179 protein-coding genes, 1 tRNA gene and 1 riboswitch are annotated in these 200,587 nt (G+C 67.2%); of the genes, 103 read left to right on the top strand and 77 right to left on the bottom strand.

Translation table 11 applies throughout. The annotated features are described in order from the left end of the window. The 3 genes from BCL79_RS19640 to BCL79_RS19635 all read left to right on the top strand — a co-directional run. The coding region (locus BCL79_RS19640) for a VENN motif pre-toxin domain-containing protein (RefSeq protein WP_183073838.1) at positions 1–523 on the top strand (523 nt) is incomplete at its 5' end. Between the two features lie 93 nt (positions 524–616). Next, entirely contained in the window at positions 617–1,447 is an 831-nt protein-coding gene (locus BCL79_RS20170; RefSeq protein ID WP_147433930.1) for a hypothetical protein, read from the top strand. An 876-nt stretch (positions 1,448–2,323) separates the two neighbouring features. Then, positions 2,324–2,785, top strand: coding sequence for a PoNe immunity protein domain-containing protein (locus BCL79_RS19635; protein ID WP_121044499.1), 462 nt, complete (start codon positions 2,324–2,326; stop codon positions 2,783–2,785). A 544-nt stretch (positions 2,786–3,329) separates the two neighbouring features. Here the strand turns inward: BCL79_RS19635 and BCL79_RS19625 are convergent. After that, positions 3,330–4,781: a hypothetical protein gene (locus tag BCL79_RS19625; RefSeq protein WP_147433929.1), complete on the bottom strand. Its 1,452-nt coding sequence runs from the start codon at positions 4,779–4,781 to the stop codon at positions 3,330–3,332. Between the two features lie 297 nt (positions 4,782–5,078). Between BCL79_RS19625 and BCL79_RS19620 the strand changes: the two genes are divergently transcribed. From BCL79_RS19620 to BCL79_RS19595, 6 genes are all read left to right on the top strand, one after another. Continuing rightward, on the top strand, positions 5,079–5,825 hold the full coding sequence (locus tag BCL79_RS19620) for an N-acetylmuramoyl-L-alanine amidase (protein WP_121044537.1): 747 nt from the start codon (positions 5,079–5,081) through the stop codon (positions 5,823–5,825). A gap of 41 nt (positions 5,826–5,866) precedes the next feature. Beyond that, on the top strand, positions 5,867–6,994 hold the full coding sequence (gene mltA, locus BCL79_RS19615; RefSeq protein ID WP_428999477.1) for a murein transglycosylase A: 1,128 nt from the start codon (positions 5,867–5,869) through the stop codon (positions 6,992–6,994). 91 nt (positions 6,995–7,085) lie between these two features. Further along, a complete protein-coding gene (locus BCL79_RS19610) occupies positions 7,086–8,144 on the top strand; it encodes a two-component system sensor histidine kinase NtrB (protein WP_121044488.1) in 1,059 nt (352 codons plus the stop codon). Next, the gene (gene ntrC / locus BCL79_RS19605; protein ID WP_121044485.1) at positions 8,137–9,588 is read left to right on the top strand and encodes a nitrogen regulation protein NR(I); all 1,452 of its coding nucleotides are present in this window, start codon (positions 8,137–8,139) and stop codon (positions 9,586–9,588) included. The genes BCL79_RS19610 and ntrC overlap by 8 nt, the downstream gene beginning before the upstream one ends. 94 nt (positions 9,589–9,682) lie before the next feature. Next, positions 9,683–10,249, top strand: a complete 567-nt coding sequence (locus BCL79_RS19600) for a superoxide dismutase family protein (RefSeq protein ID WP_121044482.1) — start codon at positions 9,683–9,685, stop codon at positions 10,247–10,249. A gap of 53 nt (positions 10,250–10,302) precedes the next feature. Next, positions 10,303–10,938 (top strand): superoxide dismutase family protein, encoded by a 636-nt coding sequence (locus BCL79_RS19595; protein WP_121044480.1) that lies wholly within the window; start codon positions 10,303–10,305, stop codon positions 10,936–10,938. A gap of 103 nt (positions 10,939–11,041) precedes the next feature. On the opposite strand, the gene BCL79_RS19590 is transcribed toward BCL79_RS19595, so the two are convergent. After that, positions 11,042–11,929, bottom strand: coding sequence for a hypothetical protein (locus BCL79_RS19590; RefSeq protein WP_121044477.1), 888 nt, complete (start codon positions 11,927–11,929; stop codon positions 11,042–11,044). A 92-nt stretch (positions 11,930–12,021) separates the two neighbouring features. Between BCL79_RS19590 and BCL79_RS19585 the strand changes: the two genes are divergently transcribed. Continuing rightward, positions 12,022–13,317: an acetyl-CoA C-acetyltransferase gene (locus BCL79_RS19585; protein WP_121044474.1), complete on the top strand. Its 1,296-nt coding sequence runs from the start codon at positions 12,022–12,024 to the stop codon at positions 13,315–13,317. A gap of 176 nt (positions 13,318–13,493) precedes the next feature. Here the strand turns inward: BCL79_RS19585 and BCL79_RS19580 are convergent, their stop codons facing one another. From BCL79_RS19580 to BCL79_RS19570, 3 genes are all read right to left on the bottom strand, one after another. Beyond that, positions 13,494–14,816, bottom strand: a complete 1,323-nt coding sequence (locus BCL79_RS19580) for a heme biosynthesis protein HemY (protein WP_121044471.1) — start codon at positions 14,814–14,816, stop codon at positions 13,494–13,496. A gap of 3 nt (positions 14,817–14,819) precedes the next feature. Then, entirely contained in the window at positions 14,820–15,797 is a 978-nt protein-coding gene (locus BCL79_RS19575) for a uroporphyrinogen-III C-methyltransferase (protein WP_121044468.1), read from the bottom strand. Between the two features lie 108 nt (positions 15,798–15,905). Beyond that, positions 15,906–16,682 carry a uroporphyrinogen-III synthase gene (locus BCL79_RS19570; RefSeq protein ID WP_121044465.1) on the bottom strand — a complete coding sequence of 259 codons (777 nt, stop codon included), beginning with the start codon at positions 16,680–16,682 and terminating at the stop codon, positions 15,906–15,908. Positions 16,683–16,725: 43 nt separating this feature from the next. On the opposite strand from BCL79_RS19570, the gene BCL79_RS19565 reads away from it, so the two are divergent. From BCL79_RS19565 to BCL79_RS19545, 5 genes are all read left to right on the top strand, one after another. Further along, positions 16,726–17,196: a YiiD C-terminal domain-containing protein gene (locus BCL79_RS19565; protein ID WP_026070058.1), complete on the top strand. Its 471-nt coding sequence runs from the start codon at positions 16,726–16,728 to the stop codon at positions 17,194–17,196. Positions 17,197–17,226: 30 nt separating this feature from the next. Continuing rightward, positions 17,227–17,661 carry a hypothetical protein gene (locus BCL79_RS19560; protein WP_121044462.1) on the top strand — a complete coding sequence of 145 codons (435 nt, stop codon included), beginning with the start codon at positions 17,227–17,229 and terminating at the stop codon, positions 17,659–17,661. Between the two features lie 78 nt (positions 17,662–17,739). Then, positions 17,740–18,177: a rhodanese-like domain-containing protein gene (locus BCL79_RS19555; RefSeq protein WP_121044459.1), complete on the top strand. Its 438-nt coding sequence runs from the start codon at positions 17,740–17,742 to the stop codon at positions 18,175–18,177. A 105-nt stretch (positions 18,178–18,282) separates the two neighbouring features. Then, positions 18,283–18,798, top strand: coding sequence for a protein-export chaperone SecB (gene secB / locus BCL79_RS19550; protein ID WP_019184891.1), 516 nt, complete (start codon positions 18,283–18,285; stop codon positions 18,796–18,798). A 17-nt stretch (positions 18,799–18,815) separates the two neighbouring features. After that, positions 18,816–19,841: an NAD(P)H-dependent glycerol-3-phosphate dehydrogenase gene (locus BCL79_RS19545; RefSeq protein ID WP_121044455.1), complete on the top strand. Its 1,026-nt coding sequence runs from the start codon at positions 18,816–18,818 to the stop codon at positions 19,839–19,841. A gap of 615 nt (positions 19,842–20,456) precedes the next feature. Here the strand turns inward: BCL79_RS19545 and BCL79_RS19540 are convergent. Together BCL79_RS19540 and BCL79_RS19535 are read right to left on the bottom strand one after the other, a co-directional pair. Then, entirely contained in the window at positions 20,457–21,029 is a 573-nt protein-coding gene (locus tag BCL79_RS19540; protein ID WP_183073837.1) for an Ax21 family protein, read from the bottom strand. Positions 21,030–21,307: 278 nt separating this feature from the next. After that, positions 21,308–21,946 carry a response regulator transcription factor gene (locus tag BCL79_RS19535; protein ID WP_121044447.1) on the bottom strand — a complete coding sequence of 213 codons (639 nt, stop codon included), beginning with the start codon at positions 21,944–21,946 and terminating at the stop codon, positions 21,308–21,310. A 74-nt stretch (positions 21,947–22,020) separates the two neighbouring features. On the opposite strand from BCL79_RS19535, the gene BCL79_RS19530 reads away from it, so the two are divergent. Beyond that, positions 22,021–25,581, top strand: a complete 3,561-nt coding sequence (locus tag BCL79_RS19530; protein WP_121044443.1) for an ATP-binding protein — start codon at positions 22,021–22,023, stop codon at positions 25,579–25,581. A gap of 15 nt (positions 25,582–25,596) precedes the next feature. Here the strand turns inward: BCL79_RS19530 and BCL79_RS19525 are convergent, their stop codons facing one another. The 3 genes from BCL79_RS19525 to BCL79_RS20165 form a co-directional block, all read right to left on the bottom strand. Then, positions 25,597–25,986 carry a c-type cytochrome gene (locus BCL79_RS19525; RefSeq protein ID WP_121044440.1) on the bottom strand — a complete coding sequence of 130 codons (390 nt, stop codon included), beginning with the start codon at positions 25,984–25,986 and terminating at the stop codon, positions 25,597–25,599. Between the two features lie 98 nt (positions 25,987–26,084). After that, positions 26,085–27,761 carry an electron transfer flavoprotein-ubiquinone oxidoreductase gene (locus BCL79_RS19520; protein WP_121044437.1) on the bottom strand — a complete coding sequence of 559 codons (1,677 nt, stop codon included), beginning with the start codon at positions 27,759–27,761 and terminating at the stop codon, positions 26,085–26,087. Positions 27,762–27,993: 232 nt separating this feature from the next. Beyond that, positions 27,994–28,347, bottom strand: a complete 354-nt coding sequence (locus BCL79_RS20165; RefSeq protein WP_147433928.1) for a hypothetical protein — start codon at positions 28,345–28,347, stop codon at positions 27,994–27,996. A 215-nt stretch (positions 28,348–28,562) separates the two neighbouring features. On the opposite strand from BCL79_RS20165, the gene BCL79_RS19515 reads away from it, so the two are divergent. Together BCL79_RS19515 and BCL79_RS19510 are read left to right on the top strand one after the other, a co-directional pair. Further along, complete coding sequence (locus BCL79_RS19515; RefSeq protein ID WP_121044434.1) at positions 28,563–28,826, top strand: hypothetical protein; 264 nt, start codon at positions 28,563–28,565, stop codon at positions 28,824–28,826. A 216-nt stretch (positions 28,827–29,042) separates the two neighbouring features. Next, complete coding sequence (locus tag BCL79_RS19510) at positions 29,043–30,206, top strand: acyl-CoA dehydrogenase family protein (protein ID WP_121044431.1); 1,164 nt, start codon at positions 29,043–29,045, stop codon at positions 30,204–30,206. A 1-nt stretch (position 30,207) separates the two neighbouring features. Here BCL79_RS19510 and trmL read toward each other — a convergent pair whose 3' ends face one another. Then, on the bottom strand, positions 30,208–30,687 hold the full coding sequence (gene trmL, locus BCL79_RS19505) for a tRNA (uridine(34)/cytosine(34)/5-carboxymethylaminomethyluridine(34)-2'-O)-methyltransferase TrmL (protein ID WP_121044428.1): 480 nt from the start codon (positions 30,685–30,687) through the stop codon (positions 30,208–30,210). Positions 30,688–30,730: 43 nt separating this feature from the next. Beyond that, a complete protein-coding gene (locus BCL79_RS19500; protein WP_121044425.1) occupies positions 30,731–31,210 on the bottom strand; it encodes a hypothetical protein in 480 nt (159 codons plus the stop codon). 342 nt (positions 31,211–31,552) lie between these two features. On the opposite strand from BCL79_RS19500, the gene BCL79_RS19495 reads away from it, so the two are divergent. From BCL79_RS19495 to BCL79_RS19480, 4 genes are all read left to right on the top strand, one after another. Beyond that, positions 31,553–34,441, top strand: a complete 2,889-nt coding sequence (locus tag BCL79_RS19495) for a M16 family metallopeptidase (RefSeq protein ID WP_121044422.1) — start codon at positions 31,553–31,555, stop codon at positions 34,439–34,441. Between the two features lie 127 nt (positions 34,442–34,568). Beyond that, positions 34,569–34,886 carry a DUF4156 domain-containing protein gene (locus BCL79_RS19490; RefSeq protein WP_046272272.1) on the top strand — a complete coding sequence of 106 codons (318 nt, stop codon included), beginning with the start codon at positions 34,569–34,571 and terminating at the stop codon, positions 34,884–34,886. A gap of 112 nt (positions 34,887–34,998) precedes the next feature. After that, a complete protein-coding gene (locus BCL79_RS19485) occupies positions 34,999–36,015 on the top strand; it encodes a 3-oxoacyl-ACP synthase III (RefSeq protein WP_121044419.1) in 1,017 nt (338 codons plus the stop codon). Positions 36,016–36,096: 81 nt separating this feature from the next. Continuing rightward, a complete protein-coding gene (locus tag BCL79_RS19480) occupies positions 36,097–36,987 on the top strand; it encodes an alpha/beta fold hydrolase (protein WP_121044417.1) in 891 nt (296 codons plus the stop codon). A gap of 42 nt (positions 36,988–37,029) precedes the next feature. Here the strand turns inward: BCL79_RS19480 and BCL79_RS19475 are convergent, their stop codons facing one another. Further along, entirely contained in the window at positions 37,030–37,458 is a 429-nt protein-coding gene (locus BCL79_RS19475; protein ID WP_121044414.1) for a YkgJ family cysteine cluster protein, read from the bottom strand. A 103-nt stretch (positions 37,459–37,561) separates the two neighbouring features. Between BCL79_RS19475 and oleC the strand changes: the two genes are divergently transcribed. The 3 genes from oleC (at position 37,562) to BCL79_RS19460 (ending at position 40,443) form a co-directional block, all read left to right on the top strand. Then, complete coding sequence (gene oleC, locus BCL79_RS19470; RefSeq protein WP_121044411.1) at positions 37,562–39,217, top strand: olefin beta-lactone synthetase; 1,656 nt, start codon at positions 37,562–37,564, stop codon at positions 39,215–39,217. Next, positions 39,214–40,224, top strand: a complete 1,011-nt coding sequence (oleD, locus tag BCL79_RS19465; RefSeq protein WP_121044408.1) for a 2-alkyl-3-oxoalkanoate reductase — start codon at positions 39,214–39,216, stop codon at positions 40,222–40,224. Before oleC ends, oleD begins: the two co-directional genes overlap by 4 nt. Before the next feature lie 63 nt (positions 40,225–40,287). After that, positions 40,288–40,443 carry a DUF1328 domain-containing protein gene (locus BCL79_RS19460; protein ID WP_019184873.1) on the top strand — a complete coding sequence of 52 codons (156 nt, stop codon included), beginning with the start codon at positions 40,288–40,290 and terminating at the stop codon, positions 40,441–40,443. Between the two features lie 81 nt (positions 40,444–40,524). Here the strand turns inward: BCL79_RS19460 and ddlA are convergent, their stop codons facing one another. Continuing rightward, positions 40,525–41,631, bottom strand: coding sequence for a D-alanine--D-alanine ligase (gene ddlA / locus BCL79_RS19455; RefSeq protein ID WP_121044405.1), 1,107 nt, complete (start codon positions 41,629–41,631; stop codon positions 40,525–40,527). Between the two features lie 102 nt (positions 41,632–41,733). Between ddlA and BCL79_RS19450 the strand changes: the two genes are divergently transcribed. The 3 genes from BCL79_RS19450 to BCL79_RS19440 are packed head-to-tail and all read left to right on the top strand — an operon-like array spanning position 41,734 to position 44,773. Then, a complete protein-coding gene (locus tag BCL79_RS19450) occupies positions 41,734–42,375 on the top strand; it encodes a ubiquinone biosynthesis accessory factor UbiJ (protein ID WP_121044402.1) in 642 nt (213 codons plus the stop codon). After that, complete coding sequence (gene ubiB / locus BCL79_RS19445; RefSeq protein WP_121044399.1) at positions 42,372–44,030, top strand: ubiquinone biosynthesis regulatory protein kinase UbiB; 1,659 nt, start codon at positions 42,372–42,374, stop codon at positions 44,028–44,030. Before BCL79_RS19450 ends, ubiB begins: the two co-directional genes overlap by 4 nt. Further along, entirely contained in the window at positions 44,027–44,773 is a 747-nt protein-coding gene (locus tag BCL79_RS19440; protein WP_121044535.1) for a pseudouridine synthase, read from the top strand. The genes ubiB and BCL79_RS19440 overlap by 4 nt, the downstream gene beginning before the upstream one ends. Positions 44,774–44,860: 87 nt before the next feature. Here BCL79_RS19440 and BCL79_RS19435 read toward each other — a convergent pair whose 3' ends face one another. Continuing rightward, positions 44,861–45,367 (bottom strand): DUF2059 domain-containing protein, encoded by a 507-nt coding sequence (locus BCL79_RS19435; protein ID WP_226956706.1) that lies wholly within the window; start codon positions 45,365–45,367, stop codon positions 44,861–44,863. Between the two features lie 178 nt (positions 45,368–45,545). Between BCL79_RS19435 and arfB the strand changes: the two genes are divergently transcribed. From arfB to dcp, 3 genes are all read left to right on the top strand, one after another. Next, positions 45,546–45,977, top strand: coding sequence for an alternative ribosome rescue aminoacyl-tRNA hydrolase ArfB (arfB, locus tag BCL79_RS19430; RefSeq protein ID WP_121044396.1), 432 nt, complete (start codon positions 45,546–45,548; stop codon positions 45,975–45,977). 46 nt (positions 45,978–46,023) lie between these two features. Next, positions 46,024–46,584 (top strand): lysophospholipid acyltransferase family protein, encoded by a 561-nt coding sequence (locus BCL79_RS19425; RefSeq protein WP_226956705.1) that lies wholly within the window; start codon positions 46,024–46,026, stop codon positions 46,582–46,584. A gap of 146 nt (positions 46,585–46,730) precedes the next feature. Next, complete coding sequence (gene dcp / locus BCL79_RS19420) at positions 46,731–48,887, top strand: peptidyl-dipeptidase Dcp (protein ID WP_121044391.1); 2,157 nt, start codon at positions 46,731–46,733, stop codon at positions 48,885–48,887. A gap of 414 nt (positions 48,888–49,301) precedes the next feature. Here dcp and BCL79_RS19415 read toward each other — a convergent pair whose 3' ends face one another. After that, a complete protein-coding gene (locus BCL79_RS19415; RefSeq protein ID WP_121044388.1) occupies positions 49,302–49,751 on the bottom strand; it encodes a 3-dehydroquinate dehydratase in 450 nt (149 codons plus the stop codon). Between the two features lie 3 nt (positions 49,752–49,754). Beyond that, complete coding sequence (locus BCL79_RS19410; RefSeq protein ID WP_121044385.1) at positions 49,755–50,171, bottom strand: hypothetical protein; 417 nt, start codon at positions 50,169–50,171, stop codon at positions 49,755–49,757. A 178-nt stretch (positions 50,172–50,349) separates the two neighbouring features. Here BCL79_RS19410 and lepB point away from each other — a divergent pair, with 178 nt between their 5' ends. Both lepB and BCL79_RS19400 read left to right on the top strand, forming a co-directional pair. Next, positions 50,350–50,982, top strand: a complete 633-nt coding sequence (gene lepB, locus BCL79_RS19405) for a signal peptidase I (protein WP_121044382.1) — start codon at positions 50,350–50,352, stop codon at positions 50,980–50,982. Positions 50,983–51,114: 132 nt separating this feature from the next. After that, complete coding sequence (locus tag BCL79_RS19400) at positions 51,115–52,389, top strand: MFS transporter (RefSeq protein ID WP_121044379.1); 1,275 nt, start codon at positions 51,115–51,117, stop codon at positions 52,387–52,389. Here the strand turns inward: BCL79_RS19400 and BCL79_RS19395 are convergent. Together BCL79_RS19395 and BCL79_RS19390 are read right to left on the bottom strand one after the other, a co-directional pair. Further along, on the bottom strand, positions 52,379–53,281 hold the full coding sequence (locus BCL79_RS19395; protein ID WP_121044376.1) for a LysR substrate-binding domain-containing protein: 903 nt from the start codon (positions 53,279–53,281) through the stop codon (positions 52,379–52,381). The genes BCL79_RS19400 and BCL79_RS19395 overlap by 11 nt on opposite strands. A 9-nt stretch (positions 53,282–53,290) precedes the next feature. Continuing rightward, on the bottom strand, positions 53,291–54,256 hold the full coding sequence (locus tag BCL79_RS19390) for a LysR family transcriptional regulator (protein ID WP_121044373.1): 966 nt from the start codon (positions 54,254–54,256) through the stop codon (positions 53,291–53,293). A gap of 108 nt (positions 54,257–54,364) precedes the next feature. Here BCL79_RS19390 and aceB point away from each other — a divergent pair, with 108 nt between their 5' ends. The 4 genes from aceB to BCL79_RS19370 all read left to right on the top strand — a co-directional run bounded on the left by aceB (position 54,365) and on the right by BCL79_RS19370 (position 61,129). Further along, positions 54,365–56,011, top strand: coding sequence for a malate synthase A (aceB, locus tag BCL79_RS19385; protein ID WP_121044370.1), 1,647 nt, complete (start codon positions 54,365–54,367; stop codon positions 56,009–56,011). A 52-nt stretch (positions 56,012–56,063) separates the two neighbouring features. After that, on the top strand, positions 56,064–57,356 hold the full coding sequence (gene aceA / locus BCL79_RS19380; protein WP_121044367.1) for an isocitrate lyase: 1,293 nt from the start codon (positions 56,064–56,066) through the stop codon (positions 57,354–57,356). A 223-nt stretch (positions 57,357–57,579) separates the two neighbouring features. Beyond that, positions 57,580–58,626 carry a GGDEF domain-containing protein gene (locus tag BCL79_RS19375; RefSeq protein ID WP_121044364.1) on the top strand — a complete coding sequence of 349 codons (1,047 nt, stop codon included), beginning with the start codon at positions 57,580–57,582 and terminating at the stop codon, positions 58,624–58,626. 13 nt (positions 58,627–58,639) lie between these two features. Then, positions 58,640–61,129, top strand: coding sequence for a putative peptide modification system cyclase (locus BCL79_RS19370; protein ID WP_121044361.1), 2,490 nt, complete (start codon positions 58,640–58,642; stop codon positions 61,127–61,129). A gap of 10 nt (positions 61,130–61,139) precedes the next feature. On the opposite strand, the gene BCL79_RS19365 is transcribed toward BCL79_RS19370, so the two are convergent. Then, positions 61,140–61,448 (bottom strand): NHLP-related RiPP peptide, encoded by a 309-nt coding sequence (locus BCL79_RS19365; protein ID WP_070474300.1) that lies wholly within the window; start codon positions 61,446–61,448, stop codon positions 61,140–61,142. 112 nt (positions 61,449–61,560) lie between these two features. Here BCL79_RS19365 and BCL79_RS19360 point away from each other — a divergent pair, with 112 nt between their 5' ends. Beyond that, on the top strand, positions 61,561–62,829 hold the full coding sequence (locus BCL79_RS19360; protein ID WP_310793649.1) for a putative peptide maturation dehydrogenase: 1,269 nt from the start codon (positions 61,561–61,563) through the stop codon (positions 62,827–62,829). 1 nt (position 62,830) lies between these two features. On the opposite strand, the gene BCL79_RS19355 is transcribed toward BCL79_RS19360, so the two are convergent. From BCL79_RS19355 to BCL79_RS19345, 3 genes are read right to left on the bottom strand one after another with little or no spacing between them, the layout of a single operon-like run. Continuing rightward, positions 62,831–64,813, bottom strand: a complete 1,983-nt coding sequence (locus BCL79_RS19355) for an acetyl/propionyl/methylcrotonyl-CoA carboxylase subunit alpha (RefSeq protein ID WP_121044529.1) — start codon at positions 64,811–64,813, stop codon at positions 62,831–62,833. A gap of 55 nt (positions 64,814–64,868) precedes the next feature. After that, positions 64,869–66,479, bottom strand: a complete 1,611-nt coding sequence (locus tag BCL79_RS19350) for a carboxyl transferase domain-containing protein (RefSeq protein ID WP_121044352.1) — start codon at positions 66,477–66,479, stop codon at positions 64,869–64,871. Between the two features lie 10 nt (positions 66,480–66,489). After that, positions 66,490–67,653: an isovaleryl-CoA dehydrogenase gene (locus BCL79_RS19345; RefSeq protein ID WP_121044350.1), complete on the bottom strand. Its 1,164-nt coding sequence runs from the start codon at positions 67,651–67,653 to the stop codon at positions 66,490–66,492. A 146-nt stretch (positions 67,654–67,799) separates the two neighbouring features. Between BCL79_RS19345 and BCL79_RS19340 the strand changes: the two genes are divergently transcribed. The 3 genes from BCL79_RS19340 (at position 67,800) to BCL79_RS19330 (ending at position 70,578) form a co-directional block, all read left to right on the top strand. Further along, positions 67,800–68,405, top strand: coding sequence for a TetR/AcrR family transcriptional regulator (locus BCL79_RS19340; protein ID WP_121044348.1), 606 nt, complete (start codon positions 67,800–67,802; stop codon positions 68,403–68,405). Between the two features lie 114 nt (positions 68,406–68,519). Next, positions 68,520–69,038, top strand: a complete 519-nt coding sequence (locus BCL79_RS19335) for a c-type cytochrome (RefSeq protein ID WP_070474313.1) — start codon at positions 68,520–68,522, stop codon at positions 69,036–69,038. 94 nt (positions 69,039–69,132) lie between these two features. Beyond that, positions 69,133–70,578, top strand: coding sequence for an ExeM/NucH family extracellular endonuclease (locus BCL79_RS19330; RefSeq protein WP_121044345.1), 1,446 nt, complete (start codon positions 69,133–69,135; stop codon positions 70,576–70,578). Positions 70,579–70,639: 61 nt separating this feature from the next. Here the strand turns inward: BCL79_RS19330 and BCL79_RS19325 are convergent, their stop codons facing one another. Continuing rightward, complete coding sequence (locus tag BCL79_RS19325) at positions 70,640–71,506, bottom strand: EamA family transporter (protein WP_121044343.1); 867 nt, start codon at positions 71,504–71,506, stop codon at positions 70,640–70,642. A 56-nt stretch (positions 71,507–71,562) separates the two neighbouring features. On the opposite strand from BCL79_RS19325, the gene BCL79_RS19320 reads away from it, so the two are divergent. Both BCL79_RS19320 and zapE read left to right on the top strand, forming a co-directional pair. Beyond that, the gene (locus BCL79_RS19320; RefSeq protein ID WP_121044340.1) at positions 71,563–72,249 is read left to right on the top strand and encodes an alpha/beta hydrolase; all 687 of its coding nucleotides are present in this window, start codon (positions 71,563–71,565) and stop codon (positions 72,247–72,249) included. Beyond that, positions 72,246–73,346, top strand: coding sequence for a cell division protein ZapE (zapE, locus tag BCL79_RS19315; RefSeq protein ID WP_121044337.1), 1,101 nt, complete (start codon positions 72,246–72,248; stop codon positions 73,344–73,346). Before BCL79_RS19320 ends, zapE begins: the two co-directional genes overlap by 4 nt. A gap of 24 nt (positions 73,347–73,370) precedes the next feature. On the opposite strand, the gene BCL79_RS19310 is transcribed toward zapE, so the two are convergent. Further along, complete coding sequence (locus BCL79_RS19310) at positions 73,371–74,192, bottom strand: YggN family protein (RefSeq protein WP_259462222.1); 822 nt, start codon at positions 74,190–74,192, stop codon at positions 73,371–73,373. 579 nt (positions 74,193–74,771) lie between these two features. On the opposite strand from BCL79_RS19310, the gene BCL79_RS19305 reads away from it, so the two are divergent. From BCL79_RS19305 to BCL79_RS19285, 5 genes are all read left to right on the top strand, one after another. After that, positions 74,772–77,156 carry a ribonucleoside-diphosphate reductase subunit alpha gene (locus BCL79_RS19305; protein WP_121044335.1) on the top strand — a complete coding sequence of 795 codons (2,385 nt, stop codon included), beginning with the start codon at positions 74,772–74,774 and terminating at the stop codon, positions 77,154–77,156. Between the two features lie 110 nt (positions 77,157–77,266). Then, positions 77,267–78,286 carry a ribonucleotide-diphosphate reductase subunit beta gene (locus tag BCL79_RS19300; RefSeq protein ID WP_121044332.1) on the top strand — a complete coding sequence of 340 codons (1,020 nt, stop codon included), beginning with the start codon at positions 77,267–77,269 and terminating at the stop codon, positions 78,284–78,286. 544 nt (positions 78,287–78,830) lie between these two features. Next, a complete protein-coding gene (locus BCL79_RS19295) occupies positions 78,831–79,244 on the top strand; it encodes an acyl-CoA thioesterase (protein ID WP_019184839.1) in 414 nt (137 codons plus the stop codon). A gap of 46 nt (positions 79,245–79,290) precedes the next feature. Further along, positions 79,291–80,109: an NAD-dependent protein deacetylase gene (locus tag BCL79_RS19290; RefSeq protein ID WP_121044329.1), complete on the top strand. Its 819-nt coding sequence runs from the start codon at positions 79,291–79,293 to the stop codon at positions 80,107–80,109. 58 nt (positions 80,110–80,167) lie between these two features. Beyond that, a complete protein-coding gene (locus BCL79_RS19285; RefSeq protein ID WP_121044326.1) occupies positions 80,168–81,316 on the top strand; it encodes an NADH:flavin oxidoreductase/NADH oxidase in 1,149 nt (382 codons plus the stop codon). Between the two features lie 48 nt (positions 81,317–81,364). Here the strand turns inward: BCL79_RS19285 and BCL79_RS19280 are convergent, their stop codons facing one another. Next, complete coding sequence (locus BCL79_RS19280; protein WP_183073836.1) at positions 81,365–82,297, bottom strand: LysR substrate-binding domain-containing protein; 933 nt, start codon at positions 82,295–82,297, stop codon at positions 81,365–81,367. A 223-nt stretch (positions 82,298–82,520) separates the two neighbouring features. Between BCL79_RS19280 and aceE the strand changes: the two genes are divergently transcribed. Together aceE and purU are read left to right on the top strand one after the other, a co-directional pair. Next, positions 82,521–85,193 carry a pyruvate dehydrogenase (acetyl-transferring), homodimeric type gene (aceE, locus tag BCL79_RS19275; protein ID WP_121044320.1) on the top strand — a complete coding sequence of 891 codons (2,673 nt, stop codon included), beginning with the start codon at positions 82,521–82,523 and terminating at the stop codon, positions 85,191–85,193. Between the two features lie 75 nt (positions 85,194–85,268). After that, the gene (gene purU / locus BCL79_RS19270; protein ID WP_121044317.1) at positions 85,269–86,120 is read left to right on the top strand and encodes a formyltetrahydrofolate deformylase; all 852 of its coding nucleotides are present in this window, start codon (positions 85,269–85,271) and stop codon (positions 86,118–86,120) included. 203 nt (positions 86,121–86,323) lie between these two features. Here purU and pncA read toward each other — a convergent pair whose 3' ends face one another. The 3 genes from pncA to metE form a co-directional block, all read right to left on the bottom strand. Continuing rightward, positions 86,324–86,950, bottom strand: a complete 627-nt coding sequence (gene pncA, locus BCL79_RS19265) for a bifunctional nicotinamidase/pyrazinamidase (RefSeq protein WP_121044314.1) — start codon at positions 86,948–86,950, stop codon at positions 86,324–86,326. Between the two features lie 52 nt (positions 86,951–87,002). Continuing rightward, the gene (locus BCL79_RS19260) at positions 87,003–87,692 is read right to left on the bottom strand and encodes an epoxyqueuosine reductase QueH (protein ID WP_121044311.1); all 690 of its coding nucleotides are present in this window, start codon (positions 87,690–87,692) and stop codon (positions 87,003–87,005) included. A 70-nt stretch (positions 87,693–87,762) separates the two neighbouring features. Further along, positions 87,763–90,060, bottom strand: coding sequence for a 5-methyltetrahydropteroyltriglutamate--homocysteine S-methyltransferase (metE, locus tag BCL79_RS19255; protein WP_121044307.1), 2,298 nt, complete (start codon positions 90,058–90,060; stop codon positions 87,763–87,765). 214 nt (positions 90,061–90,274) lie between these two features. Then, positions 90,275–90,508: riboswitch (cobalamin riboswitch) on the bottom strand. Between the two features lie 103 nt (positions 90,509–90,611). Here metE and BCL79_RS19250 point away from each other — a divergent pair. The 12 genes from BCL79_RS19250 to BCL79_RS19195 all read left to right on the top strand — a co-directional run bounded on the left by BCL79_RS19250 (position 90,612) and on the right by BCL79_RS19195 (position 102,187). Beyond that, on the top strand, positions 90,612–91,394 hold the full coding sequence (locus tag BCL79_RS19250) for a hypothetical protein (RefSeq protein WP_121044304.1): 783 nt from the start codon (positions 90,612–90,614) through the stop codon (positions 91,392–91,394). A 70-nt stretch (positions 91,395–91,464) separates the two neighbouring features. Further along, positions 91,465–92,034: a sigma-70 family RNA polymerase sigma factor gene (locus BCL79_RS19245; RefSeq protein ID WP_121044301.1), complete on the top strand. Its 570-nt coding sequence runs from the start codon at positions 91,465–91,467 to the stop codon at positions 92,032–92,034. Beyond that, a complete protein-coding gene (locus BCL79_RS19240) occupies positions 92,031–92,816 on the top strand; it encodes an anti-sigma factor (protein ID WP_121044298.1) in 786 nt (261 codons plus the stop codon). The genes BCL79_RS19245 and BCL79_RS19240 overlap by 4 nt, the downstream gene beginning before the upstream one ends. 90 nt (positions 92,817–92,906) lie before the next feature. Then, entirely contained in the window at positions 92,907–93,866 is a 960-nt protein-coding gene (locus tag BCL79_RS19235) for an acyl-CoA desaturase (RefSeq protein WP_121044295.1), read from the top strand. A gap of 1 nt (position 93,867) precedes the next feature. Then, positions 93,868–95,148 carry an NAD(P)/FAD-dependent oxidoreductase gene (locus tag BCL79_RS19230; protein ID WP_121044292.1) on the top strand — a complete coding sequence of 427 codons (1,281 nt, stop codon included), beginning with the start codon at positions 93,868–93,870 and terminating at the stop codon, positions 95,146–95,148. Next, entirely contained in the window at positions 95,145–95,912 is a 768-nt protein-coding gene (locus BCL79_RS19225; RefSeq protein ID WP_121044289.1) for a DUF1365 domain-containing protein, read from the top strand. Before BCL79_RS19230 ends, BCL79_RS19225 begins: the two co-directional genes overlap by 4 nt. Then, entirely contained in the window at positions 95,909–97,165 is a 1,257-nt protein-coding gene (locus BCL79_RS19220; protein WP_121044285.1) for an SAM-dependent methyltransferase, read from the top strand. Before BCL79_RS19225 ends, BCL79_RS19220 begins: the two co-directional genes overlap by 4 nt. A gap of 1 nt (position 97,166) precedes the next feature. Further along, a complete protein-coding gene (locus BCL79_RS19215) occupies positions 97,167–97,724 on the top strand; it encodes a DUF2878 domain-containing protein (protein ID WP_121044282.1) in 558 nt (185 codons plus the stop codon). Continuing rightward, complete coding sequence (locus BCL79_RS19210; RefSeq protein ID WP_121044279.1) at positions 97,721–98,518, top strand: DUF1295 domain-containing protein; 798 nt, start codon at positions 97,721–97,723, stop codon at positions 98,516–98,518. The genes BCL79_RS19215 and BCL79_RS19210 overlap by 4 nt, the downstream gene beginning before the upstream one ends. Next, positions 98,515–99,588 (top strand): class I SAM-dependent methyltransferase, encoded by a 1,074-nt coding sequence (locus BCL79_RS19205; protein ID WP_121044276.1) that lies wholly within the window; start codon positions 98,515–98,517, stop codon positions 99,586–99,588. Before BCL79_RS19210 ends, BCL79_RS19205 begins: the two co-directional genes overlap by 4 nt. Positions 99,589–99,616: 28 nt before the next feature. Continuing rightward, positions 99,617–100,153 (top strand): lipocalin family protein, encoded by a 537-nt coding sequence (locus BCL79_RS19200; RefSeq protein ID WP_121044273.1) that lies wholly within the window; start codon positions 99,617–99,619, stop codon positions 100,151–100,153. A gap of 144 nt (positions 100,154–100,297) precedes the next feature. Beyond that, the gene (locus tag BCL79_RS19195; RefSeq protein ID WP_121044270.1) at positions 100,298–102,187 is read left to right on the top strand and encodes a patatin-like phospholipase family protein; all 1,890 of its coding nucleotides are present in this window, start codon (positions 100,298–100,300) and stop codon (positions 102,185–102,187) included. A 22-nt stretch (positions 102,188–102,209) separates the two neighbouring features. On the opposite strand, the gene BCL79_RS19190 is transcribed toward BCL79_RS19195, so the two are convergent. Next, complete coding sequence (locus BCL79_RS19190; protein WP_183073835.1) at positions 102,210–103,625, bottom strand: helix-turn-helix domain-containing protein; 1,416 nt, start codon at positions 103,623–103,625, stop codon at positions 102,210–102,212. Positions 103,626–103,691: 66 nt separating this feature from the next. On the opposite strand from BCL79_RS19190, the gene BCL79_RS19185 reads away from it, so the two are divergent. From BCL79_RS19185 to mmsB, 5 genes are read left to right on the top strand one after another with little or no spacing between them, the layout of a single operon-like run. After that, positions 103,692–105,197 (top strand): CoA-acylating methylmalonate-semialdehyde dehydrogenase, encoded by a 1,506-nt coding sequence (locus BCL79_RS19185; protein WP_121044264.1) that lies wholly within the window; start codon positions 103,692–103,694, stop codon positions 105,195–105,197. A 19-nt stretch (positions 105,198–105,216) separates the two neighbouring features. Further along, the gene (locus BCL79_RS19180) at positions 105,217–106,383 is read left to right on the top strand and encodes an acyl-CoA dehydrogenase family protein (RefSeq protein WP_121044261.1); all 1,167 of its coding nucleotides are present in this window, start codon (positions 105,217–105,219) and stop codon (positions 106,381–106,383) included. Next, a complete protein-coding gene (locus BCL79_RS19175) occupies positions 106,380–107,177 on the top strand; it encodes an enoyl-CoA hydratase (RefSeq protein ID WP_121044258.1) in 798 nt (265 codons plus the stop codon). Before BCL79_RS19180 ends, BCL79_RS19175 begins: the two co-directional genes overlap by 4 nt. Continuing rightward, the gene (locus tag BCL79_RS19170; RefSeq protein WP_121044255.1) at positions 107,174–108,349 is read left to right on the top strand and encodes an enoyl-CoA hydratase/isomerase family protein; all 1,176 of its coding nucleotides are present in this window, start codon (positions 107,174–107,176) and stop codon (positions 108,347–108,349) included. Before BCL79_RS19175 ends, BCL79_RS19170 begins: the two co-directional genes overlap by 4 nt. Then, the gene (gene mmsB, locus BCL79_RS19165) at positions 108,346–109,236 is read left to right on the top strand and encodes a 3-hydroxyisobutyrate dehydrogenase (protein WP_121044252.1); all 891 of its coding nucleotides are present in this window, start codon (positions 108,346–108,348) and stop codon (positions 109,234–109,236) included. The genes BCL79_RS19170 and mmsB overlap by 4 nt, the downstream gene beginning before the upstream one ends. Before the next feature lie 177 nt (positions 109,237–109,413). Here mmsB and BCL79_RS19160 read toward each other — a convergent pair whose 3' ends face one another. Both BCL79_RS19160 and BCL79_RS19155 read right to left on the bottom strand, forming a co-directional pair. After that, positions 109,414–110,196, bottom strand: coding sequence for a hypothetical protein (locus BCL79_RS19160; RefSeq protein WP_147433927.1), 783 nt, complete (start codon positions 110,194–110,196; stop codon positions 109,414–109,416). Positions 110,197–110,284: 88 nt separating this feature from the next. Further along, on the bottom strand, positions 110,285–110,710 hold the full coding sequence (locus tag BCL79_RS19155) for an organic hydroperoxide resistance protein (RefSeq protein ID WP_019185509.1): 426 nt from the start codon (positions 110,708–110,710) through the stop codon (positions 110,285–110,287). A gap of 111 nt (positions 110,711–110,821) precedes the next feature. Between BCL79_RS19155 and BCL79_RS19150 the strand changes: the two genes are divergently transcribed. After that, positions 110,822–111,658, top strand: a complete 837-nt coding sequence (locus BCL79_RS19150; RefSeq protein WP_121044246.1) for an AraC family transcriptional regulator — start codon at positions 110,822–110,824, stop codon at positions 111,656–111,658. 21 nt (positions 111,659–111,679) lie between these two features. On the opposite strand, the gene BCL79_RS19145 is transcribed toward BCL79_RS19150, so the two are convergent. Further along, a complete protein-coding gene (locus BCL79_RS19145; protein WP_102788854.1) occupies positions 111,680–112,636 on the bottom strand; it encodes a cation diffusion facilitator family transporter in 957 nt (318 codons plus the stop codon). Between the two features lie 154 nt (positions 112,637–112,790). Between BCL79_RS19145 and dusA the strand changes: the two genes are divergently transcribed. The 4 genes from dusA (at position 112,791) to BCL79_RS19125 (ending at position 116,615) form a co-directional block, all read left to right on the top strand. Further along, entirely contained in the window at positions 112,791–113,825 is a 1,035-nt protein-coding gene (gene dusA, locus BCL79_RS19140) for a tRNA dihydrouridine(20/20a) synthase DusA (RefSeq protein WP_259462220.1), read from the top strand. Positions 113,826–114,037: 212 nt separating this feature from the next. Beyond that, positions 114,038–114,409 (top strand): hypothetical protein, encoded by a 372-nt coding sequence (locus BCL79_RS19135; protein ID WP_121044243.1) that lies wholly within the window; start codon positions 114,038–114,040, stop codon positions 114,407–114,409. A gap of 77 nt (positions 114,410–114,486) precedes the next feature. Further along, positions 114,487–115,170 (top strand): response regulator transcription factor, encoded by a 684-nt coding sequence (locus tag BCL79_RS19130; protein ID WP_019185514.1) that lies wholly within the window; start codon positions 114,487–114,489, stop codon positions 115,168–115,170. A 20-nt stretch (positions 115,171–115,190) separates the two neighbouring features. Continuing rightward, positions 115,191–116,615 (top strand): ATP-binding protein, encoded by a 1,425-nt coding sequence (locus BCL79_RS19125; RefSeq protein ID WP_121044240.1) that lies wholly within the window; start codon positions 115,191–115,193, stop codon positions 116,613–116,615. A 4-nt stretch (positions 116,616–116,619) separates the two neighbouring features. On the opposite strand, the gene BCL79_RS19120 is transcribed toward BCL79_RS19125, so the two are convergent. Then, positions 116,620–117,405, bottom strand: coding sequence for a zinc-dependent peptidase (locus BCL79_RS19120; protein WP_121044237.1), 786 nt, complete (start codon positions 117,403–117,405; stop codon positions 116,620–116,622). Then, complete coding sequence (locus tag BCL79_RS19115; protein ID WP_121044234.1) at positions 117,372–117,647, bottom strand: hypothetical protein; 276 nt, start codon at positions 117,645–117,647, stop codon at positions 117,372–117,374. The genes BCL79_RS19120 and BCL79_RS19115 overlap by 34 nt, the downstream gene beginning before the upstream one ends. A gap of 129 nt (positions 117,648–117,776) precedes the next feature. On the opposite strand from BCL79_RS19115, the gene birA reads away from it, so the two are divergent. The 7 genes from birA (at position 117,777) to BCL79_RS19080 (ending at position 122,207) form a co-directional block, all read left to right on the top strand. Beyond that, entirely contained in the window at positions 117,777–118,742 is a 966-nt protein-coding gene (birA, locus tag BCL79_RS19110) for a bifunctional biotin--[acetyl-CoA-carboxylase] ligase/biotin operon repressor BirA (protein WP_121044520.1), read from the top strand. Further along, entirely contained in the window at positions 118,739–119,476 is a 738-nt protein-coding gene (locus tag BCL79_RS19105) for a type III pantothenate kinase (protein ID WP_121044231.1), read from the top strand. The genes birA and BCL79_RS19105 overlap by 4 nt, the downstream gene beginning before the upstream one ends. Before the next feature lie 9 nt (positions 119,477–119,485). Then, positions 119,486–120,325 (top strand): SPOR domain-containing protein, encoded by an 840-nt coding sequence (locus BCL79_RS19100; RefSeq protein WP_121044228.1) that lies wholly within the window; start codon positions 119,486–119,488, stop codon positions 120,323–120,325. A 41-nt stretch (positions 120,326–120,366) separates the two neighbouring features. After that, a tRNA-Thr gene (locus tag BCL79_RS19095) sits at positions 120,367–120,442 on the top strand. A 93-nt stretch (positions 120,443–120,535) separates the two neighbouring features. Continuing rightward, complete coding sequence (gene rocF, locus BCL79_RS19090) at positions 120,536–121,456, top strand: arginase (protein ID WP_121044225.1); 921 nt, start codon at positions 120,536–120,538, stop codon at positions 121,454–121,456. A gap of 191 nt (positions 121,457–121,647) precedes the next feature. Then, positions 121,648–121,785, top strand: a complete 138-nt coding sequence (locus tag BCL79_RS19085) for an entericidin A/B family lipoprotein (RefSeq protein WP_019185522.1) — start codon at positions 121,648–121,650, stop codon at positions 121,783–121,785. 200 nt (positions 121,786–121,985) lie between these two features. Continuing rightward, positions 121,986–122,207: a CsbD family protein gene (locus tag BCL79_RS19080; protein WP_019185523.1), complete on the top strand. Its 222-nt coding sequence runs from the start codon at positions 121,986–121,988 to the stop codon at positions 122,205–122,207. Between the two features lie 88 nt (positions 122,208–122,295). On the opposite strand, the gene BCL79_RS19075 is transcribed toward BCL79_RS19080, so the two are convergent. Further along, positions 122,296–123,099: a hypothetical protein gene (locus tag BCL79_RS19075; protein ID WP_121044223.1), complete on the bottom strand. Its 804-nt coding sequence runs from the start codon at positions 123,097–123,099 to the stop codon at positions 122,296–122,298. A 108-nt stretch (positions 123,100–123,207) separates the two neighbouring features. On the opposite strand from BCL79_RS19075, the gene BCL79_RS19070 reads away from it, so the two are divergent. The 4 genes from BCL79_RS19070 to BCL79_RS19055 all read left to right on the top strand — a co-directional run bounded on the left by BCL79_RS19070 (position 123,208) and on the right by BCL79_RS19055 (position 127,605). Next, entirely contained in the window at positions 123,208–124,497 is a 1,290-nt protein-coding gene (locus BCL79_RS19070; protein WP_121044220.1) for a tryptophan--tRNA ligase, read from the top strand. 81 nt (positions 124,498–124,578) lie between these two features. Continuing rightward, on the top strand, positions 124,579–124,908 hold the full coding sequence (locus tag BCL79_RS19065) for a hypothetical protein (protein WP_121044217.1): 330 nt from the start codon (positions 124,579–124,581) through the stop codon (positions 124,906–124,908). Positions 124,909–124,948: 40 nt separating this feature from the next. Then, complete coding sequence (locus tag BCL79_RS19060) at positions 124,949–125,881, top strand: MBL fold metallo-hydrolase (RefSeq protein ID WP_121044214.1); 933 nt, start codon at positions 124,949–124,951, stop codon at positions 125,879–125,881. A gap of 71 nt (positions 125,882–125,952) precedes the next feature. Then, entirely contained in the window at positions 125,953–127,605 is a 1,653-nt protein-coding gene (locus BCL79_RS19055) for a M28 family metallopeptidase (RefSeq protein ID WP_121044211.1), read from the top strand. 19 nt (positions 127,606–127,624) lie between these two features. On the opposite strand, the gene BCL79_RS19050 is transcribed toward BCL79_RS19055, so the two are convergent. Further along, on the bottom strand, positions 127,625–128,008 hold the full coding sequence (locus BCL79_RS19050; protein ID WP_259462219.1) for a hypothetical protein: 384 nt from the start codon (positions 128,006–128,008) through the stop codon (positions 127,625–127,627). A gap of 40 nt (positions 128,009–128,048) precedes the next feature. Further along, positions 128,049–129,383, bottom strand: a complete 1,335-nt coding sequence (locus BCL79_RS19045) for an MFS transporter (protein WP_121044208.1) — start codon at positions 129,381–129,383, stop codon at positions 128,049–128,051. 178 nt (positions 129,384–129,561) lie between these two features. Here BCL79_RS19045 and yedA point away from each other — a divergent pair, with 178 nt between their 5' ends. Further along, complete coding sequence (yedA, locus tag BCL79_RS19040; protein ID WP_121044205.1) at positions 129,562–130,464, top strand: drug/metabolite exporter YedA; 903 nt, start codon at positions 129,562–129,564, stop codon at positions 130,462–130,464. Further along, positions 130,461–131,381 carry an EamA family transporter RarD gene (rarD, locus tag BCL79_RS19035; protein ID WP_121044202.1) on the top strand — a complete coding sequence of 307 codons (921 nt, stop codon included), beginning with the start codon at positions 130,461–130,463 and terminating at the stop codon, positions 131,379–131,381. The genes yedA and rarD overlap by 4 nt, the downstream gene beginning before the upstream one ends. A gap of 813 nt (positions 131,382–132,194) precedes the next feature. On the opposite strand, the gene BCL79_RS19030 is transcribed toward rarD, so the two are convergent. From BCL79_RS19030 to BCL79_RS19010, 5 genes are all read right to left on the bottom strand, one after another. Further along, positions 132,195–135,017, bottom strand: coding sequence for a TonB-dependent receptor plug domain-containing protein (locus BCL79_RS19030; RefSeq protein ID WP_121044198.1), 2,823 nt, complete (start codon positions 135,015–135,017; stop codon positions 132,195–132,197). Positions 135,018–135,448: 431 nt separating this feature from the next. Further along, complete coding sequence (locus tag BCL79_RS19025) at positions 135,449–136,759, bottom strand: ABC transporter permease (RefSeq protein ID WP_121044514.1); 1,311 nt, start codon at positions 136,757–136,759, stop codon at positions 135,449–135,451. A 10-nt stretch (positions 136,760–136,769) separates the two neighbouring features. Beyond that, a complete protein-coding gene (locus tag BCL79_RS19020; RefSeq protein WP_121044195.1) occupies positions 136,770–137,930 on the bottom strand; it encodes an ABC transporter permease in 1,161 nt (386 codons plus the stop codon). Positions 137,931–137,944: 14 nt separating this feature from the next. Next, positions 137,945–138,634, bottom strand: a complete 690-nt coding sequence (locus tag BCL79_RS19015; RefSeq protein ID WP_121044192.1) for an ABC transporter ATP-binding protein — start codon at positions 138,632–138,634, stop codon at positions 137,945–137,947. Positions 138,635–138,800: 166 nt separating this feature from the next. After that, a complete protein-coding gene (locus tag BCL79_RS19010; RefSeq protein WP_121044189.1) occupies positions 138,801–140,036 on the bottom strand; it encodes an efflux RND transporter periplasmic adaptor subunit in 1,236 nt (411 codons plus the stop codon). A 408-nt stretch (positions 140,037–140,444) separates the two neighbouring features. On the opposite strand from BCL79_RS19010, the gene BCL79_RS19000 reads away from it, so the two are divergent. Both BCL79_RS19000 and BCL79_RS18995 read left to right on the top strand, forming a co-directional pair. Further along, positions 140,445–141,680 (top strand): sensor histidine kinase, encoded by a 1,236-nt coding sequence (locus BCL79_RS19000; RefSeq protein ID WP_121044186.1) that lies wholly within the window; start codon positions 140,445–140,447, stop codon positions 141,678–141,680. Next, positions 141,677–142,279 carry a response regulator transcription factor gene (locus BCL79_RS18995; RefSeq protein WP_046274363.1) on the top strand — a complete coding sequence of 201 codons (603 nt, stop codon included), beginning with the start codon at positions 141,677–141,679 and terminating at the stop codon, positions 142,277–142,279. The genes BCL79_RS19000 and BCL79_RS18995 overlap by 4 nt, the downstream gene beginning before the upstream one ends. Positions 142,280–142,316: 37 nt before the next feature. Here BCL79_RS18995 and BCL79_RS18990 read toward each other — a convergent pair whose 3' ends face one another. The 10 genes from BCL79_RS18990 to BCL79_RS18945 all read right to left on the bottom strand — a co-directional run bounded on the left by BCL79_RS18990 (position 142,317) and on the right by BCL79_RS18945 (position 150,997). Then, positions 142,317–142,877 (bottom strand): cytochrome b, encoded by a 561-nt coding sequence (locus tag BCL79_RS18990; RefSeq protein WP_121044183.1) that lies wholly within the window; start codon positions 142,875–142,877, stop codon positions 142,317–142,319. Continuing rightward, on the bottom strand, positions 142,874–143,986 hold the full coding sequence (locus BCL79_RS18985) for a catalase family peroxidase (RefSeq protein WP_121044180.1): 1,113 nt from the start codon (positions 143,984–143,986) through the stop codon (positions 142,874–142,876). The genes BCL79_RS18990 and BCL79_RS18985 overlap by 4 nt, the downstream gene beginning before the upstream one ends. Positions 143,987–144,152: 166 nt before the next feature. Beyond that, the gene (locus BCL79_RS18980; RefSeq protein WP_121044176.1) at positions 144,153–145,520 is read right to left on the bottom strand and encodes a leucyl aminopeptidase family protein; all 1,368 of its coding nucleotides are present in this window, start codon (positions 145,518–145,520) and stop codon (positions 144,153–144,155) included. Between the two features lie 28 nt (positions 145,521–145,548). Then, positions 145,549–146,259: an HAD family hydrolase gene (locus BCL79_RS18975; protein WP_121044173.1), complete on the bottom strand. Its 711-nt coding sequence runs from the start codon at positions 146,257–146,259 to the stop codon at positions 145,549–145,551. 64 nt (positions 146,260–146,323) lie between these two features. Continuing rightward, positions 146,324–146,800, bottom strand: coding sequence for a hypothetical protein (locus BCL79_RS18970; RefSeq protein ID WP_121044170.1), 477 nt, complete (start codon positions 146,798–146,800; stop codon positions 146,324–146,326). Positions 146,801–146,885: 85 nt separating this feature from the next. Then, positions 146,886–147,977, bottom strand: a complete 1,092-nt coding sequence (locus BCL79_RS18965) for an AI-2E family transporter (protein ID WP_121044167.1) — start codon at positions 147,975–147,977, stop codon at positions 146,886–146,888. Positions 147,978–148,113: 136 nt separating this feature from the next. Next, the gene (locus BCL79_RS18960) at positions 148,114–148,587 is read right to left on the bottom strand and encodes a protein sip-5 (RefSeq protein WP_121044164.1); all 474 of its coding nucleotides are present in this window, start codon (positions 148,585–148,587) and stop codon (positions 148,114–148,116) included. Further along, positions 148,584–149,084: a phage holin family protein gene (locus BCL79_RS18955; RefSeq protein ID WP_183073834.1), complete on the bottom strand. Its 501-nt coding sequence runs from the start codon at positions 149,082–149,084 to the stop codon at positions 148,584–148,586. The genes BCL79_RS18960 and BCL79_RS18955 overlap by 4 nt, the downstream gene beginning before the upstream one ends. A gap of 8 nt (positions 149,085–149,092) precedes the next feature. After that, complete coding sequence (locus BCL79_RS18950; RefSeq protein WP_121044161.1) at positions 149,093–149,458, bottom strand: hypothetical protein; 366 nt, start codon at positions 149,456–149,458, stop codon at positions 149,093–149,095. Positions 149,459–149,569: 111 nt separating this feature from the next. Next, positions 149,570–150,997 carry a Do family serine endopeptidase gene (locus BCL79_RS18945; protein WP_121044158.1) on the bottom strand — a complete coding sequence of 476 codons (1,428 nt, stop codon included), beginning with the start codon at positions 150,995–150,997 and terminating at the stop codon, positions 149,570–149,572. 556 nt (positions 150,998–151,553) lie between these two features. Between BCL79_RS18945 and BCL79_RS18940 the strand changes: the two genes are divergently transcribed. Beyond that, on the top strand, positions 151,554–152,573 hold the full coding sequence (locus BCL79_RS18940; RefSeq protein ID WP_121044155.1) for a histone: 1,020 nt from the start codon (positions 151,554–151,556) through the stop codon (positions 152,571–152,573). Positions 152,574–152,833: 260 nt separating this feature from the next. Continuing rightward, positions 152,834–153,538: a hypothetical protein gene (locus BCL79_RS20350; protein ID WP_183073833.1), complete on the top strand. Its 705-nt coding sequence runs from the start codon at positions 152,834–152,836 to the stop codon at positions 153,536–153,538. A 15-nt stretch (positions 153,539–153,553) separates the two neighbouring features. Here BCL79_RS20350 and BCL79_RS18925 read toward each other — a convergent pair whose 3' ends face one another. Both BCL79_RS18925 and BCL79_RS18920 read right to left on the bottom strand, forming a co-directional pair. Beyond that, positions 153,554–155,992, bottom strand: a complete 2,439-nt coding sequence (locus BCL79_RS18925; protein WP_259462218.1) for a S9 family peptidase — start codon at positions 155,990–155,992, stop codon at positions 153,554–153,556. Between the two features lie 147 nt (positions 155,993–156,139). Continuing rightward, complete coding sequence (locus BCL79_RS18920) at positions 156,140–156,499, bottom strand: DUF1428 domain-containing protein (protein ID WP_121044145.1); 360 nt, start codon at positions 156,497–156,499, stop codon at positions 156,140–156,142. A gap of 675 nt (positions 156,500–157,174) precedes the next feature. On the opposite strand from BCL79_RS18920, the gene BCL79_RS18915 reads away from it, so the two are divergent. Together BCL79_RS18915 and BCL79_RS18910 are read left to right on the top strand one after the other, a co-directional pair. Further along, a complete protein-coding gene (locus tag BCL79_RS18915; protein ID WP_121044142.1) occupies positions 157,175–157,747 on the top strand; it encodes an Ax21 family protein in 573 nt (190 codons plus the stop codon). 132 nt (positions 157,748–157,879) lie between these two features. After that, positions 157,880–158,305, top strand: coding sequence for an NUDIX domain-containing protein (locus tag BCL79_RS18910; RefSeq protein WP_121044139.1), 426 nt, complete (start codon positions 157,880–157,882; stop codon positions 158,303–158,305). Between the two features lie 19 nt (positions 158,306–158,324). Here BCL79_RS18910 and BCL79_RS18905 read toward each other — a convergent pair whose 3' ends face one another. Genes BCL79_RS18905 through BCL79_RS18880 form a run of 6 tightly spaced genes read right to left on the bottom strand, consistent with a single transcriptional unit; the run spans position 158,325 to position 167,145 of the window. Next, a complete protein-coding gene (locus tag BCL79_RS18905; RefSeq protein ID WP_121044511.1) occupies positions 158,325–159,428 on the bottom strand; it encodes a sugar kinase in 1,104 nt (367 codons plus the stop codon). Next, positions 159,425–160,606: a GDSL-type esterase/lipase family protein gene (locus BCL79_RS18900; protein WP_121044136.1), complete on the bottom strand. Its 1,182-nt coding sequence runs from the start codon at positions 160,604–160,606 to the stop codon at positions 159,425–159,427. Before BCL79_RS18900 ends, BCL79_RS18905 begins: the two co-directional genes overlap by 4 nt. Before the next feature lie 30 nt (positions 160,607–160,636). Then, complete coding sequence (locus BCL79_RS18895) at positions 160,637–161,392, bottom strand: SDR family NAD(P)-dependent oxidoreductase (RefSeq protein ID WP_121044133.1); 756 nt, start codon at positions 161,390–161,392, stop codon at positions 160,637–160,639. Positions 161,393–161,435: 43 nt separating this feature from the next. Then, entirely contained in the window at positions 161,436–162,728 is a 1,293-nt protein-coding gene (locus tag BCL79_RS18890) for an MFS transporter (protein ID WP_121044130.1), read from the bottom strand. Then, the gene (locus BCL79_RS18885) at positions 162,725–164,965 is read right to left on the bottom strand and encodes an oligoalginate lyase (protein ID WP_259462217.1); all 2,241 of its coding nucleotides are present in this window, start codon (positions 164,963–164,965) and stop codon (positions 162,725–162,727) included. Before BCL79_RS18885 ends, BCL79_RS18890 begins: the two co-directional genes overlap by 4 nt. Continuing rightward, a complete protein-coding gene (locus BCL79_RS18880; protein WP_259462216.1) occupies positions 164,962–167,145 on the bottom strand; it encodes a polysaccharide lyase 6 family protein in 2,184 nt (727 codons plus the stop codon). Before BCL79_RS18880 ends, BCL79_RS18885 begins: the two co-directional genes overlap by 4 nt. A 323-nt stretch (positions 167,146–167,468) precedes the next feature. Between BCL79_RS18880 and BCL79_RS18875 the strand changes: the two genes are divergently transcribed. Both BCL79_RS18875 and BCL79_RS18870 read left to right on the top strand, forming a co-directional pair. Continuing rightward, complete coding sequence (locus tag BCL79_RS18875; RefSeq protein WP_121044120.1) at positions 167,469–170,360, top strand: TonB-dependent receptor; 2,892 nt, start codon at positions 167,469–167,471, stop codon at positions 170,358–170,360. 89 nt (positions 170,361–170,449) lie between these two features. Then, positions 170,450–171,193, top strand: a complete 744-nt coding sequence (locus BCL79_RS18870; RefSeq protein ID WP_088432357.1) for a FadR/GntR family transcriptional regulator — start codon at positions 170,450–170,452, stop codon at positions 171,191–171,193. 21 nt (positions 171,194–171,214) lie between these two features. On the opposite strand, the gene BCL79_RS18865 is transcribed toward BCL79_RS18870, so the two are convergent. Beyond that, entirely contained in the window at positions 171,215–171,604 is a 390-nt protein-coding gene (locus BCL79_RS18865) for a DUF6165 family protein (protein ID WP_121044117.1), read from the bottom strand. A 235-nt stretch (positions 171,605–171,839) separates the two neighbouring features. Here BCL79_RS18865 and BCL79_RS18860 point away from each other — a divergent pair, with 235 nt between their 5' ends. Further along, positions 171,840–172,478, top strand: coding sequence for a TorF family putative porin (locus BCL79_RS18860; RefSeq protein WP_121044508.1), 639 nt, complete (start codon positions 171,840–171,842; stop codon positions 172,476–172,478). Positions 172,479–172,550: 72 nt separating this feature from the next. Here the strand turns inward: BCL79_RS18860 and BCL79_RS18855 are convergent, their stop codons facing one another. Both BCL79_RS18855 and BCL79_RS18850 read right to left on the bottom strand, forming a co-directional pair. Continuing rightward, positions 172,551–173,732 carry an MFS transporter gene (locus tag BCL79_RS18855; protein ID WP_121044113.1) on the bottom strand — a complete coding sequence of 394 codons (1,182 nt, stop codon included), beginning with the start codon at positions 173,730–173,732 and terminating at the stop codon, positions 172,551–172,553. A gap of 196 nt (positions 173,733–173,928) precedes the next feature. Next, positions 173,929–174,399 carry a DUF1456 family protein gene (locus BCL79_RS18850; protein WP_121044110.1) on the bottom strand — a complete coding sequence of 157 codons (471 nt, stop codon included), beginning with the start codon at positions 174,397–174,399 and terminating at the stop codon, positions 173,929–173,931. Positions 174,400–174,589: 190 nt separating this feature from the next. Here BCL79_RS18850 and BCL79_RS18845 point away from each other — a divergent pair, with 190 nt between their 5' ends. Together BCL79_RS18845 and BCL79_RS18840 are read left to right on the top strand one after the other, a co-directional pair. Beyond that, positions 174,590–175,042: a hypothetical protein gene (locus tag BCL79_RS18845; protein WP_121044107.1), complete on the top strand. Its 453-nt coding sequence runs from the start codon at positions 174,590–174,592 to the stop codon at positions 175,040–175,042. Between the two features lie 97 nt (positions 175,043–175,139). Further along, positions 175,140–175,889 (top strand): SDR family NAD(P)-dependent oxidoreductase, encoded by a 750-nt coding sequence (locus tag BCL79_RS18840; protein ID WP_121044105.1) that lies wholly within the window; start codon positions 175,140–175,142, stop codon positions 175,887–175,889. 106 nt (positions 175,890–175,995) lie between these two features. Here BCL79_RS18840 and BCL79_RS18835 read toward each other — a convergent pair whose 3' ends face one another. From BCL79_RS18835 to radC, 3 genes are all read right to left on the bottom strand, one after another. Further along, the gene (locus BCL79_RS18835) at positions 175,996–176,865 is read right to left on the bottom strand and encodes an SPOR domain-containing protein (protein WP_121044102.1); all 870 of its coding nucleotides are present in this window, start codon (positions 176,863–176,865) and stop codon (positions 175,996–175,998) included. Positions 176,866–176,883: 18 nt separating this feature from the next. Then, a complete protein-coding gene (argS, locus tag BCL79_RS18830) occupies positions 176,884–178,572 on the bottom strand; it encodes an arginine--tRNA ligase (RefSeq protein ID WP_121044099.1) in 1,689 nt (562 codons plus the stop codon). A 102-nt stretch (positions 178,573–178,674) separates the two neighbouring features. Further along, entirely contained in the window at positions 178,675–179,364 is a 690-nt protein-coding gene (gene radC / locus BCL79_RS18825) for a RadC family protein (protein ID WP_121044096.1), read from the bottom strand. Between the two features lie 194 nt (positions 179,365–179,558). Here radC and coaBC point away from each other — a divergent pair, with 194 nt between their 5' ends. The 3 genes from coaBC to BCL79_RS20535 are packed head-to-tail and all read left to right on the top strand — an operon-like array spanning position 179,559 to position 183,649. Then, positions 179,559–180,818 carry a bifunctional phosphopantothenoylcysteine decarboxylase/phosphopantothenate--cysteine ligase CoaBC gene (gene coaBC, locus BCL79_RS18820; RefSeq protein ID WP_121044094.1) on the top strand — a complete coding sequence of 420 codons (1,260 nt, stop codon included), beginning with the start codon at positions 179,559–179,561 and terminating at the stop codon, positions 180,816–180,818. After that, on the top strand, positions 180,815–181,288 hold the full coding sequence (gene dut, locus BCL79_RS18815; RefSeq protein ID WP_046272982.1) for a dUTP diphosphatase: 474 nt from the start codon (positions 180,815–180,817) through the stop codon (positions 181,286–181,288). Before coaBC ends, dut begins: the two co-directional genes overlap by 4 nt. Positions 181,289–181,300: 12 nt before the next feature. Further along, positions 181,301–183,649, top strand: coding sequence for a phosphomannomutase/phosphoglucomutase (locus tag BCL79_RS20535; RefSeq protein WP_121044090.1), 2,349 nt, complete (start codon positions 181,301–181,303; stop codon positions 183,647–183,649). Positions 183,650–183,690: 41 nt separating this feature from the next. Here BCL79_RS20535 and BCL79_RS18805 read toward each other — a convergent pair whose 3' ends face one another. From BCL79_RS18805 to pyrE, 8 genes are all read right to left on the bottom strand, one after another. After that, positions 183,691–184,410, bottom strand: a complete 720-nt coding sequence (locus BCL79_RS18805; RefSeq protein WP_121044087.1) for a response regulator transcription factor — start codon at positions 184,408–184,410, stop codon at positions 183,691–183,693. After that, a complete protein-coding gene (locus BCL79_RS18800; RefSeq protein ID WP_121044084.1) occupies positions 184,391–187,051 on the bottom strand; it encodes a sensor histidine kinase in 2,661 nt (886 codons plus the stop codon). The genes BCL79_RS18805 and BCL79_RS18800 overlap by 20 nt, the downstream gene beginning before the upstream one ends. A 37-nt stretch (positions 187,052–187,088) precedes the next feature. Then, complete coding sequence (gene kdpC, locus BCL79_RS18795; RefSeq protein ID WP_121044081.1) at positions 187,089–187,760, bottom strand: potassium-transporting ATPase subunit KdpC; 672 nt, start codon at positions 187,758–187,760, stop codon at positions 187,089–187,091. Beyond that, the gene (gene kdpB, locus BCL79_RS18790; protein ID WP_121044078.1) at positions 187,757–189,808 is read right to left on the bottom strand and encodes a potassium-transporting ATPase subunit KdpB; all 2,052 of its coding nucleotides are present in this window, start codon (positions 189,806–189,808) and stop codon (positions 187,757–187,759) included. Before kdpB ends, kdpC begins: the two co-directional genes overlap by 4 nt. Positions 189,809–189,819: 11 nt before the next feature. Continuing rightward, the gene (gene kdpA / locus BCL79_RS18785; RefSeq protein ID WP_121044075.1) at positions 189,820–191,538 is read right to left on the bottom strand and encodes a potassium-transporting ATPase subunit KdpA; all 1,719 of its coding nucleotides are present in this window, start codon (positions 191,536–191,538) and stop codon (positions 189,820–189,822) included. Between the two features lie 12 nt (positions 191,539–191,550). After that, the gene (locus BCL79_RS18780) at positions 191,551–191,643 is read right to left on the bottom strand and encodes a potassium-transporting ATPase subunit F (protein WP_019183961.1); all 93 of its coding nucleotides are present in this window, start codon (positions 191,641–191,643) and stop codon (positions 191,551–191,553) included. A gap of 390 nt (positions 191,644–192,033) precedes the next feature. After that, positions 192,034–192,696 (bottom strand): hypothetical protein, encoded by a 663-nt coding sequence (locus BCL79_RS18775; protein WP_121044072.1) that lies wholly within the window; start codon positions 192,694–192,696, stop codon positions 192,034–192,036. 18 nt (positions 192,697–192,714) lie between these two features. Then, on the bottom strand, positions 192,715–193,374 hold the full coding sequence (gene pyrE, locus BCL79_RS18770; protein WP_046272987.1) for an orotate phosphoribosyltransferase: 660 nt from the start codon (positions 193,372–193,374) through the stop codon (positions 192,715–192,717). A 207-nt stretch (positions 193,375–193,581) separates the two neighbouring features. Between pyrE and BCL79_RS18765 the strand changes: the two genes are divergently transcribed. The 3 genes from BCL79_RS18765 (at position 193,582) to BCL79_RS18755 (ending at position 195,983) form a co-directional block, all read left to right on the top strand. Beyond that, complete coding sequence (locus tag BCL79_RS18765; protein ID WP_121044505.1) at positions 193,582–194,382, top strand: exodeoxyribonuclease III; 801 nt, start codon at positions 193,582–193,584, stop codon at positions 194,380–194,382. Further along, the gene (locus BCL79_RS18760) at positions 194,379–195,674 is read left to right on the top strand and encodes an AmpG family muropeptide MFS transporter (protein ID WP_121044068.1); all 1,296 of its coding nucleotides are present in this window, start codon (positions 194,379–194,381) and stop codon (positions 195,672–195,674) included. Before BCL79_RS18765 ends, BCL79_RS18760 begins: the two co-directional genes overlap by 4 nt. A gap of 81 nt (positions 195,675–195,755) precedes the next feature. Continuing rightward, positions 195,756–195,983 (top strand): hypothetical protein, encoded by a 228-nt coding sequence (locus BCL79_RS18755; RefSeq protein ID WP_121044065.1) that lies wholly within the window; start codon positions 195,756–195,758, stop codon positions 195,981–195,983. A gap of 69 nt (positions 195,984–196,052) precedes the next feature. On the opposite strand, the gene BCL79_RS18750 is transcribed toward BCL79_RS18755, so the two are convergent. Beyond that, positions 196,053–197,180, bottom strand: coding sequence for an anhydro-N-acetylmuramic acid kinase (locus BCL79_RS18750; RefSeq protein WP_121044502.1), 1,128 nt, complete (start codon positions 197,178–197,180; stop codon positions 196,053–196,055). Positions 197,181–197,246: 66 nt separating this feature from the next. After that, positions 197,247–198,710: a M23 family metallopeptidase gene (locus tag BCL79_RS18745; RefSeq protein ID WP_121044062.1), complete on the bottom strand. Its 1,464-nt coding sequence runs from the start codon at positions 198,708–198,710 to the stop codon at positions 197,247–197,249. Between the two features lie 168 nt (positions 198,711–198,878). Here BCL79_RS18745 and tyrS point away from each other — a divergent pair, with 168 nt between their 5' ends. Further along, on the top strand, positions 198,879–200,090 hold the full coding sequence (gene tyrS, locus BCL79_RS18740) for a tyrosine--tRNA ligase (RefSeq protein ID WP_121044059.1): 1,212 nt from the start codon (positions 198,879–198,881) through the stop codon (positions 200,088–200,090). Positions 200,091–200,587 lie beyond the last annotated feature (497 nt).

The following is a 200,587-nucleotide window of genomic DNA, read 5'->3' as shown; positions in this document are numbered from 1 at the left end:
CAGCGACGCCGTGGCACAGCAGCAGAACTGGGGCATCGGTGGCGACAACAGCCGCGCGCTTGAGGCTGTTACCACGCTGCTGGTGGGTGCTGCCTCCGGGCAGGGCGGCGGCCAAATGGTGGCCAACGCCCTGGCGCCGTATGCGGCGAACCTGATCGGCGACAAGTTCGATACGAACCATGGCAGTGATCCGAACGCTGCACTGCAGCTGCTCTCTCATGCGCTGTTGGGTGCGCTGCTGGCTGAGGCCAATGGTGGTAACGCAGCAAACGGTGCGGGCGCAGCGACCGGCGGTGAACTGGCGGCGAAGCTGCTGACCGAGGCGCTGTATCCTGGCTACACCGGCGAGCTGAATGATCAGCAGAAGCAGACGATTCTGGCGCTGTCGCAAGCGGTGGGCGCGGTGGCTGGTGGGCTTGGTGGGGATGGGCTGGCCGGTGCTGGTTTGGGTAACTTCATCGCCTTGAATGCTACCGAAAATAACTTTCTATCAAAGAGCGATGTAAAGCAGCTCAGTGAGTAGCTCAAGCTGTGCTCAGCGAATGATAATTCGTGCAGGGATGCAGTGGTTGCGGATGCGCAGAGAAGGAGTGATGCGAATAATGAAAGAATAAAAATGTGTTCAACTCTTGAATGTGTAAATGGTTTTATGCCTGAGATTTTTGAGGGTGTGCGCAACTTTGGCGCGCTCTATTCCGGCGACGCTGCTAAGGGTAACAAGGATAAGCTTGCGTTCGGCGCAATATCCGACATCGAAACAAAAGCCCTGCTAGTCGCAGCAAACATGGCAGCGGGAATTCCTATTTATTCGGACTCCGGGCTTAGCAAAGATGAATTTTTAAGAAAAGTGGATGCCTCTGGCTATACTGTCGGCGTCCCCGGAACAAGGTTCCAAGACTTGTTTGCTACCTACGAGGAAGCATTTGGATCAACAAGGCAGCCTCATGAATACGCGACGACATCAGTGGGGTGCGTAACCAGTGCTGTCTCAACCTGCGGAAACGCTGCTTCTCAGTTCGATGCCCTCCGGAGGTATGCGGGGCCAGGGACGGACGGCAAGGGGCTCGCCAACAACGGGGTGGTTAGCTATCTTTCAATTCTTGGCCTGTCCTTGGGGTACGTGACACACTTGATCGACCCTAGCACCAGTAGCCTTATCAATATTACGGTCCCCAATGCTCATGCCCTCGATCCCGGATTCGTCCTTCGACAAGTTGTTCCAGATGGAAAAGGTGGATTCTCGATATCGACTACAGGCTGGGGCACTGGCAGCAGCCCGATGGCGAATTCCAATAGCTGGGCTGACGGACCGGTTTGGTGGCCAAATACAAACGAAATTGGTGGGGACGTTCAAGGGTTCAAATGGCCTTGGCAGGAGACGCAAAAACCGCGTCGCTGCGTTGTAAGTATGAGCATTCAGGGGAAACCGGTTGAGGTGTGTCAATGAGTCAGGAATCTGTGGTGCACAAGGTTGTTGCCGCCCCGCTATGTAGCGGTGTGGCGACTTCAATTGTTTTTGCCCTATCGTCCATCTTGGCCGGAGGGAGTTGTCTAGCGTTCTCTCTATTGCCCCTCTATTCTTTGTGATCGGCGCCGTTATGGGTGGAATATGTGGAGTTCCATTGGTTCTGCTCCTTGAGTGGAAAGCTTCATCATGGCGATTGAGGTATTTCTTCATGGGCCCTGTTTGTGCCCTATGCGGCTGGCTACTGTTTGAGGGTGCGTTCGCAGGAGGCGCTTGGCAAAAAGTTTGGTCAAGTTCGAGCTTCTGGCTTGAATGGGCACCCAGGCGAGTGCTGGTTTTCTCACTAATTGGGCTTCTTGCAGCATTGCTATTTACTGTGAGCATTTCGCTAGTGACGCATTTCAGGACACGCGGTTCACGGTAGCTGTCCGCAGTCCTCCTCGGAGAAGTGGGCAGAGCAGTACGACCTCGCCGCATTCAGGACCTACGTCCGGACTCAAGGTTTCGTCACATCATTCTTGCTCCGTTCTGTAGCGTACTTGCTTGGCTCGTAATCGAAGGCGCATTTTCGCGGGACGGCTGGCATCGAATCTGGACTAGCGGCAGCTTCTGGATCGATTGGGCACCCAGACGGGTGGCGGTAGCGATTTCAATTGGCCTGCTGACTGGAATCATCTACACCATCATCTGGCCACGGGCGCGCAGAGCCTTTAGGGTGAACCAATAGAAATAGAGCGCCTGAGCACCCTCGGCGTGCGATAGTCGGTTGGCCGCCTAATCATTAGATGATCAAGTGGGGAACTGACAAGCATAGTGAAAATCGTTGGGCGGTCTTAAGAGGCAAGTTCACCGCGTGATTTGAACTCGGCGATCTCTGCGTCCAGCTATGGGAACACCACCCTCACCGGCCAGAACATCTCGCTCAAGGCCGAAGATGTATTATTGGCTGAACCATGTGATAGGCCCGCACTGCTGCTCAGCTATCTGGAAGGCTGGTTCGAAGGACTGGAGGGCGCTGGATGTGGAGATCTGGATCGAGCGTTCAGAACCCCGTACTGGTGGAAGTTGTGTGCAGATGAAGCGCATGTAATGAAGGGTGGTTACTTCGGCTGTTGGTCTGTCGAGGCTGCCGTGGTGGCGAAGGCGCTGGCGATTGATGACGATGCTTGCCTGACGCATGTGAACTATCCGGTTGACCTGCTTGCTGACGGGCGCAGCCCTCGATACGTAGACATTGCGTCGCCATTTGAACCGGCGGTCGAAGCTGATGATCTCGCGCAGAGAAAGAGCTGGCTTTCCAGGATTCTAAAAAGAAAGTGACGCAATCGAAGAACGCCAAGCAAGGCGCAAGGAAGGCACATGGATGAGGATCGATGACAAATTGCGCCTTTGAGTGCTGCAATGAGTCGGAACTGCCTGCGGAACTAGAGCATCGCGTTGCCGGATTTGGCTTGCGGCCCGTGGTCGGCTCGATGAGGATGTCCTAAATGATGCAACGTTCTTACATTTTTTCCTGGATAGTGTGCTTGACCAGCTTGGCGGCAGTGCTGACCAACTACGTAATGAGCTACAGCTTCCTTGGCTGCGACGGCAGAGGTTCGTTCTCGCTCGCGCTATGTCATTTTCTGCGCCCTTGCATGGATGCTTTTCTACTCATCGCTTTTGTATCGCTCCCTGTACTGACTCTCGCCCTGATTGTGCGTGTCGCTATGTCCGGTCGGTTCCGTCGGTGGGAGACGCTTCTTGCAACGGGATCGCTGCTCCTGTTCGCGGCAAGTGCAACGTTCTTCCCATCTTCATAGGTGAGCAGCCACGTAATCCTGTGGGCGGGATACACCGCGGGGGGCGGTCAGGATAAATAGTCTCAGCGGCCCGGGCTGTCGACGTCGCTGGCGCTGATCGGCTCAAGTATCCACCTGCCTTCCGTATCGACGCTCACGTCAACCGTGAACTCACCCTCCAGACTGTCACTGGCCAGCAGCAGCCGCGTGCCATCGAGCAGGAATTCCTCTGGCTGCAGCGCGATGGTGAACACACCGTCGGTCGCACCGCCCACCATCGCGCGGTTGCGAACCAGTAGATAGCCGTCGCCGACGATATAGCCGCCCACGATGGATCCCGTCATGGGGGGGGCGCCTTCCCCGCGAAACTCACCGGTGAGGTGCGGATTCGTTTCTTTGCGGGCCTCCTCGACGGCATCCACCAAGCGCGGGTCAGCCACCAGGCGATAGGGCGAGGGAATCAAAAGGCGTGCGGCGCTGGAGCCCATGTAGAGGTCGAGCAGCGGCTGCAGATGTGCGCCGCGCTCACTGTTCAATTCCTCGACCAATGCCTGGTTGCTGGCGTCAATCTCAGGGACCGGATGGATATCGCCAGTGACTGGATACAGGGCAAGCAACATATCAAGCGGACTGCGCCCGGCAGCCACATCCATCTGCCAGTGCTGTCGGGTTGTTTCGAGCAGCGCACCTGCAAGGCTGCCCAGCAGATACGTCTGGTACCCATGGCCGCGGGTGAAATTGGGCTGCAATCCAGCATGCCACGGAAAGACGTAGCGCAGCGACTGGCGAATCCGTGCATCACGATCGGTTGGGTCAGCGATGTCAGCGGCGGCCAGCAGCTGCAGCTCGGCATACTGCGCCATGCCTTCGATGATCTCCTGGCTCGTCATCTCAGTCACGCTTCCATGGACGTCTGCAAAGGCCTGATACCACGTGGAGGCGTGGCGCAGGTGCTGGCTCTGCTCGGCCGGCTGCGCCAGGGCCCGGTGCATTGCATCGTACAGATGCGCTCGCTGCCTTGACCACGACGCGGTGACGGGGTACTCGGCGAAACCATTGGCGCGCGGTGCGACCCATCGGCTTCTCATCTGGAAGTCATGGAACTTCTCGTGAGTGGCCAGCCGAAAGATCCGACGTGCCGGCTCGGTGTCGCCGGGAAAGATGGGCGATGGTGGGCCGCTCACGGCCGCATCCAGCTGGATGACCACTGCGCGACGTCCCGCGACATCGGCAAAGAAGAACACCCAATCGGGGAACCCAGGTGCCAAGGGGTCAATCACGCTGCGATCCAGTTCGCGTTGGCCGTCAGTCGTCACTTCGACCGCCCGATTCTCGAACAGCAGCACTGCGGATTGCGCATCGAAGTCCGCACCCGGCCAGATATCGGGGGCAAGAGGCCACGATCTGGCTACCATTGCCTGCACCTCGTCCACAATGTTGCTCGGATCGTATGCGTTCGCCGCGGTGGGGTTCGAGGTGACAAGCACGCCTATCCCGACGAGGCACACCATCATGTCTGTCATCCATCCTTTCATGCATTGACTCCTCATTTGGTCCATCGCGTGTTACGACCTCGAACCCGACAGCGGTCGTGCGGAACGGGTGATCCAGCGGACTCTGAGGGCTGATGCCTGTGGTCGACAGTCGGGAAAGTCTGAAAGGCCCTGGATAGCGATACACATCCCACATTGAGGTGGGAGAATCTCGATGATCGCAATCAGAAATCCGCTGCCTAGTGGTGTCGTCAATCCACAGCTTGGATGCGGTGTTGGCCGGTTGTCCTCACGGCGGGCGCACTTGCAAGGATGCGCAAGGTGACGTGCAATGCGACCATGACCCTCAATCGATTCCTAGTGTCGGCGATGGTGCTGGTGTTGTCCGCCTGCGCCAGTACCACCGTCCGCAGCCCGCTCGCCAGCTGGGTGCCGTCGCCGAACCACAACGTGCGCGCGCCGGTCGTTATCGTCCTGCACCACACCGATCAGCATTCCGTGCAGGAGAGCCTGGATACGCTGCGTAGTGCCAACAGCGGCGGCAAGGTCAGCTCGCACTATCTGGTCGGGGCCGATGGCCACATCTACCAACTGGTGGGCGATGACCGGCGCGCCTGGCATGCCGGTCCCGGGCGCTGGGGCACCATCACCGATCTCAACTCGGCCTCGATCGGCATCGAGATCGACAACGACGGCGACACGCCGTTCGCATCGGCACAGATCGCGGCCTTGATCCGCCTGCTGGATGACCTGTGCACGCGCCTGCGCATCCCGCGCAGCCAGATCATCGCGCATGCCGATCTGGCCCCGTCGCGCAAGCAGGATCCCAGCCGTTTCTTCCCGTGGCAGCAGCTGGCCGAAGCCGGTTTCGGCGTATGGCCGCGCGCGACCGATGGCCCGGCGCCGATGGGCTTCGATCCCTGGATGGCCCTTCAGACCTTCGGTTACCCGATGGACGACCGGGCGGCGGCCGTCGGCGCCTTCCATCGCCGCTTCCGCGGCCGCGACGATCTGCCCGCAGATCTCGATGCCGAAGACGCCCGCATCCTGCACTCGCTGCTGTTGCAACAGGAACGCCGCCCATGAAGTTCACGGCCGTCCTCTCCGTACTCAAGCACGCCGCGCTGATGGGCGTGGGATTGGCGCTGTTGAGTGCCTGCGCGGTCGCGCCGCAGCGCCCGGCATCACCGCCGGTGCAAACCAGCACCTACGCGAAGGCAAACTGGAACGCATTGCCCGCCGTCGCGGATGCCGATCTGCAGGCTGGCTTCGCGGCCTGGCGCAGTGCCTGCCCGCGCCTGAAGACGGAGGCCAACTGGGCACCCACCTGCGCAGCGGCGGCCAACGTTGCCACCACACCGGCCGGCATCCGCCAGTTCTTGCAGGCCAATCTCGACGTCTATGCGCTGCGTGCCGCCGGCAACCGGGCCGACGGCCTGATCACCGGCTACTACGAGCCGATCTATGCCGGCAGCCTCACCCGCACCGCGAAGGCATCGGTGCCGGTGTACGGCGTGCCCGACGACATGGTCAGCGTCCAGCTCGACAGCCTTTACCCCGAACTCAAGGGCAAGCGCCTGCGCGGCCGCGTGGAGGGGCGCGTGCTCAAGCCGTATGACGATGCAGCGCGGATCGCCACGAACGGCGTCAAAGCCCCCGTATTGGCCTGGCTGACCAGCCCGATGGACCTGCAGTTCCTGCAGATCCAGGGCTCCGGTCGCGTGCAGCTGGCCGATGGTCGTCAACTGCGGATCGCCTACGCCGACCAGAATGGCCATCCCTACCGCCCGATCGGCCGCTGGCTCGTGGAGCAGGGTGAGTTGAAGCAGGCCGACGTGAGCATGGCCGCCATCCGCGCCTGGGCCGATGCCCATCCCGCACGCGTGCCCGAGCTGCTGGCCAGCAACCCCAGCTATGTGTTCTTCACCCGTGGCCCGGACAGCGATGACGGCCCGCGCGGCTCGTTGAACGTGCCGCTGACCGCCGGCTACAGCGTCGCCGTGGACCGCAACGTCGTGCCGCTGGGCAGCCTGTTGTGGCTGTCCACCACGCGGCCGGACGGTACCGCGCTGGTGCGCCCGGTCGCCGCGCAGGACACCGGCGGTGCCATCACCGGCGAAGTACGCGCGGACCTGTTCTGGGGTACCGGCGATGCGGCCGGCGAGCTGGCCGGGCACATGAAGCAGAAGGGCACGATCTGGATGCTGTGGCCGAAGGGTGTGGCGTTGCCGAAGGCGCCCGACCCCGCCAACTGACGGCGGGTGCACGCTGCCCGGGCGTTTGCCAGCGCGCCGCTGCGCGCAGCACAAGATCAACACGCCTGCCGTTTTGCACTACATTGGTGCAATGACCACCGCGCTCCTGCCCCCCGCCCTCGACGCCCTCGGCACTCCGGTTGCCTGGGCCGACGCCAGCGGCCGTGTGGTGGGCTGCAATCCGGCCTTCGCCCGCTGGCTGGGTGTGAGCGTGCGCCGCCTGCTGGGCCAGCCGCTGGCCTCGCTGGAGGCCCAGGGCGACGCCTTGGCCCACTTCCTGGCCCGCGATGAGCGCGACACCCTGCGCCTGCACCGGCTGGCCTTGGCGCTGCCTGGCGATGCACCCCGTTTTGCCGAGGGGTGGCTCAGCCGCTGGGACGAGGGCGGCTGGCTGCTGGAGGCGCATCCGGTCGATGAATTCCCGGGGTTGGACCCCACCCAGGCGCTGCCCAGCGCGCTCAGTGCCGCGCTCAAGGGCCTGGCGCATGAGCTGCGCAATCCGTTGGCGGGATTGAAGGGCGCGGCCCAGCTGCTGGCACGCCGCAACGCGCAACGCGATCCGGACGAGCGTGAACTTATCGAGCTGATCGGCTCGGAGATCGAACGCCTGAACGGCCTGCTCGAGCAACTGCTGTCGCCCGCGCCGGCCGCGCCGCATGCGCCGCTCAATATCCACGCCTCGCTGGAGCGCGTCCTGCGCCTGGCCGAGAGCGAGGGTGGCTGGGCGGTCCGTATACAGCGCGATTACGACCCCAGCATTCCCGAGTTCGATGGCGATGCGGACCGCCTTACCCAGGCCGTGTGGAACCTGGTCCGCAATGCGATTCAGGCAGGTGCGGGCACCGTCACCCTGCGCACGCGTGTGGAGCACGGCGTACGCATCACCGATCAGCTGCATACGCTGGCGCTGCGGCTGGAAATCGCCGATGACGGCCGTGGCGTGCCCGAAGACCTGGCCGAGCATCTGTTCCTGCCGCTGGTCAGTGGCCGCGCCGAGGGCACCGGGCTGGGCCTGGCGCTGGCCCAGCAGGTCGCGCGCGAGCACCGCGGCACCCTGACTTACCGCTCCCGCCCGGGCCATACCGTATTCACTGTGCTGCTGCCGATCGGGCAGGGCACCCCCGCCGAGGACACTGCCGCCCATGGCTGACCAGGTCGACACCACCGCCCAGCGCGTCTGGGTGGTCGACGATGACCGCGCGGTGCGCTTCGTGCTGTGCACCGCGCTGCGCGAGGCCGGCTACCGCGTCGAAGGGTTCGACGGAGCGGCTGCCGCGCTGGCGATGCTGGCCGAACAGGCGCCGCCGGATCTGCTGTTCACCGATGTCCGCATGCCCGGCGATGATGGTCTGGTCCTGCTGGACAAGCTCAAGGCGGCGCATCCGCAGTTGCCGGTGATCGTGATGTCGGCCTATACCGATGTGGCGAGCACGGCCGGTGCCTTCCGCGGCGGTGCACAGGAGTTCCTGTCCAAGCCATTCGATCTGGATGACGCGGTCGCGCTGGCGCAGCGCGTCCTGCCGGCCCCGGATGTCACCCTGGCCGAGCCGAGCGAGACCGCCAGCGCGACGCCGCCGGATCAGCGCCCGCAGTTGGTCGGCGATACGCCGGCGATGCGCGCGCTGTTCCGCGCCATCGGGCGCTTGGCGCAGGCACCGCTGTCGGTGCTGATCAACGGCGAAACCGGCACCGGCAAGGAACTGGTCGCGCATGCGCTGCACCACGAGTCGCCGCGCGTGCAGGGCCCGTTCGTCGCGCTCAATACCGCGGCGATTCCCTCCGAACTGCTGGAAAGCGAACTGTTCGGCCATGAGGCGGGCGCGTTCACCGGTGCACAGCGTCGCCATATCGGCCGCTTCGAGCAGGCCAATGGCGGCACCTTGTTCCTGGATGAAATCGGCGACATGCCGTTACCGCTGCAGACGCGCCTGCTGCGCGTGCTGGCCGAGGGCGAGTTCTTCCGCGTGGGCGGGCGCGAGCTGATCCGCGTTGATGTGCGCGTGATCGCTGCGACCCATCAGGATCTGGAAACGCTGGTGGCGCAGGGGCGCTTCCGCGCCGATCTGCTGCACCGGCTGGATGTGGTGCGGCTGCGGTTGCCGCCGCTGCGCGAGCGTCGCGACGATGTCGCGCAGCTGGCCGAGACCTTCCTGGCCGCGGCCGCACACAAACTCGATACGCCGCCCAAACGACTGACTGCCGCTGCGTTGCAGGCGCTGCGCGAACACGATTGGCCCGGCAACGTGCGCGAGCTGGAAAACGTCTGCTGGCGCATGGCCGCGCTGGCGGCGGCCGACAGCATCGGCGTGGCCGATGTGGACAGCGCACTGCACCGCGGTGCGGGTGCGCCGCGCTCACGCAGTGCCGGTGATCCGGGGCAGTGGGAAACGCTGCTCTCGGCGTGGGCGCGCCAGCGTCTGGCCGAAGGTGCCGAAGGCCTGCACGCGCAGGTGCGCGATCGGGTCGACCAGGCGCTGCTCGAAGCGGCCCTGCAGATCACCCATGGCCGCCGTGCCGAGGCCGCCGCGCGGCTGGGCATGGGCCGCAACACCCTCACCCGCAAGCTCGGCGCCGGCCGCCGTCGCGGCGGATGAACCGCATGTCCACGCCGCGTGTGCGCCATGTCCGGGCCGCTTTCATGGCCTGTGGACGAGCACACGGTTAGTTTGCAACCAAGGAGTCTTTCCCATGCGCAGTTTCCCTGTCGTCCTCGCCGCGGCGATCGCGGTCGGTCTGGCCGCCTGCGGCAGCACACCGCCGCCGCGCCCGGTCGCCCCCGTCGTACCGGTGGTCAGCACCGCGCAGATGGCCGAATCCAATCTGTCGCCGGCCTCGGCCAGTCTGGTCAGTGGACGCCTGGCGCTGGTGCCGGACGCCCGTGGCGTGCACATCACCGGTGTCATCGGTGGTCTGCAGCCGCTGCAGGTGGCCGGGTTCCACGTGCATGAGCGCGGCGACTGCAGTGCAGTGGATGCCAGCAGCGCCGGTGCGCATTTCAATCCTGCCGGGCAACCGCATGGCCGCAACAGTGCCGGTGCGCATCACGCCGGTGACATGGACAACCTGCGCGCCGATGCGCAGGGCCGCGTCAACGTGGACATCCGCCTGCCAGCGGTTACCCTTGGCGGCGGCGCAGCCACCGATATCGCCGGACGTGCCCTGATCGTGCACGCCAACGCCGACGATTACCGCAGCCAGCCGGCCGGCAACGCCGGTGCCCGAATTGCCTGCGGCGTCATCCGGGTCGTGCGCTGATCGCGCAGTCCCACGACGTCGTTTCTTCCAACGCTACCCGCAAGGAGATCCACATGCGCCTGATCCACACCACGCTGTTCGCTGCCATCGCCGCGCTCGGCCTGACCGCCTGCAACAAGCCGGCCGACACCACCCCGGAAGCCACCCCGGCTGCCGAAGCCACGGCGTCCCAGCCAACCGCTGAAGCGACCCCCGAGGCACCGCCGGCAATGACCAGCGAAGCCCATGCCAACCACACCGCCAGTGCCGACCTTGCTGCCACCCAGGGCAATGACGTCAAAGGCACCGTGACCTTCAGCGTCGTCGACGGCAAGGTCCACGTGAAGGGCCAGGTCAGCGGCCTGAAGCCGAACAGCGAGCACGGCTTCCACATCCATGAGAAGGGCGACTGCAGTGCGCCGGACGGCGCCAGCGCCGGTGGCCACTTCAATCCGGGCCAGGAAGACCATGGCAGCGTCGCCAGCGAGCCGCATCACGGTGGCGACATGCCCAACATCAAGGCCGACGCCCAGGGCAACGCCGTGGTCGATGCCCCGGTCTCGACCAACGTCAACATCGGCAAGGGCGATGGCTTCGACATCATCGGCCGCGGGCTGATCGTCCATGCCGATGCGGATGACTACAAGACCCAGCCGACCGGCAATGCCGGTGCACGCCTGGCCTGCGCGGTGATCAAAGCGGCCCCGTAATCCGGGCCGTGTTTGACGAAAAAACGCCGGCGAACGCCGGCGTTTTTTTTAAATAACGGGGACGGAGGTAGTTAAGCCGCCGGCTTAACTACCTCCGTCCCTATTAACGCGCCAGCAATTCGCGCGCGTCCTGCCCGGCCTCGCAATGCACGAACAGCACCGGCAGGCCGTGCGCTTCCAGCACGGCGGCCATCTGCCGCTGGCGGATCAGGTACTGGTCGTAGATGCCCTGCAGGCGATCACAGTCGCCGGTGCCGTGGCTGTAGTACGCGCACCAGCCGGCGGGATCGAACAGCGCCATACGCACTTCGCCATCAGCGTATCGAAGCAGCGGCTCCGGCGCGGCATCCAGCCACTCTTCCACGTGCGGTGCCATCAGCGCGGTTTCGATCAGCGGCCACAGAATCGCCAGGCCCTGGTTGTCGTACTGCATCGACATCATCGCGGCGAGGTCATTCACCGTGAAATAGCGGGCGTGCTCGATCTGCGCGCCGAAGGCATTCTGCGCCTGCAGCGCGGTATCGGCCTGCGCCATGCCCTGGGCCAGCAGCACCTCTTCCAGTGCTTCGGCCACGGCCTGGGTCTGGACGACTTCGGTGCCGGTCAGCAGGAACGGGACGACCCGCAGGCCGCCACCGGTCAGGCTGGCATCGGCCTGGAAGGGCAGCGGGACATCGCCGTCGGCGCCGGCACCAAAAGCCAGCACGCGCGGGCCCTGGTTGCGGCCCGGGGCGCGCATCTGCAGTTCTTCCAGGCGCCGGTGCACCGGCCAGCCCGGGCGCAGGATTTCAGCCGGATCGAAATGGGCGCCGGCGAACACGAAGTCCAGCCCGCTGACGCCGGGCACCAGCTTGGCCAGATCGCGGCCGACGCGTTCGGCCAGTTCACCAGCCTGTTCGGAGGACAGCGCGGCATGGCGCGGGGCGTCGCCGCCGGCCAGTTCCAATGCCAGTACGCCAATGGCATTCATGCCGTGGTCGGGTTTGCTCATGGTTTCACGGTTGGCCCATCACAGGGCGGCAGCTACACTTGGCCCCATTATGCCTGCTCCTTCGTGCAGGCCATGTTGCAGACACCCCTCCCATGCCAGGTATCTCCATGCCCAACGCCCGTCCCGTCGCCATCCTCGGCGGCGTCCGCATTCCGTTCTGTCGCCAGAACACGGCTTATTCGGACGTCGGCAACCTCGGCATGTCGGTGCGCACCCTCGGTGCGCTGGTCGAACGCTTCGGCCTGCACGGCCAGCAGTTGGGCGAAGTGGCGATGGGCGCGGTGATCAAGCACTCCAGCGACTGGAACCTCGGCCGCGAAGCCACGCTGTCCTCGGGCCTGTCCCCGCTGACCCCGGGCATCACCATGCAGCGCGCCTGCGGCACCTCGCTGGATACGATCATCGCGGTGGCCAACAAGATCGCGCTGGGCCAGATCGATTCGGGCATCGGCGGCGGCTCGGATACCACCTCCGATGTGCCGATCGTCTACGGCAAGAAGCTGCGCGCGCGCCTGCTGGCGGCCAACCGCGCCAAGAGCACCGGCGACAAGCTCAAGGCGCTGACCCGCGGCTTCAAGCTGAGCGAGCTCAAGCCGGAATTCCCGGGCGTGGCCGAGCCGCGTACCGGCAAAAGCATGGGCGACCACTGCGAAGACATGGCCAAGGAGTGGAACATCTCCCGCGACTCGCAGGACGAGTGGGCTGTGTCCTCGCACAAGAAGCTGGCCGCCGCCTATGAGCGCGGGTTCTTCACCGATCTGATCGCGCCGTTCCGCGGCGTGGAGCGCGACAACATCCTGCGCGCCGATACCTCGCTGGAAAAACTGGCCACGCTGAAGCCGGCGTTCGACAAGGTCTCCGGGCGCGGCACGCTGACCGCCGCCAACTCCACCCCGCTCACCGATGGTGCCTCGGCGGTGCTGCTGGCCAGCGAAGAATGGGCGCGCGCGCATGGCCATGAGCCGCTGGCCTACCTGCGTGATTCGCAGGTGGCCGCGGTTGATTTCGTGCACGGCGAAGGCCTGCTGATGGCACCGACCATCGCCGTGCCGGAGATGCTCAAGCGCAACGGCCTGACCCTGCAGGATTTCGACCTCTACGAAATCCACGAAGCGTTCGCCGCCCAGGTGCTGTGCACGCTGCGCGCGTGGGAAAGCGAAGACTACTGCCGCAACCGCCTCGGCCTGGATGCGCCGCTGGGCAGGATCGACCCGGCCAAGATCAATCCGCTGGGCTCCTCGCTGGCCACCGGCCACCCGTTCGCCGCCACCGGTGCCCGCGTGATCGCCACGGCGGCCAAGCAGCTGGCCGAGCGCGGCGGCGGCCGCGCGCTGGTCTCGATCTGCACCGCCGGTGGCATGGGCGTGGTGGCGATCGTCGAGCGCTGATCGCCCTGCGGCAGTGAACGAAGAAGGCCGCCCAAGGGCGGCCTTCTTTTTTGTATCTGGCGGAGGTGTGCACCCTTCGGCTCTGGTAGTGCCGGCCGCTGGCCGGCTCCTCAAATCCTCTCCGGGACTCCGCATTGCCGGCCAACGGCCGGCACCACCGGGTGCCGCGTCGCACGTTACGGCAGACGTGGATTGCCGAACTCGTCGCGTTCCACGTGCAGGCGATCCTGCACCGGGGCCGGTTCGCCCATCAGCGATTGCTCTTCGATGGTGGCGCGTTCGGGCACGATAGGGTCCAGTGGCGTGGTGGTCGATGCACGGGCCAGCGCCACGCTGTCATCCCCACGCTGCTGGCGCAGGGCATTGGCGAAGCACTGCGAGGCCAGCGCGGTCTCGCCGCGATCCAGGAACACCTCGCCCAACGCTTCCCACGCGGCCGGGCCGGCGCCGGCGGCAATCGCGCGGTGCAGGTAATCCTCGGCCAGCGTGTGCTGGCGCTGACGGGCGGCAATGCGGCCCAGCGCCAGCAGCAATGCGGGGCTGGCGGGCTGCGTGGTCAACCAGCGTTGCAGGTTGGCCTGGCGCGTGGCCAGCTTTTCGACCGGCATCTGGCCGTAAAGCGTCACCACCGATTCGTCCCAGCGCGTGTCCAGGGCCTGTTCGAGGTTGAGCAGGGCCGGTTCGTCCCAGTCCAGTGCCACTGCGCGCAGCGCATAGGCGGAGACGACATCGGGATCGCTGCGCAATGCCTTCGGCGTGGCTTCCCACTGGGCGGCCAGCGCGTTGACGTCACCGGCTTCCAGCAGCGACTGTGCGGCCAGGCGGATTTCCAGCTCGGCCACGGCCGCATCCGGCAGGACCTTCTGCTTGCGCAGTGCGCCCAGCTGGCCATAGGCCTCATGCGCGCGATCGGCACGTGCCAGCGCTTCGGTGCGAAGCCACAGGCCACGCGGCGGCAGCGGCTGGATCGCGGCAACGTCCAGCACGTTGATCGCATCGACCGGGCGTTCCTGTGCCAGCAGGCGTTCGGCCAGCAGCAGGGCATGGCTGGTGGCATCTTCGGTGGCCAGGCGCTGCAGGTACTGGTTCACCGCCGCATCGTCATCGCGCGCCTGCGCACTGCGCACGGCGGTGACCAAGGCGACCGCGCTTACTTCCTTGTCCTCAGCGGCGCTGGTCAGCAGCTTTTCCGCGCGCTGCCAGTGGCCCTGTTCGTGGGCCTGCAGGCCTTCGGTCAGGCGGGCGCGGCCCTGCTTGCGGCGGTAGCGGCCCCAGGCGCGGAACGGCGAGGCCAGCAGACTCCACAGCAGCCACAGCACCAGCACCCCGACCAGCACCATCAGCGCGACCTGGGGCACGGTGGAGCGGTAGTCGGTGCCGCCGTAGCGGTAGATCACTTCGCCGAACTGGCGCAGCTGTTCGGTGCCGAGCCACTGTGAGGCGATCACGCCCAAGGCCACGGCCAGGAGCAGGACCACCAGAGATTGAAAGGGCTTCATCGATTATCTCCCGTTACGCATCGAGCGCAGTTGCTGCAGGGTGCTGCCCAGTTCGGGCAGCGATGGACGCAGCTCGCAGGCGCGTAGTTGCTGCAGTTCAGCACGTTGCTCGCGCAGAGCAGGTGAATCCGGCCACAGCCGCGGCAACCACAGTGCAACGCGGTCCAACGCCTGGAGATACCCGGACTGATCGCCGCGCTCCACCGCTGCCCGCGCCAAGGTCAGTTCCAGCTGCAGCGAATCCCACGCGGCCACGCGGTCGGCTTCGGTCAGCGGGCCCTGCAGGCGGGTGGGGGTGATGGTCACGAACGGCGCCAGCACCTGGTGCCACCATGGCGTGCCGGCAGTCGTATCGGCCGGGGCGTCGATCTGTTCGGGCAGGGTGGTCAGGGCCTGGGCGAACCGGCCCAACCGTGCCTGGGTCTGCGCGCGCACTCCGGGGCCGAGCGCCTCCACCGCATTGCGCTCCTGCATCAATGCCTGCCGCAGGTTCAGATACTCGTTGCCCTGCACGTCGTCCAGCGAGGCGGACGCCAACGCGTACAGGCGCTTGGCGCCCTCGACGTCATCGGCATAGGCCAGCCGCTGCCCGGCCTGGCTCAGCAGCAGCTCGGCTTCTTCCAGCTGCAGTGCCTGCGCGCCGTGGCGGGTGCTGTCGGCCAGCTTGGCCAGGTTCTCTTCGAGCAGCGCATTGCGCTGGCTCAGGCCGAGCATTTCATCGCGCAGCACGCGGTTGGTGGCGGCGGCGTCCTGCACGCGCTGGGAGGTCGAACGCTGGTCGCGGCGCAGTGCTTCCACGCTGTCCAGCAGGCCCTGCACCTGCAGTTGGTCGTTCTCTTCGCGCAGTCGTTCCTGCGCCTGTCGCGATTGCCACTGCGCCCAGCCCCACGCGCCGCCGCCGGCCAACACGACGAGCGCCGTGATCGGCACGATCCAGCGCAGGGGGCGGCTCGGAGAGGGGGGCGAAACAGGGTCATTCATACGGGCATCCTTGTCGCGCGCGCCGGGCAATCCGCTTGGCTGGCGAGCGACGTGGCACACAGCATCGCCCGCCGCCCAAGGCCCTGCAAGACCGCCCCGGCTCCCTGTTCAGGAAGATGCGGGCGCGATGAGCGCGGCGTGTGCAGCCGCGACCAACTGTGCCGGCAACGGCCCGGCTGCGACCCGTACCTGCCCGAAGCCTGCGGCGCGCGCCTGTGCGGCCAGCCGCTCGCTGGCGGCCACCACGGTGGCGGCGCGCAGTGGTGCCTGCAGATCGTGGGGTAACTGCACCAGCAACAGCGCCAGGGCCTCGCCGCTGCTCAGTGCCAGCACCCAGGGCATGGCCGCGCGGCGCAGGCGCTGCAGGGCGCGGGGGGCCAGCGGCAGCCGCTGGCGCGCATACACGTTGGCGCGCAGCAGTTGGGCACCGCGTTGCTCAAGGGTCTGCGCGATCACCCCGCGGCCGCCCGGGGCGGTGACCAGGCCCGCGCGCAGGCCGTGCAGGTCAGCCAATGCCGGCAACGCAAGCAGGCCCTCGCTGTCCATCCGTGCCGGTGCGGCGATGTCCTGCGCGCCCTGGCGGTGCAGCGCCGCCGCCGTGCCGGCGCCCACGGCAAGCCACTGCCCCGGGTGGGGCGCGGCCAGATCCACCAGGCGCGCGGCGGCCTGCACCGCGGCAGGGCTGCTGAAGACCACGCGCTCGGCCGCCAGCGCGGCGGTGAGGTCGGCGTGGGTGGCAGCATCGCGCTGGGCCTGCAGCGCCCACGGCGACAGCGCGATGAGGCGGGCACCAGCCGCGTTCGCCGCACGGCGCAGCGGCGCATGCTGGCCACGCGGGCGCAGCGAGATCAGGGTCCAGGGCGCGACTTTCGTTTCGGTGTTCATTGCGGGCATTATGCGAGCCCTTCGATGTGACGTGATCAGCCAGATGTCCGCAACCGATTCCCTGCCGGCGCAATTGTCTGCGCTGCAGCATGTCCTGGATGCCATGCCGCCGGTGGCGGCCATGCAGATCCGGGTCCACGACTACCGCGATGGCGTCCTGCACATCCACGCTCCACTGGCAGCCAACGTCAACGACAAAGGCAATGCCTTCGGCGGCAGCCTGGCCTCGGCGCTGACCCTGTCCGGATGGGCGCTGGTGACCCTGCGCCTGCGCCTGGCCGGGTTCGATGCGGATGTCTACGTGGCCGACAGCCATATCCGCTACCTCGCCCCGGTCTATGGCGATCTGCACGCACAGGCCCAGGCCGATGCGGAAACCGACTGGGACAGCTTCCTGGCCACCTTCGCCCAGCGCGGCAAGGCTCGCATCAGCCTCACTGCCCGCCAGCCGGGCGAAGGCGACAAGGCCGCCGCGGAACTGAGCGGCCGTTTCGTGGCCTTCGCCAGGCGGTAGGATGGGCGCCTTGCCTATTGGGGAATTCGCATGCGCCGTACGCTTCAGATCCTGCTGATCGCCTTGTTCGCGCTGACCAGCGTGAGCGCACTGGCCGCCGAGCAGAAGACCACCAGGAAGCAGCGCAAGGAACTGGAGGAGACCCAGGTCAAGTACGACGCCACGATGCGCTGGGGCACCGTCGAGGACGCGCTGCCCTACCTGGACCCCGACTATGCCCGCGCCCACCCGATGACCGACCTGGAACTGCGCCGCTTCGAGCAGGTGAAGATCTCCAGCTATCGCGCCGGCGACAACGTGCCGTTGCCCGATGGCCGGGTCGGGCGCAACGCTGAGGTGCGGGTGATCAACAACAACACCCAGTCCGAGCGGACGGTGCGGGTCCGGGAGATCTGGCGCTGGGACGCCGAGGGCAAGCGCTGGCTCCAGGCCAACGGCCTGCCGGACCTCTGGCAGGAACGCTGACCCCCGCCCGCACGGGGCTGGACGCCGATTCGCCCGCATGTGCGACAATCGGCGCCCGCTTATCGACCCGTGATCTTAGTGAATTACGAAGAGTTGCTGGCCTTTGCCGGCCGAAACCCGATGTTGTCGATGGCCCTGGTCGGCCTGACCGTGGCCATCATCGTGACCGAAGTCCGCCGCCTGTTCCGCGGCTTCAAGTCGCTCAAGCCGGCGGAACTGACCCAGCTGATGAATGCCGGTGGCGCCATCGTGGTCGATCTGTCTTCGAGCAGCGATTTCGAGAAGGGCCATATCGCGGGCAGCCGCAACGTGCAGCCGGCGCAGTTCGGTCCGGAGCACAAGCTGGTCGCCAAGGCCCAGCAGAGCCCGGTGGTGCTGGTGTGCCGCAGTGGCAATGCCTCCGAGACGGCCGCCAAGGCGCTCAAGAAGGCCGGTTTCACCCAGGTCAACGTGCTCGACGGTGGCATCCCGGCGTGGCAGCAGGCCGAGTTGCCGCTGGTCAAGGGCCGCAACTGATCCCCCTCGGATGGCAGCGCACGCCTTGTGCGCGGCCCACAGCGCCCCCATCGCAGGGCATGTAACAATCCGTTTTTACAGCATTCATTTTTGGAGCAACAGGAAATGTCCGAAGAGAACACCAACGGCGCCGTCGCGCCGGTCGACGCCGCTACCGGTCCCTCGTTCACCGTCGAGAAGATCTACGTCAAGGACGTTTCGTTCGAATCGCCGAACGCTCCGGCCGTCTTCAATGACGCCGTGCAGCCGGAACTGCAGCTCAACCTGAACCAGCGCGTGCAGCGCCTGGGCGAGAGCGCCTTCGAAGTCGTGCTGGCCGTGACCCTGACCTGCAAGGCCGGCGAGAAGACCGCCTACGTGGCCGAAGTGCAGCAGGCCGGCGTGTTCGGCCTGGTCGGCCTGGACCCGCAGTCGATCGACGTGCTGCTCGGCACCCAGTGCCCGAACATCCTGTTCCCGTACGTGCGTTCGCTGGTGAGCGAGCTGATCCAGGCCGGCGGCTTCCCGCCGTTCTTCCTGCAGCCGATCAACTTCGAAGGCCTGTACGCCGAAACCCTGCGCCAGCGTCAGGAACAGGGCGAGACCTCGCTCGCCGATTCCGAGCCGGCCGGCAACGCCTGATCGGCGCTGCAGTACGGATGAGCAACCACGCAGACAAAATCGCGGTTCTCGGCGCCGGCTCCTGGGGCACCGCCCTGGCGAGCCTGCTCGCGCGGCATGGTCATCCGACCGTGCTGTGGGGGCGCGATGCGGCGATGGTCGAGGCCATCGACCAGCGCCACGAGAACACCCGTTATCTGCCGGGCATTCCGCTGCCCGAGTCGCTGCGCGCGACCACCGATCTGGCCGCTGCCGTCAAGGACGCTGCCTGGATCCTGGTGGTGGTGCCCTCGCATGCCTTCGGTGAAACCGTGCGTGCGCTGGCACCGTTGCGGCCGGCCGATGCCGGCGTGGCCTGGGCGACCAAGGGCTTCGAACCAGGCTCCGGTCGGTTCCTGCACGAAGTGGCGCGTGAGGTCCTTGGGCCGGACGTGCCGCTGGCGGTGGTGACCGGTCCGTCGTTCGCCAAGGAAGTCACCCAGGGCCTGCCGACCGCGATCACCGTGCACGGTGACGCGCCGGACTTCGCCCAGCAGGTGGCCGATGCCATGCACGGTCCGGCGTTCCGCGCCTACACCGGCGATGACATGGTCGGTGCCGAGCTCGGCGGTGCGATGAAGAACGTGCTGGCCGTCGCCACCGGCGTCGCCGATGGCATGCAGCTGGGCCTCAATGCCCGTGCCGGCCTGATCACCCGTGGCCTCAACGAAATGCTGCGGCTGGCCGCGGCGATCGGTGCCAAGCCGGAAACCCTGATGGGGTTGGCCGGTCTGGGCGATCTGGTGCTGACCTGCACCGGCGATCTGTCACGCAACCGACGCCTGGGCCTGGCCCTGGGCCGCGGCCAGACGTTGACCGATGCGGTGCGTGAGATCGGCCAGGTGGTGGAATCGGTGCAGACTGCCGATGAGGTGATGCGCCAGGCGCGGCGTCACGGCATCGACCTGCCGATCTCTGATCGGGTGCGCGCGGTGCTGCACGGTGAGCAGACGCCGGAAGAGGGATTGCGTGCGCTGTTGGCACGCGAACAGAAGCCGGAGTATCCGGACACGCTGTTCAAGTGATGCACGAAAAACCCCGGCAAGCGCCGGGGTTTTTTTTGGTTCTTCTTCCATCCGCGTTGCAGGCATGAAGCGCGCTATGAGCCTCTTCAGGCGTGGCGGTGGATGGGTCGGGCGCTGGGCCGCGATGGCCTTGCCGGCGAATGTCCCCCGGCGTCGACCTGCGGCCGCCGCCTCCTCCTTTATTTCGCCCACAAGGCCATCGCGACCCACGTATCCAGACCACTTGGCGCCGACAGAAAGGCACGGTCTCCCGCACGCCTGACGCACGCTGAGTCCCCTATCGGCGGGTAGGTCCCTGGGCAAAATCAAGGAGGAGGCCGTCGCCGTCAGGCGTCGGCCGGGGGACTTTTGCCAGGGGGCCTGCCCGCCGATAGGGGACCCTTACGCTCGCGGTAGACCTGAGCGGAGACAGCACCCGATCCACAATGCCCCTGAACTACCTGGTCACCGCCAGAACGAAACAACCCGGCGCAGGGCCGGGTTGTTTCGTGGCGTACCGACGAGGGTGTCGCCAGGTGCTGCATATAAGTGAAGCCCGGCGTGAGCCGGGCTTCATGGCGCAGGGGAGAGAGACCGCGCCATCCAACAACGTACCGCGGTATTGCGTCGTGCGTATTACCAGGTGAAGCGCGGACCGACGAACCATTCCTTGTCGCCGCCCTTGGCCAGCTTCACTTCGCCGGCCAGGCCCCAGTTCTGGTTGAGCTTGGCCTGGGCGCCGACGCGGCCGTAGAACTCGCCGTCCGGGTTGATGCCGTGCTTCTTGGTGTAATCCTCGTAACCGGCCATCACGTAGCCTTCGAAGTTCGGGGTGAACGCGCTGCGCACGCCGACTTCGGTCGAGTAGCCGTTGAAGTCCAGACCGTGCTTCGGATCGAACTTCTGGTAAGCAACGCGGGCGACCAGATCGGTGGTCGGGGCGATGCCGTAGTTGTAGCCGACACCGACCTTCCACTGGTCCACATCATTGCTGCCGCGCTTGGTTTCCTGCGCGTTGTAGTCACCGAAGACGTGGAAGTTCGGCGCCACGGCGACCGAGCCCTTCACCGCCCAACCGTCGGCGTCGCCGCCCTTGGCATCGGTGTTCACGTAGCCGCCTTCAACATAGTTGTACGACAGGCCATCGGTTGCCGAAGCAGCGAACGGCAGTGCAGCGAGCAGACCCAGGGCAAGCAGGGAAGTCTTCATCATCGGGGACACCTTTGTATTTTTTGGTTTTGTCCGCCAGCAGAGGGGAGGGAGATCGCTGCTGGCGACAGGTGTGAATTATCCGTTAGTCACCCCAATTAGCCCTGAATATCAAACTGAGCAGTACATAAATGCGGCCACATTCCGGGGAACTCTTCATGCGCGATCTGTTAGATGCGCGCGCAACACATCAGGCACGACGCAGCGCCATTGAAAGGGCGGTGTGGATCGCGCGTGCAGTGACGCAAGCAGAGGTGCCGTCCGCAGGACGGCGGCGATCAGCGTTCGCCGTCGCGCAGGTAATCGAACAGCTCGGCATCACCCTTCAGGCCGAGCTTCAACATTGCATCGCCTTTCTGGCGGCTGATGGTGCTCACGCTCTTGTGCAGATGCATGGCGATCTCTTTGACCGTCATGCCGCTGCCGAGCAGGCGCAGTACTTCGACTTCGCGCGGCGATAGCGGCTTGGCCTCGCCTTCTTCCACGCTGTTCGTGCCGATCGCGTCAATGCGCTCTTTCAGTGTGAGGCTGACGTAGGCCATGCCGCGCTGCACGGTCTGGATCGCCAGCGGCAACTCGTCCATCGACGAGGTCTTGTCGACCAGGCCGAGCACACCCGTGGCGACCACCATGCGCAGGATCGCCAGGTTGTTGGAGACGCTGAGCATCAGCACCGGCAACGTGGGGAAACGCCGGCGGATCATGGCGATCATCGCAAAGCCATCGGCCTGCTGGCCGCCGGGCATGGAGTAATCGGTGACCAGGACATCGCACGGGTGATCGGACAGCGCGGCCATCAATTCGGCGACAGTACTGGCCTCGGCCACCACCTGGCCAACGCCGCTGGATTCGATCACGGCCTTCGTGCCGATCCGTACGACCGGATGGTCGTCGGCAATGATAATGCGCAGGGTCATGGACTAGTATTGCCTGTAAGGCAGCCGTCGGGCCGTGCCGGGGTGGGGACAACATTCTACGGAGATCAGGCAGCATGCGTATCCGCGTCGTTCGCTGGCTGGTGCTGCTCGTGCTTGCAATGGCAGCGGGCGTGTCGGTATCGGCCGCCAACCCCCTCGCCTTGTCGCCCCGGCAGAGCGAGTGGCTTGGCAAGCACCCTACCATCATCCTGGGTATGTACGACAGCGGCTGGCCGCCGTTCGAATCCTTGCACGAGGGCAAGCCGGTCGGCCTGGGCTATGACTACCTGAGCCTGCTCACGCAGCAGCTGGGTGTGCAGGTGAAGGTGCGGATGTACCGCGACTGGACCGAGGTGCTGGATGCAGCATGCCGCGGCGAAGTTGATGTGGTGATGAACATCACCCTTACCGCCGACCGCACCCGCTGCATGGTCTATACCCGTCCCTACGCCGATGCGCCGCTGGCGCTGGTCGGTCGCCCCGGTGATACCCGGGCCTCGGCCGATCCGGACCTGCGCGGGCTGCGTGTGGTCACCGAGCGCGAGTTCGTCACCAGCGAAGAAGTCCGCGCGCGCTTTCCCGTTGCCCGCCGCGTGATCGCTGCAAACACCACGGCCGCGCTGGCCATGGTCGGCAAGGGCGAAGCCGATGTGTATATCGGCAATGCCTATGTAGCCACGTCGCTGATCGCCGAGCGAGGGCTCACCGATGTCGCGTTGCTGCGCCCCAGCGACCTGCCGCCGGAGCGTCTGCACTTCGGGGTGCCCAACGCCAAGCAACCCTTGGCCGAAGCGCTGGATCTGGGGTTGGCGGCGCTGGCGGACACCGAACGCGCGCGCCTGAAGCGGCGTTGGCTGCAGACGCCGGAATGGTCGGCGCAGTCGCAGATGATCCTGGGCAATGCCGAAAAGCGTGTATTGGCGACACCACTGCGGCTGGCATTCGCGCCGAATGCGGCACCGCTGGCGTTCATCGACGGCGCCGACCAGCCCAGTGGCGTGGCGGCCGAATACCTGCGCCTGCTGCGGAACGTGGGTGCCCAGCTCACCCGCGTGCCAGCGCATGACTGGTTCGAGGCGCGCGAACAACTGCGCCGTGGCGAGGTCGATGCCATCATGGGCATCCCCAATGACTCCACGTACCTGGGTGACGACTGGGTATTCAGCCAGCCCTTCATCACTGTGCCCAACGTGATCGTGACCGCCAGCGGCAGCCGGTCGGTGCTCGGCATCGGCGATCTGGACGGACGCAGCATCCTGCTGACCGATCCGGACCGGTTGCGGGGCTACATCCTGCAGCAGGCGCCGAACGCCCGCATCGTGCCGGCGCGCAGCACCGAACTGGCCTTGGCCCGGCTGGCGCATGGCGATGCCGATGCCTACATCGGCAATCTGGCCATCGTCGACCGGATCGTGCGCGAGCGCTATCCCGCGCAACTCCACGTTGCCGCACCCGCTGGCTTCAGTGATCGGTTGTCGCTGGCGGTCAAACGACGGTACGCGCCACTGGCGACCACGTTCGACCGCATGCTGGTCAACATGAGCGCGCGTGAGCACGAGGCGATCCGCAGTGACTGGCTCTCGGCCGAATACCGCAGTGACCTGGACTGGCGCGGCATTGCGCGCTGGGCGGTGCCGCTGGCGCTGGTCCTGTTGACGGCGCTGCTGGTGCACGGCTGGGGATACTGGCGGTTGCGCAATGAAGTGGCGATGCGCCGGCGGGTCGAGCAGCGCTTGGCCGAAGTCACCGACAACCTGCCGGCGATCGTCTACCAGGGCCGGCGCGAGCGCGATGGCCGCTTGTCGCTGCCGTATATCGCCGGCGACACGGACGCCCTGTTCGGGGTCACCGCAGCCGAGGCCATGGCTGACGAAAGCGCCTTGATGGACCGCATCGACGAGCGCGACCGCCCCGGTGTGCGCCAGGCCATGGAACGCGCCGCGCGCGACTTCACTCCGTTGGACATGGAGTTCCGCACCTCCCCACATGGCACGCTGCACTGGGTGCGCGCGCGCGCGCTGCCTTACGATGCCGAAGACGGCGCGCTGCTGTGGAGCGGCTACTGGGTCGATGTCACCGAGGCGCGCGCGCAGGCCGATGCGCTTGCGTTGGCCAAGGCCGCGGCCGAGCGCGCCACCGCTGCCAAATCCGAGTTCCTGGCCACGATGAGCCATGAGATCCGCACGCCGATGTCCGGGGTACTCGGCATGGTCGAGGTGCTCTCACACACCGCGCTGGATGGGGAACAGCGCCGCATCATCAGCGTGATCGAAGACTCGGCGCAGATGCTGCGGCAGATCCTCGATGACCTGCTGGACTACTCCAAGATCGAGGCTGGCGCGCTGACGCTGCAGGCACATCCGGTGGCGCTGCGCGCATTGCTCGGCAACGTGCAGCAGCTGCTTGCACCGCAGGCAGTGGCCAAGGGACTGGACCTGCAGATCCAGATCGACGACGACGTCGCGGCCATGCATCTGGCGGACGGTATGCGCCTGCGCCAGATCGCGTTCAACCTGCTCAGCAACGCCATCAAGTTCACCCACGCCGGTGAGGTCGACATCGCACTGACGGTGCTCGGCATCGATAGCGATGGCGCGCAGCAGCTGCGGCTGACGGTGCGCGATACCGGCATCGGCATTTCGCCGGCGCAGCGCGAGCATCTGTTCGCCCCGTTCGCGCAGGCCGATGCAGCGACCAGCCGCCAGTACGGGGGCACCGGCCTGGGCCTGAGCATCTGCCAGCGCCTGGTCGCCCTGATGCACGGCACGCTCACGCTGCACAGCGTGCCCGGCGAGGGGACCTGCGTGGAGGTGCTGCTGACGGTACCCACGGTGCCGGTGGACGAACAGCCCGGCGCGGCGGAAGACCAGGCGCAGAGGCTGCCGGTGCCGGCAGCGCTGCTGCAGCGGCGGGTACTGATCGTCGAGGACCATCCCACCAACCAGGCACTGATGGGCTGGCGCATGCAGCAGCTCGGTCTGCCGCACGTGCTGGCCGAGAACGGCGAACAGGCGTTGGCGCTGCTCGCGCGGACCCGTTTCGATCTGGTCCTCACCGATTGCCGGATGCCGGTCATGGACGGCTATGCCATGACCCGGCGTATCCGTGAGCAGGAGCGCGACCGCGGCACCGCCCGGTTGCCGGTGATCGCGCTCACCGCCAGCGCGATGGAGGACGATCTGCAACGCTGCCGCGAGGCCGGCATGGATGATCTATTGGCCAAACCGGTGGCGCTGGCCGCCTTGCGCCAGGCACTGCTGCAGTGGTTGCCGGACGCGCCAGCTGCTGCGGATGTACAAGGCAGCCTCCCTGCGCCGCCCGACCGGGCCGCGCTCACGCGCCGGTTTGGATCGGCGCACGTGGCCGCGGTGTTGATCGAAAGCCTGTGCAGCGCCTCCGCGGAGGATCTGGTGCAACTGCAGGAGGCCCTGCACGAGCGTGCGGCACCGGCGCTCGTGGATGTACTGCACCGGCTGGTGGGCGGGTTGGCGACGCTGGGGGCGGATGCCTTGGTGGTGGAGGCGCGCCATCTGATGGACAGCATCGACGACGACGGCGTGGCGGCGCATGCCGAGGCGGTCGGTGCGTTCGATGCGGCGTTGCGTGCCTACCTGGAACAGCTGCAGGCGTCCTGACCGGTTCCGTGGCGATCAGCGCTGCTGCTGCAGGTACTCGATCACCTGGCGCCGGCGCTCCGGGTCGGCGGTGGTGTTGACCATACGGGTGCCCGGCACCACATGCGTGGGCGAGCGCAGGAACGCATCCAGGGTCTGCTCGTTCCAGGTCAGCCCGGCCTCGCGCATGGCGTTGGAGTACGGGTAGCCGGTGACACTGCCCGCGCGCCGGCCGATCACCCCGTGCAGGTTCGGGCCGAAGCGGTGCACGCCGCCGGGGCTGACCGTGTGGCAGCCGGCGCAGATCGCGAACGCGCGCTGCAGATCCTGCTGATGGGCCTGCTCGGGCGTCTGCGGTGCGCGCGAACACGCCGCCAGCAGCAGGCAGGCCAGTAACGGCAACGTCGATCGGAAAGCAGGGGCCATGGCGCAGCGGTCACGTCCAACAGGACGCTCAGGATAGCGAGCGCGGCGGTGACTGCCGCGCCCGATGACCTGCGACCGGTGGTCGCAGGCCGTGTCGATCACATGCCCGAATAGTTTGGGCCGCCACCGCCCTGCGGGGTCACCCAGACGATGTTCTGGGTCGGGTCCTTGATGTCGCAGGTCTTGCAGTGCACGCAGTTCTGCGCATTGATCTGCAACTGTTCGTGCCCGTCGCTGCCGACGAACTCGTACACGCCCGCCGGGCAGTAACGCGCTTCCGGCCCGGCGTATTCGCTCAGGTTGATCCGCACCGGCACACTGGCATCCTTGAGCGTCAGGTGGCTGGGCTGGTCTTCGGCGTGGTTGGTGCTGCTCAGGAACACCGAGCTGAGGCGGTCGAAAGTGAGCACGCCATCGGGCTTGGGATAATGGATCTTCGCGTGCTTCGACGCCGGCTCCAGGCAGGCGTGGTCCGGGGTGCTGTGGCGCAGCGTCCACGGCGGGTTGCGGATGCCCAGCTTGGGCAGCAGCCACTGTTCGATGCCGGTCATCAGCGTGGCCACGGTCTGGCCCTTCTTGAACCACTGCTTGAAGTTCTTGGCCTGCTGCAGCTCGGCATGCAGCCAGCTGCTCTCGAATGCCTGCGGATAGGCGCTCAACTCATCGTGCTGGCGATCGGCGGCGAGCGCATCGAAGGCTGCATCGGCGGCGAGCATGCCGGTCTTGATCGCGGCGTGGCTGCCCTTGATCCGGCTGACGTTGAGGTAGCCGGCCTCGCAGCCGACCAGCGCGCCACCGGGGAACACCGTCCTGGGCAGCGACATCAGGCCACCGGCGGTGATCGCACGCGCGCCGTAGCCGATGCGCTTGCCCCCTTCCAGGTGCTTGCGGATGTCCGGGTGCGTCTTGAAGCGCTGGAACTCTTCGAACGGGCTCAGCCACGGATTCTTGTAGTCCAGGCCGACCACATAGCCGATCGAGACCTTGCCACCCTCGGCGTGGTACAGGAACGCGCCACCGTAGGTGTCGTTGTCCAGCGGCCAGCCGGCGGCGTGCACCACCAGGCCCGGTTCGTGCTTGGCCGGATCGATCTGCCACAGTTCCTTGATGCCGATGCCGTAGGCCTGCGGATCCTTGTCGGCATCGAGCTGGAAGCGGGCGATCAGCTGGCGGCCGAGATGGCCGCGCGAGCCTTCGGCGAAGATCGTGTACTTGGCGTGCAGCGCCATGCCGCGCTCGAATGCCGGGCCGGGCTGGCCGTTCTTCTCGATGCCCATGTCGCCGGTGGCCACGCCGATCACCGCGCCATCGTCGCTGTACAGCACTTCCGCCGCCGGGAAGCCGGGGAAGATCGCTACCTCCAGCGCCTCGGCCTGCTGCGCCAGCCAGCGGGTGACCTCGCCCAGGCTGACGATGTAGTTGCCTTCGTTGTGGAAGCACTCCGGTAGCAGCGCGTTGGGCGTGCTGCGCGATCCGGCCTCGGTGAGGAACAGGAATTCGTCGCGGGTGACCTTCTGCTTCAGCGGTGCGCCGCGCTCGGCCCAGTCCGGGAACAGTTCGGTCAACGCGCGTGGGTCCATCACCGCGCCGGAGAGGATGTGCGCGCCGGGTTCGGACCCCTTTTCCAGGATGCAGACCGACAGCTCGCGGCCAGCCTCGATGGCGCGCTGGCGCAGCCGGATCGCCGTGGCCAGGCCCGCAGGGCCGCCACCGACGATCACCACATCGAATTCCATCACTTCACGCGGGGGCAGGACGTTGATTTCTTCGCTCATGGGGCTGCGTAACTCTTGGGTAGTGCCGCGGGTTGAACGGCGGCGGTTGCCTGGGAATCGCCCGTGTCACGTCACGGCGAAACGGTGGATCAATGCGCCAGAGTACCGGTCCTTCCCGTTCACGCCTAGGCAGCAGCCTCGCCATGGCACGCAAAGCTCGCCGCGGACGGTGGGTTGCTGCGATGCAGCATTGGTGACGGCCGCGCAGGGATCACGCCTCCTCAGGCGGCCATCACAACGGTGCGTTGCTTTGATCGTCGTCACGATAGGTGAAGGGCGCTGCGACACCTGCGCGCAGATCCACCCTGACGATGGGGACCCATCGGCCCGTCTTGTCGCGGAACCGTGATTGCAATGATCGTGCGGAACTGCGGGGCGTTTCGGTGCCGCCGTCGTACGGAAACACGCAACGAACCCTCAATGGATACCCCGAGTGGCCCGACATGTCCGCGATGAGTCCACCCTGCGTGCGATACGCCCATACTTCCTCGATGTTGAGGTCGGCACGAAGGTAGGAGAATGCCACGCCATCGCGCCGCGCTTGACCTTCAGTGGGCTCCCAGCGGCGCGCGGCACGCAGCATCACCCCGCTGCACCGATACGCCGGTAATCCCTGGGCGCATTCATCGACCCATGCCTACCGTGCCGCGCACAAGCGATAGTCGGACCAACTGCAACAGCACCTATCGATCAGTTCAAATGCGGCAGGCACCGGGAAGTGAGCGCTGCGTGCCTGAACGTTGCGTTGGAAATGGCCACCTTGATGCAGCTCCGCTTCGGAGCGAATATCAGGATCGCAACATGAACATGGTCGCCTGCTGTGTCGGTGCCTCCTTGGCGCTGGCAGGACTGCTCGGTGCCAAGCCCGCCCAGGCGTACCCGGTCGGCTTGCCTGCAGCCATCAGCAGTAGTGCCGAGCTCCAGAGCTATTGGTGCTGGGGCGCGAGCCCCGGTAATCCGCAACGTTACGTGATGGCCACGTCGGTAACAGAGGCCCGATGGATCTATGCGGCGGACGTGGGCATCCCGCCCAGGCAGGCCAACTGCCGCCGACAGGATCCGTAATCCGGCCACAGCGCCCGACATCGCCACGCTCCGGGCACGCACACGTTCGTATCTGGCCGGGGCGTGGCCATAAGGGATCAGGACATCCCGGCGATCGGGTGGCCGGCTGGATCGGCGCCCGGATGGAGCAGGCAGCTCCTGCTGCGCCAGCCCTTGGCCCCTACCTGCACAACGCCCACAATGGGGGCCTGTTCCACCGCCACCTGCCGGGATGCCATGTCACTCAATCCGTTCGATCTGTTCGATATCCGTTCGCTGCTGAGCGAGGAGGAGCGCGCGGTGCAGGCGACGGTGGCGCGCTTCACTGATACCCGGGTGCTGCCGATCATCGGCGATGCATTTGATGAAGGCCGCTTTCCCGACGAACTGATCCCCGAGATCGCTGCACTGGGTCTGCTCGGCTCCAGCCTGCCCGAACAGTACGGCGGCGGCGGACTGAACGCGGTGAGCTACGGCTTGATCTGCCAGGAACTGGAGCGCGGCGATTCGGGGCTGCGCAGTTTCGTCTCGGTACAGAGCTCGCTGTGCATGTACCCGATCTACGCCTACGGCAGCGAAGAACAGCGCGTGCGCTGGTTGCCGGACATGGCCACCGGCAAGGTCATCGGCTGCTTCGGCCTGACCGAGGCGCATGGCGGCTCCGATCCGGCGGCGATGAAGACCCGCGCGGTGCGCGACGGCGGCGACTGGCTGATCAACGGCAGCAAGATGTGGATCACCAGTGGGCCGGTGGCGGACATCGCGATCATCTGGGCGCATACCGAAGACGGCATCCAGGGCTTCGTGCTCGAGAAAGGCATGCCCGGCTTCAGCACGCAGGAGATCAAGCACAAGATGAGCCTGCGCGCCTCGCTCACCGGTGCGCTGTTCTTCGACAATGTGCGCGTGCCCGACCGTAACCGGCTGCCCAATGTGCAGGGTCTCAAAGGGCCGCTGGGCTGCTTGAACCAGGCGCGCTACGGGATCAGCTGGGGCCCGATCGGTGCCGCGGTGGCGTGCCTGGATGAAGCGCTGGCCTACACCAAGCAGCGGGTGCTGTTCGGCCGGCCGGTGGCGGCCACGCAGAGTGCGCAGATCAAGCTGGCCGACATGGCGCGCCGGATCACCACCGCGCAGTTGCTGGCATTGCAGCTGGGGCGCCTGAAGGATGCCGGCCAGCTGCAGCCGCAGCAGGTAAGCCTGGCCAAATGGAACAATTGCCGCATGGCCATCGACATCGCGCGCGAGTGCCGTGATCTGCTCGGTGGCGCGGGCATCACCACCGAACATGTGGCGATCCGGCATGCACTCAATCTGGAATCGGTGATCACCTACGAGGGCACCGAGACCGTGCACCAGCTGGTGATCGGGCGGGAGCTCACGGGCATCAACGCTTTCTGAGTCATTGCCCGCCGGCAAACCCGTTCTGGCGCCACGCCTCGTACATCACCACCGCAACGGTGTTGGACAGGTTGAGGCTGCGGTTGTCCGGTCGCATCGGCAGGCGCAGGCGGCGGCCGTGGGGCAGGCTGTCGAGCAGGTCCTGGGGCAGGCCACGGGTTTCCGGGCCGAACAGGAAGGCATCGCCATCTTCAAATTGCTGGGTGTCGTAACGCACGCTGCCGCGGGTACTCAGCGCGAACAGGCGCTTGGGCGCAATCACCTGCAGGGCGGTCTCAAGATCTGGATGGACCTGCAGTCGGGCGTATTCGTGATAGTCCAGGCCGGCGCGCTTGAGCTGCTTGTCGCTCAGGTCGAAACCGAGCGGCTCGATCAGGTGCAGCCGCGCGCCGGTGTTGGCGCAGAGGCGGATCACATTGCCGGTGTTCGGCGGGATTTCGGGTTGGAACAGAACGACATGGAACGTGGGCGTGGCAGTCATCGGCGAAGTGTACGCCGTGGCTGCGGGGGACCGCAGCTACGGCTTACTGGCGGATCAGGGTCGAGGCGGCGGCAGCGGCGGTGTCCAGCGCCAGGGCCTGCAGATCGGCAGCCGACGGACGCACCTGCAGGGTCGGCAGGTTGATGATCACTTCATTGGCGACGGCAGTGGCCGCAGCGGTGAAGGTGGCGACGTAGCCGCGGTCACGGGTCTGCTCGGCAGCCAGGGCCTGGCGCTGTTCGGCGGTCGGGCGCACTTCAACGGCGGCCAGCGTGGTGACGCGGCGGTTGGCGGCCAGTTCGGCGCGGTAGTCAGCGATCAGGCCGGCGGTCGGGCGGACTTCCACGACGGCCAGGGTCGGGATGCTGCTGGTGCGCTCAACCTCGGCCTGGGCGATCTGGTCGGCCGAAGGGCGGACCTGCACGGTGTCGAAGGTGACGATGGCGGGGGCGGCCTGCACCGACGAAGCAAATGCGGAGCCGGCGGCGAGGGCGATGGCGATGGCGAGCGTCTTGGTGTTCATGGCGAGGTCCTGTTTAGTGTTGGCGAGCAGTGGTGTGGTAGTAAGGTAGTACACCGATTCGGGGCGTGCAAGAACAATTTGATCTTTCTTGTTTTTGTTCAGCATCCAGTCAGTTTAGATTTGATCCTTGCTTCCCTTGCCCAGTACCACGCAGGACGCGTGCCAAGTTTTATCTGTTGATTTCAAAGGGTTTTTATCGATGTCGCGGTGTCCGCTGTCCGGACAGTTGTCCGCCGCAGGGCCTGCAGGCTGTCCGTTTTGCCCCCAATGACTGTTGGCCGATGCCTTTTGCCTGGGCGGCGCGCTAGCATCCGGCTTCACTTTCATGACCAAGGAACCGGAATGACCGTCCAACTCCGACCGCGTGCCGCGCTGCTGGCTGTAGCGCTCTCCGCCGCATTGGGCTCACTGGCGCCCGCACCGGTCCTGGCCAAGCCGGCCACGGTGGCCAAGGTCGACATTCCGTTCGAGCAGTTCACCCTGCCCAATGGCCTGCGCGTGGTGGTGCACACCGACCGCAAGGCGCCGATCGTGGCCGTCAACATCTGGTACCACGTCGGCAGCAAGGACGAACCCGCCGGCCGCACCGGCTTTGCGCACCTGTTCGAACACCTGATGTTCCAGGGCAGCGAGAACCACGACGGCGAGTATTTCGAGCCCTTCAAGCAGGTGGGTGTCACCGGCCAGAACGGCACCACCAACACCGACCGCACCAATTACTTCGAGAACGTGCCGACCACGGCGCTGGACATGGCGCTGTGGATGGAGTCCGACCGCATGGGCCATCTGCTCGGCGCGATCGACCAGGCCGCGCTCGACGAACAGCGCGGCGTGGTCCAGAACGAAAAGCGCCAGGGCGAGAACCAGCCGTATGGCCAGGTCTGGGAAAAGCTGACCCGCGCGATGTATCCGGAAGGCCATCCGTATCACCACAGCGTGATCGGCTCGATGAACGATCTCAACGCGGCCTCGCGGGACGACGTGAAAACGTGGTTCCGCACCTGGTACGGCCCCAACAATGCAGTGCTGGTGCTGGCCGGTGACATCGATGTGGCCACGGCGAAAGAAAAGGTCGCCAGGTACTTCGGCGACATCCCGGCCGGCCCGAGCATGGCCCAGCCCAAGGTGGACGTGGCCAAGCGTGAGAAGAGCACGCGCGAAGTGATGACCGACAAGGTGCCGCAGGCGCGCATCTACCGCGCGTGGAACGTCGCCCAGGTCGGCACCACCGACATAGACCAGCTGCAGCTGTTCGCGCAGGTTCTCGGCGGTGCGAAGTCCTCGCGTCTGGACCAGCGCCTGCTGCACCAGGACAAGCTGGTGGACAACATCAGTGCCGGCGCCTACAGCTCGCAGCTGGGCTCGAACTTCGTGATCATGGCCAGCGTCAAGCAGGGCGTGGACCCGGCCAAGGTCGAGGCGATCATCGATGAAGAGGTGAAGCGCCTGACCAAGGACGGCCCGACCGCCGATGAGCTCAGCCGCGGCAAGACCGCCTTCCGCGCCGGCTTCATCCGCGGCATCGAGCGCATCGGTGGCTTCGGCGGCAAGGCCGACGCGCTGGCCGAGTGCACCGTGTACGAAGGTGACCCGGGCTGCTTCCGCACGTCGCTGGCCACCATCGATGCGGCCACTGCCGCGCAGGTGCGCGATGTCGGTGCCAAGTGGCTGGGCGCCGGCGACCACACCATCGTGGTCGAGCCGGGCGCGCGCGTTGCCTTGGCCGAACTGCCGTCGGAAACGCCCAAGCCGTTCACCGTGCCCGCCGTGGACCCCAGCTTCACGACGATGGCCCAGCAGGTCGACCGCAGCACCGGCGTGCCGCAGACCAAGACCTTCCCGGACCTGAAATTCCCGGAACTGCATCGCGCCACGCTGAAGAATGGCACCCAGGTGATCCTGGCCGAGCGTCACGACATCCCGGTCGTGCAGTTCAGCTATGAGTTCCCGGGTGGCTTCACCGCCGACCAGGGCCGCAAGTCCGGCACCGCCAACTTCACCATGGGGCTGCTCACCGAGGGCGCCGGCAAGCTGGGCGCGCTGCCCTTCGCCGATGCCGCCGATGCACTGGGCGCCAAGCTCGATGCCTCCGCCTCGCTGGACAGCACCAGCGTGTATCTGTCCGCGCTGAAGGAAAACCTCGCCCCGTCGCTGGCCCTGTATGCGGACATGCTGCGCCAGCCGCGCTTCGACCAGACCGAGATCGATCGCGTCAAGGCGACCTGGATCGCCGGCATCCAGCAGGAGAAGGTCAACCCCAGCGCGGTCGCGATGCGCGTGATGCCGACCCTGCTGTACGGCGCCGGTCATCCGTATGCGATCCCGTTCACCGGCAGCGGCAATGAAGTGGACATCCAGTCCATGACCCGCGAGGACCTGGTCGATTTCCACCGTGATTGGCTGCGCCCGGAGCAGGGCACCCTGATCGTGGTCGGCGACACCACGCTGAAGGACCTCGTGCCGCTGCTGGAGCGCCAGTTCGGCAACTGGAAGGCCGAGGGCCCGGCCCCGCAGGTGAAGGCCCCGGTGGACGTGGCACGGCCGACCCAGGCCCGCGTGTACCTGATCGACCAGCCGGGTGCGGTGCAGGCCAACCTGTTCGCCAGCCAGGTGGTGCCCTCGTCCAAGGACCCGGGGTCGACCCGCTTCGACATCGCCAACGGCGTGCTGGGCGGCGACTTCACCTCGCGCCTGAACATGAACCTGCGTGAGCAGAAGCACTGGTCCTACGGTGCCGGCAGCAGCGCCAGCAACACCCTGGGCCAGCGCCCGTGGGGCGCCCGCGCACCGGTGCAGATCGACAAGACCGCCGAGGCGATGCAGGAGATGCGCAAGGAGATCGCCGAGTTCGCCAGCGGTGCCAAGCCGGCCACCCCGGCCGAGGTGGCGCGCATCCGCAACATCCAGAACCTGAGCCTGCCCGGTGCCTACGAGACCGCCAGCGCGGTGATGGGCACCATCAGCGGGATCGTGCGTTACCAGCGCCCGGACGATTATGTGGTCCAGCGCAAGGCCGAGATCGAGGCGATGACCCCGGCCCAGGTGCAGCAGGCCGCGGCCACGCTGGACCCGAACGCGCTGACCTGGGTGGTGGTCGGTGACCTCAAGCAGACCGAGGCACCGGTGCGTGCGCTCAACCTCGGCCAGGTGCAGGTGATCGATGCCGAAGGCAAGGTGGTGGCTCCGGCTGCTCCGGCTGCTCCGGCTGCAGCGGCACCGAAGGCCCGGTGATGCCGACAGCGGGTCAGCCATCGCGCTGACCCGCGCCTCAGGTGCCGGGGACCCTCCCGGCCCCTGATCACCCTCGATTCAGTTGTTTCCCGCACACTCCCTTACGTATTCCAGCCAGGCCTTGTCCATGCGCATTCTGCTTCTGTCCGCCCTGATCCTCAGCGTTTCCGCCTGCACCTGGGTGCCGATCGAGTCGTCCGGCAAGACGGTCCGCGTGCTGCCGGCCGGTGCGGTTCCCAGCGGCTGCCAGAGCAAGGGCGAGGTGGTGGTGACCGTGAAGAGCAAGGTCGGCTTCTACAACCGCAACCCGCTGCGCGTGCAGGAAGAGCTGGAAACCCTGGCCCGCAACGAGGCGCCCAGCGCCGGTGCCAATGCCGTGCAGGCCTCTGGCCTGCCCGCCGATGGCAGCCAGCGCTTCCTGGCCTTCCAGTGCCCGCCACGCTGAACCCTTCACCCTGCGCCCGGACCATACGCCCGGGCGTGAATTCGTAAAGGTGCGGTGAAAGCCGTGCCGGCTTACAATAACGCCCCCTTTGCCTGAGCCTTGGCGCTAACTGATGCTCTTCAAGAATGTCTCGATCGCCGGCTTGGCGCACATCGACGCGCCGCACACGCTGACGTCCAAGGAAATCAACGAACGGCTGAAGCCGACGCTGGATCGTCTTGGCATCCGTACCGATGTGCTCGGCGATATCGCGGGCATCCACGCCCGCCGCCTGTGGGATGCCGACATGCTGGCCTCCGACGCCGCCACGCTGGCTGCCCGCAAAGCACTGGAAGACGCCGGGATCGGCGCCGACAAGATCGGCCTGCTGGTCAACACCTCGGTCAGCCGCGACTACCTGGAGCCGTCCACGGCCAGCATCGTCTCGGGCAACCTGGGGGTCGGCGACGAATGCATGACCTTCGACGTCGCCAATGCCTGCCTGGCCTTCATCAACGGCATGGACATCGCCGCCCGCATGCTCGAACGCGGCGAGATCGACTACGCGCTGATCGTCGACGGTGAACCCGCCACCCTGGTGTACGAGAAGACCCTCGAGCGCATGGCCCTGCCGGGCGTGACCGCCGATGACTTCCGCAACGAGATGGCCGCCCTGACCCTGGGCTGCGGTGCCGCGGCGATGGTCATGGCGCGCACCGAGCTGGTGCCCGATGCCCCGCGTTACCGCGGTGGCGTGACCCGCTCGGCCACCGAGTGGAACCAGCTGTGCCGGGGCAACCTGGACCGCATGGTCACCGACACCCGCATGCTGCTGATCGAAGGCATCAAGCTGGCACAGAAGACCTTCGTGGCCGCCCGTGAAGCACTGGGCTGGGCCGTGGAGGAACTGGACCAGTTCGTGATCCACCAGGTCAGCCAGCCGCACACCGCCGCCTTCATCAAGAACTTCGGCATCGACCCGAAGAAGGTGATGACGATCTTCGGCGAGCACGGCAACATCGGCCCGGCCTCGGTGCCGATCGTGCTGAGCAAGCTCAAGCAGCTGGGCAAGCTGAAGAAGGGCGATCGCATCGCGCTGCTCGGCATCGGCTCGGGCCTGAACTGCTCAATGGCCGAAGTGGTCTGGTAAACCAGTCGCCGCAGGCTGCTGCGGCGTTGGAATTGAACATCAAGGGCCGGTTCTGCCGGCCCTTTTCACAGGTGCGTTTGCATGCCCCAGCTGCCCGGTTACCCCGCCCATCCGCACCGCTTCGAGGTGCGCCCCGGCCTGTCGATGAACTATCTCGACGAAGGCCCGCGCGATGGCGAGGTGGTGGTGATGGTCCACGGCAATCCGTCGTGGAGCTATTACTGGCGCACCCTGGTGACCGGCCTCTCGGACAAGTACCGCTGCATCGTGCCGGACCATATCGGCATGGGCCTGTCGGACAAGCCCGATGACGCGCACTACGACTACACCCTGCAGTCGCGCGTGGATGACCTGGAGGCGCTGCTCGCGCACCTGGGCATCACCGGCCCGGTGACCCTGGCCGTGCACGACTGGGGCGGCATGATCGGCTTCGGTTGGGCGTTGTCGCACCACGCGCAGGTCAAGCGCTTGGTGGTGCTCAACACCGCCGCCTTCCCGATGCCGGCCGCGAAGAAGATGCCGTGGCAGATCGCGCTGGGTCGCCACTGGAAGATCGGCGAGTGGCTCATCCGCACCTTCAACGCGTTCTCGTCCGGTGCCTCGTGGCTGGGCGTGGAACGGAAGATGCCGGCCGAGGTGCGCCGCGCTTACGTGTCGCCGTACAACAGCTACGCCAACCGCATCAGCACCATCCGCTTCATGCAGGACATTCCGCTGTCACCGGCCGACAAGGCCTGGTCGCTGCTGGAGCGGTCCGGCCAGACCCTGCCCAGCTACGCCGACCGTCCCGCCTTCATCGGCTGGGGGCTGCGTGATTTCGTGTTCGACCACCACTTCCTGGAGGGTTTCCAGGCCGCACTGCCGCAGGCGGACGTGCATGCCTTCGAGGATGCCGGACACTATGTGCTGGAAGACAAGCACGAGGTGCTGGTGCCGAAGATCCGCGCGTTTCTGGACGCGCACCCGATCTGATCGGCGTGACGACCAACGGTCGTCACCTGCCCATGCCGATCTTTACGCCGCGATCGGTGCCTGCGGCGGCGCCGGGGAATTGCCGTTGTCGTCGGGATGATCATCGTCATTGCCCGCCTCGTCCCGCCAGCGCCAGTCGGCCAGGGTCAGCGCCGGCATGCCGTGCGCCACGCGCGCCTTGTCGCACTGGGGGCTGGCCTTGCCGTACTCCCACGAAGCATCCACCTCACGGCACACGCTGGGGCGGTTGGGGTGGATGCTGCAGCGCGAATACACGCCGATCTCCGCATCCAGCGCCACGCAGTACACCGGCTTGGACAGGGTGCCGCGCATGCACAGCCGGTGCGGGTCCAGCACCTGGGTGAGCTCGTGCGGGACGCCACCGGGGGTGACCTCGTCCGATTCCATCCAATGGAAGGCCACACGGTATTGGGTGCAGCAGGCGCCGCAGGTGAGGCAGGGATGGGGCATGGGGCACCGGCCTTGGGCGGCAGCGAAGCAGGAGGGAAGGGCGCGAATTTTCCACGCCACCGGCCGGCGCGCAAGATTTTTCTGCAGCGGCGACAATGAACGGATGAACAGCGCCATCAATATCGCCGCGCGCCTGCCCGAGCTGGCCCGTGAACGCCCCGACCAGATCGCCATCCGCTGCCCCGGCAAGCCCGGGCCCGGCGGCATGGCGCGTTATGACGTCACCCTGGATTACCGCACCCTCAACGCCCGCAGCGACGCGATGGCGGCCGGCCTGGCCGCGCACGGCATCGGCCGCGGCGTGCGCGCGGTGGTGATGGTGCGGCCCTCGCCGGAGTTCTTCCTGCTGATGTTCGCGCTGTTCAAGAACGGCGCGGTCCCGGTGCTGGTCGACCCGGGCATCGACAAGCGCGCGCTGAAGCAATGCCTGGACGAGGCCCAGCCGCAGGCCTTCATCGGCATCGGCCTGGCCCACATGGCGCGCCTGGTGCTGCGCTGGTGCCGCTCTGCGCGCCTGCTGGTGACCGTCGGCCGCCGCTGGGGCTGGGGTGGCACCACCCTGGCCCGGCTGGAAGCCCAGGGCGCCACGGCGGCGCCTGCGCTGGCCCCGACCGATGGCGAGGATGTCGCGGCGATCCTGTTCACCAGCGGCTCCACCGGCGTGCCCAAAGGCGTGGTCTACCGCCACCGTCATTTCGTCGGCCAGGTCGAGCTGCTGCGCGCCGCCTTCGGGATGGAGCCGGGTGGGGTGGATCTGCCGACCTTCCCGCCGTTCGCGCTGTTCGATCCGGCGCTGGGGCTGACCTCGGTGATCCCGGACATGGACCCGACCCGCCCGGCCCAGGCCGATCCGCGCAAGCTGCATGACGCCATCAACCGCTTCGGCGTCACCCAGCTGTTCGGCTCGCCGGCGCTGATGCGGGTCCTGGCCGATCACGGCCAGCCGCTGCCGAGCGTGCGCCGGGTGACCTCGGCCGGGGCGCCGGTGCCGCCGGATGTGGTCGCGCGGATCCGCCGCCTGCTGCCCGATGACGCCCAGTTCTGGACCCCCTACGGCGCCACCGAGTGCCTGCCGGTGGCGGTGATCGAAGGCCGCGAGCTGGAGAACACCCGCCAGGCCACCGAGGCCGGCGCCGGTACCTGTGTCGGCCGCGTGGTCGCGCCAAACGAGGTGCGCATCATCGCCATCGATGACGCGCCGCTGCCGGATTGGTCGCAGGCCCGTGTGCTGGCCACCGGCGAGGTGGGCGAGATCACCGTGGCCGGCCCGACCGCCACCGACAGCTACTTCAACCGCCCGCAGGCCACCGCCGCGGCGAAGATCACCGAAACCCTGGCCGATGGCAGCACCCGGGTCGTGCACCGGATGGGCGATGTCGGCTACTTCGATGCGCAGGGCCGGCTGTGGTTCTGTGGGCGCAAGACCCAGCGCGTGGAAACCGCGCAGGGGCCGCTGTACACCGAGCAGGTCGAGCCGGTGTTCAATGCGCTGGACGGCATCGCCCGCACCGCGCTGGTCGGCGTGGGTGCGCCGGGTCGGCAGCGGCCGGTGCTGTGCTACGAACTGCAGCCCGGCACCATCGATTCGCCCGCCCTGGTCGAGCGCCTGCGTCGTGAAGCGGCCGCACATGCGCACACCGCGCGCATCGAGCAGTTCCTGCCGCACCCGGGCTTCCCGGTCGACATCCGCCACAACGCCAAGATCGGCCGCGAGAAGCTCACGGTATGGGCCACCGCGCAACTGGAGCAGCACGCATGAAGATCCTCGTGACCGGCGGCGGCGGCTTCCTCGGCCAGGCCCTGTGCAAGGGACTGATCAAGCGGGGTCACCAGGTGCTGGCGTTCAACCGCGGCCACTACCCTGCGCTGCAGGCGATGGGCGTGGGCCAGATCCGCGGCGACCTGGCCGATGCGCAGGCGGTGATGCATGCGGTGGCCGGGGTCGATGCGGTCCTCCACAACGGGGCCAAGGCCGGTGCGTGGGGCAGCTATGACAGCTACCACCAGGCCAACGTGGTCGGCACCGACAATGTCATCGCGGCCTGTCGCGCGCACGGCGTGGGCAAGCTGGTCTACACCTCCACGCCCAGCGTGACCCATCGCGCCACGCATCCAGTGGAGGGCCTGGGCGCGGACGAGGTGCCGTATGGCGAGAACTTCCAGGCGCCGTACGCGGCCACCAAGGCCATCGCCGAGCAGCGCGTGCTGGCGGCCAACGATGCGCAGCTGGCCACGGTCGCGTTGCGGCCGCGGCTGATCTGGGGCCCGGGCGACCAGCAACTGGTACCGCGTCTGGCTGAGCGCGCCCGCGCCGGCCGCCTGCGCTTCGTCGGCGATGGGCAGAACAAGGTCGATACCACCTACATCGACAACGCCGCACTGGCCCACTTCCTGGCCCTGGAGCACCTGGCCCCGGGCGCGGCCTGCGCCGGCAAGGCGTACTTCATTTCCAACGGCGAGCCGCTGCCGATGCGCGAGCTGCTCAACAAGCTGCTGGCCGCGGTGGATGCGCCGCCAGTGACAAAGTCGATCAGCTTCAAGGCGGCCTACCGGATCGGCGCGGTCTGCGAGCGGCTGTGGCCGCTGCTGCGCCTGCGCGGCGAGCCGCCCATGACCCGCTTCCTGGCCGAGCAGCTGTGCACCCCGCACTGGTACAGCATGGAACCGGCGCGCCGCGACTTCGGTTATGTCCCCTTGGTCAGCATCGAAGAAGGGCTGGCCCGGCTGGCATCTTCATCGAACGCACAGGATTCCATCACTCCCTGAACACCGCAGGTTGGTGAACATGGCCCCACGCCAACTCCGGCACGCATCAACGCGAGGGTCGACATGCTGCATTACGCCGTCATCTTTTTTGTCATCGCCATCATCGCGGCGGTGCTTGGTTTCTCGGGCATTGCCGGCGCCGCCAGCAACGTCGCCTGGATCCTGTTCGTCGTTTTCCTGATCCTGGCGGTGGTTTCGATGTTCCGCAAGCGGACCTAGTGTCCGGCGCGTCCCGCGCTACCTCTCTCCGGCGTGGGACGCGCTGCGGAAATAATGACGGCCTGACATCGGCAACGATGTTCAGGCCGTCGTTGCGATGGCGCTGCGCAGATCGCGCTCACGCGCATGCCGGTCCATCGCCAGTTCCAGCAGCCGCGTGATCAGGGCGGTGTAATCCAGCCCACTGGCTGCCCACAGCTTCGGGTACATGCTGATGCGGGTGAAGCCGGGCAACGTGTTGATCTCGTTGATCACCACCTCGCCGGCCGGCGTCAGGAATACATCCACGCGTGCCAGGCCGGCACACTCCAGTGCCTGGTAGGCCTGCACGGCGATCTGCCGGATACGGGACTGCTCCGCATCGGTGATGGCCGCCGGCACCACGATGTCGGCACCGGTCTCGCTGATGTATTTGGTGTCGTACGAATAGAAATCATCGTGCACGACCACCTCGCCACAGACGCTGGCTTCGGGGTGTTCGTTGCCGAGCACCGCGCACTCGATTTCGCGGCCGTCGATCGCCGCTTCCACCAGCGCCTTGTGATCGAACGACAGCGCCAGCGCGAGGGCGGTATGGAAGTCCGCCTCGTTGCGCACCTTGCTCACACCCACCGAGGAGCCCTGGTTGGCCGGCTTCACGAACAGTGGCGTGCCCAGCGCGGCGACCAGCGCGGCGTAATCGGCCCGCGCCGCAGTGACCCGGTTGAAGCAGGCGAACGGCGCCACCGCCAGCCCGGCATCGCGCAGCAGGCGCTTGGCCACGTCCTTGTCCATCGCCACTGCCGAGCCCAACACGCCTGAGCCCACGAAGGGCAGGTTGGCCATGCGCAGCAGGCCCTGCAGCGAGCCGTCCTCGCCCAGCGTGCCGTGCACGATCGGGAACACCACGTCGATCTGCTCCAGCGCGGTGGCCGGATCGGTGGGCACCAGCTGCTGGCGCTCCAGGCCCGGCCGCACCGCCACCGCATTGCCCGAGCGGTGCAGCGCGATCCGTGCCGGGTCGCCGGCATTGAGCAGGAAGTCGCGCGGGTCGCTCACGTGCCACTGGCCCTGCTTGTCGATGCCGATCAGGCTGACCTCGAAGCGGTCCTTGTCCAGCGCATCGAGGATGTTCTTCGCCGACTGCAGCGAGACCTCGTGCTCGGCCGAACGGCCGCCGAAGATGATGCCTACCCGGGTCTTGCCCATGCCTGTTGCCGCTCCTGTCACTGTGTTGGGGTGCCATAGCATGAACCGAGTCGGCGCCCGGGAACACGCCCGCCGTTCAAGGGCACACGGTAGAATGCGGTGATGGCCCGTTCCCTGCTCTCTTCCCTCAAGCCGCTGGCTGGCAATGCGCTGCAGCTCACGCTCAACCGCGCGCTGGCGCTGGACCCGGACACCCGCAGCGCGCTGGCCGCGCTGGATGGCCGCCACATCGCGCTGACCCTGGAATCGCCTGCGTTGGCGATGCGGATCGGGGTGGACGGGGAGCGCCTCACGGTCGGCCCGGTCGATCCGCAGCAGGTGCCGGACCTGGCCGTGCGCAGCACGCTGGGCGGGGTGCTGGCCCAGCTGCCGTTCCTGGCCAATGCACGCCGTGGCGGTGATGCGCCGGCCGGGCGGGTCAAGGTCTCCGGCGATGCCGAGCTGGCCCGCCGCCTGCAGCAGCTGGCGACCCGTTTCGATCCGGACTGGCAGCAGCCGTTCGTGCGCGTGTTCGGCGAGGTGATGGGCGTGCAGATCGCCAACACCCTGCGCTCGGCACTGCAGCACGCGCGCCGCGGCGCGTCCGACCTGGCGCACAGCGCCGCTGAATTTGTCACCGAGGAGTCGCGCGACGTGGTACCCCGAGCAGAACTGGATGCCTTCCACGACGATGTGGACGTGATGCGCGACGACGTTGAACGCATGGCCGTGCGCGTCCAGCGCCTGCGGCAGGTGGGCGCATGAAGGCGATCTTCCGCGCCAGCCGCATCGGCCGCATCATCCTGCGCTACCGCCTCGACGATCTGCTCCAGGGCACCCCGGCCGAACGCTGGCTGCGCCTGGCCAAGCCGTTCGTGCCACGCGCCTCGGCCGACATCGCCGCACAGTCGCGCGGTGCGCGCCTGCGCCTGGCGCTGCAGGACCTCGGCCCGATCTTCGTCAAGTTCGGCCAGATCCTCTCCACCCGCCGTGACCTGATCCCGGCCGACGTCGCCAACGAACTCACCCTGCTGCAGGACCGCGTCAAGCCGTTTGATGGCGCTACCGCGCAGGCCATTGTCGAGCGCGCGCTCGGCCGCCCGGTGAGCGAAGCCTTCGCCAGCTTCGATCTGCAGCCGCTGGCCTCGGCCTCGATCGCACAGGTGCACGCGGCCACGCTCGTCGATGGCCGCCAGGTGGTGGTCAAGGTGCTGCGCCCGGACATCGAAAAGCAGATCGACGCCGACATCGCGCTGCTCAAGTCGGCCGCCGCGCTGATCGAACGCGCGCACCCGCGCGCCGACAAGATCCGCCCGCGCGAAGTGGTCGCCGAAGTCGAAAACACCCTGGCCGCCGAACTGGATCTGCAGCGCGAAGGCGCCAATGCCAGCTTGCTGCGCCGCAACTGGATCGACTCGGACGATCTGTACGTGCCCGAGGTGATCTGGAGCCACACCGCCGAGCGCGCGCTGACCCTGGAGCGGGTGTGGGGCATCCCGTCGGACGACATCGTCGCGCTGGACAAGGCCGGCATCGACCGCAAGGCGCTGGCCGCCAAGGGCGTGCGGGTGTTCTACACCCAGGTGTTCCGCGACAACTTCTTCCACGCCGATGCGCACGCCGGCAACATCTGGGTCGACACCGATCCGGCGCGCCGCGACAACCCGCGCTTCATCGCGCTGGATTTCGGCATCATGGGCCAGCTGTCCGAAGAAGATCAGTACTACCTGGCCGAGAACTTCATGGCCATCTTCAACAAGGACTACCGGCGCATGGCCGCGCTGCATGTGGAAGCCGGCTGGATGCCCAACAACGTGCGCATCGATGAACTCGAAGCGGCCGCGCGTTCGGTGTGCGAACCGTATTTCACCCGCCCGCTGTCGCAGATCTCGCTGGCCGAGGTGCTGATCAAGCTGTTCCGCGTGGCCCAGCGCTACGAGCTCACGCTGCAGCCGCAGCTGATCCTGCTGCAGAAGACACTGCTCAACATCGAAGGTGTCGGCCGTCAGCTCGATCCGGAACTGGATATCTGGGCGGTCGCGCGGCCGGTGCTGGAACGCATCCTGCGCGAACGCTACAGCCCGCGCCGGGTGCTGAAGGAAGTGCGCAAGCGCCTGCCCGAAATCATGACGCATACGCCGGACATGCCGCGCCTGGTCCACGCCTGGCTGCGCCAGCAGGTGGAAGGTGATCATGAACTGTCGATGCGCTCGCGTGATCTGGCGGCGCTGAACGTCAGCGTGCAGAAACTGCAGAAGCGCGCGGTGGCCGCGATTGCCGGCGTCGGCCTGATGATCGTCGCCGCGGTGCTGTATGGCCTGCAGCCGGGTGGCTGGTACTTCGGCGATGCCCCGGTGTGGAGCTGGGTGACCGGCGCGGCGGGGGTGTTCTCGCTGGCCAGTGCCTGGTGGCGCCGATGAGCGTGATCGAGCTGCCGGCAGCGGCCCTGGCCGAGCCGCCGGTGGCGCTTCCGCCCCTGCAGCTGCTGCACCTGGACGACCAGCTCGCCGTGGTCAACAAGCCCGCCGGGCTGATGGTCCACGACAGCAAGCTTGCCCGGGGCGAAGACGACTTCCTCGCCGACCGCCTGCGCGAACAGCTCGGCAAGCCGATCTTCCTCGTCCATCGTCTGGACCGCGCCACCAGCGGCTGCCTGCTGCTCGCCTTTGATCGCGAAAGCGCCAGCGTGCTCGGCAAATCGCTGATGGGCGGCGACGTCACCAAGGATTACCTCGCGATCTGCCGGGGCTGGCCGGCCGACGAGGCCTTCACCGTCGACCACGACCTCGATGGCGGCCCCGGCAAGCCGGTCAAGAAGCAGGCGATCACCCACTTCCAGCGTGTCGCCGTGGGCGAGATCGCGATTCCGATGGGCGAGTTCGAGACCTCACGCTACGCCCTGCTGCGCTGCCAGCCGCAGACCGGCCGCTTCCGCCAGATCCGCCGCCACCTCAAGCACCTCTCGCATCACCTGATCGGTGACACCAGCCACGGCGACGGCCGCCACAACCGCAGCTTCCGCATGCAGGGCATCCACCGCATGCTCCTGCACGCCGAGCGCCTGCGCTTCCCGCATCCGGATGGCACGCCGATGGACATCAGCGCGCCGGTGGACGGCGAATTCCGCAAGGCGATGGATCTGTTCGACTGGGAAGTGCGCTGACCTGGGCTGCCCGGCTTACTCATCCATGGAAAACGAACAGCTGCCGTACGCGGACTGACACGTAACCCTCTGTGATCCCGAGCCCGATTACTTCTTCGCCGGTGCGGCCGCAGGCGCCGGCTCGTTCACGATCGCCTCCAGGTCCTTCTGCAGATCCACGAACAGCGGCTGCATCTTGGCCTGGATCGCCACCATCACGTTCTGCATCAGCGCCGGCGTCTTGTCCAACAGGCTCTGCCCCGCCGAGCTCTCATAGAACTCCGCCATCGCCAGCACGTCTTCCTTGCTGAAGGTCTGCTTGTACAGATCCACATACATCGGCCGCAGCTCCTTCCAGGACAGCGCCTGGCGCACCGTCTGGCTGGTCCGTTGCTCGATCCGCTGCAACTGCGCCTGCTGCGTCGCATCCAGCTGACGCTGCTGCGCCACCTGCTGGAACTGCTGGCGCTGCATCGCCTCGATCTGCGGCAGCATCGTATCGAGCATGCTCTGCGCGCGCGAGGCGGCCAGCAGGCGGTTGATGTCGGCATCCGACGGCGGCGCGGCGATGGCCGGCGCGATCGCGCCCAGGCCCAGCGCCAGGGCGAATGTCATGCGGATCAGGCCACGGCGGGCCATCGGGCGGATCGGGAACATTGCGGAGCATCCTGCGTTGCGGGAAACCGGAGAATACCTGCGATGGCGTCATCAGACCGTAATTGAGGACGTTATCGGCGACATCCACGCACGTTGCAGTCACCCGGCCGGCGGTCCTCCCCTTACAATGCCGCCCATGGGCAACGGGCCAGTCACCATCAGCGCGCACCTGACGATTCCGGATACGGAACTCGTCGAGCGGTTCGTGCGCGCCAGCGGCGCCGGTGGCCAGAACGTCAACAAGGTCTCCACCGCCGTCGAGCTGCGCTTCGACGTGGCCGGCTCGCCTTCGTTGCCCGAGCCGTTGCGCGCGCGCCTGCTGGCCCGCCGCGACCGGCGCATGACCGGCGAAGGCGTGCTGGTCATCGATGCACAGCGTTTCCGTACCCAGGACCGTAACCGCGAGGACGCGCGCGATCGACTGGCCGCCTTCATCCAGGCGGGGCTGAGCGTGCCCAAGGCACGCGTGGCCACCAAGCCGACCTACGGGTCGAAACTGCGTCGTCTGGACGCCAAAAAGGGGCGCGCGCAGATCAAGCGCGGGCGCACCACACGCAATTGGGAGTGATTGCTTGAACAACCGAAGTCCGTTGTTGCCGGTGGTTCCGCCGAACATGCCGCAGGTCAAACCGAACCGCTTCCTCCGCTGGCTGGCCCGCTGCACGCTGCGCCTGGGCGGCTGGAAAGTGACCGGCACCCTGCCCGATGTGCCCAAAGTGGTGTTCATCATCGCGCCGCATTCGTCCAACTGGGACGGCTTCTGGGGCATGGCGGCGAAGATCGCGCTGGGCATGCAGGTCAAGGTGCTGGGCAAGGCCTCGCTGTTCTGGTGGCCACTGGGGCCGCTGCTGCGCAAGCTCGGCGTCATCCCGCTGGACCGCAGCTCACCGCAGGGCACCGTGGAGCAGGCAGTCAGCCTGATCCGTGGCTCGGACCGCCTGTGGTACGCGATCACCCCGGAGGGCACGCGCAAGGCAGTGCAGCACTGGAAGGCCGGCTTCCTCAAGATCGCGCGCATGGCCGATGTGCCGGTGCTGGCCGCGTACTTCCACTACCCGGAAAAGACCATCGGCATCGGCCCGTTGTTCCATCCCACCGGCAACGACGCGGCCGACATGGCCGCGATCCGCGCGTACTACCGCCCCTGGCAGGGCAAGACCCGCGGCACCGTCTGAGCGCCGCCGGGCGGGCCGGACCGGGTAGCCCCCACGGCCCGCACAGCCACGCGCCACGACCGGCACATGCCGCCTGCGGGCTTTGGGAGTAGGGTGATCGGCTGCGGGATTTCACGTCCCGCGCCCTCATCCAAGGAGCCCGTTTCATGTCGCGTACCGTAGTTTTGGCCGCTGCCATCAGCCTGGCGCTGGCGGCCTGTTCCGGCAAGGAGTCCACCCCCGTGACCGATACCCAGCCCGCCCCGACCCAGCAGCCGGCCGATGCGTCCGCCAACCCGCTGTTGAGCGCCAGCACGCTGCCGTTCCAGGCGCCGCCGTTCGACAAGATCAAGGACAGTGACTACCTGCCGGCCTTCAACGAAGGCATGAAGCAGCACCTGGCCGAAGTCCGCAAGATCGCCGACAACCCCGAGCCGGCCACCTTCGACAACACCATCGAAGCGCTGGAGCGCAGCGGCGAGACCCTGACCCGCGTGTCGCGCATCTTCTTCGGCCTGGTCCAGGCCGACACCAACGATGCACGCCAGAAGGTGCAGGAAGAAGTCGCCCCGAAGCTGGCCGAGCACCAGGACGAGATCAACCTCGACCCGAAGCTGTTCGCCCGCATCAAGACCATCTACGACCAGCGCGATGCGCTGGGCCTGGACCCGGTGCAGAAGCGCCTGGTTGAGCGTGATTACCAGGAGTTCGTGCGTGCCGGCGCGCAGTTGAACGATGCCGACAAGGCCTCGCTGCGCAAGCTCAACGTGGAAGAAACCACGCTGGCCACGCAGTTCCACACCCGCCTGGTCGCCGCGACCGCCGCCGGTGCCGTGGTCGTCGATGACAAGGCCAAGCTGGCCGGCCTGGATGAGGATGCGATCAACACCGCCGCCGCCGATGCCAAGGCCCGCAACCTCGATGGCAAGTACCTGCTGCCGCTGCAGAACACCACGCAGCAACCGGTGCTCGGCTCGCTGAGCGACCGCGAGCAACGCGCCGCCGTGCTCAAGGCGTCGGAGACCCGTGCTGAAAAGGGCGACGCCAACGACACCCGCGAGACCATCCAGCGCCTGGCCCAGCTGCACGCGCAGAAGGCCAAGCTGCTCGGCTTCGAGAACTACGCCGCCTACAGCCTGGCCGACCAGATGGCCAAGACCCCGGCCGCCGCGCTCAAGCTGCTGACCGACACCGTGCCGGCCGCGACCGCCAAGGCGCGTGGCGAGATCAGCGAAATGCAGAAGGTGATCGACGCGCAGAAGGGCGGTTTCAAGCTCGCTGCCTCCGATTGGGACTTCTACGCCGAACAGGTGCGCAAGGCGCAGTACGACCTGGACGAATCGCAGATCAAGCCGTACTTCGAGATGGACAACGTGCTGCAGAACGGCGTCTTCTACGCCGCCACGCAGCTGTACGGCATCACCTTCAAGCCGCGTACCGACATCCCCACCTACCACCAGGACATGAAGGTCTACGAAGTGTTCGACAAGGACGGCACCTCGCTGGCCCTGTTCTACACCGATTACTTCAAGCGTGACAGCAAGTCCGGCGGCGCCTGGATGGATGTGTTCGTCGAACAGGACGGCCTGACCGGTGCCAAGCCGGTGGTCTACAACGTGTGCAACTTCACCAAGCCCGCCGCCGGCCAGCCCGCGCTGCTGAGCTTCGATGATGTGACCACGATGTTCCATGAGTTCGGCCATGCGCTGCACGGCATGTTCTCGAAGGTGAAGTACCCGTCCATCGCCGGTACCAGCACCTCGCGCGATTTCGTCGAGTTCCCCTCGCAGTTCAACGAGCACTGGGCGCTGGACCCGAAGGTCTTCGCCAACTACGCCAAGAACTACAAGACCGGCGAGCCGATGCCGCAGGCGCTGGTCGACAAGATCCTCAAGGCCCGCACCTTCAACCAGGGCTATGCGACCACCGAGTACCTCTCGGCCGCCCTGCTCGACCTGGCCTGGCACACCCAGCCGGCCGACGCCAAGCTGCAGGACGTCGCGCCGTTTGAAGCGGCCGCGCTGAAGAGGTTCAAGGTCGACCTGCCGCAGGTGCCGCCGCGCTACCGCACCAGCTACTTCGACCACATCTGGGGGGGCGGTTATTCGTCCGGTTACTACGCCTACTTCTGGGCCGAAGTGCTCGACCATGACGCCTTCGAGTGGTTCAAGGAGAACGGCGGCCTGACCCCGGAGAACGGCCAGGTCTTCCGCGACAAGATCCTCTCGCGCGGCAACAGCGTGGAGCTGGCCGATCTGTACCGCGAGTTCCGCGGCAAGGATCCGTCGGTGGAACCGCTGCTGGTCAATCGTGGCCTGAAATAATCGCGGCATCCCGGTAGGTACCGACCGTTGGTCGGTACGCTTGCCACCAGTGCGCGATGATATTGAAACGGCAGGGGAAACCCTGCCGTTTTTTTTCTTCTGCCGCGAGCGTTACGCCCGACCGGCAGGCCCCTCGGCAAATGTCCCCCGGCCGCCGCCTGAGGGCGGCGGCCTCTTCCTTGATTTTGCCCAGGCGCCTACCAGCCGCTACGGGGCTGGCTCGCAGTACGCTGACGGAAAACCCGGCTTTTCTGTGGGTGCCAATCCTCTGGATACGTGGGTCGCGATGTCCTTGTGGGCGAAATAAAGGGGGAGGGGGCGGCCGCCGGCCGACGCCGGAGGACATTCGCCGGCAAGGGCATCGTGGCCCAGCGCCCGACCCGGCCTCCGCCAGAGGCGTGCTGCCCTCACCCCTCAGGTCCCCACGTGCACGCCCTCGGCGATCTCACTGCGTCCCAGGTGATCCAGCGCGATCTCCAGCGCGTGCATGTAACTCTGTGCGCAGTACCCACGCGCCACGCCGATGCGCTGGCCCACCTCCGCCGGCAGGCACGCCTCCGGGGCGCGCGCATCGTCGTCATGCACTTCCACATAGGCGTTGTGCAGATGCGGCAGCAGGCGCTGCAGGCGCGCGCTGGCCACACACGCACCCGGATCGAGCAGGGTGACTTCGCCGCGGCTGTGATCGGCCACGCGCAGCGCATCCAGCAGCTCCTGCTCCGAGCCACACGCCCGGATCGCCACCGTGGTGCCCGCATCGATCGCGCGGTGCACCAACGATTTCAGGACCAGCGCAGGCAGCGGCTGCGCGGTACGGATCAGCTGCCCGGCCGCTTCCGGCCCCCGGATGATGAAGATCGACATGGCTCAGCCCTCCACGGCCTGCAGGCGATGGGCGGCGATCGCCAACGACAGGCGACACGCATCCTGGCGCCCGCTGCTGCAGACGACCCGCGCGGCCGGGGCATGCTGCGGATGCAGGTGCTCGTCCAGCGCGTCATCGTCGTTGCTGGCCATCTCGATGTAGGGCGCCGGCAGGTCCTCCAGCGCGGTCCGCAGCGCCTGGCCATAACGGGCCCACTGCGGCGCATCGACCGCCGCGGTGGCGATCAGGACCAGCGCCGGGCGGCTGCGCTGGGCACGCTGCAGGCAGCGCACCAGGGCCGGCAGGGAGTCGCAGTCGCGGCAGGCTAGGCGGTGCCCGGCGACCCGCGCCGGCAGCGGCAGCGGCGACGCGTCCGGCACGGCGTTCGACGGTGTATGCCGGATCAGCAGGATGGTCATGGAACGTCTCTTCGAAGCGCCCTTCGGCGCGGTGTCGCCACGATGCAGCCGCGCCCCGTAAAACCGCGATGCCGACCACGCCGGCCCGGCGTAAACACTGCGTAGCTTTTTCGGACCCGGCCAGGGAACTTGCCCGCCGCCCGTCCGGTCACAGCCACACACTCCCTGGAGCGCCCGTATGGACACCCCCGCCGCCGCCTCTGCCCCCGCCGACCACCGCCTGCTGCGCTGGCTCAAGAAAGAAGCCCTGCCGCTGCTGGTCATGCTCGGCCTGCTCGCTGCGGCGCGCGACACCCTGGCCAATCACTACCAGGTGCCCAGCGGCTCGATGCAGCACACGCTGATGCCGGGTGACCGGGTGGTGGTGGACATGCGTGCCTACGGCGTGCGCCTGCCGTTCACCTCGGTGGAGCTGCTGCACACCGGTCAGCCACAGCGCGGTGACGTGGCGGTGTTCGATTCACCGCAGGACGGCACCCGGCTGATCAAGCGCATCGCGGCGGTCGGCGGGGATCGGGTCGAGCTGCACGACGGTCACCTGAGCATCAACGGCCATCCGCTGGCCCAGGCCGGGGTCGGTGAGATCGAAGACTTCGGCCAGCATCTGGCCCAGCTGGATCTGGGCCAAGGGGGTGGACCGGACATCACTGGGCTGACCGTCCCGACGGGCGAGGTGCTGATGCTCGGCGACCACCGCGGCAACAGTGCCGACGGACGTTTCTTCGGCCTGGTCCAGGCCAGCGCGCTGTACGGCAAGGCCTCGCATGTCTACTACCGGCGCGGCGAAGGCCTGACCTGGCAGGCGCTGTAACCGCGCCCGCGATCTGAATCGATATCTGCAACATCTCGATTCAGACCTATCAGGTTATGGATCGACCTACCGACGCTGCCTATCCTGAGCGCTGACTCCTCGCTCCGGCCCGTCTACGCGGGCCTTACCGGCATGAATGGCGACACCGCAGCGGTCCCCGACCGCAGCCCCCCGACCACCACCGCAGCGCCGGCCGGGGACCAGATCCAGCAGGGCACCCCGGCCTTCCGGCGCACGGCGGCCGCGCTGTTCCTGGCCGGCTTCTCCACCTTCGGGCTGCTCTACACGGTGCAGCCGCTGCTGCCCGAATTCAGTCGCCACTTCGGTGTCTCCGCAGCCAACAGTGCGCTGACCCTGTCGCTGACCACCGGTCTGCTGGCGGTCTCGATGCTGATCGCGGGATTGATCTCCGACCGCATCGGGCGCCGCAGCGTGATGGTCGCCGCGCTCCTGGCCTCCAGCGTGTTGTCCGTCGCCACCGCGATGGTGGATGACTGGACCACGCTGCTGGTGTTGCGCACGCTGCTCGGCATCGCGCTCAGTGGCGTCCCGGCGGTGGGCATGACCTACCTCGCCGAGGAAATGGACAGCCGCGCGCTGGGCCTGGCGATGGGCCTGTACATCGGCGGCAACGCGATCGGCGGCATGAGCGGCCGTCTCATCGCGGGCATCGTGGCCGACCATTGGGGCTGGCGCTGGGGCATTGGCGTGGTCTCGTTGATCGCGCTGCTCAGTACCGTGCTGCTATGGATCCAGCTGCCGCCGTCACGCCACTTCCAGAGCCGTCGCGGGGGACTGCGCGAACTGCCTTCGCGCTGGCGCAGGCTGTTCGGCGATCCCGGGTTGCCGTGGTTGTTCGCCACCGCGTTCGTGCTGATGGGCGTGTTCGTCACCCTCTACAACTATCTCGGCTTCCACCTGCTGGCGCCGCCGTATGGCCTCAGCCAGACCGTGGTTGGCCTGATCTTCAGCGTGTACCTGGTCGGCACCTTCAGCTCGGCGTGGATGGGGCAGCAGGCCAATCGCCATGGCCGCAGCCGCGTGCTGGCGATCTGCTACGGACTGATCGCGCTGGGCATCGTGCTGCTCGCGATGCCGTGGCTGGGCTGCATGGCGGCCGGCATCGCGCTGGTGACGTTCGGCTTCTTCGGCGGCCACTCGGTGGCCAGCAGCTGGGTAGGCAGCCGCGCCGGTGCGATGCGCGCCGAAGCATCCGCCCTCTATCTGTTCGCCTACTACCTGGGCTCCAGCGTGGCCGGGGTGCTTGGCGGCGTGTTCTACACCCATTGGGACTGGCTGGGCGTGTGCGGTTTCGTGGGGGTACTGACCGTGGCCGGTGGCGTGATCGCCTGGCGTCTGGGCCAGCGCGTGCAACCGGCCACCACCGCGCTCGCGCTCAGCCGCTGACCCCCTGCAGCAGCCGGGTGAAGTGCTCGATCAACGGCGACGCCGCACCACGCCGGCAGGCCACGTGCACTTCCGAACTGGCGGCACGATCGCTGAGTGCGACGAAGCGCGCGCCGTCCACCTGGATATGGCTGCACGAGGCGGGTAGCACCGTTACCCCCAACCCTGAGGCCGCCAGGCTGATCAACGTCGAGGCTTCCCCGGCTTCCTGCACGATGCGCGGCGTGAAGCCGGCGCCCCGGCACAACGCGATGAAGTGATCGTGGATGCCCGCGCCGACCTCGCGCAGGAACCCGACGAACGGCTCATGCGCGAACAGCCGCAGCGCCACCGCCGCATCGGCGGGCAGCTCACGCACCAGCGGATGCTGGCCGTGCACCACCAGCGCCAGCGGATCACTGAACAGTTTGCGTGACATCAGCGGCGCGGGCAGGGCACGTTTGCGGATCAACCCGACATCCAGTTCGCCGGCCATCAGCGCATCTATCTGCTGCAGGGTGTTCATCTCGCGCAGCTTCAACTGCACCTGCGGGAACTGCTGGCGGTAAGCGAAGATCGCGCGCGGAATCTGCGTGGACAGTGGCGTGGCCCGGGTCAGCCCGATGCGCAGCTCGCCGGTTTCCCCGCGCTGCGCGCGCTGGGTCAGATCGATCGCGGTCTCCACCCGGGCCAGCACCTCGCGCGCCTGTTCCTGCAGCACGCGCCCGGCATCGGTGAGTTCCACGCGACGGTTCGCGCGCAGGAACAACCGCGCGCCGAGCAGCGTTTCCAGCTGACGGATCTGCTGGCTGAGCGGCGGCTGCGACATCCCCAGCCGCTCGGCCGCGCGGCCGAAGTGCAGCGTCTCGGCGACGGCCAGGAAGTAGCGCAGGTGGCGGAGTTCGATGGACATGGGCGTGTGTCAGCGCTCGGAATGACCACTTTCATCATAGCTGCGCGGACTGAACAGATCCGGCTGGATCAGCTCGATGAACGCCCGCGCCTGCGGTGACAGAAACCGCCCGCGCCGCACGATCACCCCATAACTGCGCTCCGGGAACCACGCACTCATCGAGCGCGTCACCAGCTTCTCGCGGTCGGCATCGTGGAGGCAGAGCGCCGGCACAATGGAGATGCCCATGCCCATCGCCACGTACTGCTTGATCACTTCCCAGCCGCCTACTTCCAGCGCCACGGTGTAGGGCAGTCGATGCCGTTGGAAGACCTGGTCCACCAGCCGGTAGGTGATCTGGCGTTTGGGCGGCAGCACCAGCGGGTACTGCGAGATCGCCTCCAGGCTCAGTTCGCCATGCGCCAGCGGATGATCGGGCGGGGCGATCAGCACCTGCTCGAAGCGGTAGGCCGGGGCGTAGCTGAGGTCGGCCGGCACGTCGGTCATCGAGCCCACCGCCAGGTCCGCCGCATCGCTGCGCAGCAGGTCGGTACCGTCGGCGCTGATCGCGTTGTGCAGGGTCAGGCGGACATCCGGGTGGCGCTGGCGGAAGCGCTCCACGATGCGCGGCAGCAGGTACAGGATGGTCGAGCTGTTGGCCGCGATGTTGAGCTCGCCCGCGTCCAGCCCCTTCACCTTGTCGCGGAAGCTGGCCTCCAACCCGTCCAGGTTCTCCACCAGCGGCAGCGCCATCTCATACAGCAGTTGGCCTTCACGGCTGGGCACCAGGCGTCGCCCGCTGCGCTCGAACAGATTGACCCCGAGTTCGCGCTCCAGGGCCTGCAACTGCTGGCTGATGGCCGGCTGGCTGACGAACAAAGCCTCAGCTGCCCGTGAGACTGAGCCCAGGCGGACCGTCTGGCAGAACGCCCGCAGCGGCTTGAGCCGATCGGATTTGTAGGAAAACCGGGGACTTGGCGTGCGCGGCGTGGTCATGGCGTCATGAGTATAAGCACACCTTATGTAAGCCATTGCAATAACTGCTTTGTCAAATATTGGCATGCCGGCGCACGGTGGAGTTCAACCGCACCGCAGGAGCCCGCCATGTCCGCCGTCGCTTACGCCACCGCCCAGCCCACCCCCGCCGATGCACCGGCCACCCCCGGCATTGCCCTCACCACCCAGCTGGCCGGCCAGTCCGCGCTGCTGCCGGCGGGGGTACTGGCGCTGCTGGTGTCGCTGCACCGGGCGGTGGAGCCGGAGCGCCAGCGCCGGCTGGAGGCACGGGTGGCCCGCCAGGCCTTCTTCGATGGCGGCGGCCTGCCGGACTTCCGTGCCGATACCGCGGAGATCCGCGCCGGCGACTGGCACGTCGCCCCGCTGCCGGAGGCGCTGCAGGACCGCCGGGTGGAGATCACCGGCCCGACCGACCCGAAGATGGTCATCAACGCGCTGAACTCCGGCGCCAAGGTGTTCATGGCCGACTTCGAGGATTCCACCGCCCCGGCCTGGCGCAACCTGCTGGCCGGCCAGCAGGCGCTGATCGGCGCGGTGCGCGGCGATCTGACCTACACCGGCCCGTCCGTGGATGGGAAGCCGGGCAAGCAGTACACGCTGCGTCCGTTCAACGAGCAGGCTGTCCTGATCGTGCGTCCGCGTGGCTGGCACCTGGATGAGAAGCACGTGCGTATCGACGGCCAGCCGATCGCCGGTGGCCTGTTCGATGCGGCGGTCTTCGCCTTCCACAATGCCCGCACGCTGATGTGCAGGCAGCGTGGCCCGTACTTCTACCTGCCCAAGCTGCAGAGCATGGAAGAGGCCGCGCTGTGGGAGACCGCGCTGTCGCACATCGAGGGCATGCTCGGCCTGCCGCATGGGCAGATCAAGGTCACCGTGCTGATCGAAACGCTGCCGGCGGTGTTCGAGATGGACGAGATCCTGCATGCGCTGCGCGATCGCATCGTCGGCCTGAACTGTGGCCGCTGGGATTACATTTTTTCCTACATCAAGACCTTCCGCCGCCACGCCGACAAGGTGCTGCCCGAGCGCGGCCAGGTGACGATGACCCAGCCGTTCCTGAAGGCCTATTCGGAGCTGCTGATCCGCACCTGCCACCGCCGCGGCGCACATGCGATGGGCGGCATGGCCGCGCAGATTCCGATCAACCACGACGCGGCCGCCAACGAGCAGGCGATGGCGCGGGTGCGGGCGGACAAGCTGCGCGAAGTCACCGCCGGCCATGACGGCACCTGGGTCGCCCACCCCGCGCTGATCCCGGTCGCGCAGGCGATCTTCGACGAACACATGCCCGGGCCGAACCAGCACCGCGTGCTGCGCAACGATGTGCAGGTGGCCCGCGATGACCTGATCGCCGCGCCCACCGGCACCATTACCCGCGCCGGTTTCGAGGGCAACGTGGAGGTCTGCGTGCGCTACCTGGCCGCCTGGCTGGACGGCAACGGCTGCGTGCCGATCCACCACCTGATGGAGGACGCGGCCACCGCCGAGATCAGCCGCAGCCAGCTGTGGCAGTGGCTGCATACCCCCGGCCAGCACCTGGACGACGGCACCGCCATCGACCTGGCCCTGCTCGACGCCACCCTGGCCCAGCTGCCTGCGAGGCTGGGTGACACCACCGCGCTGCCGGGCAGCGCCCACATCCCCGAGTCCATCGCGCTGCTGGCCGCGCTCAGCCGCTGCGAGGAGCTCACCGACTTCCTGACCCTGCCCGCCTACGACCGTCTCGACTGACCGCCATCCATCCACCTGCTGTTACCGCATCCGTTCCCTTTGGAGATTCGACATGAGCACCCTGCAGACCGCCGAACAGATCCAGCACGCTTGGAACACCGACCCGCGCTGGGCCGGGATCACCCGCAACTACACCGCCGCCGATGTGGTGCGCCTGCGTGGCACCGTGCACGTGGAGCACTCGCTGGCGCGGCTGGGCGCGGAGAAGCTGTGGACGTACCTGCAGGAAAAGGACTTCGTCAACGCGCTGGGCGCGCTGACCGGCAACCAGGCCATGCAGCAGGTCAAGGCCGGCCTGAACGCGATCTACCTGTCTGGCTGGCAGGTCGCCGCCGATGCCAACCTGGCCGGCCAGATGTACCCGGACCAGTCGCTGTACCCGGCCGATTCGGTGCCGGCGGTGGTCAAGCGCATCAACAACACCCTGCTGCGCGCCGATCAGCTGCACCATGCCGAAGGCAAGGATGACATCGACTTCCTGCAGCCGATCGTGGCCGATGCCGAAGCCGGTTTCGGCGGCGTGCTCAACGCCTTCGAACTGATGAAGGCGATGATCGAGGCCGGCGCGGCGGGCGTGCACTTCGAGGATCAGCTGGCCTCGGTGAAGAAGTGCGGGCACATGGGCGGCAAGGTGCTGGTGCCGACCCGCGAGGCGATCGAAAAGCTCAACGCCGCCCGCCTGGCCGCCGACGTGATGGGCGTGCCGACCCTGCTGGTGGCGCGTACCGATGCCGAGGCCGCCGACCTGCTGACCAGCGATGTGGATGGCAACGACCAGCCGTTCACCACCGGCGAGCGCACCGTGGAAGGCTTCTACAAGACCCGCAACGGCCTGGAGCAGGCGATCAGCCGCGGCCTGGCCTATGCGCCCTATGCGGACCTGATCTGGTGCGAGACCGGCAAGCCGGACCTGGAGTTCGCGCGCAAGTTCGCCGAAGCGATCCACGCCAAATTCCCGGGCAAGCTGCTGGCCTACAACTGCTCGCCCAGCTTCAACTGGAAGAAGAACCTGGACGACGCCACCATCGCGACCTTCCAGAAGGAGATCGCCAAATACGGCTACAAGTTCCAGTTCATCACCCTGGCCGGCTTCCACGCCCTGAACTACTCGATGTTCAACCTGGCCCACGGCTATGCCCGCCGCCAGATGAGCGCCTTCGTGGAGCTGCAGGAGGCCGAGTTCGCCGCGGCCGACCGGGGCTTCACCGCGGTCAAGCACCAGCGTGAGGTCGGCACCGGCTACTTCGACGCGGTGACCCAGGCGATCCAGCAGGGCCAGTCCTCGACCACCGCCCTGACCGGGTCCACCGAGGAAGAGCAGTTCAACGCCGAACGCGCGGCCTGACCCGGCAAGGGCGGCCAGGGAAGGCCATCAGGGCGGCCGGTCGGGGGACCTGCCGCCCTGTGTCGTCTCCGGACCCGGCTCTTCACATCGTCACACGCGGTAGAACGCGCGTGTTTTCACGATCTTGGTGGGTAAAAGTCGGAAATGGGATAGGGCGCACAGTTTTGAGGAGTGCTATCCTCCTTCGCTCACCAGGGGGACGCTGGAAAGCGGGTGTTCGGAAATGACCGGCAAGGGTGCGGCGGCGATCATGTGCGAACAGGAACCAGACATCGACCGCAAGGCGATGGCTGAGATCGTGCACGCCATCCTGAGCAACGGCGAGTCCGCATTGTTCTCCGAATTCGGCCGGCAACGCAAGCTGCCCTCAGGCACCCATCTGTTCCATCGCGGCCACGCCGGCAGCACGATGTACGTGATCGTCAGCGGCTGCATCGAACTGGACTTCGGCGAAGACCTCGTCGTGAAGTCGCTCGGTCCCAATGAATTCTTCGGCGAGCTGGGCCTGCTGATCGGCGACCACCAGCGCACGGCCGGCGCGCGTGCGGTCGAGGACAGTATCGTGCTGGAACTGGACCACGACGATTTCCAGCGTCTGGTCGACCGCGACCCTGGTCTGCTGGCCTACTTCCTGCGCCGCACGATCATGCGGGTGGTGAGCAACGAGCAGGTGTTGATCCGCCAGCTGCGCCGCCGCAACCACGATCTCGAAACCGCGCTGGACAACCTCTACGTCACCACTCACCAGCTCACCCACACCCGCGAACTGGTGCGCACCGACGAGCTGACCGGCCTGCACAACCGGCGTGGCCTCGCGCTCTACCTGCAGGACTGCCGTGCGCAGGAAAACAGCGCGCCGCAGGGCCTGCTGCTGATCGACTGCGACCAGTTCAAGCAGGTCAACGATGTGCACGGCCACCAGGCCGGCGACCGCGTGCTGCAGAGCGTGGCCAACATCCTGCGCTCGGTGGCCACCGAGCCGGACGTGGCCTGCCGGCTGGGCGGCGACGAATTCTGCCTGCTGCTGCGCAGCGCCGACCAGGACAGCCTGCAGCACGCCGCCGAGTTCATTCTCAGCGCGGTGCATGGCCTGATCGGCCGTGCGCATGGCGTGCCGCATGTGTGCCCGGTCAGCATCGGGGTCTGTCTGATCGACCCGCAGACCGACTGGAGCGAGTGGTACGCCCGCGCCGACAATGCGCTGTACCAGGCCAAACGGCTGGGCGGCAACCGATTGCACTGGTCGCGATCAGCGACCGCCACACCCTGATCGGGAGATCGGCATGAACGGCGACAACGGAACGTCGACCCAGGCCCCGCAGATGCGGGCGCTGCTGTTCACCGATCTGTGCGACTCGTTGATCCTGGTCGAGCGCATCGGCGATGCGGCGGCGGCCGAGCTGTTCCAGGCGCATGACCGGCTGGTGCTGGTGTTGCAGCAACAGTGGAATGGTCGCCTGATCGATCGTTCCGATGGCCTGCTGCTGTTGTTCGAGCGCGCCATCGATGGTCTCGGCTTTGCGCTGGATTACCAGCGCGGCCTGATGGAGATCGGCAAGCAGCGTGACATCGTGCTGCGCGCCCGCGCGGGCCTGCACGTCGGCGAAGTGCTGACCTGGGAAAACAGCCCCGAGGCGATCAAGGTTGGGGCCAAATCGCTGGAGGTCGAGGGCCTGGCCAAGCCGATGGCCGCGCGCCTGATGGCCCTTGCCCGGCCCGGGCAGATCCTGCTCTCGGCCGTGGCCGAATCGCTGACCCATCGCGCGGTGGGCGAGCTGGGGGAGCGTGGCGAGCGACTGGTGTGGAAATCGCACGGCGGCTGGCGGTTCAAGGGCATGCCCGGTCGCCAGGACATCCATGAAGTGGGTGAACGGGAGTTTGCGCCGCTGCGTGCCCCACGCGGCAGCCCCAAGGCCCGCCGTGCCGTGCCGCTGTGGCGCCGGCCGATGACACTGCTGGCCGAGGTGGCGCTGGTGGCAGGCATGGTCTTCGGCACCTGGGCCTTTCTACGCCCGACGCCGGCCATTGCCTTCGGCGAACGGGATTGGGTGGTACTGGGCAACCTTCATAACCTGACCGGCAATGCACTGCTGGACGACAGCCTTCAACAGGCGTTCCGCATTTCTCTGGAGCAGTCGCGTTACGTCAATGTGCTCAGCGACATGAAGGTGCAGGAAACGCTGGAGCGGATGCGTCGCGAAGGTGGAGCGCTGGACCGCGACGCGGCGATCGAGGTCGCGCTGCGTGAGGGTGCCAGAGCCGTGATCGTACCCACCGTGGCCGAAGTGCATGGGCGGCTGCGTGTTTCACTGGAACTGATCGATCCCAACACCGGCAATACGGCGTGGTCCGACCATGCCGATGGCCGCGGCATGGAATCCCTGCTGGGATCCACCGATGACGTCGTGGCTCAGATGCGCGCCGAGCTCGGCGAGGCCATGCATGACATCTCGCGGGACTCGATGCCCCTGCCCAAGGTGGCGACGGCCAGCCTGGATGCGCTGCATGCCTACGCGATGGGCGTCAAAGCATACGGCGATGGACGCTATGACGACGCGCAGCGGTTTTTCGGGCAGGCGGTGCGTTTCGATCCGGACTTCGCGTTCGCCTACCTGGCACAGCTGCGCATCCAGTGGGGCCGGGGCAATCCCGAAGGGGCCCGGCAATCGCTGGCCGCGGCAAAACGCGCTGCCGGTCGCTTGTCAGGGCGGGATCGGCTGTACATGGACGCCTGGGATGCCGATCTCAACGGCGCCGGAACACTCGCCACGGCCGAAAAGTGGAAGCTCTTGGGCGATCTCTATCCCGATTACCACGGCGCCCATGCCAACTACGCCTGGTCCATGCTGAGCGTGGGGCGGTATAGCGAGTCCGAGCAGGCTGCACGCAAGGCCGCTGTCGCACAGAACCCGTTGCAGGCCATGGCGTTGCAGGCGCTCGGTCGCGCCGAGCTGGCGCAGAATCACGCCGATGCGGCACTGCGCAGCTATCGTCAATCCGCACGGATCGGTCAATGGTCAGTGAACCGCCACATGGTCGCCGCGCTCGCCGCTCATGGCGACCTGGTGGGCGCCCAGCGCATGCTTGCCGCCGCTCGGGAGGATGATCTTGCCATGCACCTGGAGGGCACCGCCGTCGCGTTGGACGCAGGCGAGCCGGCGGCGGCACTGCGGGCCAATGCAGGTGCGCTGCGCCACTGCGGTGACAACGCGCGGATCTGCGGAATGTTCCAGGCGCAGTCGCTTTCGCTGGCCAGCATTGCCGTGCGAAAGGCCGGCGCACACGAATATGAGCAGCTTATCGCCACCATGATCGCGCAGGCGGCCGATCCTGCGGCAGGCGAGCGGGGAGAGTGGCTGTACATGGCCGCTGCCTCGGCCTATCTCGCGCAACGCGCCGAGCTCTATGACGTGGCACGTCGCCAGTTGCCGCATCTGCAGCGACTTGCCAAGGCACTGGATGACCCGCGTGGAACGCAGATGGTGGCGGTGCTGGTGGCCAACCAGGATCGCGTGGATGGCCGGGCTGCGCAATCGGTGCAGCGCTTGCGCGCGCTCATCGACGGCAGCGAGTTGTTCCAGGTCCACGTCGCCCTGCAGGACAGCCTGGTGGCCGCCGGGGACCAGGTGGCTGCCGCCGCCGAGCAACGCTGGCTGGCGACACAACGCGGCAGGGCCTACGCGGAAAACGCCGGTTCCTATCTCCTGCAGGCGCTGAATGTCCATGACAGCCGGGCCGCGCAACGACGTCTGGACGCGACGTCGTTGCAGTAACCGCCAGACCTCAGGGCTGCGGCTTGCGCTGCAGTTGTGAGTCGATGTCACCGCTGACGAAACAGTGCGGGAAGCTGAAGGAGCTGGTGGCGGTCAGGTGGGCAAGCAGGCGCGTGCGAGCGGCCTGGAATTCTTCCTTGCTGGCCAGCGGACCGCCTGATTCGCAGTCGCACGATGCCGCGCCCGCCTCGGCGCTGATGGTCGCCAGCGCGGCAGCGGGATCGGCCTGGAACAGGGTACGGAACGCATCGTCGCTGCTGAGCAGATCCAGCAGCTGTACGGCATCGTTGGAGGAAAGCGGCGGAGAAGTGCTGGTCATGTGGGATGTCTCGGAGATAGCGGAGGGAAGGAGGAGGCGTACGCGCAGGCCGGGGTGTGACGTTACAGCCGCGATCGATAGCGGCCGGCGCGTGAAGCGCTTGAGTCGCCCGATGATCATCGGCCTTCATCTTTGGCGATCCCGGCCGACACACTGGAACACGCGATGCTTCCCTTTCTGGCTGCCCATGCACGATACCCTCCACCTGCGCCGATGCCGCACCCTCTACCTCGAGCCCCGACAGCAGACCTCCTTCGATCTGCGCGCGCTGGTATCCGGTGGTACGGGCATGACCCTGCGCAGTGTCTGGACGGCGCTGGCACCACACCTGCCGGCGCCGGTCGAGCTCAATGAGTCACAGGTGCTGCTGCTGGGACGTCTCGACCCGGAGCGATGGGAGCCACGGCCCGCCGGGGAAGATGACAGCGATCTGCGCTACCTGCTGGCGCATGGGCTGGTCCAGGCACAGGGAGCAGATCGCGACGCGTTGGCTGAACGTGAAGCGCAGCTGCGGCAGGTGCCGTGGTGGGGACCTGCCGCGATGCTCCATTGGCAGGGCCGCTGGCAGGGCCAGGACAGCGTGAAAGCCCTGGAATCGGCGGGACTGCACACAGCGGCGGGGCTGCGTGCACACCTTGGGCCGCCACCGCCCGCGTTGGCTCCCCACGCAGGAGAACCTCGCCGCCTGCCACGCCAGCCCGAGGAAGCGTTCGACCGCAGCCTGCGCGAGCGCAGCACCTGCCGCAACTTCGATACGGCGCAGCCACTGCCGCTGGCCGAGCTATCACGACTGCTGCAGCGCACCCTGGCTGAAACAGGACGGCAGGTGGTCGAAGAAGACGCGGTGTTTCTCAAAAAGAACGTACCGTCCGCCGGGGGCCTGCATCCCACCGAAGCGTATCTGCTGGTGCAGCATGTCGAGGGCCTCCAGGCGGGTCTGTATCACTACGATCCTGCCTCGCACGGCGTGTCCGCCCTGCCTTCCGATGCGCGGTCCATGGCAGAGCTGGCGGTGTTGTTCACCGCCGGCCAACACTGGTTTGCCGATGCGCCGGTGCTGATCGTGCTGGCCCCCCGGTTCGCGCGCACCTACTGGAAGTACCGCCACCATCCCAAGGCCTACCGCGCGGTGATCCTGGATGTTGGCCACATCTCGCAGCTGCTGCTGACCTGCGCGACCGAACAGGGCCTGGGGGCCTTTGTTACGGCCGCGATCAACGAACAGGATATCGAACAGGTGCTCGGCATGGATCCCATGCAGCTCAGCCCGCTCGCCGTGTGTGGCGTAGGCTGGCGGGCACAGCAGATGTCGACCTCTGAGTTCGACCCCGGCGGCCAGGTGTGGACGCCGGTACTCACTGCCGAGCCGCCAACCGGGTGACTCACCCCGCCTCGAAATCCACCAGCACGGCCCCATCACCCACCTGATCCCCGGCTTTGACCCGGTAACCCTGCACGGTGCCATCGGCCGGTGCCTGCAGCGTGTGCTCCATCTTCATCGCTTCCAGCACCAGCAGCGGCGCGCCGCGTTTGACCGCCGTGCCCGGTGACACGAGTGTGGCCACGATACGGCCCGGCATCGGCGCGACCAGGCTGCCGGCATCGGCGACGGACTGGTCCGCTTCGCTGACCGGATCATGCAGGGTGAAGCGCTGCACGCCCTCGCTGCCGAACAGGTACAGCGCATTGCCGTCGCGGATGACGGTGGCGCGATGCAGCTGCTCGCCGATCTGCACGCGCAGCGCATCACCGGCCAGGCGGCCGCTGCCCTGCAGCGCGTTGCCATCCATGTGGACGGTCCACTGTCCGCCCGCGCCCTGCACGGCCACGCTGCGCTGTGCACCCCGGTGCTCCAGCGTCAGCGCGCGTGCGGCGGCCGCACCAAGGCGCCAGCCATCCTGGGCCTGCCACGGCGAGTGCGGGTCACGCGCATCACGGCTGGCGGCTTCGCTGGTGGCCACGCCGGCAATCGCGGCCAGCGCCCAGAGTGCCGGATCGCTGTCGCCGTCGTTGGGGGCCAGTGCGGCCTGCTCGCGCTCGATCAGCGCGGTGTCCAGCTTGGCCTGGGTAAACGAATCGGTCATCACCAGCCGGCGCAGGAAGGCGGCATTGGTGGTCACGCCGACCACTTCGCACTCGGCCAGCGCCTGCTGCATGCGGCGCAGCGCGGCGTCGCGGTCGACATCCCAGACGATCAGCTTGGCGATCATCGGGTCGTAGAACGGGGTGATCGCATCGCCCTGCTCGACACCGGCGTCCACGCGCACGTGCGCGGTGTTGGCCGGCAGGCGCAGGTGGCGCAGGGTGCCGGTGGAGGGCAGGAAACCGCGGTCGGCGTCTTCGGCGTACAGGCGGGCTTCCAGTGCATGGCCGCGGATCTGCAGCTGATCCTGCTGCAGCGGCAGCGGTTCACCGCTGGCCACGCGCAGCTGCCACTCGACCAGGTCGGTGCCGGTGATGCACTCGGTGACCGGGTGCTCCACCTGCAGGCGGGTGTTCATTTCCATGAAGTAGAAATCGCCATCCGGGCCGGCGATGAACTCCACCGTGCCCGCGCCGACGTAGTTGACCGCGCGCGCGGCATCGACGGCCGCCTTGCCCATCGCGGCGCGGCGCTCGGGCGTCATGCCGGGCGCAGGCGCTTCTTCGAGCACCTTCTGATGGCGGCGCTGCACCGAGCAGTCGCGCTCGAACAGGTACACCACGTTGCCGTGGCTGTCGCCGAACACCTGGATCTCGATGTGGCGCGGACGCTCCACATACTTCTCGACCAGCACGTGTGCGTTGCCGAACGCGGACTGCGCTTCACGCTGGCAGCTGGCCAGCGCCTCGGTGAAGGTCGCGCTGTCATCCACGCGGCGCATGCCCTTGCCACCGCCGCCGGCGCTGGCCTTGATCAACACCGGGTAGCCGATGCTGTCGGCCTGCTTGCGCAGGAACTCGGGGATCTGCTCGTCGCCGTGGTAGCCCGGGGTCAGCGGCACGCCGGCCTGCTGCATCAGCGCCTTGGCCGCGCTCTTGTCGCCCATCGCGCGGATTGCCGCCGCAGAGGGGCCGATGAACACGATGCCGGCCTCGGCGCAGGCCTGCGCGAAACCGGCATTCTCCGAGAGGAAGCCGTAGCCGGGATGGATCGCCTGCGCGCCGGTGCGGCGGGCGGCCTCCAGGATGGCATCGCCGCGCAGGTAGCTCTCGCGCGCCGGCGCCGGGCCGATCGCGATGGCCTCGTCGGCCAGGCGCACGTGGCGCGCGTTGCGGTCGGCGTCGGAGTACACCGCCACGGTGGCGATGCCAAGGCGCTGGCAGGTAGCGATGACGCGGCAGGCGATTTCGCCACGGTTGGCGATCAGGATCTTGGTGAACATGGTGGTCTCGTTGCGCGGGCCAGGGGCGGCGGTGCCAGGCGGCACCGCCCGTGCATTACATGCGGAACACGCCGAAGTCGGTCTTCTTCGCCGGGGCGTTGAGGCTGGCCGACAGCGCCAGGCCCAGCACACGACGGGTGTCGGCCGGGTCGATCACGCCGTCATCCCAGAGGCGGGCGCTGGCGTAGTACGGGTGGCCCTGCGATTCGAACTGCGCGCGGATCGGCGACTTGAAGCCGTCTTCTTCCTCGGCCGACCACTGCCCGCCCTTGGCTTCGATGCCATCGCGTTTGACCGTGGCCAGCACGCTGGCGGCCTGCTCGCCGCCCATCACGCCGATGCGCGCGTTCGGCCACATCCACAGGAAGTTGGGCGAGTAGGCACGGCCGCACATGCCGTAGTTGCCGGCACCGAACGAGCCGCCGATCACCACGGTGAACTTGGGCACCTTGGCGCAGGCCACGGCCATGACCAGCTTGGCCCCGTCCTTGGCGATGCCGCCGTGCTCGTACTTGCGGCCAACCATGAAGCCGGTGATGTTCTGCAGGAAGACCAGAGGAATGCCGCGCTGCGTGCACAGTTCGATGAAGTGCGCGCCCTTCAGCGCGGACTCGGAGAACAGGATGCCGTTGTTGGCGATGATGCCCACCGGGTAGCCGTGCAGGTGCGCGAAGCCGGTGACAAGGGTGTTGCCGTAGCGCGGCTTGAACTCATCGAAGCGCGAATCGTCGACCAGGCGCAGGATCACTTCGCGTACGTCGTAGGGCTTGCGCGTGTCGGCCGGGATCACGCCATACAGCTCGTGGGCCGGATGCCGCGGTTCCACCGGGGCCTTCACCGCCAGCGCCGGCTCGGGCTTGCGCCAGTTGAGCTGGGCGATGATCGCGCGGACCCGGGCCAGCGCCTGCAGGTCGTTGTCGGCCATGTGGTCGGCCACGCCGGAGATGCGCGTGTGCACATCGGCACCGCCCAGTTCTTCGGCGGTGACCACTTCACCGGTGGCCGCTTTCACCAGCGGCGGGCCGCCGAGGAAGATGGTGCCCTGCTCGCGCACGATCACCGTTTCATCGCTCATCGCCGGCACGTAGGCGCCACCGGCGGTGCAGCTGCCCATCACGCAGGCGATCTGCGGGATGCCCTGCGCGGACAGGTTGGCCTGGTTGTAGAAGATGCGGCCGAAATGGTCGCGGTCCGGGAACACCTCGTCCTGCAGCGGCAGGAACGCACCGCCCGAATCCACCAGGTAGATGCAGGGCAGGCGGTTCTGCTCGGCCACTTCCTGCGCGCGCAGGTGCTTCTTGACCGTCATCGGGTAGTAGGTGCCACCCTTGACCGTGGCATCGTTGGCCACGATCACGCATTCCACGCCCGAGACCCGGCCGATGCCGGCAACCACGCCGGCGCTGGGGATCGGGTCGCCATACATGCCGTGCGCGGCCAGCGGGGCGATTTCCAGGAACGCGCTGCCCGGGTCGAGCAGGGCATCGATGCGGTCGCGCACCAGCAGCTTGCCGCGTGCGGTGTGCTTGGCGCGCGCTGCTTCGCTGCCGCCCAGCGCGGTCTGCGCCAGGGTGGCGCGCAGGTCATCGACCACCGCCTGCAGCGCGGCGCGGTTGGCCTCGAAGGTGTCGCTGCCCGGTTGCAGCTGGGTGCTCAATACGGTCATGGCAGGGCCCTTACTTGGTGCGCTGGAACAGTTCGCGGCCGATCAGCATGCGGCGGATCTCCGAGGTGCCGGCGCCGATTTCATACAGCTTGGCATCGCGCCACAACCGTCCGGTCGGGTACTCGTTGATATAGCCGTTGCCGCCCAGGATCTGGATCGCCTGGCCGGTCAGCCAGGTGGCCTTCTCGGCCGAATACAGGATCGCGCCGGCTGCGTCCTGGCGCGTGGTGCGGCCCTGGTCGCAGGCGCGTGCCACCGCGTAGACATAGGCACGGCAGGCGTTGAGGCCCACATACATGTCGGCCAGCTTGGCCTGGATCAGCTGGAAGGTGCCGATCGCCTCGCCGAACTGCTTGCGCTCGTGCACGTACGGCATCACCACATCCATCGCGGCCGCCATCAGCCCGAGCGGGCCGCCGGAAAGCACCACGCGCTCATAGTCCAGACCGGACATCAGCACCTTGACGCCACCGCCGACCACGCCGAGCACGTTGGCTTCGGGCACTTCGCAATCCTGGAAGACCAGCTCGCAGGTGTTGGAACCGCGCATGCCGAGCTTGTCCAGCTTCTGCGCCGTGGAGAAGCCCTTCATGCCCTTTTCGATCAGGAACGCGGTGATGCCCTTGGCGCCGCCATCCGGATCGGTCTTGGCGTAGACCACCAGCACATCGGCATCCGGGCCGTTGGTGATCCACATCTTGTTGCCGTTGAGCACGTAGTGATCACCGCGCTTGTCCGCGCGCAGCTTCATCGACACCACGTCCGAGCCGGCGCCCGGTTCGCTCATCGCCAGCGCGCCGACCAGCTCGCCGCTGCACAGGCCGGGCAGGTAGCGCTTCTTCTGATCTTCGTTTCCGTTCTTGCGCAGCTGGTTCACGCACAGGTTCGAGTGCGCACCGTAGGACAGTGCGATGGCACCGGAGGCGCGTGAGATCTCTTCCATCGCCACCACATGCGCGAGGTAGCCCATGCCGCTGCCGCCGTATTCCTCTTCCACGGTCAGGCCGAGCAGACCCTGCTCGCCGAGCTTGCGCCACAGCGCATTGGGGAACAGATTCTCTTCGTCGGCCTGGGCCGCCAGCGGAGCGATTTCAGCGGAGGCAAAATGGGCCACGCTCTGGCGCAGCAGGTCGATCTCTTCGCCGAGATCGAAGTTCATGGTCGGGACGTGCATGGGCGACTCCGCAACAACAAGGGATGGGACGCGCCGGGAGGGATGGACGGGCTGACAGGGCCGTCCCGCGGGCGATGTACCCCCAGCGTAGCCGGGTTCGACAAAGAAGTGAACACAAATTCAAAAATTGAACATAGAATCAACAAATGGCCTATAAACGCTCCGCCCTGATGGAAGAACGCCTTGCCGGCGCCCGTGAACGCATCCTGCTGGCGACCCGTGTGCTGGTGGCGGCCGGCGGCTACCGCAACGCCCCGGTGACCGCCGTGGCGGCCGAAGCCGGGGTCTCCACCGGCCTGATCTACCGGCACTTCCCCTCCAAGGCCGAACTGTTCGTGGAGGTGCTCACCGCCGCCGTCGAGCACGAGCTGCGCATCTTCGAGGCGATCGCGGCCGAGCCGCTGCCCGCGCCGGAGCGCCTGCGCCGGGCAATCACCGCCTTTGTGCGGCGCGCGCTGGCCGGCCCCGGGCTGGCCTATGCCTTCATCGCCGAGCCGGTGGATCCGGAAGTGGAGGCCGAGCGCATCCGCTGCCGCCGTCTGTTCGGCGATGTGTTCCGGCGCATCGTCGCCGATGGCGTGGAGGCAGGCACCTTCCCGCCGCAGGACACGCATGTCGCGGCGGCCTGCATCGTGGGGGCGTTCACCGAGGCGCTGGTCGGCCCGACCGCTCTGAGCCGCGACGCGCACGGCGATGAAGATGCGCTGGTCGAGTCGATCTGTGTTTTCTGCCTGCGTGCCGCGGGCGCCTGAGCCGCGCCGATGCTGCATTGCGACACCCGGCGGTCGCTTGCGCAGCGCCGCCGACGCTGGTCATACTCGGCCGACAAGCCGTGGTCCAACGACTACCAGCCAGGGGTATAGAGAGTGCGGAATTACGACCTCGAGTTCCTGAAACGCTTTTCCATGGTCATCGCGCTGCTGATGGCCATCACACTCGGCCTCATCATCTTTGCGGCCTACCTGCATACCAGCATTCCCCCTGAAGTCTCGCCGATGGCGGCCAAACGTACCGAGCAGCGCATCGCGCCGGCCGGTGCGGTGTACGCCGGCAGCACCGGTGCCGCCGCGCAGGCTGCCGCCCATGCCGCCGCGCTGGTCAAAGCCGCCTCGCAGGTCGCCTACGGCGGTACCACCGACGGCAAGGTGATCTACGACAACCTCTGCACCGCCTGCCATACCAATGGCGTCGGCAAGGCGCCGACGCTGGATCACGGGCATTGGGATGCGCGCATTGCCCAGGGCAAGGACACGCTCTACAAGCACGCGGTGGAGGGCTATACCGGCCCGGACGGTGGCATCATGCCGCCCAAGGGCGGGAATCCGGCGCTGACCGAGGAGCAGATCCATGCCACGGTCGATTGGATGCTCGCCAACCTGAAATGACGGCTTTGCCGGATCAGGCCACCGACGCCGCCGAAGGGCGGCGTTTCACGTTATGTGGTTAGCCTTGTCGCACTTCCCTGGAGTCCCGCTTCCGATGCGCCGTACCCCCCTCGTGTTCGCTCTCGCGCTGGCGTTGTCCGGCGCGGTCCATGCCGCTCAGCCGCAGCCCGCCACCTCGCCGCAGGTGCGCCCGGCGCCGGCCACGTCGGCCACGGTCACCCTGACCGCGCCGCCGACCGACTGGCGCACGCTGGATGGCCAGCAGGTCCGTATCGCCGCGCCACTGACCCTGGCCGGTACCGATGGCCTGTCGCGTTTCGGTGAGTTGACCGTAGCCTTCGGCGGCCGCCTCTGGCAGCCGAGTGAGGTGGCCGCACCCGGCACCCCGGAGCACGCCCATGAGGTGGCCGACAACCTGCGTCGCCGGCTGGTGCTGGACGATGGCAGCGATGCCCGGGATCCCGGCCCGGTGGCCTACCTGCCGGCGGCGGCGAACCTGCGCACCGGCATGGTCCTGCGCAACGTGGAAGGCATCGTCCGCATCGATCCCAAAGGCAACGCCCGCCTGCAGGTGACCCGTCCCCTGAACCTGCCCGGGCTGGAGCGCCCGGCGGTACCGGTGGTGGCCGGTGCCCTGCACGTGGCGGCGTTCAACCTGGAGAACTTCTTCAACGGCGATGGCCAGGGCGGCGGTTACCCGACCCTGCGTGGTGCCCGTACGCTGGCCGAACACCAGGCGCAGAAAGCCAAGCTGGTCGCCACCATCAACGCGCTCGGCGCCGATGTCGCGGCGCTGATGGAACTGGAGAACGATGGTTACGGCCCGCAGTCGGCGATCGCCCAGCTGGTCGATGCGCTCAATGCTGACCGGGGCCAGGGTGCCGACTGGCGCTTCATCGACGCGAAGCAGGGGCCGGGTGACAACCCGATCCGGGTCGGCATCATCTACCGTGCCACGCGCGTGACCCCGGTCGGCGCCCCCGCCGTGCTGGAGAAGGAGCCCTTCGGCGAGCGCAGCCGCGTGCCGCTGGCGCAGGCCTTCCGCGCGGGCAAGGGCGCGCCGTTCGTGGTCGTGGCCAATCACTTCAAATCCAAGGGCTGCTCGGACGCGACCGGCGCCGATGCCGATCAGAAGGACGGCCAGGCCTGCTGGAATGCCACCCGGGTCGCCTCGGCCACGCTGCTGGACCAGTGGCTGGCGACCGACCCCACCGGTGCGGGTACCCGCGATGCGGTGCTGCTGGGCGACTTCAACGCCTACGCGATGGAAGACCCGATCCGCACCCTGCACGCGGCCGGCTGGCGGGATGCGTTCGCAGTGGCCAAGGTCGAACACCCTTACAGCTATGTCTACAACGGCATGACCGGCCGGCTGGACCATGCGCTGTTGAGCCCGGGCATGGCCAAGCGCCTGCGTGCGGCGGCGGAGTGGCACATCAATGCCGATGAAGCTGACGATGTGGGCTACCGCGACCGCAACGAAGCGGGCCCGTGGCGCAGCTCGGACCATGATCCGCTGTTGCTGGGGTTTGATCGCTGATCCCGGTCACCGTCGCGTTGCCTTGGTAGTGCCGGCCGCTGGCCGGCACCGCATCAGTCGGTTACCACGTGCCCCACGCGATCAACCCGATCGCCGCCACGGCCAACCCGAGGCCCACCCGGTTCCACACACTGGTGCGCTCGCCGAAACCGACGATGCCCACCAGCGCGCCCAGCACCACCACGCCGATGTTCATGCCGGCGAACACCACCGCCGGGCTGTCCGGCAGATGCTGGTGGGCGCGCACGTAGAACAGGATGTTGCCGAAGTTGAGCAGGCCGAGCAGGGCGCCGCCGACCCCGTTGCGCCACTGCAGGCGGGCGATCCCGCGCAGGTGGCGCCATAGCTGCAGGATGAGCATCAGCACGAAGGCCAGGCTGAAGCTGACCAGAAGCGCCGCCATCGAGGGCGTACCCGACAACGCCACCTTCTTGAGCAGGATGTCGACCAGGGCGTAGCCCACCCACACCGCCAGCAGCCACGGCCAGGCCCGCCCACCGGAGGGCTCGGCCGCCCCGGCGCGCGGGCGCACGCTGATCCCCAGGATCGCCAGCAGGCCCAGCCCCAGGCCGGCCAGCTTCCAGCCGTTGGCGCTCTCGCCGAACACCAGGAACGCAGCCAGCAGCGAAAGCAGCAGCGACAATCGCTGGGCCACATCGCTGCGCACGATCCCGGCACGGGTCACTGCGCGGGCCATCATCAGGAAGATCGCCGGCAACGCCACGGCCAGGCAGAGCAGGGCGGCCCACGGCGCGTGCGGGGTCTGCAGCGAGGCCAGCGAGGGCTGCAGCAGCACCGCGCTGAGCACGCTGGCGACCAGGTAATTCCAGGTCACCACCTGCGGCATGTCCAGCCGCTGGCGCGGCGCCAGCTTCAGCAGGACCGACACCAGCACGCTGCAGAGAACGCTGAAAACCAGATAGTGCATGTACGGATCCGGCGGGGGCGGCGGTGAAGCACGCGGAGGGACGGTATTATGACGCCATGCACAATCCCCCATTTCCCCAAGAAAGCGGTGCGCTGACGCTGGACGGACCGGTCGGTCCGCTGGATGTCGTGGTTGATCTGCCCGAGGCCGATGTCGCGGTGCAGCCGGTGGTGGCGATCGTCTGCCACCCCCTGTCCACCGAGGGCGGCAGCATGCACAACAAGGTGGTGACCATGGCCGCGCGCTCGTTGCGCGACCTGGGCATCGCCACCGTGCGCTTCAACTTCCGCAGCGTCGGCGATTCGGCCGGCAGCTTCGACAACGGCGTGGGCGAGCAGGACGACCTCAAGGCCGTTGCCGCCTGGGTCCGTGCACAGCGGCCGGGCCAGGACCTGTGGCTGGCCGGTTTCAGCTTTGGTGCGTACGTCTCGTTGCGCGCCGCGGGCGACCTGCAGCCGACCACGCTGATCTCGATCGCGCCGCCCGCCGGGCGCTGGGACTTCGAGGGCATGCAGCCCCCGGCCCAGTGGCTGGTGATCCAGGGCGAGGAAGACGAGATCGTCGATCCGCAGGCGGTCTATGACTGGCTGGACGGCCTGGACGCACCGCACGAACTGGTGCGCATGCCCGATACCAGCCATTTCTTCCACCGCAAGATCGTCGACCTGCGCGGCGCGCTCATCCATGGCGTCAAGCAGTGGCTGCCCAACGGCGCCTCCGACGCGGCCCCCGACGCAGCATGAGCGAGACCGTGATGACCCCGTCGCAGCGCTACGCCGATGGCGTGGCCCGGGGCGAATGGCAGAACGACCCGGCCCAGCACGCCGCCCTGGCCGAGCTGGACCGCATCCATCTGGCGCTGGTCGACAGCGCGCAGGATGGCTGGCTGGATCGCCTCTCCGCGTTCTGGAAGAAGCCCGAGCCGGTCAAGGGCCTGTACTTCTGGGGCGGGGTGGGGCGCGGCAAGACCTTCCTGGTCGATCTGTTCTATGACGGCCTGCCGATCGAGCAGAAGTACCGCACGCATTTCCACCGTTTCATGCGTGGCATCCACGAGCGCCTGCGCGAGCACCAGGGGCAAAGCGATCCGCTGGCGAAGATCGCCCAGGAGTGGCGCAGCAAACTGCGCGTGCTGGTGCTGGACGAGTTCTTCGTCACCGACATCGGTGATGCAATGCTGCTGGCGCGCCTGCTCGAGCGCATGTTCGCCGAGGGGGTGACCCTGGTGACCACCTCCAATACCGCCGTGGAAAACCTGTACCTCAACGGCCTGCAGCGCGACAGCTTCATGCCCGCGATCGGGCTGCTGCAGACCTACTGCGTGGAGCTGTACGCCGAAGGCACCGAGGACTACCGCATGCGCGCGCTGACCCGCTCGCCGGTGTACCAGTCCCCGATCGATGCCGGCAGCGATGCCTGGCTGGCCGGCCGCTGGGCCGAGCTCAGCGGTGGGCAGCCGGCCAAGGCGGGCAACATCGAGATCGAGGCGCGCAAGATTCCGGTGCGCGGCCGCGGCAAGAGCATCGTCTGGTTCGATTTCAAGGCGCTGTGCGAAGGCCCGCGTGGCCCCTCGGATTACATCGAGATCGCGCACGAGTTCAACACCGTGCTGCTGGGGGACATCCCGCACTTCGACACACTCAACGAAGATGCCGCGCGCCGCTTCGTCAACCTGATCGACGAGCTGTACGACCGCCACGTCAACCTGGTCTGCACCGCGACCGATTCACCGGTCGGGCTGTATTCGGGCATCCGCCTGCAGGGCGCGTTCGAACGTACCGCCTCGCGCCTGATCGAAATGCAGAGCGCCGAGTACCTGGGCACCCCGCACCGCGCGTAGCTCCACGCCGGGCGTGGATGCTCTCTACAACGGCGGCAACACCAACGCATCTCCGCGCGGCAGTTCGTGCGCGATCGGCACCGCTGCGTCCTCGTCGCGGTCCATCACCATCATCGCCAGCGGCTTGCCCTGGTAGCGCACCTCCAGCGACTGCTGGATCGCATCCAGCGCCAGCACCTGCGTGCACAGCGACTGGGCCTGCGCCTCCAGCGCCTGCCCGCGCGCCTCCATGCGGCGCTCCAGGTCGGCCTCCATCTGCTCGGCTCGGGCCTCGATCCGGTCCGAGCCGCCGGTCAGCATCGTCCACATCACGCCGCGGGCCAGCGAGGCCGACATCGACTCGGCGGCCTGCTCGATGCGCGCCTCGAACTGCTCGCCGAACAGATCCTGCTCCCAGATCCCGCGGCCAAGGGTACGGCCGACGTACGCGTGGGCATCCTTGCGCAGCCCGTCCACCTCGCGCGCCCTGCGGCGGCTGCCGGTCATGATTTCCACCGTGGCGCCCAGCGCATCCAAGGCGATGTCCGTGGCCTCGCCGGCCACTCCGGCCACGGCAGGCACCAGCTGGCGGGTGCCCCATTCGAGCTGGCGCAGGCGCTGGGCGTCGGCGTCGCTGACCGGGATCGGCTGGCGATCGATGTTCAGCTCGCCATCGTGGAAGAAGATCTCCGCCGGCACCTGCTCGCGGTTGCGCAGCCAGATCCCGCCGCTGTCCACCAGCACGTTGTAGGGCGTGCTCACCCCGCACTGGCGTGAGGAAAGCGCTGGCGCCTTGGTCCCGCCGGCAGCGGCAGCACCGGCCACGGTCAGGCCCAACATCAGACAGCCGGTCAGGGGCAGGCGCATGGTCGCGTTCATATATAAGGAGGCGTATCGGAGCGTGGCACCCCGCAGCCACCCCGGCGCGGGTCGGAAGTCACCCTGATCGGCGGCCATTCGTTAGGGCGGTGTGAGGCCCGCTGTTCCGTTTTTCGCGACCCTGCGTCGCATCCGGCATCGACGTTTTGGCCTTGACTGCGCACTCGCTTTCGACGGGTCCAGACCGTTCGTCGGACGCCCTTCAGGCCCGGTCCTTGCGCCGCAAGGGATTGGGGAAATTCACTACATTTGGCGTTGACGACACCTGGTACCCCCACTATCTTGTGGCCGTCGGTACCGCCGACCACAAGTCGACGGGAGTATTGCCTTCACGCCGATGGCCTGAAGACCTACTGACAACCGCACGAAGTACAGCGTGTGGTGCCGGTCGCAGGATTCTCCGGGGGGAGAGGACCGGTGACGCAGGGGAACCGCCCGCAGGCTTGCCTGCCCGGGTCGCGGCTCCTGCGACGCCGATAGTCCACCCTGAGCATCTCTGCATCGGTTCCGGCGCCTGCCAGGCAGACCCCGCTGTACCACCCCAAATCACGCCAAGAGGAAAACGCCGTGAGCACCGAAACCAGCGCAGCTATCGATAAGGAAAGCGAATTCCTGCTGACCTCGCCGCCCACGGCGACCGCCATGAGCGTGACCAAGCGCAATGGCACGACCGAACTGGTGGACCTGAACAAGATCGTGCGCGCTGTACAGCGCTGCTGCGAAGGTCTGCATGCGGTGGATCCGATGCGCGTTGCGACCCGCACCATCTCCGGCCTGTACAACGGCGCGACCACCCAGGAGCTGGACGAACTGTCCATCCGCACCTCGGCGCTGCTGATCGGTGAAGAGCCCGAATACGGCCGCCTCGCTGCGCGCCTGCTGGCCAACTTCATCGCCAAGGAAGTATCCGGCCAGGAAATCCATGCGTTCTCGCAGTCGGTCGGCCGCGGCCACGAAGTGGGCCTGATCAACGCGCGCCTGCTGGAATTCGTGCAGGTCAACGCCCGCAAGCTCAACGACGCGATCGATCCGTCGCTGGACCTGCATTTCGATTACTTCGGCCTGCGTACCCTGTACGACCGTTACCTGCTGCGTCATCCGCACACCCGCAAGGTGATCGAGACCCCGCAGCAGTTCTTCCTGCGCATCGCCAGCGCGCTGAGCGAAGACGTGCCGGAAACCCTCGCGCTGTACAAGCGCATGGGCAACCTGGATTACCTGCCGTCCAGCCCGACCCTGTTCAACTCCGGCACCACGCACGAGCAGCTGTCCTCGTGCTTCCTGCTGGATTCGCCGCAGGATTCGCTGGAGTCGATCTACGCCAAGTACGGCGATATCGCCCAGCTCTCCAAGTTCAGCGGCGGCATCGGCGTCAGCTACAGCCGCGTGCGTTCGCGTGGTTCGCTGATCAAATCGACCAACGGCCATTCCAACGGCATCGTGCCGTGGCTGAAGACCATGGATTCGTCCGTGGCGGCGGTGAACCAGGGTGGCAAGCGCAAGGGCGCGGCCTGTGTGTACCTGGAAACCTGGCACGCCGATATCGAGGACTTCCTCGAACTGCGTGACAACACCGGCGACGAATCGCGCCGTGCGCACAACCTGAATCTGGCCAACTGGATCCCCGACCTGTTCATGCAGCGCGTCGAGGCCGACCAGGAATGGTCGCTGTTCGATCCGAGCGTGGTGCCCGAGTTCACCGATCTGTTCGGCGAAGCCTTCGAACAGGCTTACCTGCAGGCCGAAGCCCAGGGCAAGGCCCAGCGCACCATCTCCGCACGCAAGCTGTACTCGCGGATGATGCGTACCCTGGCCGAGACCGGCAACGGCTGGATGACGTTCAAGGACAAGTGCAACCGCGCCAGCAACCAGACGCTGCGCCCGGGCAACGTGATCCACCTGTCCAACCTGTGCACCGAAATCCTGGAAATCACCTCGGCCGAAGAGACCGCGGTGTGCAACCTGGGCTCGATCAACCTGGGCAATCATTTCGATGGCCACGGCGAGTTCGATTTCGACAAGCTGGCCGACACCGTGCGCCTGGCCGTGCGTCAGCTCGACCGCGTGATCGACCTGAACTTCTACCCGATCGAAACCGCCCGCCGCGGCAACCTGCGCTGGCGCCCGGTCGGCCTGGGCTGCATGGGCCTGCAGGACGTGTTCTTCCGCAAGCGTCTGGCCTTTGACAGTGCCGAAGCCCGCGCGCTGTCCAAGCAGATCGCCGAAACGATCTACTTCCACGCGCTGGAAACCTCGTGCGAGCTGGCCCAGGAACGCGGCAAGCACCCGTCCTTCGCCGACACCCGTGCGGCCAGCGGCGAGCTGCAGTTCGATGCCTGGAACGTGGTGCCCGAAGACACCGCACGTTGGGATGCCCTGCGTGAGCGCATCAAGGAACACGGCCTGCGCAACTCGCTGCTCATCGCGATCGCCCCGACCGCCACCATCGCCTCGATCGCCGGTTGCTACGAGTGCGTCGAGCCGCAGGTGTCCAACCTGTTCAAGCGCGAAACGCTGTCCGGCGACTTCCTGCAGGTCAACCGTTACCTGGTGAACGAGCTGAAGAAGCTCGGCCACTGGACCCCGGAAATGCGCGACGCGATCAAGCTGGCCGAAGGCTCGATCCAGGGCATCACCCAGATCCCGGAAACGCTGCGCCACATCTACCGCACCGCCTGGGAACTGCCGATGCGTTCGCTGATCGACATGGCCGCCGACCGCGGCGCGTTCATCGACCAGTCCGCCTCGCTCAACCTGTTCATGGAAAGCCCGAACATCGGCGCGATGTCCTCCATGTACATGTACGCCTGGAAGCAGGGCATCAAGACCACGTACTACCTGCGTTCGCGCCCGGCGACCAAGATCGCCAAGACGACCGTCAGCAGCTACACCCCGGTCGAAGCCGTCGCCTGCTCGCTGGAAAACCCGGAAAGCTGCGAGGCGTGCCAGTAAACAAGGCGTGCCGGCCCACCGGGCCGGCACCGCCGGGTGCACGGACGGAAAATCACATATTCGGTAGCTACCGACCGTTGGTCGGTAGTCGCCAAGAAGGACGAAACACCATGGCCGACAAGCCTGCTCAAATGCTGCTCGATCCAGGTTTTGAACTGACGTTGCGCCCGATGCGCTACCCGCAGTTCTATGACATGTATCGCAACGCGATCAAGAACACCTGGACGGTCGAGGAAATCAACTTCCAGATCGACATCAGCGACCTGCACGGCAAGATGTCGCCGGGCGAGCGCCACCTGATCCACCGCCTGGTCGCGTTCTTCGCCACGGGCGATTCGATCGTGTCCAACAATCTGGTGCTGAACCTGTATCAGCATCTGAATGCGCCGGAAGCGCGCATGTACCTGTCGCGCCAGCTGTACGAAGAAGCGCTGCACGTGCAGTTCTACCTGACCCTGCTGGACAACTACCTGCCGGATCCGGACGAGCGCGCCAAGGCGTTCGATGCGGTGGAGAACATCGATTCGATCAAGAAGAAGGCCGACTTCTGCTTCAAGTGGATCGATTCGATCCAGAACCTGAAGCGCATCGAGACCCGTGATGAGCGTCGCCAGTTCCTGCTCAACCAGATCTGCTTCGCGGCGTGCATCGAGGGCCTGTTCTTCTTCGCGGCCTTCGCCTACGTGTACTACTTCCGTTCGCGCGGCCTGCTCAACGGTCTGGCCTCGGGCACCAACTGGGTGTTCCGCGACGAGAGCGCGCACATGGAGTTCGCCTTCGAGTGCGTGGACGTGATCCGCGAGGAAGAGCCGGACCTGTTCGACGATGCGATGAAGCAGGAGGTCTACGACATGCTGGCCGATGCGATCGAGTGCGAAGTGCAGTTCGCCGAGGACGTGCTGTCGGGCGGTGTGGCGGGCATTTCGACGCGTGACATGCGCCAGTATCTGCAGCATTGCGCGGACAATCATTTCCATCGCCTGGGCATGGAGAAGAAGTACAACGTGCGCAATCCGCTGAGCTTCATGGAGCTGCAGGATGTGCAGGAGTTGACCAACTTCTTCGAGCGTCGTTCGTCGGCCTACCAGGTGGGCGTGAAGGGCGAAGTGTCGTTCGACATGTCGTTCTGATCTGACGCTTACGTTGTGATTTCGAAAAGCCCCGGACATGTTCCGGGGCTTTTTCGTTTCCCGCTTTACTCGTTGAAGCGTTGAAGCGTTGAAGCGTTTAAGCGTTTAAGCGTTTAAGCGTTTAAGCAACAGCGTTGGTGTCCGGATGCTGCCAGTAGAAGTGACCCGGGCAGGCGAATGCTGGACCCGCCGTAAATACGTCCTTGTAGGCTCGTGGGCCGCATCCATGCGGCCCAACGGTCCTGCATTCGCCTACCCGGGTCACTTCCCACGGATCTCCCATTGCGGTTGGAAAGGCGGTTATTACCAACGTGCGCTGACCATCAATGCAGCGTTTGATATCCACACATTGGGTAGAGCCGAGCCATGCTCGGCTGCTTTTCCTCTCCCACACCAAGTCGCGTAAGCACTCGCCAAAGCCGCTCTCCCCACCGCGCAACGACCTCCTCAAGCCGGTAGAAAAGGAAGCGCCCCAAGCTCTACGCGACTAACCACCCCCTGTCGTATCATCCGCGCCACCCCACACACATTCCCGGCCCCCGCCATGACCCCCATCCCTGAAACCATCCCGCCCATCGAAGTCCGCATGGCCGAGATCGTGTTCCCCAACCACACCAATCACCTGGGCACCCTGTTCGGTGGCCAGGCACTGGCCTGGATGGACAAGGCGGCGTTCCTGGCCGCCGCCCGCTACTCCCGCCGCACCGTGGTCACCGCGCGCTCGGACCAGGTCGATTTCAAGCTGCCGATCCGCATCGGCCAGATGGTGGAGACCGTCGGCCGCATCGTTGAAGTGGGCCGCAGCTCGATGAAGGTGGAGGTCGAACTGATCGCCGAAGACCTCCACACCGGTGAGCGCAAGCTGTGCACGCGCGGACACTTCGTGATGATCGCGCTGGATGCCGACGGCCATCCGACCAGCGTCCCGTCGCTGCCGGGTGACATCCCGGGCCCGTAAGCGGGCAGCGATTGCCTCTCTGTCCCTGCGCCCCCATCTGCTGATCATGAGCACACCCCTCGCCGAGTTCATCGACCGCGCCCAGCGCCTGTTCGTGCTGACCGGCGCAGGCTGCAGCACCGATTCGGGCATCCCGGATTACCGCGATGCCGATGGGCAGTGGAAGCGGACGCCGCCGGTCACCTACCAGGCCTTCATGGGCGAGCTGGCCACCCGCCAGCGTTATTGGGCGCGCAGCCTGCTGGGCTGGCCCCGGTTCGGGTGGGCCCAGCCGAACGGCACGCATGCCGCGCTCGCCGCGCTGGAAGCCCGGGGCCAGGTCGAACTGCTGCTCACCCAGAACGTCGACCGCCTGCATCAGCGGGCGGGCAGCGAGGCGGTGATCGATCTGCATGGGCGGCTGGACCAGGTGCGCTGCATGGGCTGTGAAGCACGCACCCCGCGCGAGGCATTCCAGCACCGGCTGCTGGCGCTCAACCCCGGCTGGGAGCATCTGGAGGCCGGGCAGGCGCCCGATGGCGATGCCGATCTGGAGATGGATTTCTCCGCCTTCCAGGTGCCGGCTTGCCCGGCCTGCGGCGGCGTGCTCAAGCCGGATGTGGTGTTCTTCGGTGAAAGCGTGCCGCGCGAGCGGGTCGCCACCGTCCACGACCATCTGCAGCGGGCCGATGCGGTGCTGGTGGTCGGCTCCTCGCTGATGGTCTATTCCGGCTTCCGCTTCGTGCAGGCGGCCGCCCAGGCCGGGGTGCCGATCGCTGCGCTCAACCGCGGCCTCACCCGTGCCGACGCGCTGCTGAGCCTGAAAGTCGACCAATCCTGCGCCGAGGCGCTGGCCTTCCTGCTGCCAGGAACCGCCGCCGCCTGAGCCGCTACGAAACACTGATCCACTGGCACGGTTGCCTCCGCCGCCGCACAGGAGTGCAATGGCGCCCGGTTACATTTCCTCTTCCCGAGTTCCCCCCTTGAGCCAGCTCTTCTCCTCCATCCCCTTCGGCCCGCTGACCCTGCCCAACCGCATCGTGATCGCGCCGATGTGCCAGTACTCCTGCGTCGACGGCCTTGCCAACGACTGGCACCGCATCCATCTCGGGCAGCTCTCGCAGTCCGGTGCCGGCCTGCTGATCCTGGAAGCCACTGCCGTGCTGCCGGAAGGCCGCATCAGCTGGGCCGATCTGGGCCTGTGGGATGACGCCACCGAAGCCGCGCTGGCCTCGGTCGTGGCCTCGGTCAAGCAGTGGTCGCCGATGCCGCTGGGCGTGCAGCTGGGTCACGCTGGCCGCAAGGCCTCGGTCAACAAGCCGTGGGAAGGTGGCGGTGCGATGGACCCATCCGATCCGCGTGCCTGGCCCACGGTCGCGCCGTCTGCGCTGCCGTTCGCCAAGACCGACCCGACGCCGACCGAACTGGACCTGGCCGGTATCGATGCGGTGGTCGAAGCCTTCGCGGCTGCGGCCCGTCGCGCCGAACGCGTCGGCATGGACCTGATCGAACTGCACGCCGCGCACGGGTACCTGCTGCACCAGTTCCTGTCGCCGCTGAGCAACCGCCGCGAGGATGAGTACGGTGGCTCGCTGGAGAACCGCATGCGCCTGCTGGTGCGCGTGTTCGATGCCGTGCGCGAGGCCGTCTCCGATCGCATCGCGGTGGGTGTGCGCATCTCCGCCAGCGACTGGGTGGCAGGCGGCTGGGATATCGAGCAGACCACGACCCTGGCGCATGTGCTGGACGCGCGCGGCTGCCAGTTCCTGCATGTCTCCAGCGGTGGCAACGACCCGCGCCAGCAGATACCGCTGTCGCCGGGCTACCAGGTGCCGTTCGCGCAGGCGATCAAGGCGCACAAGCTGCGCATGCCGGTCATCGCGGTGGGGCTGATCACCGAGCCCTCGCAGGCCGAATCGATCCTGCGCCATGGTCATGCCGATGCGATCGCGCTGGCCCGCGGCATCCTCTACGACCCGCGCTGGCCGTGGCATGCCGCCGCGGCACTGGGCGATTCGGTCGCTCCGGCACCGCAGTACCTGCGCTGCGAACCGCGCGAAGCCCGCGGTGTGTTCATCGCGCCGGAACGCTGAGGCGCTGAGATCGGCAGGGGCGGCGGCGTATCGCGGCGGCCCCTGCGCTCAGCCGGCGTCCACTCGCCACGCCGGCGGCAGCCCCTCGATGATGTGCTGCATCAGCGCCCGCACCTTCGGGGTCAGATCGCGGCGATCGCTGACGCACAGGAACAACCGCATCGGCTCCGGTGAGGCCTGGGTGCTCTGCGCATCGCCGGGTTCGAACAGCGCCTGCAGCTCGCCGCGCGCGAGATAGGGCGCGGCCACGAATGCCGCCAGCCGGGTGATGCCGCCGCCGGCCACCGCCATCGCGGCCAGCGCATCGATGTCGTCGCTGACCAGCGCCGGGGCCACCTCGGCATCGAAGCGCATGCCGTCGCGTACGAAGCCCCAAGGCAGATAGCGCCCATCCAGCGGGTAGCGCAGCAGCAGGCAACGATGCTCGCGCAGCGCCTCCGGTGTGAGCGGAACGCCGGCCCGCGCGAGATACGACGGTGCCGCGCAGAACACGAACGGCACCTGCGCGATTGGCCGGGCCACCAGGCCTTCCTCCAGCTGCGGTTCGATCCGGATGCTCACGTCCACGTCTTCGTGCGCGTGGTCGACGCTGCGGTCGGTGAGCAGCAGCTCGATCGCCAGGCGGCGGAAGCGGGCCTGCAGCGCGGGCAGCAACGGGGCCAGCGCGTGCCGGCCGAACGCGGTGCTGCTGGCGATTCGCAGCCGCCCTTCAGGCGTGGCATCGAGGTCGGTCACGGCGGCCTGGGCGCGCTGCAGGTCGCGCTCGATGTGGCGCACCTGGGCCAGGTACAGCGCACCGCGCTCGGTCAGGGCCAGGGTACGGGTGGTGCGGTTGAGCAGGCGCACACCCAGATGCGCCTCCAGCCGGGCGATGTTCTGCCCGACCGCCGCCGGGCTGACCCCCAGCGTGCGCGCGGCTGCGGCCAGGCTGCCGGCGTCGGCGGTCCGGATGAAGCTGCGGATTGACTGGAGAATGTTCATGCTGGCCGCCATTCTCGCGCTCCATTGGAAAGAATTTCTTTATAAAGCGCCAAGTCCATCCGGTCTACCCGCCCTGCGGCCCCCTGCTTATCGTGCCTGTCCCGCAACCGCCAGGTTGCCCGCTCGCCCGGCTCTGTTGCCCGGGCGACGCCGCGTCCGCGCTGTGCCGCCCCCGCTGCCGTCGCGTCCTGCGCACGGCCTGGCCGCCTTCCCCGGAGATGACATGAACCCAGCGCTCGCCCCCCTCGATACCGACCCGCAGGAAACCCAGGAATGGCGTGAGTCGCTGGAGGCGGTCATCCACGCCGCCGGCCGCCCGCGCGCGCATTACCTGATGGACCAGTTGACCGAGCTGGACACGGCCCGCCATGGGGATCTGCATGGCCGCGTCTGGACGGCGTATACCAACACCATTCCGGTCGAGCGCCAGCCGGCCTATCCGGGCGATCTCGGCATCGAGCGCCGCCTCAACGCGATGATCCGCTGGAACGCGATGGTCATGGTGCTGCGCGCCGGCAAGCACTCCAACGTGGGTGGCCACATCGCCACGTACCAGTCCGCGGCGGTGCTGTACGACGTCGGCTTCGATCACTTCTTCCGTGGCCGTACCGACACCTTCGATGGCGACATGATCTACATCCAGGGCCACTCGGCGCCCGGCATCTACGGCCGCGCGTTCGTCGAAGGCCGCATCGCGCCCGAACGCATGGACAACTTCCGCCGCGAATCCGATCGCGAGGGTCTTTCTTCGTATCCGCACCCGCGGCTGATGCCGGACTTCTGGCAGTTCCCCACCGTCTCGATGGGGCTGGGTCCGCTCACCGCCGCCTACCAGGCGCGTTACATGCGCTACCTGGAATACCGCGGGTTGAAGGAGCACCAGGGCCGCAAGGTCTGGGCGTTCCTCGGCGATGGCGAAATGGACCAGCCCGAATCGCTGGCCGCGATCTCGGTGGCCGGCCGCGAGCGCCTGGACAACCTGGTGTTCGTGGTGAACTGCAATCTGCAGCGGCTGGATGGCCCGGTGCGCGGCAACGCCAAGGTGATCCAGGAACTGGAAGGCACCTTCCGCGCCGCCGGCTGGAATGTCATCAAGGTGATCTGGGGCGGCGGCTGGGACGCGCTGCTGGCGAAGGACCGCACCGGCCTGCTGCGCCAGCGCATGATGGAATGCGTGGATGGCGACTACCAGACCTTCAAGTCGCAGAACGGTGCCTACGTGCGCGAGCATTTCTTCGGCAGGTATCCCGAACTGCTGGCGCTGGTCGCGGACCTGAGCGATGACGAGATCTGGGCGCTCGCCCGCGGCGGTCACGATCCGCAGAAGGTTTACGCCGCCTACGCGCAGGCCGTCGCCGGCAATGGTCGCCCGAGCGTGATCCTGGCCAAGACGGTCAAGGGGTTCGGCATGGGCGAGGCCGGTGAAGGGCAGAACATCAATCACCAGCTCAAGAAGATGAGCGTCGATGCCGTGCGTGCGTTCCGTGACCGGTTCGATCTGCCGGTCAGCGACGACCAGCTGGAAGACATGCCGTACCTGCGCCCCGCGCCGGGCAGTGCTGAGGAGCGCTATTTCGCGCAGCGTCGCCAGGCCCAGGGCGGCCAGCTGCCGGCGCGGGTGACCCACGTCGATCCGTTGCCGGTGCCGGCGTTGTCGGCGTTCGCCACCCAGTTGCAGGGCAGTGGCGAACGTGGCCAGTCCACCACGATGGGCTTCGTGCGCATCCTCACCACGCTGCTCAAGGACCCCGAACTGGGCAAGCTGATCATTCCCATCGTGCCCGATGAATCACGCACGTTCGGCATGGAAGGCCTGTTCCGCCAGATCGGCATCCACTCCTACCTCGGCCAGTTGTACACCCCGCAGGACGCCGGCCAGCTGAGCTATTACAAGGAAGCCAAGGACGGCCAGATCCTGCAGGAGGGCATCAACGAATCCGGCGCGATCTGCTCGTGGATCGCCGCCGGTACCGCGTACAGCAACCACGGCCTGGCCACGATTCCGTTCTACATCTTCTATTCGATGTTCGGCCTGCAGCGCGTTGGCGACCTGGCCTGGGCGGCTGCCGATGCACGTACCCGCGGCTTCCTGCTCGGCGCCACGTCCGGCCGCACAACGCTGATGGGCGAGGGGCTGCAGCACGATGACGGCCACAGCCACGTGCTGTCCTCGGTGATCCCCAGCTGCGTGTCCTATGACCCGACCTACAACTTCGAACTCGCGGTGATCATCCAGGACGGCCTGCGCCGGATGTACGTGGACCAGGAAGACATCTACTACTACATCACCGTGCTCAACGAGGCCTATCCGCACCCGGCACTGCCCGCAGGCAGCGAAGCGGGCATCCTCAAGGGCCTGTACCTGCTGCACCCCGCTGCCGCCGACAGCGACCCGGCGCTGCGCGTGCAGCTGATGGGCAGTGGCGCGATCCTGCGCGAGGTGGAAGCCGCGGCCACGCTGCTGCAGCAGGACTTCGGCATCGCCAGCGATGTGTGGAGCGCCACCAGCCTCACCGAACTGCGCCGTGATGGCCTGGCGGCAGAGCGGTGGAACCTGCTGCATCCCGTGGAGGAACCGCGGGTGCCGTATGTGCAGCAATGCCTGGCCGCGCACCCGGGCCCGGTGATCGTGGCCACCGACTACATGAAGATCGTCGGTGACCAGATCCGGCCCTTCATCGACGGCCGCCGCTTCACTGCGTTGGGCACCGATGGCTTCGGCCGCTCGGATACGCGCGAGTCACTGCGTACGTTCTTTGAAGTGGACCGCCACTTCATCGTGCTCGCCGCGCTCAAGTCGCTGGCCGACGAGGGCCGGATCGAACGGGCCCAGCTGCAGGTGGCGATCGACCGCTATGGCATCGATGTGGAGAAGGTGGATCCGGTGTCGGTGTAGTCGCGGGGCCCGCTGCCCTTGGTTGCATCTGAGAGCATCGTCCGCAGCCCGGCGGTGCTCGCTTACACTGGTCGGATGCGCCCCGATTCCATCCTCACCCTGTCATGCCCGGACCGTACCGGGATCGTCTACCGTGTGTCCGGCCTGCTGTTCGAGCTGGGCTGCAACATCCTCGATGCCCAGCAGTTCGGCGACGACGAGAGCGGCCGGTTCTTCCTGCGCGTGCATTTCGACCGTGCCGCCGAGCAGTCACTGGGCGACGTGGAAGCCCGCATGGCCACCCTGGCCGCCGAGTTCGGGATGGACTGGCAACTGCATGACGCCCGCCGCCGTGCGCGCCTGCTGGTGCTGGTCAGCAAGCAGGGGCATTGCCTCAACGACCTGCTGTTCCGCGCGCACAGCCGGCAGCTGCAGGTGGACATCGCGGCGGTGGCCTCCAATCACGAGGACTTCGCCGCCCTGGCCGGCTCCTACGGCGTGCCGTTCCATCACCTGCCGGTCAACGCGGACAACCGTGCCGTGCAGGAGCAGCAGATCATCGATCTGGTCGAGCGCGAGCAGATCGACCTGGTGGTGCTGGCGCGTTACATGCAGATTCTGTCGCCGCGCCTGTGCGAGGCCTTGGCCGGGCGGGCGATCAACATCCACCACAGCTTCCTGCCCAGCTTCAAAGGCGCGCAGCCGTATCACCAGGCGCACGCGCGTGGGGTCAAGATCATCGGCGCCACCGCGCACTATGTGACCCCGGATCTGGACGAAGGCCCGATCATCGAGCAGGACGTCGCGCGTGTGGATCACGCGATGACGCCGCGCGATCTGGTGCGGCTGGGCAGCGACACCGAATCGCAGGTGCTGGCGCGCGCGGTACGCCGGCATGTGGAGCATCGCATCCTGCGCAACGGGCATCGCACCGTCGTCTTCCGCTGACCGGTAGGTACCGACCGTTGGTGGGTACGACACTCCGGTAGTGCCGGCCGCTGGCCGGCTCATCGCACGACCCAAACGGTATCGGGAGCCGGCCAGCGGCCGGCACTACCAGCGCACGGCCGGCACCCGACGGTCGTTCTTTGATCCGGTAGGTACCGACCGTTGGTCGGTACGCCGTTCCGGCCGGCGCCTTGACTCGCCCGTCAGATCAGCGCGATCTTCGCCTTCGCCAACGCCTCACGCACCATGCCGCCATTGGCCTCGGTGACCGGCCGGGTCAGGTCCCACAGGAATTTGACCCGGAACCCGGACTTCACCGCATCCTGCGCGCTCCACAACACGCAGTAATCGCGCGCCAGACCGCACACGTGCACCTCGCGGATGCCGCGCTCATGCAGCCAGCCCGCCAGTCCGGTGGCCGGGCGGGTGCCGTCGGGGCCATGGTTCTCACGGAAGGCGCTGTACGAGTCCACCTCACGCCGGGTGCCCTTGCGCAGGATCAGGTCGGCCACCGTCCAGTCCACGCCCGGATGCAGCACGGCGCCGTCACTGCCTTGTACGCAGTGGTCCGGCCATAGGGTCTGCGGCTGCGCGTGCAGCAGGATCGCTTCGAACGGGAGATGCCCCGGGTGCTGGCTGGCAAAGGAGGCGTGGTCGGCCGGGTGCCAGTCCTGGGTCGCCACCACGGTGGCGTACCGGCGTTCGGCGAGCAGGGCGGCAATGTCCGGCACGATCGCATCGCCGTCCACGCAGGCCAGTGCGCCACCGGGCATGAAGTCCGGCTGCAGGTCGATCACGACCAACGCGACATCGGCGGGGTAACGGCTCATGGCGGCTTCACGGCTGTGGGGGCGTCCAGTCTAGCCGACGCCCCCGCAACGGTCAGTCGGCGTCGCCCTGCTTCGAGGTCCCGTCGCCGTAGTACAGCACGCCCAGCTTGATCCGCTCGCGGCCGGTCTCGCGACGGTGGCGGTTGGCGTCGCGCAGGGAGTACACGCAGCCGCAGTATTCCTGTTGATAGAACTGCTCGCGCTTGCTGATCTCCACCATCCGCGCGGCGCCGCCGCCCTTGCGCCAGTTGTAATCCCAGTACTGGATGCCCGGGTAGTGTGCGGCGGCGCGGTGGCCACAATCGTTGATCTGGTTCATGTCCTTCCAGCGTGAGATGCCCAGCGAGCTGCTGATCACCGCAAAGCCGTTCTCGTGCGCATACAACGCGGTGCGCACGAAGCGCATGTCGAAGCACATCGTGCAGCGGATGCCGCGCTCGGGCTCGTTCTCCATGCCGCGGGCGCGGGCGAACCAGTTGTCGGTGTCGTAGTCAGCGTCGACGAACGGCACGCCATGCTTCTCGGCGAAGCGGATGTTCTCCTGCTTGCGCAGTTCGTATTCCTTTACCGGGTGGATGTTGGGGTTGTAGAAGAAGATCGTGTAGTCGATACCGGAGGCGGTGATCGCTTCCATCACCTCGCCCGAACAGGGCGCGCAGCACGAGTGCAGCAGCAGCTTGGTGTGGCCGTCGGGCAGGGACAGGGTCGGGCGGTCGATCGGTGTCAGGTCATGCGGGTTCATGCGTTTCTCGTCGACCCCACCGCCGGCAACGGCGGCGATGGGGTCCTTGGGGCTGTCTACAAGGGTCGGATCAGGCGGCGTTGGCGTCGGCGGTTTCCTCGCGCAGTTCGCGCGCGGCGGCCACCAGCGCTTCCAGCGCGGCACGGGTTTCCGGCCAGCCACGGGTCTTCAGGCCGCAATCCGGGTTGACCCAGATCTGCTCGGGACGCAGCACCTCGGCGGCTTTGCGCAGCAGTGCCAGCATCTCGGCCTTGTCGGGTACGCGGGGGGAGTGGATGTCGTACACGCCCGGGCCGATCTCGTTGGGATACTGGAAGCGCACGAAGGCATCCAGCAGCTCCATGCGCGAGCGCGAGGTTTCGATCGAGATCACGTCCGCGTCCATCGCAGCCACCGAGTGGATGATGTCGTTGAACTCGGAATAGCACATGTGCGTGTGGATCTGGGTCGCATCGCGCACGCCGCTGGCACTGATCCGGAAGGCTTCGACTGCCCAGTCCAGGTACTCGCGCCACTGCGCGCGGCGCAGCGGCAGTCCTTCGCGGATCGCCGGCTCGTCGATCTGGATCACGCCGATCCCGGCCGCTTCCAGGTCGGTCACTTCATCGCGCAGGGCCAGTGCGATCTGGCGACAGGTGTCCGCGCGGGACTGGTCGTCGCGTACGAATGACCACTGCAGCACCGTCACCGGGCCGGTCAGCATGCCCTTCATCGGCCGCTGGGTGAGCGACTGCGCGTACTGCGACCAGCGCACCGTCATCGGCTGAGGGCGGGTCACATCGCCGAAGATCACCGGCGGCTTCACGCAGCGCGAGCCGTAGCTCTGCACCCAGCCATTCTTGGTGAAGGCAAAGCCATCGAGCTGCTCGCCGAAGTACTCGACCATGTCGTTGCGCTCGAACTCGCCGTGCACCAGCACGTCCAGCCCGATCTGCTCCTGCACGCGCACGCAGTGCTCGGTCTGGGTGGCCAGGAACGCATCGTAGTCCGCATCGGAGAGCTTGCCGGCCTTGTTGCGGGCACGCGCCTCACGCACCTCCAGCGTCTGCGGGAACGAACCGATCGTGGTGGTCGGGAAGCGCGGCAGCTTCAGCGCGGCGGCTTGGGCCAGGTGGCGTTGCGGGTAGCGGCTGTGGCGCTGTGCATCGGCCGGGGTCAGCGAGGAAAGGCGCGCGGCGACGGCCGTGTTGTGCACGCGCGGCGAACGACGGCGCGATTCGATGCACGCACGCGAATGAGCCAGCGGTGCTTCGGCACGCGCCGGTGCATCGATCGCGTCGGCCAGTACGCGCAGCTCGCCGAGCTTCTGCCGGGAGAACGCCAGCCAGCTGCGCAGTTCGTCATCGAGCTTCTTTTCGTGGTCCAGATCGACCGGGGTATGCAGCAGCGAACACGACGGCGCCAGCCACAGCGCATCGCTGCCGACATGGCCGTGCGCGTAGCGCGCCAGCACCAGCGCGTTGTCCAGGTGGGTGCGCCAGATGTTGCGGCCGTTGACCAGCCCGGCCGACAGCACGCGACCGGCCGGCAGCGCCTTGATCACCGCATCGAGCTGTTCCGGCGCACGGACCAGATCCACATGCAGGCCATCGATCGGCAGCGAGGCGGCCAGCGCGAGGTTGTCCTCCAGCGCACCAAAGTACGTCGCCACCAGCACCTTGGGGCGGGCAGCTTGGGCCAGTACCGCGTAGGCATGCTCGTAGGCAGCACGTGTGGCCTCGTCCAGGTCCTGCACCAGCAGCGGCTCATCCAGCTGCACCCACGCCGCGCCGGCCGCCTTGAGCTCGCCCAGCAGCTGCACATACACCGGCAGCAGTGCATCCAGCAGGTCCAGTGCGTTGCTGCCGTCGGTGGTCTTGGACAAACGCAGGAAGGTCACCGGGCCGATCAGCACCGGACGGGTCTCGATCCCCAGCGCCTTGGCCTGGCGGTATTCGGCCAGCGGCTTGTCGCCGCGCACCGTGAAGGTCTGGCCGGCGTGCAGTTCGGGCACCAGGTAGTGGTAGTTGGTATCGAACCACTTGGTCATTTCCAGCGCATGCAGGTCGATGCCATCGCGCTGCAGGCCACGCGCCATCGCGAAATAGCCGCTCAGCGGCTCGGCATCGGCGAGCGCGCGGTAGCGGGTCGGGATCGCATCGAACAGGAAGGCCGCATCCAGCACCTGGTCATACAGGCTGAAATCGTTGCTCGGCGGCACATCCACGCCGGCCTCGCGCTGCAGCTGCCAGTGGCGTTCACGCAGCTCGGCCGCGGTGTCCTGCAGCGACGCGGCGCTGCTCTCGCCGGACCAGAAGGCTTCGAGCGCGCGCTTGAGTTCGCGCTTGGCGCCGATGCGCGGAAAACCCAAATTGGTAACAGTGGTCATTGGAACGTGTCCTCATTGCGTAGGGGCATTGAGGAACGAAGGAACCGCGCGCCGTCCGGGGCCTTGCAGCCCGTTCCGCCCCGCCAGCGACCTTCGCCCCCGCGGGCGAACCGGATGCCGTGAAGCGGACGCACGGGGGCAGCGCCATGCAGGCGGCATGGCGGCAGACCCCGGCAACCTCCCCGCGGACGTTCCAGGTCGAATCGGAGGACGGTCATGTCCTCCGGCCGGGGCCGGTATTCGGGCTGATGGACACGGGCGCGGGCGCCCACCTAGTACCTGCCGCTTCCCAGGCGCGAAGGCCCAGTGCTGTTGGCAGGAGTCGTTTCCATTCACCGCTGCGGGGCAGCTCCGGAATGGGCGCGCGAGGCGCCTTCACCGGATTCCCGTTTAAATCCATCCCTTCATCTGCATGAAGCGATGGATACCTTCGGCGAGCACAAGGTAGGCCGAAGGCGAGCGATGGTCAAGTCGTTTGCCCGATTCACCCCACTGCATCCAAACCACCGTCAACTGCGTATCTCCCTGCAAGCCCGCCCGTTTGGACCCCCATGCGCCAGCCCTTGCCCTGCCTGATCCTGCTGCTGTCGGTGATCGCCGCCCCCGTGAGTGCCGCCGCGCAGACCGTGCAGCGCCAGGAAGGCCGCGCGTACGCCACCGCCGATGGGCGCCTGCTCTACCGCGAGACCCATTGGCTGCAGGGGCCGGCAAGCGCACAGTCGCGGCTGGTGCTGTACCGCTGCAGCGATGGGCGCCCGTTTGCGCGCAAGTGGATGACCCCGCAGGGCAGCCCGCAGACGCCTGATTTCACCTTGGACGATGGCCGCGATGGGTATCAGGAAGGCGTGCGCGGCGGTGCCGCTACCCGCCAGGTATCGGTCCGTGCCAGCGCGCAGGCACCGACATTCAGCCGCGCCATCGCGGTTCCGCCGGGCGCGGTGGTGGATGCCGGTTTCGACGCGGCGGTGCGCAGCCATTGGGCGGCGTTGCAGGCGGGGCAGAGCGTGGCGTTCCAGTTCCTGCTGCCCAGCCGTCAGCGCCTGGTGCCGCTGAAAGTGCAACGCACGGGTGCGGTGACCTGGCAGGGTCAACCGGCCGAGCAGTTGCAGATGAAGCTCGATGCGTGGTTCGGTTTCGCGGTGCCCCCGGTCACCCTGGTCTATGCCACCGCGGACCAGCGGCTGCTGCAGTTCACCGGCACCGGCAACGTCCGCGATGAGAAGGGCAAGTACCCGCAGGTGCGGGTCGAGTTTCCGGCGGCTCCCGTTGCCACGCCTGCGGCAGAGTTGTCCGCCGCGCGTACGCAGCCGCTGGTGAAGACATGCGGTGCCTGAGCGCCCCCTTGCAGCCAGCCTCGCAAGCAAGGACGATGCCGATACGCCCGTTATCGACATTGAGCCTGCGATGCCCGAGCTGGACGCTGCCGCCACCGCCGCATCCCACCGTCTGGACGAGTTGCTCGCCCGGGTGGCCGCTGGCGATCGCCAGGCCTTCGAATCGGTCTATCAGCTGGCCTCTGGCCGCCTGTTCGCGATCTGCCTGCACGTGCTGCGCGACCGCGGCGATGCCGAAGAGGTACTGCAGGACGTCTTCACCACGGTCTGGAACAAGGCGGCGCAGTTCGACCGCGCCAAGGCGGCGGCCATGACCTGGCTGTCGATGCTGGCGCGCAACCGCTCGATCGACCGCCTGCGCGCCGCGCCGCCGCGCGTGCTGGATGATCTGTCGGTGGCGGAAGAGATTCCCGATCTCGCGCCACAGCCTGCCTTTGCCGCCGAGCAGGCCTCCGACCACGAGCGCCTGCAGGCGTGCCTGGAAACCTTGGAACCGCGCCGGCGATCCTTGATCCGGCTGGCCTTCCTCGATGGCGCGAGCTATGAAGAATTGGCGCGCCGCATCGGTTCGCCGCTGGGCTCGGTGAAGAGCTGGATCCGCCGCGGGCTGGGTCAACTGCGGGTGTGCCTGGAACGATGAACGTTCGCGACCTCCACGATCTGCACGACGACGGCGAGCCGCCGAGCGCCGACATCCTGGCCGGCGAATACGTGCTGGGCGTACTCGATGCCGCCCAGCGTGCCGAGGTTGAACGCCGCATCGCCAGCGATCCCGGCTTCGCGCGATTGGTGGCCCAGTGGGAGAACCGCCTTGCGCCCCTGCTCGAGTCGCTCGGTACCGAAGCGGTGCCCGCGCATCTGTGGCCGCGCATCCGCACCTCGCTCGGCTGGCCAGCCGCAACGGCCGCCTCGCCTCGGGTGTGGCAGCGCACCGGTTTCTGGCAGGGCATGACCGCGCTGGCTGCTGCGCTGGCACTGGTGGCGGTGTTCAGCCGCCGCGATCTGGAGCCGACCGCGCCTTCGCTCTCGCCGGTGGCGGTGACGCCGACCGCGCCGACGACACCGGCCGAGCCGGAGCAGGCCACCAAGCCGGTCACGCCGCTGCTGCACGACGATGGCACGCCGGGCTGGCTGGCCTCGGTCGACAAGGCCCAGGGCAAGGTGCTGATGGTGCCGGTCCCGGCCGCGGCCGATGCGGCCGGCCGTGCACCCGAGCTGTGGCTGATCCCGGCCGGCGGCGCCCCGCGTTCGCTGGGCCTGGTCTCCATCGACCGCGCGCATACCGTGGCCGTACCCGACACGCTGCGTGATGCGCTTGTGAACGGCTCGGTGCTGGCGATCACGCTGGAACCGTCGACCGGTGCGCCGCAAGGCATTCCGACCGGCCCGATCATCGCCAAGGGCGACATCGCCAACCTGTAATCGCACGGAGTCGCGGTTTTTTTCCGGATCCGTGCATCCAAACGCCGTGCCCTGTCGTATCTCCTGTTAACGCCTCAGGAGAAGCGAGTCATGTCGGACAGCCCCACCCCGGACGCAGGACGCACCGCACAGCCACGTCGCTGGGCGACGCTGCTGCGCTGGTTCGACACCCGCACCGATGCGGCTGCCGTGACCGGCCAGCCGCAGCGTGTGGACTGGGTGCGGGCCATCCCGTTCGCGGCGATGCACCTGGCCTGCCTGGCGGTCATCTGGGTGGGTGTGTCGTGGGTCGCGGTCGGCGTGGCGGTCGCGCTGTACGCGGTGCGCATGTTTGCGATCACGGCCTTCTACCACCGCTACTTCTCCCACCGCACGTTCCAGACGTCGCGGGCCGTGCAGTTCATCTTCGCGCTGATCGGCGCCTCCAGCGTGCAGCGCGGCCCGTTGTGGTGGGCGGCGCATCATCGCAACCATCACCGCCATACCGATACCGCCGCCGATCCACATTCGCCCTCGGTGCATGGCTTCTGGTGGAGCCACATGGGCTGGTTCCTGACGGTGGAAGGCTTCCGCACGGATTGGTCACGCATTCCCGATCTCGCCAAGTACCCCGAACTGCGCTGGCTGGACCGCTTCGACACGCTGGTGCCGATCGCGCTGGCCGCGGCACTGTTCGGCCTGGGTGCACTGCTGGAACGTATCGCGCCGTCGTGGGGCACCAGCGGTGGGCAGATGCTGGTGTGGGGCTTCTTCATTTCCACCGTGGTGCTGTTCCACGCCACGGTGACCATCAACTCGCTGGCGCACCGCTTCGGCCGCCAGCGTTTCAACACCGGTGACGACAGCCGCAACAACCTGTGGCTCGCCCTGCTGACCTTCGGCGAAGGGTGGCACAACAACCACCACTTTTTCCCGGGCACCGCGCGTCAGGGCTTCTACTGGTGGGAAGTGGATGTCACCTGGTATGGCCTGCGTGCGATGGCCGCGCTCGGGCTGGTACGTGATCTCAAACCTGTGCCGGCCTGGGTGCTGGCCAAGGCGGAGCACTGACATGCGTATCGCCGTGATCGGATCGGGTATCGCCGGCCTCTCCAGTGCGTGGTGGCTGAGCCAGCAGCATGAAGTGACGCTGTTCGAGGCCAATGACTACCTCGGGGGTCACACCCATACGCATGAGGTGGAGGTCGATGGCCGCACGCAGGCGGTGGACACCGGCTTCATCGTGTTCAACCCCGCCCACTACCCATTGCTGACCGGCCTGTTCGACGAGCTGGGGGTGGCGTCGCAGCCGACCACGATGAGCTTTTCGGTGCACAGCGAGCGCAGCGGGCTGGAGTACAACGCGACCTCGCTGGACACCCTGTTCTGTCAGCGCCGCAATCTGCTCTCGCCGCGCTTCTGGGGCATGCTGCGGGATCTGCGCCGGTTCTACCGCGAGGCACCGGCGCTGCTGGAAAGCGACGATGAAGGCCCGTCGCTGGGCGAGTTCCTGGCACAGGGCCGTTACGGCCGCACCTTCATCGACGAACACCTGCTGCCGATGGCCTCGGCGCTGTGGTCGTCGCCGACGGCCAGCCTGGCCGCCTTCCCGGCGCGCTATCTCGTGCAGTTCATGGCCAATCACCAGATGCTGCAGATGACCGGGCGCGCGCCGTGGCGGGTGGTGCAGGGCGGTTCGGCCAGGTACGTCGATGCACTGCGCAGCCGCTGGCAAGTGCGCGAGCGCTTGGAGTGTCCGGTGTTCGGCGTGGAGCGGCACGAGCATGGCGTGCGCGTACACAGCGCTGCCGGCCTGGAAGGCTTCGACCAGCTGGTGCTGGCCTGTCACAGCGACCAGGCACTGGCGTTGCTGTCCGATGCCGATCTCACCGAGCGCGCGGTGCTGGGCGCGATCCGCTACCAGCCCAACGAGGTCGTGCTGCATACCGATGCCAGCCTGCTGCCGCGTGACCGCAAGGCCTGGGCCGCCTGGAATGCGCATGTACCGCGCGACCCGCTCGCACCGTGCACGGTCAGCTACTGCATGAACCTGCTGCAGGGCATCGACACGCCGACGCCCTTGGTGGTCACGCTCAACCGCAGCGAGGCGGTCGATCCGGCCACCGTGCTGCGCCGTCTGCAGTACGCCCACCCCGTACATGACCACGCGATGGTGCGGGCGCAGCAGCGCTGGGCCGAGATCCAGGGCCATCGCCGTACCTGGTTCGCCGGCGCGTACTGGGGCTGGGGCTTCCACGAAGATGGCATCCGCAGTGCCCGCCGCGTGGTCGATGCGCTGCAGGCGCTGGATGCAGAGTCTTACTGGCCGCTGGCCGAGGCACTGCCAGCATGACCGCCAGTGCGATCTACCGTGGCTGGATGCGCCATCGCCGGCACGCGCCGCATGCGCATGCGTTCGGCTATCCGATCGCGCAGCTGCTGCTGGACCTGGACGAACTGCCGCGTCTGTTCGAGCGTCGCTGGCTGTGGTCGGTGGGCCGTCGCAACGTGGTCGAGTTCCGCCGCAGCGACTATCTCGGTAAGCCCGATCAGCCGCTGGCCGATGCCGTGCGCGCACGCATCACCGAGGCATTGGGCCGCGCGCCCGCCGGGCCGATCCGCCTGCTCACGCATCCGCGTTATGCCGGGCATGTTTTCAATCCGGTGAGCTTCTATTACTGCTACGCCGCCGATGGCACCACGCTGGACAGCATCGTGGCGGAGATCACCAACACGCCCTGGAAGGAGCGCCACGCCTACGTGCTGCCGGTGGCGCAGGCCGATGCCCAGGGCCGCGCGCTGTGCTGGTCGTTCGACAAGCAGTTCCACGTTTCTCCCTTCATGCAGATGGACTGCGAGTACCGCTGGCGCTTCACCGCGCCGGGCGATGACCTGCACGTGCACATGCAGGTGTGGCGAGAGGGTGTGTGCCAGTTCGATGCCGATCTGGTGATGCAGCGCCATCCGCTCACCGGTCGTGGCCTGGCCGGCGTGCTGCTGCGCTACCCGCTGATGACCCTCAAGGTCGTTGCCGCGATCCACTGGCAGGCGCTGCGCCTGTGGCTCAAGCGCAACCCCGTCCACGACCATCCTTCTCTTGCCGGAAAATCCCCATGAACGACATGACCCGTGCGGTGACCGTGCCGCAACCGTCCACCCTTGAAGGGTTCCTGCGCGGGCGCCTGCTGGCGCAGCTGGCACCGCTGCGCGGCGGGCATCTGCGGCTGCGCGATGCCGTGGGCGATGTGGTGATCGGCGATCCGAAGGCCACGCCACAGGTGACGGTCTGGGTGGACGATCCCGGTTTCTACCGCGCGGTGGCCGCGCAGGGCAGTGTCGGGGCGGGCGAGGCCTACATCCGCGGTGACTGGCGCTGCGATGACCTGGTCGCGCTGGTGCAGTTGCTGGTGCGCAACCGCGATCTGCTCGATGGCATGGAGGGCGGCCCGGCGCGCATTGGCGGCTGGCTGCTGAAAGGCTGGAACCGCCTGCGTCGCAACACGCGCGAAGGCAGCCGCCGCAACATCGCCGCGCACTATGACCTCGGCAATCCGTTCTTCTCGCTGTTCCTGTCGCCGGACCTGATGTACTCCTCGGCGCTGTATGCCCGCCCGGAAGACACGCTGGAGGCGGCGTCCGAGCGCAAGCTGGCCCGCATCTGCGAGCAGCTGCAGGTGACCGCGGCCGATCGCGTGGTCGAGATCGGCACCGGCTGGGGCGGCTTTGCGCTGTACGCCGCCCGCCATATCGGCTGCCACGTCACTACCACCACCATCTCAGTCGAGCAGTACACGCTGGCCAGGCAGCGGGTCGAGGCGGCCGGGCTGCAGGACAAGGTCACCCTGCTGCTCAAGGATTACCGCGATCTGGACGGGCAGTACGACAAGCTCGTTTCCATCGAGATGATCGAGGCGATCGGCGCGCAGTACCTGGACACCTACTTCGCCACGCTGACCCGCCTGCTCAAGGATGATGGTCTGGCGCTGCTGCAGGCCATCACCATCGAAGACCAGCGTTACGAGCAGGCGCGGCGGAGCGTCGATTACATCAAGCGCTTCGTGTTCCCCGGCAGCTTCATCCCCTCGATCAACGCCATCGTCGCCGCCAAGACCCGCAGCAGCGATCTGCAGCTGATCGGCCAGCACGACTTCGGCCCGTCTTATGCACTGACGCTGCGCGCGTGGCGACAGCGCTTCCTGGCCCAGCTCCCGGCGGTGCGTGCACAGGGCTTCGATGCGGGCTTCATCCGCATGTGGGAGTTCTACCTGGCGTACTGCGAAGGTGGCTTCCTGGAGCGCTCCATCGGTGTCTCGCACCTGCTGATGGCGCGTCCGGGCTACCGGCCCGCATTGATTGCGGGGGAGGGCTGAGGTGCCACGTTTCTGGGCCAACGTGATCGGCAACCAGCTGGTCTGGCTGTGCGCGGTGATCGGGGCCGGCCATGGGCTGCGCTGGCCCGGGCTGTTGGCGGCGGCGGTTTACGTGGGCACTCAGTTGGTCTGGTCCGCGCAGCCGTCAGTGGAGATCAGATTGATGCTGGTGGCGATCGCCTGCGGGTTGGTCGTAGACGGGCTGGCCGGCGCCTCCGGCTGGGTGCTGTACGCGGCCGGCAATGATCCCGCGTGGATCGCCCCGGTCTGGATCCTCGCGCTGTGGGCCGCGTTCGCGATGACGCTCACAGTGTCATTCGCGGTGCTGCAGCGGCATCTGGTTGCGGCAGCGCTGGTTGGCCTGCTGCTGGCCCCGCTGGCATATCTGTCCGCCGCGCGCGGCTGGTCGTCGGTGGTGTTCGCCGCGCCGCAGTGGCACGGCGTGCTGCTGCTCGGCCTGGGCTGGGCGATCGCATTGCCGGTGCTTGCGGCGTGCGCCCGTCATTGGCAGACACGTGCGGTACCCCTCGCCACACTTGCTCCAGGAGACACACGATGAAGATGCTGTGGGTGGTGTGGCTGTACGCCGCCGTGATCATGACCTGGGGCTGGTGGTGGCAGCGCCGGCACCAGAACATCGGCGTGGTCGATGTGCTCTGGGCCAAGGGTGTGGGCGCGTCTGCGCTGTTGCTCGCACTGCTCGGCGATGGCGCGGCGATGCCGAGGATCGCGCTGGCGGTGCTGGGCGGGCTGTGGGGTTCACGCCTGGCGCTGCACCTGTGGCACCGCGTGCGCAGCGAGCCCGAGGATGGTCGCTACCAGCATCTACGTAAGCACTGGAACGGCCATCAGGGAAAGATCTTCGGCTTCTTCCAGTTCCAGGCACTGCTGATCGTGCTGTTCGCGTTGCCCTTCGTGGCGGTGTCGGTGAATCCGGAAGCACATGGCTGGGGTTGGGTGATCGCGGCCGTGGCGATGTGGCTGCTGAGCGTGGGTGGCGAATCGCTGGCGGATCGTCAGCTGGCGCGCTTCCGCGCCGATCCGGCCAACAAGGGCAAGACCTGCCGCGATGGGTTGTGGCGCTACTCGCGGCATCCCAACTATTTCTTCGAATGGCTGCACTGGTTCACCTACGTGCTGCTGGCCGTGCAGTCGCCGTTGTGGTGGCTGGCGTGGTCCGGCCCGCTGGTGATGTACGTGTTCCTGCGCTGGGTCAGCGGCATTCCCTTCACCGAGGCGCAGGCGCTGCGCTCGCGCGGTGAGGATTACCGCGAGTACCAACGCACCACGCCGATGCTGTTTCCGTGGTTCCCCTCCCGTTCGTCGTCTGCCCGCAAGGAATCTGCCCCATGAATGTCGCCAGTGACCGTCTTCCGCTGCCGGACTACGCACCGGGCCTGACCGGCCTGGCCGAGCGCGGGCTGCTTCCCGATACGCTGTTGCGGCTGGGCATCCGCCGCCAGTGCGAGCAGCGCCTGCGCGAAGAGCTTGCCGGTGGCCAGCAGGTCCAGTCGCAGCGCTTTGCCGCACGCATCGCCGGGCTGGCCAGCAGCGCGGTCGCGCTGCATGTGGATGCGGCCAATCGGCAGCATTACGAAGTGCCGGCCGAATTCTTCCATCGCTGCCTGGGCAAGCGCCTGAAGTACAGCAGCTGCTACTACGCCACCGGCACTGAAACGCTGGACGAAGCCGAAGAGGCGATGCTCGCGCTGTACGGCGAGCGCGCACAGCTGGCCGATGGGCAACACATCCTGGAGCTGGGCTGCGGCTGGGGGTCGCTGACGCTGTGGATGGCCGAGCGCTACCCGAACGCGCAGATCACCGCCGTCTCCAACTCCAACAGCCAGCGCGAGTACATCCTGGGTCAGTGCCGTGCACGTGGCCTGATCAACGTCACCGTGCTGACCCGTGACGTGAATCATCTGATGCTGGATGCGGAGACCTTCGATCGCTGCGTCTCGATCGAGATGTTCGAGCACATGCGCAACTACCCGCAGCTGCTGCAGCGCATCCACCGCTGGCTGCGGCCGGAGGGCAAGCTGTTCGTGCATATTTTCGTGCACCGCACGCTGATGTACCCGTTCGAGACCGAGGGCGAGGACAACTGGATGGGCCGCCACTTCTTCACCGGTGGCCTGATGCCCGCGGCCGATACGCTGCTGTTCTTCCAGCAGCACCTGCAGCTGCAGCAGCGCTGGCTGCTGGATGGCACCCACTACGAGCGCACCGCCAACCACTGGCTGGCCAACCAGGACCGCGAGAAAGAAGCCGTGATGGCTGTGCTGCGCCAGACCTACGGCGATGCCTCGGCTGCGTTGTGGCACCAGCGCTGGCGCATGTTCTGGATGGCCTGTGCAGAGTTGTTCGGCTACCAGCAGGGCCAGCAGTGGCAGGTGGCCCACTACCTGTTCAACCGTCCGTGATCACCCCACGTTACTGGAGCAAGCCGTCATGTCCATCCGTGTTCTCGTTCCCCTGCTGGTCGTCGGCATGATGCTCGGCGGCTGCAGCGGCAACACCCGTCCGATCCCGCCCGTGGCGCATGTGGACGTGCCGCGCTTCATGGGCGACTGGTATGTGATCGCCCATATCCCCAGCCGGCCCGAACGTGAAGCGTTCGATGCGGTGGAGTCCTACGCACTGCGTCCGGACGGCCGCATCCAGACCACCTTCCGTTATCGCAAGGGCAGCTTCCAGGCACCGATCAAGACCATGCACCCGGTCGGAACGGTCAAGGAAGGCACCGGCGGCGCGATCTGGGGCATGCAGTTCATCTGGCCGATCCAGGCCGAGTACGTGATCGTGGATCTGGACCCGGACTACAAGCAGACCATCGTGGGCCGCAGCAAGCGCGACTACATGTGGCTGATGGCGCGTACCCCGACCATCTCCGATGCGGATTACCAGGCCGCGATGACCCGCATCGCCGCGCTCGGTTACGACCTCTCCCAGGTGCGGCGCGTGCCGCAGTCCGGCAACGCCAAATAAGCCGTTCCGTGCCGCGCTTCTCAGGCCCTGAGAAGCGCGCAGGCGATACTGTCGTCATCGACCTCCCCGGCCCGGGCATCGTTGCAGGGACAGCGGGGGAGGGTGCGTGGATCGGCCGCGCACGGGCGGACAGAGGACGGCAACGTGGCGGACAAGTACTGCGATCTGGTCATGAAGGGCGGCATCACCAGCGGCATCGTGTATCCCAACGCGGTGCTGTCGCTGGCGCGCGAGTACCGCTTCAAGAGCATCGGCGGCACCTCGGCCGGCGCCATTGCCGCCGCCGTGGCAGCGGCGGCCGCGCTGGGCGACCGGCGCCGCCAGGCCGGTGAGCCGGTCGCGGCGGCGGTGGGCTTTCCGGGGTTGGCCGAGGTCTCGGCGCAGCTGTCCCGGCAGGGCTTCATCCACAGTCTGTTCCAGCCGGCATATGGCGCGCGTACCGCGTATCGCCTGCTGGTGATGCTCACCGGCAAGGCCGGCCTGCTGCGCAAGATCGCCTGTCTGCTCGCGGCGGTATTCGCGATCGCGCCGCTGGAGGTGCTGGTGTCGCTGGCCGGCCTGCTGGGCATCGGTTACCTGGCCGGTGGCATTGATGGCATCTGGGCGACGTTGCTGCCCTCGCTGCTGTGCGCCTACGGGGCCGGCGTGCTGGCCTCGGCGCTGCGCGTTGCCCGCGTCGCCCGCCGCAACCTGCTGGGCCTGTGCACTGGCAGCACCCAGCCGAACGCCTCCGCGCCGGCGCTGACGGATTGGCTGCATACCCAGCTGCAGGCCTTGGCCGGCAAGCCGCATGACCAGCCATTGACCTTCGGCGATCTGCATGCGGCCCCACGCTATCCCGGCGAGCCCAGCGGTGCGCACGCGATCACGCTGCAGATGATCACCACCTGCGTGTCGCACAGCGAGCCGCGCACGCTGCCGTTCAACGCGGCGCACTTCTGGTTCCTGCGCGAGGAGTTCGCGCAGCTGTTCCCGGCCAGCGTGGTCGCGTGGCTGGTTGCACGGGCCGGCGCACCAGAGCGGGTCGATGGGCGCGATTACTACCGTCTGGTCGATGGCGAGGAACTGCCAGTACTGGTCGCCACGCGCATGAGCCTGAGCTTCCCGCTGCTGATCAGCGCGGTGCCGCTGCACGAGCCGGCCCGTCGCGAACGCCGCTGTGAGCCGGTGGCCGATGCCGAGCCCCCACGCGACAACACCAACGTGGCCGACAGCATGGAAGGGCTCACCAGTGGTGGCCAGAGCTGTGGTCCGGTGATCACCGCCTTCCGCGTGTGCTGGTTCTCCGATGGCGGGATCAGCAGCAATTTCCCGATCCATCTGTTCGACGCCGCGTTGCCGCGCTGGCCGACCTTCGGCATCAATCTCGTCTACGCGCAGCCTGCCGACGCCGTGAGCGTGCTGGCCCACGGCGATGCGCATGCGCGGGCGGAGCAGGCGGTCTTCCTGCCGACCGAGAACCGCCATGGCTGGCAGCGTACCTACCATTCCATCGCGCAGCCGCTGGCCGCCGCGGAGATGTCCGGCTTTCTGTTCTCGATCGTATCGACCATGCAGAACTGGCGCGATGTGCTGCAGGCGCGTGCGCCGGGGTACCGCGACCGCATCGTGCATGTCGCGCTGGAGGGCGACGAGGGCGGCATGAATCTGGACATGCCACAGGCCGTGCTCAGCCGCATCGCCGACAAGGGCAGCATCGCCGGCGAGCGCTTCTGCGATTTCTCCTTCGCGAACCACTACTGGATCCGCTGGCGCAATCTGGCCTCGGCCTACCAGCGCTACACGCTGGATGTGGCGCGCACCGATGACCCCGCACAACGCGTGGCGGCATACCAAGCGGCGTATCAAAGTGTGGCCACCGGCACGCCGGTGCCGCCGTCCTACCGCCTGAGCTCGGAAGACAAACGTCGCGAATCGCAGCAGTTGTGGCGGCACATGGTCGAGCAGGGCCAGACGTGGGAAGACCTCGGGCCGGACCTCACCGACGGTGCGCCACGGCCGCTGCCGCAGATGAAGGTGACGCCGATCTACTGAGGGTTTCCGCCACCGGGCCGCATCATCCCCGCCCCGGCAGCTGCGGGAACGCGCGCTGCATGCAATCCTCGCGCGGGCATACCCGGCAGCCCGGGCCGATCGAGACCGAGTTGCCCGGGCTCTGGATATCCAGCCCGCGCGTGTAGATCAACCGCTCGGCGTGCTGCAGATCGCAGCCCAGCGCCACCGCGAAGGTCTTGCGCGGCTGGCCATGTCCGATCGGGCCGCTGCTCACCTGCCGCGCCAGCCAGAAGTGGCGGCGTCCGTCAGGCATCCGCGCGGTCTGGGTCAGTACGCGCCCGGGTTGGTTGAAGGCTTCGTACACGATCCACAATGGGCACGAGCCACCCACCTGTGAGAAGTGGAAATCGGTGGCCGAATGCCGTTTGGAGACATTGCCGGCGCGGTCCACGCGGATGAAGAAGAACGGCAGGCCCGGTGCACTACGCCGGGCCAGCGTGCTCAAGCGGTGGCAGACTGCCTCGAAGCCCACGCCGAAGCGATGGGCGAGCGCATCGATGTCGTACGCGCTGTGCTCGGCCGCGCGCAGGAACTGCGCATACGGCATCACCAGCGCACCGGCGAAGTAGTTGGACATGCCGATCCGCGCCTGCGCGATCTGCTCTGCCTCGCCAAACCCGGCGCGTGCGATCACCGCATCGATCTGCGCCGCATAGCCGAGCAGGGCCAGCTCGGCCGCCATCTGGAACGCCTGCTGGCCCGGCTCCAGGTAGTCGGGCAGCCACAAGGTGCGGCTGCCGCCGTCGTAGACGCGCTTCTCGCGCCCGGCCTGCAGCGGCCCCACTTCCACCAGCACGCCGTGGCGGTCGGCCAGCAGCTGGCGCAGGCGCGGCGCCACATGCCCGGCCACCAGCCCCCATTCGCCGAACAACTGCTCGGCCAGGTCATCCAGCTCGGGGATGTGGTTGTGCATGCGATTGAAGAAATCGCGGACCTGGTCGCCCGCGGGCAGCGCCTGCCCGGCATGCACATCGCCCAGCTGGAACTCCAGCGCGGCGGCATGCTCGCGCAGCATCAGGTGGCGGCGGTGCAGGTCGAGCAGGGCACGGCTGATCTGCGGCAGGTTGCCGGCCATCGCGCGCAGTTCGGTGCTGCTGACATCGGCCAGGCCCAGGTCGCGCAGAGTCTCGCCCAGCGATTCCTGCAGCGCGCCGGGGTCATCGACCTCGAACAGCTCGCTGACGTCGCCCAGTACGTCGCGCAGCTTGCCCTGCACCGCCGGGGTCAGCGGCCGCTTGTTGCGCTCGATCTGGTTCAGGTAGCTGGCCGACAGCCCCAGCGCCTTGGCCAGCGCCAGCTGGCTGTAGCCGCGCTGCTCGCGCAGCTTGAGCAGGCGCAGGCCGATCTGGCGTTGGACGGGCTGACTATTCACAGAATTCACAAAAATCGTAGCGGAGATTGGCCAGATTAAGCGCATACAGCCCGGAAATCGAGGATGGCATTGTGAATAATGCAAACAACTTTCAACCCGCCGGGATTGTCCATGACTGTTGCAGCGCCCCGTATCCGTATGTTGATCGATGGCCAGTTCATCGAATCGGCCAGCTCGCAGTGGCAGAACGTGGTCAATCCGGCCACCCAGGACGTCCTGGCCCAGGTTCCGTTTGCCACCCCCGGTGAAGTCGACGCGGCCGTCGCCTCGGCCAAGGAAGCGTTCAAGACCTGGCGCAAGACCCCGATCGGCACCCGCGCGCGCATCTTCCTGAAGTACCAGCAGCTGATCCGCGAGAACATGAGCGAGCTGGCCCACATCCTCAGCGCCGAGCAGGGCAAGACCGTGCCGGATGCCGAGGGCGATGTGTTCCGTGGCCTGGAAGTGGTCGAGCACGCTGCCGCGATCGGCAACCTGCAACTCGGCGAGCTGGCCAACAACGTGGCCAACGGCGTGGACACCTACACCCTGCTGCAGCCGCTCGGCGTCTGCGCGGGCATCACCCCGTTCAACTTCCCGGCGATGATTCCGCTGTGGATGTTCCCGATGGCCATCGCCACCGGCAATACCTTCATCCTCAAGCCGTCCGAGCAGGACCCGATGGTCACCATGCGCCTGGTCGAACTGGCGCTGGAAGCCGGCATTCCCAAGGGCGTGCTGAACGTCGTGCACGGTGGCGAAGACGTGGTCAACGCGATCTGCGACCACCCGGATATCAAGGCCGTTTCGTTCGTGGGTTCCACCCGCGTCGGCACCCACGTGTACAACCGCGCCTCGCTGGCCGGCAAGCGCGTGCAGTGCATGATGGGCGCCAAGAACCACGCCGTGGTGCTGCCGGACGCCAACAAGGAACAGAGCCTCAACGCGATGGTCGGTGCCGCCTTCGGTGCGGCAGGCCAGCGCTGCATGGCCGCCTCCACCCTGGTGCTGGTGGGCGAAGCGCGCGAGTGGGTGCCGGACCTGGTGGCCAAGGCCAAGACGTTGAAGGTCAGCGGCGGCAGTGTCGCCGGTACCGATGTCGGCCCGGTGATCTCCTGCGCCGCGCGTGAGCGTGTCGAAGGCCTGATCGCCTCGGGCGTGGAGCAGGGCGCCAAGCTGGTGCTCGACGGCCGCAACCCGCAGGTCGATGGCTTCGAGAAGGGCAACTTCGTTGGCCCGACCATCTTCGCCGGCGTCAAGCCGGGCATGCGCGTGTACGACGAGGAAATCTTCGGGCCGGTGCTGGTGATCCTCGAAGCGGACACGCTCGAAGACGCCATCGCACTGATCAACGCCAACCCGAACGGCAACGGCACTGCACTGTTCACCCAGTCCGGTGCGGCCGCCCGCAAGTTCCAGGAAGACATCGACGTCGGCCAGGTCGGCATCAACGTGCCGATCCCGGTGCCGGTGCCGCTGTTCTCGTTCACCGGCTCGCGTGCCTCCAAGCTCGGCGACCTGGGCCCGTACGGCAAGCAGGTGGTGATGTTCTACACCCAGACCAAGACGATCACCTCGCGCTGGTTCGATGACGAGACGCTGGGTCATGGCGTCAACACCACCATCAGCCTGAAGTAAGCAACAACGGAGTTCGACCATGAGCCACTCGATGACGACGGAACTCGACGAAGCGCAGCAGGCCTATAGAGAGGCAGCGCGTGACTTCGCCCAGGCCGAACTGGCGCCGCACGCCGCGCGATGGGATGCGGAGGGCATCTTTCCGCGCGAGGCGATCGCCAAGGCAGGGGAACTCGGGTTCTGTGGGTTGTACATGGATCCCGAGGTCGGTGGCAGCGGCTTGAGCCGTCTGGACGCCGCCGTCGTCATCGAGGAGCTCGCCAATGTGGATCCGTCCACGGCGGCCTATGTCAGCATCCACAACATGGCGTCGTGGATGGTGGCCAAGTGGGGCCAGCAGAGCCTGCGTGCCGCGTGGGGCGCAGACCTCTCCTCCGGCACCAAGCTGGCCTCGTACTGCCTGACCGAGCCGGGTGCCGGCTCGGACGCGGCCTCGCTGAAAACCAGCGCGGTGCGTGACGGCGACGATTACGTACTCAATGGCTCCAAGGCCTTCATCTCCGGCGCAGGTGCCACCGAACTGCTGGTGGTGATGGCGCGTACGGGTGGCCCGGGCGCGGGCGGCATCAGCGCGATCGCGGTGCCGGCCGATCTGCCGGGCATCAGCTACGGCCGCAAGGAAGAGAAGATGGGCTGGAACAGCCAGCCGACCCGTGGCATCACGTTCGAGAACGTGCGCGTGCCGGTCAGCCATCTGCTCGGCGAGGAAGGCAGCGGTTTCAAGCTGGCCATGAAGGGCCTGGACGGCGGCCGCATCAACATCGCCGCCTGTTCGCTGGGCGCTGCCCAGGGTGCACTGGATGCCGCCCGCCGTTACATGGGCGAGCGCCGCCAGTTCGGCAAGGCGTTGTCCGAGTTCCAGGCGCTGCAGTTCAAGCTGGCCGACATGGCCACCCAACTGGTCGCCGCCCGGCAGATGGTGCACACCGCCGCGCGCAAGCTCGACGCGGGTGCCAGCGATGCCAACGTGTGGTGCGCGATGGCCAAGCGCTTCGCCACCGATGCCGGTTTCAACATCTGCAACGATGCGCTGCAGATCCACGGCGGCTACGGCTACATCCGTGAATACCCGATTGAACGGCTGCTGCGCGATTCGCGCGTGCACCAGATTCTGGAGGGCACCAACGAGATCATGCGTGTGATCGTGGCCCGCCACCTGCTCAACACTGAAGAGGAACTGCGATGATGGAGTGGCGCCAGCATGATCATGTCGGCCTGAAGGTCGAGGCCGATGGCCACGTCGCGGTCATCACCCTCAACAATCCGCCGGCGCATACCTGGACCGTGCACAGCCTGTCCGCGCTGCGCGATCTGGTCGGCGCACTCAATGCAGACCGCGATATCTACGCGCTGGTGATCACCGGCGATGGCGAGAAATTCTTCTCTGCCGGCGCCGACCTGAAGCAGTTCGCCTCCGGCGACAAGGCCGCCGCACGCGAAGCTGCACGTCGCTTCGGCGAGGCGTTCGAAGCCCTGTCCGGGTTCCGTGGTGTCTCCATCGCGGCAATCAACGGCTACGCGATGGGCGGCGGCCTGGAATGCGCGCTGGCCTGCGACCTGCGCATCATCGAAGAACACGCCCAGGTGGCGCTGCCGGAGGCCACCGTCGGCCTGCTGCCGTGCGCCGGCGGCACCCAGAACCTGCCGCGTCTGGTCGGCGAAGGCTGGGCCAAGCGCATGATCCTGCTGGGCGAGCGCATCGATGCGGATACCGCACTGCGTATCGGCCTGGTCGAAGAAAAGGTCGCCAAGGGCGAAGCCAAGGCACTGGCGCTGGCCTGGGCGCACAAGGCCGGCAAGCAGAGCCCGACCAGCATCGCCGCGTGCAAGACGCTGGTGCAGGCCACCCGCAGCGGCACCCACGCCTCGGCGCTGGTGGCCGAGCGCGAGGCCTTCGTCGATCTGTTCGACAGCGCCGACCAGGCCGAGGGCGTGAACGCCTTCCTGGAAAAGCGCACTGCGCAATGGAAAAACGCATGAGCACCGCCGTCGCTCATGACGAGGCGCCGGTGCTGTTCGAAGAACGCGCTGCCGGTAATGGCACGCGCATCGGCATCGCCACGCTCAACGCCGCGCGCACCCTCAATGGGTTCTCGCTGCCGATGGCGCACCTGCTGCGTGAGCGGCTGGAGGCCTGGGCCGTTGATGACGGCATCGCGCTGGTCGTGCTGCAGGGCGCGGGCGAGAAAGCCTTCTGCGCCGGCGGCGACCTGCACAGCCTGTACCGCAGCATGGTCGACTACCGCGAGAGCGGAAAGACCGACATCCGCGACAACGCCTACGCTGCTGAATTCTTCGACGTCGAGTACCGCGTCGACTACGCGATCCACACCTATCCCAAGCCGATCCTGTGCTGGGGCCATGGCATCGTCATGGGCGGCGGCATCGGCCTGATGTCCGGGGCCAGCCACCGCGTGGTCAGCGAGCGCTCCAAGCTGGCATTCCCGGAGATCACCGTGGGCCTGTTCCCGGACGTGGGCGGCAGCTGGCTGCTGCCGCGCGTACCCGGCCACGGCGGCTTGTTCCTGGCCCTGACGGGGGCGCCGCTCAACGCAGGCGATGCGATCTACGCCGGCCTGGCGGATATCCACATCGCCGAGGCACAGCGCGAGACCGTGTTCAACGCGCTGGCGGGCGTGCACTGGAGCCGCGAGGCCAAGCGCAACCACGAACAGTTGACCGCACTGCTGCAGCAACACGCCAGCGATGCGGCCACCGGCCCATTGCTGCGCAATGCCGCCACCGTGGATGCGCTGTGCGCCGGTGACGACGTCGGCGCGATCGTCGAGGCGATTCTTGCCTTGCAGACCGAGGACGTCTGGTTGAAGACCGCGCAGGCCACGCTCGCCGCCGGTGCGCCCGGCTCGGCGCGGCTCGCGTTCGAGCTGCAGCACCTGGCCGAGGGCGCCTCGCTGGCCGAGGTCTACCGCATCGAGTACATCGCAGCACTGCATGCGGCGGCCCACGGGGATTTCGCCGAAGGCATCCGCGCGCTGCTGATCGACAAGGACCGCACCCCGCAGTGGCAGCCGCGCACGCTGGCGGACGCCACGGCCGAGTGGGCCCGCACCTTCTTCGTTTCGCCGTGGTCCGATGCCGCGCATCCGCTGGCCGACCTCGGTGCCACCGTCCCTGAAAGGAGCCACGCATGAGCCGTATTGCATTCATCGGGTTGGGCAACATGGGTGGCCCGATGGCCGCCAACCTGGCCAAGGCTGGTCACGCCGTGCGCGTGTTCGATCTGGTGCCCGCCGCCGTGCAGGCCGCCGTCGATGCCGGCGCCACCGCCGCCAGCTCGGCACTGGATACGCTGACCGACGCCGAGATCGTCATCTCGATGCTTCCCGCGAGCCGCCACGTGGAAGGCGTTTACCTCGGTGAGGATGGCCTGCTGGCCGATATCCCGGGTGGCGCGCTGGTCATCGACTGCAGCACCATCGCCCCGGCCACCGCCCGCAAGGTCGCCGAAGCGGCCGCCGCGCGTGGCCTGCAGATGCTGGATGCCCCGGTGTCCGGCGGTACCGCAGGTGCCCAGGCCGGCACGCTGACCTTCATCGTCGGCGGCGAAGCCGAGGCGCTGGAGCGTGCGCGCCCGCTGCTGCAGGCGATGGGCAAGAACATCTTCCATGTCGGCGCAAGCGGTGCCGGCCAGGTCGCCAAGCTGTGCAACAACATGGCGCTGGGCGTGATCATGGCGGTGACCGGTGAGTCCATCGCCCTGGGCGTCGCACACGGGCTGGACCCGAAGGTGCTCTCGCAGATGATGGCGGTCAGCACCGGCCGCAGCTGGGCCACCGAAGTGTGCAACCCGTGGCCCGGCGTGCTGGAAAACGCCCCGGCCTCGCGCGGCTACAGCGGCGGCTTCGGCAGCGACCTGATGCTCAAGGACATGGGCCTGGCGGTGGAAGCGGCGATGAGTGTCGGCGCCTCGATCCCGCTGGGCGAGCTGGCGCGCAACCTGTATTCGATGAACCACCAGGCCGGTCGCGGCAAGCTGGATTTCTCCAGCGTGGTGCAGCTGATCACGCACGACGAATAAAGGCCGGATCCGGTAGTGCCGGCCGCTGGCCGGCAACGACGGTAACCCAGGTAGGCAACGACCGTTGGTCGTAGCAGCCGAACAAGATGCATCCCGTGGTCAGCCACGGGATCCACCGCGGTGGGATGGGCGGTTGCCAGACGTTCGCGTCAGGCAGCCGCCCATTTTTTTATCGGGTCACTCGGCCGTCGACGGCGCGCGCGGCAAGTCCCGGCAGCGTGCCTGCATGCGCTCGCCACCGGGTGTGCCAGCGCGGATCTCCCCGTCCTGCAACCACCCGTAGATTTCGCGCCGCACGCGATACGCCGCATCCGCTGACTCGACCACATCTGCATTGTCGCTGGCGAGCGGGGCACCCGGCAGCGCCGCCTCCGGGATCGTGCCCAGGACCGCCAGCTGCGTGCACAGACCGGCGTAGTAGGCCGTGCGCTCGTCAACTGCACCGCGATCACCGGCGGCGAAGCCCAGGGCATGGAAGGTCTCATGAGCGACCAGGTCCACGAGATTGGCCTCGGTCCGCGCGCGCGCTTCGTACACCCGCATGGCCAAGGTCAGATGCGGCACGCGGAAGCGCAGCGATCGGGTGCGCAGGTCCAGGCGTGTTCCGTGGGGCACGAGCAGCGCCGTATAGGCCGCGCGCCGGTCGGGATACCACTGCTGCGCGTGGCGTGCAGCGGCATCAATCAGGGCGCAGGCATCGGTAGCCGGCAGGGTCGCCGGCGGATAGGCCGCGATCCGGATGCGGGTTGCCGCGTCAGGACAGGCGTAGGTCTCTGGCAGCCCGGGCGCAGCCGTGCCGGGCAGATACAGATCGGTCACCACATGCACGAACCCGGCGCCGCGGACGAGAGACAGCGCGTTCATCCCGTTCGAGGCGATCGCCTCGGGTGGCGCGATGGGAGCCGTAACGCAGCCCCCCAGAGAACCGCTGAGCAACAGCGCGGCCAGAATCCTGTGCATGTCCGTTTGCCAGTGAGGATCGTCTGGCCAGTCTACCGGTGGCGACGGGGCTGTGTGCCCGTCGCCACGGCAGGTCATGCGGAGGGGATCAGACCACCGTCAGCGTCACGTCGATGTTGCCGCGGGTCGCATTCGAGTACGGGCACACGATGTGCGCCTTCTGCACGAGCTCTTCGACCTGCTCGCGCGGCAGGCCCGGGACCGAGATCTCCAGCGCCACTTCGATGCCGAAGCCGGTCGGGATCTGGCCGATGCCGACCTTGCCGGTGATCTGCGTTTCCGCCGGCAGGGCGACCTTGGCCTGGCCAGCCACGTACTTCAGCGCGCCCAGGAAGCAGGCCGAGTAGCCTGCGGCGAACAGCTGCTCCGGGTTGGTGCCCGGGCCGCCCGCACCGCCGAGCTCGCGCGGGGTGGAAAGCTGGATGTCCAGCACGTTGTCGGAGGAGACGGCGCGGCCGTCGCGGCCGCCGTTGGCAGTGGCTTGGGCGGTATACAGAACGTTGGCAATGGACATGGAAATCTCCTGCGGAGTGAAAGGGGGTGGGCCAGATGGCAGGTGTACTGTGCGCGCCCGCCTCGTACTTGTGGCAACATTTCGTCCAGAAAACTTGATCTGGAGTCCGCCATGGTCGACCGACTGCAATCCCTGCTGGACCGTTTCGCGGTGTCCGCCGAGGTCTTCCACGCCGGCGCGCTGTGCGGCATCAACGATCTCCCGGCGGACGGCGAGCGTGGTCAGCTGCATCTGATCCGCGACGGCGATGTGCGCGTCGAGCACCCGGATGGCAGCACGCTGCAGATCACCACGCCCAGCGTGCTGCTGTACCCGCGCCCGCTCGCGCACCGCTTCGTCACCGATGCCACGCGGGGCGCGGATTTCGCCTGCGCCAACCTGCAGTTCGAAGGGGGCGCCAACAACCCGGTCGCCGCTGCCCTGCCGCCGATCGTGTGCCTGCCGCTGGAGGGCTTGTACGGCGGCCAGCCGGTGCTGTCACTGCTGTTCGAAGAAGCCTTCGCGCAGCGCTGCGGCCGCCAGGCGCTGCTGGATCGTCTGTTTGAAGTCGTGCTCATCCAGATCCTGCGCGCGCTGATGGAAAGCGGTCAGATCCGCGTCGGCCTGCTCGCCGGCATGGCCCATCCGCGCCTGCGTCACGCGCTGGTGGCGATGCATGAAGCGCCCGCCGACGAGTGGACGCTGGAGTCGCTCGCGCAGCGCGCCGGCATGTCACGCAGCGCCTTCGCCGACAGCTTCCGCGACACCATCGGCAGCACGCCCGGCCACTACCTGCAGGGCTGGCGCACCCGCCTGGTGCAGCAGGCGCTGCGCCGCGGCCAGCCGCTCAAGCGCATCGCCATCGACGTGGGCTACGGCAGCGAAGCAGCGTTGTCGCGCGCGTTCAAAGCGCAGACCGGGCAGTCGCCGCGGCAGTGGAAGCAGGGCAGTGTGGCCGCCGAACGATAACGCGATGCACACCGGCGTCGCTCAGATCGCCCACTCCCGATCCGTCGTGAACATGATCGTCAGCCACCGGTCCGGCGACTCCTCGCCCAGCGCCTCACCGATCTCATCGCGCAGCCGGTCCCACTCGATCAGCGCCCGCGGCGGATCATCGGCGCGCACCACGAAGAACAGCTCGATCTGCTCACCGCGCCCGACCTTGGCCACGTAGCTGCGGTATTCCAGGAAACCGTGCCTGGCCACGATGTCGCGCGCCACCTCGTCCACGTGGGTCTGCAGATCCAGCGGCGTGATCAGCAGGATGTCCGACAGCGCCTGGCGCACCGTGCCCATCGGCGCGACGACCACGAACAGGCAGACCACCAGCAGGATCGCCGGATCGATGTACGGCACCAGCCACGCCCACTGCGTGCCACCCAACACATAGCCGCCGACGAAGGCGACCAGATACGCCGCCGACATGCTCGCCGCGACCACCCAGTTCTTCGCATCGAGCGCGATGAAGTCCGAGCCGATCGACCGGTTCGCCCGGCGTACGAACAGCGCCAGCCCGGTTTCGGCCACGATCGAGATCACCGCGAACAGGATCGCCGGCCCCAGCGCGATCTCGCGCCCGCCGGACATCAGCGCATCCACTGCATTGACCGCCGCATACAGCGCCGCGCCGATCATCAACGTGCCGCTGACCCCGAGCACGATCGGCTCCAGGTGCCAGAAGCCCATGGTGAAGCGCTGGTTCAAGCGCGACTGCAGGGTATCCACATGGGTCGACAGGCTGATCAGGCGCACCACCAGCAGCGACAGCCAGGTCATCACCACGTCGATCAGCCCATAGATGCCGTCGAAGATGATCAGCGAGGAGTTGGCCAGCAGGCCGAACGCCACGGCCGCGGCAGCCATCGCCAAGGAGGCGGCGATCGACAGGCGCAGGACGCCTTGTTCGGTGGTGGGGTCGAAGCTGGGAAGGCGAAGTGCGGGCATGGATGCCAGGGAAGGGCGTGCAGAGATGCATTGTCTACTGCCGTCGTTGCAGGCGTGTACTCGGCGTCTGGGTTGGCGGCCGCCCGCGCCCTCGGGCAGCGTTCATGGGAACGAAGTAAACTATTGATTGCGCTGGCAATGCCAGTGATTCCAGATGCGCCTGCAGCCGATGAACACCCAGCCCGCTACCGACGCCGCCGCGCGTTACGCCGCCTCCCTGCGCCTGTCCGTCGCCCCGATGATGGACTGGACGGACCGCCATTGCCGGTATTTCCACCGGTTGCTGGCACCGGGCGCGCGGCTGTACACCGAGATGGTGCACGCCAACGCGGTGATCCACGGCGACCGTGAGCGCCTGCTCGGCTTCGACGGCAGCGAGCACCCGCTTGCCCTGCAGCTCGGTGGCAGCGATCCGGCCCTGTTGGCCCAGGCCGCGCGCATCGCGCAGGAGTGGGGCTACGACGAGGTCAATCTCAACTGCGGCTGCCCCTCCGACCGGGTCCAGGCCGGGCGCTTCGGCGCCTGCCTGATGCGCGAGCCGGCGCTGGTGGCCGAGTGCGTGGGCGCGATGGTCGCTGCGGTGGACATCCCGGTCACGGTGAAGTGCCGCTTGGGCGTGGATGACGACAACGACTACGAAAACTTCGTCAACTTCGTCGATCAATCGACCAACGCCGGTAGCGCGATGTTCGTGGTGCATGCCCGCAACGCGTGGCTGAAGGGCCTTTCGCCGAAGGAAAACCGCGAAGTGCCGCCGCTGCGCTACGACTGGGCACACCGTCTCAAGGCAGACCGCCCGCAGCTGCAGATCGTCCTCAACGGTGGCCTGGCCACGGTCGAGGCTGCGCAGGCCCAGTTGCCGGCGCTGGATGGGGTGATGCTGGGCCGTGCGGCCTACCACGACCCCTACGTGCTGCATCAGCTGGAGGCCGCCCAGACCGGTGCCCCGCTGCAGTCGCGCGAGGCGCTGCTGCGCGCCATGCGGCCCTATATCGAAGCCCAGCTGGCCCGTGGGCTGGCGCTCAAGCACATCACCCGCCACCTGCTGGGCCTGTTCCATGGCCAGCCGGGCGGCCGTGCCTTCCGCCAGATCCTGAGCGAAGGCTCGCACCGCGTCGGTGCCGACTGGAGCCTGATCGAGCAGGCGTTGGCGGTCACCCGCGCCCAGGCCGAGCGCGTCGCGGCGTGAGCCGCGTCACCTTGTCAGCTTGACAAGGACCCCGGTTTAGCCGCCAATGTTCACTTAGATGAACAAAGCGGGGAGGCAGGCGGAAAAGTTCAGACCGGATTCACTGGCTAAAACCAAGAATTCGCTAAAGATTCGTAAAGCGCCGGCCCAGGCTGGCGGTTGCCGATTCACAACTTTTGAACGTTTAGCCGCGCTTCGCTAGGATCAGACCGATGTTCTCCGTGACCCGCCACCGCCGCATTGCCGCCTTCGCCCTTCTGGCGACGGGCGCCGCTGCCTCCACCGGCAGTGCGTGGGCACAGATGCCGCCGCCGGAAGCGGCCCGTGCCGAGATGATGCGCACGGCCGAACGCGGTGGCCCTCAGGAGCGCTCGCTGTCCGATGCGGTGCGCCGTGTGCAGCGGACTACCGGTGGACACATCCTCGGCGCCGAGCGCGTGCCCTTCGATGGGCGCGATATCAACCGGGTGAAGTACATGGATGACCGCGGTCGCGTCCGCTATATGGACGATCCCGCGACATCCCGTTCACAGCCCCGCACGCCGCGCTCGGATATGTCATCACTACGCGGCGATAACCCCTGAACAGGGATAGTTGTCCGCAGTCATCTGCATTACCCACTGGCCCCATGGGGCCATACCCAGGACACTAGGGAGAGTTCATGCGTATCCTTCTGGTCGAAGACGAAGCCCCGCTGCGGGAAACACTGGCAGCCCGGCTCAAGCGCGAAGGCTTTGCCGTCGATGCTGCGCAGGACGGTGAGGAAGGTCTGTACATGGGCCGCGAAGTTCCGTTCGACGTCGGCATCATCGATCTGGGCCTGCCCAAGATGTCGGGCATGGAACTGATCAAGGCGCTGCGCGACGAGGGCAAGAAGTTCCCGGTGCTCATCCTGACCGCGCGTTCGAGCTGGCAGGACAAGGTCGAGGGCCTCAAGCAGGGCGCCGACGATTACCTCGTCAAGCCGTTCCACGTGGAAGAGCTGCTGGCCCGCGTCAATGCGCTGCTGCGCCGTGCCGCCGGCTGGAGCAAGCCGACGCTGGAGTGCGGCCCGGTCGCGCTGGATCTTGCCGCGCAGACGGTCAGCGTCAACGGCAGCAACGTGGATCTCACCAGCTACGAGTACAAAGTGCTCGAGTACCTGATGATGCATGCCGGTGAACTGGTCTCCAAGGCCGACCTCACCGAGCACATCTATCAGCAGGACTTCGACCGAGACTCGAACGTGCTGGAGGTCTTCATCGGCCGCCTGCGCAAGAAGCTCGATGCCGACGGCGAACTCAAGCCGATCGAAACCGTGCGCGGTCGCGGTTACCGCTTCGCCATTCCGCGCAACGAAGGCTGAGCTGCGGCTGGCGATAGATGATGTCCGGCCGTCTGTGGTTCTTTAAACGCTGGCGGCCGCGCTCACTGCAGGCGCGCCAGCTGTTGGCCGCCTCGGTGGGCCTGGTGGCCTTCTTGGCCTTGGCCGGCTACGCGCTGGACGCGGCCTTCGCCGATACCGCGAAGGCCAACCTGCGCGAGCGGCTGAAGAACTACGCCACGGCCTACGCGGCCGGCATCGACTTCACCCGCGACCGCTCGCTGTACATCCGCGAGCAGCCACCGGATCCGCGCTTTGACGTCCCGGGCAGCGGCCTTTATCTGCAGGTCGTGATGCCGGACGGCAAGGGCAACTCCATGTCTGCCGAAGGCCCGATGCTGCCCACCGTGGGCGGCGGCATGCTGGCCCCGCGCCAGGAAGTCTTCGAAGGCCCGTTGCCGATGATCCAGATCGACGGCAGCGAGGGCTCGGCCTACCGCTATGGCATGGGCCTGGTCTGGGACGCCGACGCCGACCCGGCCACCGAATTCCCGTACACCATCTACGTGCTCGAAGACTCGCGCGCGCTGGGCGCACAGCTGCGCGTGTTCCGCGGGCGCGTGTGGTTCTACCTTGGCGGCATCGGCCTGATCCTGCTGCTGCTGCAGACGGTCATTCTGCAGTGGAGCCTGCGCCCGATGCGGCGCGTGATCAACGAACTGACCAAGGTGCAGCGCGGTGAAACCGAGCGCATGAGCGAACGCCATCCGCGCGAGCTGGAGCCGCTGACCGACAGCATCAACGCCTTCATCGAGAGCGAGCGCGAGAACCTCGAACGCCAGCGCAACACCTTGGCCGATCTGGCGCACAGCCTGAAAACGCCGCTCGCGGTGCTGCGTACGCAGCTCGACAGCGGCGCACGCGATGAGGATCTGCGCGAAGAGTTCGACGTGCAGCTGCGGCGCATGAACAACCTGGTGTCCTACCAGCTGGCGCGCGCGGCTTCGTCCGGTCACAAGCTGTTCTCCGCCCCGTTGCCGATCGAGTCCAACGCCGAGGAAATCGTGCGGGGCCTGGAGAAGGTCTACGCCTCCAAGGGTGTGCTGTGCGAATTCGACATCGACCCGGCCGCGCGTTTCCACGGCGAGCCTGGCGATCTGCAGGAACTGCTCGGCAACCTGCTGGAGAACGCCTTCAAGTGGGCCAAGCGCCGTGTGCTGCTGACCGCGCATCCGTTGCCGGCCCCCGGTGCGCGACGCGCGGGGCTGGTGCTGTCGGTGGATGACGATGGCCCGGGCATCGCACCGGAAGACGTCGCCAAGGTGCTGCAGCGTGGTGTGCGTGGCGATGAGCGCGTGCAGGGCCACGGCATCGGCCTGTCGATCGTGCAGGACCTGATCAAGGATTACCGCGGCGAACTGCAGGTGAAGCGTTCGCCGGAATTGGGTGGCGCACGCTTTGAAGTGAAGTTGCCGCCGGGGCCGTAATGCGTCACCGCAGCAGCGGTGACGGACCATAGAACCGCTGCAGATGCCCGGCGACCGCCGGCATCTCGCGCGCCAGCAGCGCCGGTGCGGAGAAGTGGTACTCGCTGACCACCGCGAAGAATTCTTCCGGCGCCTCGGACGCATACGGATCGATCAGCGTCTCGCGGCCCTGGTCCACCTCGGCGCAGAACGCATCATAGGCCTGCTGGAAATCCGCCGCCCACTGTTTCTGCCACGCCCGCGGCAACGGCGGCGTGCCGTCGATCGCCCCGTCCAGCGCATCGATCTTGTGCGCCATCTCATGCACCGCCACGCAGAACCCGGCTTCGGGGTCGGCGATGTCGGCCTGGATGTCGGCCCACGACAGAATCAGTGGACCGCTGTCCCACGATTCGCCGATCAACGCATCGTCCCATTCGTGCAGCACGCCGGCCGCATCCACCTGGCTGCGGTGCACGCGGAACGCGTTGGGATACACGATCAGCTGCGACCAGCCACGCAGGCCGATCTCGCCCAGTTCCAGCAACGGCAGGCAGCACAGCGCGGCCAGCAACACGCCATCGGCGTCCTCCAGCTGCAGTTCGGCGGCGGGGCTGATGGTTTTCTCGTGCAGGAAGCGGGCCGCCAGGGCACGCAGGCGTTCGCGGCGGGCAGGATCCAGATGCTGCAGCCAGACGGCGCGGCGGCAGGTGGTGTCCCAAAGGGTAGGGTCGATCTCGCGTGGCGTGCGGCGCAGCCAGCCCAACAGTCGTTCGATCAGCGGAACATACCCGGCAGGAAGCTGTGCCACTTCGGTGCGCGCAGGCGCGGCAGCACGTCGTCATCGCCGCCGCCACCCGTGCTGGTACCGCTGCTGGCGCTGGGTTTGACCGTGGCCGGTGCCGCGGCGGCCGAGGCCGAGGCCGGCGCGCTGCGCTCGTTCTCGCCTGCCGAATAGACACACGCGCCGCGACCCGCCGTGGTGAGCGCATCGGAAGCATGCGCGGCCAGCGGGGCCATCAGGAGGAGCAGGCAATGGGCGAACGGGCGCATCGTCAACATCCAGCGGCGGGTCAAGTTCCCGATTCTAGCCCGATTCGGCCGGGGGATTGGAAGGCCCCCGGGCGGGCGCTGGCGGCGGCTTTCCCGCATACTTTTCCCGTTTACCCGATGGAAGCTGCCGTGGACGACCGCCAACTGCTGGCCAAACTGGGCGCCGGGCGCCTGTCCGGCGACGCGCTGGCGCGCGAACTGGGCCAGACCCGCGCCGCGATTTGGAAGCGGATTCAAGGACTTAGAGCCGCCGGGGTCGATATCGACGGCCGCGCAGGTGACGGTTACCAGTTGCAGCAGCCGCTGGACCTGCTGGACGCCGAGGCCATCCAGGCCGCGCTGCCGGCCGCCGCCGGCGACCTGCTGACCTCCCTGCAGGTGGCGTGGTCGGTCGCGTCAACGAACAGTGAATTGCTGCGCTGCAGCGCGCCGGAGCGCGGGGCGATGGCCCTGCTTGCCGAGCGCCAGACCCGCGGCCGTGGCCGCCGTGGGCGGGCCTGGGCCTCGCCGCTGGCGGCGCATATCTACCTCTCGGTGCTGCGCGGGTTTGCCGGTGGCCTGTCGCGGCTGGGCGGGCTGAGCCTGGTCGCCGGGGTCGCCGTGGCCGAAGCACTGCGTGAGGCCGGCTATGCGGGCGTCGCCCTGAAATGGCCCAATGACCTTGTCGTCGACGGGCATAAGCTCGGCGGCCTGCTGATCGAAGGCGGCGGTGAATTCGCCGGCCCCGCACGCGCGGTGATCGGCCTGGGCGTCAACGTGCGCATGCCCGCTGCGTTCGCGGCGGAGATCACCCAGCCCTGGACCGATCTGGACACGTTGTCCGGCGCACAGACGTCGCGCAATGCGGTGGTCGCGCGCATCCTGGCCAGCCTGCTGCCGGCGCTGGATGCCTTCGAGCAGGACGGCCTGGCACCGTTCCTCGCGCGCTATGCCGCGCTGGACAGCCTGGCCGGGCGCGAGGTGCAGGTGGAAGAAGGCGGCGTGCTGTTTGCCGGCACGGCGCTGGGTCTGGCCGACGATGGGGCGCTGCGCGTGCGCATCGACGGCAGTGAACGGGTTTTCCATGCGGGCGAAGTCAGCGTGAGGGCGCAATGAGCGACTGGTTGTTTGATCTGGGCAATTCGCGCTTCAAGTTCGCGCCGCTGCAGGGCGTGCGCGCGGGCGACGTGCAGGCGTGGCCGCATGGTGCTGAAGCGATGCCGGCCGCGGCACTGGATGCGCTGCCGTCAGGCGACACCGCCTACGTTGCCAGCGTCGCCGCACCCTCGTTGACCGCCGCCATGCTGGATGTATTGCAGGCGCGCTTCCGCCAGGTCCGCGTGGCGCGTACTGAAGGCGAGTACGCCGGTGTGCGGATCGCCTATGCCGACCCCGCCCGCTTCGGCGTGGACCGTTATCTGGCGCTGTTGGCGGTGGCTGCACGTGGCCAGGCGGTGCTGATCGCCGGCGTCGGCACCGCGCTCACCATCGATCTGCTCGACGCCGAGGGCCAGCACCACGGCGGGCGCATCTCGGCCTCGCCGACCACCATGCGCGAAGCGCTGCACGCGCGTGCCGTGCAGTTGCCGGCGGCGGGCGGTGAGTACAGTGAGTTCGCCAACGACACCGCCGATGCGCTGGCCTCCGGCTGCGACGGGGCCGCGGTGGCGCTGATCGAACGCAGCCGCGTGCAGGGCGGCGAACGGCTCGGCGCGTTGCCACATCTGCTGGTGCACGGCGGCGGTGCGCCCGCGTTGCTGCCGCTGCTCGGCGATGCCGAATTCCAGCCGTCGCTGGTGCTGGATGGGCTGGCACGCTGGGCCGTGCATCAACCGCCATCGGCAGGCTAGGATCAGCCGATGCTTACCCGTGCCCTGATCGTCGTCCTGGTCATTCTCAATCTCGGTGTCGCGCTGTGGTGGCTGTTGCGTGGCGAACCGGCCAGCGCACCGCCGGCCTCGCCGGCCGGTGTGGCGCAGCTGGAAGTGCTGCCGAGCACGCAGGCGCCGACGACGTCTGTGGCTCCCCCGGATGCCACGCCAGCCCTGCAGGACGTGACGCCCGCCTCCGCGCCAGTGGCCCAGCCGCCGGTGCCCGTCTCCGTGCCGGCGACCGCCGTGGCTGACACGCCCGCGCCAAGGCCCGCCGCCAGCGTGCCGGCGCCCGCTCCGGTGGCCGATGCACCCGCACCGGCCGTCGCACCCGCACCCGTACCTGTCACCGCGACGCCCGCACCCGCACAGTGCGTGAGCCTGGGGCCGTTCGCCGACCGCGCTGCCGCCCAGGCCGCCCAGTCGCGCGCCGCCGGTGCCCTGCGTGGGGCCAAGCTGCGTGAGGTGGCCGATGCCGGTGCCACCCGTTACCGCGTGCTGCTGCCGCCTGCCGCCAGCCGGGAGGCGGCGCAGGCCATGGTCAAGCGCATCGTCGCAGCGGGCGTGAGCGACTACTACATCATTGCCCAGGGCGAGGACACCAACGCCATCGCGCTGGGCCAGTACCGCAATCGCGAAGGCGCGGATCGCCGCCTGGCGGCCCTGAGTGCGGCTGGTTTCAAGGCGACCATGGTCGCCAGCGGGGGCGATGGCAGCGCGCAGTGGTGGCTGGATGCGACCCTGGCCGAGGGCACCGACCCCGCCGTGGCCCGCCAGCGCAGCGGCGCGGCCCAGCACCGCTCGCTGGAATGCGCACGCTTGCGCTAGAATCCCGGCTCCGCGACGGGTCGTCCCGCTGCGATGCCCATGCCGGCATAGCTCAGTTGGTAGAGCAACCGCCTTGTAAGCGGTAGGTCCCCAGTTCGAATCCGGGTGCCGGCACCATTGATACCAGGTCGGTAACGACTGCTGCAGCGCCGCGAGTCGTATCACGCCGCGCTGGCTATGCTGGTCCTCTTTGCAACGGAGGCAACAGCGATGGCGATGTATTCCCCGGTTTCCCTGATTGGCGTGCCCACCGATATCGGGGCGGGTCACCGTGGCGCGGGTCTGGGACCGGACGCCCTGCGCATCGCCGGGCTGGGTGACGCGCTCACCGCGCGTGGCGTGGAGGTACGCGATCTTGGCAACCTGGCCGGTCCGCGCAATCCGTGGACGGCACCGGTGCAGGGCTACCGCCATCTTGACGAAGTCGTGGCCTGGAACCGCGCGCTGATGGACGCGACCTACGGCGAACTCCAGGCCGGGCGTATGCCGATCATGCTCGGCGGCGACCACTGCCTGGGCATCGGCTCGATCACCGCGGTCGCGCGCTGGTGCCGCGAGCAGGGCAAGGACCTGCGCGTGCTCTGGCTGGATGCGCATTCGGATTTCAACACCAGCGAGGTTACCCCGTCGGGCAACGTGCACGGCATGCCGGTGGCCTGCCTGTGCGGGCTCGGCCCGGACGCGCTGACCCGACTCGGCGGTGACGCACCGGCGATTCGCCCGCAGCAGGTGCACCAGATCGGCATCCGCTCGGTGGACCAGGAAGAGAAGCGCCTGATCAAGCAGCACCAGGTGGATGTCTATGACATGCGCTACATCGACGAAGCCGGCATGAAGCGCACGATGGAGGCTGCGCTGGCCGGCATCGATGCCAACACGCACCTGCACGTCAGCTTCGACGTGGATTTCCTGGACCCCAGCATTGCACCCGGCGTCGGCACCACGGTGCCTGGCGGGGTGAACTACCGCGAAGCGCAGCTGGTGATGGAGATGATCGCCGACACCGGACGCATGGGCTCGCTGGACATCGTCGAGCTGAATCCGCTGCTGGACAACCGCAATGCCACCGCGGAACTGGCGGTGGATCTGGTCGAAAGCCTGTTCGGAAAATCGACGCTGATGCGCGATTGAGAACTTCTGGCTGAACAGCGTTTTCCTGCATTCACATCCGCTGCACGCCTCTCCCGCCAGATTGCACGTCACGCGGCGCCGTGTGTTTCGACCCACGGCGCGGCAGGTCAGGAAGAGGAGTTGCGCTGGCGTGCTCATCTGACAGGCGGGACCGGATTCCGGTATTGAATTTGATCAACCAGGAGAACCCTATGAAGCGTGTTATCGCACTGATGCTGTTGTCGATGTTCTCGGTCGCCATGCTGTCCGGCTGCAACACCGTTGCTGGTGCTGGCAAGGACGTGCAGAAGGCCGGTGAAACGGTCGAAGGCGCTGCCAAGGGCAACTGATCCACGGATCAGGCGTCAACGGAAAAGGCCGGGGATTCCCGGCCTTTTTCATGTCCAGCAATGACTGTGCAACGTGCGCGGTGGTGAATCCATTCAAGCTCGTGAGTGTGCGCTTCATCGCCGCTTGACCGCACGCCAACGCGGGCGGGCGCATTCTGATCCCACGGCGAGATGGCCGTTGCAATCGAGGAAGCGAACCCATGAACAAAGACATCATTTCCGGCAAGTGGACGCAGCTCAAGGGCAAGGCGCAGGCCAAGTGGGGCGACCTGACCGACGACGATTTCAAGGTGGCCGAAGGCAACGCCGAGTACCTCGCAGGCCGCCTGCAGGAACGTTATGGCTGGGCACGCGACCGTGCTGAAACCGAAGTCCGCGACTTCGAAGCGGCCATGCGCAAGGATTATCCGGATTACCACTGAGGGTGATCCGTGACGACGGCGCCGCCGTCGGGGTTGAAACCGGAACGGGCCGCGAGAGCGGCCCGTTTTTGTTGGGGTGCGTTGGCGATCAGCGGCGGCGATGCAGCGGCGGATCGGGCACGTATTGGCCGGGGAAGGCCTGCGGCTCGTCACGCACTGGCGCGTTCACCCGCGCAATGATGCCGCGTGCCACCAGATTGCGTTCGCTGTCGTAGCGCACCTGCACCTGTTGCGCCGGATAAGCGGTATCGCGCTCGAACGCGGTGTTGCGCACCCGCGACTGCTCGCGCTGTCCATGCCCGGTGCCCAGTTGCGGTGCCGGCGCGGTGGTGGAACCGGTCACGCGGGCGCTCTCAATGGTAGACGACCGCGCCTGGGGGCGCGCCTTGGCATCGGCCGGGCCAGCCACGGCGGGGGCGGCTTCCCAGGACACGCGTCCGGCTTCGTGGAAGACCGCCACGCCGATCACGCCGATGTTGGCCGGGCGCCCGGTGCGGCCGGCGTAGCTGCGGTCCGGATCGGTGAACACGAACTGCGCGACTTCGTCGGCGGATTTGCGCCAGCCGTGGATATCGGTGGTCTGCCACGGGTTGAGCACGTAACCGGTCTGGTGGGGCGCGGCCACCTCGCCGCTGATGGCATTCAGACCATCCACCGAGAGCACCACCAGCACGCGCTCGGCGCTGCCGTTGCGCAGGCGCACGCTGTAACGGCGGCCCTGCTGCCCCGCGATCCAGCGCTGGCCGTCCTGGCGGTACTGGGTCAGGGCCTGGCCGCTGTTGCGGTCGATCACCGTCAGGTGGACCGGCCCGGTGTCATGACGCAGCGGGACCGCCGGTTTGAAGCCGCACAGGGCCAACACGGCAAGCATGGGCAGGATCAGGTCTTTCATGGGAAGGCTCCGCAGGGCAGGTGCAGGATCAAACGGACGGCCTCGGCCAACGGGGTCGAGCGCGGGCAGGTAAACTGGGGCGGTTCACTTGTCAGCACTGATTCCCCCATGACGACCCGCGTTCTTACCGGCATCACCCCCTCCGGCACGCCCCACCTGGGCAACTATGTCGGCGCCATCCGCCCGGCGATCACCGCCAGCCAGGCCTCGGATATCGAGAGCTTCTTCTTCCTGGCCGACCTGCACAGCCTGATCAAGGCGCAGGAGCCCGAGCGCACCCAGCGCTCCACGCTGGAGATCGCGGCAAGTTGGCTGGCGTGCGGGCTGGATCCGGACAAGGTGTGGTTCTACCGGCAGAGCGACATCCCGGAAACCACCGAGCTGATGTGGTTCCTGACCGTCATCGCCAGCAAGGGCATCCTCAACCGCGCGCACGCCTACAAGGCCGCCGTGGACAAGAACCGCGAGGAGCAGCTGGATGACGACGCCGGGGTCAGCGCGGGGTTGTTCATGTACCCGGTGCTGATGGCCGCCGACATCCTGATCTTCAAGGCCAACCGGGTGCCGGTCGGCCGCGACCAGATCCAGCACATCGAGATGGCGCGCGATTTCGCGCAGCGCTTCAACCATGTCTACGGCCAGGCGTTCTTCCCGCTGCCGGAGGTGGTGATCGATGAGCAGGTCGCCACGCTGGCGGGCCTGGACGGCCGCAAGATGAGCAAGAGCTACCACAACACCATTCCGCTGTTCGCCCCGCGCGCGGAGCTGAAGAAGCTGGTGTCCTCGATCCTCACCGATTCGCGCGCACCCGGCGAGCCCAAGAGCACCGAAGGCTCGGCGCTGTTCCAGATGTACCAGGCGTTCGCCACCCCGGAGCAGACCGCGGCGTTCGCGCAGGCCTTCGCCGAGGGCATCAGCTGGGGCGATGCCAAACAGCAGCTGTTCGAGCGCATCGACAGCGAGATCACCCCGCTGCGCGAGCGCTATGACGCGCTGATGGCCGAGCCGAAAAAAATCGAGGCGCTGCTGCGTCGTCGTGGCCAGCAGCTGCGCGAGCAGTTCGCCGTGCCGTTGCTCAAGGAGCTGCGTCATGCGGTCGGCCTGCGCGATCTCTCCACCGCCGGTGACGTGCCCAGTGAAGAAAGCGGGGCCGCACGCGCTGCACCGCCGCTGTTCAAGCAGTACCGCGAACAGGATGGCCGTTTCTACTTCAAGCTGCAGGCCAGTGATGGCACGCTGCTGATCCAGAGCGAGGGCTTCGATTCGCCGCGTGACGCCGGCCAGCTGATCGGCGTGCTCAAGCAGACCGAACATGGCGACGGCCTGCAGAGTGAGCTGTTCAAGCTCGAGGCCGAAGTGGACGTGGTGCTGGCCGCCTTGCAGGCGCTGCGCGAGTAACGCCAGCGGCGGGCCGGCAACCGGGCTATGGCATGATGCCCCTGCACGCCGCAGGGGCGTGTTCCTGCACGGGAGACTGCGATGGCCTGGTTGTCGTTGTTGTTGTTCCTGCCCTGGTTCGTGTTGTTGGGCACGCTGTACTGGCTGTTTCCGCGCCAGCCGCGTGGCACCGCGCGCCGCCTGTTCGATGGTGCCGCGCTGGTGCTGGCCTTCGTGCTGAGCATCCTGGCGATGCTGTGGGGCCATCACATCGGCGTGGTCCAGAACGATGCCGGACCGATCTGGCGACAGGTGCTGGCGGTGCTCTATGCCTACGGTGCGTTCCTGGCGGTGATGGTGGCCGCGGTGCTGCTGCGTGGGCCACTGCTGAGCGCGACTGCGACCAAAGCCGCATCGAAGCCGCTGCACTGATGGACGTAAGATGGAGGCGTTTCGTGCCAGGGATGTGTTGATGCACTCCGAGCCCAGCATTCATACGATCGACACCGCGTTCCAGCGCGATGATTTCGACGCCGCCTACCTGATCGTCGAGAATGGCCGGGCGGCCTTCATCGATTGCGGTACCGGCCTGGCCGTGCCGGCGATGCTCGCCGCGTTGGCGCGCGCCGGCTGCACGCCCGAGCAGGTCGAGTGGCTGATCCTCACCCACGTGCACCTGGATCATGCCGGCGGCGCAGGCCTGCTGATGCAGCAGCTGCCCAACGCCACACTGGTGGTGCATCCGCGCGGTGCGCCGCACATGATCGACCCGGCCCGCCTGATCGCCGGTGCCACCGAGGTCTATGGCGAAGCGGAGATCGCGCGCAGCTATGGGCCGATCCTGGCGGTGGCTGCCGACCGGGTGGTGATTGCCGAGGATGGCCACACCGTGGATCTGGCCGGCCGCCCGCTGCTGTGCGTGGATACGCCCGGGCACGCGCGTCATCACCTGTGCGTGTGGGATGTGCGCAGCCGCAGCTGGTTCACCGGCGATACCTTCGGGCTGTCCTACCGCGAGCTGGACAGCGTGCAGGGAGCCTTCATCGTGCCGACATCATCGCCGGTGCAGTTCGATCCCGAGCCGCTGAAGCAGTCGATCGCGAAGATGCTGGCCTACGACCCACAGGCCATGTACCTGACCCACTACGGGCGCGTGGCGCCGCCCCGGAAACTGGCGGCGGATCTTGTCGAGCAGATCGATGCGATGGTCGAGATCGGTCGCCAATGCGATGGTCGGCCGGATCGGCATCGCTGCCTGGTCGCGGCGCTGACCGCGCTGTACCTGGAACGCGCGCAGGCGCATGGCTGCCCGCTCGATGATGAGGCGGTGACCCGGGTGCTGGCGATGGACATCGAACTCAACGCGCAGGGCCTGGCCTGCTGGCTGGATCGCGATCGGCGCTAGTGCACGGTCACGGAGGTGTCACGTTACACTCCGGTGTCCTGTTTTCCGTCCTGGTGTCTGCCGTGAATCCGATGCGCATGCTGCTGCTGTCGTCCTGCCTGTTCGTGGGCGGCCTGGCCCACGCCGCCAATGACCTGCCTGGTGGCGGTATCGATCCACAGGCCCTGTCGCGGCATGTCCGCATCCTGGCCTCGGACGCGTTCGAAGGCCGCGCGCCGGCCACGCCGGGGGAAGAGCGCACGGTCCAGTACCTGATCGAGGAATTCAAGACGTACGGCCTGCAGCCCGGCGGCGTCGATGGCAGCTGGGTGCAGCCGGTGCCGATGGTGCGTGCGCAGGTCGATGGCCCGGTGCGCGCGCAGCTGCGCCAGAAGGGCAAGCAGCGCGCCCTGGCCAATGGCGAGGACGTGACCCTGCAGAGCCTGCGTCCGCAGGATGCGGTGGCGATCAAGAACGCCCCGCTGGTGTTCGTGGGCTACGGCATCGATGCACCCGAACGCCACTGGAACGATTACAAGGACGTCGATCTGCACGGCAAGATCGCCGTGGTGCTGATCAATGACGCCGATTTCGAGGCCGACCAGCCGGGCGCGTTCGATGGCAAGGCCGTGACCTACTACGGCCGCTGGACGTACAAATTCGAAGAAGCCGCCCGCCGCGGTGCGCAGGGCGTGCTGATCGTGCACGAGACCGCGCCGGCCGCGTATGGCTGGGCCACGGTGAAGAGCTCGGGCACCTCGCCGCTGTTCGATATCGAACGCACCCGCGAGCAGGCGCTGGCCCAGCACGTGCCGGTGCGCGGCTGGATGCAGCGCAGCCTGGCCGAGCAGTTGTTCCGCGACGCGGGCCTGGATTTCGAGGCCGAGAAGCGCCGCGCGATGACCCCGGCCTTCAAGCCGGTTGCGCTGGGCGATGCGCAGCTCTCGGTGGACTTCAAGCTCAAGCGCGAGCAGGTGATCACCCGCAACGTGGTGGCCAAGCTGCCGGGCGGCGCGCACGCTGATGAAGCGGTGATCTTCTCCGCGCATTGGGATGCCTTCGGTATCGGCCAGCCCGATGCCAAGGGTGACCGCATCCGTCGCGGTGCGATCGACAACGCCACCGGCGTGGCCACCGTGCTGGAGCTGGGCCGTGTCTTCGCCGCCGGCCCGCAGCCGCAGCGCACGCTGTACTTCGTGGCGCTGACCGCCGAAGAGAAAGGCCTGCTCGGCGCCAGCTACTACGCCGCGCACCCGCTGGCCCCGCTGGACAAGACCGCCGCCGTGTTGAACATCGAGATGTTCAGCCCGGATGGCCCGACCCGCGATATCGCCTCGTGGGGCAAGGGCCGGGTGTCGCTGGAAGGCGACCTGGAGCGCGTGGCCAAGGCCCGTGGCCGCACCTATTCGCCGGATCCGAACCTGGAAGCGGGCTTCTTCTACCGCGCCGACCATTTCGCCTTCGCCCGCCTCGGCGTGCCGGCGATCACCATCGGGCCCGGGCTGGACATGCGCGAGGGTGGCGTGGAGAAGGGCCGTGAACTGCGCGATGCCTACTTCGCCGCCTGCTACCACCAGGCCTGCGATGCGTGGACCCCGAGCTGGGATCCGAGCGGCCACGCCGCCGATACCCTGCTGGTCTACGACCTGGGCGCGGAACTGGCCAACAGCCGTCGCTGGCCGCAGTGGGAAGAAGGTTCTGAATTCCGCGCCGTGCGCGAGAAGAGCGAATCGGCGCGCCGTTGAGGCGTGCCGTCGGCGGCGCTCAGCGCCGCCGCAACAGGCGCCAGGCGCCCCAGCCGCTGGCCGCGAGCGCGGCCAGATAACAGGCGATCACCCAGCCGAACCGCGTCGGCTGGGTGTCGGCACTGGCGACATGCCGGCCGAAACGCAGCTGCAGCGCGCTGTGACCGCTGCCGAGGTCGGCCGCCAGTTGAAGTGCCAGGGCGACCATCACCGCCAGCAGCGCCAGGCCGAAACCGATCCGCGGCCAGCGGGCCTGCGCCGATGGCCGACCCAGCACCCACGCCACGGTCGTGCTGGCGGCGAGCAGGGCTGCCGCCCATAGCAATGCAGCGCCCGCAGGGGCGCTGATTGCATGAGCCGCGGTGCCGGCCTGGGCGAACCCCGGGACCAGCATCGCGAGCATCCCCCCACCCCGCGCGATCGCGGGGTGGGCCGTGCGGCGGTTACTTGCGCGTGCCATCAAGCCAGTTCGGGCCCTTGTTGGTCAGGAAGAACATATAGACCACCAGCGACACGGCGATGATCGCCGTGACGTACACCGCGAACATGCCGACCTGGCCGGTCTTCAGCGCGCCCTGGTACAGCAGCGGCGCGGTACCACCGAACAGCGAGTTGGCCATCGCATACCCAAAGCCCACGCCCAGTGCGCGCACATGGGTCGGGAACAGTTCGGCTTTGACCACCGCGTTGATCGAGGTGTAGCCGGTCAGGATCACGAAGCCGATGCCCAGCACCAGGAAGGCCATGAACGGATCGTGCTGGTTCGGCAGTTCAGTGATCAGGTACCAGCTGTACAGCACGCCGCCGATGCCGAAGAACACCAGCAGGCTCTTGCGCCCGACCATGTCCGACAGCCAGCCGCCGATCGGCTGCAGCACCATCAGGAAGGTCAGCACGCCGAGGTTGATCATCGTCCCGGTCATGACGTCATCGCCCGCGAACGCGCTCTGGATCATTTTCGGCCCGTTGACCGAATAGGTATAGAACGCGACGGTGCCGCCGGCGGTGATCAGGAAGCACAGCAGCAGCGGGCGCCACTGGTTGACGAACAGCTCACGCATCGAGCCGGAGGCCTTGGCGCGGCCATCGCGTGCGGCCTCGATGGAATCGGATTGCAGCGATTCGTCCATGCTGCGGCGCAGCCAGAACACCACGATCGCCGCGATACCGCCGATGCCGAACGCCACGCGCCAGCCCCAGGCGGAGATCTCGGGCTTGTCCCAGAAGGTCAGCATGCCCAGCAGGGTCAGCTGCGCCAGCACGTGGCCACCGACCAGCGTGACGTAGTGGAACGAGGACAGGAAACCGCGGCGGCCGGGAAGCGCGGCCTCGGACATGTACGTCGCACTGGTGCCGTATTCGCCACCGGTGGCGAAGCCCTGCAGCAGGCGCGCGAACAGCAGGATGACCGCTGCCCAGATGCCGATCTGCGAGGCGGTCGGGGTGATCGCGATCAGGAACGAACAGGCGGCCATCATCGTGACCGACACCGTCAGCGCCAGCCGGCGGCCGTAGCGGTCGGCGAAGCGGCCGAAGTACCACGCGCCGATCGGGCGCATCAGGAAGGTGGCGGCGAAGATCGCCCACACGTACATCGTGGAGTTCTTGTCGGCGGCCGAGAAGAACTGGGATTCGAAGTAGACCGCGAAGACCGAGTAGACGTAGACGTCATACCACTCGACCAGGTTGCCGGCCGAGCCTTTGAGGGTATTGGAGATGGAACGCCGCAGGGCGGCCCGGTCAGAAGGTGCCGCGGTGGCGGGGACGGATGTACTCATACAGGGTAGGGGGTCCTGGCGGGGAAGCGTTGATTGCTCTTGTTACCTTACCGCACGTCAAAAACGGGTGCGTGTCAGGCATCACGATGCGGCCCGGTGAAATCAGCGTGTCAGCACAATGGGTGCCGCGCCATCGGCAACGGCCTAGAATTCGTGTTCCCCCGCACCGTGGTGGCCCATGGCCGTCCTACCCGAATCCCCGTCGGCCGCTCCCCGCAGCGGCCTGGTCGTCCTGGCGCTGCTGCTGGTGTACGTGGTCTGGGGGTCCACCTATCTCGGGATCCGGCTGGCGCTGGAGGGCGGCGCGCTGCCGCTGACGATGGTTTCCGGGGGCCGGTTCATCATCGCCGGTTCGCTGATGTACCTCGTGCTGCGGTGGCGTGGCTCGCCTGCCCCGACCAAGCGCCAGTGGCGCAACCTGGCGATCATGGGCCTGACCATGCTGGTGCTGGGCAATGGCATGGTGGTACTGGCCGAGCGCACGGTGTCCTCGGGCCTGGCCGCGACCGCGGTGGCCTCGGTGCCGCTGTGGATGGCCCTGTTCGGCGCGATGCGCGGGCAGAACGCCAGCCGTGGCGAGTGGCTGGGCATCGCGATCGGCTTCCTCGGCGTCGTCTGGCTCAACGCCGGCAGCAGCCTGACCGCTACGCCGCAGGGCCTGATCCTGCTGCTGATCGCCCCGATCGGCTGGGCCTTCGGCTCGATCTGGGCGCGCGGCCTGGATCTGCCCAGCCCGTTCATGACCGCCGCCGGGCAGATGCTCTGCGGTGGCGCGATGCTGATCGTGCTCGGCCTGCTCAGTGGCGAACGTCCGACTACCTTGCCCAGCATGAATGGGCTGCTGGCGGTGGCCTACCTGTGCATGTTCGGTTCGATCGTCGCCTTCACCGCCTACGTGTGGCTGCTGCACAACGTGCGCCCGGCGCTGGTGGCCAGCTACGCCTACGTCAATCCGGTGATCGCGGTGATCCTGGGCGTGATCATCGGCAACGAGCATTTTGGCGGCCGCGACTTCCTCGCGATGGCGGTGATCCTGGCCGGCGTGGTGGTGCTGACCCTGGCCCGGACGCGCGCGAAGTGAGCCTGCCCGCCCACCACAGCCTGCAGGAACAACGCCGCGGGCTCGCGATCACTGCCTTCACCTTCACCCTGTGGGGCCTGGTGCCGGTCTACTGGCACCTGCTCAAGGCCGTGCCGTCGCAGCAGATCATCGCGCACCGCATCATCTGGAGCACGGTGCTGGTGGTGGCCTGGCTGCTGCTGAGCAACGGATTGGGCTGGTGGAAGGCCATTGCCGCGCAGCCGCGCGCGCTGCCGACACTGGCACTGAGCAGCGTGGCGATCGCGTTCAACTGGGGCCTGTACATCTGGGCGATCAACGCCGGGCACGTGATCGAGACCAGCCTGGGGTACTTCATCAACCCGCTGGTCAGCGTGGTGCTCGGCGTGGTGGTGCTGAAAGAGCGCCTGCGCCGCCTGCAGTGGCTCGCCGTGGGCTGCGCGGCCCTCGGGGTGGCATGGCTGACCCTCGATGCGGGAACGCCGCCCTGGATCGCGCTGGGGCTGGCCTGTTCGTTCGGCCTGTACGGACTGCTGCGCAAGATGATTTCGGTGGACCCGGTGGCCGGGCTCGGCGTGGAGAGTCTGTATCTGTTCCTGCCGGCGATCGGGTTCGCGCTATGGAGCGAGAATGGGCACGGGGGCGCTTTCTTCAGCGGCTGGGGCTGGCGCAACGATGCGCTGTTGATCTTCGGTGGTGCGGTGACGGCGTTGCCGTTGATCGGGTTTGCGTATGGGGTGAAGCGGATTCCGTTGTCGCTGGTTGGGATTCTGCAGTACATCGCGCCGAGTATCGGGTTGTTGTTGGGCGTGTTCTTTTTCCGCGAGCCGTTCGATACGGCCAAGGCGGTGGGTTTCGCGGCGATCTGGACCGGGCTGCTGCTGTTCATCGGCGACGGTGTGTGGCGGTCGCGGGTGGGTGGTGCGTTGAGGCGCTGAAGGCTAAGAAGCTTGAGAGCTTGAGAGCTTGAGAGCGGGAGCCTTGGTTTGCCGGGCTGCTTGGCCAGGCGGGGTGTGGGTGGGTGCGCGGGACCCGCCGTGAACCCATCCATGGGGGCTCATATGCCGCCATCCATGGCGGCATATGGTCCCGCACACCCACCCACACCCCGCCTCCGACAGTGGGCTGGTGGCCAAGGTCAAAGCGACGGGCGGCTCGGCACTTCGGCGCCATTGCTGCTGCGCCAAGCGTATTGATCCGGTGGAAGCAACGACGGTCGAAGCGTGGACATGACAGAGCGCAGCCACGACAGAGCGTAGCCACGCACGTCGAGCGAACTGGCGCGGAGTCTGTGAGGCAGAGCAAAGCAACGCTGAGCCGATCAAGCTGGGCGGATCAACGCCGATCAGATCAAAGCCGAGCAGATCAAAGCTGAGCAGGTCAAAAGCCGAGCAGATCAAGAGCCGACGCCGCGGTGCCGCTTTTCCGTTGCGCACCAGCCCATTGTCAAAGGGTGGGCACGGGTGGGTTGGCGGGACCATATGCCGCCATGGATGGCGGCATATGAGCTTACATGGACGTACTTGCAGCGGGTCCCGACAACCCACCCGTGCCCGCCCAAGCCAGGGCGAGTCCAGCACTGAAGGCTCTTGCTCTGAAGGCCGTCGCTCTAAGGGCCGTCACTCTAAGAGCCATTGCTCCAATAACGAAGATCAAAAAAAAGACGGCGCCCGAAGGCGCCGTCTTACTTCCACTCAGCGGCTTGGAGAGAGTAAGCCGCAGATCAGAAAAGGTTGATCAGGCGAACCCGATCAGAAACGCTGCTGATACTTCATGTACATGTAGCGGCCGATATCGAACCCACCGTAGTACGTGAAGCTGCTGTTCGGCTGGCTGTACATGATCGGGCCCTGATGGTCGAACACATTGTTCACGCCCATCGAGACCGTGCCATTCCACGGCAGCACATAACGCACCTGGATATCGTGGAACGTGTTCGAACCCACCTTGTTGATGCCCTGGCGGCCCGTGTACGCCGAACTGAAGCCCGGATTGCTGCACTCCGTCGTGTACGCACAGTTCTCCTTCATGCTGGAGTAGTAACGCGCCGTCCAGCCCAGACCGAAGTTGCCGAACTGATAGTCCAGGTTGAGGTTCGAACGCACGCGGAAGTTGCCTTCCCAGCCCGTGTACTGACGCACCGGCGTGGTGTCGACGTTGTCGTTCTTGCGCTCCAGGTAATCCACGTACGTGGTGTTCCAGGAGACCGCGAACTTGCCGATCGCCAGCTCCGGCAGACGGTAACGGACCGACAGGTCATAGCCGGCCGTTTCCTGATAGCCCGCGTTCAACAGCGTGCGGTCCAGACCGTTGACCTGGCCGATGGTGCGGCCCGACTTGGCACGGGTGAAGCGGTCGCATGCGGCATCCACACCCAGCACGTAGCACTGGTTGAGCATGTCCGTGGCCGACTCACCGACGATCACGTCATTGATGCGGATCTTCCACCAGTCCAGGCTCAGGTCCAGGCCCGAGACGAACTCCGGGCTGTAGACCACGCCCACGGTCCAGGTCTTGGCGGTTTCCGGCTTCAGTGCGGCGTTGGAGCCCGAGCTGAAGTCCGTGCCACCCTGCTGGCCCGGTACCGTCGCGGCGGTGCCGTCAGCGGCGAGCTGGCGGAAGTTGGCCGGGACACCGTTGGCCAGGCAGCGCGCCAGGACCTGCGGATTGTTGGCGGCCGCGCCGAAGCTGGTGTCGCACGGATCGGTGTACGAATCGCGCGTGCTGGTGGTGCCGCCGTACAGATCTTCCACGGTCGGTGCACGGAAGCCGGTGCCGTAGGTGGCGCGCACCAGCAGGCTGTCGATCGGCTTCCACTTCAGGCCGAACTTGGTGTTCGTGGTCGAGCCGAAGTTGTTGTAGTCCGAATAGCGACCGGCCATGTCCAGCGACAGTTCACGCGCGAAGGCCATGTCGGCCAGCAGCGGGACCTGCAGTTCCAGGTAGACCTCGTTGAGCGAGTAATCGCCTTGGGTCGGCTGGCCGGTGGTGCCGGCGATCAGGCCCTTCTGGACCATCAGGTCCGGCGAGTAGCTGGCTTCTTCACTGCGGTGCTCCACACCCAGTGCACCCAGGATGTCACCGGCTGGCAGGCTGAACAGCGAGCCGGAGATGTTCGCGCTGGCCACCTTGGTGGTGCTCTGCATCGTGTCGGTGAAGCGGGTGAACAGGAAGTCCTGCACGTCCTGGTTGCTCAGCGAGCCCGGGCCGTTATAGCCCATCGGGGCCAGCGGGTTCCACGGGGTGCAGCCGGCGATCACGTTGCCGACGCTGCCGCAATGGGCGACGTTGTTGGCATCCAGGAACGACGGGCCGACCGACTGGTTCACGTTCGGCTGGTACATGCTGCCCGTGCCGATGCGCTCGCCTTCATTGCGGTTGTACATGTAGCTGACGTTCCAGTCCCAGTACCGCGCACCGGTCTCGAAGCTGCCTTCCAGGCCCAGGCTGGCGCGCTTGGTGGTCAGGTTGTTCTCGGTACCGCGCGGCAGCTCTTCGGTGCGGTGCGCAAAGGCAACGTCGCGGCCGAACGGGTTGAACGCGCTGTCCTTGGAGAGCAGCGCACGCGAACCGGTGCTCTGGTACGGGTAGCCGGCCAGCTGCTTGCTGGACTCGCGCTCGCTGTACAGCGCATCGGCGACCAGGCGCAGGTCATCGGTGATCGAGAAGCCACCGTTGGCGAACACCGACTTGCGCTGCAGCCCGGTGACCAGGCTCATGTTGGTCTTGGTGTTGGCGTCGTTGGCCTTGTCCGCCGGCTTGAAATTGCCCAGCTGGGTCGGATCGCCGCCCGGGCCCACGCTGAGGTTCTTGCCATCCACGGTCGCGTAGCCCCACGGCGTGACGCCGCTCAGGCCGTCGCCGGTGTGGCGCGGGCCGTTCGGGTACGCGGTGAACTCACGTGCGCCGCCCAGGACCGGATCTTCGTCGGTGTACTCGCCGCCCACCGTGACCCAGCCACGCTCGAAGGTCTTGCCGAAGGTCGCGCTGTAGGCGGTCTTCTGGCCGTCGCCTTCGCTGTACTGGCCGACGTAGGCGCTGACTTCGGCACCGTCGAAGTTCTTGCGGGTGATGATGTTGACCACGCCGGCGATGGCGTCCGAGCCGTACAGGGCCGAGGCACCGTCGGTCAGCACTTCCACGCGCTCCACGATCGAGGACGGGATCGAGGCCAGATCGGAGTAACCGCCGGCGCTGACGCCCATGCGGCGGCCGTCGATCAGCACCAGGCTGCGTTCCGGGCCCAGGTTGCGCAGGCTCACGTACATGCCGCCGAAGTCGCGACCCGATTCAAGCGAGGAGGCACGGCTCATGCTCGGCGAGCCGGCGGCGGTGACGTCCTGCAGGATGTCGGCGACGTTGACGTAGCCCTTCTTCTCGATCTCGGCGCGGTTCAGCGCGACGACCGGCTGGGCCGATTCGACACTGGCCTGGCGGATGCGCGAGCCGGTGATCTCGATGCGATCCAGGTTGGTGGTGCCGTCATCGGCACTCTGTGCGAAGGCGGGGGCACTGCAGCTGGCGACAAGCGCGATGGCGATCGCGTTGCGCAGCGGATTGGTCTTCAAATACATCCGTGCGTTTCTCTTTCTCTGTAAAAACATTCGCCCGTTGGGGCGGCGTGGGGAACAACACACCACGACGTGGGGGGCGGGAGTCTAATGACTTTTCAAATTTTTTACTTTCATTTGAAAGCGTAAAAAGCGCTGTAAATGAACAGTGGCTGACAAAACCACGCATTCAGACGAAACCTTTTTCACATCGTCGTGAGGTGCACACCAAACAGCACCCTCGCGTGGGGCCGAGGCAGCAATAGCGGCGGGGTGCGAAGCAACTTGAGTGGATGCGACCTGCCGTCGCAGCCTGCGTACAGCTGCGCGCTCCACAGCTAAACGTGCAGTGAACACGCAGGCACAAAAAAAGAACCGCACTCTTGCAAGTGCGGTTCCGAAGTTGCTATTTCGCGTGCGCGATCACGCGCAGGCGCGTTGTTCAAACGTATCGCTCAGGTCTCACGCAACGCCGTGGTGATCGGCAGCCGCGCTGCGCGCAGGGCCGGGAACAGGCCGCCGACCAGGCCGATGCCGAGCGCCCACTTCAAGCCTGTCCACAGCAGCTGCGGCGAGACCTGGAACTGGAACACCACCTGGCTGAAGTTGTTGCCCAGCGTGGAGACGGTGTAGTTGTTGAACACCAGCCACGCCACAAGCCCACCGAGCAGGCCGCCGAGCAGGGCCAGCAGCATCGTCTCCAGCATCACTGCGGTCACCACCGGCACGCCGCGGAAACCGATCGCCCGCATCGTTGCGATCTCACGCGCCCGTGTCGCCACGGCCGCATACATGGTGTTGAGTGCACCGAACACCGCGCCGATCGCCATGATCGCGCCGATCACCGTGCCCAGGATGCTGATCAGCTTGCTCAGGCCGCCGGACTGCTTGCGGTAGTAGTCGCGGGTGGTCTCCACATCCAGCTTCAGGCGCGGGTCGGCCTCCATGGCGTCCTTGAACTGCTTGAAGCCCGCCGCCCCTTCGGTGCGCACGTTGACCGACTGATACGCACTGCGGTTGTACGTGGTGGACAACGTCTGCGTGTCCGACCACAGCTCCGACTCATGCACGTCATTGGAGGCGAACACACCCACCACCGTCCATTCCTGCTTGCCCAGCTGCAGGGTCTTGCCAATCTCCAGGCCCTCGAACTGCGCCTGCGCGCCCTTGCCGACCACGATCTCGCGCAGGCCCGGCTTGAACCTGCGTCCCGCGATGATGCGCACGTTGTCGCGCACGGCCCATGCCTGCTCGCCGACGCCGCGGAACTGCACGTTGGTATCGCTGTGGTCGCTGCGCGAGAGCAGGCTGATCACCTGCGACAGCTCGGCGGAGATCAGCGGTTTGCCGTCGCTGCCGCGGGCCACACCGGGCAGGTTCTCGATCAGCGGGACCTGGTCGCGCATGATCACCGAGTTGGTTTCCGCCTGCGAGCCGCCGCGCAGCACGATCGCCACGTCATCGCTGCCGCTGCGCTCCAGGGTGGCCTTGAAGCCATCGCCCATGGCCAGCATCGCCACCAGCACCCCGACCACGCCGGCGATGCCGACCACGATCACCGAGGAGGCACCCCAGCGCTGCGGCAGGCTGGCAATGCCGATCCGTGCAGCCGCCAGCGACAAGCGGCCACTGCGGGTAAGCACCAGCCATGCGGCCAGCAGCACGGCGATCGCCAGCACCATCCACCACGGCAGCACGATCCACACCACCAGGGCGACCAGCAGCGCCACTACGGTCAATACGTTCCACATCCAGTGCGTTTTCATGGTGGTCTCCTCAGCGCCCGGCCAGTGCATCGACGATCTTCAACCGCTGCGCGCGCAATGCCGGCAGCAGGCCCACCACGATCCCGATCACCGCCATCAGGCACAGCGCCACCACCCACGTCTGCGCCGGCACGCCGGGCAGACTGATCATGCCCTGGCTGCTGGCGCTGATCACCGGCATCACGATCGAGGCCAGGCCCATGCCGATCAGCCCGCCGAGCGCGATCAGCAGCACCGACTCGACCATCACCAGCACCAGTACGGTGCCATCCTTGAAGCCCAGCGTCTTGAGGATCGCCAGCTCCGGGATGCGCTCGCGCACGGCCTGGGCCATGGTGTTGCCGGTCAGCAGCACCAGAGTGAAGAACACCGCGGCCATGATCCCGGTGACGATCAGGCCGATATCGGCGAACTGCTTGGCGAAGGCCTGTGAGAACGAAGCCTCGGTCTGCGACTTGGTCTCATGGTCGGAGTTCAGCGACAGCGCATCGATCGCCTGCGCCACGCGTGAGGCGTGGGCAGGGTTCTCCAGTTGCACGGTGTAGAAACTGACCTGGTTCTTGATGTAGTCGTTGGATTCATCGAAGTAGCTCCAGTGAAGCATCATCTGGTTCTCCGCACCGGCGTTGTTGCGGTCCTTGGCCCGGTAGATGCCGCTCAATTCCAGCGGCCAGTCGTTGCTGCCCTTGCGCGGGAAGATCGTGGCCTGCATCGGAATGGTGTCACCCACCTTCCAGCCGAAGCGCTTGGCCAGGGCTTCACCGACCAGTGCACCGGTGCGGGTGTTCTTGAATGCCTCGGCCTGCTCGGGCGGCAGCTCGAACTCCGGGTACAGGTCCATGTAGTTGTCCGAGACCGAGAAGCTCGGGAAGAAGTTCTTCTGGTCCTGGTAGATGCCGCCGAACCACATCGCGTAGTTGACCTTGCGCACGCCCGGGGTGGCTTCGATATCGCGCAGCAGCCGCAGGGGCAGGCTCTGGGTGATCGAGAGCTTGGAGGAGACCACCAGCCGCTTGGCGCCTTCGATGGTGTCACCGCCGGAGTTGAACGCTACCCGGACCGAATCGAGCATGCCGAACAGCAGGAAAGCCGCCACCACCGACAACAACGTCAGCAGGGTGCGGGTCTTGCTGCGGAACAGCTGTGCCCAGACCAGCGAGAAATATTTCATCGCCGCATCCTCCGTCAGTGGGCCGCTGGCGCGTCGGCCAGTTCGCCCTTGTCCAGGTGCACCGTGTGGGTGGCGTACTCGGCGGCCTTGGGATCATGGGTGACCATGATGATGGTCTTGCCGTGTTCGCGGTTGAGCTGCTGCAGCAGCCCCAGGATCTCCTCGGCGGACTGGCGGTCCAGGTCACCGGTGGGCTCATCGCAGATCAGGAAGGTCGGGTCGGAAACGATCGCACGGGCGATCGCAACGCGCTGCTGCTGGCCACCGGAGAGTTCATTCGGGCGGTGGCTGCGGCGGTCGGCCAGGCCGACCAGGGTCAGCGCGATCTCGGCGTTGCGCTTGCGCTGCGCGGCGCTCAGGTGCGTGAGCAGCAGTGGCAGCTCCACGTTCTTCTGGGCGGTCAGCATCGGCATCAGGTTGTAGAACTGGAACACGAAGCCGACGTGGTGGCTGCGCCAGGTCGAGAGCTGGCCGCCGCTCATGCGGTCGATGCGCTCGCCTTCGATCTCGATCTCGCCGGCGGTGGGCGTATCCAACCCACCGATCAGATTCAGCAGGGTCGTCTTGCCCGAGCCGGACGGGCCCATCAACGCGACGAAATCGCCGGCCTGGATGTCCAGGTCGATGCCGTGCAGCACCTGCACTTTCTCGGGGCCGCGCTGGTAGGTCTTGGTGATGTTGCGGAGCGAAACCAGGGTGGACATGGGTGGTTCTCCGTGGATCGGGAAGAAAGGGCATCCGGCGCGTCCGGGCGAGGGCCGCCGGGTTCCACAGTGACGGGCAGCCGCCACCGTGCGCGCCGTGACGGCACGAGGGAATCGCACTTGCCGCGAGCGTGAGAGTGGCTCGCGTGACGCAGCTGCTGACCCGTCAGGGGGTTTCGGTGACCTTGCTGCCGTCGTGCAGCTCGGCCGGTGGTGTGGTCACCACGACCTCGCCGGCGCTCAGGCCCCGGGTGACCTGGCGGTCGTTGTTGAGCGTGGTGCCCACGGTGATCGCGCGCTGTTCCACCCGCGCGTCATCCTTGACCACGAAGGCGACCGTCTTCTGCTCGCGCTCCACGATCGCCGAGGCCGGGACGCGCACGCCCTGCGGTTTGGCGGCTTCGGCAGGCTGGGCGCTCTCCAGGAAGCTGACCCGCACGCCCATCTCGGGAACGATGCGTGGGTCCTTTGTCTTCAGCGCCACGCGCACTTTCACGGTGGCCTTGCCGCGGTCGGCGGTGGGGATGATCGCGATCACCTCGGCCGGAATTTTCCAGTCCGGGTAGGCATTGAGCGTGGCTTCGACCGGCATCTTCGGCTGCACGCGGCCGATGAAGGATTCGCCGACCTCGACTTCGATCTCCAGCGAATCCATGTCCACGATGGTGCCGATGCCGGTGCGGGTGAAGCCGCCGCCCGCCGACAGCGGCGAGACGATCTCGCCCGGCTGGGCAGCCTTGGCGGTGACCACGCCGGAGAACGGCGCGCGCACGATGTTGTTGTCCACGCCGAGGTCGGCGATCGCCAGCGAATCGCTGGCCACGGTGGTGTTGCGCTGGGCGGTTCTGAGCTGGGCGCGGAGGTTGTCGCGCTGGGCGATGGCCAGGTCGTACTGCGAGCGCGAGACCAGCTGCTGGCCAACCAGTGCCTGCAGGCGGCCCGCTTCGGCGTCGGCCTGGGCCACCTGGGCCTGCAGCCCGGCCAACTGGCTGCGTGCGGCTTCAAGCTGCGAGGCGGAGAGGCTGCGCTGGGCGTTGGCATCGATCGGGTCGAGTGTGGCCATCACCTGGCCCTCTTCCACGCGCATGCCTTCCTCGATCATCACCTCCCGGACCTTGCCGGTGATCTTGGCCGAGACGGTGGCCATGCGCCGGGCGACCACGTAGCCGCTGGCGTCGAGCACCGAGCTGCTGGCGCCGCCCTGCTGGATCGCCACCACGGGCGCGGTGGTCACAGCGATCGGGCGCTCGCGGCCGAGCACGAACCAGGCCAGGCCGGCCAGCACAATGAGAAGGACGATCGCCAGCACGATCCAGCGGCCACGTCGCGAGGGCGACGGGGGCGGCGAACCGGCCTTGCGGTCGATGCGGAGTTCCTTGAGCAGTTCAGCGGATGCGTTCATCGTGAGTCTGGACGGGGAATCGGGCCGAGTGTGACCGCATCGGCGGCCGAGGGGCAAACCGGCACGGTGGCCGGGGTGGTGCACAGCATGCCCGGCAGCCTGCGGCGCCGGCAGTGACAGCTGTCACCCGCATGGGCTGACGACGGCCACTGGGGCGGCCGCGGCCAGCGGCAGAAGCTGTGGCTGTCCTCTTCGGGAGTCCGCCATGACTGAATCCACTGCCTCGTCACTGGCCTGCCTTCGCTGGCACCGCTGTGGCCGACCTGGCACCTGGCCCAGCTGGCATTGCCGGCGGTCGGCCAGCCGGCGCAGGGCAGTGCTTGGGTGCATGTGGCCGTGCTGCTCTGCATTACCGTCATGGCGCTTGGGCTGGCACGGCGCCGCCTGCGGCGGATCGGCTGAAGTGGCATGATCGCGCCTGTTCGTTCTGCCCTGGAATCGTCCGTGTCCTTCAGTCGGCCCGCCTCCCTGTTGCGCCCTGCGCCGGATTCGGCCGTGGCCGAGAACCTGCGGCGCGGCAGATCGCCGTGGGTCGATGCGATCCACCTGCTGTGGACGCTGTGGGTGTTCCTGACGCCGTTGTTCGGCGGTGGTTACACGTGGCGCTGGGCGGCGCTGACCCTGCTGACCTACCCGGTGTTCCTGGTCCTGTACGCCGCTGTGCTGCTCGCACCGCGTTGCCACGCACCGCGCTATGCACTGTCGATGGTGGTGCTGGGGCTGGTGCCGCTGGCGTGGTACCCCTCGGCGGTGAGCTACTTCATTTTCGGCTGTGTCACCCTGCGCGTCTCGCGCCGCAGTGGCTACGGGCGCTATCTGCTGCAGCTGGTGGGCTTGAACGCGTTGTTCGTGGTGGTGGGTCTGTTGGCCCACTATCCGTGGCAGGCGCTGATCTGGATCCCGAGCATGGCAATGATCATCAGCCTGGTGGTCAATTTCGAAACCGCGAGCCATGAACAGGATGCAGCGCTGCAGCTGTCCCAGGATGAAGTGCGCCGGCTGGCGGCGACTGCCGAACGCGAGCGCATCGGCCGCGATCTGCACGATCTGCTGGGGCATACGCTGTCCTTGATCACCTTGAAGCTGGAGCTCTCGCGCAAGCTGGCCGACCGCGATCCGGTGGGCTCGCGCCGCGAAGTGGACGAGGCTGAAACGATCGCGCGGCAGGCGCTGGCCGAAGTGCGCAGCGCGGTGACCGGTATCCGCGCCAGCGATCTGGCCGCCGAACTGGCTTCGGCCCGATTGCTGCTGGAGTACCAGCATGTGCATCTGCACTACGCGCCGCCGCCGCCGATGCCGGTCGATACCGAGCGTGCGCTGTCGCTGGTGCTGCGCGAGGCGGTGACGAATGTCGCCCGCCATGCGCAGGCGCGGCAGGCGTGGATCACCTTCGAACAGGACGGGCGCAGTCTGTTGATGCAGATCCGTGATGACGGGCGCGGCGGCGTCCACGTTGATGGGAACGGGCTGACCGGGATGCGCGAACGCGTCGCTGCACTGCGTGGCACCCTGGCGGTGCAGTCGGCAAAAGGGGAGGGCACCTGCGTGACGGTGCGGGTCACCTTGCCGGCCGCGACCACCGCCGTGGTGGCGCCGGTGGAGATGCCGACCGCGCCGTCGCTGCCTGCCGGGGGCGCATCATGATCCGCATCGTGCTCGCCGAAGACCAGGCGATGGTGCGTGGCGCCTTGTCCGCGCTGCTCGGGCTGGAGCCGGACATCGAGGTGCTCGGCAGTGCGGCCGACGGCGAGGCCGCGTGGCGGATGCTGCAGCAGCTCAAACCGGACATCCTGGTCACCGACATCGAAATGCCTGGGCTGTCCGGGCTGGAGCTGGCGCAGCGGATCGCCCGCCAGGGGCTGCCGATCAAGGTGGTGATCGTCACCACCTTCGCGCGTTCGGGTTTCCTGCGCCGCGCGCTGGATGCCGGCGTCTGCGGCTACCTGCTCAAGGACGCCCCGGCCGAGCGCCTGGCCGATGCGCTGCGCCAGGTGCAGCACGGCGGCCGCGCGATCGACCCGCAGCTGGCATTGGATGCATGGTCGCAGGCCGATCCACTCAACGACCGCGAGCGTCAGGTGCTGCGCCTGTCCGGCGACGGCCGCTCGGCCAGCGAGATCGCCACCCAGCTCGGCCTCTCGCACGGCACGGTGCGCAACTACCTGTCCGAGTGCATCGGCAAGCTCGGCGTCGCCAACCGCATCGAAGCGTATCGGCTGGCGCGGCAGAAAGGCTGGCTGTAACGCGGTCGGTGGCTACCAGGATGCCAGGCAGCCTGATTTATCCGGCATCATCGTTGCGCTCTTTCTCCGGCCCCTTCGCCATCGCCTGGAACACGCCATCGCGGCGCACCCACAGGTGGAACAGCGCCGCTGACAGGTGCATCACCACCGTGGCGAACAGCACATAGGCGAGCAGGCTGTGTGCGTTGCGCAGGGCGGCGTACAGCGCCGGGTTGTGTGGCAGGATCGCCGGCAGGTGGACGCCTCCTCCCATCACGATCGGGTAGCCGCCGGCAGAGAGCATGCCCCAGCCGACCAGCGGCATCGCCAGCATCAGTCCGTACAGCACCCAGTGCGAGGCATGCGCGGCCGCGGCCTGCCAGGCGGGCAGATCGGCTGGCAGCGGCGGTGGGCGATGCCGCAGGCGGTTGTACAGGCGCACCAGCACCAGCAGCAGGATCGCGATGCCGAGTGGTCGATGCAGATCGATCAGCATCGGCCGCCAGTGCAGCGAAGCGACCATGGTCACACCGACGAACAGCATGGTCAGGATCATCGCCGCCATCAGCCAGTGCAGGACGCGTGCGAGGAGATTGAAATGGCCGGCATCACGGTTCATCGCGCACCTTCCTTGCCCGTCGCAACGGGTGCTTTGCCGCTGGCGATTTCGCGCTCGCGGCGATTGAACGATTGCGAATACACCGCCGAGCGTGCGGCCAGGATGGGATCATCCGTGCCCGCTACACCACTGGGCAGGATCAGCGGATCGTAATTGAGATCGCGGCAGGCGCCGGTGGCCTGCGGCTGCATGCTGCTCAGGGTAAGTGTGCCGGCCTTCACCTGGCGGCGGTCCTCCGGCCAGACCTGCGAGGGATCATTGACCGGGTCGCCATCGTTGGCGAGGGTCACCCACATATCCCAGCGCACCGGGCCCTGCGCCAGCCGCTGCGCGAACTCCTCACTGAGGAAATCATCGTCGGACTGCGCGCGCTGCTCCGGCGTCATGTCCTCGAAGGGCGCCTGCGGGCGCATGCTCCAGCGCACGAAGCGGTGGCTGCCATCGGTGGCGGTGAAGCGGAAACTGTTGACGCCGTTGTAGGTGGTGTTGGCCCAGCTGTTCGACCACGGGGCAGTCTTGGCCCACTGCTGGAAGGCACGCGCGGAGGGGTACTTCTCCAGCACGGCGGCCATCTTTGCCGGGTCTGGTTTACCGGTGGCCGGGTCCGGGATGCCGGCGCGGGTCTGTTCCAGGAAGGCCTCGGCAGTGGGCACCGCGAAGAACGGGAAGCTGTTCATTGCCATGCGCCATTCCTGGCCGTCGTCGCTGACCAGCTGCAGCGCCATGCTGCGCACGCGGGCCTTGTTGTCGGCGCCATGCGGGTCACCGCCGCCGATCGAGAGGCGGCCCAGTACCGGTACCTGGCGCTGGCGGAACACGCGTGCCGAACTCAGCGCCGCGCCCTCCGGTGTGCCCTGGAACACGCCGCTGACGCAGACACCTTTGGTATGCGCGCGGCGGAAGCCGGGCTGCGGGGGGCCGGTCGCCTCGATGGCATCGGTGAAGGTCTGCGCGGTGACGCGGTCGCGGCCGATCCAGCCGGCCAGCCAGGCAAAGGCCAGCACCAGGCCGCCGGCGATCAGGGCGATCAGGGCGATCCACAGCAACGGTGAGGGAGGGCGTGGGGCGCCCGGTTCGCGACCAGCGCGGGTATAGCCGAAGAGCGACATGTCCGGATTCCTGCCTTCACGATGCGTGTGGGTGGGCGACAGGAGCATGGTGTCAGAACCCGGCGCAGGCCGATATTCACATTTTCGACAACTCTGCAGAAACGACGATCCCCGCCGGAGCGGGGATCGTGGGAACAGCGCGTACCGGGTACTACCCGGTGCAGCCTCAGGCGTACCGCATCTTCAGCATCGCCCACGCCGAACGCAGCGCCAGCGCCTCGCCACCGGCCGGGCGGCCCGGGCGTTCGCCGTCGTTCCAGGCGTATACATCCAGGTGCGCCCAGGTCTGGCCTTCCGCGATGAACCGCTCCAGGTACAGCGCGGCGGTGACCGAGCCGGCCATGCGCGAACCGGCATTGGCCAGATCCGCGATGTTGCTGTGCAGGTAGCGCAGGTACGGGCGCCACAGCGGCATGCGCCAGACCGGATCGCGCACCGATTCACCGGCCTGCAGCCACTGCTGGGCCAGGGTGTCGTCGTTGCTGAAGAGCGCCGGCAGATCCGGGCCGAGCGCGATGCGGGCCGCGCCGGTCAGGGTGGCGAAATCGAGCACGATCTCCGGCTGCTGCTCGCTGGCATAGGTCAGTGCATCGGCGAGGATCACGCGCCCTTCGGCGTCCGTGTTGTCGATCTCGATGCTCAGGCCCTTGCGGGTGGCGATCACTTCGCCCGGGCGGAACGCATCCGGACCGATCGCGTTTTCCACCGCCGGGATCAGCAGGGTCAGCTGCACCGGCAACTGCTGGGCCATGATCAGGCCGGCCAGGCCCAGTGCGTGCGCGGCGCCGCCCATGTCCTTTTTCATGTTGCGCATGCCGTCGCCCGGCTTGATGTCCAGCCCGCCGGTATCGAAGCACACGCCCTTGCCGACCAGCGCCACATGCGGCTGGCCCGGGTTGCCCCAGCGCAGCACGATCAGGCGCGGCGCGCGATGCGAGGCGCGGCCCACCGCGTGGATGGACGGGAAGTTCTGCTCCAGCAACGCATCGCCGGTGATCACCTCGATCTGCGCACCATGCGCGGTGGCCAGCTCGCGCGCGGCGTCTTCGAGCTGCTGCGGCCCCATGTCTTCGGTCGGGGTGTTGACCCAGTCGCGCACGCGCAGGCTGGCGGCGATCACGTCGCGCACTTCAGCCGAGGGCGTGGCGGCCAGCTGGGCCGGCGCGCGGTTCGGTTTGCGATACCGCGCGAAGCGGTAGCTGCCCAGGCCCCAGCCGAGCTGCAGCAGGGTCTCGATCTCCGGTGCCAGTGCATCCGCCAGCGTCCAGACGGTGCCTTCGGGCAGCGCGAACGGCGCATGCGCGTAGCTGTAGACATCCCCCGGGTCGCCCACACCGACGATGGCGCCGGCCAGGCCGTGTTCGCCCGGCAGCAGCACCACGCTGCCACCGCTGCCGTTGAACCGCTGCGCATCCAGCCACGCGCCGAGCGCGTCGGATTGCTGCGCACGCCAGCCGGCGTACTGCTCGCGGGTCATCACGTGCAGCGGCAGGGCGTTGCGCGTCTCGGAAGTGAAACCGTTGATCTGGGACATGGGACTCGAGTGCTCCTTGGGCGGCGGCTTACGCGTGCTGGGCGGATGCGTTCGCATCCAGCCAGTCGGCCAACCCGGTCAGGGTGTCGAACTGCAGATCGGGCTGCAGTGAAGGGTGGGTCCAGGTGTGTTCTTCGCGGTTGATCCAGCAGCCGCGCAGGCCGGCCTGCATCGCACCGACCACGTCCATCTCGGCGTGGTCGCCGACGTGCAATACCTGGGCAGGTGCGATGCCGAGGCGATCGCAGGCGGCGTGGAAAATGCTGGCGGCCGGCTTGGCCGCACCGTGCTCGCGCGAGCCGAGCTGGAAGGTGAAGTGGTGGGACACGCCAATCCGCTGCAGATCGGCATTGCCGTTGCTGAGCGCGGCGACCGGCACGCGCGCGGCGATCCGGGCCAGTGCGTCCATCGCATCCGGGTAGAACTCCACCTGGTTGCGCGCGGCGTAGAACGCCTCGTAGGCCGGTTCCAGCAGCGCCGGATCGGCGCCGCTTTTGTCCAGCGCCTCGCTCAGCGTCAACCGGCGCAGCGCGCTCAGGTCGTAGTGCAGGTGCGGGTTGTCATGGAAGGAGCGCTCGCGCAGTTCGCGCATCGCCGCCACCGGATACATCGCGGCGGTGGCGGGGCTGTGCTGGAGCATCCACTCGTACAACACCTGGTCGATGCGGGCGCCGATGGGGGCGAACGGCCACAAGGTGTCGTCGAGGTCGAGGGTGATGGCTTGGACTGGGAAATTCACCCCGCCATTCTACGCCTGCGCGCGCGGGCTTTCATGGCGCGCGCAGGCGCCGAGGTGAGGTGCTTCAGCGCAGGTCGTAGGAGCAGGCGATGGATGCCTGGCCCTCGTCCTGCCGCACGCTCAGGTCGTGGCGGCCCACTTCCAGCGTGTAGTCGCCGGCTTCATTGCGCGGAATCTTCGCCAGCGCTGCGATCTGGTCGATACCGGCCGTGCTGAAGTAGGCGGTATAGCTGTCGATGCTGTCCTCGCCGCTGGCGCCGTCGTACAGGTGCAGGCGGTTCACCGGCTGGCCCAGCACGAGCAATGGCGTGGTCAGCGCATACTCGCCATCGGACAGTTCGCCGTACGCCTGCAGCTCGGTCGGCTTGAGCACCTTTGCCAGCGCGGCGAACTGCGCAGGCGTCAGGTGACGCTTGCAGGTGACCGCCTCGATCAGCTGGCGGCTGGCCACCTCGGCGCTGGGTGGGGGACCGGCCAACGTCGGGGCAGCAAGGGTGACAAGGCCGGCGAGGGCGAGGCAACGGGCAGCGAGGGAAGACATCAGGGCCGGGATCCATCCGAAAAGGTGCCGGTATTCTGGCAGCACCGGGGATCGCGCGGCCAGCCGTATCCTTGCCCTGAACCGCTTATTCCAGCAGCTTGGCCCAGCCCTGGGTGCCATCCAGCCGCGCCAGCACCAGCTTGATGCAGACCAGCAGCGGCACCGCCAGAAGCAGGCCGATCATGCCCCACAGCCAGCCGAACACCATCAGCGCCAGGATCAGGATCAGCGGTGAGATCGCCATCCGGCGGCCGAGCACGATCGGCGTCACCACCTGGCCTTCGACGGTATGCAGGGCGAGATAGCACGCGGCCGGCAGCAGCGCCTGGAACGGATCGCTGAACTCCACGAAGCCCATCAGCAGCATCAGCGCCACGCCGATCAGCGGTCCCACATACGGCGCGAAGTTCAGCAGCGCCGCCACGGTGCCCCACAGCAGCGCCTCCTGCAGCGAGATGCCGAGCAGCAGCAGGATGCCGGCGAACACCAGGCCGACCAGCGTGTTGATCACGGTGATGGTCAGCACATAGCGGGACACCTCGCGTTCGATCGAACGGAGGATGTCCGTCGTGAACCGTTGCTGCTGGCGGCTGGGGAACAGGGCGATGGCGTGCTTCTGCAGGCTCTGCCCGTAAATCATGAAGAACAGGGTCAACAGCACCACCGCCAGCACCGAAGCAGCCAACCGTGGTGCACGCGTCAGGACCTTGTACGGATCATCCATCTGGGTGCGCACGATCTGCACCCGGCGGCTGCCTTCGCCACCGGCCACCCGCGCGAAGTTCTCGGCGGCCTGGTTAGCCTGCTGCACCGGCTTGGTCAGGTTCTGTACCTGGCGGGCGACCTTGCGCAGCTGCTGCGGTGCCTCCTGGGCCCACTCCATCGCCGGGCCCACCAACTGCACGCCCAGTGCGGCAGCGCCGCTCAGGCCCACGCCAAGCACCAGCACCGCACCGAGGAAACGGGGGATCCAGATCTTCTGCAGCACCCGCAGGATCGGGTTGCCGACCAGCGCGAAGAACATCGCCAGCAGGATCGGCAGCACCACGTCCTGCGCCGCCCACAGGGTAAAGGCCACCGCCAGGGTGGCCAGGATCACCAGCGACATCGGCGCGCGTGGCCGGGGCGGGGAAGGTGCGACAGCGGCTTCAGCGGAAGGGGATACCGGAACGCTCATGCAGGTCGCACACTGGAAAGGAGCGTCATTATTGGGCAAGCCGGGTGCGCATGGCGTGTGGGGGGCGTGCAGACGAAGAAAGGCCCCGCGACGGGTATCGCAGGGCGTTTGGATAGTGCGTCCGAGCGCGGTGCGATCAGCGTTCGGACAGGTCCGTGGCGGCTTCCGCCGGTTGCGGCTGATGCGGCGAGGCCGGATCGGCACGCCGTTCCGGAGTGAGCCGTGGCGCGGCTGCTGCCGGAGCCCGAGCCGCCTGACGCGGCGCCTGATCGGTGGCGTCATCCACCTTGTCGGCCGCCTGCTCGGCGGTGTCAGCTGCTTCGCTGGCCTGCATCGAGGCGAACGCGGCCTGGGTACTGGCCACCAGATTGGAGACCGAGCCGATCATCTGCAGCCAACGCGCGCCCTGCACTTTCGCGCCGAGCCCGGTCGGCTCCAGCTTGCCGGCCAGGAAGCCGCCGGCGAGACCGACGGTGATGATGCGCAGCGGTGTCCATCCGGTACGCCAGACGGTGCTGAGGGTGGACCAGCTGCTGCGGGTTTTTTCGACCCGCACCGCCACCACCAGCTCGGCACGCTGGACGCGTTGCCGCAAGGCTTCGAAGTTCATCGCTTCACCCCCGTGGTATCCACGTCGGCATCGGGATCTTCATCGCTCGGTTCGTCGTACAGGCCCAGCCGCGACAACTGGCGGCGGGTGGCATGCATGCCGGTATGGCGGAAGAAGAACGAGACCCGCCACATCGCGTAACCGGTGACGAGCAGGCTGACGATCGACGTGATCAGCAGCGAATGGAACCAGGACAGGCCCCATCGCTGCATCAGGGCGATCAGCGTACCGGCCAGCAACAACCAGGCCGACGCGCCGAATACGATCGCCACGCCGGCCCAGGCCAGTGCCCGGCCAAACGCGCTGCGCGCCAATGCGAAGTCGGCCGAGGCCAACCGTCGCAGGGAGCGCAGCGTGTGCTTGGCCGAATCCACCGTCTCGCGACCGGCCTCACCCACCTGGCGGATGCTCTCGTCCAGGCGGGGTGCTTTTTCACCGCTGTCCGGTGGCGGGGTATCCGCGCCACCGGTGGCGGGCGACTGGGCTTGATCGCTCACGCCGCTGCTTACTTGTCGCCGCCGCTGCGGGCCAGCTTGGCGATGATCCAGCCGGCGGCGAAGGCGACGCCGAAGGAGGCCAGCGGACGCTCACGGATCAGTTCGGCGGCGCTGTCGACCAGGTCCTTGCCCTTGTCCATCAGTGCATCGACCTGTTCCTTGGCAGCGGCACCACCGAACTCGGCCGCGGCCAGACCGGACAGCGCGGTATCGGACAGCTCGGCCTTGACGTTGGCCTTGCCGAGGCGCAGCTCATCACCGGCAGCGCCGGTGGCGCCCTTGATCGCACCGCCGGCAGCGGTGGCCGCCGACTTCAGGTGCGAGCCGGCTTCGCCCAGGTGTTCCTTCAGGTTCTCGGTATTGGTGGGGCTCATCGTGTATCTCCTGCTATGCGATGGGGAAGGTGACCGCGGACGATCCGACGGCAACGAACACAAGGTAATAGCATCGGCCGGGTGTAAGCGACGTTACGGCTGACGCCGCGTTCAGCGCATCACCAGCTGGCCGCCGCCATTTCCCCGGATGATCCTGAGCACCAGCTGCGCCGGGCGCTGCTGGAAGTTGGCGCGCCAGCTGGCGAGGTCGGCAAACTCACCTGCCGTTGCCGCGGTGATCACGTCGCCCTGCGCAAGCCCGGAGGCTGCCGCGCGGCTGCCGCGTTTGACGTCACTGACCAACACCCCGCTGACACCGGCCTGGCGCAGCGACTCGGGCAGATCGACGAAGGTGGCCCCGCCCAAGCGCGGATCGAGCGACTCGCCGGTGACCGCGCGTGCCTGTTCTTTCAGCGTGGCCTTGATCTGCAGCGGCTTGCCCTCACGGCGCACGTCCAGGGTCAGCGTGCTGCCGACCGGTTGCAGGCCTTCCACGTTGTGCAGCGCCTGGGCACTGTCCACGCGCTGGCCGTTGGCCGACACCACCACATCGCCCGGCTTGAGTCCGGCGGCCGCGGCACTGGACCCGGCCAGCACGCGGGTCACCAGCGCCCCCCGCGTCTCGGTCAGCCCCAGGCCCTGCGCGATCTGCTGGGTCAGGTTCTGCGCCTCGATGCCGAGCGTGCCACGCACCACCACGCCGTGTTTGACCAGCTGGTCGACCACATCGCGCGCCAGGTTGGAGGGGATCGCCAGGCCCAGGCCGATGTTGCCGGCCATGCTGCCCTGCGGATTGAAACTGGCGGTATTGATGCCGACCAGTTGCCCCTGCAGGTTGACCAGCGCACCGCCGGAATTGCCCGGGTTGATCGAGGCATCGGTCTGGATGAAGTTCTGGTAGCCCAGCCCGCGGATGCCGCTGCGGCCCACCGCAGAGACGATGCCGGAGGTGACCGTCTGGCTGAAACCGAAGGGATTGCCGATCGCCACCACGAAGTCGCCCACGCGCAGCTGGGCGCTGTCGCCGAGCTTGATCTCGGTCAGGTTGCCGGTCGGAATGCGGATCAACGCGACATCGGTATCGGCATCGGAGCCGATGAATTCAGCCTTCACCGTGCGCCCGTCGGCCAGGGTCACCTGCACGTCGTCGGCGTTGTCGATGACGTGATGGTTGGTCAGCACCAGGCCCTCGGCGGCATCGATGATGACGCCCGAGCCCAGTGATTCGTTGATGCGTTCCTGCGGCACTTCCGGGAACAGCCGGCGGAAGAACGGGTCGTTGAAATAGGGGTTGCGCACGCGCACCACCTGCTTGGTGTTGACGCTGACGACTGCCGGCATCACCCGCTCCAGCATCGGCGCCAGCGAGGGCACCGCCTGGCCGGCGATCGCTGCGGGCAGCGCGGCCGTGGTCGGAATCGTGTACGCGGCCGGCGCCGCTTCGGCACGGTTGTCCAGGTGCGCGTTGATGGCCGTGGCGGTGAACCCGCCGAAGGCAGCGGCGAGGGCGAGCGTGAGCAGGGTCGGGAGCGGTCGCATGGTCCGGCGGTTCCGTGTCGGAGGGGACGGGGGCAGGGAAAACACGTATACGGTAATTCAACCTGAATGAGTGTGTCCGCAATCGGCTAAACCTTGGATGAAATTCGCCGCGTCGTCGGCCTTGCGGTGATGTTGCCTGGGCACGGATGGCGGGGCCGATATGGGCCGGTGGCGAGGTGCGAAGGAGGGCGGTGTGGTGTGCCTGGCAACGTCCAGGCGCACCCGGGTCATGCACCCGCAGGGCGCATCCGCGTCATCGAAACCAGCGCAAATGCCGGGTGCGAGGGCAGGGAATGGATCAAGTGCGACGATCAATCATGGGCTCATTGAATGCAGCCGACATGCGCATCGAGACACATCGCGTGCGCCACGCGCTGGAGCGCCGATGCTGTTTTCAAGGGGTTTCGTGCAAGTGGTTGGTGCGTTGCTTGCTGCCGACGATGGGGGTGCTACTGTCGGCGTGGCACGAGCATCGCATCAAGACCGTTCCACGATGGACCGCGCCGGTATAGCATCGCCAGCGATTTGACTAACCAGGCCCCTCAGGAGGCACTCAATGAGCAACGGTAATGGTGTGACCACGGTTCTCTCGCAGACCGTCGAAGATGCAAAAGAAACCGCCACCAACGTCGGCGAGACCATCGCACACGTTGCGGAAGATGCCGTCGCTTCGGTCAAGAAGACCGCCAAGCGCGCCCGCAAGGCTGCCACTACCCAGGTCGCCAAGGTCAAGAAGGCCGTGACCAAGGTCGAGAAGACCGTCGCCAAGAAGGCTGACAAGGCGGCCAAGTCGGTCGGCAAGACCCTGGCCACCGCCAAGCAGAAGCTGGAAGCGGCCAAGAAGAACGCCAAGGCCGAAGCCACTGCCATCAAGAAGCAGGTCGCCAAGAAGAAGGCCGCCGCTGAAAAGGCCGTGACCAAGACCACCAAGGCTGCCGGCAAGAAGGCCACGACCGCCAAGAAGGCCGTGACCAAGAAGGCGGCTGCTGCCAAGAAGACCGTGACCAAGAAGGTTGCCACCGCCAAGAAGGCTGTCGCCAAGAAGACCGCGACCGCCAAGAAGGCCGTGACCAAGAAGACCGCTGCCGCCAAGAAGACCGTCGGCAAGAAGGTCGCCGCTGCCAAGACCGCTGTTGCCAGGAAGTCGGCGACCGCCAAGAAGGCCGTGACCAAGAAGACCGCAGCGGCCAAGAAGGTGGCCGGCAAGAAGACCGCCGTTGCCAAGAAGACCGTCGGCAAGAAGGTCGCCACCGCCAAGAAGGCTGTGGTCAAGAAGTCGGCGACCGCCAAGAAGGCGGTGACCAAGAAGACCGCGACCGCCAAGAAGGTGGCCGGCAAGAAGACCGCCGTCGCCCGCAAGTCGGTTGGCAAGAAGGTCGCCACCGCCAAGAAGGCCGTGACCAAGAAGACCGCGGCCGCCAAGAAGACCGTCGGCAAGAAGGTCGCTACCGCCAAGAAGGCTGTGGCCAAGAAGGCCCCGGCGAAGAAGGCTTCGGCTCGCAAGGCCGCCCCGGCCAAGCGTGCTGCCGCCAAGCCGGTTGCCCGCAAGGCGCCGGCCAAGCGCGCGCGCAAGTAAGTAAGTTGTAACGTGCTGCTCCTGCCTGAGGGCGGGAGCGGCATGGTGGGAACGGCCTGTCCCCGTCCCCGGTCATTTGCCCGTCCCGGGTCATTTCGGCATCCCCGGTCGAGCGCATCGCGTCACTGTGCGATCAGGCTCCCGGATCATGCCCCCACTGTTCCGCTTCCCTCGGCTCCTGCGCCCAGCCGGAGCATGCTTGACGGTGCCTCCCTGCGTCTGTTGCTAACCTGACCGGCACACGTTCACGGGAAGATGCAATGCGCGGTCTCGACTTCAGCTCCTGGCAGGCCATGCTCTCCACCCTGGTCGGGTTGGCGATTATTACGTTGATCGGCGTCGGCATCCGGCTCCTGGTCATGCAGACCATGCAGCAGCGTCGCGAGCGCGAGAATCGTCAGATCAACGAGCGTCTGCGTACGCTGATCGCCGCTTACAAGGTCCTTGGCGGCTCATTCACCGGCACGCTCGATGTCGATCCACGCCATCGCCGGGATTTCCGCGCGCTGCCCGACGGCAGCGAAGACGGCGATGCGCTGCACCTGCCGGCGGAGGCCGAGAACGGTGGCGAGCGTGCGCGGCGGATCCGTGATGCGGTGGAAGCGGCCCTGTCGGACATCGTCCTGCTGGGCACCGACGAGCAGGTGCGCCTGGCCGCCCACGCCGCCAACGAGATGGCCCAGGGTCGCCTCGTTCCCACGGCCGAGCTGGTGGTGTCGCTGCGTGACTTCATCCGTCAGGCGCTGGACCTGGATCCGATTCCAACCACGGTCACCATCCCGCGCCAGGGTCCCGCACGGCCCTCGGCCGGTGCGAAGGGCAAGGGCGATGCGGGTGACAAGGGCGGCGGCAAAGGCGGCAAAGGCGGCGGAGGGATGGGCGGTGGAGGCGGTGGTGGTATGGGCGGAATGGGCGGTGCTGGCATGGGAGGTGGAGCGGACGATACTGCCGACGCTCATCGCTGAGCGGCCCGCATCCGCTCACGGCGAGGCGGCCGCCCCGATCCGGTAGGGCGGCGGCGTCGCACCCATCAGATGGGTGACGAAGTAATCCCACATCCGGCGCATGTAGTAATCGTCGTTGCGGAACAGTTCGTGGTCCTGGTTGGGCAGGTAGAGCAGGTCGTAGTCCTTGTTGGCCAGCGTGAGGGCGCGCGCCAACTGCAGGGTCAACGCCGGCATCGCGTTCTCATCCAGGTCGCCGTAGACCAGCATCAGCCGACCCTGCAGGCGATCGGCCAGTGCATCGTTGGCCAGTGGCTGGAACAGCGCTGGCACTGCATCCGGTGCTGGGCGCACGGCGGTGCCGTCTGCATAGACCGGCTGGCCGCCGACCAGGCGGTCCATGCCGTGGATCGCGCCGCCGTACATGCCCTGGAAGCTGTGGCTGCCGGCCGAAGCCACCCCGACCTTGTAGAACGCCGGATGGCGCAGCAGGGCACGCGCCGCACTGTAGCCGCCGAAGGAATGCCCATAGATGCCGACCCGCGTCAGGTCCATGCCCGGATAACGTCTGGCCAGCTGGCGGATCGCCGCGACGTGATCGTCCAGCTGCAGATCCGCCGCGCTCAGGAAGCTGGCATCGTGGAAAGCCTTGGAACGTCCGGGTGTGCCACGCGCATCGATGCTCACCACCACGAAGCCGAGCTGGGCCAGGCTGGAGCGCGCGACGGGGTTCATCGTCGCGGTGGCGTCGACGAAGCCCACCGGGGTATTGGTGATGTGCGGTCCGCCGTACATGGCATCGATGACCGGATGCCGTCCATCCTCGCGGTAGCCAGGCGGCAGATAGACCGTGGCCTGCAGTTGGGTGCGTCCATCGGCGGCCAGGACACTCACCCGCTGCGGTGGCGTCCAGCCGGCGGCGCGCACGGCGCGGTCGTCGCCGCGCTCCAGTTCCAGCACGACCCGGCCATCGCCCGTTGAGCGCAGCACGCTGACCGGCGCCTGGTCCACCCGCGAGTAGCCATCGACCACGTACGCCGCCGAGGGCGACAGCAGGTGGGAGGGCCGCCCGCCCATGAGCACGCCGGTTCCGCCATCGATCGCGTGATCAGCTGCTTCCGGTGTCAGCAGGACCGGCGCGCCACCGTCCAGCGACACGCGGTACAGGCGTCGTTGGTACGGATCCCCCGGCTCGCGCCCGCCGGCGGTGAACAGCACCTGGCGACGCACCTCATCGACGCCGACCACATCGCGCACCAGCCATGCGCCCGTGGTCAGCTGACGGACGACACGTCCATCGCGGCGATCGACCAGGTACAGATGGCCCCAGCCATCGCGCTGCGAGAACCAGACGATGCCATCGTCGCGCTGCAGAACGTGCACCGCCGGCCGGTTGTAGGGATAGCTGTTGAGCTGCGCACGGGTATCGCTGCGCTCTTCCCGTACGGTACGCACGCCGCCGGTGCGGACATCCACCTCGACCAGACGCAGCCGCGCGGGGTGGTCATAGCGCACGATCGCCGTATAGACCTTGGCGGCATCGGCCGACCAGCCCAGCACGCCGGCCTCGGTCAACGTGTGCCAGCCCTCGGGAACGGCGATGCTGCGTGTGCCGCCGACCACTTCGGTGACGAACCATGCATCGCGGACCTGCTCGGCGTCGCCCAGCAGGCCCAGGCGTACTTCATGCACGACCGGGCGGAACCCGGTGGTCGGCGCAGTCGCCAGGTAGGGATAGGGCAGGACCTTGCGTTCGTCGTAGCGCGCGCCGAATAGGCGCTGGCTGTCCGGTGACCAGGTGACCGCGAACGGCGGCATCTGCATCCGGCCTTCCCGTCGCGGAATGCCGCGCAATGCAAAATCGGGCAGTACCCCATAGCCGTACGAGGGCTCGCCATCCACGGTGAGCGCCCGTCGTTCACCGTCGGCACCACGCCGCAGCCACAGGTTGTCCTGCCCCACCCGCACGCTGTGCCGACCGTCCGGCGCAGGCAGGTCGCGGGGATCGGCGACCGCTGAGGTTTGCAGCGCACACGGCAGCGGCAGCGTGCAGGCCACGACCTGCCTTGCGTCCACGCGCAGCGTGATCCGCAATCCATCGCCGCTGCGGGCGACGCGGTCCACCTGCTGCATCACCGCGCCTGGATCGGCGACCCCGGCAGCCTGCAGTGCCGCCTGCATGACGTTTTGGTCAAACAGCGCCGTGCGCGTGGAGGCCGCCGGATCGACCAGCAGGTAGCGGGTGCGGCCATCGTCCTCCTGGCGGGCATACCAGAAGCGACCGTCCTCCAGCCAGTGTGGCGCGACGGTAGCATTGCGGACCTTGCCGCGCAGCCGCTGGTCGAGCACACGTTCGGCGCGCTGGTACTGCATCAGGCCCGGTGCCTCGGCCTTGGCCGGCGGGCTGGCGGTCGCGGTGACCGCCAGCCCCAGAACGAGCAGACAGTGAAACATTCCCGAACGTGCTGCGGCCATGCGTCTCGCTCCCTGATGACGGTCGCCCGGCAGGCAGCATCGTCCTCATGGCGCGTGCTCCTGTCAGCCTGGAGCCCCGAGCATGCCGGTGCTCCAGCGCGCACTCAAGCGGCGCTGCCGCAGCGGGTATGCCCTTCCTGGCCCCGCTCAGCTCTTGAGTTCCACCACCGGCACGAAGCCGCCGTAGATCATCCGCTTACCGTCGAACGGCATCGGATTGTTCTCCGGGTTCATCCGCGGGTCCTCCATCATCTTCTGCATGCCGGCATCGCGCGTGGCCTTGTCCGGCCATTCGATCCAGGAGAACAACACGGCCTCATCATCCTTGGCCGCTACCGCGCGATGGAAGTCGGTCTGCTTGCCGTGCGGGACATCGTCGCCCCAGCACTCCACCACGCGCAGCGCACCATGCTCGATGCAGATCGCATCGCCCATCTGCGCGTGTTCCAGGAATTTCGCTTTGTTCGCGGTCGGCACGGCAAGTACAAAACCATCGATATAGGCCATGGCAAAAGCTCCAGATGACGCGCCGGGATGGGCGCCTTCATGACATACGACGAACCGGGGGATGGAACATCGACAGTGCGCGCGGTGGCCGTTGCGGGCGGTGAATCTGTCCAGGACGGTCACGAAGTGAACAAATTCAGCATCCAATCCGCCAATTTCGGCGGCCTTCGGGACAAACGTCAGAAAACTCTGAGTCATGGTGCGGAACATCCTGATAGGCCAGCTGACGCATTCAGCACATGATGGCCTTGCCGGGCAGGACGCCCCACGGCGCCCTGCGGTCCAACGCCCCACGGCACGGACCTCGGTGCATCCAGGAGGATGGACGCGTTAGCCGATAACTCCCCAAGAGCGGCTTCCCCAGCGCGTGACGCCCCGAAAGGGCACCGTCGTGACCAGAGTCCTTTCCCCGCGCGGTTCCCGCGCGTGGCCTTCGCCCCGCCCCTTTTCAGTTACCCGCGTGATCGCCGCGCAGGACGGGCATTCACGTCCTCATCGCCTGAAAAAGGCCACGCGCGTATGCCAGAGCGCGTCTGAACGGCGCCCCAAAATTCACTTTTGTCGACGCGGTCAACTTCAGGGCGGGTTGTGTCGAATAACGGAGAATTTACATTCCCGATGCAGTCCGGCCTCCATGCCGGGTGCAAGTAGTCCAAGACATAAAGGTGTACCCCCATGAAGACTTCGTTGATTGCTCTGGCCCTGGCCGCCGCCCTCCCGTTCACCGCTTCGGCGGCTGAAGGCCTGTCCTACAACTACGCTGAAGCCGACTACGTCAAGACCGACGCAGATGGCGGCAAGGCCGATGGTTGGGGCGTGAAGGGTTCCTATGCCTTCCTGCCGAACTTCCACGCCTTCGGTGAGTACAACCAGCAGAAGACCGACATCGGCAACTTCAAGGTTGACCAGTGGCGCGTCGGCGTCGGCTACAACCAGGAAATCGGCAACAGCACCGACTTCGTGGGCCGCGTTGCCTACAACAAGTTCGACCCGAAGGAAGGCCTGGATTTCAACGGCTACAGCGCTGAAGCCGGTATCCGTACCGCGTTCGGCCAGCACGCCGAAGTCTATGCCATGGCCGGCTACGAGGATTACAGCAAGAAGCACGGCGTCAATCCGGATGGCCAGTTCTACGGCCGCCTGGGTGGCCAGGTGAAGTTGAACCAGAACTGGGGCATCAACGGCGACATCAAGATGGATCGCCATGGTGACAAGGAATGGTCGGTCGGCCCGCGCTTCAGCTGGTAATCCCAGCGTGACCGCATCGCCACGTGCCTGACCGGCGTGGCAGGAAAGGCCCGGCATTGCCGGGCCTTTTTCGTGAGCGCGATGTCCGCAGCGGGCGCGAGGGATAATGCGGCACCCTCATGGAGATGCCCAATGCCCCCGTCCTCCGATCTGCAGCAGCCTCGCCTCGGCTGTGGTGCCGTCATCCAGCGCGCCGACGGCGCGATCCTGCTGGTCCAGCGTGGGCGTCCGCCCGAGCAGGGGCATTGGGGGCTGCCCGGTGGCAAGGTCGATTGGATGGAAACCGTCGAACACGCGGTGATCCGTGAGGTGGAGGAGGAGACCGCACTCCAGGTGACGGTGGAGCGTCTGTTATGCGTGGTCGATCATTTCGAGCCGGCGCTTGCCCAGCACTGGGTCGCCCCGGTGTATCTGGTGCGCGCCCAGGACACCACGATCGCGTCCGTGCAGGAGCCCGAGGCACTGCTCGGGCTGGGCTGGTTCACCGCCGATGCACTGCCCGCGCCGCTGACGCTCTCTACGCGCAAGGCCCTGGAACACCTCTCGATCGCGCACTGAGTCCTCGCGCGCAGGGCGCTCAGCGTCGTGCGGCGGCGCCATCTCCCCGCGCCACGGCCTCTACTTCGGCCAGGCTGGTGATGGCGTAGTCGCCCGGCGTGGACATCGCCAGCGCGCCATGTGCCGCACCCAGATCCACGGCCGCCTGCTCGCCCTTGCCGCTGAGCAGGGCATGCACCACGCCGGCCACGAAGGCATCGCCGCCGCCGACACGGTCGAGCAGATCCACTTCGCGTGCGTCGGAGACAAACAGCTGCGACCGTGTGCGCAGCGCACCGGCCCAGCCGTGGCGGGCGGCGTTGGCGGCGTCGCGCAGCGTGAACGCCACCGCCTGCAGCGCCGGGAACTGCGCCATCGCGCGCACGGCGGCTGCCTCCGCCGGACCGACATCCATCGGCGTGTGGCGGCGACCAAGATCGCTCAGGTCCATCCCCAGGCACGCGGCGAACGAATACTCATCGCCGATCAACAGATCGCACTCGGCAGCGATGGCGCAGTTGGCGTGACGCGCAGCATCCGGGTCGGGATGGCTGTTCCAGAGGCTAGCGCGGTAGTTGAGATCGTAGGAGACCGCCACGCCGTGCCGGCGTGCGGCCCGCACCGCGGTGATCGCGGTCTGCGCGCTGTGCTCGGACAGCGCGGCGAAGATCCCACCGGTGTGCAGCCAGCGCACGCCGTGTTGCCCGAACAGCGCATCCCAGTCGAACGCCTCCGGCTGCAGCTGCGAGGCCGCCGAGTACGCGCGATCGGAAATACCCAGCGGCGCACGCACCCCGAAACCGCGCTCGGTGAAGTTCAGGCCCATGCGGGTGTTGCGGCCGATGCCATCGTAGTCGCGCCACACGATCTGGCTGGCATCCACCCCGCCGGCCTGGATCAGCTGCTGCGCAAGCAGGCCCAACTCGTTGCGCGGCAGGGCGGTGAGCACCCCGGTGCGATGGGCGAAGGTGCTGCACAGGCCGCGGGCGACGTTGTACTCGCCACCGCCCTCCCACACGTCGAACTGGCGCGCGCTGCGGATCCGGCCTTCGCCGGGATCGAAGCGCAGCATCACCTCTCCCAGCGCCAGCGCGTCCCAACGCTGGCCATTCTCGGCCGCAATCTGGAAGGTCTGGGCACTCATCGCGCCGGGCACCCGAGCAGCGCCAGGTCGATCCCGTCGGCCATGCGCCGGTAGCCCTCGTCGTTGGGATGCAGGTGGTCGCGGGTGATGTCCTCGGGCAGGTTCTCCGGGTTGGCCGGATCACGCAGGATCTGGTCGAAGTCGATCAGGCCATCGAAACCGCTGCGCCCGCCGCGCATCCAGGTGTTGAGCGTGGTGCGGGTGGCGGCGGCGATCGGCTCGTACCGGTCCGAACCACCGAAGGGCGTGATCGTGGCGGCGATCGGGCGAATGCCGTTGCTGTGCAGGCGCTCGGCGATCTGCCGGTAGCCCAGCACCATGTCCTCTGCGTTGCGGCCGGCCACGGGTGGGGTGCCGCCATCATGGCGGATGTCGTTGATGCCTTCGAACAGGATCACGCGGTCCACGTTCGGCAGCGCGATCACATCGCGGTCCAGCCGCGCCAGCGCGCTGTGGCTGCGGCCGTGGTCCATGACCTTGTTGCCGCTGATGCCGGCGTTGACGACCACCACCTGATCCGGGCACGCCTGCTGCAGACGGGCGGACAGCAGTGCAGGCCAGTCGCCATTGCTGCCGCGGGTGGCGGTGGCGCCTTCGGTGATGGAGTCGCCGAGGGCAACCACCACGATCGGCGTGCGCGTGCGTTCGGCGAGCACGGCGGAGACCACGTTCTGCCGGTAGGCGAGTTTGACCGCGTCGCCCACGGTGGCTGCGCGGCCATCGGCGATGCGCAGCGCGGTGCGGCGCACGGCCGGCCGTGTGGCATCCGGGAAATACACGGTGAGCGAGACGTCGGCCAGCGCCGGCGCCGTGATCGCGACCGGGTCGCTGAGCAGCGCAGCGCCGACCGGCACCACGATCTCGCCGCGACCATTGAAGGTGACCGGCTTGGCCGCGGTGGCGGTGCCGGTGAGGTGGGCCGAGGCCCCGCCGATATGCAGCGGGGCCTGGCCGAGTTCATTGCTGATGCGGAAGCGCAGGGCGCGGGCCGAACTGGCCAGGCGCATGTCCTGGCGCACGGTCTGGTTGGCGAACTGCACCGGGGCCTCGGGGGTGCCATCAAGACGATCCGGTGCCGGCGAGGCGGTCCAGGCCGGCACCCAGACCTGGGCCTGGGCGGGCAGCGCCGCAGCGCTGGTGGCAAGTGCAAGAGAGAATGCAGTGATCCAGCGCAGCATGGCGGCCCTCCCAGGCGGTCAGCGGGTCAATCAGGAGAAGTAGGTGCCGCCGTTGACGTCGACGTTGGCACCGGTGATGAAACCGGCCGCATCCGAGGCCAGGTACACCGCGGTATCGGCGGCTTCCTGCGGTCGGCCCTGGCGGCGCAGCGGGGTGTTGCCGGCCACCGCGGTGCGCACTTCCGGCTTGGTGAATTCGTCATGGAAGCGGGTGGCGATCATGCCGCAGCACAGTGCGTTGACGCGGATGCCGCGCGGGCCCAGTTCCTTGGCCATGGCGCGGGTGAAAGTCATCACTGCAGCCTTGGCCGTGGCGTAGATCGCCGCGCCCGGGCCACCGCCATCGCGCCCGGCCTGCGAGGCGAAGTTCACGATCGCGCCGCCTTCGGGCATGTGCGGCACCACCGCATGCGTGGTCAGGTAGACCGAGCTCATGTTGAGGTCCATCACCTTGTGGAAGAACGCCTCATCGATCTCGGCCAGCGGACGGCGCTGGACCATGCCACCGGCGACGTTCACCAGCACATCGATCTGCGGACCGAACGCGACCTGGGTCGCAGCGACCATCGCCGCCACGGCCTTGGCATCGGTGACATCGGCGCGATGCACGATCGCGGTGCCGCCGGCGGCTTCGACCTGCTTGAGGGTCTCCTGCGCGCTGGCCTCGTCGTTGGCGTAGTTGATGCAGACCTTGGCACCGGCCGCGGCCAGCTTGAGCGAGATCTCGCGGCCGATGTCACGGCCGCCACCGGTGACGATCGCCACCTTGTCCTTGAATTGGGTCATGAAACACTCCTGTGATGCGTTGGGGGAAAGGGAAGAAGCGGGCTCAGCGGCGCTCGACCGGGCCGTGGAGTTTTTCCACGCGACCGGTGACCAGCCACAGCGCCAGCAGCGAGGCCGGCACCAGGGCGGCCACCAGGATGAAAATGGGTGCGTAGGATTCGTGGGTCATCGCCGGCACCAGCCAGGTGGTGATCAGCGTGCCGGCCACCGCGGCCATGCCGCCCAGGCCGGCGACCGAGCCGACCGATTTGCCGCTGAAGATGTCGCCGGGCAGGGTCTGGATGTTGCCGATGGCGATCTGGAAGCCGAACAGTACGAAGGCGATGGTCACCACGGCCCAGACCGGATCGGTGGCCAGCACCGCGCCCAGCAGCGCCGGGGCCATGATCGCGCCGCCCAGGGTGATCACCACCTTGCGGGCCTTGTCCACGCTCCAGCCGGCGCCGATCAGTCGGCCGGACAACCAGCCGCCGCCGAGGCTGCCGATCATCGCGCCGACATACGGCACCCAGGCGAAGATGCCGATCTGCTTGATGTCGAAACCGAAGGTATCGGCCAGGTAGAGCGGCAGCCAGGACACGAACAGCCACCAGATCGGGTCCAGGAAGAACCGCGAGATCAGGATGCCCCAGGTCTGCCGATGGCCCAGCAGCTGGCGCATGCTGGGCACGTACTCGGGGACCGGCACGGCTGGTTGTTCGGTGGGTGCATCCAGGATCAACGCGCGCTCGGCCGCGCTCACCCACGGGTGCTTGTCCGGGCCGGCGCGGTAGATGATCAGCCACGGCAGCAGCCAGATGAAGCCGATCGCACCGATCAGGATGAAGGTGCCGCGCCAGCCAAGCCACAGGAACAGCACGGCGATCAGCGGTGCCGACACGATCGCGCCGATCGACGCGCCGGCATTGAACACGCCCTGTGCCAGCGCACGCTCACGCGCCGGGAACCACTCGGCATTGGCCTTGACCGCACCCGGCCACGCGCCGGCTTCGCTGATGCCGAGCATGGCGCGCACGATGCTGAAGGACAGGATGGAATGGGTGACCGAGTGCAGCGCGATCGAGATCGACCACACCGCGATCGACAGCGCGAAGCCCAGGCGCGTACCGATGATGTCGAACAGGCGGCCGAACACGAACTGGCCGGCGGCGTAGAACAGCATGAACACCGTGACCAGCAGCGCGTAGTCTTCCTTGGTCGCACCGACGTCCTTGGAAATCTGCGGCCACATCACGGCCAACGCGTTGCGGTCGATGTAGTTGATCACCGTGGCAATGGCGATCAGCGCCACGATCAGCCAACGGACATAGGTGCGGGCCTGCGTGGTGACCTTCATTTGCCGTCCTTGCCGGTACGGGTGCCGGTATCGAAGCGCTTCCAGCCACCGTCCCAGCGCCAGCTGTGTCCGCCGCCGCTGACTTCATGCGATCCGCCCTTGGCCGGATCATCGGCGATGCCCACGGCGAGCTGCTTGCCGCCGGCCAGGTCGAGCACCAGCACGTCTGCATCCTTGCCGCGGTAGTGGGTGAGGCGGTCGATGCGGCTGTTGGCGCCCCGCACGGTTTCGGCGGTGCCGTCGTACTGGCCGTGCGGTTCGAGCACGCCGTAGAACGTGGTGGCGGCCTGGCCATCCACCCGCTGCAGCAGCATCGGCTCACGGCGCAGGTTGAACGAGGGATCATTCGCGCCGCTCTCGCCGATCAACGCACGCGAGGGCGCGGTGCTGGCGAAGCGGTATGTATAGAAGCGGCCGTCCAGCAGCCAGGTCAGGCTGCGTGCGTCGCGGGTCGGCTCGCTGGCCGCATCGATCCACACATGCTGGTAGCCGTTGGCCTTGCCCAGCACCGGACGTGCGGCGACCGCGGACTGCGTCTTGAAGCCCACGTCCATGATGTGACCGTTGAAGTGCAGCGGCAGGTCATAGCGCGCGGCCTTGCTGCCGGTGACGCGCAGCAGATCCAGCACCACCGGCTCGCCCAGCGAGGGGTGCGAGAGCAGCGCCTGGGTACGGGTGAAGCTGACCCCGTCGTAGGCGCCTTCCATCCGTGCCGAGGCGATCTGGGTGTCGTCGCTGACCGCGAACAGCAGCGGTGTCGGCGCCAGTGGCTGGCCCTGCTTCCAGTCGCCGCCGAAGTGGCTCTGTTCGTTCACCACCAGCGTGTTGTGCGCGATGGTCTGCCGGGCCCAGCTGCTGTTCTCCGGCAGGTAGATGCCACCGGCCTTCGCCTCGATGTTGAGAAAGCGCGCCGCGCCGTAATCGGTCACCACGCGCTGGCCGTTGTCGTAGAACAACCAGTTGAGCTTGTCGAAGTGACCGTGGCCCATGCCCTGCTTGGTGTTCTTCATCACCAGCGCCTGGCCGTTCTCGCCGCCCATGCGCAGGATCGCCAGTGCGCCTTCGGTGCCGTCCGGGCCATCGCGCAGCAGGGTCGGTACGAAGGCGAACGGCTTGGCCTTGTTGTCTGCCAGTGCCTGGGCCACCTGCAGGCCTTCGGGCGAGAGCAGCACGCGCTTCTGTGTTTTGGCGACGGACAGCAGGCGTGCATCACCGGTCTGCGCGTAGGCGATATCGATGCCGGCCACCAGTTCCTCGGTGTCCAGGCCCTTGTCGAGAATGGCGTCGTTGATCGGGAAGAAGTAGCCGCCGTAGCTGCTCTGCACCAGCGCATCCACGGCCTTGAGCAGCACGCCATCGCGGCGCTTGAAGATGCCGCGTTGCGGTTCGTTGCGCTCGATGGCGTTGGCGAACAGGATGAACGGGGCCAGCGCATAGCGCTGGTAGTACGGGCCTTCTTCGTAATACCCGTCCGGCGAGAACAGCTGATCCACCTGTTTCAGGAAGCCGGCGCTGCCATCGCGTTTGCTGCCCTGCAGGGCCTTGTCGACGTAGCTGGTATCGCGCAGCACGTAGCCGGTCATGCCCACGGCAGCGACCGCCCAGGTGGCGTGGTTGTGGATCTTGTCGAAATTTTCCGGCGTGCCGGACAGGAAATCGGCCATCGCGCGGAACACGTTGTCGTCGATCGTCTTGCGATCCGCGTCACTGAGCGTGTCGCGGATCGCGTCGTAGCCCTGCGCCGCGCTGACCAGCCAGACCGAATCGTTGAGGGTCTGCCAGAACAGCCGGCCGGGAATCTGGCCGCGGCCCTGCGGGTGCGCGCCCAGCCCCGGGTAGAGCTTGGCGTAGCCCAGCAGCAGGTCGCGGGCGAAGGTGGCATAGGCCTTGTCACCGGTCAGCCGATACAGCGCGCCGGCGGCCTGGATGGCCTGGTAATTCCGCTTGTGCTGTTCGTGCGTGTAACCGCCGCCTTTGTCCTTGGGCACCGGCACGTCGATGCCGGCCTTCATCATCGCGCGCACGCGCTGTTCGGCACGCTGTTGTTCCTTGGCGAACAGCGGCGAGCGCGCACCCTCGGCACGCATCTGCGTCCACTGCGCGGCGGTGACCAGCACCGGCGCGGCGGCGGCCTCGGCGGGCGCCTGCCGGGCGGCGGGTGCGGCCTGCGCAGCGGGCAACGCGGCCCCGCCAAGGGTGGCGGCGAGCAGCAGCATCAAGGGCGGGGCGTGATTCATGGCAGGGCCTCAACAGGGGTATCAGACAGCAACGGCGCGGTGGCCGTCAGCGGGTTGTCGCCCATGCGCAGGGTCGGTTCCCCGACGCGATGGCTGAAACGGATGCGGCCGCTGCGGTCGAAGCGGTTGCCGCGGATGCTGGCGAACTGCACGCCATGCAGGCGCAGGCTGGTGTCATCGGCCACCCCTGCCTGCTCGAACTGGTTGCCGTGCACCTGCAGCGCCGGACCGAAGGTGCTTTCGTCGGTGCCGCCGCGATACAGGTTCACCACCGGCCCGCCGATGCGGCGGAACGTGGAGTCCAGCAGATCGACCTGCTCGGCGTTGTAGGTGCCCAGATCATCGGTCTCGGCGGCCGCGGCGATCACGCTGCCGGTGATGTCCTCCACCGTGACGTTGGCCAGTGCGATCTGCGCGGCCAGGCTGCCCTTGCCGGTGGCGATCACATCGAAGGCCTTGTTGGCGGTCAGCCCGTGTACGCGGCTGTCCTCGATGCGCAGCGTGTAGTTGAAGGCCTGGCTGCCCGGCGGCACGCGGATCACCGCGTTGCCGGCGGCATCCGGGGCGAGCGCGCCATCGATGTCCAGCCGCGCCAGGCGCAGCGAACCACGCGCGCCGATCTCGAACAGGCTCGGCCGCGAGAACTGCACGCTGGCCTGGCCATGTGCGGGGCCGACCACGCTGAGCGGATGGTTCACCGCCAGCACCTGGCTCACGGTGTAGCGGCCGCGCTGCAGCTGCAGGCGGTCGCCGGGGGCGCTGGCCGCCACGGCGGCGGTCAAGGTGTCCTCGCCCGGTGCGACCCTGCGCACCGCGCCACTATCCAGTGCGGTGCTGGGCAGTGTCTTGGGGTACCAGTCCACGCCCACCTGATCGCGGGGAATCGGGGTCAGATCGCGCGGGGCACCGGCATCGATGGCGGCGGTGGGGTAGAGCAGGCCGTTGGCCGCGCGCTGCAGGGACACGGACTGGCCGCTGACACCGCCGGGGAAGCCGGGTGACACGGCAGGGCTCTGCACGTTGCCGGCGAAGGTGATGCCGGAGAGATCGCCCTGCGTACGCAGCAGATCGCGTTTCCCATCGCCGATGAACAGGTTGCCGGCGATGCGGCTGTTCATCGGCATCGCATTGCGCTCTTCATCCAGCCCCGCGCCCAGCAACAGCGTGCCGACCTGGATGAAGCTGTTGCGTTCGATCACCGCGTGATCGATCTGCTCGTAGCGGTTCAACGGCGCGTTGTGGGTACCGGCCATCACGCTCAACGCCGCAGCGAAGTTGTCGCCGGCGATGCCTTCGAAGTAATTGTCGCGCACGGTCTGGTTGCGGTTGATCACGCGCACGCCGCCGGTATGCGCCTTGCCATGGCCGAGGAACACATTGCGTTCGACCTGATTGCCGTGGCCGTGGCGCAGCACCAGCGAGCCGCGCGAGTCCTGGAAGACGTTGCCGCGGTACGTGTTGCCGCCGGACTTGTTGGAGACGATCTCCACCTCGCCATCGCACTGCTCGAACCAGTTGTTCTCCACCACGGTGCGCGAATCGGACTGCGAGTCGTGGCTGGTGCCGATGCGCATCGTCTCGCCGCCGTTGGAGCCGAGGTTGGGGCGCGGGCCGAACCAGTTGTGGTCGATGCGGTGCTGGTTGTCCAGGCCGCTGGTGGCGTTGCGCACCACCACCAGGGTGGTGCCCGCATTGGTCTTGCCGACCAGCTGGCTGTGGTCGAAGCGGTTGTGCTGGCCGTACAGCGCCACCCAGTGATCGGACTGCTGGCGATCCGGCTTGTTGTAGCGGTCGATCACGATCCCGGTCACCCGGCTGTGGTTGGCCCATTCGCTGGCTGACCGCCGGAACGAGATCACTTCACCGCCAGGCGCCCAACCATCCCGGAAGACGAGATGGGACACCTCCAGGTGCTCACCGGCCAGACGCAGCTGGGACTGCCCGCTGATAATCACCTTGCCGGGCGTCTGCGCCGTCAACTTAATTGGTTGACCAATTTTGCCGGTGCCCCGGAAAAGCAGGTCCACGTCGCGCCAGACGCCGTTCGCCAGGATCACCGTATCGCCGGGGGCGAGGGCGCGTACGGCGGTGGCATAGGCAGCAGCGTCGCGCACCAGATAATCGGCCGCCACGGCAGGGAATGCCGCCAGGGAAAGGCTCAACAGCAGGGCCTTGGCCATGGGACGCCGCGCCAACGGCGCATGCGAGTGTTGCAAAGTCACGGGCTTACCCTCCCAGATGAACCGTGGCGACTGACGCGAGCCACGATCCTAACAGGTTGCCGGGCGCGCACGTCAACCACAATCGCATACCACTTTAGATGAATGTGGTATGTGGTGTGCGCATTTTTCTGCTGCATCCGCACATTAATTCCATGCAAAGTGGTCTGGACAGTGGTGCGGGGTAGACTTTAGTACCAATTCATTGACATTGGTTCATCAGTCGTGAATCGTCCGGATCGAATCCGTGTAATCGGACGATCCATCCTGGGAGGGAGATCACGATGTTGCATGACCGCCGTACGGCCTCACCACGAGGCCTCCGCCGCACCGCGCTGCACAGCGCGCTGTTCTATGCCCTGTGCGCCACCGCGGCACTGCCGCTGGCCCACGCACAGGATGCCGACGCACCGGCCTCGCCGCCGGGGCAAGCCACCACCCTGGATCAGGTCCAGGTGACCGGCATCCGCAGTACCATCCAGACCTCGATCGACAAGAAGCGCGAGGAGACCGTGGTCTCCGATGTGCTGGCCGCCGACGACATCGGTGATCTGCCGGCGCTCTCGATCGGTGAAGCGATTGAGACGATCACCGGTGCCTCCACCCATCGCGAGAAGGGCGGTGCGTCGGAAATCTCGATCCGTGGCCTGGGCCCGTTCCTCGGTTCGTCCACCTTCAATGGCCGCGAGGCCACCAATGGCAGTGGCGACCGCTCGGTGAACTTCAACCAGTTCCCGTCCGAGTTGATCAACACCGTGGCGATCTACAAGACCCAGCGCGCCGACTTCGTCGAAGGTGGCGTGGCCGGCACGATCAACATGGAGACGGTCAAACCACTGGAGTACGGCAAACGCACGTTCCAGCTCGATGGCCGGGGCACCTGGCAGGACTACGATGACCGCCTGAAGGACAAGGACGGCGTCGGCTGGCGCGGTACCGCCAGCTACATCGACCAGTTCGACATGGGCAACGCCGGCAAGCTCGGTGTCTCCATCGGTGTGCAGGCGCTGGAAGGCAGCAACCCGGAAGAGATGTTCTCCAGCAGCTCCACCTGGGTGGCCTGCGATGGCCGTGAAGTGGTCGGCGCGACGCGCAACTGCACCCAGGTCAACGGCAACCAGGTCGCCAACGGCGTGCCGTATTACCTGGTGCCCAGCAGCCGCATCTACCGCCAGTTCATCGAGCACGACAAGCGCGATTCGCAGTTCGCCGCGCTGCAGTGGCGGCCCAGCGATACGGTGGAAGTGAACCTGGATTACCAGCACTCCAAGCGTGATTACACCGAAGACCGCTCGGATCTGTCGCTGTCCTCGATGATGCGCAACCTCAACAACCGCGTGGTCACCGACGACGGCGCGCTGCTGCACCACACCGGCAGCACCACGGTCGATTCCACCGGCAATTTCCTGGAGCGCCAGGAGGAATACACCGGCGGCGGGCTCAACGTGATCTTCCGGCCGAGCCCGGCGTGGACGTTGTCCACCGATCTGTCCTACTCCAACACCGAGCGCGATCAGATCGAACGCAGCACCCGCCTGCGCGCCGGTCGCACCGACGTCAACGGTCGGCCGGTCGGCGGCATCAAGAACACCCGTTACGTCGATTACACCTATGACTACAGCGGTGACGTGCCGAGCATCTATCTTGATCCCGCGTTCGATGTGAACAACCCGGACAACTTCACCGATTCGGCGCTGGTGCGTCGTCGCCAGCAGCATCGCGAGCACACCATCCGTGCCGGCCGCTTCGATGCCACGTTCACCCCGGAAAGCGGCTTCTTCACCGCGATCAAGGGCGGCCTGCGCCGCTCCGAGGCGACCTACACCGATTACACCGACACCGTGGATGTGACCACCACCAATGTCGCTGCGATCCGCGCTGCCAACCTGGCCTGCCGCCAAGCCTTCCCGCAGGACGATTTCCTGGCCAATGCCAGCGGCAACACCATCGACCAGTGGGCCAGCTTCGACAGCCGTTGCCTGTTCAAGGCCTTCACCGGCGTGGACGACACCGGCCTGAGCGCGGACCTGCGCAACCCGGCCAATAACGATGTCACCGAGAAAACCAGCGCGCTGTACCTGATGGGCGATTACAGCGCCGAATGGTTTGGCCTGCCGGTGACCGGCAACATCGGCGTGCGCGGCGTGCGGACCGAAGTGCGCTCGGTCGGCCTGCGCAGCGGCCTGGATGTGATCAACAATCCCGACGGCACCGTGACCCTGGAGCCGACCGGCGATTTCACCTCGCAGGTACTCAAATCCAGCAATACCGAATGGCTGCCCAGCTTCAACGCCGCCTTCGAACTGCGCCCGGACCTGCTGCTGCGCGTCGGTGCGTATCGGGCGATGTCGCGCCCGGACCTGGCCGCTGAAGGCTACGGCCGCACCTTCAACCTGGGCGAGGTGGATACCGAGTTCAACAGTGTGGGCGATGCGCTGCGCAGCATCACCGCCACCGGCAACCCGCGCGCCAAGCCGTTGATGTCGTGGAATGGCGATCTCTCGCTGGAGTGGTACGCCAACGAAGACACCATGCTGTCCGGTGCGCTGTACTACAAGCAATTCAACGGCGGCTCGATGCCGGTGATCGTCAACGAGACCTTCGATATCGACGGTCAGAGCGTGACCGTGCCGGTGGAGCAGCTGGCCACCAGCGACCAGAAGAGCGATCTGTTCGGCGTGGAGTTCACCGCCTCGCACAGCTTCTCCTACCTGCCGGGCATCTTCTCCGGGCTGGGCGTGAAGGCCAGCTACAACTACGCCGATTCCAACTTCAAGACCGAAGACCTGCGCCTGGGCGAGTCCACCGACCCCTCGACCGGCGTGGTGACACCGGGCATCGTCGAACCGGCCAACATCTTCGGCCTCTCCAAGCATGTGGCCTCGGCGCAGGTGTACTGGGGCCTGGGCAAGCTCGATCTGCAGGCGATCTACAAGTACCGCTCCGACTATTACCAGCAGTTTGTCGGCGACCCGTCGCAGAACCGCTATGTGCGGGACAATGGCTCGCTGGACTTCCGCGCCACCTACAAAGTGAACAAGCACTTGTCGTTGTCGCTGTCGGCCAGCAACCTCACCGATGAGCCGCGGGTGTCGGATATGCCCATTCTCGGCAGCTTCCGCGAGTACACCACGTACGGGCGGCGGTATTATCTGGGGGTGCGCTACCGCTTCTGAGGTCAGTGGCGCGGTTTTTCCGACCGCGCCGCTCTCTGAAGGCGCGGTCGCCTGTCGGTCCCCAGCCACCTGTCAGCAGGCCTTTGATGATGTCCGAACCCCGTCTTTACCAGTCCATTGCTGCCGAAATCGTCGCGCTGATCGAGAAGGGCGAGTTCCCGCCGGGCTCGCGCCTGCCGGGCGAGCGCGACCTGGCCGAACGCCTGGGCGTGAGCCGGGTGACGGTGCGCGAGGCAGAAATCGCGCTGGAAGCACAGGGCCTGATCACCATCAAGACCGGCTCCGGCGTTTACGTGAAGGCCAAGCCGTCGCAGGCGCCGGGCGCACTGCCCGACGTCTCGGCGTTCGACCTGACCGCGGCACGTGCGGTGATCGAGGCCGAGGCGGCCGCGATGGCGGCCAGCCGCATCACCGATGCCGAACTGGAGGACCTGGCCGGCCTGATCGCGGCCATGGTCGACCCGAATTCGGGCGAGGCAGCGGCCAGCGAGGCGGATCGGCAGTTCCACCTGTCGATCGCGCGGATCGCCGGCAACCCGGTGGTGGAGCACTGCGTGCAGCTGATCTGGCGGATGCGCAACGAGCTGCCGCGGGTCAAGCAGGTCTACGCCAACGTCTGCCACAACGACGATGACACCCGCGACGAGGAACACACCCGGATTCTGGATGCCCTGCGCCAGCGCGACCCGGCAGCGGCGCGGTCGGCCATGCGCAACCACTTCCAGCGGCTGTTCGAATCGATGCTGGAAGCCACCGAGAATGAAGCGCTGGCTGAAATCCGCCGGCGCACCCAGCAGGACCGCGAACGCTTCATGGCCGCGACCGGGCACTGAGCCCGGCGCGCACCGGCGGGCTTACTCGCCCTGGTACTGCTTTTCTTCGACCAGCTGCGAGCCGGCGATGCGGTTGATCTCGTTCTTCACTTTGACCCGCTCGCCATTGGTGCCATAGACACCGCGCGCCAGCTGGATGAAGGCATCGTCGAACACCTGCGCCGCTTCCTTGTCGCGCAGCTGATCCTGGATCTCCCACATGCGCTCGTTGATTGCCTTGAGCTGCGTCTTCAATGCCTCCAGCCCCGGCTGAGCGCTTACCTGCTGCTGCCACAGCGGCCACAGGCCCTCGAGTTCCTTGCGGACGTTGGCGTTCTTGCCCGCATCGGCGATGCGGTCGGCCTTGATTTCCAGGATGGTGATCTTGTCGATCAGCTCGCCAATCGATACCGGGGTCAGGATCGCGTCCACGCCATTACTCGCAACAGGTCAGAGTGGCCATGATACCGCGCACCCGCGGGCGCCATCCTGACGCAGGATTTACAGAAACGTTGCGCCGATCGCGCGGGTAGGCCATGGCGGCGTTACGGCCCACCTGGGGAGACTATCGCTCTCGACGGCGCGGCCGTCATCTGGAGTGGGACACGTGGTGGATCAACAGTGGAAACAGCGCCTGCGCTGCGGCGTGGTGCTGGTGGGGCTGGTCATGAGCGGGGCGGCCGCGGCCGCGGTGGAAGGCAATGCAGCGCTGACCTCGGATTACATCTGGCGCGGCAGCTCGCAGAGCGACGGCGATCCGGCCGCGCAGGCCGGCGTGAAGCTCAGTACGGCCAACGGCTGGTATGCCTCGGCGTGGGGCTCGGGCGTCTCGTTCCGCCCGGACAACGGCGCGCGCAGCGAATTCGACCTCATCGCCGGCTGGAGCGGTGCGCTGACGCCGGACTGGAGCGTGGACGTCAATCTGACCCGCTACCTTTATCCCTCGACCACGGTCGATCTGGACTGGACCGAGCTCAATGGCACGGTGACCTGGCGGCAACGCGCCTGGCTGCAGGTCGGCGTGTCCGACAACGCGCTGGCCGGCGGCCACGGCGGCACCTATGCGCAGCTCGGCGCGCGTTTGCCGCTGGGCGAGCAGTGGCGTGTCGAGGGCGCGGTGGGCCATTACTGGCTGGACAGCGCGCAGGCCGATGATTACCTGCATGGCCAGCTCAGCGTGGTGTGGCGTGTGCACGGCCCGTGGGAGCTGCGGGTGACCGGGCACGACACCGGCGGCGCCGCGAAACGCCTGTTCCCGGGCAATGCGGGATCGCGCGTCGAGGTCGCGGTACAGACCACCTTCTGAGGCGCGTTCGGGTAGATCCACACCATGCGTGGATCTACCGTTCCCTTGCCTACGTCCCGCGGTGGCGTGGTTTCAAAGCTCCCGCTTTGCCTGCGACACCGCCCAGATGCCCATCGCCACCAGCGCAACGCCCGCACCGGTGAGGCACACGCCGGTCCAGCCGAAGCGATCAAACACCTGCGCCGAGGCCAGTGAGCCCAGCGAGCCGCCGATGAAATACCCGGTCATGTAGCCGGCATTGAGCCGGTTGCGTGCTTCCGGTCGCAGGGCGTACACCACGTTCTGGTTGCTCACGTGCAACAGCTGCGCGGCCAGGTCGAGCACGATCACGCCCAGCACCAGTGCGATCAGCGAGTGCGTGGAGAAGCCCAGCGGCAGCCACGATGCGGCCAGCAGCACCAGCGCCACGGTCGTCGCCAACGCGGCCTTGCCACGGTCGGCCATGCGCCCGGCTACACCGGCGGCCAGCGTGCCGGCTGCACCCACCAGCCCGAACAGGCCGATCGTCGCATCGCTGTAGCCATACGGTTCGGCCGCGAGCAGGAACGCCAATGGCGTCCAGAAGATCGCGAACATCGCAAAGCTCAACGCGCCCAGTACGGTGCGCAGGCGGAACACCGGTTCCTGCGCGAACAGCGTGCCGATCGAGCGCAGCAGCTGCAGATAGCCCAGCCCGGCGGTTTGATGGAAGCGCGGCAGATGCCGATACAGCATGCCCGTGGTCAGCACCAGCGCGGCTGCGGCGATCCAGTACACGGTGCGCCAATCGCCCAGCGAGGACAGCGCCCCGGCCACCGTGCGCGCCAGCAGGATGCCGAGCAGCAGGCCGCTCATTACCGTACCGACCACCTGGCCGCGCTCTTCCGGCCGCGCCAGCGTCGCCGCGAACGGCACCAGCACCTGTGCCACCACCGAGAACAGCCCGGTCAGCGCGGTGCCCACCAGCAGCCAGACGAACTGATGGCTGAGCGCGCTCAGCACCAGCCCCGCCGCCGACAGCAGCGACATCACCACGATCAGCCGGCGCCGTTCGAACAGATCGCCCAGCGGCACCAGCAGGATCAGGCCCGCCGCATAGCTCAGCTGGGCCACGGTCACCACCGTCCCGGCACGCGCGAAGGACACCCCGAACTGCCCGGCGATGGTGTGCAGCAGCGGCTGCGCGTAATAGTTGCTGGCCACGGCGACACCGGTGGCGAAGGCCATCAGCAGGACCTGCCAGCGGCTGAGTGGCGAGGGCACGTCGTGGGTCATGACGGGCTCCAGGAAAGAAGGGGCGCCAGTGTCCGCCCGATCGGCAAATGAGGGAAATGAAACGTCTTCATCCAACGCATCTGATTTTCAGATGGCTCACCTGCCTCAAGCAGCGAGGCTCGCAGCACTGCATCACTGCATCACTGCATCACTGCAGCACGTGGCCCCGCACCGGAGCCACGCACCCAGGCCTCACTCAGGCGCCGCGCACACGCAGGGTCAGGCCCTTGAGGAAATTGCGCAGCATCTGGTCACCGCAGGCGCGGTAGTTCTTGTGGTCCGGCTGGCGGAACAGTGCGGACAGTTCCGGCTTGGAGACCGAGAACCCCGCGGCGTCGAACACGTCGTGCATGTCCACGTCCTTCAGCTGGAAGGCGACGCGCAGCTTCTTCAGCACCAGGTTGTTGGTGATGCGCTTTTCCACCGGGCGCACCGGCTGGCTCTCGTCGCGGCCACGGAAATGCACGATCAGGCCATCCAGGAAATGCGCCAGGGTGCGGTCGTCGCAGGGCACGAAGCCTTCTTCGTCTTCCTTGCGCAGCCAGCCGGCCACATCGGCCTTGTCGACCACGAAGGCCGGATCGGCCAGGGCACAGGTGTCGGCGATCATGCCGTCGCTGAGGTCGAGCATGTAGCGGATGCTGCGCAGTACATCGTTGTTGATCATGGGACGTCCAATACCGCCGGCGCGGCTGCGCGGCTGGCGGCCATTTTACCCCGTGCCGGGCGCGCCGCCGGCTGCGACCGGTGGTCGCTGTCATCTGGCTGCCATGAAAGTGAAGCACAGTGCCGCGATCAGGCATCGACAGGCAGTGGAGCAGGCAATGCGCAGGTGGCAGGTACTCGGGTGTGTAGGCATGTTGCTGGCGGGCCAGGCGGGCGCGCAGGTTCCGTATGTGGCGCTGGAGCAGCGGCTGGATCCGCAGGCGCTGGCCGAGGTCGGGCTGACCCCGGCCCAGCTGCAGACGCTGAACCGCCTGCTGCGCCAGGCCGAGGCCGATGCCCCGGCACCGGTGGCCGCCGCGGCAGGACCTGCCGCAGGCCCGGGTGTGCCGACGCCGGCCCCGATGTTCCCCGGGCTGGACGATGGCCCCATCACCGCCAAGGTCACCGGCCAGGTGAGCGGCTGGGCTCCCGGCACCGTGTTCACCCTCGACAACGGCCAGCAGTGGCAGGTGCTCAAGGGCGAGATGACGCTCAAGACCGCCCGCAGCAACCCCGGGATTGTCGTGGTGCCGGGCATTGCCGGCCGCTGGTTCCTGCAGGTGGATGAAGACCTGCCCAAGGCACGGGTGTTCCGCATCCGCTGACGCGACGCCCCGTAGCGGCAGTCAGCGGAGCAGCGCCCGGCTCTGCACCGGGCGGGCATCGGTGCGAAAATGGTCGGGATCTCCACGGAGTACCTCGATGACCCGTACCGCTCTGATTACCGGCGCCACCTCCGGCTTTGGCGCCGCCGCTGTCCACCGTTTCGCCCAGGCCGGCTGGCGCGTGATCGCCACCGGGCGCCGTGCCGAGCGCCTGCAGCCGCTGGTCGATGCCTACGGTCCCGAGCGCGTGCACGCGGCGGTGTTCGACGTGCGCGACAGCGCGGCAATGGAAGCGGCCCTGGCCGCCCTGCCGGCCGGCTTCGCCGACATCGACCTGCTGGTCAACAACGCCGGCCTGGCCCAGGGCACCGCCCCGGCCCAGAGCGCCTCGCTGGAAGACTGGCGCACCATGATCGACACCAACGTCACCGCCCTGGTGACGCTGACCCATCGCCTGTTGCCACAGCTGGTCGCACGCAAGGGCGCGATCATCAACATCAGCTCGGTCGCCGGCGTGTACCCGTACCCGGGCGGCAACGCCTACGGCGGCACCAAGGCCTTCGTCAGCCAGTTCTCGCTGGGGCTGCGCTCGGACCTGCACGGCAGCGGCGTGCGCGTGACCACGATCGAGCCGGGCATGGCCGAAACCGAGTTCACCGTGGTCCGCACCCATGGCGACCAGGCGGCCTCGGACAAGCTCTACACCGGTGCCAACCCGATGACCGCCGATGACATCGCCGAGCAGATCTTCTGGGTCGCCTCGCTGCCGGCGCACCTGAACATCAATCGCCTCGAAGTGATGCCGGTCAGCCAGTCGTTCGCCGGGTTCCAGGTCGCGCGCGACTGATCCAACCGGACCGCCACCCGGTAGAGCCGACCGTTGGTCGGCTGCTCTGGGCGATCAAAAAAAACGCCGGGCAATGCCCGGCGTTCCTGTATACGTCGCAGCGCGGCTACTGCGCTTTGATCGCCATAGCTTGAAGCCCGGTCCCATCCAGCTTCTGCTTGGCTTCGGCCAGCTCGCCCGCGCTGCCATACGGCCCCATGCGCACGCGGTACACCGTCTTGCCGTTGATCTGGGCAGATTCCACGCGTGCAGCCAGGCCGATCATCGCCAGCTTGGCCTTGGTCGCTTCCGCATCACCGGAGGCACCGAAGGCGCCGGCCTGCAGGATGTAACGCACGTTGCCCGCGGCCGGATCGGCGGCGGCAGCGGCGGCAGCCGGGGCGGTCGCCGCAGGTGCATCCGGCTTCGGCGCGGTGGCCACCGTGGCCGGGGCCGATGCCGCCGGTGCCGGCGTGGCAGCCGGACGTTCATTCACCGGCGCCGGCAACGCAGCGGTACTGACCGGCGCAGGCGTGGTGGTCGCGGCGGTGCTGGTCGGCGCCGGTGCGGGCGGCAACGGACGGCCTTCCAGCGCCGCCTGCGCGCGCTGCGCATCGGCCTTGGCACGGCGCTGATCTTCGGCGCGTGCGCTGGCCGCCAGCTCGGCATCGGACATTTCCACTTCCTTGCCGGGCAGCAGGGTGTAGAAGTCGTACTGCGTCGCCGCCGGCTTGGCCGGTTCGGCGGGCTTGGCGGCGCCGGGCTTGGGCAGCTCGGTGCCGACGTCGGTATCGGCATCGCTCACCGGGGCCGGCTGGGCGTTCGGGTCCGGCTGCGGGCCGACCCGCAGGAAGCCATCACCGTCGTTCTTGAACAGGTTCGGTGCCGCCAGGAACACCACGGCCGCAATCGCCACACCCGCGACCAGCCACACCCATCCCGGGGTGCCCTGGTTGCTGTTGCGCCGTGCCTGGCTCTTGCCGCGTCGTGCTGCCATTTACTGCTTCTCCACTGCTTACATTTTTTCCGGGGCGGAAACGCCCAGGATGTTCAGACCATTGGCCAGGACCTGGCGCGCGGCGCAGGCCAGCGTCAGCTTGGCGTTGCGTTCGCTTTCGTCGGCTACCAGTACCTGCGTGCCGTGATACCACGTGTGGAAGGCGTGCGCCAATTCACGCAGGTACTGCGCGATCAGGTGCGGTTCCAGCGCCAGGCCGGCCGCTTCGACGACTTCCGGGAAGCGCGACATTTCCACCATCAGCCACAGCGATGCCTCATCGCCCAGTGACGACAGGCCGGTCAGACCTTCGGCCGGCGTGTAGCTCAGCTTCTTCTCCTGCGCCTGGCGCAGCAGGCTGCACACCCGGGCATGCGCGTACTGCACGTAGAACACCGGGTTGTCGTTGCTCTGCTGGCGGGCCAGATCGATATCGAAGGTCAGCTGCGAATCGGGTTTGCGCGCGATCAGGAACCAGCGGGTGGCATCGCGGCCGGCTTCTTCGATCAGGTCGCGCAGGGTCAGGTAGCTGCCGGCCCGCTTGGACAGCTTCACTTCCTCGCCGCCGCGCATCACCGTCACCATCTGGTGCAGCACGTATTCCGGCCAGCCCTTCGGGATGCCGACGTCGAGCGCCTGCAGGCCGGCACGCACACGCGCCAGCGAACCGTGGTGGTCCGCGCCCAGCTCGGTGATCGCGCGCTCGTAGCCGCGCTGCCACTTGGAGAGGTGGTAGGCCACATCCGGCAGGAAGTAGGTATAGGTGCCGTCGGACTTGCGCATCACGCGGTCCTTGTCGTCACCGAAGTCGGTCGAGCGCAGCCACAGCGCGCCGCCTTCCTCATACGTATGGCCGGCCGCGTTGAGCTGGGCGACGGTCTCTTCGACCTTGCCGTCCTTGTACAGCGAGCTTTCCAGGAAGTAGATGTCGAAATCCACGCCGAACGCGGCCAGGTCCTGGTTCTGCTCGTTGCGCAGGTAGGCCACCGCGAAGCGACGGATCGCATCGAGGTTGTCCGGGTCGCGCTCGCCGACCACCGAGTGGCCTTCCAGCTCCACCGTGGCGCCGGCCAGGTAGGCCTTGGCCACATCCTCGATGTAATCGCCGCGATAGCCGGCTTCCGGCCAGCCGGCGTCGTCGGGCTTGAGGCCCTTCGCACGCGCCTGGGTGGACAGCGCCAGGTTTTCGATCTGCACGCCGGCGTCGTTGTAGTAGAACTCGCGCTTGGCGTTCCAGCCGTTCACTTCCAGCAGGCGCGCCAGGCAGTCACCGATCGCCGCCGCGCGGCCGTGGCCGACATGCAGCGGACCGGTCGGGTTGGCCGACACGTATTCCACGCCCACGGTGCGGCCGTTGCCGCTCAGGTTGTGGCCGTAATCGGCGCCTTCCTTGAGCACGCTGGCCGCTTCGCGCTGGTAAGCGCTGGGAGCGAGATGGAAATTGATGAAGCCGGGGCCGGCGATCTCGACGCGCAGCACATCATTGCTCTTGGGCAGCGCATCGAGCAGCGCCTGGGCCAGGGCGCGCGGGTTGCTGCGCGCCGGCTTGGCCAGCAGCATCGCGGCATTGGTGGCGAAATCGCCGTGCTCACGGGTCTTCGGGCGTTCGACCACGAATTCCGGGGTCAGGGTATCGGCCGGCAGAGTGCCGTTGGCGCGCAAGGCTTCGATGCCTTGGCTGATCAGGGCGCGGAGGAGATTTTTCACAAGGCCTGCTTTGGGACTGGAGCGGCGGAATCGGCAATTTTAGCCCAGAAGCCACCCCGATCCATTGAACCGGGGCCGAGCGGCGCCGTTTCCCACCCCGGCTCAGGTGGTTCCGGGGCCCATCCAGCCGCGCGCGGCCATCGATACCGGTGCCCCGTCGCCGATCACGACATGGTCAAGCAGACGGATATCCACCAGGGCCAAGGCCTGCTGCAGCAGTGCGGTGATCCGGCGGTCCTCCAACGAGGGCTCGGCACTGCCGGAGGGATGGTTGTGGCTGACGATCACCGCGGCTGCGTTGTGCAGCAGGGCGCGGCGGACCACTTCGCGCGGGTAGACCGCCGCGGCATCCACCGTGCCGCTGAACAGCTCCTCGCAGGCCAGTGTGCGGTGCTGGTTGTCGAGAAACAGCGCGGCGAACACCTCGTTGGGCCGGGCCCGCAGCCGCTGCTTGAAGTAGCGCCCGGCGGCGGCCGGGTCGCGCAGGCTCTCCCCGCGGGCCAGCTCGGCCGCCAGATGCCGATGCGCCAGTTCCAGCCCGGCCACCAGCTTGCAGCTGCGCGCCGGCCCAAGGCCGGGCAGGGCCGCCAACGCGGCGGCCGGGAGGTCGAGCAGGTTGCGCAGGGGACCGTGGGCCTGCAGCAGGTCGCGGGCGGTTTCGACCGCGTCGCGGCCGCGCAGGCCGGACCCCAGGAAGATCGCCAGCAGCTCGGCATCGGACAGGGCGCCGGCGCCTTGGGCAAGCAGCTTTTCGCGGGGACGCTCGGCACTGGGCCAGTCTCGGATCGACATGGCCCCAGTCTCCCTCGGTGCGGAGCGGGCCACCATCGGTGAACCGGGCGGCATCGTGTCGGTAAATGCAGGGCACCGTGCCAAGTCAGGCGGTTGCTTATGACGAAAACCTGCCTCCTTATGCCGCTGGCGCATCAGGCGGCTTACGGACCATCGGGTAAGCTAATCGCCTCGGTTCGACAGGAACACCCAAGGTGGCTGACTCCCCCCAGGCTTCTCCGGCGTCCGCGCGCCCGTTGGAAGGCCAGAAGCTGTTGTTGTGCGTTGGTGGCGGGATCGCTGCCTACAAGTCGCTGGAACTGGTGCGCCGCCTGCGCGATGCCGGAGCCCAGGTGCAGGTCGCGATGACCGCCGGGGCCCAGCAGTTCGTCACCCCACTGAGCTTCCAGGCGCTGTCCGGCCAGCCCACCCGCACCACCCTGTGGGACAGCGCGGCCGAGCAGGCCATGGGCCATATCGAGCTGGCACGCTGGGCTGATCGCGTCGTGGTCGCGCCGGCCACGGCCGATCTGCTCGCGCGCCTGGCCAACGGCCACGCCGACGATCTTGTCACCACCCTGTGCCTGGCCACGACCGCGCCGCTGACCGTGTGCCCGGCGATGAACCACCGCATGTGGCTGCACCCGGCCACGCAGGCCAATATCGGCCTGCTGCGCGAGCGCGGTGCCCAGGTGATCGGGCCGGAAGACGGTCCATTGGCCGAAGGCGAGTCCGGCCCCGGTCGGCTCACCGAACCGAACGCGATCGTGGCCGCGCTGGCCGGGCTGCACGCGCCGGCCCCCGCCGAGCCACCGCCGAGCAGTGAACTGAAGGGCCTTCGCGTGCTGATCAGCGCCGGCCCCACCTATGAAGATATCGACCCGGTGCGCTACGTCGGCAACCGCAGCAGCGGCAAGATGGGCTACGCCCTGGCCGCCGCCGCCGCCCGCCTGGGCGCGCAGGTGGTGCTGGTCAGTGGCCCGGTCCAGCTGGCCACGCCCGCCGGTGTGCAGCGCGTTGATGTGCGCTCGGCCGCGCAGATGCGCGAAGCGGTGCTCGGTGCGTTGCCGGCCGACATCTATATCGGTGCGGCCGCGGTGTCCGATTACACCCCGCGCCAGGTTGCCCCGCAGAAACTGAAGAAGACCGCCGACACCCAGAGCCTGACGCTGGAGCTGGTGCGCACCCCGGACATCCTGGCCGAAGTGGCCACGCAGACCAACGCGCTCAAGCTGGTGGTCGGCTTCGCCGCCGAGACCCACGATGTGGAGAAGTACGCGCGCGGCAAGCTGGTCGACAAGCGCCTGGACCTGGTGATCGCCAACCAGGTCGGGATCAGCACCGGCGGTTTCGAGAGCGATGAAAACGCGGCCACGGCCTACTGGCAGGGCGGCGAACAGGTGTTCCCCGGCACCTCCAAGGCCGTGTTGGCCGAACAACTGTTGTCCCTGATTGCCCAGAGGTTGCACGCATGACCATCGATTCCTCCCTGCAGCCGTTGCAGGTCAAGCTGCTCGACCCGCGTTTCGGCGACGAATGGCCGCTGCCGGCCTACGCCACCGAACACAGCGCCGGGCTGGATCTGCGCGCCGCGCTGGAGACCGAACTCACCCTGCAGCCCGGCGACACCGCGCTGATTCCCAGTGGCATCGCCATCCATATCGCTGATCCGAACCTGGCCGCCGTGGTGCTGCCGCGCTCCGGGCTTGGCCATCGCCACGGCATCGTGCTGGGCAACGGCACCGGCCTGATCGACGCCGATTACCAGGGCCCGCTGCTGATCAGCGCCTGGAACCGCGGCCGTGAGCCGTTCACGCTGCAGCCCGGCGATCGCATCGCCCAGCTGGTGGTGCTACCGATTGCACGCGTGGCGCTTCAGGTAGTGGATACTTTCACCGACAGCGCCAGGGGAACGGGTGGATTCGGCCATACCGGGGTGCGCTGACAGGGGAGCTTCATGAGCAAGGCGAAGGCGGAAGGACGGCCGCGGTTGACCACAGGGCGCTCGGTGCCGCTGTTGGCCGTGCTGCTGGTGTTGTTGGCGGTCTGGTTCGGGTGGAGCGGTGTGCGCCAATGGCGTCAGGCGGCCGTTGGCGCCGAGCTTGAACAGTCGCGCGATCAGGTGGTCGAGGGGCTGCAGACGGCGCTGACCGGTCAGCTCGGCACGTTCGGCAAGGTGCTCAAGACCGAGCGCGTTGCCAGCGCACTGGCCAGCGGCAACGCACACGGTGCCGCCGTCGCCATCCGCGAAGGCTGGCCCGGTGTGGAAGACGTCCAGATCCTCACCGCCGATCTCGATGCGGCCTACGCCGATCCGAAGGCCTTCGGCTACTCGCGCCTGGCCCTGCTCGAGGCGGCCATCGCCGATGACAAACCCGTCGGCCGCGTGGTGCGCGATGCCGGCGGACAGCGCCTCGGCCTGGCCGCGGCGGTGGAGCTTGGCCCGCAGGGGGCGGCCGTGGTCTACGTGCGCCAGCCGCTGCTGCGGCTGACCGGCATATTCGACCAGGTTGCCGTGCCGGGCGCCGGCTATCTCGCCCTGCGCCAAGGCAATCACAACGTGATTGAACAGGGCAGCCGCGGGCTGTCCGGCGGCGCTGAAGCGCTGGCACGTCCGGTCGGCACCAGTGGCCTGCGTCTGTCTGCCGCGGTGCCGGACATCGAACCGGGCCCGTTGGGCCTCGGCGCGATCTCCAGTGCGGTTGTCGCCGTGTTGCTGCTGTTGATCGCCGTGCTGCTGGTGCTGGGCAAAGGCAAGGTGCCGTTGCCGCGCCGCCGCGGTGCTGCCGACAGTGCTGCCGACACCGGCCCGACCTTGAGCGAAAGCCTGGCCCAGGCCCCGCTCGCGGTGGCCGCCGTCGAGAACGTTGACGAAACCGCAGCGGCAACGCCGCCGCCGTCCGTGCCGGGCGAGACCGTCGCGGCCGAGATCTTCCGCGCCTACGACATCCGCGGCATCGTCGGCCGCGAGCTGACCCCCAAGGTCGCCGCCCTGATCGGCCAGGCGGTCGGCTCGGTGCTGCAGGTCCAGGGCCTGCGCGACATCGTGGTGGGCCGCGATGGTCGCCTGTCCGGCCCCGAGCTCACCGCCGGCCTGATCGAAGGCCTGCGCCGCGCCGGCTGCAACGTCACCGATATCGGCCTGGCGCCGACCCCGGTGGTGTACTTCGCCAGCTACCACCTGCGCGCCGGCAGCTGCGTGGCGGTGACCGGCAGCCACAACCCGCCGGATTACAACGGCTTCAAGATCGTGGTCGGCGGCGAAACGCTGTCCGGCGATGCGATCACCGAGCTGTACCACCGCATCCGCGATGGCCAGTTGCACGTGGCACCCGAGCCGGGCAGTTTCCAGACCCGCGACGTGAATGCCGATTACATCCAGCGCATCGCCGATGACGTGCAGCTGGATCGCCCGCTCAAGGTGGTCGCCGACGCGGGCAATGGTGTCGCCGGCGAGCTTGCCCAGCCGCTGCTGGAAGCGATCGGTGCCGAGGTCATTCCGCTGTACTGCGATGTGGACGGCACCTTCCCGAACCACCATCCGGACCCGAGCGACCCGCACAATCTGGAAGACCTGATCCAGACGGTGAAGCGCTTCGATGCGGATATCGGCCTGGCCTTCGATGGCGACGGCGACCGTCTCGGCGTGGTCACCCGCGAAGGCAGGATCATCTACGCCGATCGCCTGCTGATGCTGTTCGCCGCCGATGTACTGATGCGCAACCCGGGCGCGCTGGTGATCTACGACGTGAAGTGCAGTGGCAAGCTCTCCGATTACGTGCTGCGCAACGGTGGCAGCCCGCTGATGTGGAAGACCGGCCATTCGCTGATGAAGGCGAAGATGCGTGAAACCGACGCCGAGCTGGCGGGCGAGATGAGCGGGCACTTCTTCTTCAAGGAACGCTGGTTCGGCTTCGACGATGGCCTGTACGCCGCCGCGCGCCTGCTGGAGATCCTTGCCCAGCGCGAAGAGAGCCCCTCGGAGGTGTTGGACGAACTGCCCGACAGCGTCTCCACCCCGGAGCTGAAGGTGCCGGTGGACGCGGGTACCCCGCACGCGCTGGTGTCGTTGTTCGTGTCCTCGGTGCAGGTGGAGGAGTCGCCGTTCGCCGGCGCGCGCCTGTCCACCATCGACGGCCTGCGTGCCGACTTCCCCGATGGCTGGGGCCTGGTGCGCGCGTCCAACACGACGCCGGTGCTGGTGCTGCGTTTCGAGGCCGATGACGAGGCGGCGCTGGAGCGCATCAAGGCACTGTTCCGCGCGCAGCTGCAACCGCTGCTGCCGGGTGTGGAACTGGGCTTCTGACCCCGGGAGGGCGCATCCACGCATGGCGTGGATGCCGTTGATCACCCCTTGAACCGAAGCCCCACGCCCGGCTCGGTGAACAGATAGCGCGAATCCAGCGCCGAATCGCCCAGCTTGTGGCGCAGCTTGCCGACCAGGATCCGCAGGTAATGCGTGTCGTGCTGATGCGTCGGCCCCCAGATCTCCTGCAGGATCTGCGGCTGGGTCACCACCCGCCCGGCATTGCGCAGCAGCAGCGACAACAGCGCGTACTCCTTGCGCGTCAGCGCCACCGGCGCACCGTCCAGATGTACTTCGCGCCGCACCAGGTCGATATGCAGGTGCCCATCATCGAACTGTGGCAGCACGCCCTCGCTGGAGACCGTGCGCGAGCGCAGCAGTGCACGCACGCGCGCCATCAGCTCCTGCGTGCCGAATGGCTTGGTCACGTAGTCGTTGGCGCCGGCATCCAGCGCCCGCACCTTCTCGGTCTCGCTGGCGCGCACGGTCAACATGATCACCGGCACCTGGCTCCACTGGCGCAGCTCGCCCAGCACGTCATGGCCTTCCATGTCGGGCAGGCCGATATCCAGGATCACCAGGTCCGCCCCTTCGCCGACCAGCGCTTCCAGCCCGGCCTGGCCGGTCGCGGCCTGGGACACGCGGTAGCCCTGCGCGCGCAGGCTGATCTCCAGGAAGCGCCGGATCTGCGCTTCATCGTCGATCACCAGCACGCGCGCCGGGGGCACGCCGTGGGAAGCCTCAGGAATCGTCGTTGTCATCGGCAGGGTGGGGGTGCAGCAAGGGCAGGGTGATGCGGATCAGGGTACCGCGTCCGTCGCGCCCCGGCAGCGCCTGCACGCTGCCGCCATGCGCGCCGATCATGCCCTGGCAGATGGTCAGGCCCAGCCCGGTACCATGCCGGCCGCGGTCGCCGCGTTCCACGCTGTAGAACATGTCGAAAATGCGGGCCCGCTCGTCGTCGGGAATGCCCGGCCCGGCATCGAGCACATCGATGCGCAGTTCGCCCTCGACCAGCCGGGCCTGTACCTCCACCACCGCGCCGGGCGGAGAGAACTTGGCCGCGTTCTCCATCACGTTGAACACCGCCTGCTCGACCAGCGCCGGATGCACCCAGATCGGCGCCAGTTCAGCGGGAATATCCAGCTTCAGCAGCACGTCGGGCTGATAGCGCTGCAGGCGCCGCGCAGCCGAACCGACCAGTTCGTCCACACCGATCCAGTCGCGGTTGATCTGCAGGCCGTCATGGCCGAGCCGGGTCATGTCCAGCAGATTCTGGATGTAGCGGTCCAGGCGCTCGCCTTCGACCAGGATGGTGTCCAGCAGGGCGCGCCGGTCACTGGCATCCATTGCATCGGCGTAGCTGGAGAGGCTGTCGGCCGAGCCGATCATCGCCGCCAGCGGCGAGCGCAGGTCATGCGACACCGAGGACAGCAACGCCGAGCGCAGCCGCTCGGTCTCGTTGCTCACGTGCGCCTTCTCCAGATCCGCCACCAGCTGGGTGCGTAGCGCGGCCTGGGCGATGTCGTCCACCATCGCCTCGGCCAGCTGGCGCTGCTCCGGCGTCAGCCGCGGCGCCTCGCGCGGGAAGCGCATGCCGGCCACGCCGATCGCCCGGTCGTCGCCGTCCAGCAGCGGCAGGAACCACCAGCCCGCGCCGGCCAGCGTATCGGTGAAGCGTCCGCTGGGCTGGCCATGCCGGCGCGCCCAGTCGGCCGCGGCCAGATCGGTATCGCCCGGCGCGGCGCTGCCACTGGCGCTGGTGTACTGGCCGATGCGCAGCCACGCCGGCGCATCCATCGCCTGCTCCAGCGCCTCGCGGCCGGCCTGGGCGACCTGCTCGTTGCTCGGCGCACTGGCCAGCTGCCGGCCCAGTGCCTGGCGCGCATGCGCGTGCCGGTTGGCCGCGCGCAAGGCCACCACCTGCATGCGCAGGCGCGAGGCCAGCCGCCCGGCCACCAAGGCTGCGGCCAGGAACAGGAAGACCGTGATCACGCCCTGGCGCGCGCTGATCGCGAAGGTGAAGCGCGGCGCGATGAAGAAGAAGTTGTAGGCCAGGAAGCACAGCGCTGCGGCGATCACCGCTGCACTGGTGCGGCTGCGCGCGGCGACCATCACCACCGCCACGATGAACACCATCGAGAGGTCGTACAGCCCGATCCAGCGCTCGGCAATCAGCGCCACCAGGCAGGCGACGGCCGTGGCGCCGAGTGCCAGCAGCGCATCCTTGCCAGCACTGCGGCTCGGTATCGACAGCCCGGACCGGCGTGCCCGCGCACGCGCCTGCGGCGTGCCGATGATGGTGATCTCGAAATGCGCACCGCGCCGGATCAGCTGCTGGGTCAGCGTGCGGTTGAGCATGCGCGCCAGCGGGCGCTCCCGTGTGCGGCCCAGCACCAGCGTCGACACGCCATTGTGTGCGGCATGGTCGAGCAGGGCATCGGCAATGCTGGAGCCATGCAGCAGCTCCGCTTCACCGCCGAGGCGGCGGGCGAGGGCGAAGGCGGCATCGATCTCGCGCCGGGTCTGCTCGTCGTGCGCGCGCGCCTGCACCGTCACCACCGTCCACGGCGCATCGCGCCGCTCGGCGATGCGCCGGCCCACCCGCACCAGGTACTCACTCTGGCCGCCGCCATCGATCGCCACCAGCACCCGCCGGCGCAGTGGCAGGTTGCCTTCGCCGCGTGCGGCACGGGTTTCGCGCAGGCTGCTGTCCACGCGGTCGGCCGCTTCCTGCATCGCCAGTTCGCGCAGCGCGGTCAGGTTGGCCGGCGAGAAGAACGCCTGCAACGCCTGCGCCGCCTGCTCCGGCACGTAGACCTTGCCCTGCTGCAGCCGTTCGATCAGTTCGCGCGGCGGCAGGTCCACCAGCACGATGTCGTGCAGGCGGTCGAGCACGGCATCGGGCACGGTCTCGCTGACCCGCACCCCGGTGATCCGCATGACCACGTCATTGAGGCTTTCCAGATGCTGGATGTTGACCGTGGTCCACACATCGATGCCGGCATCCAGCAGCTCCATCACGTCCTGCCAGCGCCGCTCGTGGCGACTGCCGGGCACGTTGCGATGCGCCAGCTCGTCCACCAGCACCAGCGCCGGGTGACGTGCCAGCACCGCGTCCAGATCCATCTCGTCCAGTGCGTGCTGTTGATACTCGCGCTGCAGCAACGGCACCTGCGGCAGGCCCGCCAGCAGCGCCGAGGTCTCGGCGCGGCCGTGGGTTTCCACCAGCCCGATCACCACGTCCACGCCGCGGCGCAGCTGCTCGTGTGCGCGGGTGAGCATGCTGAAGGTCTTGCCCACGCCGGGGGCCGCACCCAGGAACACGGTGAGTTTGCCGCCCGCTTCGCGCTGCAGGCTGTCGACCAGGGCATCGGCCTGGCGCGTACGGGAGTCGCTCATGGGCTGGGATTGTGCGCCCAGGACGATACGCAGCGCATCAAGGCATCCCGTGGAGCCGGGCGCTGCCCAGCTGTCCGCCCTGCGTATCCAACGCCAGGTTCAATGTCATCACGTTCACCCGTGGCTGCCCGAACACGCCCCACTGCGGGCCCAGCGTATGCGCCTTCACCAGCGCCGCCACCTGGTCCACCGGCAGCCCACGACTGCGCGCCACGCGCGCGATCTGCACCTGCGCCGCCGCCGGCGACAGCTCCGGATCCATGCCCGCGCCGGACTGGGTCACCAGATCGCCGGGCACCTGCGCAGCGGGTACGCCCTCGCGTGTGGCGACCGCAGAGATGGCGGCCTGCACGCGCGCCTGCAGCGCCGGGTTGCTGCGCGCCATGTTGCTGCCGGCCGCCGCCATCGGGTCATAGTTGGCCGCGGACGGCCGCGCCTGGAAGTAGCCATCGCCGACGAACGGCTGGGCGATCAACTGCGAGCCGCGCACCTGCCCATCGCGGATCAGCAGGCTGCCATCGGCCTGCGCCGGAAACAGCAGCCGGCTTACGCTGGTGGTGGCCACCGCGTAAGCCAGGCCGAGCAGCAGCAGGCTGCTCACGCCGAGCACGAGGGCCGGGCGCCAGGCGCTGTCCTGCTGCAGCTGGGTAGAGGCGGCAGCGCGGCTGCGGGCCGAACGGGGAACGGACGTAGCAAGCGAGCGGTTCATGCGCCGAATACCGAGACAAGGAAGAGGTCGATCACTTTGATGGCCGCAAACGGCAGCAGCACGCCACCCAGGCCGTACACCAGCATGTTCCGGCGCAGCAGCGCGGTGGCCGTGGCCGGACGGAAGCGCACCCCGCGCAACGCCAGCGGGATCAGCGCCGGAATCACCAGGGCATTGAAGATCAGCGCCGCCAGCACCGCGTTGCGCGGGCTGGACAGGTGCATCACGTTCAACGCCGCCATCGCCGGCAGGGTCGAAGCGAACAGTGCCGGCAGGATCGCGAAGTACTTGGAGACATCGTTGGCCAGCGAGAAGGTGGTCAGCGCACCGCGCGTGATCAGCTGCTGCTTGCCCACTTCCACCACCGCCAGCAGCTTGGCCGGATCCGAATCCAGATCGACCATGTTGCCGGCTTCCTTGGCGGCCTGGGTACCGGAGTTCATCGCCAGGCCGATGTCGGCCTGGGCCAGTGCCGGTGCATCGTTGGTGCCGTCGCCGACCATCGCGACCAGGCGGCCGCCGGCCTGCTCGGCGCGGATGCGGGCGAGCTTGTCTTCCGGGCGTGCCTCGGCAATGTAGTCGTCCACACCGGCCTCGGCCGCGATCGCGGCGGCGGTCAGCGGGTTATCGCCGGTGATCATCACCGTGCGGATGCCCATCGCCCGCAGCTGCGCGAACTTCTCGCGCATGCCGTGCTTGACCACGTCCGACAGCTCGATCACGCCCAGCACGTGGCGGCCTTCGCACACCACCAGCGGGGTGGCACCATTGCGCGCCACCTGCTCCACGCGGCCGGGCAGCTCCGACGGCACCGTGCCGCCCAGCTCACGCACATACGCGGTGATCGCATCGGAGGCGCCCTTGCGGATGCGGCGCCCCCCGTCCAGATCCACACCGGACATGCGGGTCTGCGCACTGAAGGCCAGATAGTCCGCACGGTCCGGCTCGGCCGTGGTGCAGCCCTGCTCCCGCGCGAGACGCACGACCGATTTGCCTTCCGGAGTCGGGTCGGCCAGCGAGGACAGCAGTGCCGCTTCGCGCAGATGGCTGGCGTCGATACCGGCAAGGGCATGGAAATGCGTGGCTTGGCGGTCGCCGTAGGTGATGGTGCCGGTCTTGTCGAGCAGCAGCACGTCCACATCGCCAGCCACTTCCACCGCCTTGCCGGACTTGGCCAACACGTTGGCGGCCAGCGCACGGTTCATGCCGGCGATGCCGATCGCCGGCAGCAGGCCGCCGATGGTGGTGGGGATCAAACACACCAGCAGCGCGATCAGCAGCAGCGGATCGACCTGCACGCCAACGAACGCCCCGATCGCCGGCAGCGTCGCCACCACCACCAGGAAGGTCAGCGTCATCGCCGCCAGCAGCAGGGTCAGGGCGACCTCGTTCGGGGTCTTCTGGCGGTTGGCGCCTTCCACCAGCGCGATCATCCGGTCCAGGAAGCTGTGGCCGGGCTCGGCGGTGATGCGCACGATGATCTGGTCGGAAAGCACCTTGGTGCCACCGATCACGCCACTGCGGTCGGTGCCGGCCTCGCGCAGCACGGGCGCCGATTCACCGGTCACGGCGGCTTCGTTGATCGTGGCCAGGCCCTGCACGATCTCGCCATCGGCCGGGATCAACTCACCGGCACTGACAATCACATGGTCGCCCGGGCGCAGTTCGGCCGCCGGGACCTGGGTCTCGCTGGCACCGGCATGCGCGGCGGCGAGCCGGCGCGCACTGAGGTCCTGGCGGGCCCGCCGCAGCGAGGCGGCCTGGCCACGGCCACGCGCTTCGGCGACGGCCTCGGCGAAGTTGCCGAACAGGACGGTCAGCAGCAGGATCGCGGTGACCGCCAGGCCGAAGCCCAGCGGCGCATTGCCGGTCAGCGTCACCAGCGCGCTCACCACCGTGCCGACCATGACCACCGCCATCACCGGGCTGTGCAGCAGGTGCCGCGGCGAGAGCTTGATCACGGCATCGCGCAGGGCACGGCGCCAGCCGGCGCCATCCAGCAGGCGCTGGCGGCGGTGGGAAGAAACGTTCAACGGATACGTACTCATGGGAGGCGGTCTCAGTGCAGCGTCAGCGACAGGTGGTCGGCCACCGGGCCAAGGACCAGTGCCGGCATGAACTGCAATACGGTGAGGATGACGATCAGCGCGATCAGGGTCAGCGCGAAGGTCGGGGTTTCGATCTGCAGCGTGCCGGCCGATTCCGGCGCCCGCCGCTTGGCCGCCAGCTGCGCGGCCACGATCAACGGGATCACCAGCACGGGGTAGCGGCCCAGCAGCAGCATCAGGGTGCAGCTCAGGTTCCACCACACCGTGGCATCGCCGAGGCCCTCAAAGCCCGAGCCGTTGTTGGCGAACGCCGAGGTGTACTCGTAGAACACCTGGCTGATGCCGTGGAAGCCGGGGTTGGAGGTGCCGGTGATCGACGGGATCGCCAAGGTCAGCGCGGTGAAGCCCAGGATGGTGATCGGCTGCAGCAGCACCAGCAGCGCGAGCAGGCGCACCTGCGGCGTTTCCAGTTTGCGGCCGAACAGTTCCGGGGTACGGCCGGTCATCAGGCCGGCCAGGAATACGCCCAGCAACAGGTACACGATGAACTGCTGCAGGCCGCAGCCGATGCCGCCCCAGATCGCGTTGACCAGCATGTTGACCATCGGCACGGCACCGGCCAGCGGGCTGAGCGAGTCATGCATGCCGTTGACCGAACCGTTCGACACCTGGGTGGTGACCGCGGCCCACAACCCCGTGCCATCGGCACCGAAGCGCACTTCCTTGCCCTCCATCAGCAGCGGGCTGGCGGCGGTGGCCGAGTGACCCTCCAGCCACACGGTGGCGGCGATCGACACGCTGGACATCGCCAGCATGCAGCCGAACACCAGCCCGGCCAGGCGCTTGCGTCCGGTAAATGCGCCGAGCATGAAGATCACCGCGATCGGGATCAGCAGGATGCCGATCAGTTCCAGCGCATTGGACAGCGGGGTCGGGTTCTCCAGCGGCATCGCGCTGTTCGGGCCGTACCAGCCACCGCCGTTGGTGCCCAGCTGCTTGGCCGCGACCATCGCCGCGACCGGGCCGAGCGGAATCTTCTGCGTCTCCATGCCGGCCGCGGCATCGATCGGCGTGGCCTGCGGACCACCGGCGAGCGTGGCGGGCACGCCCTGGCTGGTCAGCAGCACCGCCCACAGCAGGCACAGCGGTAGCATGAAGCGCACGCACGCGCGCACCACATCGGCGTAGTAGTTGCCCACATCGACACGGCGGTCCGCACTGAGCAGCGCGGCCTGGTCGGCCGGCACGTCCTCGGGGCGCGCACTGAACAGCGCGCGCAGGGTGGCCACCACCAGCGCCAGGCCCATCATCGGCGTCACCACCTGCAGGCCGGTGATCGCGGTCATCTGCGAGAAGTAGGACAGCTGCGCCTGGCCGGAATAGTGCTGCTGGTTGGTGTTGGTCAGGAACGACACCATCGTGTGCAGCGCGGTATCCCAGCGCAGGTTGGGGATCTGGTCGGGATTGAACGGCAGCCAGGCCTGGGTCATGAAGACCGCCTGTACCAGCACCGCGATCACCACGTTGCTGAGCAGGAAGGCGCCCACGTAGCCACGCCAGGACATGCCGCGCGCCGGGTTCACCCCGAGCAGCCGGTACAGCGGTTTTTCAATCCACCCGAACAGCGCGTCGCCGCGCATCGGCCCACCGCGCATCACCCGGGCCAGGTACAGCCCCAGCGGAAAGGCCAGCACGATGCTGGCCAGCAGGATCAACAGGATCTCGGTCATGGTCGGCTCCGGTCAGAAGGTTTCGGGCCGAAGCACGACGTACAGCAGATAGGCGGCGGCAACGAGCACCAACACACCGCACAGCAGGGAAAGCCAGGCAGACATGGTCGTGGCCTCAAACGCGGGAAAGGGAGCGCGCGGTGCACGGGGCACCGGCGGGGAAGACAGGCATATACGGGCTCATGGGACGTCCAGGTGGAACCACTCCACGTCAGGCGCTCATGGTCTGCCTGCCCGGCATAAACGCTCCACGCCCGAAACCCGCGACTCCCGTAAAAAGTGCATAAAAAGGTGCGTCTGTGGTGCGAACGTTACGCCCCGCAGCGACCGGCAGGCCCCTCGGCAAATGTCCCCCCGGCCGCCGCCCGACCAACCCACCGCCCCCGCGTCCGGAACAGTTCACAGCAAGCTTCATGCCCGCGACGCGGAGCGTAGAAAAACCAAAAAGGCGGCCCAAAAGGCCGCCTTCGTTTCAACGCAATCGCACATCCACCCTTACCCGCGCGGATCGCTCCCCACACCCTTCAACAACCGATAGCGCTGCAGCGTGCTCTCGATCTCCACATCCAGCGCCCGGCGCTGCTGCTCGAACGAGGCCTGCATGCGCCGCTGCGCCACCAGCTCGGCATGCCGCTCACGGATGCGCTCGGCCTGCTTGTCCGGCACCGGCTGGCCATCCAGCTCGCGGTTGCCCGCAGTGGCCAGCAGGGTGACCAGCGCATCACGCACGCTGGCCACGTTGTAACTGGCGGTGTGGATGTTGTTGTCCAGGATCCCGCTGCGCTCGGCGAACACCCGGCGCAGCTCGTCCTCGTTTTCATACGTGGCCAGCATCGCCTGCTCGGTGCGCTGGCGGGTCTGCTCGGCGGCGAGGTCCAGGCGTTGCTGCGCGGCCTGCGCAGCGGCATCGGCGCGCTCTTCGTCGGTCAACGCGCGCTGCACTTCACCACTGCGCATGCCGCTGCGCAGGTTGAACTCCTCGCGCGCGCTGTTCACCGCCTCCTGGGGCAGGGCATCACTGCAGATCCGCTCGCTGCCCTTGTTCCAGCAGTACAGCTTCTTCGGCGTCGCATCAGCCGTGCGCTTCTGCGCCTGGGCAGGCAACAGCGGCACGGCCAGCAACAGGCCGACAACGGTGAACGTGGCAAACCTGGACATGGTGAAAGCCCCCTGCTCTCAACGCGTAGGACGGCTGCCGTAGCGGGAACGATAGTCCTCCAGCGGCTGCCGGTAGCCGACAAGTTCCGGATTTCCGGAGGCAAAATCAAGCAGGTCGGCCAGCGTGGCCACGGCGACCACCGGAATGCCGGCTTCTTCGGCCACGGCCTGCGCGGCCGAACGGCGGTCGGTTTCCGAGGCGATCTCCTGGCGGTCCAGTGCGACCACGATGCCGGCCGGGGTGCCACCGGCGCCCTTGATGATCGCCAGCGCTTCGCGGATCGCGGTGCCAGCGGTGATCACGTCATCCACGATCAGCACGCGCTTACCGTTCATGTCGGCGCCGATCAGGTTGCCGCCTTCGCCGTGGTCCTTGGCTTCCTTGCGGTTGAACGACAGCGGCAGGTCGCGGCCGCGTTGGGCGAACTCACAGGCGGTCGCGGTGGCCAGCGGAATGCCCTTGTAGGCCGGGCCGAACACGACGTCGAACTTCAGCCCGGTCGCTTCCACGGCATCGGCGTAGCACGCCGCCAGCTGGGACATCCGCGCGCCGGAATCGAACCGGCCGGCATTGAAGAAATAGGGGCTCAGACGGCCGGACTTCAGGGTGAACTGGCCGAAACGCAGGGCATCGGCGGTCAGGGCCAGTTGCAGGAAACGGTGGCGATGGTCGCTCATCAAGACTCAATTCAATTCATTTGGAGCGCAAATCCTAATGCATGCCCGCACTTTTCCGCTCGCCGGCACCTGCGGCCCGGTGTCGCACGGGTTGGCGAGACGGCATCGTCAGGTGCCCGCGGGCGGCAATCGCGTCCGTTTCCAGCCAGCCCCTGCAAGGGCCGAAACGGTATGCTCTTGCCGGTATCGTTCCAGACCCGGGTCAGCATGCGCATCATCAGTTTCAACGCCAATGGCATCCGTTCCGCCGCCACCAAGGGCTTTCTCGAGTGGTTCCGCGCCCAGGACGCCGATGTCCTGTGCATCCAGGAAACCAAGGCCCAGGAAGACCAGCTGACCGACCCGATGTTCCGCCCGGACGGCCATCACTGCTTCTACCGCGATGCCATCACCAAGAAGGGCTACAGCGGCGTGGCGATCTACAGCAAGCGCGAGCCGGACCAGGTGATCACCTCGCTGGGCTGGGCCCCGTTCGACGATGAAGGCCGCTACATCGAGGCCCGCTACGGCAACCTCAGTGTGGTCTCCTTCTATATCCCCTCGGGCAGCTCGGGCGATCTGCGCCAGGGCTTCAAGTACGAAGTGATGGAGTGGCTGCGCCCGATCCTGGCCGGGTGGCTGGCCAGCGGCCGCGACTACGTCCTGTGCGGCGACTGGAACATCGTGCGCTCCGCGCTGGACATCAAGAACTGGAAATCCAACCAGAAGAACTCCGGCTGCCTGCCGCCCGAGCGCGACTGGCTCAACGGCCAGTGCGTGGACGCCGACCAGGCGCTGGATATCGCCGCCGGCCAAGGCTGGACGGATGCCTACCGCCTGCTGCACCCGCAGGGTGAGGACTACACATGGTGGAGCAACCGCGGCCAGGCGCGCGCCAACAATGTCGGCTGGCGCATCGATTACCAGTTCGTCAGCCCGGGCCTGCGCGACCGTCTGAGCAGCTGCTCGGTCTACCGCGATGAGCGCTTCTCCGACCATGCCCCGTTCACGGTGGACTACGCCCCATGACCGAGGCGGTCGAGCCGTTGTCCTACAAGGGCTGGGCGGGGATCAAGCGTGCCTTCGGCACGCCCTCGGCGCTGACGATGGCCTTCCTCGGCTTCGGCAGCGGCCTGCCGTTCCTGCTGATCGCCTCGCAGACCCTCTCCACCCGGCTGCGTGATGTCGGCCTGGACTTGGGCAGCATCGGCCTGATCAGCCTGGCCAGCTTCTTCTATCTGATGAAGTTCGTCTGGGCGCCGCTGATCGACCGCTACGCATTTCCGCTGATCGGCTTCCTGGGCCGGCGCCGTTCCTGGCTGCTCGCCTCGCAGATCGCGGTCACCGGCGGGTTGTTCGCGCTGGCGTTCGTCCGCCCCGAACTCGGCGTCACGCCACTGGTCCTGTGGGTGCTGGTGGCTTCGTTCGCCGGTGCCACCCAGGATTCGGTGGTCGACGCCTACCGCATCGAGATCGCGCCGGAGAGCGCCCAGGCGGCACTCGCCGCGACCTACACGCTGGGCTATCGCATCGGCCTGATCCTGGCCGGCGCGGGCGCGTTGTACCTGGCCCAGTTCGAGAGCTGGATCGTGGCGTACCTGGCCATGGCCGCCTTGATGATCCTGCCGATCATCACCACGCTGCTGTGCCGCGAGCCGGAGCAGCCGGAAGTGCGCATCCAGCGCCGGATCGATTTCTTCGGCGCGTTCTGGCAGCCGATCGCCAGCTTCTTCAGCACCAACGGTGTGGTGCTGGCGCTGGTGCTGCTGGCCTTCGTCGGGCTCTACAAGTTCCCGGATCAGGTGATCGGGGTGATGGCCGGTCCGTTCTATCTGGATTCGGGCTTCACCAAGGCCGATATCGCTACCGTCTCCAAGCTGTTCGGGGTGTGGATGGGCATCGGCGGTGCCTTCCTCGGTGGCATCGCGGTGGCCGCGTTCGGCTTCCGCCGCATGCTGCTGGTCGCCGCGCTGGGCGTGGCGCTGTCCAACCTGGCGTTCCTGCTGATGGCGCACAACCCGGGCCAGCTGTGGGCGTTCTATGCGGCGCTGAGTGCGGACAACCTGTTCCAGGGCTTTGCCGGCACCGTGCTGGTCGCCTTCATGTCCTCGCTGACCGACCGCAACTTCACTGCCACCCAGTACGCGCTGCTGGTCTCGCTGGCCAACCTGCCGGGCAAGTTCGTCGGCGGCGTCTCCGGTTACATCGTGGAGGCGAGCTCCTACAGCACCTTCTTCATCCTCAGCGCCACCACGGTCATCCCGACCCTGCTGCTGCTGATCTGGCTGTGGCCACGGATCCGGGACCGCAGCACGGCCTGACGGGTTTGCGTGCCGGCAGGGCCTGATGGATCATGCCGGCACAGTGACCGCGGGGATGGCGGCGCGCCAACGGGGAGAACGATGGCTGATCTACTGCTGCGGGAGGTGGACCCGCTGTTGCTGGAACGTATCCGCCGCATTGCGGTTGCGCGCGGCTGGACCCGTGAGGACGCCTGCGTGGCGCTGCTGGAGCAAGGCCTGTTCGCCAGCGAACTGGAGGTCCGCAGCGGCTTCCACGATCCCGAGGTCGACGCGCTGGCCGATGCCATCGCCGCCCTGCAGGCGTTGCCGGACGCGCAAGGGCTGTAACGGCCCGCCACTGCTGCCCGGCGCAGGCGTGATCACGGTGCACCCCGCGGCGCCCGGCACCGCGCCACCTCAGGCGGGATGGATCGCCCCCAGAATCCGGGGTCCGCGCGCACCACTCACGCTCGGCAGATTGCCCGGCAGCCCGGCCAGCGTGCGCTGTGCCAACCACGCAAACCCCATCGCCTCCAGATAATCCGGATCCAGCCCGTGCACCGCGCTGGACTCGATCACCACGCCCGGCAGGCGCGCGCCGAGGCGCCGCAGCAGCTGCGGATTGCGCACGCCACCGCCGCAGACCAGCACCCGCCTCGCGCCCGGAAGGTGCGCCAGCAGCGCATCGGCCACGGTGGCGGCCGTCAGTTCCAGCAGGGTTGCCTGCACATCCGCGCCGGACACCTGCCCCTCGCCCAGCTGCGCCTGCGCCCAGTCCAGGTGGAACTGCTCGCGCCCGGTGCTCTTCGGCGGCGGCAACGCAAACCAGGGATCGGCCAGCCAGCGGGCCAGCAGCGCCGCATCGACCTGGCCACTGGCCGCGAACGCGCCATCGGCATCGAACGGTTCGCCGCGATGGCGCTGGCACCAGGCATCCATCAGCGCATTGGCCGGGCCGGTATCGAAGCCGCGCGGTGTCCCGTCGCGCGGGATCAGGGTGAGATTGCCGATGCCGCCCAGGTTGAGCACGGCGCGGTCTTCATCGCTGTCGCCCAGCATCGCCAGGTGGAAGGCCGGCATCAGCGGCGCGCCATGCCCGCCAGCGGCGACATCGCGGCGGCGGAAATCGGCCACGGTGGTGATGCCGGTCAATTCGGCGATGCGGTTGGCATCGCCGATCTGCATCGTGAAGGCTGGATCAGCCAGCGGCCGATGGCGCACCGTCTGCCCATGCGAGCCGATCGCCTGCACCTGGGTGCGGTCGATGCGCGCGCTGTCCAACAGGCGGTTGGCGGCCGCGGCGAAGGTGATCCCGACCTGGGCATCAAGGCGGCCCAGTGCATCAAGCGAGGTGATGGTGCCGCCTTCCCCCAGCGCGATCAGCTCGGCGCGGATGGCCGGATCCCAGTCGTGGGTCAGGCCTTGGACAAAGCGGCAGCCGCCCTCGGCGGGGAACTGCACCAGCGCGGCATCGATGCCGTCGGCGCTGGTGCCGGACATCAGGCCCAGGTAGAGCGGGGTGGTGGGATCAACAGCAGAGGTCATGGCCAGGCGGTCCAACGGGTTGCGTGCAGCTTCCGCGCAACCCGTTGCCGCCGTCAATCGCAGCGATCAGCCGCGGTTGGATTTGACCGGCTTGCCGGCCTTCGCCGTGGCCGTATCGGTGGCCTTGGCATCCGGTGCCGGGCTGGCATCGGCGTAGATCAGCTTCTCCATGCCCTGGATCCGCGCCAGCGCGGGGGCGGTCTGGGCACGGAAGGCAGCCAGCTCGGCGCCCTGCAGCGGCTCCGGCGGCGGCATCGTCACCGACAGCGGATTGCGGTGCACGCCGTTGACGCGGAATTCGTAGTGAAGGTGCGGGCCGGTGGCCATGCCGGTCGAGCCCACGTAGCCGATCACGGTGCCCTGGGCCACGCGCTGGCCAGTCTTGATCTTGCCGAACCGCGACATATGCCCGTACAGGGTGGTGTGGCCGCGGCCATGATCCAGGATCACCACGTTGCCGTAACCGCGCTGGGTCCCGGCGAACTGCACGCGGGCATCGCCGGCGGCCATGATCGGGGTGCCGGTACGCGCGGCGTAGTCCACGCCCTTGTGCATGCGCATCTTGCCCAGCACCGGGTGCTTGCGCGCGCCGAAGCTCGAGCTCAAGCGCGCGAACTGGATCGGCATGCGGATGAAGCTCTTCTTCAGCGGGCGGCCGCTGGCATCGAAGTACTCCGATTTGCCGTTGCGGTCGAAGCGGAAGCCGCTGTAGGTCTTGCCGCCCGAGCTGAAGGTCGCCGCGAGGATCTTGCTGGTGTCCACCTTCTCGCCTTCGCGCCAGGTTTCATCCAGCACCACGCTGAAGCGGTCGCCCGGCTGCAGGTCCTTGGAGAAGTCGATGTCGTACTTGAAGATTTCGTCGGTCATCGTGGCAATCGCCGAGGGCGACAACCCCGCCTTGCGCGCGGCGGCATACAGGGAGCTGGTGATCTCGCCACTGGCGACCACGCGGCGGGTCGAGCTCTCGCGCTTACTCACCGTTTCGGTGATCTTGTCGCCAGCCAGGGACAGCTCCACGCGGTTGTCGGCATCGCGGTCGAAGCGGATCGTGCGCAGCTCACCGGACAGCGGCAGGTCGAAGGCGATCTCCGCACCCGGGCGCAGCTTGGTCAGCGATTCGCGCACACCGGGGTGCTCCAGCACCTGGTGCATCACCGTGGCCGGGATGCCGGCTTGGTCGAACAGATTGCTCAGGGTCTGGCCGCGCTGCACGCGCAGCACCTGCCAGCTGTCGCCCGGGGTCTGCTGCTGGCGTTCCAGCGACAGCGGCGGCAACGGCAGCGCCAAGGTCGAATGGCTGACCGAGTAGGGCGAATCGATGGTGTGCGAGAAGCCGGGGACGATCGTGGCCACCAGGGCGCCGATGGTGGCGAACAGGCTGGCGTGCATCCAGTGGCGGCGGGTCCAGCGCTGGTTGAAGGCCGCGGGAAGATGCTGTTTGAGCTTCCGATGGAGGGCGGTGTCGTGGAGGACGTTGAGACGTTCCTTGAAGCGCTGCTTGCGCGCGCGGCCTTGATCGGAATTGAGCATCGTCGGTCTGTTCCTGGCTGGCCCGGGAGCGCGGGCCCAAACGTCGGTAACATAGACAGGTATAAATACCGCGTCAAACCCTTGTGCCTATTGGCTTTTGTGAAGCACCTGCGGTTAACTTGTACTTAACGTCATTCATATAAATAAGGCATTGCCGGGAGTTGTCACGTGTCCTCGATTGAAGAAGCCATTGCCCTGATCGGGCGAGGCGCCGATGAGATCCTCAAATCCGACGAACTGCGCCAGCGTCTGGAAAGCGGCCGTCCGCTGCGGGTCAAGGCCGGCTTCGACCCCACCGCACCGGACCTGCACCTGGGCCACACCGTGCTGTTGAACAAGTTGCGCCAGTTCCAGGACCTCGGCCACCAGGTGATCTTCCTGATCGGCGACTTCACCGGGATGATCGGCGACCCCTCGGGCAAGAACGTCACCCGCAAGCCGCTCACCAAGGAAGATGTGCTGGCCAACGCGCGTACCTATGAAGACCAGGTCTTCAAGGTGCTGGACCGCGAAAAGACCGAAGTGCGCTTCAATTCGGAGTGGTTCGGCAAGATGGCCGCCGCCGACATGATCCGCCTGGCTGGCCAGCACACCGTGGCGCGCATGCTCGAGCGCGACGACTTCGCCAAGCGCTATGCCGCCCAGCAGTCCATTGCCCTGCATGAGTTCCTGTACCCGCTGGTGCAGGGTTACGACTCGGTCGCGCTGGAAGCGGACGTTGAACTGGGCGGTACCGACCAGAAGTTCAACCTGCTGATGGGCCGTGGCCTGCAGGAGCACTACGGGCAGAAGCCGCAGATCGTGTTGACCATGCCGTTGCTGGAAGGCTTGGACGGTGTGGCCAAGATGTCCAAGTCGCTCAACAACTATATTGGTATCAGCGAACCGGCCATCGACATCGTCACCAAGACGATGAAGATCGGCGACGACCTGATGTGGCGCTGGATCGAGCTGCTCTCCTTTGATATCAGCCAGGCCGAGGCCAAGGCCCTGCGTGAGCAGGTCCAGGCGGGCGGGTTGAACCCGCGCGAGGTGAAGCTGCGCCTGGCCCGTGAGCTGACCACCCGCTTCCATGATGCGGCGGCGGCCGAACAGGCCATCGCCGGTTGGAATGCCGCGGTGACCGGGCAGGGCGATGTGACCCTGCTGCCGCTGCAGGAAGTGACCATCCCGGCCGAAGGCCTGCGTATTGGTGCCCTGCTGACGGCTGCCGGCCTCACCCCGAGCAACTCCGAAGCCTCCCGCAAGCTCAAAGAGCGTGCGGTGAAGGTGGATGGCGAGGTGGTGGAGGATGCCCAGCAGGTGTTCGTGCCCGGTTTCGAAGGCCTGCTGCAGGTTGGCAAGCGCACCTTCGCACGCGTGTTGCTGGTCGCGGCCTAAGTGGCACAAGGGGTTCGGGCGATCCGGACCCCTTCCAGCATGAATGTGGGAGAGACGACGTGAAAAAATGTCGTCCACCCCCTTCACAAACGACCCGGATAGGGACATACTTTCCCTCCCCCGACGCAGGGGCCACCGCAAGGCGGCAACCGCGAAGGAACAGGACTTCAACTGCTTCGAAAGAAGGTGTTGACGGAAACGAAAAGCCTGACATAATAGGCGGCTCGCAACGACGAAAGCCTCTGAGGCGAACGACGAAGCGGCATCGGCAACAACGGTTCACTTCGGTGAAGCGGCCTTGAAAAAAGGTGTTGACGAAGCAGATAAGCCGGTCTATAATGGGCGGCTCGCAACGACGGAAACGTCGGGGCACACGGAAGAAGGCGCTGAGGCCGATTCCAAAGTTCTTTGACAGTATGCGCAGGTATCTTGTGAAGGCGCCTGCAGGAAGGATGTATGTCCATCTTGCAGACGTTTGATCAAGCAACATATCAATT

Source organism: Stenotrophomonas rhizophila (assembly GCF_003651185.1).
GTDB classification, from domain to species: domain Bacteria; phylum Pseudomonadota; class Gammaproteobacteria; order Xanthomonadales; family Xanthomonadaceae; genus Stenotrophomonas; species Stenotrophomonas maltophilia_Z.
This window is presented reverse-complemented; position numbering and strand designations above follow the sequence as displayed.

Excerpts from the sequence above, each read along its gene's own strand:
- BCL79_RS20170 (WP_147433930.1), top strand. The coding sequence starts at position 617 with ATGTGTTCAACTCTTGAATGTGTAAATGGTTTTATGCCTGAGATTTTT.
- BCL79_RS19625 (WP_147433929.1), bottom strand. The coding sequence starts at position 4,781 with ATGAAAGGATGGATGACAGACATGATGGTGTGCCTCGTCGGGATAGGC.
- BCL79_RS19620 (WP_121044537.1), top strand. The coding sequence starts at position 5,079 with ATGACCCTCAATCGATTCCTAGTGTCGGCGATGGTGCTGGTGTTGTCC.
- mltA (WP_428999477.1), top strand. The coding sequence starts at position 5,867 with ATGGGCGTGGGATTGGCGCTGTTGAGTGCCTGCGCGGTCGCGCCGCAG.
- BCL79_RS19610 (WP_121044488.1), top strand. The coding sequence starts at position 7,086 with ATGACCACCGCGCTCCTGCCCCCCGCCCTCGACGCCCTCGGCACTCCG.
- ntrC (WP_121044485.1), top strand. The coding sequence starts at position 8,137 with ATGGCTGACCAGGTCGACACCACCGCCCAGCGCGTCTGGGTGGTCGAC.
- BCL79_RS19600 (WP_121044482.1), top strand. The coding sequence starts at position 9,683 with ATGCGCAGTTTCCCTGTCGTCCTCGCCGCGGCGATCGCGGTCGGTCTG.
- BCL79_RS19595 (WP_121044480.1), top strand. The coding sequence starts at position 10,303 with ATGCGCCTGATCCACACCACGCTGTTCGCTGCCATCGCCGCGCTCGGC.
- BCL79_RS19590 (WP_121044477.1), bottom strand. The coding sequence starts at position 11,929 with ATGAGCAAACCCGACCACGGCATGAATGCCATTGGCGTACTGGCATTG.
- BCL79_RS19585 (WP_121044474.1), top strand. The coding sequence starts at position 12,022 with ATGCCAGGTATCTCCATGCCCAACGCCCGTCCCGTCGCCATCCTCGGC.
- BCL79_RS19580 (WP_121044471.1), bottom strand. The coding sequence starts at position 14,816 with ATGAAGCCCTTTCAATCTCTGGTGGTCCTGCTCCTGGCCGTGGCCTTG.
- BCL79_RS19575 (WP_121044468.1), bottom strand. The coding sequence starts at position 15,797 with ATGAATGACCCTGTTTCGCCCCCCTCTCCGAGCCGCCCCCTGCGCTGG.
- BCL79_RS19570 (WP_121044465.1), bottom strand. The coding sequence starts at position 16,682 with ATGAACACCGAAACGAAAGTCGCGCCCTGGACCCTGATCTCGCTGCGC.
- BCL79_RS19565 (WP_026070058.1), top strand. The coding sequence starts at position 16,726 with ATGTCCGCAACCGATTCCCTGCCGGCGCAATTGTCTGCGCTGCAGCAT.
- BCL79_RS19560 (WP_121044462.1), top strand. The coding sequence starts at position 17,227 with ATGCGCCGTACGCTTCAGATCCTGCTGATCGCCTTGTTCGCGCTGACC.
- secB (WP_019184891.1), top strand. The coding sequence starts at position 18,283 with ATGTCCGAAGAGAACACCAACGGCGCCGTCGCGCCGGTCGACGCCGCT.
- BCL79_RS19545 (WP_121044455.1), top strand. The coding sequence starts at position 18,816 with ATGAGCAACCACGCAGACAAAATCGCGGTTCTCGGCGCCGGCTCCTGG.
- BCL79_RS19540 (WP_183073837.1), bottom strand. The coding sequence starts at position 21,029 with ATGAAGACTTCCCTGCTTGCCCTGGGTCTGCTCGCTGCACTGCCGTTC.
- BCL79_RS19535 (WP_121044447.1), bottom strand. The coding sequence starts at position 21,946 with ATGACCCTGCGCATTATCATTGCCGACGACCATCCGGTCGTACGGATC.
- BCL79_RS19530 (WP_121044443.1), top strand. The coding sequence starts at position 22,021 with ATGCGTATCCGCGTCGTTCGCTGGCTGGTGCTGCTCGTGCTTGCAATG.
- BCL79_RS19525 (WP_121044440.1), bottom strand. The coding sequence starts at position 25,986 with ATGGCCCCTGCTTTCCGATCGACGTTGCCGTTACTGGCCTGCCTGCTG.
- BCL79_RS19520 (WP_121044437.1), bottom strand. The coding sequence starts at position 27,761 with ATGAGCGAAGAAATCAACGTCCTGCCCCCGCGTGAAGTGATGGAATTC.
- BCL79_RS19515 (WP_121044434.1), top strand. The coding sequence starts at position 28,563 with ATGAACATGGTCGCCTGCTGTGTCGGTGCCTCCTTGGCGCTGGCAGGA.
- BCL79_RS19510 (WP_121044431.1), top strand. The coding sequence starts at position 29,043 with ATGTCACTCAATCCGTTCGATCTGTTCGATATCCGTTCGCTGCTGAGC.
- trmL (WP_121044428.1), bottom strand. The coding sequence starts at position 30,687 with ATGACTGCCACGCCCACGTTCCATGTCGTTCTGTTCCAACCCGAAATC.
- BCL79_RS19500 (WP_121044425.1), bottom strand. The coding sequence starts at position 31,210 with ATGAACACCAAGACGCTCGCCATCGCCATCGCCCTCGCCGCCGGCTCC.
- BCL79_RS19495 (WP_121044422.1), top strand. The coding sequence starts at position 31,553 with ATGACCGTCCAACTCCGACCGCGTGCCGCGCTGCTGGCTGTAGCGCTC.
- BCL79_RS19490 (WP_046272272.1), top strand. The coding sequence starts at position 34,569 with ATGCGCATTCTGCTTCTGTCCGCCCTGATCCTCAGCGTTTCCGCCTGC.
- BCL79_RS19485 (WP_121044419.1), top strand. The coding sequence starts at position 34,999 with ATGCTCTTCAAGAATGTCTCGATCGCCGGCTTGGCGCACATCGACGCG.
- BCL79_RS19480 (WP_121044417.1), top strand. The coding sequence starts at position 36,097 with ATGCCCCAGCTGCCCGGTTACCCCGCCCATCCGCACCGCTTCGAGGTG.
- BCL79_RS19475 (WP_121044414.1), bottom strand. The coding sequence starts at position 37,458 with ATGCCCCATCCCTGCCTCACCTGCGGCGCCTGCTGCACCCAATACCGT.
- oleC (WP_121044411.1), top strand. The coding sequence starts at position 37,562 with ATGAACAGCGCCATCAATATCGCCGCGCGCCTGCCCGAGCTGGCCCGT.
- oleD (WP_121044408.1), top strand. The coding sequence starts at position 39,214 with ATGAAGATCCTCGTGACCGGCGGCGGCGGCTTCCTCGGCCAGGCCCTG.
- BCL79_RS19460 (WP_019184873.1), top strand. The coding sequence starts at position 40,288 with ATGCTGCATTACGCCGTCATCTTTTTTGTCATCGCCATCATCGCGGCG.
- ddlA (WP_121044405.1), bottom strand. The coding sequence starts at position 41,631 with ATGGGCAAGACCCGGGTAGGCATCATCTTCGGCGGCCGTTCGGCCGAG.
- BCL79_RS19450 (WP_121044402.1), top strand. The coding sequence starts at position 41,734 with ATGGCCCGTTCCCTGCTCTCTTCCCTCAAGCCGCTGGCTGGCAATGCG.
- ubiB (WP_121044399.1), top strand. The coding sequence starts at position 42,372 with ATGAAGGCGATCTTCCGCGCCAGCCGCATCGGCCGCATCATCCTGCGC.
- BCL79_RS19440 (WP_121044535.1), top strand. The coding sequence starts at position 44,027 with ATGAGCGTGATCGAGCTGCCGGCAGCGGCCCTGGCCGAGCCGCCGGTG.
- BCL79_RS19435 (WP_226956706.1), bottom strand. The coding sequence starts at position 45,367 with ATGACATTCGCCCTGGCGCTGGGCCTGGGCGCGATCGCGCCGGCCATC.
- arfB (WP_121044396.1), top strand. The coding sequence starts at position 45,546 with ATGGGCAACGGGCCAGTCACCATCAGCGCGCACCTGACGATTCCGGAT.
- BCL79_RS19425 (WP_226956705.1), top strand. The coding sequence starts at position 46,024 with ATGCCGCAGGTCAAACCGAACCGCTTCCTCCGCTGGCTGGCCCGCTGC.
- dcp (WP_121044391.1), top strand. The coding sequence starts at position 46,731 with ATGTCGCGTACCGTAGTTTTGGCCGCTGCCATCAGCCTGGCGCTGGCG.
- BCL79_RS19415 (WP_121044388.1), bottom strand. The coding sequence starts at position 49,751 with ATGTCGATCTTCATCATCCGGGGGCCGGAAGCGGCCGGGCAGCTGATC.
- BCL79_RS19410 (WP_121044385.1), bottom strand. The coding sequence starts at position 50,171 with ATGACCATCCTGCTGATCCGGCATACACCGTCGAACGCCGTGCCGGAC.
- lepB (WP_121044382.1), top strand. The coding sequence starts at position 50,350 with ATGGACACCCCCGCCGCCGCCTCTGCCCCCGCCGACCACCGCCTGCTG.
- BCL79_RS19400 (WP_121044379.1), top strand. The coding sequence starts at position 51,115 with ATGAATGGCGACACCGCAGCGGTCCCCGACCGCAGCCCCCCGACCACC.
- BCL79_RS19395 (WP_121044376.1), bottom strand. The coding sequence starts at position 53,281 with ATGTCCATCGAACTCCGCCACCTGCGCTACTTCCTGGCCGTCGCCGAG.
- BCL79_RS19390 (WP_121044373.1), bottom strand. The coding sequence starts at position 54,256 with ATGACCACGCCGCGCACGCCAAGTCCCCGGTTTTCCTACAAATCCGAT.
- aceB (WP_121044370.1), top strand. The coding sequence starts at position 54,365 with ATGTCCGCCGTCGCTTACGCCACCGCCCAGCCCACCCCCGCCGATGCA.
- aceA (WP_121044367.1), top strand. The coding sequence starts at position 56,064 with ATGAGCACCCTGCAGACCGCCGAACAGATCCAGCACGCTTGGAACACC.
- BCL79_RS19375 (WP_121044364.1), top strand. The coding sequence starts at position 57,580 with ATGACCGGCAAGGGTGCGGCGGCGATCATGTGCGAACAGGAACCAGAC.
- BCL79_RS19370 (WP_121044361.1), top strand. The coding sequence starts at position 58,640 with ATGAACGGCGACAACGGAACGTCGACCCAGGCCCCGCAGATGCGGGCG.
- BCL79_RS19365 (WP_070474300.1), bottom strand. The coding sequence starts at position 61,448 with ATGACCAGCACTTCTCCGCCGCTTTCCTCCAACGATGCCGTACAGCTG.
- BCL79_RS19360 (WP_310793649.1), top strand. The coding sequence starts at position 61,561 with ATGATCATCGGCCTTCATCTTTGGCGATCCCGGCCGACACACTGGAAC.
- BCL79_RS19355 (WP_121044529.1), bottom strand. The coding sequence starts at position 64,813 with ATGTTCACCAAGATCCTGATCGCCAACCGTGGCGAAATCGCCTGCCGC.
- BCL79_RS19350 (WP_121044352.1), bottom strand. The coding sequence starts at position 66,479 with ATGACCGTATTGAGCACCCAGCTGCAACCGGGCAGCGACACCTTCGAG.
- BCL79_RS19345 (WP_121044350.1), bottom strand. The coding sequence starts at position 67,653 with ATGCACGTCCCGACCATGAACTTCGATCTCGGCGAAGAGATCGACCTG.
- BCL79_RS19340 (WP_121044348.1), top strand. The coding sequence starts at position 67,800 with ATGGCCTATAAACGCTCCGCCCTGATGGAAGAACGCCTTGCCGGCGCC.
- BCL79_RS19330 (WP_121044345.1), top strand. The coding sequence starts at position 69,133 with ATGCGCCGTACCCCCCTCGTGTTCGCTCTCGCGCTGGCGTTGTCCGGC.
- BCL79_RS19325 (WP_121044343.1), bottom strand. The coding sequence starts at position 71,506 with ATGCACTATCTGGTTTTCAGCGTTCTCTGCAGCGTGCTGGTGTCGGTC.
- BCL79_RS19320 (WP_121044340.1), top strand. The coding sequence starts at position 71,563 with ATGCACAATCCCCCATTTCCCCAAGAAAGCGGTGCGCTGACGCTGGAC.
- zapE (WP_121044337.1), top strand. The coding sequence starts at position 72,246 with ATGAGCGAGACCGTGATGACCCCGTCGCAGCGCTACGCCGATGGCGTG.
- BCL79_RS19310 (WP_259462222.1), bottom strand. The coding sequence starts at position 74,192 with ATGCGCCTGCCCCTGACCGGCTGTCTGATGTTGGGCCTGACCGTGGCC.
- BCL79_RS19300 (WP_121044332.1), top strand. The coding sequence starts at position 77,267 with ATGGCCGACAAGCCTGCTCAAATGCTGCTCGATCCAGGTTTTGAACTG.
- BCL79_RS19295 (WP_019184839.1), top strand. The coding sequence starts at position 78,831 with ATGACCCCCATCCCTGAAACCATCCCGCCCATCGAAGTCCGCATGGCC.
- BCL79_RS19290 (WP_121044329.1), top strand. The coding sequence starts at position 79,291 with ATGAGCACACCCCTCGCCGAGTTCATCGACCGCGCCCAGCGCCTGTTC.
- BCL79_RS19285 (WP_121044326.1), top strand. The coding sequence starts at position 80,168 with ATGGCGCCCGGTTACATTTCCTCTTCCCGAGTTCCCCCCTTGAGCCAG.
- BCL79_RS19280 (WP_183073836.1), bottom strand. The coding sequence starts at position 82,297 with ATGAACATTCTCCAGTCAATCCGCAGCTTCATCCGGACCGCCGACGCC.
- aceE (WP_121044320.1), top strand. The coding sequence starts at position 82,521 with ATGAACCCAGCGCTCGCCCCCCTCGATACCGACCCGCAGGAAACCCAG.
- purU (WP_121044317.1), top strand. The coding sequence starts at position 85,269 with ATGCGCCCCGATTCCATCCTCACCCTGTCATGCCCGGACCGTACCGGG.
- pncA (WP_121044314.1), bottom strand. The coding sequence starts at position 86,950 with ATGAGCCGTTACCCCGCCGATGTCGCGTTGGTCGTGATCGACCTGCAG.
- BCL79_RS19260 (WP_121044311.1), bottom strand. The coding sequence starts at position 87,692 with ATGAACCCGCATGACCTGACACCGATCGACCGCCCGACCCTGTCCCTG.
- metE (WP_121044307.1), bottom strand. The coding sequence starts at position 90,060 with ATGACCACTGTTACCAATTTGGGTTTTCCGCGCATCGGCGCCAAGCGC.
- BCL79_RS19250 (WP_121044304.1), top strand. The coding sequence starts at position 90,612 with ATGCGCCAGCCCTTGCCCTGCCTGATCCTGCTGCTGTCGGTGATCGCC.
- BCL79_RS19245 (WP_121044301.1), top strand. The coding sequence starts at position 91,465 with ATGCCCGAGCTGGACGCTGCCGCCACCGCCGCATCCCACCGTCTGGAC.
- BCL79_RS19240 (WP_121044298.1), top strand. The coding sequence starts at position 92,031 with ATGAACGTTCGCGACCTCCACGATCTGCACGACGACGGCGAGCCGCCG.
- BCL79_RS19235 (WP_121044295.1), top strand. The coding sequence starts at position 92,907 with ATGTCGGACAGCCCCACCCCGGACGCAGGACGCACCGCACAGCCACGT.
- BCL79_RS19230 (WP_121044292.1), top strand. The coding sequence starts at position 93,868 with ATGCGTATCGCCGTGATCGGATCGGGTATCGCCGGCCTCTCCAGTGCG.
- BCL79_RS19225 (WP_121044289.1), top strand. The coding sequence starts at position 95,145 with ATGACCGCCAGTGCGATCTACCGTGGCTGGATGCGCCATCGCCGGCAC.
- BCL79_RS19220 (WP_121044285.1), top strand. The coding sequence starts at position 95,909 with ATGAACGACATGACCCGTGCGGTGACCGTGCCGCAACCGTCCACCCTT.
- BCL79_RS19210 (WP_121044279.1), top strand. The coding sequence starts at position 97,721 with ATGAAGATGCTGTGGGTGGTGTGGCTGTACGCCGCCGTGATCATGACC.
- BCL79_RS19205 (WP_121044276.1), top strand. The coding sequence starts at position 98,515 with ATGAATGTCGCCAGTGACCGTCTTCCGCTGCCGGACTACGCACCGGGC.
- BCL79_RS19200 (WP_121044273.1), top strand. The coding sequence starts at position 99,617 with ATGTCCATCCGTGTTCTCGTTCCCCTGCTGGTCGTCGGCATGATGCTC.
- BCL79_RS19190 (WP_183073835.1), bottom strand. The coding sequence starts at position 103,625 with ATGCGCTTAATCTGGCCAATCTCCGCTACGATTTTTGTGAATTCTGTG.
- BCL79_RS19185 (WP_121044264.1), top strand. The coding sequence starts at position 103,692 with ATGACTGTTGCAGCGCCCCGTATCCGTATGTTGATCGATGGCCAGTTC.
- BCL79_RS19180 (WP_121044261.1), top strand. The coding sequence starts at position 105,217 with ATGAGCCACTCGATGACGACGGAACTCGACGAAGCGCAGCAGGCCTAT.
- BCL79_RS19175 (WP_121044258.1), top strand. The coding sequence starts at position 106,380 with ATGATGGAGTGGCGCCAGCATGATCATGTCGGCCTGAAGGTCGAGGCC.
- BCL79_RS19170 (WP_121044255.1), top strand. The coding sequence starts at position 107,174 with ATGAGCACCGCCGTCGCTCATGACGAGGCGCCGGTGCTGTTCGAAGAA.
- mmsB (WP_121044252.1), top strand. The coding sequence starts at position 108,346 with ATGAGCCGTATTGCATTCATCGGGTTGGGCAACATGGGTGGCCCGATG.
- BCL79_RS19160 (WP_147433927.1), bottom strand. The coding sequence starts at position 110,196 with ATGCACAGGATTCTGGCCGCGCTGTTGCTCAGCGGTTCTCTGGGGGGC.
- BCL79_RS19155 (WP_019185509.1), bottom strand. The coding sequence starts at position 110,710 with ATGTCCATTGCCAACGTTCTGTATACCGCCCAAGCCACTGCCAACGGC.
- BCL79_RS19150 (WP_121044246.1), top strand. The coding sequence starts at position 110,822 with ATGGTCGACCGACTGCAATCCCTGCTGGACCGTTTCGCGGTGTCCGCC.
- BCL79_RS19145 (WP_102788854.1), bottom strand. The coding sequence starts at position 112,636 with ATGCCCGCACTTCGCCTTCCCAGCTTCGACCCCACCACCGAACAAGGC.
- dusA (WP_259462220.1), top strand. The coding sequence starts at position 112,791 with ATGCGCCTGCAGCCGATGAACACCCAGCCCGCTACCGACGCCGCCGCG.
- BCL79_RS19135 (WP_121044243.1), top strand. The coding sequence starts at position 114,038 with ATGTTCTCCGTGACCCGCCACCGCCGCATTGCCGCCTTCGCCCTTCTG.
- BCL79_RS19130 (WP_019185514.1), top strand. The coding sequence starts at position 114,487 with ATGCGTATCCTTCTGGTCGAAGACGAAGCCCCGCTGCGGGAAACACTG.
- BCL79_RS19125 (WP_121044240.1), top strand. The coding sequence starts at position 115,191 with ATGTCCGGCCGTCTGTGGTTCTTTAAACGCTGGCGGCCGCGCTCACTG.
- BCL79_RS19115 (WP_121044234.1), bottom strand. The coding sequence starts at position 117,647 with ATGCGCCCGTTCGCCCATTGCCTGCTCCTCCTGATGGCCCCGCTGGCC.
- BCL79_RS19105 (WP_121044231.1), top strand. The coding sequence starts at position 118,739 with ATGAGCGACTGGTTGTTTGATCTGGGCAATTCGCGCTTCAAGTTCGCG.
- BCL79_RS19100 (WP_121044228.1), top strand. The coding sequence starts at position 119,486 with ATGCTTACCCGTGCCCTGATCGTCGTCCTGGTCATTCTCAATCTCGGT.
- rocF (WP_121044225.1), top strand. The coding sequence starts at position 120,536 with ATGGCGATGTATTCCCCGGTTTCCCTGATTGGCGTGCCCACCGATATC.
- BCL79_RS19085 (WP_019185522.1), top strand. The coding sequence starts at position 121,648 with ATGAAGCGTGTTATCGCACTGATGCTGTTGTCGATGTTCTCGGTCGCC.
- BCL79_RS19080 (WP_019185523.1), top strand. The coding sequence starts at position 121,986 with ATGAACAAAGACATCATTTCCGGCAAGTGGACGCAGCTCAAGGGCAAG.
- BCL79_RS19075 (WP_121044223.1), bottom strand. The coding sequence starts at position 123,099 with ATGAAAGACCTGATCCTGCCCATGCTTGCCGTGTTGGCCCTGTGCGGC.
- BCL79_RS19070 (WP_121044220.1), top strand. The coding sequence starts at position 123,208 with ATGACGACCCGCGTTCTTACCGGCATCACCCCCTCCGGCACGCCCCAC.
- BCL79_RS19065 (WP_121044217.1), top strand. The coding sequence starts at position 124,579 with ATGGCCTGGTTGTCGTTGTTGTTGTTCCTGCCCTGGTTCGTGTTGTTG.
- BCL79_RS19060 (WP_121044214.1), top strand. The coding sequence starts at position 124,949 with ATGCACTCCGAGCCCAGCATTCATACGATCGACACCGCGTTCCAGCGC.
- BCL79_RS19055 (WP_121044211.1), top strand. The coding sequence starts at position 125,953 with ATGCGCATGCTGCTGCTGTCGTCCTGCCTGTTCGTGGGCGGCCTGGCC.
- BCL79_RS19050 (WP_259462219.1), bottom strand. The coding sequence starts at position 128,008 with ATGCTCGCGATGCTGGTCCCGGGGTTCGCCCAGGCCGGCACCGCGGCT.
- BCL79_RS19045 (WP_121044208.1), bottom strand. The coding sequence starts at position 129,383 with ATGAGTACATCCGTCCCCGCCACCGCGGCACCTTCTGACCGGGCCGCC.
- yedA (WP_121044205.1), top strand. The coding sequence starts at position 129,562 with ATGGCCGTCCTACCCGAATCCCCGTCGGCCGCTCCCCGCAGCGGCCTG.
- BCL79_RS19030 (WP_121044198.1), bottom strand. The coding sequence starts at position 135,017 with ATGTATTTGAAGACCAATCCGCTGCGCAACGCGATCGCCATCGCGCTT.
- BCL79_RS19025 (WP_121044514.1), bottom strand. The coding sequence starts at position 136,759 with ATGAAAACGCACTGGATGTGGAACGTATTGACCGTAGTGGCGCTGCTG.
- BCL79_RS19020 (WP_121044195.1), bottom strand. The coding sequence starts at position 137,930 with ATGAAATATTTCTCGCTGGTCTGGGCACAGCTGTTCCGCAGCAAGACC.
- BCL79_RS19015 (WP_121044192.1), bottom strand. The coding sequence starts at position 138,634 with ATGTCCACCCTGGTTTCGCTCCGCAACATCACCAAGACCTACCAGCGC.
- BCL79_RS19010 (WP_121044189.1), bottom strand. The coding sequence starts at position 140,036 with ATGAACGCATCCGCTGAACTGCTCAAGGAACTCCGCATCGACCGCAAG.
- BCL79_RS19000 (WP_121044186.1), top strand. The coding sequence starts at position 140,445 with ATGATCGCGCCTGTTCGTTCTGCCCTGGAATCGTCCGTGTCCTTCAGT.
- BCL79_RS18995 (WP_046274363.1), top strand. The coding sequence starts at position 141,677 with ATGATCCGCATCGTGCTCGCCGAAGACCAGGCGATGGTGCGTGGCGCC.
- BCL79_RS18990 (WP_121044183.1), bottom strand. The coding sequence starts at position 142,877 with ATGAACCGTGATGCCGGCCATTTCAATCTCCTCGCACGCGTCCTGCAC.
- BCL79_RS18985 (WP_121044180.1), bottom strand. The coding sequence starts at position 143,986 with ATGTCGCTCTTCGGCTATACCCGCGCTGGTCGCGAACCGGGCGCCCCA.
- BCL79_RS18980 (WP_121044176.1), bottom strand. The coding sequence starts at position 145,520 with ATGTCCCAGATCAACGGTTTCACTTCCGAGACGCGCAACGCCCTGCCG.
- BCL79_RS18970 (WP_121044170.1), bottom strand. The coding sequence starts at position 146,800 with ATGTCTTCCCTCGCTGCCCGTTGCCTCGCCCTCGCCGGCCTTGTCACC.
- BCL79_RS18965 (WP_121044167.1), bottom strand. The coding sequence starts at position 147,977 with ATGAGCGTTCCGGTATCCCCTTCCGCTGAAGCCGCTGTCGCACCTTCC.
- BCL79_RS18960 (WP_121044164.1), bottom strand. The coding sequence starts at position 148,587 with ATGAACTTCGAAGCCTTGCGGCAACGCGTCCAGCGTGCCGAGCTGGTG.
- BCL79_RS18950 (WP_121044161.1), bottom strand. The coding sequence starts at position 149,458 with ATGAGCCCCACCAATACCGAGAACCTGAAGGAACACCTGGGCGAAGCC.
- BCL79_RS18945 (WP_121044158.1), bottom strand. The coding sequence starts at position 150,997 with ATGCGACCGCTCCCGACCCTGCTCACGCTCGCCCTCGCCGCTGCCTTC.
- BCL79_RS18940 (WP_121044155.1), top strand. The coding sequence starts at position 151,554 with ATGAGCAACGGTAATGGTGTGACCACGGTTCTCTCGCAGACCGTCGAA.
- BCL79_RS20350 (WP_183073833.1), top strand. The coding sequence starts at position 152,834 with ATGCGCGGTCTCGACTTCAGCTCCTGGCAGGCCATGCTCTCCACCCTG.
- BCL79_RS18925 (WP_259462218.1), bottom strand. The coding sequence starts at position 155,992 with ATGGCCGCAGCACGTTCGGGAATGTTTCACTGTCTGCTCGTTCTGGGG.
- BCL79_RS18920 (WP_121044145.1), bottom strand. The coding sequence starts at position 156,499 with ATGGCCTATATCGATGGTTTTGTACTTGCCGTGCCGACCGCGAACAAA.
- BCL79_RS18915 (WP_121044142.1), top strand. The coding sequence starts at position 157,175 with ATGAAGACTTCGTTGATTGCTCTGGCCCTGGCCGCCGCCCTCCCGTTC.
- BCL79_RS18910 (WP_121044139.1), top strand. The coding sequence starts at position 157,880 with ATGCCCCCGTCCTCCGATCTGCAGCAGCCTCGCCTCGGCTGTGGTGCC.
- BCL79_RS18905 (WP_121044511.1), bottom strand. The coding sequence starts at position 159,428 with ATGAGTGCCCAGACCTTCCAGATTGCGGCCGAGAATGGCCAGCGTTGG.
- BCL79_RS18900 (WP_121044136.1), bottom strand. The coding sequence starts at position 160,606 with ATGCTGCGCTGGATCACTGCATTCTCTCTTGCACTTGCCACCAGCGCT.
- BCL79_RS18895 (WP_121044133.1), bottom strand. The coding sequence starts at position 161,392 with ATGACCCAATTCAAGGACAAGGTGGCGATCGTCACCGGTGGCGGCCGT.
- BCL79_RS18890 (WP_121044130.1), bottom strand. The coding sequence starts at position 162,728 with ATGAAGGTCACCACGCAGGCCCGCACCTATGTCCGTTGGCTGATCGTG.
- BCL79_RS18885 (WP_259462217.1), bottom strand. The coding sequence starts at position 164,965 with ATGAATCACGCCCCGCCCTTGATGCTGCTGCTCGCCGCCACCCTTGGC.
- BCL79_RS18880 (WP_259462216.1), bottom strand. The coding sequence starts at position 167,145 with ATGGCCAAGGCCCTGCTGTTGAGCCTTTCCCTGGCGGCATTCCCTGCC.
- BCL79_RS18875 (WP_121044120.1), top strand. The coding sequence starts at position 167,469 with ATGTTGCATGACCGCCGTACGGCCTCACCACGAGGCCTCCGCCGCACC.
- BCL79_RS18870 (WP_088432357.1), top strand. The coding sequence starts at position 170,450 with ATGTCCGAACCCCGTCTTTACCAGTCCATTGCTGCCGAAATCGTCGCG.
- BCL79_RS18860 (WP_121044508.1), top strand. The coding sequence starts at position 171,840 with ATGAGCGGGGCGGCCGCGGCCGCGGTGGAAGGCAATGCAGCGCTGACC.
- BCL79_RS18855 (WP_121044113.1), bottom strand. The coding sequence starts at position 173,732 with ATGACCCACGACGTGCCCTCGCCACTCAGCCGCTGGCAGGTCCTGCTG.
- BCL79_RS18850 (WP_121044110.1), bottom strand. The coding sequence starts at position 174,399 with ATGATCAACAACGATGTACTGCGCAGCATCCGCTACATGCTCGACCTC.
- BCL79_RS18845 (WP_121044107.1), top strand. The coding sequence starts at position 174,590 with ATGTTGCTGGCGGGCCAGGCGGGCGCGCAGGTTCCGTATGTGGCGCTG.
- BCL79_RS18840 (WP_121044105.1), top strand. The coding sequence starts at position 175,140 with ATGACCCGTACCGCTCTGATTACCGGCGCCACCTCCGGCTTTGGCGCC.
- BCL79_RS18835 (WP_121044102.1), bottom strand. The coding sequence starts at position 176,865 with ATGGCAGCACGACGCGGCAAGAGCCAGGCACGGCGCAACAGCAACCAG.
- radC (WP_121044096.1), bottom strand. The coding sequence starts at position 179,364 with ATGTCGATCCGAGACTGGCCCAGTGCCGAGCGTCCCCGCGAAAAGCTG.
- dut (WP_046272982.1), top strand. The coding sequence starts at position 180,815 with ATGACCATCGATTCCTCCCTGCAGCCGTTGCAGGTCAAGCTGCTCGAC.
- BCL79_RS20535 (WP_121044090.1), top strand. The coding sequence starts at position 181,301 with ATGAGCAAGGCGAAGGCGGAAGGACGGCCGCGGTTGACCACAGGGCGC.
- BCL79_RS18805 (WP_121044087.1), bottom strand. The coding sequence starts at position 184,410 with ATGACAACGACGATTCCTGAGGCTTCCCACGGCGTGCCCCCGGCGCGC.
- BCL79_RS18800 (WP_121044084.1), bottom strand. The coding sequence starts at position 187,051 with ATGAGCGACTCCCGTACGCGCCAGGCCGATGCCCTGGTCGACAGCCTG.
- kdpC (WP_121044081.1), bottom strand. The coding sequence starts at position 187,760 with ATGAACCGCTCGCTTGCTACGTCCGTTCCCCGTTCGGCCCGCAGCCGC.
- kdpB (WP_121044078.1), bottom strand. The coding sequence starts at position 189,808 with ATGAGTACGTATCCGTTGAACGTTTCTTCCCACCGCCGCCAGCGCCTG.
- kdpA (WP_121044075.1), bottom strand. The coding sequence starts at position 191,538 with ATGACCGAGATCCTGTTGATCCTGCTGGCCAGCATCGTGCTGGCCTTT.
- BCL79_RS18780 (WP_019183961.1), bottom strand. The coding sequence starts at position 191,643 with ATGTCTGCCTGGCTTTCCCTGCTGTGCGGTGTGTTGGTGCTCGTTGCC.
- BCL79_RS18775 (WP_121044072.1), bottom strand. The coding sequence starts at position 192,696 with ATGTCCAGGTTTGCCACGTTCACCGTTGTCGGCCTGTTGCTGGCCGTG.
- pyrE (WP_046272987.1), bottom strand. The coding sequence starts at position 193,374 with ATGAGCGACCATCGCCACCGTTTCCTGCAACTGGCCCTGACCGCCGAT.
- BCL79_RS18765 (WP_121044505.1), top strand. The coding sequence starts at position 193,582 with ATGCGCATCATCAGTTTCAACGCCAATGGCATCCGTTCCGCCGCCACC.
- BCL79_RS18760 (WP_121044068.1), top strand. The coding sequence starts at position 194,379 with ATGACCGAGGCGGTCGAGCCGTTGTCCTACAAGGGCTGGGCGGGGATC.
- BCL79_RS18755 (WP_121044065.1), top strand. The coding sequence starts at position 195,756 with ATGGCTGATCTACTGCTGCGGGAGGTGGACCCGCTGTTGCTGGAACGT.
- BCL79_RS18750 (WP_121044502.1), bottom strand. The coding sequence starts at position 197,180 with ATGACCTCTGCTGTTGATCCCACCACCCCGCTCTACCTGGGCCTGATG.
- BCL79_RS18745 (WP_121044062.1), bottom strand. The coding sequence starts at position 198,710 with ATGCTCAATTCCGATCAAGGCCGCGCGCGCAAGCAGCGCTTCAAGGAA.